Consider the following 230,686-nt stretch of genomic DNA (forward strand, 5'->3'; position numbering starts at 1 on the left):
ATAATCAACTACATCCTGCACACGGTAATCTGTCTTCAACATCTCAATGATGTCGCTGCGTCTTTCTTTGCGACGGCTTTCAGCATGCATTGGGTAGATAGCGACGTGCCCACCTGGATGGGTAGAAAACCAGTTGTTTGGAAACACTGAATCCGGTGTTTCTCTGGTTTTGTCATCAAACAAATGGACGTCAACACCTAGCCTATTGAGCTCTTCAGCGGCTGTTGTGATTTCAACATACGCCTGTTCAGCCAGATCAATGTCCGCCTCTGTCTCACCAATGTGCTGGAAAGAGTTATCCTGAGCCGTTTCCTTGTTCACGCTAAAGAACAAAGGCCGGACCATAACAACAGCAGAAGGAGCTTGAACTGAACGAAAATTGGGTTTGTGAATCGTCATTTTTCTACTTCTTATTTGATGAGTTACACACCACAGCATTCGCCGGGCGCAGACAGTCCTTTGTTTTTGAGGAGAATTTTGAGCGTTACTTTGAACGTACCAACAAGTGGTCACGTAACAGGTGATATTTGCCTCTGCTATCCCCCTCAAGATACCAGATGACCACCTCTCTAGAAAAGTAACTAGAAAGCATGCTAGATAATATATACAAAATTATGTAAATATTGAGGCAAAACTATTCACTTTGTATAGGGCTATTGAACAAAATGTCAGAAACTATGCACCCGGTTGCGGTTGCACCTGCTGGATATGACCAGCTGGATCGTGATTTAATTGCCCTTCTTCGCAAAGATGGCCGGGCTCCGCTTTCCAAACTCGCTGACACACTGAAGGTATCTCGTGGGACCGTGCAAAACCGATTAGACCGGCTCCTTTCCTCGGGTATTCTTATGGGATTCACCGTTCGAGTTAGGGAAGATTACGGACTGGACGGAATCCGCGCGATCATGATGATTGAAGTTCAGGGGAAAGCGGCGAAATCTGTCATCAAGGTTTTGCATGGGATACCTGAAATACAAAGCCTTCATAGCATCAGCGGGTCCTGGGATCTTATCGCGAATATTCAAGCTGCCAACTTATCCGCATTTGATCGCGTTTTGAGCGAGGTTCGTATGGTTGATGGAATTTTGAACAGCAAGACCAGTATTTTGCTGAACTCAGTTTGAGCCGGAACACAAAAATGCATGCTCTGATTGTCTATTGCCACCCCAACTCTGAAAGCTTCAGCAAAGCTGTGCTGGGACAGGTGTTGGGTACACTTGATTACCAGCAAGTGACGTATGACGTGATTGATCTTTATGAAGAGGACTTTCAGCCTGTTTTGACCCACAGCGAGCTGGGTGGATATATGGACACCTCACAGAACCAACGCGGACTTGAACGGCATATTGAAGCGCTCCAACGATGCGATACGCTCATCTTTGTGTATCCCACTTGGTGGTACGGATTACCGGCGATGATTAAAGGCTGGCTTGACCGTGTGTTTGTACCGGGAGTTGCTTTTAAACTGACGGAAGACGGTGCGATTAAACCAAGTTTGCAGAACATTAAGAAACTTGCCGTTTTTACCACCTGCGGTGCGCCAAAATGGCTTAGTTTCTTAATTGGTACTCCCGGCAAGAAGACCATATTGCGTGGAGTGCGTTTGCTTTGCAGCCCGTGGGTGAAAACCCGCTATGTTGCACATTATAATATGGACAGCTCCACAGCCAAATCCCGGCACCGGCACTTGCAAAAGATTGACCGGAAAACACGAGGGCTTTGCAAAGCATAGCGACCGCTTCACTTTAGATTGGTGGCGCGGCGACGTTTGAGTGACTGACGATAACAAAGGTGCTCGCTATGTTTCCTCATCGTTATTGGATGGATTTTAAAACCACCGATTTTGAGAATATCGACCCGCAAAAGACTATTGCCATTTTGCCAACAGCCTCGGTTGAGCAACACGGGCCGCATCTCCCTGTTGGAGTGGATAGCTACATCAACCAGGGTATGCTTGAAACCTTGTGTGCGCGGGCACCTGCCGCACCCGATTTTCGCATTTTGCCCCTGCAATGCGTTGGCAAGGCCGATGAGCATATTCATGCCGCCGGAACCCTTTCGTTGAAAGCAGACACAGCTGCCAAATACTGGATTGATATTGGTATTTCGGTTGCCCGTTACGGCATACGCAAGATGATTATCGCCAACTCACACGGGGGTAATCTGGACCTGATTGGCATTGTGGCGCGTGAGCTTCGTATTCGATGCAAAATGCTGGTTGGCAAGTGTCACTGGTCCAGTTTTGGAGCTCCCGATGGGTTGTATAGCGCAGATGAGCTGAAATTTGGCGTGCATGGAGGGGATGAAGAAACATCTTTGATGCTGCACTTTCGCCCTGGCCTTGTGGACATGCAGCACGCGCAGGATTTTCGGTCCTCTGCGCAGGATCTGGATGAAAACGCACATCTTGGACCCACGGGCTTGCCTTCTTATGGCTGGATCACCTCTGATCTGAACCCCCATGGCACTGTTGGCAACGCAGCCAATGCAAGCTCAGAAAAAGGCCGGCGCACCGCAGAGCATCAGGTTGATGGATTTATTGAGTTTTTGCAGGAGACTGCGAACTTCGATATTGACCGATTTAATTGAGGGAGAGCACCCCCAAATAACCATGGCTGCTGGCTAAGCGGTATGGTTATATACTGCTCTTCCTATCCAACTGTTTGGCTGCCTATTTTTATATATTCACTTTATGTGTGTTTGTGTCTGGAGATATTTTCCGTGCGAATTTTGAGAATGCTTTCTGTTTTTGTTTTATTGGCGGTCTGTTTCCCTTCACTCGCGCCCGCACAAGACGGTTTGAGCCTAAGTGGCAGTGAGCGATGGCTGGTTGTTGCAAGCCGTCAGGATTCTGCTCAAGCCATTCAAATTGCAAAGGACCACCGCGAGGCCCTGCAAGGCACGCCGTTTGAAAACAAACTGCGTGTTGTGCTTTCCAAAAACGGCTGGTTTGGCGTGGTGATTGGACCCGTTCCATTCAAAAGCATTCGTCTTGCTAAACAGAAGCTTTCAATCTCCCTTGCAGATGATGCCTATCTTTCTCGCGGAAAGCGGTATGTTGAAACTGTCTGGATGCCTAAATTGTATCTTTATGGGGATTTTGAAAGCCAGAAACGACACAGTTTTGAGTTGGAGGGGTTGCGTATTGCTGCCGAGCTGGTTGTTTCGCAAACTGACAAAACCGATGAGTTTTCCAAAACCTCCAAGATACGCGTGGATGGCTGGACCGGAGATGCCAAGGCTTTCTCGTTTGAAACCCAAGCCGAATACCGGCCCGATTTTGGCCAATCCGTAGACTTTATCCGCCTTGCTGCCGAGACCGATTACCCGCAGGTTGTCATCAAGCAATTTACTGGTGGCGCGCATTGTTGCATTGAACAAAGCATCATCACGCAAAACCGCGATGGCCACTGGATGATGATTAATGGCAGTGTTTTGGATGGTGGCTATGGGTATGACTATGACGACCTTGATGGGGACGGTTTTCCTGAGCTTATGAGCCGTGACAACAGCTTTTTGTACTTATTCGCCTCGTATGCCGGGAGCTTTGCGCCTCTGTTTATCGAAAAGCTGAATTTTGATGAGTTGACGAATGTGAACAGAGACCCCGCCTACAAAAAGGAGTTTCAGACCGAGTTGACGCAACTGGAAGAGATGGCCAATTCAAATAAGGCCCTATGGAAAGAGAACGGGTTTCTGGCAGCATGGGCTGCTGTGCGTGCGCGACTTGGCGACGGCGCACAGGCGGTTTTGGATGCATCAACGCTCAGCTCAGGTGACGCAAACGGTTTTCAGAACCGGGTTTGCCCCGATGGATCGCCGCTTGGAAGCTGTGAGTATGATGATGGGGTGGATCTACCGTTTTCGCTCGGCCTCATGGTGCATTTGATGGAGCGCGGGTATCTCACTGCACCGGCCCGTGCTGATTAGCTTCTAGGCGGCGGCTCTTTAAGGTAGTTTGCCATGAGGTTGGATCGCTTGACCTGCTTTATCGCGCTGGTTTTACGTCTTTGTTCTCAGCCGTAACCGCTTTTCGGGGCTGTACGCTAGTTAAAGCTCATACGGGGCCACATCGCTTCGACGCGGCGCAGTTTGTAGAGGTAATATTCCTCATCGCAGTATCCAGTGTTGCGTTCCATTTTCATGGAGAACAGCAGGGAGAGCCCATATGGAGCAAGGAACGAGAGTCTGCCGTTGGCTTCCATTCGCGCACCAACTGCATAGGTTTGCACCGGGTCTTTGACCAAAGCCTCTGCTGTGCAGCTCACCTGCGTGCCGTTGCCCAGCGTCCCCTTCTCATGATTCACATAAGCGCCAGCGTGATTGGAGAGGTGGACCTGATAAGGACCTGAACCAAGGATCTGGCGCATGTGGCGCAGATAGGTGACTTCTTTCTCCAGAGCGTTTGGCGAGGGATCGTAATAAGTGACGTAGAGTTGATGGTTGCCAGCCAATGCCGGCGCGCCTTGAAGTGCAGTCCAAAGGGGCCACGCGATACTTGGGCCAGAGACGCACCAGTCCGGCAGCTTGAGCGAGCCTATGCCTTTCATGGCGGAAATCAGATTTGAGTTGGTTCTCAGGATCAGTTCGAGAACGCGTTTACGGTCATCCTCACTGGTGTTGTGAGGATCTGCCAAAGCATTCTGGTTCAAGAACTCCAGATTTTCGCTCGCAAGAACTGATTGACGCATTGTTTTACGCATAGCCGTGAAGACGCCTGCACCGGTTTATTTCTATTCTATCTAACTACTAAAATATTCCAATGAGATAATCCATTGGGCGGATGGGCGTTTGGTAAACAATATTGCGGATCAATCACAAGCGCAAATGATAATTCTCCTGCGTGTCCCTTGTCAATCTTCCCAAGGCAGGACCTGAAGCTCCGGCCAGTTTTCCGCAAGGCGCTGACCTTTGCGGAGGAAAGTATTCCGGTTGGGCAACACGGGGTTGGGCAGCATTTGCATCTGGAAGATAGCTTCCAGCCCGAACGGTGCTTCAATCTGCAGGCGGTCATCCTCATGCAGACGAGCGGCGACGGCGTGGGTTTTGGAGGCGTAGTAGAGCAGCGATTCCAGTGAGCAACCGAGCTTGGGGTAGTCGATGCCGAAATGCTGCGGGAACCAAAGGTGCACCCGCGCCTGGTTGCGAATCTCCACCGGCAGACCCAGCGGTGCGCAGGCGGTGGTGAGCTGGGTGATGATGCGGTCCTCGGCCTCATAGGAGAGATCCGTCTCGTCGTGGTAGATCAGGTCGTAATCTTTGATGCCGTGGTTTGGATCCCTGCCCGTCAACGCGTTCCATACGCTTTGGTAGATCGCCCCGGATGCCAGCCATGCATCTGGCAACTGAGCATCTCGTAGGATCTTCAGCAGATCATTGAGGATTGTGGAGCGGATGACTTCCTCAATGAAGTACACGCGCCCCTGCTCACCTGCGCCGTAGTGAACAGGGGAAACGCGTGTTGGCAAGGAGGTGATCTTCTCCTTGGGAGTGGGTTTGGCCGATGAGAACGACTTACTTACTAAGGCTGTCATAAAAACAAATAGTCTTGCTTGAGAAATGGAGATGAATCGTTGTGGCGAGTTGGAACAAAAAAAGAATTAATGTAGTACATATGAAGAACATTATGGTTGTACGTCTGCTAAATCAATCCATGTAAATTTGGGGCTTGTCCTTCTCTGGTAATTGACAGGTAGATTCGCTCTTGAAACGTGCGGGGTGAAGCTTTACGGGAAAGGTGTGGATAGGGATTAATACCTTCCGCCAGAAATCTCGTTCTGACGTCGCGCTTTTCGTCCTAAGTGCTACTTCCCTGAGATACGTAATTATGCGAGATCGGCGCAGGCCACACTTTTGTCTTGAGATCCTGCACCAATGGGTTTTAAACCGGAACCGCGCAGCCTTTCGACCATACGGAGCACGATTATGACTGAGACCCGCCTGACCCTTCGACGGCCAGATGACTGGCACCTGCACTTACGCGATGGTGACATGTTGGAGTCAGTTCTTCCCTCCACCTCCGAGAATTTTGGCCGCGCCATCATCATGCCCAATCTGGTGCCACCTGTTGTGACCAGCGCCGATGCTGCCAGCTACAAGCGGCGCATTCTGGCTGCGATGCCTGAAGGCCACGCCTTTACCCCGTTGATGACCCTGTACCTGACTGAGACGACAGATGCGGATGATTTGGAAGCGGCTGCAAAATCCGGCCTTATCTCTGCGGTGAAACTGTACCCTGCGGGCGCGACCACCAACTCCCAAAGCGGCGTGACTGATTTTGACAAGGTGGCCGGTGTACTGGAGCGCATGGCTGAGATCGGCCTGCCTTTGCTCGTACACGGCGAAGTCACCAGTTCAGATGTGGACATTTTCGATCGGGAAGCGGTGTTCATTGAAACCGTGCTTGATCCGATCCGCCGCAAGTTCCCGAAACTGAAGGTGGTTATGGAGCACATCACCACGGAGGAAGGCGTCAACTACGCTAAATCCGGTGGGGGCACTCTGGCTGCGACCATCACCACGCATCACCTGATCATCAACCGCAACGACATTCTCGTTGGTGGTATCAAGCCGCATTTCTACTGTCTGCCCGTGGCAAAACGCGAGAAGCATCGCCTTGCCTTGCGCGCAGCTGCCACTTCCGGGGATGCGCGTTTCTTCCTTGGTACGGACAGTGCACCGCATCTTGACCAGAACAAGCTTTGCGAATGTGGCTGCGCGGGTATCTTCACTGCCGTCAACACCATGAGCTGTCTGGCGCATGTGTTTGAAGAGGAAGGCGCGCTGGATAAGCTGGAAGCGTTTACCTCACTCAACGGCCCTGCGTTTTATGGTCTGGCTCCCAATGAGGCGACGATAGATCTGGTGAAGATGAGCGAGAAGGTGAGTTATCCGCCTCACATTCCAACACCGGATGGGCCGGTAACCGTTTTCAATCCGGGATATGATTTATTCTGGAAGGTTGAAAACTAAATAGAAGTTTCAAAGCAGTTTGCACCTAATATGGCCGGGGCAAGCTGCTTTTTCTTAATGAACAGACGCGTGTTTTGAGAGAGGCCCAAAGCCTTTTTTTCAAGGCGCGTTTTTGGCCACCTACTGTGACTAGAGGGACCGCGATGTTTTCCAATTCTTTTCCTGACCGTGAAGTGATGGCGGAACTTACCGCTAAAATGCTTATGGAAATCAAGGCGGTGAACTTCCGTCCAGAAGAGCCGTACATTCTGGCATCTGGCCTTGCGAGCCCGGTTTACATTGACTGCCGCAAATTGATCTCCTACCCGCGTATTCGCGGCACCGTGATGGAGTTTGCTGTGGCAACTCTGCTGCGTGATGCTGGCTTTGAAAAATTTGACGCCATTGCAGGCGGCGAGACGGCTGGTATTCCGTTTGCTGCATGGATTGCCGATAAAATGGCGCTGCCAATGCAATACGTGCGCAAAAAGCCAAAGGGCTATGGCCGTGATGCGCAGATTGAGGGCGACATTCACGAGGGTCAGAACGTGCTGCTGGTGGAAGACCTGACCACCGATGGCGGCTCCAAGATCAAGTTTTGTGAAGCACTGCGCACTGCTGGTGCCGAAGTGACTGACACTCTGGTGGTGTTTTACTACGACATCTTCCCGGGGACGAAGGCAAAGCTGGCAGAGCACGGCGTAAACCTGCACTACCTTGCCACATGGCATGACATTTTGAAGGTGTGCCGCACCAACAACTACTTCACCCCTGAAAAGCTAAATGAAGTAGAAAAATTCCTACACAACCCACTGGAATGGTCCGCAGCCAACGGCGGCGTGAGCGAGCTACCGCTCTAGAGCCGGTTCGTGCAATCAAATTATTGAACTTTAAAACGCAGGGCACCCACCCTGCGTCTTTTTTTAGTTTTTTAACAATGCTTCCGGGGCTTTGAGAGTATTGGGAAGCGTATCAAGGTAACCCTTTACTGCCTCTCCCAATTTTGTGAGGCTGGATGCGGGCCTTCCAAGAATGTCGAAGCGAACAATCTGCCCTTTTTCATTGAACTCCACGATGTCAGCGGCATGAATGTCAGCGTCCCCAACACGAGCTTTAAATTCCAAAACGGCTGAGCCGCCGCGTATCCAATAGCGACCGTAATGGAAATCTTTTGTGACTTGAGAAAAGGCAGAGAATACAGCCATGACTTCCCGAATGCCTTTGACTTCATTTTCCAAAAAAGGAGAGTACACAACCACTTCAGGCGCCAGCAGTGCAGTCACTTTCTTTACATCTTTTGCCTCTGCGGAGGCGATCCAGTTTTGCAATAAAGTTTCGACTTTAGACATTTTACTTCTCCTCACTAAAAGTTATGCTCTCTCCATCAAATGGAATTTCCAATTTGTTCTGTAGCCCCATCCGCACAGCTTTCCTCCTCAACTGTTCTCGCGTCACGGGACAGTGGTTCAGAGCTTCCAAATGGTTTGCGATTACTCGTCCAGGAGCCAGCCTTGTGAATTCCAAAACCTCCTCAGGTGTCATAAGGATCGGTTTGCCGATATCAACACTGGCGTTACCCGCAGCAACAATGGCAATCTCTGGCTTTTGAGTTATCAGAGTATTCTGGACATCCTCAGTCAGGACAGTATCTCCAGAAATGTATAAGGTGGGTGCTTCTGGGAGCTCGATAAAATATCCGGAACCCGGGCCCATAAGCTTGGCTATCCAGCCATATCCGTGGACTGCTGGTATGGGTGTGATGTAGCCATCAAGAAACCGCTGCCGCTGCATTAACAGCAATGGAACCGTGGGGATGCCTAATCTTCCAATAAACGTCTCATCATCAGCCCGGCAGTAGGTTGGAATCTTGCGAGACAGCAATAACTTTTTCCCTGCTGCATCCAGATGATCAGAATGCCCACGCTGACAGTGCGTAATTAATGCAGCTGTAACACCGCCAAGTTGCTCATGGGCGCTATCTGGAAGCGAAACCAAGGGGTTTCTCTGGCGCTTATGCCGAATAAAGCTAAGGGCTGGGATTGTACCCACCGCGCCAAGCATAGGATCCACCAAAATTCGATGTTTCTTGTGCTCGATTATAAATGTTGCGTTTCGGAGAAAGTGGAGTTTCATGCTGGCTAGCCTCATTTATCTTAGGACCATCCTAGTTCTCATCATGAGATGTGATATGGTCTGATAAGACACAAAACATACATAAACCGCCAAACGCGAAATTAAACATGCCATCAAACATTGCAATATTGCTGCTTGAAGACTTCCTCGGCCTTTCTGTTTTCGGGCCAGCGGATATGTTTGAAACAGCAAATCGGATCTCCAAAGAAAAAGGAGATGAAGTTGCACCATTCCGTGTCAGAACCTACACTCTGGATGGAAAGGCTGTCCGTTCTTCCAATGGTATTCTGGTTTTTCCAGATGGAGTAATTGAGGAGATGCAAGAGCCAGACGTGTTGCTTTTGCCTGGTATAGGCACGGCCACCGCGCCTCAATACTCCACCCAATTTGCTCAACGCACAAAATTATTGCAGGAATTACAAAGGTTATCTCAGGCAGAGACAATTATAGCTGCCAGTTGTACAGGTACTTTTCTGCTGGCAGCATCTGGACTTCTTGATGGAAAGAAAGCAACAACAACATGGTGGACCCAGAAAGAATTTAGCTCTACCTACCCTCAAATAGATCTACTCGGTGACGAAATCTTAGTCGACGAGGGCAACGTAATTACAAGTGCAGCAGGAACATCTTCCTTGGATCTTGCCTTACATTTGATCAACCGCCTTGAAGGGCCTGCTCTCTCCAGATTATGCGCGCGTTTCATGGTGATAGAAGAGAACAGACGCTCCCAACAACCTTTTGTTATTCCCTGGCATGAAAAAACGAGAGATGAGATTATTGAGCGCGCAGATCAATGGGTGCAGAACAATTTATCTTCTCAGAAAGCTAAGGCCAAAGATCTAGCCGATTTTCTGGGCATGAGCGCCCGCAGCCTTCTGCGACATTTCCAGAAAGAACTTTCTCTTTCACCTCAGCAATTCATTTTGAATATTCGCACTGAGCGCGCCAAATCACAATTGGAGTATACCAACACTCCAATCACGCAAGTTGCTGTGGCCCTAGGCTTTTCAGATGAAAACTCTTTCCGTCGATCCTTCCTCGCACAAGTTGGCATTTCGCCAGCCCAATACCGCCAGAAATTTCGCAGATAGGACATGGACAACCATGCAGTATTGTTTAACTCGGGAAATAGACCGTCCAGATTAAGAGGAGCCCCAAAGCAGCAACCCAATCATAGACCGCACAAAACGGAATATACCAACGAGGCATTTGGGTATCAATAAAGTTATGGTGCAATACATCCCACACACCATGCGCAGAAAATGCAAAAACTATCGCTATTGGATACCCATTTATTCCTAACAATCCTGCTGCTGCAAACAAGCACGCCACGCCCAGTTCAATCAGGATTACATGCATTCTACCGTCTCTAAATGCATATCCCATATAAACTCCAGCAATAAGAACTAGAACAATTGCTGCGAATTGGTGGGATATGTTTAAAGGAAGGAAGAAATGCACAGGTAAGGGTATAACACCCAATATCAATCCCGAGGAGATTGGCGCCCTTGCCAGAACAACCGTATTGGCATTACTCGTTGAGGTATGTGTATTTATGCTCTTATTGTTCATTGTAAAACCAATAGACGGAAAATATGAGTACGAATACTTGGAGGTTTAGTGTCTGAAAACTCACATTTTAAAATAGTGGTATATATAGCTGGATAAGGCAAAATCCATATATTTTCCGCCACTTCTTCTGCACTCAAAACCATTTATTGAGCAAGAAAATTTAAAATTGATCTCTAAGCGAGACGCCCTTCCTGATCAAAATCAAAGTAGTTGGTAATTCGCGCCTCATTATCCCTCGCCCCTTTCACTGGAACGGTCGCAAGGGCATTCACCACGAATTCTATTAGGGCCATCGCCAGTGTTGGGACTCAGATCAAGTTTTCCAAGGTTCTATCAACCTGATCTTTGAAAGTATTGAGGGCATCCTTCAAGACCCCAACTTGCGAATACCCTGAGTTACTGAATGAAGTAACCGACGCCCTCAACACCCCACTGAAATGGTCCGCCGCTAACGACGGCATGAGCGAGCTGCCGATCTGGAAACTAGTTGGATTTTCAAAACTAAAACGCAGAGCAAGTGCCCTGCGTTTTTTGTGTAATGACTGCTATGCGTAACTAAGCTCATGATGACTTTGCTGATCACTTGCGTAATTGGCATGGGTTCAGACAATGATTGCAGCTGAATGAGAGTATGCAGTTAAAAGCACTGCGATTATGACGAGTTCCACGAGTAGAGGTGGAATGACTGCCTTGTCAAAACCATCAAGCATAAGTCCCACAATACGACCGAAGGCGGTGACCCCCATAAAAATTGCCACGGCAACAAAGGCTAAGGTTTGGCCGGTTGTTAATCCGATTATGAGTAAAGCAACACTGGCGAGGAAGAACCCACCAATAACCGACCGTATGGTACTGAGGCCAGCCACTCCAATTGGTTCAATGGCGAAGTTCTTCACCATCCGCGCAGGGGCAAACATTGAAACTGTGCCCAGACCAGTGAGCATGAGGCTTGCCAGACCGACAAGGATTTGAAGTAAGAATTCCATTTTATCTCTCCTGAAGTGAGGGAATGTTCCGTGGTTATGAGAGTTGATGCACAGCGCGATTGGCACTGTCTTGAATGGAGTGGTTGCCCAACCCGGCAAACAGCGTGGCCTGATCAACGACTTTGCCAACAGGGTTTGCTCCTGCACTGGCATAGAAATAACCACTTTTGAACTTGGGGTTCATCAAGCCATCCACATAGCGCCTGGCACCATCTTGCACGCCGTGCATCATGCCAAAGAGAGGCATTAAGATACCGCCGACATGTTTGAAGAAAAGCTTCTTCATAAACGGCAAGTCATCCATTCCATTGGTGCCGGTTGTTCCGCCCGGGCTCATTGTTACAAAGCGAAGATGCGGGTGTTGGCGGGCCATAGATGACATCCACAATGCTGCCGTCAGTTTGACGCTGGCGTATGCATCCATCGGGTCACTCTTCTCGTTGAACGTTCTGCCGTCAGCGATGGCACGAAATGTATCTTCAGTGGGGTTCTCTAGGCTGGGGCGGCTAACTCCCATTTTCGGAATACCGCGAGCAGCTTCAGAACCGGCATACAGGACTGTGGAGGTGATCAGTTGGCGGTCCAGCATCTCATCAATGAGCACTACATGACCCTGAACATTTACCGCAAATATATTTGTTACACCGTGCTCTGTCAGGGCATAGGAGGATTTCCCGCCCATACCACCGGCATTGAGGATGACAGCATCCACCGGAGCTTTTAGCGTTGCAACCGCGCTGCGAACGGATGCAGGGTCCATCACATCCATCAGGATGATTTCGAAAATCTTCCGTTTTGTCTCGGCCTCTAATGCAGCTTGAGCTGCAATTGCTTTCGCTTTGTTACGGCAGCCGAGATAGATCTTCTCGACTGTACTTATCTGAGCAAGCTGGCGAGCTGCTTCGCGACCAAGCCCGGCATTGGCGCCGGTTATCAGGATTGTATTGATCGGGTTCATTTTTGTGCGACCTTTCCAGATTGGAGCTTCTGCACAAATAAGTAACGTGGTTGAATATTGATGTGTAGACGGGTAAAAATGGACATGGTGTTTCAAAAATGAACCAGGACGGCCATGCCAATGACACTGAAAGAAAGCCATTCTCTCAATTGGGAAGACCTAAAATATTTTCTCGCTGTAGCACGGACTGGAACGTTGCGAGGTGGGGCTGAGAGCATTCGCGCAAACCACACAACGCTTGCCCGCAGACTAACGATTATGGAGGAGAGAGTTGGAAGCCGGTTGTTTGACCGGTCGAAACTGGGCCTTGTCCTCACCCAGCTAGGTGAAGAGTTATTGCCTCATGCGGAGCGGGTTGAAGAGGAAATGGCCGCAGCATCTCGCGTAATTGTCGGTCAGGACGCTATTCCCAGCGGAACAATCTATGTCACCATGCCTCACGGCTTGACCATGACTTCGATTATGGATGACTTGGTCTCATTTGCGGAGAAATATCCGGATATTGAACTCAACCTGAATTTCACTAATGAAGTAGCCGATCTGACCAGACGCGAGGCAGATGTCAGCTTTCGGATTGCGAACGAGGTTACTCAGGATGTTGTCGGGCGCAAGCTCGTGCAAATGTCACAAGCGGCTTACTGTACAAGAGACTATGCTGCACAAATTGAAGATAATGGCGGTGAAGGACTTCGCTTCATCGGTTGGCACGAACCGGATGGAGACACGACATCACCTTGGATAGCAAAAAGCAGCTATCCGAAAGCAATTCTTCGGCACAGGGTTTCTGAATTGGTTCCGTTGATCTCACTTGCGGCGGCGGGGTTGGGTATGGCCTATCTGGCTTGCAATTTGGGTGACCGTCACCCCAATCTCATAAGAGCACCGTTCCAGAAACCTCTGCCCTACCGCAGTATTTGGCTTTTGTTGCACAAGGACCTCCGCAATACGGCTCGGGTCAGGCTGTTCGTTGATTTCATTGCCGCGCAGATCACCCAAAGACGCAACGAGTTCTGGGTTTCCGGCACGACCAATGGCAGCTAATCAGCTGCAGTTTTTGCCACTCACCAGTTGAAAGTCTCGTAAAAAGAGAGCGAACTCCCTCGACCAACTTTACTTGGTGGCATCCTTCACTGGTACTATCGCCACTGCGTCCACCTCAAACTCAATTATATCGATCGCCAATGCTGGAACTGGGATGAGGGTGCTGGCTGGCGGGCTTGCTCCGAAGATCTCACGGCGCTTCTGGTTTACGTAATTGAGGCGTTCCAGATCATGGTCTTTTATCAGGACTGTGATTTTGACGACATCTTCTACACTGCTGCCAGAAGCTTCCAAAACAGCAATCAGGTTCTCAAAGGTTCTATCTACCTGATCCTTGAAGGTATTCGGGCCATCCTTGGAAATACCAACCTGACCAGCGACATAGACAATACTTGCCTTTGGGGAGACGACCACAGCTTGGGAGAAGCCTGACTTACTTGTATCCGGAAGGTGGTCGGGATTAATCGTCGTTTTTAGATCAGAGGTAGCAGCAGAAGCAGGACTGCCTAAGAGTGCAGCTGTACACAACGCTGCTAAAGTCATCCGGATGCTCATGAATTGTCCTTCTTCTTTATTATTAGGAGCCGTTTCAACTCAGGTGTTTTCAGACATTGACGCGTCACGATTTAGACCCTTTTTCCACTTTCCCTTTGGCCGCGCTTTTGCTTGTGGGCTTGTTCTGGTCATTCGGTTTGAAGCATTCTTTTATTTTTTCGACGACGCTCTTGAGTTTCGGGATATCGGGTCGGGCTGCTTTCACCTTGCCGTTTTTGAGAGCTGTCTCCGCGTGTTTGATCAAGCCATTTGCAACTTTCTTATGCTTGGTGAAGTCTTTGACATTGTCTGAACCGTTAAGAGTGCTTTGCTTGGCAGACAGGTTCTTAATGGTCTTTTTGGCATCCTCAATGGCGGCCAGATATTCTTTCTTCCGTTTAGCCGTATCCTGACTGTTGCCGGGTTGCAGGTCCTCCATCAGGGCTTGGGCTTGATCCAGTAACTCTTCAGCCTCCAGGAAGTTATCTGCATCAAGCGTCTTTTTGGACTGATCCAAGCACTCTTTTGCTTCCATATAAATGCCGTCGAACTCTTCTTTTTCGGCCTGCTCCATAGCATCGCCCAGCTTACTCACTTCACTGAGGTCGCTCTCGGCTTTTTCAAGCTTGGCCTGAAGTTCGGCGATGGCTTCTTCCGGGTTTTTAACGGGTGAGTTACCCGCGGCTTCCAAAGCATCCCGCATGAACTCCAGCTGCTTTACAGCGTCATCCATTGCATCGTTGATGTCTTTGAGATCTGTATTGGCCGCAGCTTTGTCTACGTTACTTTCTACCGCGACATATGCCTGATCAAATAGCCTGAGCTGCGCTGACAAGGCCCGATCAAACTTGGCTTTGTCCTCGATTTCAGAGCGTTGGGCATACGTAGATTTGGATTTTTGTCTCAAATAAGCGATATGTTTGGCTGCTGATTTTGCATCGTCAGCTTTCAGGCTTTCCTGTTCCTCTCGCTGGTACTCCTTGGCAGGTTCCTGCCATTGTAATTGACATTCCTTGAATACGGCGTGGATCCAAACTTCGACTTGATTGGAGCTTGTTGCGTCGTCTAATTCTGGCATGTAGCAACTCCAGACATAAACCGGTTACAGCTGTCGCTTTGACGCGCCATTATGCTTGGCTTTTGGGCAGTTGACGTTGGGATTAGGGAAGCTCAGTGAAGACATTTAGAAGAAAACCGCTCAACTTTTGAACAAAGTTGATGCACGTGAGGCCACGATTTCTAAACGTATATCGGCATTTCTGGAGTCCACCCACGATTTATTCTCCATTACATAAAACGCAATACGGAGCAGCTACGGAACCCTAATATTTATCCACAATCATTGAGGAGGAAGTCGATCCGGTCGGGCCGTGCAATTGCATTGGATGTGCTCTGGCCAGATGCGTCAGCGACGTGCGCGTTACTCCTGCATCTTAATGAAGAATAAAAGACGGTACATACGATACCCCTCAATCCGCGCGCAGAGCAATCAAAGGAAAATACACACGATGCGAACAAAAATCTTTGCTGCAGCCCTCCTCGCGTTTTCGATTGGCTATACAGGTCAAATCAACCTTTCATCCCTTCCCGCCGGGGCATCTTTATTTATTGCTGTTGGTGCTGCCAAGGCGCAAACCGCTCCTCGAAACACAGCTCGCCGAACGTCGCGCAGAACATCACGACGCGTCAATCGACGTCAATCCGTTGCCGGATGCAGGCCTTACAACGCCTATTTCAATTGCGGCGGCGTTTATTACCGGCCCGTCGTGGAAAATGGCGTCACCGTCTACGTCGTAGTTAATCCGTGATTTCAGCAGCTTGGAAGCGATAGCATGATAAAATCGATTGGAACGGCCGTGTTCAGTCTCGGCCTGCTTATGATGACTTTTGGTCAAACTGCTGCGGCGCAAGAAGGCCCCGTCCAAGGAATGTTGGAAGCTTGTCAGACAGAAATAGAGACTTCCTGCGCAAAGGTTAATCCCGGACAAGGGAGGCTTTTCGCCTGTATGTATGCCTATGAGGATCAGGTTAGCGATAGATGTTCAAAGGCAATCATCGATTTCGCAGACGCGATGGATTACCTCTTTGCAAGCGCCAATGAAACTATGACAGTTTGCGCGCCGGATATTGAAGAAAAATGTTCTGATGTTGCATTCGGCGGAGGCCGTATTCTATCATGCTTGGCCGAAAAAAAATCTGATGTGACGCCTCAATGCCAAGCAGCTGCAGCTGGCTTTGCGGAGAGGTTTGGCCTGAATTAACCCGTTCACATGGCCGCTTTTCTGGCCCGATGCAGCGGGCTGTGAAATCCAACTTAGCGCTCACACTCGCTGTTCAGGCAAGCCTTCAGAATATATTGGAAATATGTACAGTAAAGCGGATTGGGCTTGTGCCTTTCCCAATCCGCTTAAAGAACTGATTACATTAGAGACAGCAACGATACCTCATCTCTACATGTTGTACGCTGCTTAAATATGCTCTGCAGCAAGCATGCTTTTGAATTGTTGGAGAGCTTCTGTATTCAGCCCGGCGTTTTCAAAAATGGCCGCAGTAAAGCTGACGGGAGCTATTCCCGGTGCTGTGATTATTCTATCACTGGAAACCGCTGCTGCACTGTCGCGATATTGCTCAGCACCGGAATACCCTTTTGCATTCTGAGTGAGAAACTCAGCGTTGTTTGATGTGTGTGCTGTCTCATTCAGCAGCCCAGCGCGAGCAAGTGCCAAAGTACCTCCACAAATGCCGGCAACGGCACCACCATTGGCATGTTGCGCCTTAAGCAGCTCCGCAATATCTGGCGCTTCGTCTGTTTCCCAGATCGTACCGCCTACAACTACAATCACCGCAGGTTCAAATTTGGCTATTTCTTCCAGTCGATTTGAAACTACAGCGGCAAGTCCACCCTGCGAGCGCACTTCTCCTGCATGTGGTGCAAAAAACTGGACATCGAAGCCGAAGAATGGACCGCCAGTACCCGCGACCAATGCATACTCCCAATCCGCAAACCCTTGGGTGAGAATTACAGCCAATTTCGTCATTATCAATATCCTACTAAACAATCTGGGCCTGAGCCTATACCCACCCTCGGAGAGTTACAATGTTCTTCTTATGTTCTATTTGTATTTTCCATTGATTTTCTCAAGTTGGAAAGTTAGGCCCAACAGATTAGCGGGATAAGGGTCTTTGTTTTCCCCGAATGTTCTCCCAAGACTATCTAGCGGTTTTCCTTAATCTGAACTGCCAACTTATATCCCAAGGGTTTAGGTGTTGGTGTGGATATGGTGCCCTAGGACTTAACAAAAAGTCCGGGAGGAGTAGATGGGGCAATGGAAACTTCCAGTGCAGGCTGCAGTCGCAGTTTTGATGCTTGGGTGCGCCACGCTTGTTGCTTTTGCCGTGGATGGTCGCCCACCCTCACAATATCCTGAGCTTGTTGGGCAATGGGTCGTGATCAAAAAGGACGCGGTGTTCTGGCATCGTGATATCCAGACACAGGAAGACGGCCCCTCTTATTTACGGATTGAGGAGCAGACCGGGCCGGTTCTGGAGGGCGTATTTTTCTGGCAAGTGAGTCCCGGATCTGGTCGCGATCACAATGGAATTTCCGAGGTCTCACAATCAAAAGAACCTGTGATCGGGATGATCGGCTGGGATGGAACATCGCTCACACTGGTGGAACATCCTGATACTGGCACCATGCAAGGCAGAATGATCAATACCGACACCATGGAGCTGACCCACTTTGAGGCAGGTCCATACGCTGTAATCTCACGCTATTTGCTCATCAGACCGTAACTACAGTGCAATCAGGTTCGAGATGATCCACGTGTTCATCAGATCGATAAAGAACCCACATGTGAGCGGCACGATGAGGAATGCTTTGGGAGAAGCGCCGAATTGCCGTGTGACCGAGGTCATGTTCAACACAGCCGTTGCAGTTGAGCCCAGCGCGATACCGCCAAACCCCGCTGAAATAACTGCGGCATCATAGTCTTTGCCCATAGCGGGGAACACGATGAAGAGTGAATAGCAAATGGCGAGCGCTATTTGCAGCGACATGACCAGCGTGACAAAGCCGAGAAACTGCCAGACGATGAGGAGGTCCATAGTCATCAGTGCGATGCTGAGGAAAATTCCTAGGCTGATATCCGAGATCATGGCCATGCCCTTCTCTCGCCCTAAATTATCGTAGTTTCGGAAAAGCATTCTACCCACGTTGTTGATGAAAATACCCATCACGAGGACTGGTACAAACAACGGAATAACAACACCAGCTTCCTTCAGTGCAAGGTACAGAATATAGCCGAAGAAGATGGCGAGGTTGATGAAGAATACGGCTCCCAACACATCATAATAATGCAGGGTGAGTTTGCCTTCATCCTCGAAATTCTGGCCGACAGCCTCGTTTCTATCGTGAGACCCGGCAAGCTTATGCTTGCGCATGAGGTACTGGGCGATGGGGCCACCGATGATACAGGCGGAAACGATGCCTACTGTGTTACAGGCGATGCCAATCTCCTGAGCATTCGCCACGCCAAGTTCAGAGGCAAAAATTGGTGCCCATGCCAATGTGGTTCCCACTCCGCCGGAAAGAGAGACCGAACCGGCAATGATGCCCGTATGGATGGGATAACCGTAAACAGTGGCAGCGCCCATGCCTACGAAATTCTGTATGCCGAGGAACACCGAGGAGATAATGATAAGAATGATGAGTGGTTTGCCACCGGTCAGGAGATCGCTCACTTTTGCACGCAGGCCGATAGCAGCGAAAAAGTAGATCAGGAAGAAATCGATCGGTTCTGTTGAGAACTGAAACTTCATACCCCACCAGACAGTAAGCACAGTCACGAGGATCGCGCAGAGCAAACCACCTGCCAGAGGGTCAGGGATGGTCAGTTTTCGGAGGGCTTCATTTTTGCGAACAAGTTCACGCCCCACAAACAAAACAAGGATCGCAACCGTGATTGTCGTAAACGGATCAATCTCGATGAGTTGTACTTCCGTTCCATCCATCCTGACCTCACTGTTTACCAGCATAGGCTTTAGCAGCTCGGCCTCACCCTCCGTTTAAAAGTGAATTGCGGATTTTAACTGCACTATTTGCATTTGGTTACTCCGATGCGGCAACAAAACCTTAAGGTCTGCATAGATTTCTCTTTGGTTGAGGTGTAAGGAAGAGCCAAATCTTTCAATAATACGGCGACTAAACTATTCACCATGACCAAAATTGACAATGAAGCACTTGCCGAAGCCTATAACCGGGCTTTGGATCTCGAAAAATCCGGCAAGTTTGATGCTGCTGCGGAAGCTTATAAGGATGTCCTGAAGCTTGATCCTGAAGATCACGGGGGCGCAGCGGTTCGCCTTGCAAGCATGGGCAAGGGCGATGCACCGTCCAAAGCGCCAGATGCCTATGTAAGCACGCTGTTTGATCAACATGCTGAAGTGTTTGATATGGTGCTGGTGGACCAGCTCGGCTATTCCGTTCCGCTGATGGTTCGCGACAAAATTGAAAAGCTGGGCCTTGGTCCGTTTAAGCGATTGCTTGATCTGGGCTGTGGTACAGGTCTTTCCGGTGAAGCGCTGAGTGATCTTGTGCCGCACAAAACCGGTGTAGACCTTGCCGAAGGCATGGTTGAAATTGCCGACGAAAAGGAACTTTACGACGACCTCTATGTAGGCGAAGTTGTCGAGTTTTTGAAGGTGGATGAAGCCGAGCGCTGGGACCTGATCGTCGCAACGGATGTACTGCCGTATATGGGAGAGCTGGAAGAGTTCTTCTCCGGTGTTGCCGCCAATATTCAGAATAAGGGCGTTTTCGCGTTTTCTTCTGAAACGCTGCCGGACGATATTTTGGGCGATAAACGTTTTATGGTTGGCAAATATCACCGTTTTGCACATGCTGAAGCTTATCTACGCGATCTGCTGGAAAAGCGCGGGTTCTCCATCCTCGATCTCTCCCCTATCATTGTTCGCTATGAACAAGGTGAACCGGTACCGGGCCATCTTGTGCTTGCAGCATTTGAGGAAACCTAGTGCAAACCTTATAGAACCACAGTTGGCAGAGTATTATAAATTGTTAAAATTGTATTTATGTATGCTCTCTCCTTGATATTTTCCCTATCATATCAACGTGTGGTTCTATACTTTGCACAACCGTGAACATTTCCGTCGAGACACGGACTGGCAAGGGCACCCATGACCAACGCAATCGCAAACTTGAGCGTTAATGGCAAACAGGTTGAAGCTAAACTCGGTGAAAGGCTTTTAGAAGCAGCCGAGCGAGCTGGAATTTCTTTGCACTGTGATTGCGGGACCTGCGTCTGCGAAAGCTCTCGAGTGACGGTTATATCCGGCAATGTGGAGGCCAATGGAACGCGACTGAAAAGTACAGTATTGGCGTGCAAGGCAACAGTTGCCGGTGATGCTGAAATCATGCTGCCAGCCTCTTCTGGTCTGCAATCGCTCAAAGGTCACGTTTCCGCTCTTCGCAAAGTATCAGATGATTTATACGAGCTGCGCCTGAGTTTCACGAAGCCAATTTCATGGCGGCCGGGCCAATACTATCACGTGGAATTTCGCGGACATGAGCGGATCAACCTTTCCGCGAGTTTTTCGCTGGATGCTGGAACTGAGTTCAACACACTCATCTTCCTGATTGAAGAAGCAACCACCCCCGACCTTTTTGCAATGCTGGTGAAAAAGGGCGATGTAAAAGGGCGCGTTGGGATTACTGGCCCTTATGGCTCCTCTTTCCTTGGCCACGATGATGAACGCCTGATTATGGTCGCTGGCCCCAACAGCCTTGCTCCAATCTGGGCCATTGCGCTTAGCTCTGTTATGGGGCAACCACGCCGAGAGAAGGTCCTTATTCTGGATAGATCGCTGGAGGACGCTAAGTTTCAGCAGGTGTTCAACTGGTTGAAACGGCGTGGACTTCTGCCGGTATTTGCAGACCTGCAGAGCGGAACTGCAGAGGCTAATCTGAAAAACCTGCTACCAGATCTAACTGAATTTGATATGGCTTATGTAGCAGGATCTCGCAGTTTCATTGCCGGGTTGGAAAGCGTTTTTGTTGACGCACAAGCGACTTATGCGCGTATCCCGCAGTTTCAACCATGGGAAGCCGCAGTAGGCGCCAATGCGGACGCTGTAACTTTGGAGCCTGCGGAATAAGGCCTGCTCTCAGCCAGCGGCCTTTTTCGTCAACTTTGACTTATTGACCTGATCTTCCAGCGAGATACCCCTGGCTTCTTCCAATAGCCAGAACAGCGCTTGATTTGGAGGAGCGGGCTTGCCGAAGTAATAGCCCTGCGCCTCCGTACATCCCACAGCTTTCAACTGCTCTGCAATTTCTTTGCTCTCAACCCCTTCTGCGGTTGTCGCAATGCCAAGTCGGTTTGCCAGTTCGATAACAGAATTGACTATAAAGCGGGCATCTTCATCTTGGTCCATACTCATAACAAAGGATCTGTCAACCTTGATCCGGTCAAACGGGAAGCGACGCAAGGTACTAAGAGATGAGTAACCAGTGCCGAAATCATCCATGGAGATCTTTACTCCAATTTGCTGGAGCTTTGCCAAAGTCTGGCGAACGCGCAGATGGTCCGCCAACAATACGGTTTCGGTCACTTCCAGTTCAAGCCGTCCAGGATCCAACCCGGTGCGCGCCAAAACCTCATCCACGACCGGGAGAAGTGTGTCGTAGTAAATTTGCCGTGGTGACAGGTTCACGGCCAAATTAACGCACTTTGGCCATCCTGCTGCCAGCGAGCAGGCTTCATCCAGAACCCAAGCACCGATTTCCAGAATGAGGCCGGTTTCTTCTGCAAGAGGGATAAACTCGAAAGGCGAGATAAAGCCGTAACGCGGATGGTTCCACCTCAAGAGAGCTTCAAAACCAGAGATTTCGCCCGTCTCTAAAATGACCTGCGGTTGGAAGTAGACCTCGAGATCCCGGTTAGCCGTCGCTTTGTAGAGGTCTGTGATAAGTGTCTGGCGTTGTTTAATTTTGGCTGCCATGTCACTTTCAAAGAAGCGGTAGGTGTTCCTGCCATCATTTTTTGCCTGATACAGCGCAAGGTCTGCAAAGCGGATCAGCTCATCGACGTCTTGCTGCTCCTTACTAAACATTGCAATGCCGAGACTCGCGCCCACTACGATTTCGTGCCCCTCCAAGAAACAAGGAGCGGCGACAATTTTGAGGACCTCCTGTGCGATTTTTTCCAGATCTTCACGGGATGCAGGCAGCTTGGAGAGAATGGCAAACTCATCACCTCCTAAGCGAGCGATCATCTCCTTGTTCGTCACTTTTTCCCGCAGAATTCTGGCAATGTGGCAAAGAAGCTTGTCGCCGACCGTATGGCCTAGGGAATCGTTGATTGTCTTAAATTCATCCAGATCCATCCACAAAATTCCGAAGCTCTCACTCTGTGCAAGAGCTGCCTGCTTCATCTCTTGCAAGCGCTCATTCATCAGCAATCGGTTCGGCAATTTTGTGAGTGTGTCGTGTGTTGCAAGATAGCTCAGGTGATCGCTAATGCGTTGCCGCTCTGTAATATCTTCGAAAATCGCGACCCACCCGCCGCTGCCCTGCGGTTCAAGTGTCATCAGGATGACCTGCTCACTTTGCAGCTCAAGCGTGAAAGTGCTGCGCACCGTGCTTGGCCAAAGCTGCTGAGCGACGGATTTTTCTCCTGTTTCCTCCAAAAACTCTTGAGCCAACGGCATGCATGTGAGCATCTCATTCCATGTCATACCGATTTTTCCCGCGCCTTGTTCACAGGCGAAGATGTCATCAAAGCGTTGATTGAACACGATTAATCTTTTGTAAGTATCGAACATGCACAAACCATGCGACATATTGTTCAGCGCGGCATCGAATAGTGTATTTTGCTTCACCAGCTCCTGCTCTTGATTGCGAAGTTCCTTGTTCTTTCGCTGAATATTAAGTCGGAGGCTGTCGCGTTCTCTGGCCGAGGCTTGCAATACTTTGACCGCTCTTGCTATCTCACCCACTTCATCCATTCTTCGGGTTCCCTCAACCCGAACATCGAAATTCCCACCCGCAACATCAGAAAGTGCATCTGCGATTGTCTGGAGGGGTTGAGAGATTTTGCGAGAGACGAGCAACGCGACGATAAAGATAATCAGGCAGGCAGCAAAACCAAGTACGATCAGACGTTGAAAGGTCTGCGAGCTGCTTTCTTCCCCCACATTGCGGAGGCGTTCTTGCGCATGCAGGAGAACTTCGAGTGGTTTGAAGGCGCATATGACAAGCGGGGCGGGGCCGTTGTCGCAGAACTCAAAGGCTGTGTTCAGGATCTTCAATTTTCGCAGGTCTTCCGGCTTGCGCAGCGCTTCAACAGGAGCCTTAGGGGACGCGCCGACAAGTTTGTCTTGGTAAAATATTGCGATTTCAGCACCAGAAATCCTGCTGTACTCGTCAATGACACCTGAATGAAACGGGAACCAACGCTGAGCCACCAGTGCTCCGCGCCATTGTGTATTCGGGTCAACGAGTGGAGAATACAGAATTTGAGAGACACCAGCGTCCGGCTCTCCTGGTAACAATGGACCAAACTGGGTGGCGGGCAGCAGAGTATACCTAACAACAGGCCCCTTCCCCGTTTCCGGCATCCATGTAGTGCGAAGTGCTTGCTTAAGATGTACCTTGAGCAACTGTTTTTGTATGAGGCCGGGGTCACCTTTTTTTGAGGCACCGACAATCTGACCACGGTAGTTCAGCAGGATGATCGCATCCAGCGGTGTGCCTTCCTGAACCAGCGAGAGGATATTGACATCACCTGCCCACACCCGTGTTTCTGCGGCTTTCACAATATCAGACCTTTCGCCTATAGCCGAAAGGCTGGCAGCCGTTTCAGAAAGCTGAGATTGAATACGGTGTTTCACCAGTGCGACGTCTCTCTCAAGCGCAGTAGAAAACTGGTTCACAGCAATTTGAGAGAGCTGCTCGCTTTGCAACTGCAGCGTTCGTTCCCATTGAATGATGACGAGGAAGGTTAGGGCGAAGTAAGATAAAGCAATAGCAACGACTGAGATGATTGCCAGTTTCAGAGAGATTGAATGCCTGACTCGTCTCATACATATCGCCTATGCCAAGCAGCTCGCTATTCGCCAGAATGACAAAAATACCGCAGGTCAATGGACACGTTGGTCACATAAACTAGGTTTGATTGTCGCGAAACTGTCTTAAGTAGGCGTGAGCACTATGAAAAAATGAGGTTTATTACTTAATGCTCACGTAATGTATTTTGATAAATGTTCTTAAATATTATTTACTCAGATCGATAGCTCTGCATTTCCTTTTGTGAATACTTCGACGCTGGCTCTGATTTCATCCGCATTTTCAATAATTTGCGTTAAGTTTATAGCATCTAGTTCTTTCATAAAAGCGTCCAATGCAGTCCGCAGCTTTCCCTTAAATAAGCACACGTCAACAAGCGGACATGGCTTTGTGCTATTACACCCAAAACACTCTACTAAGGCGAAATTATCTTCAATATTTCGGATGAGTTTGCCGATGTTAATTGATGCAGGTGCATGAGCAAGCATTAGCCCTCCCAACCGTCCTCGGCGAGATTTGATATAGCCTTTTCGATTCAATATTTGCACGACTTTAGCGACCTGAGGGCGCCCAGTGTTTGTTGCCTCAGACAAGCGATCAATAGTCCACTTGTCGTTCCGGTTGACAGCCATGAGCATCAGAATGCGAACTGCTACATCTGTCATCCCAGTTAATTTCATAGGTACCTCGACCTTACTCTAAAGCTTAAAATGCTTCATCTAATTATAATTAATAAAAACATTATGAGTATTACTTTTATTGACTGACACAGCTCATATACTACAAAAGAGCAGTACTCATAGAGGAACATTGATTTTTATCAAAAATATCCAAAATATAAGTATTAATTCGGCCTGCAAGCCCACTTATCATTACGCTGGTGTGATTGGAGATTATCTTTTACATCTGTGTAATTAACTTGGTGAGTGCTTTTCTCTACTGCAATTTACACATTACCTTAGGTAACACCAGGAAGAAGAAAAAACGACAATTTGATAAGCACTAAATTTTAATGAACAAAACTATTGAAGATAGACTCAAATTTCATTGTATATATTTGACGGTTTTGGAAGAATAGCGAAATTCCAAAGAAGTCATTATGTCGTTCATGCCGGACGTCTTAGGTGAATTTTATAAGCACATCCAAAATTTCCCTGAGACTGTTGCGATCTTTAAAAACGAAGATCATATGGATCATGCGAAAGAAAAACAGCTTGAACACTGAGGCCTCATTTGCAGCGGCAGGTTGGACGACACTTACGCTGCCTCTGTGCAACGGATTGGCAGGCCCCGCCAACGACTCGGATTAACTCCGAGATGGTATATTAGCGCTTACAACTGCCTCGGTGGGTTGCTCAACGCCGCTATCGGTGACAGATCAACAATGAGTGTGTTTTCACGCTCCTATCGCTCAACTAAAAAATTGCAAGGTATTCTATATAAAGTCATTTTGTTAGATATGGACCTTGCTCTGGCAGTCTATGAGCAAACCGACACAAAGTCGCGCTAGTCGTTTCTAGGCGGGCTGGCAGATAATTTTGACGGGTCTGTCGAGCACGTCGCGAACTCGATAACAAGCACCGCGGATAACCTGCACGGTTCTGCAAAGCCCTCTCTCAAACTGCGGACAAGACCAATCAGATCAGCTCAAATGTGGCTTCAACTTCGCTCGACGCTTCAAAGAATGAGGATGCTGTACGCAATTTTGTCTCAGCAAGCCGCAGACCTGAAGGCATCAGTTAGTCATTTTCTCGGCGATCTGCACTAGGCGATGTAACTGGTCTATTGGGCATACTGCGCTACGAGATAGTCGATGTTTGTTTTCCAACTAAACAGCAGGCATCGGCACACCTCCTAACTTTAATGCCTCCAAACATTCGTTAGGAAATCAGTATTTTACAGTTAATTTTCGTCTGTTACGCAAGATGCAATAAATTCACCTAAGTTATTTTTGCAGTGCAGCACACTGTAACCAATACAGCAGACAAAAGAATCACAGTATTTTCTACAGAAATCACTGACATTAACCTTTGGTTTAAAAACCATAAGTCGAATTGCGCTTCATATTACTACCGATCTAGGCTTTCCTCTGCGTGATATGACGTAATATTTCCAATTCAAACTGGAATATTGCGACATTTGGTTCTGGGGAGGACGGGACCTTTCACGCTTTAAAATTAGGCAATTTGCCTTTCGGGAGGATTCCATGAGTACTTTTCGCAGGCCGATTAATCGGCGTAGTCTTTTAAAGGCGGGTGCAGCCAGCGGGCTGGTTCTTGCATCGCCAACAATTATTACACGCAGTGCATGGGCGGATACTAACTTCCGCAACGACCCTACCAATTCCAAAACCGTAACATTCGGTTTCAACGTCCCACAGACCGGTGCATATGCCGATGAGGGTGCGGATGAACTGCGGGCCTATCAGCTTGCAATCAAGCATCTGAACGGTGAAGGCGATGGTGGTATGCTGAACACCATGAAGCCCCTTTCGCTCGGCGGAAATGGCATTCTTGGCAAAAAGGTAGACTACGTTACCGGTGATACCCAAACCAAGTCAGACGCGGCTCGGGCCTCTGCAAAACGCATGATCGAAAAAGACGGTGTTGTCATGTGGTCCGGCGGCTCCTCTTCCGGTGTGGCGATTGCGCAGCAATCCCTCGCACAGGAAATGGGCGTCGTGTTCATGTGTGGTCTGACCCACTCCAACGATACCACCGGTAAAGACAAGCGTCGTTATGGCTTCCGCCATTTCTTCAATGCTTACATGTCCGGTGCAGCTCTTGGCCCTGTGCTTGAAAAGCAGATGGGCAAGGATCGCCGTGCTTACCACCTGACCGCAGATTACACTTGGGGTTGGACACAGGAAGAATCTATCGCCAACACCACTGAGGGCCTTGGCTGGGAAACCGTCAACAAGGTTCGTACTCCACTTGGCGCAGGTGACTTCTCTCAGTACATCACCCCGGTTCTCAACTCCGGCGCTGATGTTCTGATCCTGAACCACTACGGTAAGGACATGATCAACTCGCTGACCCAGGCTGTTCAGTTTGGTCTGCGTGATAAGCAGGTTAACGGTAAAAACTTTGAGATCATCGTTCCACTTTACTCTCGCCTTATGGCGCAGGGTGCGGGCGAAAACATCAAAGGCATTTACGGTACAACCAACTGGAACTGGTCCTTGCAGGATGAAGGTTCCATGGCCTTCGTTAAATCCTTCGGCAAGGAATATGGGTTCCCACCCTCTCAGGCTGCTCACACATGTTACGTGCAAACTCTGCTTTATGCAGATGCATGTGAGCGCGCGGGTACATTCAACCCGGCTGAGGTTATCAAAGCTCTTGAAGACCACCAGTTCGACGGTATGGGCAACGGTCCAACGCTCTACCGTGGTTCTGATCACCAGTGCTTCAAAGATGTGTTGGTTGTGAAGGGGAACGAGGCGGCAACTTCAAAGTTCGATCTTCTGGAAGTTGTTGAAGTTACGCCAGCCTCTCAGGTCACTTATGACCCAGAGATCTTTGGCGGAGAACTTGGCCCTTACAAGGCCTAGGTAAACGACCATACCCGGCTGTTCCTCTCATTGGCAGCCGGGTACTGGCTCTCTTTTTTGACGGCAGTTCGTGCCGCACCATATGCCTTGCACCCTCTCACGGATTTTAAAAGGAGAAGAGCGGATGGATGCCATCGTTCTTCAAATTCTGAACGGCCTGGATAAAGGCGGAGCTTACGCTTTGATTGCGTTAGGCCTTACGCTGATCTTTGGTACACTCGGAGTTGTGAACTTCGCCCACGGGGCCTTGTTTATGCTTGGCGCGTTTTGTGCTGTTGCATTCAATCACGTTATTAGCTTTGAGCAAGTTGTTATCGACCCAACCAAAACAACGGCCTGGGGTACGCCTTTCGAGACCCGTGTCCCTTATATCGAAGCATGGCTCGGCGACACCGGCACAACGGTTCTGAATTACTCAGTCCCCCTTTCGATTTTATTCGCCATTCCTGTGATGCTGCTGTTTGGTTACATCATGGAACGTGGCTTGATCCGCCATTTTTACAAGCGCCCCCATGCGGAGCAGATCCTCGTGACCTTTGGTCTTGCGATTGTTTTGCAGGAAATTGTCAAAGCCTATTTTGGAGCAAACCCAATTCCGCAAGCAGCACCTGACATGGTGCGCGGCGCGATGGATCTGGGCATATGGATCGGCTTTGATCCCGGTACTGTTGTCTATCCCCAGTGGCGCATTGTTTATCTGTTCTTCTCATTTGGCATAATCAGCGGCGTGTTTGCTTTCTTGCAGTTCACCACCTTCGGCATGGTTGTGCGTGCGGGTATGGCAGACCGTGAAACTGTTGGCTTCCTTGGCATTAACATTGAGCGCCGCTTTACGCTGGTGTTTGCTATTGCTGCGGTGGTCGCGGGCCTTGCCGGGGTTATGTACACGCCAATTCTGCCACCGGATTACCACATGGGAATGGACTTCCTCGTCCTCTCGTTTGTTGTGGTTGTGGTTGGCGGTATGGGGTCTCTGCCCGGTGCGGTATCTGCCGGTTTCCTTCTTGGTATTTTGCAGAGCTTTGCAAGTATGAATGAAGTGAAGACCATTCTGCCCGGCATTGACCAGATCATTATCTACCTTGTTGCAGTTATTATCCTTTTGGTTCGTCCGCGTGGATTAATGGGCCGCAAGGGCGTGATGGAGACCTGAGTTATGATGACTAAAATTACGCCTCGCTCAGACCTTCTTATGTTTGTGCTGTTTACGCTCGCTATTCTTAGTATGCCGCTTTGGCTGGCGCCCATCGGTGCCGGTTATCCGGATCTCTTGCAGAAGTTTGCAATCTTTGGGTTGTTCGCCCTTGGTTACAACATTCTGTTTGGCTTGACTGGCTACCTCAGCTTTGGACATGCTGTGTTTCTTGGTGTTGGTTCTTACGCAGCCGTTTGGAGTTTTAAGCTGCTCGGTATGAACCCGTTGCCAGCCCTCGTGTTTTCCGTGGTGTTCTCAGCCTTGTTTGCACTGGCAATCGGCTTCATCTCACTGCGCCGTTCCGGGATTTACTTCTCGATCCTGACGCTTGCTTTTGCGCAGATGAGCTACAATCTGGCGTATTCCGTGTTCACTCCAATCACCAACGGTGAGACCGGCTTGCGTGTCCTGCAATCAGACCCTCGTATACTGGATAGCTCAGAGTCTGGCCCGTTGATCGCCCGCCTGTTTGGTGTTGAGATGACTGGGTACTCCGGCTTCTACTTCTGTGCCGTCTTGTTGATCATCGGCTTTTACATCTCACAACGGATCTTCCGTAGTCCGTTCGGCATGATGTTGCGCGCTGTGAAATCCAACCAGAACCGCATGAGCTACACTGGGCTGAATACACGCCCGTACACGCTGGCCGCTTTTGTCATCTCCGGCGTTTTCGCCGGTGTTGCAGGCGGGCTGCTGGCGGTAACTGATCCGCTTGCTGGTGCGGAGCGCATGCAATGGACGGCCTCTGGTGAGGTGGTTTTGATGACTATTCTCGGCGGTGCGGGAACATTGCTTGGGCCAATACTGGGTGCAGGTCTCATCAAATACTTTGAGAACATTTTCTCAGCCTATAACGAGCAAACGCTGCACTCAATCTTCTCCTTCCTGCCGGACATGCTTGAAGGGCCTGTTGTGAGCATTGCCGGCCTGTTTGTTGGCGAAGGCTGGCATCTAACGCTTGGACTGTTGTTCATGGTGGTTGTGATCTTCCTTCCGGGCGGCATCATGGAAGGCCTGAACAGGATTGCAAAGATGTTCTCTCGCACCAAACCCAAAATCACCAGCAGTAGGCAACCTGCTGCGGCAGCAGAATGAAGGGAGGCAACCATGGAAATTCTTAATGTATCCAACGTGAATAAGCGCTTTGGTGGCCTTCAGGCACTCGATAAAGTCAACCTATCTGTCGAGCAGGGACATGTTCATGCGATTATTGGACCGAATGGCGCTGGCAAATCCACTCTGCTGAACTGTTTTGTGGGACGGCTTATTCCAGATACTGGCTCTGTTACGTTTCTCGGCCAAGATCTCATTGGAGCAAAACCTCATGAGATCAATCAGGCTGGTGTTTCCCGCGTGTTTCAGACACCCGAAATCTTCGGAGACCTGTCCCTGCTGGATAACATCATGATCCCGACACTGGCCAAACGGGATGGAGCTTTTACCCTCAACATCTGGGCTCGTGTGGATGGGCAAGGGGAAATTCGGGATAAAGCTCTGCATATGCTTGAAGATGTGGGCCTTGCCGACAAGAAAGAAATGACTGCGGCCTCCCTGTCTCGTGGTGATAAGCGCCGGTTGGAGCTGGCTATGTGTCTGGTTCAGGACCCGAAGCTATTGCTTCTCGATGAACCGACGGCAGGCATGTCTCGCGCCGATACCAACAACACCATTGATCTCCTAAAGCGGATCGGTGAGCGCGGAATTACCAAGATCATCATTGAGCATGACATGCATGTGGTGTTCTCCCTTGCCAGCAAGATCAGTGTGCTGGCTCAAGGCACAGTTATTGCTGAAGGGAAGCCGGAAGACATTAAGGGCGATCCTCGTGTTCAGGAAGCCTATTTGGGAGGAGCACAGGTATGACCATCATTGATGATCAGTTCAAAGGCGTCACCGCTCCCGGTATTTCGCCTGTACGGGCGAAAGGCGGTGCTCCGGCATACTTCTCCGCCTGGGATTTACATGCCTACTATGGTGAAAGCTATATTGTTCAGGGTGTTAGCTTTGACATTCGGGAGGGCGAGATTCTTGCTCTGCTGGGGCGCAACGGGGCGGGTAAAACTTCCACACTGCGTGCAATTGCACGAGCTGGTGACCCACGACTGACCCATGGCGAGATCTGGCTCGATCACCAACCGATCCACGAAATGCCAAACTATCTGGCAGCACAAAACGGTATTCAGCTGGTGCAGGAAGATCGGCGGGTCATTCAGGGTCTGACGGTTGAAGAGAATCTACAGCTTGCGCAAATCGCGGAACCTCACGGTTGGTCTATTGAGCGCATCTACGATCACTTCCCGCGCCTTGGAGAGCGGGCAAAGCAGGAAGCTGTGACCATGTCTGGTGGGGAGCAGCAGATGCTTGCCCTTGCCCGCGCTTTGGCACGGGATGTGAAGTTGTTGTTGCTGGATGAGCCTTATGAAGGCTTAGCACCGGTTATAGTGCAGGAGATAGAACGGATCCTCGTCAACGTAAAAGAGCTTGGCATTACAACGATTATCGTTGAGCAAAATGCTGTTGCAGCCCTGCACCTAGCCGACCGTGCCGTCATTTTGGACATGGGTGAAGTTGTGTTTGACGGGACCGCGCAAGAGGTTCTGGACAATGAGGAACTTCGCCAGACCTATCTCGCGATTTAAAGGGATACGGCACGTTTCCGCATGAAGTTCCCCCCGAGGCTATTGAGCCTTACCACTGGCCAGAGGAGTAATTTCCTCTGGCTTTTTTCTTGGCTTATTGCCCTAAAGGCCATCAAGGAATTGTTGATAGGTCATTGGTTCCAGTCGCTTTGGCTCCCGGCCTGCAAATTTGTCTGTCCAATGCGATAGGGAGAGACTGGAAAAATCATAGGTGTTCTCAAGGAGAGATTGTTTTTCCTGCTCTAGCCGCATGACTGTTACTTGAGACCAGTCCTCAACAACCAGAACGGGCAGTCCCTCAAAAAGCGGATTGAGGCTAGATGATTTGACAATCGGAACAGCGCCCAGAAACAAGGCTTCCCACGTACGGTGGCAATCCATTCCCTCCCCAAAGGGGCTGATTGTGTAAAGGAACTGTGCGTTCTTCCGCCACGATTGTTCACGAGGCAGGTGATCGTTCTCGTAATAAGCGACGGTATCGTCTGCCACTGCCAAAACCTGCGCACGGTCTCCGCGATGAGCTGCATGGTGCCAATTGCAGTAGCCCTGCATTTCTCTCTCATTCAAGGGAGACGCATCGGCGGCAACACTTCGCAACAACTCTTCCTGCTCCAACGGTGTTTGAAACTCTCCCCATGCATGAGACTTACGAGCTGTGAGGGTGTGATAGTCCAAACCGATTGGCAGGTTGAAGAGCTTTTCATGCTCCATTGCAAGATTTTGGGCATACCAAGCCACCAATAAGGGGTGTGTCAGCAACGTCTTGAGCATGTTTGAGGAGAGTGTGTTTTCTAAGGTTCTGTCGGCTTCAATCGGCAAATCACTGTCGCCACTGAGCAGAACAAACGGCTCGCGCATATGCAGCAGATGCGTTTGGACAAACAGCGGCAGAGCGTCCGTGGTGATGTAAATCGTAGCCCCTGCGGTGTGGTTTTCCAACAAGTCCGCATCCAGTTTGGGCGAGGATGATTTGGGGCGTTTGGTTTTGGTGTGGCTGCTTTTTAGGAGACCTCTGCTGGAGATAAACTGGCAGCTGTTTTCTTCCCGCTCCCGAGGCAGCCATTGATAGGACTTGTAGCGCAACAACGATAACACCACGTCATCTCCTCATGTCATGAGGTATCTAAGCGCGCCTCATCAATCTCTGCCACTCTCAAATATCTCCCTTCATTTCTGCTGGATTATCAGGACCGACTAGAAGCTCTGCAGATATGATGAGGGCTTTGAGTTGGGGAAACTCAAAGCCCTCACTTGTCTTAGGATGTTATCTCTTAGTCCTCAAGGGAGGGAAGTCCTTTCGCTGCACGGCCTTCCTCAATCGTCCAACCTGTCTTCTCTCGCATCCATTGGAAGGAGATGTAGAGTGTTGGGATGAGGAAAATGCCCACAGTGAAGGACACCACCATTCCAGCCAGCACCGGAATGCCAACTGCAACCATGGCACCAGCGCCCGGACCTGTTGAGATCACCAGAGGAACCAGACCTGCGGAGAACGCCAGCGATGTCATCATCACAGGACGGAACCGCAGACGTGCGCCTTCCACTGCAGATTCAAAGATGGTCATGCCTTCGATGCGTTTTTCCAACGAGAACTCGTTCATCAGAATTGCGTTCTTACCAGCAAGAGCGATCAGGATAACCATGCCGATCTGAGCATAAAGATCGAACGAGAGGTTGAAGAGCCACAAGCTGCCCAAAGCGCCTGCCAGTGCCGGAGCAACCGACAGCAACACAGGAATTGGCGTGTTCCAGCTTTCATAGAGCGCAACAAGGAACAAATAGGCGAACAGGAATGCGAGGCCGAGCACAATAGCGGTCTGCCCTGCGGCTTCCTTCTGTTCCAATGCCAACCCTGTCCACTCGTATGCATAGCCCTTCGGCAGTGCTTTTACGGCAACCTCATCCATCGCAGCCAGTGACTGACCCAGACCGACACCGGGTGCTGCGTTACCATTGAAGGCGACTGCACGGTAGTTGTTGTAACGGGTGATCGTGTTGGCACCGCGAGAAAGTTCTGTGGTTACAACAGAGGACAGCTCCACCATTTCGCCGGTATCAGAGCGAACGAAGATGCTGTTGATGTCTTCAGGCCCTGAGCGGTACTCCTCTTCTGCCTGCAAACGAACGGACCATGTACGACCATAGAGATTGAAGTCGTTGATGTAATAGCCGCCCAGCGTTGCCTGCAATGCGTTGTAGACGCTGGCAATGTTCAAGCCCAGCACCTGCGCACGATCACGATCCAGCTTTATATCCAGCTGCGGTGTGTTTGCGTTGAAGCTCGTGAAAAAGGCAGCAAGGTCAGGTGATCCATTTGCAGCAACGGTCAAGGATCGCGCGACCTGTGCCATGACTGTCGGGTCCTGACCTTCCAGGCTTTCCATGATGAACTCAAATCCACCAACGGTGCCTAGGCCATCAATGGCTGCCGGGTTAACCGGGAAGAACGTTGCCTCTGGAATGCCCGCCAAAGCGCCATACGTTCTGTAAACAAAGGCGAAGGATGTCAGGTCTGCTGATGTGCGATCTTCGTAGTCTTTCAACTTCACAAAGATCACACCCGCGTTTGGTGAGGAGCCACCACCCGACAGAAGATCCAGCCCCATAACCATGGTTGTGGATTCAACAGAAGGGTCATTTTTGATGATCACCTCAGCTTCACGCATAACCTTATCAGTCCGGTTCAGCGATGCACCCGGAGGCAGGTTCACCAGAACCATAGCGTAGCCTTTGTCCTCATCTGGAACAAAGCCATCAGGTGTGTTGCCAACAATCCAGAAGCTGATCAAGCCAAACGCGATGACAGCTGGAATAGACACGGCTGCCATTTTGGCTGACTTCTTGATGATGTTAGCGTAGCCATGCCCCAGTCCATCAATGCCGCCAGATACTTTCGCCATGACGCCTGTCAGATTGCCAGAACGCATGAGAATGGCGCAAAGTGCTGGAGCCAGCGTCAAAGCATTCACTGCTGATAAAACCATCGCAGCAGAGATCGTGACCGCGAATTCCCTAAAGAGCACGCCGGATGAACCCGGCAGGAATGCGACTGGTACGAACACAGAAAGCAGCACGAAGGTGATTGCCAGCACCGGCCCTGCAATCTCGCCCACCGCTTTAGATGTGGCTTGAGCAGGTGTTAGGTCCGGCTCTTCATGCATCACACGTTCTACGTTCTCGACAACGATGATGGCATCATCCACCACAATACCAATGGCCAGAACAAGAGCTAGGAGCGAGATGGTGTTGGCGGTAAAGCCGAGCATATAGGCAACGGCAACGGCACCGATGATAGACACAGGAACTGCGATCAGTGGGATCAGTGTTGCCCGCAAGCGTCCAAGGAAGACGAAAACCACGATGGTTACGAGAACGAAGGCTTCAAGAAGTGTCGTAATCACCTTCTTGATCATCTCGTTCACGAATAACGAGTTATCGAAAACGGATTCGTATGTCAGATCCTCAGGAAAGCGCTCTGACAGTTCTGCCACACGTTGATTGACGGCCTCAGACACGGCCACTGCGTTGGCACCGGGGGAGAGGTAGATACCAACCATGGCTGTTGGCTGTTGGTTGAACTCTGCCATCACATCAAAAGAAGCGGTGCTGAGTTCAACGCGTGCTACATTTCGCAGGCGAACAACGGACCCGTCGGGGTTGGCGCGGAGCAGTATGTTCTGGAACTCTTCAACCGTATTCAAGCGACCTTTTGCGGTCACAGTCAGCTGAAGTTGCTGGTCTGCGGCCACAGGCGCTGCACCAATACGGCCAACAGCTGCCTGTTTGTTTTGCGATTGAACAGCGGCAATAACATCATCTGCAGTGAGGTTAAGCGCTCTCAGTTTGGGTGGGTCAATCCAGATACGCATGGAATAATCCTGCGCTCCAAACACGGATGCATCGCCCACACCGGAAATACGCTTGAGCTCATCAACAATGTTGATGGTGACGTAGTTTGAAATGAACAGGCCATCGTGTGTTTGATTTGGCGAATAAAACGACATCGCCTGAAGCAGATCACCTGCTTTTTTGGTAACGTTCACGCCCTGATCGCGCACTTCTTGCGGGAGTTTGCTCTCCACCGTACTGACGCGATTTTGCACATTCACCGCGTTGATATCTGGGTTTGTGGTCAGGTCGAAATAGACGGTAAGAGAGTATGTGCCATCGCTTGAAGAAGACGATTTCATATAGCGCATACCATCAACGCCATTCACCGCACCCTCAATGAGCTGCGCGACACTTTCTTCCATCGTGAGCGCATCCGCACCGATGTAGACTGCGTTCACCTGCACTGTTGGCGGGGCGATTGTCGGGTACTGAGAGACGGGAATCGAGTATATCGATATCGCGCCAAGCACCACAATGATGATCGAAATCACCATCGCCAGCCGAGGCCGGCGAATAAACATGTCATAGATCATGGTTTATTGACCTGCCAGCTGAGCGTTGACTTTAATGCCGGGGCGGACTTTTTGAATGCCGGAGGTGATCACAAGATCGCCCTTCTCCAGACCTGATCCGATAATCACAAGGCCATTGATCTGATCGACAACGTTGATGCGTTGCTGTTCCACCACGTCCTCTTTATTGACCTTGAGAACGTAAGGGCCTTTCTGATCCAGCAGCAATGCTGCCTGTGAAGTCACGAGGACAGGTTTCGCATTTTGAACTGTTACCACCACATCAACCAGCTGCTGATCAAAGAGAACGCGATCCGGGTTATCAAAGGTTGCATACCCAGTAACCGTATCGGTTCCCGGATTTGCCTCAGCTTCAAGGAAATCCAATCTGCCGTTGGACTTGTAGAATTTGCCATCCGACAAACGAAGCCTGATGAGGTAATCATGAGCTTCTATATTCTGCTCACGTTGCCCTTGCAGGATCAAAGCCTGGGGAACGGGGAATGCAACGCGGATTGGGTTAAGGGACGTAATCGTTGCCAGTGTGCCGCTGTTGGCAGTGACGTAGGCACCTTCTTTAAAGGCCGCTGTTCCGACCTGACCGTCCAACGGCGCACGAATTTCAGTATAGCTCAAATCCAGTTTGGAGAGCTTTAAGTCGGCTTGTCGCAGAGCAAGATCTGCATTCGCCTCTTTCAGGTTTGCTCTGGCAGTATCAAGTTCAGACACGGAAATTGTATCGCGGTCAACCAGCTGCTTCTTTCGATCGAAATCTACCTTTGCCAGATCCACTTTTGCTTGAGAGCTTTCCAAATTGGCTTCTGATTGTTCAACCGCATATTCATAGGGCTGCTGCTGAATCACAAAGAGCAGGTCGCCTTGTTTGACGTTTTGGCCTTCTTTGAACTCCAGAGGCTCAAGAAATCCGCCGACCCGTGCGATGAGTGCGACTTGACTGATAGCATCTGTCCGGCCAGAGAAAACGCGTTCTTCTTCAATAACTTCATCACGGACAGCTTCAACTATTACACCTGGAGGCGGAGGTGCTTGTTGTGCAACTGCCTGCTGAGTAACAACAAGTCCACCGAGAGCGGCTGCAAACAACACGAAAGTTGTTTTGCGCGCCATTGTGAGCAATTTCACATCCCAACCGACAGGGAATTCTTTTTGGTTTTTCATTTTTTACTCTTACACATTGAGAACTGCTGGCAGCTTTTGCCTAACGTTACCCTAAGGAAGTGACTCAATCCTTGATAGAAAACTGGCACACTGAACGCGTTTGTGGTCACCATCACCAAGACAGCGCCAATCATGAATCTGATCAAGATTTGATGCAGTCCTCTCACTTTCCCGTAAGAAAGCCCGTGATCGGCATCACATAAAGAACAGTCTCGTATTTTTACTGATCTTTTTTTTGACTTTGTAGAAGCAAGCCTCGCGTTTCTGCCCAGAACTTTTCTCGATTTTCCCTGCTAAAATGCTGTGCAGAAACAGTCAGTTTCTTATCGCATTCATAGAAGCCATTGGTTTTGCCTACAAAATCTTGAGAGAGCAGAATGTGCATGGCCGGGAGAGCAGCATAGGGCGCCGATTTGCCAACCAATGAACTGAGCATGCCGAGATAAAACCTCCTAGCAAAACTGTAATGCAGGACCTGTTTGGTGAGAACGAGACCCGGGCCGAAGGCATTCATGCAAACACTGGTGCCTTTCAATGTTTCGAAAAACTCTGCCAGATAAAGTAGATTGCAGTTGGTGTGAGCAACGCGCCTCTCCCAGGTATCCAACTGGCAATTTGGATCATTGAGCGCCCCCAAGTCAGGCTGCGCAAACGGAGTTTGAGGGCTGGCGAAGGATATCACACGCGTTTCAGGCTGCGTTTTGAGCAGCGGCAACAGCTTGTTGAGGAGATGGACGCGGCTTAGATAATTGACGGCCAGTCCGCTTTCGATGCCTTCTGCGGTCAGTCCCTGAAACCCCGGCAAAGCCATCGCACAGAGCACAACACGGTTCAGATCTGGCAGCTTCCCTATGATTTCCTTAGAAAGTCGATCAACCTCAGAAATTAACGAAAGGTCTGCGGTAAAGCCGATGTGTTGTTGGTTCGGGCCTGCCGCATGAAGGTCTTTGAGGACGGCTTGTACCTTTGCCTCGGATCGACCGACGATAGCGAGCTTTTGGCCAACATCGGCCAGTCGGATCGCGAGCGCTCTCCCGATACCATCTGTTGCCCCTGTAATGAGGTGCGTTTGGCTTGTTTCGCGCCACTCCTCAAGATACCCGGGAGGCGGTGGTACCGGAATGGCTTTGGCTTTCTTCATGCTCAAAGTAGAGCAGAAACCCTTTAATCAGTTGCCGAACTTTTCGATAAACTCATCGATGGGGAGCTTTCTGAAATCTGAAAGCGTTTGGCGTAATTTGTCATGAGGCCAGTTCCACCATTCAATCTGAAGAAGCTTTTCTTCCTGCAGCTCTGTAAATCGGCGTTTGATTGGTTTAGCGGCAACACCGCCTACAATCGTATAGTTTGGCACATCTTTCGCGACAACAGCACCAGCTGCGATAACGGAGCCATGACCAACCTTCACGCCCGCAAGGACAGTTGCGCCGTGACCTATCCAGACATCATGGCCGATTGTGACCCAATGCTCTTTACGCCATTCGAAGAACTCTTCGTCATCCGCTCCTAGCCCGTAGAATGACGCCCTATACGTCCAGTGGTGCTGAGCTGCTCGCCACGTTGGGTGATTGCCGGGATTGATGCGGACATCATTGGCGATTGAACAGAATTTCCCAATGCTACTTAATCCAACATCTCCACGATCCCCAATGTACGAATAGTCATCCATCTCCATTTTATAGAGCTCGGTAAATTTGCCGACTTCGGTCCAAATACCCAGTCTGGATTCAGTTATAATAGCAGTGTCGTGGATAGTTGGTTCAACACTCAATTTTGTCTGTTCGGCCTTTGTTGGCTGCATAACCATATTCCGCTCCCCACCTGAATCTCAAATCTCGTCTGTAAGTCTGGCGTGCAACCAGAATGTGACAGGAGCAACATGGCACGTTTCACGCGAAATTTTATTTGCGAATAACTTGAGAGACTTTGCAGAAATGACCACACTTGCTAGTAGGTTTTTATCAGGATGGGGAATCTAAGTTTATGCAAGAAGCCGTGACCGATTTCAAAGGGTCGCTTCGTCGTCTCTATTTCGGACAGACAACAGCTGCGCGCGTCTGGCGCATCGGGCTGCTGATGTTTGACGTGATCACGATCCTCTACTTCGTGCTGTCTGCCACAGTGCCGGAGTTGGGGGGATACCCTCGGGTAGATTGGGCGATCGGCTTTGTTTTGCTGATTGAATATTGCCTGCGGCTTTCAATTGCTCTGCGGCCTGTACGCGCTGCTTTTGACAGCACTGCAATAGCTGATCTGATTGTGATCCTGTCTCTGTTTGCCGAAGCCCTTATTGAAAATCTTGGTTTCCTGCGCATCATTCGCATGGTCCGGGTGATGCGGTCCTATCATGTGGTGAAAGACCTGCGTGAGACATTTTCGTGGTTCCGACAGCATGAGGAGATCATCAACTCTGCCATTAATCTGATGGTCTTCGTGTTTATGGTGAGCGCGATGGTTTATGTGATCGAGGCGCAGCTTAACCCTAATATCAACTCCTACATGGACGCATTGTATTTTACCGTTACAACGCTGACCACGACTGGTTATGGCGATATTACCATGACTGATAGTATTGGCCGAGCCATCACCATTGTGATCATGGTTTTCGGGGTCGCACTGTTCCTGCGGCTGATCCAGACGATTTTTCGGCCGTCGAAAGTTAAATATGCATGTCCTGATTGTGGCCTTAATCGTCATGATAATGACGCCGTCCATTGCAAGCATTGCGGAAATACATTGCATATTCCTACCGAAGGGGAATGGCAGTAGTTAGCTCGCGAAAAGTTGTAATCTATGGCATCAATTTTGAGAGCAAGACCGCGCCAAAGCTGTATGTTAGCATAAATAAAATAGATTCAGATAATTCATAGGTTCCTCAATGAATTACAGAGATCTCAATCCGGGCAACTGGCAAGTAAAGTGGGATAGGCATGAGCCTAATTACGAGTGCGATTACGTTTTCGACTGTGGTTTTTTCTGGATTACTCCCAAGCGCTACGTTAGCTGAAGAAGCTCCTTGCGGCATTGAAGCTCCTTGTGAGGTGAAGAGCGGCGAATACTACATTGCTTTGCCAGATGCGAACGTCAGTGGCGAAAAACTTGGCGCAATCATCTATCTGCATGGGTGGAAGGGTAAAGCTGACAAAGCAGTGCAGAACAAGTCACTCCGCAACCTTGCTAATGCACTGGGCGTCGCCTTGATTGTGCCTCAGGGTATTGGCGGATCATGGTCCTATCCGGGGTCACCAAGTCAGAACCGCGATGAATTCAAATTCTTTGATGAACTGCTGACTGACGTTGCAGATCGTTTCCCCATTGATCCCGACAAGATCTTACTCTCCGGCTTTTCTATGGGCGGTTCTATGGTTTGGAACCTTGCCTGTTATCAGGGCGAGAACTACGCCGGCTTTGCGCCGATTGCCGGGGCCTTCTGGGATCCAATTCCTAAATCCTGTCCGTCTCCGCTGACCAACTTTTACCACACGCATGGCGTTGAAGATAAAACTGTTCCCATGGTTGGCCGTGCGATTGATACCGACTGGCGTCAATCCGATGTGTTTGACAGTCTGGACGTGTGGAAGCGACAAGCCGGGCTTTACAACACGGAACCACAGTCAATCGTCGCAGGCGAGTTGACATGTGATGTCTGGTCCACTGAGGGCCAAAAACTGGAGCTCTGCCTCCATGATGGCGGGCACTCCATGAATGCCAACTGGATCCGCCGTGCCTGGCTGGATTTAGCCAATACAAAGCACTGGTAAAACCCACAGGATCATCACAGTGGCAACTGCAAATTTCACGGGTCATCACGATGCTGTGTGATTTTCCAGTTTCTGGTAGTGAGCCTGATTTTAGTGCTCTAACGTCTCTCCAAAATTTGCTGGATTGCTGCAAGTAGCGTGGTCAGTCACCTTCCACTTGCAGCCGTTCTTCTCTCGATACCAACGGATTAGACAATTTGAGCTCTCAACGAGACGGTGAACACCGCCACTCTCCCACTCCCAAAGGGCCACTGGATGGTCTCGTGGTTCTGGACCTTTCCCGCATTCTGGCTGGCCCAACCTGTACCCAGTTATTGGGTGATATGGGCGCCGAAATCATCAAGATTGAACATCCCAAACGGGGTGATGATACGCGCGGCTGGGGCCCTCCATTTTTGAAGGGAAAAGGTGGAGAGGACACTCGCGAAAGCGCCTATTACCTCAGTTCCAACCGCAATAAGAATTCAGTCGGCATCGACATGCGTTCTGACGAAGGCATTCAGATTCTGAAGGATCTTGCTGCAAAAGCGGATATCGTGATTGAGAACTTCAAGGTGGGAGACCTTGCCCGCAAAGGGTTGGGGTACGAGGACCTTCACGCATACAACGAGCGCCTGATTTACTGTTCCATCACAGGTTTTGGCCAGACCGGCCCGTATGCCCACCGCGCAGGATATGATGCCCTTATCCAAGCTATGGGCGGCATCATGAGCATTACTGGCCTTCCAGAGGATGGCGGTGGCAGCCCGATGAAAATCGGCGTTGGTATTGCAGATGTGATGTGTGGAATGTACGCCAGCACTGCAATCCTCGCAGCCCTTCAGCATCGCGAAAAAACCGACGAAGGCCAGTATATCGACATTTCACTGCTGGATTGTCAGGTGGCTTGGCTGATCAATCAGGGCCTCTCCTATCTGACTGATGGCAATATCCCGAAGCGTTTGGGAAATGGACACCCGACCATCGTGCCTTATGAGACGTTCCCCGCGACAGACAAAGACTTCATGGTCGCAGTTGGCAATGATGCTCAATACCAACGGTTTTGCGAGGTACTGGAATGCCCTCAGCTTGCTACTGACCCTCGGTTTGTGACTAATGCGGACCGTGTTCGCAACAGAGCTGAGCTGGTTCCGTTGTTGCGGCAGTACACGATTAAACAGAATGCCTTGCATTGGACGGATGCACTGGAGGCAACAGGGGTTCCCTGTGGTCCAGTGAATGATCTGGCGGGTGTGTTCAGTGATCCGCAGGTTCTGCATCGCGGTATGAAAATCTCCATGCCGCACGCGCAATCGGAGAATGGTCAGGTGAACCTGATTGGTAACCCGATCAATTATAGCAAGACACCCGTTACTTACCGTAAGGCTCCGCCTGCTCTTGGAGAAGACAGCATTGCTGTTCTTTCCAAATACCTGCAAAAATCTAAGGAAGAGATAGACGATCTCGCAGCTCGCGGTATCGTTTCATTGGGGAATTCATAATTATGCGTGGCGCTGATCTTATTGCTCAAAAACTGCATCAGGCAGGCAGTTCATTCGCATTCGGCATTCCGGGCGGCGAAGTTCTCGCGCTCATGGATGCGTTAAACCTCGCTGGCCTCAAGTTTAATTTGGTGAAGCATGAAAACGCTGGTGGCTTTATGGCGGAAGGCGCATGGCATGGCATGGCCCGTCAAGGCACGGATGCCCCTGTTGTTTTGCTGGCGACGCTTGGTCCGGGCGTGACCAATGCGGTGAACGTGATTGCCAATGCCTATCAGGATCGCGTGCCGCTGGTGTTTCTAACCGGGTGTGTGGATACAGCCGAGGCTGAGACCTACACCCATCAGGTGATGGATCATCAGCAACTGTTGCGTCCAATCGTCAAAGCCAGCTTCAAAGCTGCTCCCGGTGCGCTGAATGCCATGATGGATAAAGCGATCTCGATTGCTATGTCCGGGCAGCCGGGTCCGGTGCATATTGATGTGCCAATTTCTGTTGCTGAAAGCGAGACAACGGAGCTGCTGAAATCTCCTAATTACGGTGTTCGTGCTGCTCAGTTGCCATTTGGTGATGTGCTGGAACAAGCGCGCGATCTGCTTGGTTCTGCTGAACGCCCGATTGCGATCGCCGGGTTGGATGCTGTTAATGTGGATGCTGGCAAAGAGATTGAAGCTTTCTGTGAGGCCTACCAGATCCCACTGATCACGAGCTATAAGGGAAAGGGATTGATCCCTGAAGCGCATAGACTTTCCCTTGGTGGTGCGGGCTTGTCGCCGAAAGCAGATAAGAGCCTGATGCCATTGTTGCAGGATGCTGATCTGGTTGTGCTGATTGGGTATGACCCGATTGAAATGCGGGTGAACTGGCGCAATCCATGGAGTGAAAACACATCTGTGATCGAGCTCACGCCGGTGTTGCGCAGCCACGGTATGCACCATGTCAGCCACACTCTGGAAGGTGACATCAAACCAACTCTGCTTGCGCTGATGCCAGAAGATGAGGCGGGTAGCATAGCTGAAGATAATGCGTGGATTGTTGAGCGTGCTGGTGCCGCACGAAAGCAACTGGCAGCTGATTTTACCGCAGAAGACAGTGGTTGGGGTCCGGCTACTATCTTCCACGGGTTACGGGATGTTTTGCCAGACAGCACCGTTGCGACTGCGGATAGCGGTGCTCACCGCATTCTGGTGAGTCAGATCTGGAAAAGCGTTCATCCTCGTACGATGCTGCAAAGTTCTGCACTGTGCACCATGGCCTGCGCCCTGCCGCTTGGCATCGGTCACAAAATGGCAAAGCCGGAAGATCCGGTTGTGGTGTTTGTTGGAGATGCTGGTTTGGAGATGGGTCTTGGCGATCTGGCGGTTCTGCGGGATATGCAGGTACCATTTATCGTATGTGTGTTGGTCGATGAGAGCCTGTCTCTGATTGAGCTGAAGCAACGTGCCAACCAGAACCCAAATCTGGGCGTTGATTTCTCCGCCACAAACTTCCCTGCTCTTGCTGAGGCTTATGGCGGGCGTGGCATCTGGGTAGATGACAGCGAAGGGTTGAAGCGGGAAGCAGAAGCCGCTCTTGCCCGAAATACCTTCACAATGCTTGCCTGCCGCATTGACCGCAGGGCCTATGACGGCAAGCTATAGAGCCTGATAGTTTTGATCGTGCCTCAGGTGTTGCCTGTGGCACGGTCTGCAATGCGCTGGAAGATCACATCAAGCTCTTCACTGAGCGAGCTCAGATCTTCCGCAGCAGTATCGCGATAGGGCTGGAATACAAAGCTTGGTGTCTTCCACGAGAGTGTCGTTGATCCATTTCTGCTTTCTGTCAGGTAGAACCTTATAGGCGCTTCAATGCCTGACTGTACGTTAGCGGCCAACATTCTTCTGGCAAAATCATTCCGAAATACGCCAATGACGTAGTTGCCGGGAATCTCGAAGCCGTTTGCTTTGGCTCCGCGAGAGGCACTGGCCATGCTGACCAAGAGCATATCTTCTTCGCGAATGGCTTTCTTCAAAGAATCCAGCAGGTCTTCAATGGCCATTGTGGTTTCAATCACACGCCAACCATTGCGTGGAAGAACCTTGCCTTCTTGTGCCTGTTCTGTGGTGATCTGAGCTTGCGAGGGTTGAAAGGCGGCCATGACGAACATCAATGTTCCGACAAAGCCGAGCATACCGGTGAGAACTTTCATTCCAAAATCCTTCTCTCATCTCAATCATTTTAGGTGGGGGATCTCAACAGGCAGTTGTCCAGTCCCCCTCCATTTTAATGGGCTAAATTTTAGTGGTTTTGTCTCTTTGCATTCTGGCAAATCGCCAAACTACTTTGCTGATACTGGAGCTGGATCCATACCAACCCAATAACGGACACGCGCCCCAATCATGGAGCCTGCAAAAGCGAAGACCAACCACAGCCAGCCGTGCATAGAGCCAGAAGTTATGCCCCCCAGATAGGCTCCGATATTGCAGCCGTAGGCAAGGCGTGCGCCATAGCCGAGCATCAACCCGCCTACAATTGCAGTTCCCGCATCCCGTAGATTTATTTTTTTCGTGGGGTTGAATTTTCCAGCAAGGCCAGCCGCAATCAGCGCGCCTAAAACGATGCCGAAATTCATGACGGATGTGGAATCTGCGAAGACAGAGTTTTTGATCGCACCAACCTGCCCTTTCCAATAGGGCCAGGTCTCGACCGGGATGCCAACAGCGTAGAAAATCTTCGCGCCCCAGAGAGCAAATCCAGATGTGATGCCCCAAGGACGACGCAGCACAATGAACGTAAGAACGCAAACCAACGCTAATATCAACGCACCCAGTACATAGCCCCATTGGCCCTGTAAAAGGGAGGTTGTTTTGCGTGGTTTTTCCAGCCCACCCCATTGCTTTTTCTCGATAAACACAGAGGCGATAGCAAACGCTATTAACGGTACAATAGTGATTAGAAGCGCAGGCACGACCCCAAAACCACGCACAAGCGAAAACGCCGGTATTCTTGGAAGTGAATTCCAAAACGGGAGGTGCGCTGTTGCAATCACACTGCCCAAAATGAAGAAGGCAAGCGTGATGAGCATTCGTGATGATCCGCCGCCCACAGTGAACAAGGTGCCTGATCCACATCCGCCGCCAAGCTGCATGCCAACGCCGAAAATGAAAGCCCCAATTGCGGCTCCAACGCCAAACGGGAATACAAACCCACCTGTTCTAATTCCAATGTCCGGCCCGTATTGCAGGAGTGGGAAACTTATCAAACAAACCAATGAGATAAGCAGGAATTGAGCGCGCAGGCCCTGCCCCCTTCGCTGGGTCACAATTCGGCGCCATGCAGCGGTGAAGCCGAAGCTGGTGTGATATAAGGCAACACCGGCCAGTGCGCCGATCATTGCGCCACCCATTACGCGCCAGCCATTGTACTGAAAGCCCAGCGTTGCGACGACCGCCAACGCAAGCAATGCGCCGATTACGATCGCAACCTGTGGAGATTGTAGGTGCTGATCCACTTTTGTTTGTTGATAGCTACTGGTGTTCGCCATTAATTCGCCATGTACTTAGAGTCTTTTCTGATAGGGACATTACACAGAGGTGATCAACTAGAAAATCAAGAAGGAGTGAACACTATTTTCCGGGGCAAACAAACTAAGATTTAAATCTAATAAATACTGCAAAACTATAACTTTAATTTCTACCGGGTTACTTATACAGTCATGATGACCTAGTAATAAATTACATGTTGGTTTCTATTTGTCGCAGATTTCATCTTATGAAAGAGAATAGCGTTTTCCATTTCTTCATGTCGCTAAACTATACTTTCTACATAAACAAAACTTGCTGATATTAAACACCATTTTGTGTGTTGAACGTCATCGCCAGTTTTGAAAGGGTTCTGATCAACAGATCTTCTTGGCAGAGCTGTGCCGAACTGCAAAGTGAAATTGTGTGGTCCAACCCACAAGCTATCGAACCTCACAATGCAACCAGCACACATCTCCACAACTACGGGTCGCATCCATGCGCATTGATGACCAGTTCGAATACTCGGTAACACTCTCCGACAAGAGTGCATTAACACACTGGAATAACACTATTCTTGCGTTTCTTGCGCATAGTGCTGCTACTCCAGAGCACCTGACAAAAACACTGGAGGCAGACCCACAGTTTGCTCTAGCTCAGGCTGCTCGCGGTCTCTTCTGCCTGCTGCTTGGCAGACGTGAAATGACTGCAACTGCTTTTGAAGCTTATGCCATTGCTGATAAGAGCCGTAAGCACACTGCAATTACAGACCGCGAAGACGTGGTGGTTGATGCACTTAACGACTGGCTTCAGGGGTACCCAACCAAATCTGCCGATCGTTTGGATCAGATGTTGTCGAAGTATCCACGAGATGCGCTTCTTCTCAAGCTTGTACATGGCATTCGCTTTGTTCTTGGCCAGCCTTCTCGCATGCGGTCATCTATTGAAGGTGTGATTTCATCCTATGAAGATGATCATATTGCCAAAGGCTATGTAAACGGCTGTTACTCCTTCGCCCTTGAAGAAACAGGTGATTTTGGAGAAGCTGAACGGATTGGCCGTGATGCAGTTTCCATCCAAGGCGATGACGCCTGGGGCCTCCATGCTGTTGCTCATGTGTTGGATATGACGGGCCGAGCGGAACAGGGTATCAAGTGGTTGGATGATCAACCAAAGGCTTGGGAACACTGCAATAACTTCGGTTATCACGTCTGGTGGCACCTTGCTTTGTTGCATCTGGACCGTGGCAACATTGAGCGCGTTTTCGAGCTTTACGACCATAAGTTCCGCAAAGACCACACCGACGACTACCGTGATATCTCCAACGCAGCCTCAATGCTGGTTCGTTTGGAACTGGAAGGCGTCAAGGTTGGAAATCGTTGGGAAGAACTCGCGGGCATCAGCGACAAGCGGACCGACGATTCCTGTAATGTTTTCGCAGACTTGCACTACATGATGGCTTTGCTGGGCGACAATCGTCGTCAGGCTTCTGACCGTCTTCTCACCCGAATGCGGACATTTGGCGAAGAAGACAGCAATGAAATGTCACATGTTACTAAAACAGCAGGCTCTCCAACAGCTTCTGGCTTGATGCAATTTAAGAATGGCAATTACTTCAGCGCTTACCACCATCTGGCTGAGGCACGTCCTCTGATGCAGACGGTAGGCGGCAGTCACGCCCAACGAGATGTGTTTGAACGCATTACAATTGAAGCTGCTTTGCGTGCTGGCCTTTGTCAGGAAGCAAAGCGCATGATTGACGAACGCACACGCATCAGAGGCGGTTCAGACACATATGCCGAAACACGGATGGCACAGGCAACGCGTATGACACAGGCCACAGACCTGATGCAGAGCGAACATCTGCGCTTTCGTATGGGATAAATAATGGTGCTGCTTCGGGGAGTTTCGAAGTAGCCTTTCCTCTTGTATATGTTGAGTTTCAAAGACATCGTGAACAAACACAGTATTTCGCCTAGCCCTATGCAAACGGCAAACCGACAAAGAGATCCACGCCTCGATTTTTTCCGAGGCATCGCAATGTTCATAATCTTCATTGCCCATCTGCCAGCAAACAGTTGGGCTCTTTGGATTCCGGCGCGCTTTGGCTTTTCCGATGCCACTGAGATCTTTGTTTTCTGCTCCGGAATGGCTTCCGCTATTGCCTTTGGCCGTGTGTTTGAACTGCATGGTCTAGCTATGGGTAGTGCCCGTGTAATTTATCGCGTCTGGCAAGTGTATTGGGCTCATATCTGCTTGTTTCTTGGCGTTGCAGGTATGCTTGCATTCTTACAAATCAATGGCTTAACCAGCGAAGATTACGTGGGTAAACTGAATCTCTGGCCCTTCTTCGAGGACCCAGTTTTCCAACTTCCGGGCTTACTAACTCTCACCTACGTGCCGAATTACTTTGATATTCTGCCGATGTATCTGGTGATTTTGGCCATGCTGCCGCTGGTGATGATTGCTTATTACACAGCGGGCCGCGGAGCTGTTCTGGCGCTTGTTGTGGGGTTCTGGTTGATAGCTACATTCCGATTTGTGGACTTCCCAGCTGAGCCATGGTCGGATCGTCGTTGGTTCTTCAATCCATTTGCATGGCAGCTTCTGTTCTTCACCGGCTTTGCTTTCATTAAGGGCTGGATCCCTCGTCCTCCGGTGAAAAAGCGACTGCTGTTTTTAAGCGCGGCCATCATCATCCTTACTATTCCATTTGCCTATTTTCGTATCCTCAATACGGTACCAGAGCTACGCCAGGTCGCCTGGGAGATTAGAGACCTCACCGTGAAATCTGAGATGGGTATTCTGCGCTACATTCACTTCCTTGCTCTTGCCTATGTGGCATGGGCAGCGGTTGGTGAAGGCGGGCATCGTTTGTTGCTGCAAGGTTTTGGCGGCAAGGTTGTGCGGGTCATAAAAAAGGTCGGGCAGCAATCTCTGGCTGTTTTCCTCGCCAGCTTGATCTTGGCGCAAGGCATTGCAGTTTTCCGCGATGAACTGGGGTTGAAAGGCACTCTCTCTGGTGGAGTTATGGCAAATCTTCTTGGGTTTGCTGGTCTTATCGCTGTGGCTTACGCGGTTGCCTGGTTTAAGGGCCAACCATGGAAAAAGGCCCGGGAACCCCGAGCCTCCTAATCTTCTCGTCATTTCCTGCGGCGAACTGCCTCTAACGCGCGGGAGCGGTCCTATCTCGTTTCTGCGCGAGAGCCCGTTCCATCTTTTCCTGCTCTTTGACAAGGCCCTGCAGTTCCTGCGGGGTCTTTCTTTCTTCCGGCAGTATCCAGAGACCAGACTGTTTGAAGAACAACCCCAGTGCTGGTTTGGAGGTGATGACTGCGAACGGGATTGTGAGAAGAGGGCCGACAATAATCGGCAGCAAAAGCCACGATTCAACGAGGCTGAAATTGGTGATCCATACAGTGCCTACAATACCAAAAAGCGTTTGCGGCCAGAATTTTATGACTGCAATTGACCACGGAATGCCTTCCGGTTGTCTACTCTGGCCGCTCCAATCCGTTTTGCGGCCGGTAAACAGCTGCACCATAAATACACTATGCGCAATGGCCATAACGGGTGCCAAAAACATCGAAAACAGAAGCTCATAGAACGCGCTGACCGCGACAGATAGAAGCCCGCCGTATTCCTTCCGTTCTTTGCCAACTGTCAGTACATGCGTAAGCGTTGTCAGCTTTGGCGCAAACACCATCGTCATCACAATAATAATGAGTGCCGTGCCATAAACGGGATCGAAGACCAGCGTCCCCGGCTCAGCACTCGCCGCGGTGTAAGTAGCTGTCGCGATAAACAAAAGCCACGCTGGCGAGCCGATGAACATGAGAATTGCAAGCACTAGCTGAATTCTACCAAGCAGCTTAAATCCCGGTGCTCTCAGCAACTTGAAATACTGCAAATTTCCATGGCACCAACGGAGATCTCTGCGAATAAACTCAATGAGATGAGGCGGGTTTTCCTCATAGCTTCCGCCTTCAACCGGTAACACACGCACCTCATAACCAGCGTTGGCCATCATAGCGGCCTCGACCTGATCATGGCTCAGGATTGGCCCGCTGAGAGCTCCATCTCCCGGAAGAGGTTTCAGCATACAATGCTGGATAAATGGCCTAATGCGGAAGATAGCGTTATGGCCCCAATATGGCCCACACGGACCTTGCCACCACGCAGCACCAAGTGTGTAAGAACGCATACCAAGACGCATTCCCCACTGAAATACCCGTGTAAAGAACGAGCTGGTGGAAAGCCCGAGAACCAGACTCTGCAAAATACCCAAACGCGGGTTTGCGTTCATTTTGGTGACGAGGTTACACAGCACCTCCGCTGAAAGGAAACTATCTGCATCCAACACGATAGCGTACTCATGCCGCTTACCCCAGTTGTGACAGAAGTCCGCAACATTGCCCGCTTTGTAACCGGTATTCTGCTCGCGTCGGCGATAAGTAACACTGATTTTGTTTTGCCAACGCGCGCGCAACAACGAGAACTCGCGGATTTCCTGAATGATGTGATCGGGCTCATTACTATCGCTCAGGACATAAAGAGAGAAGTAATGAAGCTTATCCATTTTCTCAAGATCCTGAAGCATAGCTTCCAGCTTAACAGCAACTTCTGGGGAATCCTCATTCCGCACGCAAGATAACAAAGCTGTCTGATTGTTGAGCATTGGTTTTGCTGCTTGTTCATTTTCCTCAGGCAAACTTGGAAATACGCTGGAGATAGGGTTTTTCGTAAACTTGAGCAGCATCAGGCCGATTATTCCGTGCCAGAAGCCAATAACCAACCACGGCAAGGTTACCAAAAACGCCAGAATCATAATGACTTTTGGAGGAGAAAAACCTCCGACCGACAATGTTAAAGACATTAAGCCCACCAGACACAGCAGGGAGAGCGAAACGAGGCAGAAAAACAGAAGTCGTCGGCGGTATAAGCGTTTATTTTCGTTATGCTTCCCAACAATGTTGGTTGCAAGCAGCTGGTCAACAAGACCAGACCGCGTGTTCTCATCGTGAACGCGTGAATGCTTTCTCATGGTCTACCCAAATTTTTATTGTTCTTAGAGGCACCTACATTTCTGCTAGTTTCCTTTGTTCACGTTTCCCTAGAGTATATTTGTGAAAACTTAGCGATCCGGGGAGCGCTTTACGTGCCTGATATTGCCAGAGCGCTTTGGTATACAGCGCCTCAAACTATTGAAATTCGAGAGGAAAAACTCTCTCAACCATCTGGTAACCGTGTTTACTTAAAAACCCACGCTTCTGCGATCAGCCGAGGCACCGAGGCAATTGTGTTTCGAGGGGATGTGCCAGTGAGCGAACAAGAGCGCATGCAGGCACCATTTCAGGAAGGAGCTTTTCCCTTTCCTGTTAAATACGGGTATGCAAATGTTTCCGAAGTTATTGAAACTAAAGGAAATTTAAAATCTGGACAACGTGTTTTTTCCCTGTTTCCGCATCAAAGCAATTTCCTGCTTCCAGAAGAAGCTCTTTACCTCATACCCGAGGATGTACCTAGTACGCGGGCTACACTTGCTGCCAACATGGAGACTGCGCTGAATATTCTCTGGGATGCTGCGGTTTTGCCATGTGCGCATGTCACAGTGGTGGGGACTGGGACGCTAGGGTCTCTTGTCGGATACTTATCTGCGCGCATAGCGGGTGTAAAAGTAACAATGGTTGATGTGAACAAGCGCCGACAAGATATCGCTGATGCGTTTTCCTGCGCGTTCTCCACTCCAGAAGTAGCTGTCGGAAATCAAGACGTGATTATTCATTGCAGCGCTTCTGAAGCAGGCTTGAACACAGCAATCCGTATTGCCGGAAGGGAAGCACGGATCGTGGAAGCCTCGTGGTATGGCCGCCGTCCTTCGGGTCTGTCATTGGGCGGTAGTTTTCACAGCCAACGCCTCAGCCTCATTTCCTCTCAAGTGGGACAAGTTGCCCCGATCATGCGACCCCGCTGGACGCATCGCAGACGCATGGAAGCTGCAATTACTCTGCTGAAGGACGACGTTCTGGATACACTTCTGGCACCACCGATCCAATTTGAAGATGCACCAACTTATTTACCAGAGATTTTGGCGGGCAAGAAAGACACCGTTTGTCAGCCTATTATTTATTCGTGATTTTGAAGAGGATTTCTGAGCATGTATTCAGTCGAAATCAGCAATCACGTTATGATTGCACACAGCTTAAAAGGTGAGGTTTTTGGTCCGGCGGAACAGCTGCATGGGCTAACTGCACATGTTCATGTCGCAATATTTGCTGAAGAGCTGGATGAGAACAGCATTGTTATTGATATTGGCAATGCGCTGGATGTCTTGGCAGAAATCCTGCACCCGCTTAACTACAAAAACTTAGATGATCTCCCGCAATTTAAAGGGAGAAATACGACAGTCGATTTTTTGTGCAGCTATATTTACCAGCGTGTATGCGATGCAGCATACCTGCATAAATTAGGCCGTGAACCTGGCGAGCTGAGTAAAGTCCGCGTAATGATTTCTGAAAACCCCAATGCTCGTGCTTCCTATGAAGCACCGCTTACAGCGTCCGAGGCCCATGAGTAATTTAGATACGCAGCTTGAGCAAACAGCCACTTCTGCGCTTAAAACATGTCATTTCATTTTCCCAGGTGACATAAATACCGCGAGTGGTGGCTACCGCTATGATCGCGAAATCATTCGTGGTTTACAGGCTCAGAACTGGGAGGTATCCCTCATCAGTCTCGAAGGCGCGTACCCAAACCCTACGCATGAAGATAAAGCTCTCGCACAGCATGCTGTCGATGACCTCCCCGAAAGCTCTCTCGTTGTCATTGATGGGCTTGCATTAGGGGCTTCACCTGAGCTGGCTGAGCATGTTGCACGTAAGCATCGTCTCATCGCTCTGGTACATCATCCGCTTTGCCTCGAAAGCGGTATAGATCCCAGATTAGCGGCGGACCTGAAAACATTAGAAATTGCTGCGTTGAAATATGCGACGCACGTCATCGTCACCAGTTCCGCAACGAAAACAAATTTTGAAGAGTTGATGGGGGTTCCATCACAAAACATCAGCGTGGTTTTGCCTGGGACCGACCGTCCTGATCTGTCCTGTTTGCAAAGAAAAAATACCAGTAGTGAACCAGTCAAGTTACTTTGTGTGGGATCTTTGGTTCCACGTAAGGGGCAGCTACATCTTGTTGAAGCAATGAGCAAATTGCAAGACTTGGAGTGGCAGTTGGATTTGATCGGCTCCACCAGTTTTGCCCCTGATTATGCAGTGCAAGTGCGAAAACGGATCGCCCACTATGGTCTTTCTGACAGGATTAATTTGCGTGGCGGTATACCGAAAGCAGAACTCACGGGCTTTTATGAGAGAGCTGACGTGTTTGTTCTGCCAACCTATTATGAAGGCTATGGCATGGCATTTGCTGAGGCAATGAGCTTCGGCCTACCTGTTATAGCCAGCGGAGATGGCGCTGTTTCATCCACGGTACCTTCTAGTGCCGGCATTCATTTTAAAGTTGGTGATGAAAGCGAACTGAAAGATGCATTGCATTTGCTTTTGACAGATTCCACGCGGCGTCAAGAGCTCTCTAAAGGTGCGGCGGCGGCAGCTCGGGCATTGCCTGACTGGAATGAGAGCGCACAGGCCTTCTCCAGCATATTGGAGGCGCAACTTTGAGTGGTTTTTCAAGTGAGTGGTTATCACTCCGTCGCAAAGCAGACAGGCGCGCGCGCAACAAAGACGTAATGAAGAGGTTCTGCTCCTGGGTTCTTGATCATTCGCCTGATGAAGCTCCGCTAAAACTAATTGATATTGCCGCGGGAACAGGCTCTTTTATCCTCGACCTAGCAGAGCATATAGGGCCTGACAGAGAGCAGCACTGGTTACTAATCGACAATGACCCTGAGTTGTTGAAGGTCGCCGAAAACACACCATCACCGTTTCCAAACACGAAGAAGAGAACAGATCTGTGCGAGCTCACTGATGTGGGTGCTTTAAAAATACTGGAAGGGCATCACGGTGTTGTAACATCAGCCTTTTTGGATTTGGTCAGCGCGTATTGGCTGGATAGCTTTGTTGCGAGGATGAGGCAGCTGAAACTCCCTTTTCTGGCGGGGCTCTCTTACAACGGTATTCTATTGAGCCAACCGTCTCACCCAACGGACAGGCTCATTCAACGGGCGTTTAACCAGCATCAAGCAACTGACAAAGGGTTCGGCTCTGCCTTAGGGCCGCTGAGCGGCTTTCATGCTCAAGAACGACTTATAAAGGCAGGATACTCTTGCTTCACTGGGCGATCTGATTGGAAATGCGGACCGGAAGAAGAAGCTTTGCAACTTGAGCTTTTGGCCGGATGGGCTATGGCGGCAAGAGAAATCGGCGTTACAGACAGCATCGTTGATGACTGGTTGGGTTATAGGAAAATTACTGTTGAACGTGGGCATTCACATCTACAAGTCGGGCATGTGGATATAGTTGGTTTGCCTCCACAGTAGGTGCGGCTAGGAAGGCTTTTCGTACACGCTCAGAGGTTGCTTGGTGAGTTAGATGCCGCCATTTAGCAACAACAGAGCCTGCGTTAGAGCAAGAAGGCGCGGGCATCGAATTTTCTGGCGAATATACAATTGCTTGAGTTCTTCAAAGGGCAATTCGACAACTTCGATATCTTCGTCTTCATCCAGATTGCGGCTCTCAACGTTTTGCTCACCGGATGTGTATTCAGCCAGGAAAAAGTGAGCACGTTCTGCCAGGCGCGCCGGGTTGATGAAAACATTCGCCACTTTCTGCAAATTACGCAGATTGCAGCCCAGTTCTTCCTGTGCTTCCCGCAGGCATGCTTCTTCTATGGACAGGTCACTGATCTCAATTCCGCCAGCGCATGCCTCAAGGATTGTAATTTCTTCTGTTATGAAGGGCGCCACCCGCATTTGTTTGACCAACAGAACGGTTTGAGCATGCTTGTCAAAAGCAAGCACAGCTATTGAGTCACCGTAAACCCACACTGGATCAATTGTTGTATGCTCTCGGCCATCAGCATGCACAACCAGCACTTCCACCTCTTCCAGGCGGCCTTTTCCTTCATAAAGAGGAGTACGCCTAATCAGCTGCGGCATGAGTGCTATCCTTTTTCAACCTACATTGGGTTATAGGCAAGGATTACATCCCATAGAAGAGTTAAATCAATCGAGACACAGCCAAATCTCTGAAAAAATCAGGACCTTAAGTCCAAGTCAGCCAGCATATCTACCCCAAGAGGATACCAGTTTACCTGAGGGCGAATCGCTTGTGAGAGGTAGTCAATTGCAGGGAGTTGCAAACCACGTGGTCCGGAGCCGATGATCAGCGGTGCGATCATCAAATGAAGCCTATCGAGCATTCCAAGTTCTAAAAACCGCGAGAGCGTCCATGCACCGCCTTCCACCAGAATACACCGGAATTCACGGAGAACGTGGCGTATCTCAGCACAGGACAATCGCCCTTTCGCATCTGGTCGCAATTGGACGCACTCAACTCCATCTGGGTATCTAACTGGTGCATCCATTCGGGTAATTACGATGCGGCGTGCGCTCGTATCTTGCAACAAAACACTGTCTCTGGGCATGCGGGCGTATGGGTCAATCACAATACGGGCTGGGTTTCGGCCACTCACATGGCGCACAGTTAGCTTTGGATTATCTGTTACGGCTGTCCCGACCCCAACAACAACGGCATCACATAGTGCCCGCAAACGATGGAGATGAACCAGAGCCTCGGGACTACTGACATAGTTGGAGTCCCCTGTCACCGTTGCAATCCGGCCATCGACAGATTGACCTAACTGCCCAATAACAAACTGTTTTTCTGCGGAGCACAACAGTGAAAAAGAACTGGCATATCCTTTGAGGTTGGGTGCTCGCCTTTCAAAAGAGGCAGTCAGGATCTCCTGCCATTCTTCCGGAGACAGGAGAGGATGAGGTTGCATCAACGATTTCTCACAGATAAGCCGTGAGCTCTCTGCATTTTCCTGCATTTGCATTGGCAACGGTTGACCTCTGTCCATCAGGCCCCCTTGTTTTGGCGAGTTCACAGCTTCCCTCTCCCTAGGTTAGCATAGTGGTATCGAAGCTCCGTCTCCCTGTCGATCAGGAGATTGCAGGGGCTCGCCAAGAACCTATGGGATTACTGGGAGAAAACAGTATGGGCAAAACAGTTGCAGGTTATTCGGCAATGGCCAAATTTTACCATTGGGTCATGGCGATACTGGTTTTGATAATGGTGCCGATGGGCCTAATTATGACGGACCTTTCTGGCGGTGCATTGCAAAACACTCTCTATTTTTATCATAAAAGTATTGGTATTCTTTTGTTTTTTCTGGTGGCGCTTCGGCTGTTTCAACATTGGGTTACACCTGCCCCAAAGGTTCCAGCCAGCCTCCCCGTCCACCTGCGGATCATCTCAAGGGTTCTTCATGGACTGATTTATCTCGTGTTGATCGTAAATCCAATTTTGGGCTGGATCGGCCTTTCCCTTTATGGCGCGCCTATGCCGTTCTTTGGGCTCTTTAATCTCCCTTCCGTTGTTGCGCAGGATAAGCCAAATGCAGAAAGTATCCTGGACTTTCACGCAACCATCGGTGTCGTCTTTGCATGGCTGATTACCCTACATATTTTGGCAGGGCTTTATCATTGGCTCATTGCGAAAGACGGCATTATCGAGCGGATGACAACAGCGCCTTATCAACGTCCCCCTGACTAAGATAGTGCAGTGGTAAAATGTTGACGCAGTACGCTCAAAACTTCCTGCGAGGTGCCGATAGCACGCCTGACTGAATATTTTGGGCGCTTCAGCATTGCAACGGGTAAGCCGAGTTCCCTAGCTGCGTGAATTTTGCTGTAAGATGCTGTACCACCACTGTTTTTACTGATGACCCAATCGATTTGGTGATCTTGCATAAGCTTGGCTTCATCCTGCCAGTGCGCCGTGGGTAAGCCGCACACATAAATTGCATTACTTAATCGGTCACGGGGTGCAGGTGGTTCGATACTACGGATTAAATAAGTCAGATCTGGCCGTAATGCTAACGGCGCGGCTACCTTGGTACTTGCAGCAAAAAACACTCTTTTATCTTCTGGAATAAGAGACAAAGCGTGTTCCAGATCTGAAACAAAATGCCAGTTATCTTCTAAAACGGACTGCCACTCTGATCGCTGAAATTGTATTAGATGTATATCGCAGAGAGCACACGCCTGAACAGCATTTGCGGTAATTTGCGCGGCATAAGGATGGGTTGCATCAATGACTGCATCTATCTTGTTTTCGCGCAGATAGGAGGCAAGACCCTCAGCTCCGCCAAAGCCTCCGATACGGGTGGGAGCAGCCAGAGGTTTTGGTTGTTTGGTTACACCTGCCAATGAAGCTGTAATGTCAAAAGAAGTTTTAGTTACAAGGAGTTCAACAAGTTGCCGCGCTGCTTTGGTTCCGGCCAAAATGAGGAGCTTTGGCTTTCTCATGCAGGCACCTTTCTGCTCTCAACCCGAGACGTAAAAGGAGCGTGGCCGAGGATTTTCCCAGAACGATCTACTGCATACACTTCCAATTCCACGGGAGCGGCACGGAGAATAACAAGAGCGGCGCGTTGAGCTTGCTCTGCAATTATTCTGCCAATATCCAGACCCTCGTTTTCTGCCAATTGCGACACACGAGACACCAGCTTTGCCTGCCGTGTTGCAGATAATAGCTCATCAGATGCGCCGGCTTTTTCCAGCAGTTCCGCCAGATCAGCAAAATCGACTGAGGATCGCGCGGAATGAAGATCCAGCGCGCCTTGAGCCAACTTCGTTAGTTTGGCAATACCGCCCGATATGGTGAGTTTAGCAACAGGATGCGCACGCAAATATTTGAGTAAACCGCCTGAAAAATCACCCATGTCCAAGTAGGCACGTTCAGGCAATTTTGGATATATGGCTCGCAGTGCATCCTCTGATGTGGCTCCGGTCGCCGCAGCTACGTGGGTCAAGCCGGTTGCTCTGGCCACATCAACGCCGCGATGAATGGAGGCTATCCACGCTGCGCATGAAAATGGACGAACAATACCCGTGGTGCCGAGGATCGAGATACCGCCAATAATACCAAGCCGCCCGTTCATGGTTTTTAAGGCAAGCTCTTCCCCTTTGGGAACAGAGATTTCCACCTTAACCGCCAATGGCTTTTGATAATGCTCTGAGACCTTCTGCAACTCGGCGATAATCATTGAACGCGGAACAGGATTGATTGCAGGTTCGCCCACTGGAATTGGCAGACCCGGTTGCGTCACTGTGCCCACACCCTGCCCTGCTAGGAATTTCACGCCTGAGATAGTGGGATCAAGCGTGACTTTCACCATTATCAAGGCCCCATGCGTGACATCAGGATCATCTCCCGCATCTTTTATGATGCCGACCAATGCACTGGTATCACACAGCTCTTCCTTCGCCAAAGCAAAGGCTGGCGTCCCGCCACGCGGTAGACTAATCGTTACCGGATCAGGAAACTCACCCGAAAGCAGAGCTGTATAAGCAGCCTTGGCCGCGGCAGTCGCACATGCGCCTGTCGTCCAACCTGATCTCAGCTTTTTCTGCTCCGGTTTTTCCATGCAGCGACTATACAGATTTAACCCCGAAGACCAAGCAGAAGGCTTTGGTTGGCCTGCACTTTTATGCCAATTTGACTGGCCCTCACATTGCCTTGTGGATGCTGGTTTTCCGCAGCATGGGATATTGGCTAAGACTTGGACTTCCTTTGGTTTTGCGGGTAATCTGCTACGCAAAATTCCATAAAACCCAGCGAGCTGTTTGTGTCTGATTTCTCCATACCTGATTTTGACTTTCCTACACTCGAAAAAGGCTGGGTTTGGCTGGCTGGCGCAGGGCCGGGTGACCCCGGTTTGTTGAGTTTGCATGCTCTTAACGGCCTCCGACAGGCGGATATTATTGTTTACGACGCGTTGGTAGACACTCGTATTCTCAGTTTTGCAAAGCCGGACGCTGAAATTATCTATGCGGGTAAGCGCGGCGGCAAACCCTCTCCCAAACAGCAAGACATTTCGCTCAAACTGGTAGAGCTGGCTCAGGCTGGTAAACGTGTCCTCCGGCTCAAAGGAGGTGATCCCTTCGTATTTGGACGTGGTGGTGAAGAGGCCTTAGCGCTGGTTGATGCCGGTATTCCGTTCCGCATTATTCCCGGAATTACAGCCGGCGTTGGTGGATTGGCCTATGCAGGTATTCCCTCTACCCATCGCGGAATTAATCAGGCGGTTACTTTCCTGACAGGTCATGACCAGAATGGGGTTGCTCCAGACCAGCTGGACTGGGATGCTCTTGCTAAAGGTTCACCGGTGATCGTTATGTACATGGCAATGAAACATCTGGAGCTGATTGCGCAAAAACTGATGAATGGCGGCAGAAACCCAAGTGAGCCAGTCGCTATTATTTGCGATGCGACCCTTGAAACACAGCGTATTCTGGAGGTTACCTTGGGAACTTGCGCATCCGAGGCAGAAGCATCCGAGATGAAGCCACCTGCAATTGTAGTGCTTGGAGAGGTGGTGAATTTGCGATCACAGCTCAACTGGATTGATCAAGTCTCTCAAAACCGAATGACTGAAGCGACAGAGGAACCTGTTTGATGACTATCGCAAAAGGCTTTGTGATTGCGGCTCCTTCATCTGGTGCCGGGAAGACCACGGTTACACTCGCTCTTTTGCGTGCCTTGCGGGAAACGGGCCTGCGCATTGCTTCAGGTAAATCTGGCCCGGACTATATCGACCCGGCATTTCATGAGGCAGCTTCTGGTCGGTCTTGCCTCAATTATGATGCATGGGCCATGTCACTTGCTCAGCTTTCATTGAATGCGACTGAGCAGGAAAAGCATACTGATATTGTGGTGATTGAAGGCGCAATGGGCCTTTATGACGGCGCCGCTGATGGGTCTGGCTCAGTCGCTGAGCTCGCCACACATTTGGGCCTACCCATTATTCTGGTGGTGGATTGCAAATCACAATCCCAATCAGTTGCGGCCTTGGTTCATGGCTTCATGACCTACAAAAGCCCGTCCCATGTTGTTGGCGTTATCCTCAACCGAGTTGGGTCTGAACGACATGAGAGATTGCTCCGGCGGGCGCTCGATCCACTAAGCGTGATTGTTCTTGGGGCATTCTATCGGTCCGATGAGCTCACATTGCCAGAACGACACCTCGGACTAGTGCAAGCTGGCGAGCGAGAAGATCTGGAAACGTTTTTGCAGCATGCTGGCGAAACTGCGAAGAACAGTGTGGACGTCCCAGCATTGCTGAGCCTCGCTCAGATTCTTGCTATTCCTGCGCGTGAAAACAAGGAGCTGACCGGCATAAGCCATTTACCACCGCTAGGTCAGCACATTGCGATTGCAAAGGATATCGCCTTTGCCTTTTGTTATGATCATCTGCTGGATGACTGGCAGCGGCATGGTGCAACACTCTCGTTTTTCTCACCGCTTGCGAATGAAGCTCCGCACGCTGATGCGGAAGCTGTGTTTCTAAGCGGCGGATATCCGGAACTTCATGCTGAAAAGCTTGCCGATGCGAGCCGTTTCAAAGCTGGGATGAAGGCGGCGGCCAGCGCAGGTAAGCTCATTTACGGTGAGTGCGGTGGCTATATGGTTTTGGGTGAAACCCTGATTGATAAGCAGGGTGTTGGTCACGAAATGTTGGGTTTACTGCCTATTGAAACCAGCTTTGCCAAGCGAAAGCTACATTTGGGATACCGGCAACTGAAGCCGACAGAAGCGGCAATCGAGGCCGGTTTGCCTTGGGCCAAGCCTCTCGGCGCTCATGAGTTCCACTATTCAACTGTTACCGCAAAACAAGATGCACCTGCTTTGTTTGAAGCCAAGGATGCCGAGCATACGGACCTTGGTGAAATGGGACACATCAACGGGCGCGCGATGGGATCTTTCGCCCATGTGGTGGCAGAAAGAAGCGAAGAGTGGTGGTCCGCTTCTTCCTGATATCGGGCTTTGTTACACGGAAGCCTTAGCTTTTTTCTTAGGCCGCAGAACGTGAACGTGGTTGGCATCATAGAGCGCGCTGTCGCGGAACTCTTTGCCAGCCTTCAACGCAGGACCAACGAAAATCAATGCCGTGCGGGTGATCTTCGACGCCTTTACCTTCTCGCGAATGGTTGCCAGCGTGCCGTGAATGAAGAACTCATCTGGCCAGCCAACACGATACGCGATGATCACCGGGCAATCCTCACCATAAAGCGGGGCCAACTTGCGGTAGATCTCACCCAGATTCCGAACGCTAAGATGGATCGCGAGCGTTGCACCTGACTTACCGAGCGTTTCCAAATCCTCGCCTTCAGGCATGCCGGAGGATTTCATAGAAGTTCGGGTGACGATGATGGTCTGTGCAACTTCCGGGATAGTAAGCTCAGTTTTCAACGCAGCAGCAGCAGCAGCAAACGCTGGTACACCGGGCGTCACATCATAGTCGATCTCCAGAGCATCCAACCGGCGCATTTGTTCCGCTGTTGCACCGTAGATGGACGGATCACCAGAGTGAACGCGGGCGACATCCAACCCTTGTTTATGCGCTTTTTCCATCTCATCGATGATTTCGCCCAGTGTCATGGATGCCGTATCCATCACCAATGCATCATCTGGCGCTGCTTCAACAATTGCAGGTGGTACCAGTGAACCAGCGTAAAGGCAGACCTTGCACTTCTCGATAAGTTTGAGGCCGCGAACCGTGATGAGTTCCGGATCTCCGGGACCCGCTCCAATAAAATGTACTGTCACGCGTTGGTCTCCGTTTTCATCTGCTTGGCATCAATCTTTTTTGCGTATCCGCGCGGGGTATATACAAAACGAGAGGAATGCCCGTCACCACCAAGTCGGGTTTGGCTACCACCAACAATCACTGTGGTGAGCATATCAACATCATCCACTTTCAGCTCTTTGAGCGTTGTGGTGGAGATGACTTCACTCTCACGGCCAATGTTGCTGCCAAGAACAACCGGGGTATCTGCCGGACGATATTCCAAAAGCTTTTCCCGTGCCCAAGCCAGCTGCGTGCGGCGGCGTTTGGAAACCGGATTGTAAAACCCGATAACAAAGTCGCCAATCGCAGCGCCTTCCAGACGTTGCTGGATTGTTTCCCAAGGGGTCAGCAGATCAGACAGTGAGATGGCGCAGAAATCATGCCCCAGCGGTGCACCAATACGGTTACTGAGCGCGATCATAGCGGAGATACCCGGAGCTGATGCAACCTCAACTTTGCGCGCTGCATCGCTGACACCGCCATTGTTTTGCGGGCGATCCAGCAGTTCAAACACCAAAGCACCCATGGCGTAAACGCCGGAATCACCGGAACAAACCAGCGCAACGTTATGGCCCTGCCCTGCTCGCTCCAGCGCAAAGCGGACGCGCTCTTCTTCCGCGCCCAGTGGGAAGGCGTGACGTTGTTTGCCACGGATGAGAGATGCGACGAGATCAAGGTACAAGCCGTAGCCGACAACTTCATCAGCTTCCGCCAGCCAGCTGGACGCTTCTGGTGTGCGCCAGATTGCCTGACCCGGACCGATGCCGATGACATGTAAGCGTCCGCGTGCTCTGCCGATGCTCTCAGTCAAGACCGGCGCTGGAGCACGGGCAATGGCAACCGTGGCATTTGCTGTTTTATGCTTGGCTAGGACAAGCTCACCGCTTGCACCCACACCTGAAAGAGCAGCGCCTTCGCTGACGCCGTGGCAGCCAACTTCTGCAAACACCACCTCAGATGGGTTTTGCAGGCGGTCTTTCTGTTCGTTCAGCTCATCAGCGGTAAACAGGCGGAGTGGCTTATCGTATTTTGCTGCCAACTGGTTCATGGCAACTTCGTTTGCTTTGAGGTCAATACTCGCAAATGCAGCGACAGACCCAAGAGAGATACCAGTTTGCGCCAGAGACTTCTGAAGCAGATCATCCAACTCGTCCAGGCTACAGCCGCGAGAGCACCCAAGCCCGACAACATGGGTTTGCGGGTGGAATACCAACTTGCTTTCGTTGCCTGTTTCCGCCTGCTCTGTCGTAACGATTTCCAGCATAGCTGTTTCATCCAGTGGCAAGGATGCATTTTCCAGCCACTCAGCTTTGCCGCTGAGTTTCACTGATTTACCCGCAAGCAGGTTCGCCATGAGCGGCTTTGCATCTTTTGGGTTTGCCAGTGTCCAACCGTTTGGCGGGTCATCCAGCGCAACGCCGAAGACACTATCGCCTGCGGTGGTGATCGCTGCATGGCCTTGTAGGATCTCCGCAATTTCATGCGCCAACGCATTAGCACCCCGATGACCGCCAAGTAGAGGAATGACACTGGACCCATCCTCCGAGATAGCAATGACTGGAGGTTCCTTATGCTTTTCAGCAAGGACAGGAGCGAGTGCGCGAATGAGAATACCAGCCGCACAAATGCCAATGATTGGCGTGCCTGACTGGAACAGCGAACGCAGGTGCTCCATCGGTTCAGAGAACGAGAGGTGATGATCTACATTCGGCTTGGATCCGCTTTTAGCATAGCCGTGGATCAAGCTCTCATCCAGAACAGCGGAGATTTTTTGGGCCGTTTTCAGCGCGATTGGGCTGATAATTACGATTGCCGGGGCAACGTCCATGCCTCTTCTCCCTTGTAAACAATAATCATCGAAAAATATGGCGCGGTTTCATTGGGATAATCTGCAAGGCGTGTCACAACCATTTCTGGCAGGGTAGCGCGTTCTACATATCCAGCAGCACCGAGCAAACCGAGTTCTTCCAGCAGAGCTTTGACCCGTGGCAGATGACGCCCAACCTTCATAATCACAAACGCATCTGTCTGCTCGATCATGCGGGTGAGCTTGTCATTATCTGAAGGTCCGGGAATGATCGTCAGCACATCGTTACGCGCTGCCAAGGGCCTTCCCAAAGCTGCTGCGCAGGCGTTGATGGATGAGACGCCCGGTACAACCTCACAAGGAAAATCGCCCTGCAACCGCTCATACAGATACATAAAGGAGCCATAGAGGAACGGGTCGCCCTCACACAGGACAACAACATCCTCGCCAGATTCGAGCTTTGCCGCAATGGTGGCCGCGGCTTGATCGTAGATCTCCTTTGCGGGAAACCGTTCTACCTTCATCGGCATTTCGATGGGTATTTCAATCGTACCTTCAGCGATGTATTGCGAGGCAATGTGCCGTGCAAAGCTGGGCACACCAATTGCTGCCGGATAAGCAATCGTTTTGGCAGAGCAAATAAGCCTATGCGCTTTCAACGTCAAAAGCTCAGGATCTCCGGGTCCAAGACCAACACCATAGAGCGTACCAGTCATAATTTTACCAAGCTCCATTGTGTTACCGGCATCATAGGTCGCCAGCCAGTCAGTCCACCAATTGGGTCCGCTCTGGAAACTGCGATGCGGCACAGTTCGCCGCCATGCTTTTTCCAGCTCTCCGCCAAAACCTGCTCACCTTCCAGCGTCACGGCATTGGCGACCAACCGGCCACCTGAGGGCAGAGCCTCAAAGCACGCTGCTATTATACCTGCTGACGTTAAGCCACCTCCAACAAAAATCGCATCAGGTTGTGGTAGATTTTTGAGAGCATCGGGAGCCTTGCCATCTATGAGCTGGAGGTGCGGCACCCCAAGAGCAGCCGCATTGCCACAAGCAAACGTTCGGCGGGTTTCCAATGGCTCGATACCGATTGCCTTGGTGTCTTTTGCAGCTCGCAACCATTCGATGCCGATTGATCCGCTGCCAGCGCCAACATCCCACAGGAGTTGCCCTGGGATCGGAGCAAGCTTTGCAAGCGTAACGGAGCGGACCTCCTGCTTCGTCATCTTGCCATCATGCCGGAAAGCGGTATCTGGCAATCCGGGAGCGCGAGACAGAACGGGCGTGTTTGCAACCGGCTTGGCTTCAATTGCGACGGTGTTCAGATCCGCAGCTTCGCCAGCATAATCCTCAGCAGTACAGATAGTGACTTTCTCTCGCGGACCGCCGAGATGCTCCAGCACTGTCAAGGAACTTGCTCCATAACCTTCATCAGCCAGAAGGTCTGCAATCTCACCGGGAGCAGAGCCGTTGGAGGTCAACGCGATAATGCGTGCGCCAGGGTAGAGAAACCCACGTAAGGTATCCAAAGGGCGACCGTGCAGGCTTAGCGTTTCTACATTCTGCAGTGGCCAACCGATCCGGCTTGCCGCAAGTGAAAAGGCAGAGAGATGTGGAATGACTTCGATCTCGTCTACACTAAACTTGCGGTGAAGCGTTGCGCCTATGCCGAACCATTGAGGATCGCCAGTCGCCAGCACCACCGTTTTGTGACCTTGGTTTTCTGCGAGTTCCTCAATGCCCTTGGAGAAGGGCGACGGCCAAGCTCTTACAGTGCAATCGGTATTTTGCAGGTTGTCTTTCACCAGTTCGAGGTGGCGAGCGCCGCCGTACACCAGCGTTGCTGAGTTTAAGGCTGATTTGGCTATTGCAGACAGGCCTTCATAGCCGTCCTCACCAATGCCGAGAATAGTGAGCCAAGGTGCTGATTGATCAGTCATGAGATTTTCCTTCAGCTCTTTCCTCGGGCAAACCTGCGGCCATCGCGTTTACAGCTGCTGCGGCAATCGCAGACCCGCCGCGACGCCCACACAGCGTGATGAACGGAATACCGAGTTTGCTCTCGGCAAGAGCCTGCTTGGATTCCGCAGCTCCTACAAAACCAACGGGGAACCCCAGAATTGCAGCAGGTTTAGGCGCACCACTTGCAATCGCTTCCAGCAAATGGAATAGGGCAGTCGGCGCGTTGCCGATAGCTACGACTGCGCCTTCCTGATGCGGCTTCCAGAGTTCAACTGCCGCTGCTGAGCGCGTTGTGCCGAGCTTCTTTGCTAGCTCAGGAACATCAGGCTTGTTCAGCGTGCAAATGACTTCGTTTTCAGCAGGCAGATATTTGCGGATGATGCCATGCGCGACCATCTCCACATCCGTAAGGATGGGAGCGCCCTTTCGCAGAGCCTCATTCGCTGCAAGAACAACATCTGCTGAATATGCAAGATCTTGCGGAATGTCGGGCATTCCGCAAGCATGGATCAGACGAACAGCTACAGGTCTCAAGTCCTGTGGAAGGCATTCCAGATCAGCCTCACCACGCACGATGGAAAAGGACTGCCGATAAATCTCGGCAGGATCCTTAATGTAATCGTAGCGCGTAAGAACTCCGTCGGTTTCTCTCCGGCTCATTCTCAGGCATCATCCTTTAGCGCTGACTTGGGCAGCATAGATTTCGGGCCATGAGGATGGTCTGCATGCGGGTACGGGTGGTGATGATGACCCTGCCCGTGATCAGCGTCATGATGGTGGTGCCCATCAGCATGGTCGTGACTATGCCCATGATCATGCGAATGCGAATGCGAATGTGCATCAGCGCCTTTGCTGTCGCATTCACCGGTGCAGGTAACATCACACAGTTTGCATTCAGCTTCATCGCCCAAGCCTTCCACGTGGTGGTGGTGGCTCTCTTGCGGCAAACCGATTTCAGCTTCAAACCCCAGAACCTGCTCGCGGTATTTGCAGAACTGACAGTTCATGTTGTTGGCGCCTTCGAGGATCTCGTTGACGCGCTCCTGCATGGTATCAATGACCTTCGGATGGTCATTCAGGTAACCCGCTTTGATGAATTCAAAATCCGGGAATCGGGCAGCAACATCATCGACGAAATTGTAAATGCGCTGAACGAGAACACCAGTGAACAGGAAATATGGGAAGACGATAATGCGCTTATATCCAAGCTTTACCGCATGTTCCAAGCCCGGCTCAACCAATGGGAAGGTAACGCCGGAATAGGATGTCTCCGCCCAACCAAAGCCAAAGCCCTCCCACAACATGCGGGTGATTTTTGAGACATTGGAGTTCGCATCTGGATCGGATGCGCCACGGCCAACGACCATGAGCAGGGTATCTTCCGGCTTCACGTCACCACCTGCGGCATCAATCGCTTCCTGAATGCGGGCGCCAGCGGCTTGTACCATGCGCGTGTCGACGGCCAGTTCGCGGCCATATTCAAGCGAGATTTCAGGATGCTTGGCCTGATAGGTGTTCAGCACGGATGGAATATCGTTTTTGGCGTGTCCAGCCGCAAACAACATACCCGGCACTGCCAGAATGCGGTTGCAGCCCTGCTCGCGCAGATTATCCAAACTCGAGTGGATCACCGGGTTTGCGAACTCCAGATAACCGTAGTCAACTGGCAAGTGCGGGAAACGCTCACGCAGGCGCTCTGCAAGGCGGGCAAATTCGCCAACAGCGCCTTTGTTTCGGCTGCCGTGTCCGCAGATCATGACGCCGAGTTTTTCTTCTTGTTTTTTGGTCATTATGCTGGCTCTGCTTCTGCGTCTTCAGGGGAAATGGTGTCTGTACCACGAGCGTCTTCTGGATTGCCGTCCTCAGCGGAGGCAGATCGTTTTCTCGCTCTGGCGGCTATGCCGGCAACAATCGCAGCTCCTGCGATTGCAGCAATACCAACCCAATGGCTATGACCAGCCAATTCTCCCAGGTGCCCTGCATGAGCAAAGGCTGCGGAAGTAGAAAACCCCATGCACCCTAGAGCGAGTGAGAGTTTTATTAGGAAAGACATGTACAATCTCCAATATGCAATTCGGTGGTGATCGCCATTGGGCGAAACACGCAACTCGAATGTCATTTAAGGAGACGTCACAAAGACAAATGATGGACCAACGAAATAAAACACACGCGGTGTATCAGAGACACACAGCTTCACATTACTTCGTCAGACAGCTTCGATTCTGGCCCCCGAATTGGGTCAACCGCCCCCGAAATCCATTTCAGTCCGTCACGGGACGCCGTCCATAGTTTTACGCTGTGCAAGCTAGTTGGCACACCGGGAGAAGGCAAGCCAGTATTTTGCGCAATTGGTCGATACTATAACGGTTTGCAAAGATAAATTACTGAGACTTGAACGAAGTATTTGACTTACGCCTGTATCTGGCATTGCCTAGACAATAAGCCCGCAACAAGTACCCTGTGCAAACTAACAGGCAAATGAACGGGTGCCCCATTTTGTGGAGAATGCGTTATGAAAAAAGAACTTGTCCTCACAGTCGTCGCTGATGATCGCCCTGGTCTTGTTGGTGAGGTCTCAAAAACTGTCGCTGATCACCATGCTAACTGGGTAGATAGTTCTCTCGCACGCCTTGGTGGCCAATTTGCCGGGATTGTCCGTGTGCACGTTGACAAGGAGCGTGTCACAGAGCTTTCCTCAGCACTGCATGAGTTGGAAAAAGCTGGCCTCACAATTGGCATTCATGTTCATAATGAGGGCGGCGCTCCCGACGGGCTACACGCTATTTTACACATTCTTGGGCAGGATCAACCGGGTATGATCAGCCGCGTTTCCAGCGTGCTTGCTGATCTACATGTCAGCATTGAGGCTTTGGACTCGCTGGTTGAGCCGGGCTCGATGAGTGGAGAACTGATGTTCCGCGCCAACGCTCGGGTGGTCATTCCTCCGCAAGTCACTCCTGCTCAGGTCTCTGAAGCACTGGAGAGCATTACTGCTGACTTAATGATTGACGTTGATCTCACAGAAGCAGCGGATATCATCAACTGATCTAGTTTTTGCATCACCTTGCACTCAGATCACTGCCGTTACGGTATGTGTTTTTACTCGATCCCGATTGTGATTTAAGCTAAGCATGACTGTTTGCTTAACTCCAAAGGGAAATCTGATGCAAGGAACTGTTCGGACGGTTACAGCGCTTCGCGGCCATGTTTTGCAATTTTGCGGCGATCCGTTTTGCGATAATCCATCAGATGCATTGGTTGACTGGTCTGATGGGCTGGTCATTACAGAGAACGGCAAAATCACTGCTGTCGGCGATGCTGCTGAGTTGATAAAATCTCTGCCTGAAGGTGCTGTTGTGCACGATCATTCGGGCAAGTTCATTCTGCCCGGTTTCGTCGACTGCCATGTTCACTACCCACAGACAGAAGTTATCGCCTCTTACGGCGCACAGCTGATTGAGTGGCTCAACACCTATACTTTTCCGGCAGAAGCCAAGTTTGGGGATATGGATTATGCACGCCGGGCTGCGGATGTGTATTTGCAGCAGAGCTTTGCCAATGGCATTACCAGCGCGTCCGTTTACTGCACCATCCATCCAGAATCTGTAGATGCTCTGTTTGAGCAAGCGGCCCGCCACAACATGCGTGTTGCTGCTGGTAAGGTGATGATGGATCGCAATGCGCCAGCTAACCTGCGTGATACCGCTCAAAGCGGATATGACCAATCCAAAGCTTTGCTGGAAAAGTGGCATGGCAAAGGACGTGCACTCTATTCCATTACCCCAAGGTTTGCGCCAACTTCTACCCCGGAACAGCTGGAAGCGACAGGTGCGCTTTGGAAGGAACACCCTGAAGCACTTCTGCAAACCCATACCTCAGAAAACCGCCAGGAATTGGAATGGGTGGGTGAGTTGTACCCGGAACACCCCGATTATGTCGGCGTTTATGAGCATTTTGGGCTTTTGGGCAAAGGCAGTGTGCTCGGCCATGGCATTTACTTAAATGACCGGGAAAAGGCACTGCTGCATGAGACTGGAACATCCATCGCGCATTGCCCAACCTCAAACACCTTCATCGGTTCAGGCCTGTTTGATGTGCGCGGTTCGCATTTCACACATCAACCAATTCGCGTTGGGTTGGCTACAGATGTCGGGGGCGGTTCCAGCTTCTCCATGCTGACAACCATGCGTACGGCCTATGAGATTGCGCAGCTGCAGGGGTATTCTCTCCACCCTGTTCAGGCTTATTATCTGGCGACTGTAGGTTCTGCGAAAACACTGTATCAGGACGACAAGATCGGCAACATCAAGGTGGGCATGGAAGCTGACTTTGCGGTGATTGACCCACTCTCCACAGCGTTGATCCGCCACCGGATGTCTTACACTAACACCTTGATTGAGCAGCTGTTCATTCAGATGATCCTTGGTGATGACCGTGCGATTGCGGCGACTTATATCGATGGCAAATGCGTCTTTTCTAAATCAACCTGATCTATTCTGAGCTGGCAAGCCTTCTTGTGTCAGCTCGGATTACCCTTCCCTTTGAGCCACTTCATTTTCTTCCACGACAGGCCCTTTGCCAAAGTAATAATAGCAAAGCAGATAGCAGATCAGTGTCACAATTGTGGCTGCGCCAAACACCAATTCGTAGCTGTGTGTGAAAATGAAGATCGAGCTGGAGATGGACATTCCGATGGTTCCTCCCAGCATCTGCGAGGTGACCATTACACCGCTGGCCTGGCCTCTCTTGTTTAGGCTCACCGTTTCCACCGAGGACTTCATCGATGGAAGGAAGATGAGTGGCATGGAAGCGCCCCATGCCAGCAGCGCAGGAAGCAAAAGCCAATAGTTATTTTCGGAGATAAAGAACGTTAGCCAGAGCATGGAGCTGGAGAGAATAAACATGCCCCACATGGCGGGCGATCTGTTACCAAATTTATCTACATAGATTCCACCCAATCCAGCTGTCACCGTATTCATGATGACTGCCGACATGAGCGCCAAACCAGCTATGAATGGCTCAAATCCTAGTTTTTCCTGAAAATACAACGCACCAAAAATGAACATGGCTATCTTGGAATATTGCGCCTGAAACACCACGAACGCTGCTACTGAAAAGGCCGGTTCTTTAAAAAGGCGCACCTGTATAAGAGGTGCTTCGCGGTGCAGCTCGGTGCGAACGAAGATACACAGCGCCGACACCCCAACAATAAAGGACAGCAGGATTTCGGTGGAGGTCCACCCCCAATCGGGGGCTTGCATGATTGCCAGAACAAAAAAGAACAGGCCAATCAGCAAAGTTATTATGCCACCCCAATCAAACGGAAAATGGGAGAGACTCCGATCTCCACCATGGGCAAACCGCCCCTTTAGAGGGGCAGCTGCTATCACCAGACACACAAGCAGAACCAATGGCGGGTTGATCCAGAATATCCATCGCCACGAAAAGTAGCTGGTGAAGTACCCGCTGACCAGTGGGCCGGATGCGATAAAAACGCAGGCAATGGAGCCGTAAATGCCGAGTGCAAAGCCTCTCCGGCTTGAGGGAAATATGTGAGAGATCATCGTGATAGGGAGCGGAAACATAATCGCAGCACCAATGCCCTGGACTGCGCGTGCACCGATCAAAAAACGACCCGTAGGTGCAAACCCGCAAGCCAGAGATGCCAACCCGAAGATCGTCATTCCGGTGAAAATCAGATAATTGATGTTGACCAGATCTGCGAATTTGCCACCAAGAGCGACAAGAGCCGCGAACATGAGCAGGTAAGAATTTACTACCCAGTGCGCTTGAGTGAGTGTCATGCCAAATTCTTTGGTGATCGTGGGGAGTGCCAGACTAACGACTGTTTCATCAAGCAATGTCAGGCCGAGAATAAAGCTCATTGCGGACAGTAGAACCCAACGATGCAGCACGGTGGGTTCCTGCTCGTCCGCTGATTGTGTTTGTGAACCGTCAGCCATTATATGCTGGCACCTTTTGAAGCCCGACCGGTGTGGCGTGGCTTTTCAGACGGTAATAGCTAGCACATTGGCGGCACAGCACTTAAGAGCGCGCATTTGGACAGGCTTAGCAGAACGCTAAACCCCAAGCGACAATCGGAGTCATCGCTTGGGGTTGTTTCGTCTAGACAGGTGTTTTATTCGCCCAAAGCAAGACCTTCGCGACGTGGATCAACACCGCCCTGAAGGCCATCAGCAGTGATCACAATGCCGTGCAGACCGGAGTTAAGGTCACGGACATTGGTTTTATAGCCCATGGCATCAAGAGCTGGTTGAAGCTTCTCTGCGGCCGTGCCCTTCTCAAGGTCATAGGTGCCGAAGCGGTTGACCAGATGCGGCATGGAGATCGCCTGCTGGATGTTCATGCCCCAATCAAGGTTGGCAACGAGCGCTGTGGCCACGTAGCCAATGATCCGGCTTCCACCCGGAGATCCAACAACCACAACCGGTTTGTCATCCTTCATGACGATTGTTGGAGACATGGAGGAGCGAGGGCGTTTGCCCGGCTCAACACGGTTGGCAATCGGTACGCCGTCCTTATGTGTCCGAAAGGAGAAATCCGTCAGCTCGTTGTTGAGCAGGAAGCCATTGGTCATCAAGCGGGATCCAAAGCCATTCTCGATTGTTGTGGTCATGGAGACAGCATTGCCGTCCGCATCAACGATGGAGAAGTGACTGGTGGATGGAAGCTCAATGCTTTCATCATCAGCCAGCAGCATGGCATGATCCCAAGTTGGATTACCCGGTGCAACCTTGTCTTTTGGCAGAGCCTTATCACCGTTCAACAGCTTCGCGCGTTCCTGCAAATAAGCAGGTGCAACAAGGCCTTTGGTTGGCATTGGAACGTAATCACTGTCCGCCATGTAACGTCCACGATCCGCAAACGCGAGACGGGAAGCATCCCCAATCAAACGCCAAACGTTTGGATCACCGGCATTCATGGAGGGAAGGTCGTAGCTGTTCAACTGGCCGAGGATTTGGCCAACTGTGAGTGCACCAGAGGACGGTGGACCCATGCCGCAAATCTCAAAGGAGCGGTACTCTGCGCAAACAGCAACCCTTTCCTTGACATTGTAAGCTGCTAGATCTTCCAGAGCCAACTTGCCCGGATTGCCCTTGGCTGATTGCACCGTTTCAACGATAGAGGCTGCGATATCGCCGGAATAGAACGCATCTGCCCCCCCTTTGGAAATGGCTGTCAGAGTTGCGGCGTATTCAGGGTTCTTCAGCAGATGCCCGACCTGAAGAGGTTTGCCGTCTGGCAGGAAGTAGTTCTTTGTGGTTTCAAAACGAGATAAACGCTCCTGATCTTTGGTGATCAACGCATTCAAACGTGGAGAAACTTCAAACCCTTCCATCGCGACTTTAATTGCGGGCGCGACCAGATCAGCCCATGGAAGAGAGCCAAGCTTTGCGTGGGTATCGAACAGCAACCTTACTGTGCCCGGCGTACCAACGGAAAGGCCCCCAACAACAGCATTGTAGAATTTTAGCGGCTCACCATCAGCGTTCTGGAACAGCTCAGGTGTTGCTGCTGCTGGCGCTGTTTCTCGACCGTCGAATGTGGTGAGTTTACCCTTGTCTGCATCATAATAGACGAGGAAAGCACCGCCGCCCACACCTGAGGATTGAGGCTCAACCAAGCCGAGCATCAATTGCACTGCAACCATTGCATCAATGGCGTTGCCGCCTGCTTTCAATACCTCAAAGCCAGCTTTTGAAGCATGAGGGTTTGCGGCAACCACCATGAACTTCTCAGCCGTGACCATTTTCTGGTCGGAAATTCCGCTCGCCATTTCCGGGGCAACACTATCCGCTGCCTCCTGCGCCTGCACAGGCAAAGCAAGCCCCGCTGCCAAAACGGCAGAGACCCAAATATATTTCATAAATTTCCCTCCTGAAGCCGGCGTCCCCACACCAGCTAAATTGTTTCGCCTAAATCACTTTCTTTCTTCAATGCAAAATTCAGTATTCCACGCACATGTTCGTAAGTGCTGTCTATGACGGGTGCAGAGACATCGTCCTGCCCAATCAACAAACCCAATTCGGTCCCGCCCAGAATAACACTATCGGCGCCACGGCTCTGTGCTTTTCTTATTATCTGTAAAAGCGAACGGCGGGAATCCTCGTTAATCTGCCCCCGACATAACTCATTATAAGCAATATCATGAACGACGGCCTGCCCACCATTATCGGGCACAATAACCGAGATTCCGTGATATTCCTGCAATCGCCTTATGTAAAAATCCTGCTCCATAATATAACGGGTGGCAAGCAAAAGTGGTTTTTTGCGCTTCGCCTTTTTTACGGCATTTGCAGTTGTTTCAGCAATATGAATGAACGGGACAGTCAGCTCTTCCTGAATATAGGACGCGACTTTATGCATTGTGTTCGCACTGATCACAATACACTCTGCACCGGCACCTTCTAATCTTTGTGCCGCCTGTTTGAGCAACTTACCGGCTTCTTCCCACTCTCCACGAGCTTGAAGAAACTCAATCCTTGCAAAATCAAAGGACCATATAATCATCTCGGCGGAGTGTAATCCACCAAGCTGCAGGCGCGTCTGCTGATTCAGCAATCTATAATAAGCTGCAGTGCTCTCCCAGCTCATGCCTCCCAACAAGCCAATTGTTTTCATGTTTTCCTCGACTTACGTGTACTCGTCGTAGGGTCCATAGTCGCAAATTGAATTGATGAAGAGAAGGTTGTTTTTTGTGCATTTGAGCTGGGAGACCGAATTAAGGTACCGTGCAGGTGATGTCTTCACCTTCCTTAGCTTCACAACATGCCCAATCGGTATACTCACCTGTACACGCTTCGCCGCCTACAGATCGCCGATTGCATAGACGATCTGTTTGAAAAGTATACCGGTCATCCTCATCAATATCAGTGAATCGATGAACTGGTCCTTTAGGGGCATCCTTGCCGATTGTGACCTGAACCTCGCATAAATTACTATCTGTTGTATCCAGAGTGATGGAAGTCGCACTCGCCTTTTGACTAAGCGTTAAAGCTAGGAAAAGAGCCGCGAACATGAGAATACCGAACCAGAGGGAACGTTTGAAACACAGAGTCATTCTTTCACCTTTTAGTAATTATCTATTAAAATTGAATATTGTTTATCTATTCAACTTCAAAGTGAAGTTAGCCCCTCCAAGTAAACTTGAAGATCAAGGTGACCTGTGGATTTTCATAAGATTACAACGAAGTAATTTTGGTAGGATTTATTTCCATCGTGTCATAAAACTACCTGGGTCAATTCCCAGTGCATTAATGCCACGCGCAGCAATTTCTTTGAGCATTGTTTCGATATTTTCCGAATGTGCATAAAATGGAGGCACTGGAGGTGCAATAATTGCGCCCATGCGAGTCACTTTGAGCATCGCTTCCAGATGCCCTTCATGCAGCGGGGTCTCCCGTGGAACGAGAACCAATTTACGCCTTTCCTTTAACGCAACATCGGCAGCACGGGCCAAAAGATTATCAGAGAACGAATAAGCGACGCTGGAAAGAGTCCGCATTGAGCATGGTGTGATGATCATTCCATCGGCATGGAACGATCCACTTGCAATTGCGGCTGTCATTTCGTTTGGTGCGTAAGTTACAGAGGCAAGCGCTGTGAGCTGCTGTATGCCATCCTTACCCAGTTCATGCTGAACGGATGCGACCGCACCTTTTGAGTGCACCAAATGTGTTTCGACGCCAAGCTCTTTCAAAATCTTCAGCGTTTGAAGAGCCAGCATGGCACCAGATGCACCGGATACGCCCACAATGATGCGCTTATTCATAAACTCTACTCACTTCCAACTCACGGGTTTGGATCATCAGCTTTGCTGGTAGCATCTTTGGGTTGATCTTTGGTCTGTTTTTCTGGCAATCCACCCGGGAATAATTCATCCCATCGATCCTCGACCTTCTGGGTCAGATCTTTCGGCATGTGCATGACTTCCGGCCAATCACTGCGTGTTTCAGAGCCGATTTTGGTTGTTGCATCGATGCCGAGTTTTCCGCCCAAGCCTTCCAAACCAGAAGCGAAATCCAGCGTATCAACTGGTGTGCGGTCCAAGACAACCAGATCGCGTGACGGGTCCATGCGCGTTGCAACGGCCCACATCACATCGCTCCAACTGCGGCAGTCGATATCTTCATCCACCGTGATGATAAGCTTTGTCATAGTGAATTGAGGTAGAAGCGACCACATGCCCATCATGACGCGGCGCGCTTGCCCCGGATAACTCTTTTTGATCTTCAAAACTGCAATGCGATAGGAACACGCCTCTGGTGGCAACCACAGGTCAACAACCTCAGGAATCTGCTGCTTCAGGAGTGGGAGGAAAACATCGTTCATGGTCGCAGAAAGAACAGCGGGTTCATCAGGCGCTCTGCCAGTAAAGGTGCTCATGTAAACTGGGTCCTTACGGGCTCGGATGCCCGATACTTTGAATAGTGGAAACTGGTCTGGATCGTTGTAATAGCCGGTGTGGTCTCCAAAGGGACCTTCTTCAGCTGTCTCAACAGGCTCAGCAAAGCCTTCCAACACGATCTCCGAGGAAGCAGGTACGTGCAGGTCAACATGCTTACAGGGGATCAACTCTGGTCTGCCACCGGACAACACGCCAGCGATCATCAGTTCACTCACATCGGATGGCGTGGGAATAACCGCAGACAGGATTGTTGCCGGGTCTGCACCGATCACAACAGCAACTGGCATTCGCTCGCCACGCGCCTGCCAAAGCCGGTGATGAGCCGCACCTCCACGCATCGACAGCCACCGCAAAATAGCTTTGTCTTTTCCGATGACCTGAGCCCGGTAGATACCCAGATTGTATTGAGAGGGATCATCCTTACCCGGAGGGCGGGTTATTACGATACCCCAGGTGATCAGTGGCCCCGCGTCATTTGGCCAGCAGGTCTGGACGGGAAGTTGCTCTAGGTCGACAGGCATATCAATGAGCGGTGAAGAACGCAGGCGTTTTGGCCGTGCAGCCCATGCAGCTTTTGCGACCGGAAGAGCATCAATAAAACCTTGGAGGCCTTTGGGTGGTTGCGGAGACCGCAGGTAGGCTAACAACTCACCTAAAGCTGGCAGCTCTTCTGGTGTGCAGCCAAGCCCAAGGGCAACCCGCTCCCGTGTCCCAAAGATATTGGTCACCAGCGGCATCTTGCTTTGCTGACCAGTTCCGCAGGTTACACTGTTGAATTGCAGTGCCGGACCGCTCTGTTCAATGACCTGACGATGAATTTCAGTGACTTCTAAATGAGCAGAAACAGGGGCAGAAACCTGAACAAGATCCCTTTTATCCTCCAAAGCTCTTAAAAAACTTGAGAGTGTCTCGAATTTCTTTTCGGACCGCCAATACATGCAACTACCAGATTACTTGGGCAAACATGGGATCAGTTCACCGAACAATACACATTTGGAGGTTGAAGTGCCTCCGGTCCTTGACCTTCATCAATGATGATGACCGCAAGGCTTAATAGGAGAGGATACTAACCAGTGGAGAATAAAGTATGCTCTTTAAACCGGAACGAGGTCTCTTTCCTCCTGCTCTGCAAAAAGCTCTCGGCATTTTGCCAGCTCCTCCGCTTGGCTCTACTCTGACACGCGCAGTCCGCAATCTCGCTCACAGACGTCCCGATCTCTTTGAGCGGTTGGACATTTATAAGCGTAGGCACTTCATCATTGATCCAATCGACCTTCCACATGTGTTTCGCCTTATCCCAAACGGCGAACATGCGACTGTTGAAATGTTCAAGCGTAAGGATGCTCCTGAAGGTGCAGCCCGGATCTCTGGTCCACTCATTATTTTGCTTGGGCTGGTCGATGGAACCTATGATGGTGATGCAGTGTTTTTCACACGCGACCTCGTCATTGAAGGCGATACGGACGCTGTTCTGGCGCTTCGCAATACGATGGAAGAAGCAGATCTCTCTCCAGCTGAGTTTTTGGGCTTCAATGGCCGCACCCGTGAACTCGTGGACGGGGCTACGAACAAGACATTAGATCATATGCGCCGATTGCTCGACGCACCAACCGCCACGACCTGATTGCTGCTGCAGGGTGCTTGCATCCTACGCCGACGACGTGGTCCCCTCTGTTATTTCCAGGAAGGTGTTTTATGCTTGGACAGCGCAACGATAATAATCCATCGCTGGAGCTTGTATGCCCAGCCGGTACACCAGCTGCTCTTAAAGCCGCTGCAGAAGCAGGTGCGCACAGCATCTATTGCGGCCTGCGCAATGAAACGAACGCCCGTAACTTTCCCGGCTTAAACTTCTCTGAAAAAGAGCTGAATGCCGGTGTCCGCCTCGCCCATAAACATGGCTCGCACGTTCTTGTTGCGGTCAATACGTTTGCTCGGGCAGGTGACACTCAAATCTGGAAGCGTGCAGTCGATGCCGTAAGCGCATCCGGGGCTGATGCCATTATTGCGGCTGATATTGCCGTTTTGGATTACGCAAAAGAAAAACATCCAGACCTTCGCTTGCACTTGTCTGTTCAGGCAGCAGCAGCAACGCCAGAGTCCATCAGCTTCTATCAGGATACATTTGGCGTGCAGCGTGTGGTTCTGCCACGCGTGATGTCGGTTGAGGAAATCGCGAAGCTGCATAAAGAGGTCACCGTCGAGACTGAAGTGTTTGTGTTTGGCGGTCTTTGTGTGATGACGGAAGGCCGATGTGCTCTTTCTTCTTATGCAACGGGCAAGTCTCCAAACTTGACTGGCGTCTGTTCTCCTCCTGCAGATGTTTCCTACGACGAAGATGGAAGCAATCTGTACGCTCGCTTGGGCGGCTTCACTATTGATGGATTTGGTAAAGGTGAAACTGCCGGTTACCCAACCTTGTGTAAAGGCCGCTTTAAAGCAGAGGGCGAAACCTCTTACTTGTTTGAAGATCCTGTCAGCCTGAATGCTGCAAGCTTGTTGCCTCGCCTTCAGAAAGCTGGCGTGACTGCTGTGAAAATTGAAGGTCGTCAACGCGGTAAAGCTTACATCTCTCAGGTGGTTAAAGCCTTCCGCTCCGCTGTGGACGCGCTGGATGAAGGCCGCAACGCAGAAGCAGAAGTCTCAGCCATGTTGAGCGCAATGACCGAAGGTGGACGCGAAACCACCGGCGCTTACAAGAAAATCTGGAGATAAGGACCGATTATGAGCAAGATTGAACTTTCCATTGGTCCCAACTTCTTCAACTGGCCAAACGACAAACTCGTCGATTTTTATGCCCGCATTGCTGATGAAGCGCCTGTTGAGCGCGTTTACATTGGCGAAGTGATTTGCGGCAAACGTATGCCGTTTAACGACAAGGTTTGGCCCGATATTTATGAGCGTCTCATAGACGCTGGCAAAACCGTTGTGTTTTCAACGATGGCGTTACCGGTAACAGTTCGGGACCGTAAATCTATCGCTGCGCTTTCTGAAGATGCTGATCTTGTCGAAGCCAATGATATTGCTGGGGTTCACAGACGGTCTGGGCAGCCTTTTGTCGGTGGCCCCTTCCTCAATATCTACAACGAGGAAACTGCCAAGATTCTCGTGAACCTTGGTATGGAAACATTCTGCCCGCCGGTTGAATTGCAGCTCAAATTTGTCGAGACAATCGCCAAGGCCCTTCCGGACCTGACCATCGAGCTGTTCGCGTTTGGCCGTCTTCCTCTGGCTGTTTCCGGGCGTTGTTATCATGCGCGTGCGCACAAGTTGCACAAAGATAACTGCCAATTTATCTGTGATCGTGATCCAGATGGTATGGACGTGACGACGCTGGATGATCAGAAATTCCTGTCAGCGAACGGTATTCAAACCCTATCTCACAGTGTGCAAGCTGTTACACTCAATCGAGATGAATTGCTGAGCAAAGGCATTGGCCGACTTCGCCTTTCTCCTCATGACATCGACATGATCGCAATTGCGGAAATCTTCCGCGATCTTGCCGATGGTAAGATTGATGGTTCTGAGGCAGAAGCTCGTTTGCAAGCTCAGTCTCTGCCCGGCGCTTTGGCAAATGGGTATCTTACCGGAAAGCCGGGTCACCTCTGGCAAGCTGATTAAGTTATTTGAGAGTTCAAAGAGTGCGGGGCTTCGGTTCCGCATTTTTCTTGTTATGCGTGCTTTGCCCGAAAATCGGGGCTCCTTTTCAGGAGGACGGCTTAGGAAAGAACGGTTGAGCTCATCACTTCAAGGATCACCTTGCGCAGTTCTTCTGCTGCCGTGATGCGCAGGTTCCTTTGCATTTCGACTGCGTCTTCCACTCGGCCTGCACGGATTATTTCCAGCAGATCCCAATGATCCCGGCTGGAGTTGGCTGGCATACCACGTTTTTTCAGCAGGAGATTTCGTGCGCGCTGCGAGCGGTCCCAAAGCTGGACAAATACCTTTTTCAGGTGCCCATTGCCGCTAAAGTCGATGACATTTTCGTGGAACTTTTTATCCGCAGCAGCCCAAACTTCCAAATCACCTCGCTCAAGTGACAAGTCCATCAGAACAACTGAATCTTCCAGTGTCTGAAGTTCCCTCGACTTTGCAGGTTTTTCAGTAAGCTTACGAACTGCAAGACTTTCAATTACCTCAAGTATCTCATAGATCTCTGAGATATCCTGAACGGTAACGGGAAGAACGCGCATACCCTGCCGCGGGCGCATTTCCACCAACCCATCCTTCTGCAGCATCAACATGGCTTCGCGCACTGGCGTACGGCTCATCTCCAACTGGGTAGCAGCTTCCTGCTCGAGAATCTGCGCGCCCGGTGCGAGCTGGTTCTCAAGGATTGCTTGCTTCAGCTTTCTGTAAGCTATGGCCACGTTTGAATTTGTTGAGCGCATGTCCGAAGGTGAGTTAGAGCCAAGATGCTTCCCCTCTAACATTCTGTCTTCAAATTGTCGATATTACCGTAACGTGAATATTAGTCGCGCTGCACATATAATCGTTACTTCGCCTATATGTATCAGTGGCTTCACGCATCATTCCTGTTTTGTGAAGAAATACTCAACTCTTTGGCAGTTGTGGGTTATCAACTCTGCCACCACACAACAGCGTAATAGACAAATATGTATCTGGTGATTTTACCGATGGCGACCAGAACAAAAAAGGTCATGAACTTCATTTTCAGGGTGCCAGCGATAACCGTGAGTGGGTCACCTATAATTGGAACCCACGCCAGCAGCATGGATGCCTGACCATAGCGTTTAAACCAGCTGACCGCCTTCTTATATTGACGTTCTTTGATCGGGAACCATGAGCGATCTTTGTAGTGCACCAGAAACCGACCACAGTACCAATTAAACACGGAACCCGCGATATTGCCCAGCGATGCAGCAGTTACCAGAATAAAGGGATCCCATCCTCCCACCAAAAGCAAACCACTTAAGGCAGCTTCGGATGATCCTGGGGCCAATGTGGCAGCTAAAAAAGAAAACGCAAACAAGCCACCATAAACACCAAGAGCCACAAGCATCTGAAGAAAAGCTCCATATTCCTTGAGAGGGATTATTCCGCCACCTGTTGAGCCCCCCTCCTATTGCAGGTTATGAAAGGAACACACAACTGGCTGTATCTAATGACAACCAGTTCGGAAATAAGGCATTCCTATTAGTTCTGGGGGAGAACATGGATAAGCAACAGAAAATCAACGTTGTTGACATGCATACGGGCGGGGAGCCCATGCGCATTGTGACAGGTGGCTATCCTGAGATTCCCGGCGATAGCATTTTGGCCAAGCGGCGTTACACACGAGATAACCTCGATCATCTACGTCATTTTCTGATGTTCGAGCCACGCGGCCATTTTGATATGTACGGCGCTGTTCTGGTTGAAGCCTCTCTTCCGGATGCACACTTTGGAGTGCTCTTCATTCACAATGAAGGCTACAGCACCATGTGTGGTCACGCGGTTATTGCACTGGGGCGTTATGCCATTGACCACGGTTTGGTTGAAGCAGTGTCTCCAGTCACTGAGGTGCGCATTGAGTGCCCATGCGGACTGGTTGTCGCCTCTGTAGAGGTGGAAAATGGTGTTGCGGGCGCCGTCTCGTTCCACTCCGTGCCTGCTTTCCTACATTCGCGTGATGTGACTGTGGATGTGAAAGGCCTTGGCGAGCTGACGGTGGACGTTTCCTATGGTGGTGCGTTCTACGGTTTGGCTCCTGCATCTGCTTTTGGTCTTGATGTTCAAAAATCGTGTTGTCGGGATCTTGTTGATGCAGCCAATGCTGTGAGCGATGCCATTCGGGCTGCTGTTACGCTGCACCATCCTGATGATGCAGATCTTGCTTTCTTGTACGGCACAATTCTAACGGATGGCAAAGACGCCTTCAGCGGTGATGCCACTGCAAACATTTGCGTTTTCGCTGACAGTCAGGTGGACCGTAGTCCTACTGGGTCCGGCGTCACAGCACGATTGGCAGCGCAAGCAGCCAAGGGCCTTATCGCCAAAGGCCAGACCCGCCGCTTTGAAAGCTTGATCTCCACCAGCTTTGAAGGAACTTATCTGAAGGATACCAAGTGCGGACCGCATGATGCAATCATCGCGCAGATTTCCGGGAAAGCACATTACAGCGGGGAAGCGACCTTCTGGCGTGAAAAAGATGATCCTGTTGGTAACGGCTTCCTCCTCAGGTAACTCTCTGTCGGTTTTCCAGTTTCCATCAAGTCTCTAGAAAAAGCAGGTTCCTCTTCTGTCACCAGATGCGGGACCTGCAATAGTCTATTTGGTTACTCGACACCGTTTTATAAAACACACGTATTTCAATAGGATAACCGAGAAATTTCGGTGACTAGCAATCGGGAAAGGTCAGCCATGTCCGTTGATCCTAAACATTTTCTACGCAGCTTGTTTGATGCTGCAATTGCATCTGCACAATCGGAAAAGTGTATCCCGAAATTTCTGCCGGAACCGCCAAAAGGCCGTCTTGTTGTTATTGGAGCAGGCAAAGCCTCAGCTGCTATGGCTCGCACCGTTGAAGACCATTGGCAGGGAGATCTGGAAGGCCTTGTGATCACCAGATACGGCTACACCGTGCCATGTAATACCATCGAGATTGTAGAGGCGGCTCATCCAGTGCCAGATCAAGCAGGCCTTGATGGTGCCAAGCGGATACTGGATCTTGTCTCCGGTCTTACAGAGGACGACACAGTTCTTTGCCTAATCTCGGGCGGTGGCTCTTCTCTTCTTCCTATGCCGTTTGGCAGCCTGTCTCTGGAAGATAAGCAGGCTATTAACAAAGCGCTGCTTCGATGTGGTGCAACGATCAGTGAGATGAACTGTGTTCGTCGCCACCTATCGCAGATTAAGGGCGGGCGTTTAGCAGCGGCTTGTCATCCTGCGAAAGTTGTCAATCTGCTCATTTCTGATGTGCCGGGTGATGATCCAATCAACATCGCCTCAGGCCCAACCGTTCCAGACCCGACCACCTGCGCGGATGCCTTGGCTATTGTGGAGTGTTACAGGATCGCACTTCCACCTACAGCACTGGAAATTCTGACAGCTGGTGAAGGCGAAACACCTGATGTGGATGATATCCGACTTAGCACCGTTGAAACGCATATGATTGCGACGCCGCAACTCGCGCTAGAAGCTGCGGCAAAGCTTTGTGAGGAACAGGGAATTCCGGCTTACATACTGGGAGATAGCATTGAGGGAGAAGCCTGCGATGTTGGTGTGGTGATGGCGGGTCTGGCAAAACAGGTTGCCTTGCGCGGACAACCATTCAAAGCGCCTTGCGTCCTCCTCTCAGGAGGCGAAACCACTGTCACTCTTAAAGGTAATGGGCGCGGAGGCCGCAATGTGGAATTTCTGCTATCTCTCGCCATTGCGCTGGATGGCCAGGAGGGCGTTTTTGCACTTGCCGGTGATACAGACGGAGTTGATGGGATTGAGGAAATCGCAGGTGCCTACTGTGATGCTTCCACTCTTGAGCGAGCATGGCGTCAGGGCATCAATCCGCGGCTTTCTCTTGCAAACAATGATGGGCATGGTTTTTTTGGAGCGTTGGGTGATGGCATCATCACCGGGCCAACACTGACAAACGTGAATGATTTCCGAGCGATCTTTATCAAAGAGATTTAGGCTCGAGCGTTCATATAGTCCGCCAGATCGTTCAGGGTTCTGGACGAATTCGACCTTCTTTGGCATAATGCCAGCATGCTTGATACACTCAGTGACATCCTCACCCGCCTTTCAGTCAAAGGCACGCTTTACTTCCGCACTTCCTTTTCTGTGCCGTGGGGCGTTGCTGTGCCCGCCTATGAGAACGTGGCTCGGTTCCACTTTGCGCATCGTGGCGACTGCATGGTACGGATTAAGGAGAGCGGTGAGAAAGTCCTGTTGGCGCAGGGAGACCTGCTGATCATCCCTCACGGGGCTGCACATGATCTTTATTGTGGGCGCTCTGACCAAGAAGTCATTCTTCCGCTGGACCGCGTTCTAGAGCTTTCCGGCTACAATGGCGAGGGTGTTCTGGTTTATGGCGGGGAGCAGGATGAACGTGAGACGCAACTCATCTGCGGTCACATCTCGCTTGCACCGAATGCGCGCCATCTCATTTTTGATCAACTGCCCAGCTACATTCACATTGCCAATTACGGAGAAACCGCCGGACGCTGGATGGAATCCACGTTGCGATTGATTGGGGACGAAACCGGCGGCACGCGGCTTGGCGGGGATCTCATAGCCCTAAAAATGACCGAGGTCTTGTTTGCTCAAGCCTTGCGCACTTTTATTGAGCGTGACGGTGAAAAGCATATTGGCCTCGCCGGGTTTGCTGATCCGCAATTGGGCCGTGCACTTAATGCTTTCCATAAGGCTCCCTCACGGGATTGGAGCGTTGAAGGCTTGGCGCGCGAGGCTGGACTTTCCAGAACCGGGTTTGCAACACAGTTTTCCAGCAAGATGGGCCTAACGCCTATGCAGTATCTCACCAGTTGGCGTATGCAAATTGCTCAGCAGGGGCTGGTTGACGAACACATGAGCGTTTCAGAAGTAGCTTCCCTTACCGGATATGCCTCTGAATCGGCCTTTACGCGGGTCTTCAAAAAAGAAGTAGGCATCACACCTGCAGCTTATCGCAGCGCTCATTGAGTATTTTTAGCCTAATCGTTTCGATTGCTGAACGATCTGCGTATTATCCTGAACGACCTGAAATTGAGGAATCTCGGTTCAACTCCTAGTCTCATTGCATCGACACTGATGAAGTCGAGGCGCTTGAAGAAGGAGAATTGTTATGTCCCTGCGGTTCGTTACAAAAGACATCCACGCCTACCTGGATTACCCAGTTGCTCTCTCATTGATGATAACACCGTTCATTCTGGGATTAGGTCAATCCAACCCACTTGCCCTCTGGCTCTCGGTGGTCACAGGCGCGGCGGCGTTTGCATTGACCCTCCTGACAGATCATCATTTAGGTTGGATCCGTGTTCTACCCTATAATTTCCATTTGGCGGTTGATGCAGCCGTTGGAGCGGTATTCCTGCTCGCGCCATTTGCGCTTGGTTTTACCGGATTGGATGCCACCTACTACTGGGCAAACGGACTTGCCGTCGCCATTGTTGTAAGCTTGCATAAACCAGAAATCGAGATGGCAACTGCCTGAGAAAACCTATCCCGCCACACCCTTGCATATAATTTAACCGTGAGTGCTTTGCAGTACTCGCGGTTTTTTTATTCTCGCAAAAATCAGCTCACTATGCAGATCGTTCAACCTAGCATTCAGATAGTACATACAATGGCGGCATATATTGCTTAATCGTACAAATACCTTCACTCTCCTTTCATCGGCAGAGGAACGGAATTCAACATAATTGCTGCTGACGCCCCTAAGAGGAGAAGAAGATGTTTAAGAGTCTCACCATTGTATCCGTATTGTTGGCAAGTGTTGCTGCTCAGAGCACCGCCGTTTTTGCAGCTGATGAATACAACGTTTCATCAGGCATCACAGCTGTCGGCGCTCCACTTGCATTGCACGGCGTGGATCCAGTCGCGTTTATCCAGTCAGGTCGTCCAGTTGAAGGTGCGGCAGAACTAGCATCCACACATGATGGCGCAGCCTACTACTTCTCTACTGCCGAGAACAAAAAGGCGTTTGATGCGAACCCAGAGGCCTTCGTGCCGCAAAATGGCGGGTTCTGCACCTTCGGCGTTTCTGTTGGCAAAAAGTTCGATGGTAATCCGTCTTATTCTGCCGTCATCGACAAGAAGCTCTACGTGTTCCTGAACAAAGAAGTTTATGACGCGTTCAACAAAAACCGTGCAGGTACAATCTCAAACGCTTCCGATCAGTGGGCACAAATTCGTAGCGTAGAGGTGGAGAAGCTTTAAAGCATCTCAACTCCTGAAAGTTCACCATTCAGCGGTGTAGCAAGCCCCTCTTGCTGCACCGCTTTTCATTTGTGGATCTGGTTCAGTTGTTCTTTTGTGGGGTCCGCACCTATTACTAATGCGATGAACGTATCCAGATCGATCCCGGAAACCATCAGCTCAGGCGCTCCTCCCAACTCAAGTGCAAGCATAACGGTTGCCACTGCATTAATGATTTGGATCGACACACCAATACGCGTGACCACCCCAGCCTTGTTGACTCAGATCAGCAGCCTTCGACCGACACCGCACCCATAATAAAACACCGGAGAATGAAGCAGAATATACGTAATTTAACTAGAGTTAATTCCCTCACCTGCCGCTCTTCTCGTGTTTGTGCATTTTCTGAAAGTATTTGTCTCAATCAGCACAGTTGCCGCTTTTGAGAAGTGCAAAGCTCATCCTCATAGAGACCGTCTCTAATGAGTGGTCTCTCCCACATATCGTGAGGAGTATGTCATGGCTGAGAATATTGCGTTTCAAGATCAGGTACGGTCCTTTGTGTCAGGCCTTGGCTTGGATCTTCCAGAGCCATGTGACGGAGCTTATTTCTTCTCCGTCGACGACCGTTGTCATCTGATCCTGTGCCAACATCATGACGCCTTCATCATGATGGCGCTGACAAGTGGTTTGCGCAAAGTGGACCTTTCTCAGGAACAAGCGTTGATGCTTTTGCAGCACAACGGCAATGCATTTACGCAACCGCATATCATTGCCTCCATCACCGGGCAGCGGGTGACGCATTGGACCGAGATTGCCGTGACAGGCAGTGTTGAGGCTATGCAAACAGCCTTTGACAGACTTCTCGATGCCAATGAGCGGCTGGAACGAGCGCAGCCCCGTGCGGCAGAAGAAGACTCCGAAGAGTTCCATATCCCCCTCCCGAAGTTTGGCTCGGACATGGTCATTATTGGCTCCTGACTGCGCTTTTTATTCGCCGGAATTTATTATTTTCACTTTGGTGTTTGAGACCTCCAACCAGAACGGAGGCCGACACCACCCCATTTAGAGGTGCCTTATGGGCCGTTCTCCAATTCATACAAAAGTTTCCCAACCTCCAGCTCCCCAAGAACAAACAGGGGCGAGTGCGAGCAAAACGTCCAGCTCTCATAAAGGGCATAAGGTTGCTCATGCCCAACCCAAGAATGTACATCGGTTACTTGACCAACTGGATGAGCTGAACGGTAAGAGCACACGGGCTAAGCAGCCTCCAAAGAGCGACAGGAAAGATCCTCAATTGCGTCCGCTGGCCTACCATAAACACCACAAGCCTGCGGATGAGCCGGTCCACCCGACCGACGGCATGTCCAGAGCAGCTAAGAAGGTGCGGTTTGAGGGCTATCGTCTGCCTCAAGACAAGTTACTGGCGAATGCTCAAAGCAAAACTGGGGCAACACCGTCCCAACCAGAGCCAACTGCAACCACAAGCGGACCAAAGCCAGAGGCTCCTCTTGCCGCTTTAGCTGGCACATTGGACCAAATCACCGCCAGCAATGATCCCGATTTGAGTGACCGTGTTGTAGCCGGGAAATCTGAAGCGCAGGCTAGTGGTGTAACTTCGCCTCAATCAGCAGCAGGCGCATCCAACAAACCAACGCTTGAAGCTCACGAAGGCCCGTTGATTACGCAGGCCCCAACTGAACAGGTTGAGGTAAAACCGCACCCTGCCCTGCTAGCCTTGCAGGAGCTGGACCTGACTGTAAGCCCAGAGGTTGAGGAGAAATTTCAAGCCTATCAGGAAAAGAAGGCTGCCTTTTTGAACGATCCGATAGGAACGGCTCATGAAGGACAGGAAGCTGCTGTCTGGCAGCACAGGATTAAAGATACATTAGGCATGCCTCAGGACAAGGCTGATACCTTTTTGAGGATGCAGTTCAGAACCGGATTGGATAATGATGCCCGGGCCTTGGCAAAGCAAGCATTTGAAGACGCTATTCAGGACCCACGGTTTGTCTCTTTTCTGAAAACTGCCGCTTTGGCGACACCGGAAGATTTGACCAGCGACCACAAAGAATTGCTGGTGTTCCTGAGCCAGAATATGAAAGCTCTGAATAAAGAAATTGTTGGGGACGTCAACTCTCTCATTCGCCAGCATGCTTACAGCAAAGGGCTGAGTGATGCGGTTGACCAAGCCAAGGCCAATGTTGTCACGGATAAGGACATCAAACACCTTAATGAGGTTGAGAAGGATGTTATTGCATTCCGCATGGCAACAGCCAAGCAATTGGGTGAGGCTTTAAACGCCAGCAATGATTTGCAGGCAACCATGAGCTTTGGGGATGCAATACTGGCGAGCACGCAAAGCCTTTCCCATGAGAATGGGAGAGCACAATACGCCCTTGCCAGTTTGCGTGAAGTTGCTTCTGCATTGACTGAACAACATCTCGCTCAAAACAACAGTCCAAAGAAAACGCAGGCATGGATAGCTAAACAGCCATGGGCAACGTTGGTCTCCGTTTCTATAAAAACGGATGGAGCCTACTTCAACGTAGGCACCGAATTGCGCGGGGAGACTGTACCTCTGCATGTTGGCAACAGCACCTTCTACGACAAGACCGAAGAGTTGCCACGGCAGGAATTGACCAAGACTGATCTGCGTCACAAACCAGAACGGGTGCTCAATGGCTTACGTTCCGATGACATTAGGCAGGCCTTGCAGCTGACACCAACCGGTGAAGACGGCATAGATGATTTGCTAATTGTAGAAAAGCCAAGCGACCTCGCTTTGATGTGGGGCAGCACACTGATGGCTGCACATGGACGTGGAGACAATATCTCGGAGTTGCTGCCAGATTATTTCGTCTTGCGTGAGGTTCGCTACCACAAACTGGAAGGTTTCTTGATTGAAACCGATATGCTGCAACCGGCATGGGTGGTTGAATACAAGCCAACCTCTCACACCCTGACCGAAGTTGGACGGATGAATACCTTGCCTCAAGCAGCGGCACGCAATTTGGCAGATCTGGCGATCAACCTGAATACAGCGAAGGCCACTCAAACTGAACAGAAGGATGAAGTCACTGGCTTGAAGAGCCGTCTGGACGCATTTTTGAGCACGAAAGGCGACGGCCTGCTGATGAGCTTTGGTAAGGCACACTTCGTCTTGGATAAGCTGATGGAGCATGCGCGTGACGAAGTTCATGCCCGGATCGAAAAAACAGGCGGCAGCTTGAAGAAGGTCCAGAAATGGGTCAGTGAGCAATCCTGGTCAGCTCTGTTTGATGTGACTGTCACGCGTCCTGAAGGCGGAAAGAAGAGCGAGTACCTCATTTCCGTAAAGCAGAAAACGCTGCCAGAACCTGTAGAACCGCACCACACCACTGTGACCGTGGAGGACCATGAGACACAGGAAGCAGGTGCGACAGCTCAAGCACAACACGACGAGTTTCCGGGATTGAGTGGTTCCTTACGGGCATTGCTACAGCCCGATATGCGGCAGCAGCTGATCATCAAGCCAACGGGTGAGTCCAATCTGGGTGCGGACATTGTTGAGAAGCCAAGCAAGTTGGCACGAGAATGGGGAGCCTTGTTGATGAAAGACAGCTCAGCTAAGGAGCAGTTGCCTGAATACTTGGAGTTGCGCGAAGTTCAGTACCACAGCGAGGCTAAGTTCACCTTTAGAAAAGGTCACTTGAAGACCTGTTGGGTATTGGAGTTCAAGCCTGAAGCTTTGAACACTGGCCGGCTCTAGCAATAGCTCAGAACGTGGGCGTATAACTCCCGCGTTCTGGTAGGCTGCCAACTCAGTTTGTAAACTCAATCAGCGCTTTTAGAGGATTGGGAACCAGTCTTCGCGCAGGGCTTGACCGGGCTTCATATCGTGACCTGGAAATGGTGGTGAGGTTTTGCCAGGACGTTCAATGTATCTGGCATCATCCCCTAGCAATCGCAATGAGAATGCGCGGCGACGTTGGTTGGTTGTATTGCCTCGCGCACCGTGCAGGACGTAGTAATTGAAGGCGACGGCATCACCCGGTTCCATAGTCCATTCGCGGATCGGCATGCCTTCCACGTCTGGATCCGGTACTGGCATATACGCATCACTATCAGCATAGAAGTTTTGTTCCGAGAGCCAGCGGGTTGGCAGGACTGCTTTTTCCCAGAGGTGAGAGCCTGCGACACAGCGCAGGGTCGCGTTCTCAACGGCATCCATTGGAGACCAGAAGCTGACAGTCTGTTGCCCCTCGACAAAATAGTAGGGACCATCCTGATGCCAAGGGGTCGCCTTGGTCGTACCCGGCTCTTTCACCAAGACATGGTCATGGAACATCTGTGTGGTTTGAGATTGCATCAGGTCCGCAGCAGCCTCTGCTGCCGGTGACGTGCGCACCACCTCTGCAAACTCCGGAATACGCATCCAGTTGCAGTAATCATCAAAAAAACGACCGCTCTCGCCTTTGTGGAGGTTCTCTGCTGCGTACTCGCCGGGCTCTGTCATGTTTCGCTCAATACCGGCCCGGATCAGGTCAACATGATCCTTGAACAGTCCTTTGATCAGCACGACACCCTCGCGCTGATAGGTGTCGATGTGATCTTGAGTTATGAGCGAAGAAGGCATGGCGCAATCCATTTTGTTGGCTAAGCGACCAACCCTAATGGAATGCGCATAAGTATAAATACAACTAAAGATAAGCGAGAGTTGTAGCGACGCGCCTCGGTGCCAATCCCTTTACAGGGCGGTTGCAAATGGCTCGCCAACTTTGACAAGGGTTTCCTTGCCTGCAGCACTGTTGGCAACCAAATCGTCGCTGAACGTTATCGCGTTCGGTTCAAAAACCACAACAACCGTAGAGCCGCCGAATTTGAAGTAGCCCTTCTCGTCCATTTTCTCGACATGACCTGTTGTCTTTGTATTGACGATGCCGCCCACACCAAAAGCGCCAACTTCCACGTAGCATATAGTGCCTGCCTTGGCGGTTTTGAGAAGCGTGTAGCTGCGTTTGTTCTCGCCAAAGACATCCGGCCCGGCACCCAGCGCAATTGGGTTTACGGAATGAAGAGCGCCGCTGATATCTTTGCTTCCCACGATCTCACCAGCGCACGGGAAGTGGTAGCGGTGGTAGTCGGCTGGACACAGGCGGACGATTGCAAGAGACCCACCGATGAAGCGCTTGGATATCCCCGGCAGCATCCTACGGATCGAGAAGGGATGGCCTTTGACTGGCACGAAGGTATCTTCATCCAGTTTTGGGAACACCAACACACGGCCATCAGCCGGACTCACGATTGTATCCTCTGCGGTATCGTAAAGGCGTGTGCCCTCTTTCAAATGCCGGACAAAGAATTCGTTGAATGAAGCGAAACTCTCCTGCGGATCGGCAAATTCAGCGGTGTCGATGCTCAGTTCATCAATTGCGCCTTGGATTTTACCTTTGGAGAGCGGGCTATCGTAATACCAGCCCATCAGCCTGCTGAGAACTGGAGACCGAAACAAGAGGCGTTCAATGATGCTGGAACTTGAATCCTGATAGGCCCAGCGGATCCACTTCTCGCCCAGAACCGTTTCCTCAAACTGTGCTCCTGTTACACGGTCAATCACGATAATGGGTTGTTTCTCAGACATCTGCCAGCCTTACATGGGAGTTTTGAAGAGGCTTTACTAGGTGAGATGCAATGAGAAGGCAAGAGTAAGGGGCGTGAGAACACCTGCGCAGAATTTCGCAGCTTCAACAAACTTTGGGAATTCGAAATTGCGGTAGTTTAATTTAACCTTCGTCAATCGTTCTTATCAAAAACTCATAACAACCCCAAATAATAGTCAATTTTTATTCCAAACTCGCAAAGTATTCATAGTTATTTTTTTACTACTCCAGTTATTTATTCTCAGATCAACCCAAAAACAACGCATAATTACTCGAATAGAAATTGGAACAAGTCCAATAAATATCTCAATCTCGGAGTTTCTTGATGCCTGTGAAAAAGCTCACCCCGGAACAACACCAATGGGCTCAAAAAATTTATAAACATCTTCAATGGAAATTTCCTATTGCAGAGGAAGCTCCCTCAGAAGAGGCGGAGTTGGAAAATGTGCTCCTTGACGATGTTTCCCGAGCTAACGGTGAATCTTGGTGACGGAGTGAATTGCGGCGTATCATAGCAAGTGTTCGAAGCTTGCTTTTGACTCCAGAGGAGCTGATACGCCTATGACAGATGATAGTGTTATCCCGCTTGTGCAGCCAGGGGAATTTCAAGATGCGCTCACGGAAGTTTTGCGTTCGGGTGCACAGCAACTTTTGCGAGCGGCCATTGAGAGTGAAGTCATGAGCGTGCTTTCGCTTTACTCGGACTTAAAATTACCAGATGGCCGTCAGCGGGTGGTCCGGCATGGGCATTTGCCAGAGCGCCAGGTCCAAACTGGGGTTGGGCCTGTCACGGTCAGCAAACCTCGGATCCGGGATCGAGATGAGAATGCAGAAGAGAAAATTCATTACCATTCCAATCTGTTACCTAATTATCTGCGCCGTTCAACCAGTCTTGATGAATTGATCCCAGCGCTCTATTTGCGTGGGGTTTCCACCAATGATGTTCAGCAAGCTTTAAGTGCTTTGTTGGGTGTTGATGCTCCCAACCTTTCGCCGGATGTCATCCGCGGCCTTGTCAAAAGCTGGCGATCTTTATGGGAAGAGTGGAAAACTCGAGACCTGTCAGCGCGCAACTACGTTTATATGTGGGCAGATGGCATCTATCTGAAAGCCCGGGGAGAACGGGAAAGTCGCTGTATTCTGGTGTTGATCGGGGCAACACCGGAAGGCAAGAAAGAGCTGATTGGCTTTGATGATGGCTACCGGGAAGATACTCAGAGCTGGCGGGAACTATTGCTTGCTCTCAAAGCTCGTGGCCTGCAGATCGAACCGAAATTAGCAGTGGGAGATGGTGCTCTGGGTTTCTGGGCGGCATTGCGGGAAGTCTTTGGCACAACAAAAGCTCAACGCTGCTGGGTCCACAAGACAATGAACGTCCTAAGCAAAATGCCTAAATCCTTGCAGGCCAAAGCGAAAAAGGATCTACAGGATATCTGGATGGCGGAAAATCGTGCAGATGCAGAGACGGCTTTTGATCTTTTCATAGAGAAATTTGAGGTTAAATACCCCAAAGCCACGCAATGCCTTGCCAAGGATAGGATCGAACTGTTGGCTTTTTATGACTTTCCTGCTGAGCATTGGGGGCATATCAGAACCACCAATCCAATTGAATCAACCTTTGCAACTGTGCGCCATAGAACAAGGCAAACCAAGAATTGCCTCTCCCGGGATACTGCAATGCCAATGGTCTTCATGCTGATCAAGGCAGCGGAGAAGCGCTGGCAGAAATTGAGAGGCAAAAATCAATTGCCTAAGATAATACAGGGTGTCATCTTCACGAATGGCATCGAGAGTGATGCAAACCAAAATCACGCCGCGTGAAACCCATCACCAACTTTTGCGGTTAGCTCATGTTTCCCTGGATGACGTGTCTCTTAATGATCCAGAATTGGGCGAAGAACCACCGCAACAGCAAGATGAGTTAGCGGCGAAGACGGACGCTTACAAAGCTGGAAAGGCGAAGCTTAACAAACGATTGCGTGCATTGGACAAAGCCATTCGTGTGGCGGGTAAAAGGCGGCCTGTTTTCGTTGATGAGGATAATCGCTCGCTCTTTGATGACGCTCAAACACTTGCCAAAGAACAAGTGGATTTGGCGAACAAGATCATCATCAAGCCCAATGCTGACGGTGTTATTGATATTGCCGGGATGACAGCGCACTTGGACAAAGGGGATCAATACCTGAGCACAATGCAAGTTGCCTACCAGAAGGGTCAGGGCGTTGCGGTAGAAGAGCTCAAAGAACTTAAGGTGACAGCCCAGCAACACCAACAAAAGGTGGAAGCGCTTTATAAAGGCCGAGACGATTTCGCTAAATGGGATATCGACCTTACAGAATTTGATGATGCTTATAGTCGTGCGCTCGACAATTTTACCGAAATGAATAAAGCGATTAATGGCTACGTTGTGGCTGACGTAGATAAGACCCTTGCTACATCCAAAGAACAATTAAACGAGTTCGCAAAAGCAAGTCAAAAAGCAGAGCGCTTTGTTGATGCGGCTGAAGCTGAGCTCTTCCTCAAAGTATCAATGGCGGAGCGAGGCATTGCAGAGCTCTTTACCAAAAGATCAGAACTTGAGAACGATCCCGCGCAATTGTCTGCTTTTGATAGGGTTTACAACGCTGCCACTGCGGACACAGCTCGAGCAAATGCAGCCATCAGAGTACAGCATGGCAGGGAAATTGACAGCGCCGCCCAGGATGCAGAAAAGCGGTTGACGGAGTTGCAACAGATCTTTTTGCAGGCCAAAGGCAGTTCCTCCGAAGAGGCTGAAATCACACCTGCGGATAACGGTGATGCCGACTATATCAAACAGCTTTCTAAAGATGTGGCAGCACTAAACAAAACGGTTGAGTCAGTTGATGGGCAACGCGACCTTATAAAAAACCACGGTTTGAATTTCGCAGAATTTAAAAACGCTCATCAAGCGGCTAAAACCAGTGTTGTCGGCGCACAATCTGATTTGCTCGCAGGTGATACACGATCAGCAGAATCCAGAATGTCAGATGTGCGCAACAGCATCGCAGAGATGAAGGGGCTGGTTAAAGAAGCCGAGGCTGCCCTTGACGTAGTTGCAGATCAGATAGTGTTACTTCGGAAAGAATTCGCGGGCCTTGCTGATAATCGAGTGAGCTTTGCCAAACTTGCTGAACTCAGTGATTTTGGAGCCAAACAACTCAGGAAGTTTGATAGTGTTTGTGGTGAGGTTGATGCCCGCATAGATTATGCCGAGGCTTGCATCACCTCACAGAGTATCAATGAGGCATATCAAGCAATTGACAACTCGCAAGACGGAATGAAAAGGCTGAAGGGAGACATTGAGAGCCTGTTGTGGATGCCAAAAATAAGCACGGCAGCAACAGAACAAGAGGCCAAAGAGAGTTTTGAAAAGGCCATTGCCAAAGTCCGAGATGGTATTGAAGAATTCAGCAAGAAACGAACTGTTTTCAAAGATACAGAGGAGCTGAAAATCTTTGAAAACATACATGACAAAGCGGTTGGATTTGCTGATCAGGCGGACAATTTTCTCGCTAGAAAGAAGTTTGAGCAGGCAGAAGACGTTTTAGAGAACGCACGGGTTACGCTGGATGGTTTGGAAACGGTTTATGAGCGCGGTCTCAATACGGCAGCAAAGGTAGAGACCTTCCTCGCTGAAGTTGAGGAAACAAAAGACAGAATAAATGCAGTCTATAAGCAAGGCATCGCCCTTGAAAATCAGGATCATAAAAACGACTTCCTGAGTTACAACACGATTGCCACGGACTTTGCTCTTCAGGTGGAGGGTTATATCGGAGAGGGCAAAACCAAAGACGCCCGTGCGATACTTGCAAAGCTCAAAATTGCAATTGTAAACCTTGAGAGCTGCCTCACTCAGACACCTCAAACGACAGACCCGAAAGCAGAGCCTGAACCTGTTGTCGCAGCGCCTCAAGAACAGGCTCCTGAAGAGTCCACTGCAGATGATCCTCGCACGAGTGAACAGAAAGAGCTTGCAACGCAGGCCTCGCAGATCAACACGGCGATCCATACCACCTTTAGCCAAGGACGGCCGATGTGTGTTGATGAGTACGTGAAGAACCTTGAGGATGCCTATGCTGCAGCTCTAGAGCGCTGTGAGGAAGCGACGGCCTTGGTTAGCTCGGGCAACATTGAAAGCGCGAAGGCCGCAATTTCCGGCGCCAAGCAAGCTCTTATCCTCTTGCAGCGGATTCAGGACAACAGCAGAACAATCCTCGCATCCTTGATGAACGGGATCACAGAGGGCGCGTCCTATTATGAGCAAGGTGCGGAGGAGACCTACGCCAAGCGTGCCGAGTTTGATGACTGGAGTATTGACCTTACCGTATTTGATAAGGCCTACAGCATAGCGAAGGACAATCTTGCCAATTTGAGAGCTGCGATCAAAGCTTCTCAGACGGAAGTTGCAAAGGTGACCCTCAACACGGCTGAAGATTACAAGCAAGCACTGGCGGAAGCTTATGCGGTTGCTAAAAGTGACCGGGACTTAGCGCGGACCGACCTGATTATCCAATGCTCTGATGTCCAGTCAGCTCTTTCGCGTCTTTCTACAGATCGGCCACGTCTGGAAGGCGATACATCCCTGTCTGGCCAGTTTGACAAAATCTATGGCACGGCATTTTCAGGTGTTGAACGTATGTTAGCTGCGATGAAGGCCAGCAATGGCAAGGCCGCTGAGAAAGAGATCCTTGAGGTCGAAAGGCTCATGGCAACTTTGGAAGAGCTGCTGAACCAAGCTGAGCCTCTTGCTCCTGAAGAGGAAGAGCAGGCCGAGACTGGCGACACCACAACGGTTGTTGGTGAAGGTGAGCGTATTCTTGCTGCTATTGATGGCCTTCAAGGTGAGTTGAACTCTTACAATTCCAACAAGGAGGTGTTCAAGCTTAGTGAAGAGCGTTCAAACTTTGAGAGTATGTACGACAAGACCAAAGCGTTTGTTGATAAGGCAAGAGCCTTGCTGGCAGCGGGAGAGGATGGCAAGGCTGAAGACGTTCTTGAGAATGCGCAGATCACCATGGAGAGTGTTCAGATTGCGTTTGAACGTGGACAATCCACTGCTGCTAGAATCGATGACTACCAGCAGGTTCTTGAGCAAGCCAATAACAAAGTCACTAAACTTTATGGGCAGCATAATCTTATCAAGGACGAGCAGGAGCTGCTGACATTTACTGACCATAGTAAGACAGCCAGCGAGACCGCGCTTAAAGCTGAAGCGGCCTTGAAAACCGCCAATTTTGCGTTGGCAGATGCTGAACTTGGAGCCATGCACGGGCTTATTGCTAATATGGAAAAGCTTATCAAACTGCAAAGCTCCAAGCGGCATAAGTTGAAGGCCGCGCTTAAGCGCAAAAGAAAGAAGTGATGAGTAGATTGGTGCGGTGACTGCTATTGCCGCATCATTTTGTGCGTGGTTCAGCCAGGGATTGCGTGCTCTTACACCCCTATTTCTTGTTGTGAATGACGACTGCTTACAGCAGAATGTAAGTGGTGTTTGAATCTGTTTGGAAATCTTTTTTTGAAAGACTGCCTCAGCGGTATTTGCCAGAGCTTTCAAATTCGGGATTGGACTTACAGAATGAAAAGCATCTTCAAGTTTGGTGTGTGCGTTATTGCTTTTTCATCACTTGCTGCTTGCCAGACGACCACTGTCGGGCAAGGACGGATTGCGGGGAAGAAGGGTGCGCAGGATGTTAATTTTCAAGTCACCGAGAGTTTTTTTGGCAGTGGTGGAGCTGCGGCCACTGCAACTTTGCCTGATGGAGAAGTCTTTACCGGTAAGCTTGTGACCCCCAAACGCCAGTCCACCAATGTTGGAGAGACCGATGGCTTTGGCGATGGGTTTGATGACTTTGACGACTTCGATGATGGGTTTGACGATTTTGATGACGGCCCGTTCTTCATCACCACCTATTCAACCACTTACAGTCCTATCGCGCGGGGCGTGCTTTTCAGTGCCAAACGCAGCATGCGCTGTCAGATTACCTTGAGCAGCCCACGTGCAGGTTTCTCTGATGGTGGTGTTGGGCAATGTCAGCTTTCCAACGGCGGTGCTTTCCCCGTTGAGTTTTAGGGGCTTTGTTTCTTGTCCATTGGCCGTGTGATGAGCTAAATTGCGCGGTTCTTTTTGCTATCTGTGCTTTTTGTGACTGCTGACCCTCGCATCCCTGACCTACTGCCAGTTCAGGGGCTTTTGGCTGTGGTGTTGGGTTTTAGGAACCGACCTCAAGGCAGCTGAAACCGATATTCAATACCTCGAGATTGGTGAACTACAATGAATAATATTTTTAAAGTTGGTGTGTGCGTTGCTGCTTTTTCGGCCTTGGTTGGTTGTCAGTCTACCACCACGGGGCAAGGGCGTGTTGTTAGCAAGGACGGCAAGAACTCGCAGAGCGTGACGTTTCAGGTGACTGAAGAGTTTCTTGATAATGGCGGCGCGTCTGTTGTTGCGACCCTTTCCAGCGGTGAGTTTTTTACCGGTAAGCTGGTGACTGAAAAGAAGCAGACTGAAGGAACTGAGGACGGGTTTGTTTTTGGTGATGACAAGGACGATGACGAAGACTCTTTCTTCTCCTCCAGCTCTTCAACCACTTACAGCTCCAAAGCCAGAGGCGTGCTGTTTAGCGCGGCTCGCTCCATGCAGTGCCAGATTACTTTGAGTAACCCAAGCTTTGGCTTTTCTGATGGTGGTGTTGGCCAGTGTAAGATCTCTACTGGCGAGACTGTTCCAGTTCAGTTCTAATTTGAACCCTACCGTAAAAGCCTGAGAAGCGTTGCGCCTCTCAGGCAAGTTTAGCGGAGGCTATGCCTCTGCCATCTCTCTCTGCTTATTAGGTTTTGGATAGGTCCAGCGCGCAAGGATCGAGCAATTCCGATATCTTTTCGCTACTTCCCTGCACATCTTCAATGTGGCTGCGCACAGTGTCAAACAGCGTCAGCAACGCCTCATATTCCTGTGTATGCTCCATGCGCTCACTCATCATCACACTCATGGAATAGACTAGGTTTTTGAGGTGGTTGGCTGAAAGGCGAAGCTGGTCCACTTCATTGCGAAGGGACATATGGGCATTATTCTCATTTCCAATGGTCGTCATATCATACCTCTAAGCAGGCGGTTGAATGATCCGCTCGGCATAGAGCTTTCGACGGCCCACTGGCGAGCGGGAGGTTCGAAACCTGGCTTAGACAGGCGGGTTTATTCCCCCGTGAAGGGTATTATATTCACCGCCCTCCCGCCCATAAGCGAGAGTTTGCATTTGGAGAGCTAACTCCAGACACAAAAAGACCGCGTATTACGGCTGCGGTGACCGCTAAGCAAAAAAGGTTTCGACGCCTCAACTCAAGGATGCGACGTCTAGCAGCGGGTGTCAATGAGAGGAAATGGAATTACCCCATAAAGGCAGGGAGTTGGTGGGGTGTAAGGAGAGCCGATTATGTACAAAGCATGCGAATAGAGCGAAACTCAGAGCAAGCGACTCGTGCAAAATGTACTTTGGATATTGGATATTAGCTGATGGATCCCGTCAAAATTGGGAGCTAACGGTGAATCTTGGTGACGGAGTGAATTGCGGCGTATCATAGCAAGTGATTGAGGCTTGCTTTTGACTCCAGAGGAGCTGATACGCCTATGACAGATGATAGTGTTATCCCGCTTGTGCAGCCAGGGGAATTTCAAGATGCACTTACGGAAGTTTTGCGTTCGGGTGCACAGCAACTTTTGCGAGCGGCCATTGAGAGTGAAGTCATGAGCGTGCTTTCGCTTTACTCGGACTTAAAATTACCAGATGGCCGTCAGCGGGTGGTTCGGCATGGGCATTTGCCAGAGCGACAGGTCCAGACTGGCGTTGGGCCAGTCACGGTCAGCAAACCTCGGATCCGGGATCGAGATGAGAATGCAGAAGAGAAAATTCATTACCATTCCAATCTGTTACCTAATTATCTGCGCCGTTCAACCAGTCTTGATGAATTGATCCCAGCGCTCTATTTGCGTGGGGTTTCTACCAATAATGTTCAGCAAGCTTTGAGTGCTTTGTTGGGTGTTGATGCCCCCAACCTTTCACCGGATGTCATCCGCGGCCTTGTCAAAAGCTGGCGATCTTTATGGGAAGAGTGGAAAACCAGAGACCTGTCAGCGCGCAACTACGTTTATATGTGGGCAGATGGCATCTATCTGAAAGCCCGGGGAGAACGGGAAAGTCGCTGTATTCTGGTGTTGATCGGGGCAACACCGGAAGGCAAGAAAGAGCTGATTGGCTTTGATGATGGCTACCGGGAAGATACTCAGAGCTGGCGGGAGCTACTGCTTGCTCTCAAAGCTCGCGGCTTGCAGATCGAACCGAAGTTGGCTGTCGGTGATGGTGCTCTGGGTTTCTGGGCGGCATTGCGGGAAGTCTTTAGCACAACAAAAGCTCAACGCTGCTGGGTCCACAAGACAATGAATGTCTTAAGCAAAATGCCTAAATCCTTGCAGGCCAAAGCAAAGAAAGATCTACAGGATATCTGGATGGCAGAGAACCGCGTAGATGCTGAGACGGCTTTTGATCTTTTCATAGAGAAATTTGAGGCCAAATACCCCAAAGCCACGCAATGCCTTGCCAAGGATAGGATCGAACTGTTGGCTTTTTATGACTTTCCTGCTGAGCATTGGGGGCATATCAGAACCACCAATCCAATTGAATCAACCTTTGCGACTGTGCGCCACAGAACAAGGCAGACCAAGAACTGCCTCTCCCGGGATACTGCAATGCCAATGGTCTTCATGCTGATCAAGGCAGCGGAGAAGCGCTGGCAGAAATTGAGAGGCAAAAATCAATTGCCTAAGATAATACAGGGTGTCATCTTCAAAAATGGCATCGAGAGTGATGCAAACCAAAATCACGCCGCCTGAAACCCATCACCAACTTTTGCGGTTAGCTCCAAAATTGGGCCTATGGATGGATTAAAATCCTATGCCAATCTGAAGGCCTACGATGCGGCACAAGAAGTCCATCAAATTTCAGAATTTAATTTGTACTCAGATGCTTGGTTTCAGGGAGAGATAAACGGCGACTGCCCTTACAACTTCCTCAATCTCATGGCAGCAGATGAGAAATTTGGCAATATTCGGCCCGCTGTTGTCCTAAGGGTTCGCTGGTATGCTGAATTAGCTAGTGTTCTTCCTAAATTCACCCGAGAAACTTCAGACAAAGAATATCACGCTGGAGGAACACAAGACGAAATTGCAGCACTTGCTTCTCTTCGTCTGGGAGTGCGCTTAAAGGCAGGGAGTGAGATCAGATCATTTGGTTTCGACAACACGGACCCTTTGGGGAAACCCGAACCAGAACGAAGCCCTCCACCGATCTTACATTGCAAGAGAAACCAACAGGTTGTTCCTCGCGTTTTTCAATCTGCACAACTGTGCAACCTAGTAACTCTCAATCAGCTTGGCAAACTAACGAGGGAACAATTCACGCCACTCATAAAATCCGCCAGACTGTTTCAGGAAGCCCTTTGGGTTGTCGAAAGCGCTCCTGAACAAGCTTGGTTGATGCTGACAAGTGCATTGGAAACCGCCGCTGTTTTCCACGAACCAAAAAACCCCAAATCTTTACATGCTTTTGAACATACTCAACCAGAATTAACCCGATATCTAAAAGAAAATGCCGACGACAGAGTACTCAAAGAGGTCGCAAGGGTTCTAGGAGGTAGTCAAAAAGCAACAAAGAAATTTTTGGATTTTATAGCTCATTTTCAACCCTCCCCACCTAAAAAGAGGCCTCACAAAAACTCCCAGTTAGATTTTTCAGGCGAAACCTTCAACGAAGCAATGAGACTGATTTATCAATATAGATCCCTTGCCCTGCATGATGGGAAACCCTTTCCAGCTCCTATGTGTGCCTCTCCCTTCCAACATCAAGAGTGGGATGCTCCCGCAGAAGTTGGTACAGTTGGACTAGCGGTTTCGACACTAGGGGCAACTTGGTCAAGAGAAGATTTGCCTATATGCCTAAATCTGTTCGTTTATATCGTGGAGGTAACTTTAAATAAATGGTGGGAAAGCATGCTGGAAGAATAGGAGACTACTGCTGACCTTCTCTTGATATCACTCCATCTTCTCAGGCATCCCCTTGCCGTTGTTCCACCATCTGTTTGGGTTGTCGCTTTTGGGGTTGTAGGCTGCTCTGCTGGCCCAGTCTTCGCGCAGGAAGATGACGGGCTCCTCGTAATGGTGTGCGTAGATGATTGCATCCATTACTTTTTCCAGCAGTTTCAGGTCCCGCTCTATGGAGATTTTGAGTTCCACCATAGGGTAGGTTTCCGTCATGCCCGCCTCAAAGCCCTTAATATGCGTTGTGGTGGTGGAGTTGGCTTCCGGCTGTGCTGTTTCTTTGCCGAGTGCTGAAATGCTGGCGTTGCGCTGATACCGCCCGAAACTGAGGGGATGCACCTGCATCACCGCATCCAGAATACGGTCTGTATCCTCGGGCAAGGTTTGAATCTCGATGGTCCAAACAGGTTCAAAACGCCCGGATTTCGCCTTGTAGGCCAGTAGGTCCGTCATAAAAATTCCAGTATTATTTTGTGTCGTTTGGTTTGCCGAAGAACGTGCCGTAGAGCCCGAAGACGCCGACCAGACAGATCAACGTGCCTGCAATTACATTGAACACCGAGCCTTGGTAAAATGCTGTGTAGGCGAAGTAGGCTCCGTACCCGCTGAGGAAGCAGGTGACACTCACATATAAGATGTTGCGGAAATTGCGCATTGGAGAGCCTCACTGGTCGCCGGAGTAGCGGCTTGGATTATGCGCAAACACTAGCAGATTCCCCTCGTCTGGCTAGTGTGACCTCCTGCTCATGTGGGTGCGGGCATGTCGCATTTTTTCAATACGCGGATTTGATGGCTCGTTAGGATTTACCCGTGAAAACAGGAGGAATCTCATGCACTTTAAATATGTTATTTTGTACGTTGAAAGCCCACGCGACACGATCGACTTTTTCTGCAAGGCGTTTGACGTGACACCCGGCATGATTACCCAGGAAGGAGACTTTGGTGAGGTCAACACCGGAGAAACCACGCTGGCGTTCTCCTCTCTCAAACTGATGGAAGACCTCGGTAAATCCCCTGCCCGTGCAGATGCCAAGAACCCGTGCTTTGAGATTGCGTTTCTGACCGATGATGTGGCGGGTGGACTGGCGAAAGCGCTGAAAGCCGGAGCTGGGCTTGTGCAGGATGTGAAGCAGGAAGAATGGGGACAGACGACCTCTTACGTGACCGACACAAATGGATTTCTGATTGAGATCTGCTCGCCGGTGACGGCTCCCGCTTAAGCGCTGCTTTAACCGAATGCGATGGATTTGACCTGCTGCTGAAAGCTCGTGTGCCCAGCGAATTGCATGGGTGATACGCCAAACCAACGCTGGAATTCTCGCGTCATGTGGGCTTGGTCACAAAAGCCGGTTTCCAACGCAAAATCTGCCCAGCTTTCAGGTTGGTTTATGCGACGTGCGGCTTGCCGGATGCGTGCCAGCTGTCGCCAATACACAGGCGAGCGGTTGGTGTGCCGGGCTAACGTGCGTTGCAGTGTTTTGAGCGTCACCCCCAACGCTCTCGCGGAGGCGGCAATGGTTTGTTGCTCCTCCGCAAGACATCCCAGTGCCTCGGACGCCCTTGAGTTCAGCTGGGTGTAATCTTGCAGGAGCTCACAGACCGTTGCTTCATCCCAGGATTGGAGTTGGCCTAAGGCAGTGATGAGGTCTGGGTCGTTCACCTGCGCACCCGGCGCGAGGCGAAATCCTATCATCCGCTGGACGCACATGCGCTCTGGCTGTTGCGGGCTATCGTAGAGGGTGGTTACACGCCACTGCGGGCGCTGGCCTTCCAGTTCTGTGACGATCAGATCGCGGCAGCCATCCGGCAGGATTGGGCCTGATCCCCCGAGTTGACCGGAATGATGCCAAACCTGTGCAACTGTGTGTGGCAGGGAGGGTTTTATGCTGGCTTGCGGTGTAGCTGCGCTCAACGTTCCTCTCCATATGATGCTCACGGTTGCTTGCTTGTACCGTATACAAGTAATAGTTTTCCGTTGCCACTTTCTCTACTGCTCTTCTTCGGCCAGATAACGTTCCAGTTTGTCTTTGTTGGCGACTTTGAGTTCGCGGCCCATTTTCTTTACCAGTCCTTGCTCAATGAGCTGGCTGACTGCACGGCGGTAGACACGTTCTGAACAGCCAAAGCGCTCGGCCTCGCGGAAGACGCGTTCAAACTGGATGGGCGGTTTGTTGCCTAGCTCGCGCAAAAGCAAATCATTCGCGATGTTATACGCCAGTGGGTACATGAAGTGCGAGGTGACACGATCCATAACCCCCTGATAGGTCTCTGCCAGACACTGGCTTAGCCAGATACCCACATGAGGATGCTGGACCAACAGCGCCTCCAGATCTAAAGTCGGGATTATCCGCACGCTCACAGGGCCATCGCAGCGAATATCAAACTGGATTTGCTTTCCGGTCAGAAATTCGACTTCTCCATAGAGGCGATCCTCAATATTGAACCTGCCATGACTGAAGCGCCGGCCATTGGCTGCCGTATAGCTAACTGTGCAGTAGCCTTCCTCAATCCAATACAGGTGCCTGAGGGTTTGCCCTTGCCTCAGCAAGTACTCTCCGGGCTTCATATGGCGCAGAAGAAACGGACCATTTTTGATCCATTGCGTCACTTCTGTGTGTCCTATTTGAGCAAGTGATTTAATTGTCATTTTTGCTTTATTTAATTCAGAGATACGGACAAATGTCCTGTTATCGAATCGGAGATATTTCTAGCGTGGTCCATGACAGCTGCATAGGAGAATCTGATGACACCGCATATCAACGCCCAGACTGGAGACTTTGCTGAAACAGTCCTCATGCCGGGTGATCCGCTTCGCGCAAAGTATATTGCAGAGACCTATCTTAAAAATGTACGTGAAGTTACGAATGTGCGTAACGTGCTCGGGTTTACTGGCGATTACAAAGGTAAATCCATTTCCGTTATGGCGCATGGCATGGGTATGCCGTCGATCTCCATTTATGCACACGAGCTCATCAACTTCTATGGTGTTAAACAGCTCATCCGTGTTGGTAGCTGTGGCGGTGTTTCTGAAGACCTGAAACTGCGCGACCTTATTGTTGCAACCGGTGCCAGTACCTCTTCCTCCATGATCCGCGATCGCTTTGCAGGTTATGATTACGCTGCAGCTCCGGATTTTGGATTGCTGCGCGCCTGCGCTGAGACTGCTGACAAGCTGGAGCTGTCACCGCATTTCGGGAATATCCTTTCGGGTGATCTGTTCTACGGCTCCAACCCTGCTCTTTTGCCTGCCATGCAAAAAATGGGTGTACTGGCTGTTGAGATGGAAGCAGCAGCTTTGTTTGCCATTGCAGCAGAAGCCCGCGTGAAAGCGCTTTGTGTTCTCACAGTTTCTGACCACCTGATTACAGCAGAAGAAACCACTTCGGAAGAACGGCAGACCAGCTTCAACCAGATGATGGAACTCGCGCTGGAAACTGCATACGCAACACTTCCAGAAACGGCTGACGCATAATGAACATGGAATTTGTAGGCTATCTGGCCTCATTCACTGTGATGACTTCCCTTTTGATGGGCAATGTCGTGTGGCTTCGCGTGATCAATCTGGTCGGGTGTATTTTGTTCACTGCCTACGGTTTGGCAGTGGAAGCTTACCCGGTTGTGCTGCTCAACGGCATCTGCGTGTTCATCAACCTTTACCATCTGGCAAAACTGAGAAAAGAACAACAACAAGCACTTACGCCACTAGAAGCGTAAGGCTCTCACCTAAGAACAAGCCAGAATAAATCAAACTAACAAGCCGGAGCGCGGACACCCGCCTCCGGCTTTTTTATGAGCTGGTGCTTATGTGGACCGACTTGCATTCGTTGGTTGTTTAACGTGATGCCATAGATCGAAACACCAAAATTCAGAATATTCACCTCAGTGCTCACCCGTTTTCGTGATGAAGTCGTCAGTTAAGTGAACCATTGTATTTTGCCAATTTGAAAAGTAGTTCCACTCAATAAATTGCTTTGATGTGTTTGGTGATGAAGTCGGTAAACACCTTGATTTTGGGAGAGATGAGCTCTCGTTTTAAGTAAATTGCGTAGGTGGATGTTTCCTGACCGTGGGGGCTGAAGGTGTGTTCGGGCAGGACGTGAACAAGCTCTCCCGCTTTCAACTCCTTCCGCACAGCCCATTGTGGGATAAGTGCACAGCCGCCATCATTTAAGATCAGCTGCTTCTGACCGTTGACGCTGTTTGTCTCCAGCGTATCTCCGAGTGATAGTCTCTCAATCTTATCGGAGATCTGAAACCAGTTGCTCCAACCCGCGTACCCATACTTGATGCAGGTATGCCCTGCTAGATCTGCTGGCTCTTCCGGCGTTCCTACCTGCCGTAGATAAGTCGGACTGGCGCAGATGATGAAGTTATTGAGTAGCAGGAGCCGGGCAATGAGAGAGGAATCCGCCAGTTTCCCACTTCGGATCGCCACATCAACACCCTCCGTGATTAACTCAACAACGCGCTCTGTCAGTTCTACCGTGATGTTCAGCTTAGGGTAGCTGGCCATAAACTGCGGCACGAGCGGCAGGATAACGGTTTCGCCAAAGCCCACGCTTGAGCTGATTTTGAGGGTCCCTTGCGGTTCCAGCTGCAAATCGCTGACTGCTCGTTTTGCTTCATCCAGATCAGAGAGGATTTGCCGAGAGTAGCTGTAGAACCGCAGGCCTGCTTCCGTTGGCGAGACCTGTCTTGTGTTTCGGTTCAACAGCCGAACGCCCAACTCTTCTTCGAGGCTGGCGATTTGCCGGGAGACGGACGAGGGCTGCACATCAAACCGACGACTTGCTTCCGTTATACTATGCTCTTCCATGACCGCATTGAAATAAGCGATGCGTTTCATCATAGCGATCCCCTCACCTGATCAACTCTAGTCATTATTGCTTTTTATGCAAAAATGATTTGCTGCGTGCCGCATTGTTCCGCAGAGTTTGCAATAATAAGTTCACCTCAACAACAACAAATGAGGTTTCCGATGAAAGCTATGATTTTAAACGGCCTGGGTGAATGCGATGCGTTTGAGCTAGCCGAGATTAATAATCCTTCAGTAACTCTTGGTCACCTGGTGGTTAAGGTTTGCGCTACCAGCGTTAATCCGCTTGATACAATGCTGCGCTCCACTGAGACCCCATGGTCCGAAAACCTCCCTAAGGTTCTGCACGGTGACGTTGCTGGGATCGTTGAAAAGGTTGGTGCTGATGTTACGCGCTTCAAAGTAGGCGATAAGGTTTATGGTTGTGCTGGCGGCGTGGCTGGCATCAATGGCGCTCTTAGTGAGTACATGCTGGTCGATGCTGACTTGATGGCACACATGCCAAGCTCTTTGACCATGCGCCAAGCCGCTGCTCTCCCTCTGGTTTCCATTACAGCATGGGAAGCATTGGTACTGAAGATGAAGATCTCCGCAGGCGATAAAGTGCTGATTCATGGCGCAACCGGCGGTGTTGGTCACATTGCTGTCCAGCTGGCAAAGGCACTTGGTGCGGATGTAACCACCACCTCATTGGTGAAAAACCTTGAAACTGCAAAAACTCTGGGCGCGGACCATGTGGTCAATGCCGAGGTGACTTCTGTCGCAGATTACATTGCTGAAATTACCGATGGTCAGGGATTTGATGCTGTGTTTGATCCTATTGCTGGTGATCACATTCAGAAGAGCTTTGAGGCTGTTCGTTTCAACGGTGCTGTTGCAACAACCCTACCGATCACAGATGTGCTTCAGGTCGCTCTGAAAGGTCTTAGCTTCCACAGCATACTCATGCTCATTCCAATGGTGACAGGCAAGAACCGTCGTGCTCATGGTGAAATTCTGGAGCAGATCGCCAAGCTGGTGGACGACGGAAAAATCACACCCTTGCTCGATGACTCCGAGTTTTCCGTAGCAGACGTTTCCAAGGCTCATGCCAAACTTCAATCTGGTACAGCCGTTGGCAAAATCGTTATGACTGGCTTCAACGCAGAGATCTAAACAATGAAGACCACCGCCAACGCACACTTGATGCAATGGCGGCGGTTTCAGTTCAGATGACCATGCCAACGCAACAATTATCCTCAGTCCAAAATGATGCTGCGGGTGGCGTTGCTGGAGCGTTTTGTGGAGAGCAACAGGTTGGTTTCACTGGCGGCGATGCCGTCAATCAGGCGGACCCGGCGAAGGACATCATCGAAATGGGTGAGCGTGTCTGTTCCCAGTTCCAGAATAAGATCCCACTTGCCGTTTGTGGTATGCAGTGCCGTGATCTCAGTCATTTTATTGAGCAGGGCAACGATACGCTGCGTCCCCTTGCCCTCAATTTTGATCATCATGATACCGCGTACGGGCTGCTCGAACACGTCGCCACGCAACACAACGGTGTAGCCGAGAATGTCCCCAGCTGCTTTCAAACGTTCCATACGAGCGCGCACGGTTGAGCGAGAAATCTTCAGTTCAAGCGCCAATTCAGAAACGCTCGCCCTTGCGTTTCTACGTAGTGTCGCGATGATTTTTTGATCTATATCATCCAAAGTGCGTAACCTTACTTACCAATCTGATCAATGTAACCACCATTTTGATCACAATGACAGCTTTTTACCGCCACTTCCACCCGGATAATGTCCATTATCGAAACCTATCGGGAAGTGGGAATGAAAAATACTGTTGTGCTCATCGGCGCGCCTGTACAGACAGGAACCAACATCCAAGGCTGCCTCATGGGGCCGGATGCTTTGCGAACTGCCGGACTGCAAGGCTCTCTGGAAGCACAGGGCTACTCCGTTATAGATCGTGGGAATATTTTTCCAGAGGCAGGTCCGGACCGGGTTCATTCTAACAGCGCTGTCCACCATTTGAGTGATACAATTGGCTGGACCGAGGCATTGCATAGCGTTGCTTATGAGGAAATGCAGAACGGAAACCTTCCTGTTTTCCTCGGTGGCGACCACTCGATGGCTGCGGGTACTGTCAGCGGTATTGCGCGGGCTGCGGAAGAAGCGGGTCAGGAGCAGTTTGTGCTCTGGCTGGATGCTCATCCGGATTTCCATAACCTCAGCACCACAACCAGCGGCAACCTGCATGGCACGCCAGCGGCCTATTTTTGCGGGCTCTCAGGTTTTGATGGGTATTACCCGGAGCTGAAAACAGCGATCAAACCAGAGAACATCTGCATGATGGGTTTGCGCTCCGTTGATAATGCTGAGCGATCTGCCCTGCAAAAAACCGGCATCGAGACCTATGATATGCGCAGGATCGATGAGAATGGCGTGGCTAAGCCAATCACCGCATTCCTTGAACGCGTGAAGGCAGCCAACGGGCGCTTGCACTTGAGCTTCGATGTGGACTTTCTTGAGCCAGATATCGCGCCAGCTGTTGGGACAACGGTTCCGGGTGGCGCAACCTTCCGCGAAGCTCATCTGATTATGGAAATGCTCTGCGACAGCCAGTTGGTCACCTCTGTTGACCTCGTGGAGCTCAACCCGTTTTTGGATGTACGCGGCCGTACGGCGACTTTGATGACAGACTTGGTTTCCAGCTTATTTGGTAAGCAAGTGCTGGACCATCCAAACCGAGCTTGATCTCAAAAAACATTATAAACATATTAGGAAACCTCAATGGTCCAGTTCGTAAGCGTCTCTAAAATTTTGGATTTGGTGAACAAACAAGGTATCGAGACTGTTCTGAAGGGCATGACCGAATACGTTGAAGAAGATTACCGCCGCTGGGAATTGTTTGACAAAACACCCCGCGTTGCGAGCCATTCCAAAGTTGGCGTAATCGAGCTGATGCCAACTAGTGACGGTGAGCTTTACAGCTTTAAATACGTCAATGGTCACCCAAAAAACACCAAGGAAGGCAAGCAGACTGTCACTGCCTTTGGTATGCTGGCGGATGTTGATACCGGGTATCCTTTCTTCCTCTCTGAAATGACTGTTTTGACTGCGCTGCGCACGGCTGCGACGTCCGCTATGGCTGCAAGGCATCTGGCACGTCCAAACTCCTCCACCATGGCAATCATCGGCAATGGTGCGCAGTCCGAGTTCCAGGCACTGGCGTTTAAAGCGGTCATGGGCATCACAACCTTGCGTCTGTTCGATGTAGACGGTGAAGCCTCCGAGAAGTGTGCAACAAACCTTAGCGACAGGGGTTTCAACATCACCATCTGCCGCAGTTCAGAAGAAGCAATTGCCGGTGCGGACATCATCACCACTGTGACAGCTGACAAGCAGGCGGCAACCATCCTGACCGACAACATGGTTGGTGCTGGTGTTCACATCAACGCGATTGGTGGCGATTGCCCCGGTAAGACCGAGCTGCACAAAGACATTCTGCTGCGATCCAAGATCTTCGTGGAATACCCAGAGCAGACACGCATTGAAGGTGAGATCCAGCAGTTGGATGCTGATCATCCGGTTACTGAGCTTTGGGAAGTGATCACCGGTGCTGTTGAAGGGCGCTCCCCTGAGCGTGACATCACCTTGTTTGACTCCGTTGGCTTTGCCATCGAAGATTTCTCGGGCCTTCGTTACATCTATGATCTGGTGAAGCAGGATGAAGACGTTCAGGATCTGGAAATGATTGCTGAGCCAGCTGACCCACGTAATCTCTTCGGCCTTTTAGGAGTTAAGCAAGCTGCCGAATAAGAACAGCTGCTTTTCAAAGTACTTTTCCCCGCACACGCGGGGTTTGAGCGCCTGTCCACACGACAGGCGCTTTTTTTCTGCAATAATCCAGGATCAAGTAGGTGAACTTAATCTACTGTCTACGCACGGTTTCTAATCTGAATACCAGATCTACTTCTCGTGACATAAGCTTAAAATTATTAGATGCAGGTGTGCCTTAATATTAAGGCCAAGCATATCAGAATTGAAAGACTGAGATGTTTTAGGAGACACGTTCGGACAAAGCAAAGTGCGATATCAACGACGTTTCAGGTCTCAAACAAGAAGATGTTGGTCTGGTTACAAGCGATTATCGGTTTGAAAATGTCGCCCATAGGTCAATTGCCGAAGAGGCAGTACCTGAGACGCGGAAACCGAGGGTTTGGCCTTCGCAGATTTGCCCAAGACGAGCCTTTTTTACTGCTGCACGTTTTACCATGATGTCGTGGCTTCCATCGTCTGGAGTAATCCAGCCTTTGCCTGCCAAATGATCAAAGCTTTTCACGGTGCCGAATTGTACTAGGTTCAATTTTACCTTCTTTCTATTTGTCTATAAGATATTGAGTTAGTGGAATGGCGTTCTGTCTGAGCAAGCTCATAACAGAACGCCATAACATTATTAAATTAGCTGTATGTTAGCTGCGTTTTTACCGCGACCACGTTGATCGTCTACTGCTTCAAAGGAAACTTTGTCACCTTCGTCGATAGAAGCGATACCAGCCTGCTCAAGTGCAGTGATGTGCACGAAGATGTCTTTGCTGCCGTCTTCTGGCGCAATGAAACCAAAGCCACGTGAATGATCGAAGAATTTTACTGTTCCGTTTAATGGCATAAGTGGGGTCCTTTCCCGTTGCTCTTACAAGGATGACTTGGTGTAGTGAATCCATACAAGCGCCCATTAGACGCAAGCCAAGATTCGCAGAATGTCGGGAAAGGTCGTTAGGTCAAAAACGTCACTGCATGTGTTTGCAATAGCTATCAATCTATGGGTACTCTAACCGAGAGTCTGAGATGCGTTATTTCCAAATCACAGCGCATCAATTTCTGTGACATACGACATTTTTCTTAGAAAATCAAGAAAATAAACCTAATGGCCCTATCTCACGAACCTTCCTCTAAGGCATTTTTCTTAAAAACCTTTCATCTTCTACATTACACCACAGCCGTGCATGCACGTAGTGTGCCCAGCGCTTGCAATTTTGCACATTTGGGTAGTCGCCTTCAAATCATGAAATATGCGGGTAGTTTTTTACAATAATGCCTGAACACTTGATGCACACTTCGAAGCTCCAGAATGGCATCGACCTGCATCTCCTTTGAGAATCTAGGTGGTGGGCGTTGAGTAAAAGACTATTTCTTCAAATCGTGAAATATCCTAGTAGTTTCTCAGGGCAATACATCAGAGGGCGGGCTTCCTCTCGTTTTTCCCGTCCCCTTTATCTGCGCAATTTCCCCTAGAATGCGCATATTGCTCTGGTCTCATAATGAATAGTTTCGTCGTTGCTTGCAAAAAAATCGGAAAAGACTCCGTTGGCCTTTTTTGGATCATGGTCAAAACCATGGTGCCTGTCATGATCCTTGTTCGCATCGGCATGGAGTTTGGTCTGGTTGATCATCTTGGCACCGTTCTTGAACCGCTGATGGGTTTGATGGGCTTGCCTGCTGCGACGGGTCTGGTTCTTGCGGTTGGCTTGCTGGTGAGCACCTACTCTGCTGTTGCGGTGATGATCAGCATTTTGCCGCTGGTTGCGCTCTCTGTTGCAGATGTGACGGTGCTGCTTTCCATCGTACTGATTGCACATGCGTTGCCATTGGAGCAGAGCATCTCCCGGCGTGCTGGCATCAGTTTCATCTTCTCTTCCGGCCTGCGGTTCGTTGTTGGCATTAGCTACGGCATCGTGCTTAACTTGGTTTACACAACAGGTGGATGGCTTCAGCAACCTATGCAGCTTTCGTGGCTGCCTTACACGCCAACCCTTGATGAGACATGGTTGCAGTGGGGCTATTTCAGCGCATCCTTGCTGTTTTCCATGTTCTGGATCATTCTGGCGCTCATTGTATTTTTAAAGCTGCTGGAACTGGTGAAGATCACCGACCTTCTCGGTTGGCTACTTTCTCCTCTGCTGCGCATTATGGGCATCAGCAAGGCTGCGACGCCAATCACTATGGTGGGCGTGCTGCTTGGGCTTTCTTATGGTGGCGGGTTGATCATCCGCGAAGCACGGGAAGGCAAGCTTTCCTCCCGCGATGTGGTGCTGTCGCTGTCCTTCATGGGCATCTGCCACGGTTTGATTGAAGACCCGCTGGTGATGATGGCGTTTGGCGCGCATTGGTCTGGCGCGCTTGTTGGACGTTTCGTCTTTTGCGTGGCTGCGATGACTGTCATTGGGCGTCTGATCCAGATGATGCCGGAGGATATGTTCAACCGGTTCCTCTACCGCCCTGCCAAGCCAGCTAAGGCTGCTGGCTGAGAATAACTTTAAGTCCATCCCCGAATGTTTGGATCGCTTTCGGGAATGGACTGTGTATCTTTTGATCTGCCAGAGCCAGAAGCCCTAGACCCAGTGCACGTGTCTGGTTTCAGTTTTGTCATGCTTTTCGGCAGTTGGGCTTGCGTGTTTAGGCTGCGGTGATTTCAAGCCTTCCAATACATCTTCAATCAGGTCGTTGAAGCTCTCACTCGTCATAGTGCTAAGAAATTCCTGATCATTCCGCTTTTCAAGAAGTCGTTCCATAGCGAGATCTCGAATGGAGCTGATGTTTGCTGAGAAGTATGGCGCAGTCGTTTCATCGTCCCAACCAACACCCGAGACACCAAAACTCTGTGCCAGATCAGGGAAATTATCCCAGTCCAGCTGCTGCTCTAACTCATGAAACGCACTGCCTACATTTTCAGGTAGGCTTTTGAGGAAGCTCTGCTCGGCATATTGCCAGACTTTATTCTCAAACCGTTCGACAGCGACTTTCATCGGGAACTGAGTGTTTATAATTTTCAACGCCGATCCATTCTCGACAGGTCTCGAATCCCTTAGAACATCGCTGTAGATGTGTTGCAGCAGCTCAGAGCTCCAAGCTTTTGACGTTGCCTCTTCCGCGCAGAACGGATCAAACTTCTCTGCGATCTCGGTGCTCACACGCGCCATGAGCTCACGCTCTACGTGATATGGGTTTTGGTCTGTGTACTTCCCGTCAATTCGCGCCGCGAGCACTTCTGAAAGGGAGCCATTGGTATCCGCAATTTCCTTTTTTACTGAAATCGCCGGATGCCTATCTGCCGTCTGGACGACACCGTTGATGGGGTTGCGCTTAACGTCTTCCGACAGCGCTTTCGTCCGTATGGCAGAGCCTTCATCACGCAGCATACACATCTCCGCAAAAGACACGCCAACATGCACCTGTTTTGCAGTCAGGCCATGGCTTCGGCCATCTTCGTGTCCGCAAGCCCGGCATGCCTGCGTATAAGCTCGCTCGCCCAACTTTTCGCCATATTGGTTGTTCAGCGCCAGACGGAATGCGCCTTGGTCGGCACCCTTTTGGGCGTCACCAGTGGTTTGCTGTTTCACCCAGCTTACAAGACGACCACCCATGGAGGATGTTGCGCAGGCTTTCAACTCTCCCTCAACAACCGCGAGTTTGCCACCCTCGGGCAAGGCATTTGCGACCGAGACAAAGCTGCTCAAACCAATCGCTGTCATAATCTTAATCCCATAATTTCTGAATGATCTTCGCAAGGTGTTGGCGTGGAATGCCCCCAGTCGAGCTCCAACGGCTCAGAGCGTTGCAAACGCTCGTGCCATGCCACAGCGGTGCTGATGAAGAGATCCAGCTTTTCCTGCAAAACAAAAGAAGACTTGTCTGAAATTGATACAATCAGTGAGAGGTTCACATGGTCCGTGGCAGGGTCAAGGTTGAAGCTCATCCCCCGGCCTTCTGTCAGCACACAATTGGCCTGCATCAATGCATGCAATACCTGAGCATCCCGGCAAGGCTTTTTGCTCACAACGGAATTGAAGAGGAGCGTTTCTGTTTGCTCACGCCACAGGACGCTCATAAACAGCTCCTGCTCCAAGCCTAACAGCAGCTTGTTCTCCTCATCCAGAGAAAGGCCGTCTAAGCCAATTCTCTTCCCAATCTCATTGAATAGTTCATCTGCCAGCCCGCGCATTCGCCTCACTGCCTCCCCAATTTCATCAGGAGGTTGCTGTTGTAAAATGAGCAACCAACCCTGCCATGAAGACTAGGTGAAGACTGGCAAGTAGACTGTTCTAAGCGTCACAGGGCACCAACTATTCTTCTGCGTAGAAATACGAATACAACAAGGTGCTCTGAGTGATACGCGTCCGATAACGTGACTATGCTTTGCAGGGCCACAAAACCCGTCACGTATCATGCTCCTTCAGGAACGCATGAATAATCTCATGCAGGCGTTGGCCGTTGAAACTGGGGAAGTGGCCGCCGTGGACTGTGCGCACTGGAATATCCAATAGGCGCTTCATACTGGCGATGTACTCCGCCATATCTGAGTGATAGCAGTCTGTCACCAGTGGTCCATCATAGACGATGTCTCCGGCGATCAAAGTATGCGTTGCTTTTTCCCAAAGGGCTATCCCGCCCGGAGAATGGCCCGGTGTATGGATCACCTCAAAATGCCGATCCCCCGTGCTGAGGACTTCGCCATCTTCCAGCTCGTGATTAGCTGGTGCCGGTTTCACCGCGTACTTAGAGGATGAGTAGGCTGCCGGCGGGAGTGCATCGAAGATGTCATCGGTCACATAGGGATCAGCCAGTGTGTTTTTGCGGGTTGGATGTGCAAGCAGCTCTGCTTCAGCCTTATGGACAAAGCGATGCGGAAACTCATGATGGCAGCCGATATGGTCAAAATGAGTATGGCTTGCCACGGCCATTACCGGCTTTTCCGAAACCAGTGCCACATGCTGGCGCAAGCTGACAACACCCATGCCGCTGTCCACCATCAGGTCTTTGTGCCGCCCACGAATATGCCAGATGTTGCAGCGGTAGAACTGTTTGATGAAGGGCTCATCAATCAGAGTGATGTCATCTGCCAGTTTTGTGGTGCGGTACCACTTCTCCGCCGGGATGCGTTCCATCACTCTCCCCTCCCATCAGTCCAGGTGCTCAGATAAACTCATCCTAGCTGCACTGAGTGAAGAGGGGCATAAGTTTAATTGGTGGGTTTGGCATCTATTTCGCCCCACAAACAGGCGGGACGAAAACCTTTCAGGAAATACGTCTTCCACGCAAACCAACGCACATACCAACGCAAGTGTGTTTTTTGGGGGTTATCCCCTCCTACAGCTGGCCTGCATTAGGTACATATTCAGCAGCATTGACGGTGGAGGGGCGACCTTCCAGAGACAGGTTGGTGATGCGCGGGGCCGTTTCTGCAATGACCTTGCCACGGCGGACAACAGCCAAGCGTGTTGCTTTGAGGCGGATGGCCTCAATAGCGTCTTTAGCTTGCAGCAGAACGAAGTCTGCATTGCCGCCGATCTTGACGCCGTAATCCTCTAAGCCCATGATTTTGGCTGAGTTTGAGGTCACAGCCTCAAAACTGTAGCGCAGGTCGTCCCGGCTGGCGAGCTGGCCTACATGCATTCCCATGCTGGCAACTTCCAACATGTCGGCATTGCCCAGCGAGTACCATGGATCCATCACGCAGTCATGACCGAAGCCTACCGTGATGCCAGAGTCTCGCAACTCGCGCACCCGAGTTTGGCCGCGGCGTTTTGGATAGGTATCGTGTCTACCCTGAAGCATGATGTTAATCAGTGGGTTAGCGATGGCATATACATCTGCCTCCGCCATAAGTGGCAGCAGTTTGGAGACGTAGTAATTATCCATGGAATGCATTGAGGTGAGATGCGATCCGGTTACGCGGCCCTGCATTCCCAAGCGGAGCGTCTCATAGGCCAGTGTCTCAATATGGCGAGACATTGGATCATCGGATTCATCGCAATGCATATCCACGCGCAGACCGCGTGTTGCTGCGATTTCCATCAGCGCTTTCACGGAGCGAGCGCCATCGTCCATAGTGCGCTCAAAATGCGGAATGCCGCCAACGACATCCACGCCCATATCCAGCGCACGGAGCAAGTTATTCTCGGCAGTTTTAGAGCGGTAGAAGCCATCTTGCGGGAAGGCGACCAACTGCAAATCGATATATGGTGCAATGCGTTGCTTCACATCCAGCAGCGCTTCTACGCCCAACAGACGATCATCGCACACATCCACATGAGAGCGAATTGCCAACAGACCTTGAGAAACGGCAAGGTCGCAATACCGCAGCGCCCGTTCAACCACAGCATCGATTGTCAGCAGGGGTTTCAGCTCGCCCCAAAGATTGATGCCTTCCAGCAATGTGCCGCTTTCATTCATGCGCGGCAGGCCAAGCGAGAGCGTTGCATCCATGTGGAAATGCGGGTCAACGAATGGAGCGGAGACGAGCTGGCCTTGCGCATCAATCATGCGGCCAGCCTGCGCGGTGATATCCTTCTCGATGGCGGTGATCTTGCCGCCGTTAACCGCGATGTCTACGCCCGTTTCACCAGTGGTCAGAACAACGTTTTTTACAAGTAAATCCAGAGACATAACAGTGCCTTTTTATTTTTATCGGGTCTCAGCTTAACGCTGTCCGCGGAAATAGGGTTGCAGCAGAGCGCGGGGATAATCCGCTTTGCGAGCCACAAGAACCAGCGCGATAATGGAAAGCAGATACGGGATCATCAGGAACACCTGAGATGGAATGACCGCACCGACTTCATTCTGTAAACGGATCTGGAATGCATCGAACGCGCCAAAGAGTAATGCCCCTAGCAAGGCCTTGCCCGGACGCCAACTTGCGAACACCACCAGCGCGATACAAATCCAACCACGACCGTTGATCATGCCAAAGAAGAACGCATCAAACGCCGACATGGTGAGGAACGCGCCGCCCAATGCCATCAGTGCAGAGCCTGCCATGATCGCGCCAATGCGCAGGGCGAAAACGGAAAGGCCCTGTGCTTCAACAGCCGATGGGTTATCCCCCACCGCACGGATCGCCAGACCCAACGGCGTGCGATAGAGCACGTAACTGACCAACAGGACCATGGCGAGCGCAAGGAATGTCATCGCGGTTTGCTGGAACAGAGCTGGACCGATGAACGGGAGGTCGGAAAGGAACGGGATATCAAGCGGTTGGAATGCCTCAATACGCGGCGGGCTGGTCACTTTTGGCAAGGCAGTGCGGTAGGTGAAGTAGCTCACTGAGGTGGCGAACATGGTTATACCAAGCCCGGAAACGTGCTGAGACAAACCCAGCGGAACTGTCAATATCCCATGCAGCAACCCAAAGAATGCCCCTGCCAAGGCGGCTGCAAGAATACCGCCCCACAGGCCAGCACCAAGCCAGACAGCCATCCAGCCACACATAGCGCCAACAACAAAAATGCCCTCGATGCCGAGATTCAGAACACCAGCACGTTCACAGACCAATGCACCGAGCACACCGAAGATAAGCGGAGTTGCTATGCGGATTGCAGCAGCCCAGAAATTGGCGGAGAGAAGAATATCAATGTATTCCATGGCTTAAGCCTCCCCTTTGACGGCAAGTCGTGTCTTTTTGGGGTGCACGAAACGCACCTTGAAGCGAACGAACAGGCTGGAAACCAGCACACAAAGCAATGACGTGGCAACCACAAGATCTGCGATGTAACTCGAAACGCCCATGGCACGGCTCATGCTATCAGCTCCCACAAACACGGCAGCGATGAACATGGCAGCGACCACCACACCAATGGGTGAGAGGCCTGCAAGCATTGCCACCACAACACCGGTGTAACCAAAGCCCGGAGATATATCGGCAGTCAAATAGCCTTTCAAACCAGCAACTTCACTCACGCCCGCAAGACCGGCGAGTGCACCGGAAATTAAACCGACTTTGATAAACGTGGACGTTACCGGGATACCAGCATGCTTTGCAGCAGAGACGTTTTCTCCGGTGGCGCGGATCTCAAATCCCCAGACGCTGCGCTTCATCATAACGTAAATGACCAAAGCCGACACCAGAGCAATCACCAGCCCCCAATGCACCCGCATACGAGCCATCATTTTTGGAAGGGTCGCAGCAGCTGTCATCGGTTCAGACTGCGGCCACCCCATGCCCATCGGGTCTTTCATCGGACCTTCCAGCATCATCTGCACAACCAGCAGCACAACGAAGTTCAACAGAAGAGTTGTTACCACCTCATCCGCGCCGAGACGTGTTTTCAGCAGTGTTGGTATCAACATCAGCGTGCCGCCCGCAATCATGCCTGCCAATATAATCAGCGGGATCATGATGTAAGGCGGCGCTGTGATAGCGCCAGAGCCGATGGCAACAGCAGCGAGCGCTCCCACATAGAGCTGACCTTCTGCGCCGATATTCCAAAGCTTTGCACGGAAGGCAACGCTCACTGCTAAGCCGGTGAAAATGAGCGGTGTTGCACGAGCCAACAGCTCTGAAAATGCGAATTTGGAGCCGAACGCGCCTTTGAACATATACCCGTAGGCGGCGAACACTTCTCCCCCAGCAGAGGCAATTGGAATTGCTGCCAGAGCAAGCGCCGCGATGCCCGCTAAGACAGGGAGTGCAAAGGCATAAAGTGAAGACACGTTGCTTCGAGGTTCAAACCGGATCATGCTGCTTGTTCCCCTTTGGTGGAGTGTCCTGCCATCATCAGGCCGACCTGTTTTTTGTCCAGCTCTTCCGTCATTATTGGCTCGCTCACATGACCACGATGGATCACGGCGATGCGATCTGACAGTTGGAAGAGTTCATCCAGATCTTCCGAGATGAGAAGAACACCAGCGCCTCTATCTCGCGCTTCCTGCAAACGGCGATGAACATCCGCCGTTGCACCAACATCCAGCCCGCGAGATGGTTGAGCTGCCAATACAATGGCCGGCTCCTGATCCAGCGTTCTTGCCAGAACGATCTTCTGGATATTCCCACCTGAGAGTAAACGAGAGACGGCCAAAGGACCGGAGCAGCGAATATCGTAGGCCTTGATAGCCTCTTCAGCGCGCTTGCGAATTTCATTGAAGCGCAGCAGACCGAAACGCTGATAAGCAGGTTTGCGGATTTCCTCCAGAACGAGGTTTTCCTCCACAGACATGGCTCCGACGATGCCGTCGTGATGTCTATCTTCTGGGATACGCGCTACGCCGGATTTAATGGCAGCCGCTGCATTTGCTTTGAGTGGTTTGCCGCTCAGCGTTACGGTGCCCGCTGTTGGCTCTACCAAGCCAGAGAGGACTTTTGCCAGCATGCTCTGTCCGTTACCGGAAACCCCTGCAAGACCGATGATTTCGCCTTTGCGGAGTGCTAGATTGATGTTCTCAATCTGCTCACGGCCTTCGCCAGCGCTCACCCCTTTGAAGATTAGAGTTTCATCCTCCGGGTACCCCGGTTTGCGCTCTGCTGTCTGCACAGAATGGCCCACCATCACCTCTGCAAGCATATGGCGATCGCATTCAGATGTCGGGAGGTCAGCAACAATGCGCCCTCCTCTCAAAACAGCAACGCGATCGGATGCACCCAGAACCTCTACCATTTTGTGGGAGATAAAGATGATGGCCATGCCTTTGGCTGCAAGCAACTTCAGGGTTTTGAAAAGACTATCGGATTCCTGCGGCGTGAGAACCGCGGTTGGTTCGTCCAGCACCAAAATTCTGGCATCCCGATACAGAGCTTTGAGGATCTCGACGCGTTGACGCTCGCCCACTGCGAGCTTGGAAACACGGAGATCTAAATCCACTTCAAGGCCGGAACTCTGCATCAGTTCCTTGAGCTTTGCCCTCGCTTTGGAGCGGCTGAATTTACGGGCAAAAAGCTTCTCCGTGCCAAGGACGATATTCTCTAGGCCCGAGAGATTTTCTGCCAATGTGAAGTGTTGGTGGACCATGCCAATTCCGGCTGCAAGTGCAGCCTGCGGTTCACCCGGTTCCAAGTCCACAAGGATTCCAGAGGGATGACGGACCATGACACGTCCCTCATCTGCCACATAGTGACCGAAGAGGATGTTCATGAGCGTGGTTTTACCTGCCCCGTTCTCACCAAGCAATGCAACAATCTTACCCGCATGCAGGTCAAGATTGACGTTTCCATTAGCAACCAGATCTCCAAAGATCTTGGTGATGTTTTGCAGAGAAAGCAGCGGATGCCCGGTCTCAGTTTCTGGCATGGGATACCCTTAGACTGATGAGGAAAATAGCGTATTTAGACAGCAAGAAGGGCCGAGATATCCTCCCGGCCCTCTTCATATTACATGGAGGACTTTGGTTCTTCGTCGTTGATCTCAACGGTGAAGGAGCCATCCAGAATGGTTGCCTCAACAGCTTTGACTTTACCGAGAAGCTCAGCATCAACCAGTGCATCGTCGACGACCAATGAGCCACCACCTTGGTTCATGAAGGAGTATTTGCCGTAGTCTTCAGCTTTGAAGGAACCAGCCTTAACAGCTGTAATCGCTGTATCTACAGTTGGTTCCATATGCCAAATCGCAGAGGCGAGAATGGTGTTCGGGTAATCTGAAGCTGTGTCGATCACGTTGCCGATTGCGAAGATGCCTTTTTCTTTAGCAGCATCAGATACACCAAAGCGTTCTGCGTAAAGCACGTCCGCACCCGAATCGATCATAGCGTAAGCTGTTTCTTTTGCTTTTGGCGGATCGTACCAGGAGTTGATGAAGTTCACGGTGAACTTAACATCTGGGTTCACAGCCTTAGCGCCGTTCATGAATGCGTGCATCAGGCGGTTTACTTCAGGAATTGCGAAGCCACCAATCATGCCAATTTTGCCTGACTTGGTTTTCGCACCCGCGATCATACCGGAGAGGTAGGATGGCTCGTGAATGAAGTTGTCAAACACGGAGAAGTTTGGTTCAACAGCCGGGAACGAGGATCCCATAAGGAACGCCGTATCAGGGTATTCCGCAGCAACATTGCGAGCTGCACGCTCTACTGCAAACGCTTCGCCTACGATGAGCTGGTTGCCCGCTTCAGCATATTCACGCATGACGCGTTCATAATCAGTGTTTGCTGTATTCTCGGAGTAAACGTAGGTGATCTCACCGCGCTCAGCTGCTGCATTCAGCGCTTGGTGAATGCGGCCAACCCATTGTTGCTCAACAGGAACAGTATAAATAGCTGCAACCTTGAGAGGTTCAGCGGCCAAAACCTTTGCCGGAGAAGAAACCGTAATAACGGCCGCAAAAACAGCCACGGCTGCGAGTACGGAACGTCTCACAATGCCGTTCAAACGTGTTGCAAACATGCACACCCCCTGAAATCAAATATTTACGCAGGGCTACAGATCAGACTGCAGCCGCAATCTGCCCTATCTCGCATTTTATGTGAAAGTGTCCTGAGAAGGACAAAGGCATTAAAATGGCTGTATACGAGACAAAGCGGCTAATGACTAGATGCATCAGAAGTATTTTTGCATGACCTACGCGTAATTTAATGCAGAACACACAGTACTTTTCTTATGGTATTCAGGTATTTAGCGACGCAATAAATATTAATTTAAAACAACTTAGCTGTGGATTTAGAACAGCATCACTAAAACGCACGAATCGAAGCAACATTTTTAAATTTTACTGTCCGGTCAAATAATTTCAATCAATAATATTTCACATTATTTTCCAGAGCATGAAAAATAGTTTATCACGCATCTGTTTTGTTCAAGATGGCTAATTTTGAGGCAGGAATCAGATTGATTTCATGCGGAAATTCCCGATTTTTGCGCAAAAAGTGCGCAGAAAGGCATAAAGGAAATTACCTGGAGGAGTTTGGGAATAGTTGTGAAAGCAGCACAAATTTGTGCGGTTTAACGGCTCGGAGCTTGGCCTAGAACGAGAAGTACTTCGCTGCACCTCTCGTTTTCACTTAGGAAAAGCGCGTTAGGCAATGATGGTTGCAGCTTCCCAATCAGTGAGGATCTTCATGATCTGGCGACTGTCTTCCATGGACGGTGCCGGACGTTCCAGCATCTTCTCACCTGCATCAATCGCAGTACGGATAGCACGAATCTGATAGACAAAGGCATTGCTGTCTGCTGTGATGACACGCGTATCACCGGGCTGCTCATAGGGTGTTACGGTGAAAGTATTACCTTCTGCCTCAGGCAGCCATGGATTGGAATTCACCACGAGACTTGCTTTAGACCCCAGCACCGTAAAAGCGGAATGCAGGCCATAATCTTCTGCTGTGTGAAGCTGGCAGGCGACACCGTTGCTGAACTGCAGCGTTGCTGCTGTCTCGCAGATATTTCCATCTGCACCGCGTCGTCCCATAGCTGAGATCTTATAGCTCTCAAATATGCTACTTTGGAAAGCTGTTTGCAGCAGTAAGTGCATCAATGATGTTGGGTAACACCCGAGGTTATAAAGCGCTCCTTTGCTTTCCGGGTTCACAAACCGAGCAATAGAAGCACAATACTCAGCGGAGATTGAATGGATCTCACCTAGTTCACCAGAGGCAACCACATCTCGAAGAGCAGTGGCAAATGGGTGGTTCAGATACATCAACCCTTCAACGAAGAAAACATTGTTTTCCGCAACAGCTTTTAACGCCTGATCTGTTCTCTCCATATCCACGGAGAGTGATTTTTCGCAGAGGATGGCTTTGCCCGCATTCGCTGCCTTGATGACATATTCATGGTGAACGTGGTTAGGCAGGGCAACATAGATGATATCAACGGCTTCATCATCAATAAGCTCGTCAAAGTCATCAAAGGTGTGTTCTACGTCGTATTTCTCAGCGAAAACTTTTAGAGGAACTTCTGAGCGTCCTGCAACAGAGTGTATCCGTGTAGACCCTTCCTCCTGAATGGCGTCTGCCATCGTCAAGGAGATGAAGCTTGTTCCCAGAAAGCCCCAGTTCAGTTTCGGCATTGTTTCTCTCCAGAACACAGGATCCCAAGAACATCAGGGGAAGCGATTGGACAATCACTTCTAATCACATTCGCGCGTGTAGAAAACACTATTCATCAATGAGTTAACGATTATCCAACCTAATAAAGTGCGACAAAGATGCACTTTATGCGATCACACGCAGTGCTACTGCACCAATGGGCTATCCGTTCCTGCGATATTTATTCCCTTTATCTCGGAGGCACCTGCCAAAATACCAATGTACTGCGATACGGCTCGCGACCAGCTTGCTGCCTCCAGCCATGCGCGAATTGTTTCCTCTACATGCTCAAACGGCAGGATGTTTCCTTCAATTTTCCGATTGAGGGCAATGATATGGTAGCCGAATTTGGAGTCCACCGGTTCACTGGTGATCTGCCCTACTTGCAAGGTTTGGAGAGCTGCTTCGAATTCTGGAACTGTGCTGCCTTTGGTCAGCTGCCCCAGATTTCCGCCTTGCTCTTTAGAGGGACAAGCAGAGTATTCCCGCGCGAGGTCCGCAAAGGCTTCTGGTTTGTCACTGAGAACCTTGATCACATCCATCGCTCGCGCTTTGGCAATACTGCGAGCTGTTTGTTGCTCAGACCCTGCGGAGAACAAGATGTGCCGAGCCTCATAGATTGGCTCTGAGCTGAAACGTGCCTTGTTGTTTTCATAATAGCGCTGGCACTCATCTTGAGAGGCTAGCGGAACTTCGACCTCAATCTCAATCAGCTCGCGAATGGCTGCATCCTCCATCGTTTCGCTGCCTTCCGCCAAAGTTTCAGGAGATGCGCTGATACCCAGAACTCTTGCTTGTTGGAGCAGGAGTTCGCGGACCACCAATGCCCGCGCAGCCGCTTGGACGGCTTGACCCGGATTTTCAGCGGGATGATTTTGGGCCTCTGCCAAAATGTCCAGTTCAGGGATTTCGACGCCATTCACCGACACTTCACTGAGGACTGGGTTACTTTTAGGTGGAACCTTGGTACTCGGCAGGTCGAGACCTGCCGGAACACCGTCTGCACCAAGGTTTGGATTGGTATACAGATTAGCCATTATCCCTCACTCTGCCGGATTACGTGGATTGTTGGAATTGCGTTCGCGCACAATTTGATAGCCGGGACGCCATAGGTACCGGACAGGTGCGCTGAGCATGTGAACCAAGCGTGTGAACGGAAAGATCAGCAGGATTGTTAAGCCCACAAAGAGGTGTAGCTTAAAGATCCAGGATGCATCACTCACATTATTTGCGGCACTGCCGTTAAAGGTGAATATACCTTGCGCCCAGCTCATAAACTTCACCATCTCTTCGCCATTCAGATGCATGAGAGAAACTGGGATCGTTCCCAGACCTAACAGCAACTGGAAGCCCAGTAAGCAGATGATGAAGGTGTCCATGGTGCTGGACGTGGCGCGAACCCTTGCATCATAAAGCCTGCGATGAATGAGCATTCCTGCGCCAACAATCGCCATAAGGCCTGCGATACCGCCAACAACAACGGCTAGAACCTGCTTGGCACCATGGCTGATGCCGACCAGATCAAACAAGACGATTGGGGTAAGCAAGCCGACGAGGTGGCCGAAGAAGATAATCAGCACGCCCACATGGAAGAGGACGGATCCCCACATCAGCTGCTTGCGGCGGAGGAGCTGGCTTGAGCCGGCTCGCCAACTATAAGGCTCGCGGTCATACCGGATGATTGTTCCCACAATCAAAACCGAAAGGGCGATGTACGGATATATTCCGAAGAACAACGTGTTGAAGAAGCCAGACATCACTAGTTCTCCCCTTGCATGTTCTGGGTCGTTACTTCTGGCGGACGTCTGTCCGCCGCTCTCATCTGCATTCTCAGGCGGTCGGGACCACAACTGCCTTCGCCTGCATTTCCGCCAAATTTGACGGCCTCTTCCTGCCAAATGCGATCCATCGCTTCCAGATCATTTGGATCATCTTCCGGCACAGCCAGAATGTCGGAGAGAAGCTCTTGTGACGGCTCAGCTTTGCTGATCTCAGAGACCGCGGCAAAGGCGTTGGAGTAGATTGAGCCCTTCTTTTTGAGCCGTACTCTCAAGGCTTCAAAGATATGCGCTGTCTGACCCAACATTTCCTGCGCTTCTGGAAAGGATTGGTGAGCAAGATATTCAAGGAACAACGGAATGAAGTCCGGTAACTCTGTGGTATCGACCGCAAATCCGTTCTTCAAATACATATCTCGCAGGTCAACCAGTGCCTGACCACGATCCCGGCTTTCACCATGCACATGCTCAAACAGGTGTAGTGAATGAGAGCGCGTGCGATCAAACAGGAAGACGTATCGTTCCTGTGCGTCGTAAATATCCTGCTTTGCCAGATCATCGCACAAGTTACCGAAAAACTTTTGTGCTTTTGCGGTGAGCAGCTTATCAGTACTCACCGCCTGCTTGAGTGCAGGCAGGTCATCCAGGAGCGCTTGAGTTGGGTAGTTCAACAGAAGAGACAGGACTTTTAAGGAGACTATCATCAGCGCATCTCCTTGAAGATATCGGTTGGTGTTTGAACTGTCTTTTTGCGTGTACCGCCAAAGAGGTCTGTGCCATCGCTGCCACCAGAACACCCATTGCCGAAGGAGAAACCACAGGAGCCACGAGCATCGTAGGCATCCTCGGAGATTTCACGGTGCGTGGTTGGGATAACGAAGCGATCCTCATAGTTGGCGATGGCCATGATCTTGTACATGTCCTCGATCAACTCATTGGTCAGGCCAACCTTTTCGGCGATAGTCTCATTGATCACCCCATCAACTGACTTGGACCGCATATACGAGCGCATGGCGAGCATCCGTTCCAATGCGGTGACGATTGGCTCGTCTTTCCCGGCTGTCAGAAGATTGGAGAGGTAGCGAACCGGGATGCGCATTGAGCGAACATCCGGCAAATCACCATCCCAACCGATCTTGCCAGCTTCTGCTGCTGACTGGATTGGGGAAAGTGGCGGGATGTACCAAACCATTGGCAAAGTGCGGTATTCTGGATGCAGTGGGAAGGCCACCTTCCAGTCAATCGCCATTTTGTAAATTGGAGAGGCTTTGGCCGATTTTATCCAGTCTTCCGGGATGCCATCTTTTCGGGCTTGCTCAATCACTTTTGGGTCATGTGGATCGAGGAAGACTTCAAGCTGCTTCTCGTAGAGGTCTTTTTCATCCTCGGTGGACGCAGCCTCCTCAATCTTATCCGCGTCATAAAGGATCACACCGAGATACCGGATACGACCGACGCAGGTTTCCGAACATACAGTTGGTTGACCGGCTTCAATGCGTGGATAGCAGAAAATGCATTTTTCTGATTTGCCTGAAGACCAGTTGAAATAGATCTTCTTGTAAGGGCACCCAGAAACACACATACGCCAACCACGGCATTTTTCCTGATCAATCAAGACGATACCATCATCTTCACGTTTGTAGATCGCACCGGAGGGGCACGCTGCAACACAGGTTGGGTTGAGGCAATGCTCACAAAGGCGCGGCAAGTACATCATGAAGGTGTTTTCGAACTCGCCGTAGATTTCCTTTTCAATGCCTTCGAAATTGTAATCTTTTGAACGCTTGGAGAACTCACCACCAAGGATTTCTTCCCAGTTTGGTCCCCATTCTATCTTTTCTATACGCTCCCCTGTAATCGCTGATTTTGGGCGAGCGGTTGGCATTTGTGCGCTTTCTTTAGCGCTTTGCAAATGTTCATAGTCGAAATCGAAGGGCTCGTAATAATCATCAATTTCGGGAAGATCAGGATTGGCGAAAATCTTTGCCAGAATACGCCATTTGGACCCCATCTTCGGGATGATCTTACCATTGCGCTTGCGGATCCAACCGCCATTCCATTTCTTCTGGTTTTCCCAGTCTTTGGGATAGCCAATGCCGGGTTTGGTTTCCACGTTGTTGAACCAAGCGTATTCCATGCCTTCACGGTTCGTCCAAACGTTTTTACAGGTGACGGAACAGGTGTGGCAGCCAATACACTTATCCAGATTCATCACCATTCCGACTTGTGCGCGGACTTTCATTCTGCGGCCTCCTGAGAACCATTATCCAATGGCTCTTCCATCCAGTTCACTTTTTCTAGTTTGTGAACGACAACGAACTCATCCCGGTTGGAACCAACCGTTCCATAGTAGTTGAAGCCATATGATTGGTGAGCGTACCCACCAATCATATGAGTTGGTTTGGTAACAGTTCTGGTGACCGAGTTATGGATACCGCCACGCTGCCCGGTGAGCTCTGATCCCGGCGTATTCACGATCTTTTCCTGAGCGTGATACATGTAGATCGTGCCTTCTTTCATGCGTTGGGAAACCACGGCACGGGCGACGAGCGCGCCATTGATGTTGAACACCTCAACCCAATCATTGTCCACGATGTCCGCTTTTTGGGCGTCCACTTCAGAAATCCAGACCACCGGACCTCCGCGGCTCAGCGTCAGCATCATAATGCTGTCGGTGTAGGTTGAATGGATGCCCCATTTTTGGTGAGGCGTGATGAAGTTAAGCACCAGTTGCTTGCGGCCCATTGATTTGTCATCAATCACCGGCTTCACAGCCTTGGTATCAATTGGCGGTCTGTACACGCAGAACCCTTCACCGAAGGCCCGCATCCAAAGGTGATCCTGATAGAGCTGTTGGCGACCAGAGATCGTCCGCCAGGGGATCAGCTCATGCACATTGGTGTAACCCGCGCTGTAGCAAACGTGTTCAGATTCAATGCCTGACCAGGTTGGAGAGGAAATGATCTTGCGCGGTTGGGCGACGATATCGCGGAAGCGTATCTTTTCTTCTTCTTTGGGTTTTGCCAGATGGGTGTGGTCTCTGCCTGTAAACTCAGAGAGCGCCGCCCATGCTTTTACGGCGACTTCGCCATTGGTTTCTGGCGCGAGAGACAGAACAACCTCAGTTGCATCAATATCAGTCTCAATCCGTGGCATCCCTTTGGTTGAGCCTTCCTCCAGCACCGCACCATTGAGGCCTCTGAGAAGTTCAACTTCAGGGTCTGTATTCCAGCTGATACCTTTCCCGCCGTTGCCGAGCTTTTGCATAAGTGGTCCAAGAGCAGTGAAGCGTTTGTAGACCTCCCCGTAATCCCTCTCAACCACCACAATATTCGGCATTGTTTTACCCGGAATCGGGTCAATCTTTCCTTGTTTCCAGTCATCCACATCAAAGGGCTGAGCGATTTCACCTGCGGTATCATGCAGGATCGGGACCAGAACTACATCCTTCTCTTTGCCCAGCACCTCAGAGGAAATCTCGGAGAACGTCTTGGCAAGGCCCTTGAAGATTTCCCAATCACTGCGCGCTTCCCAAGCCGGGTCGGCGGCACTGGAAAGGGGGTGAATGAAGGGGTGCATATCGGAAGTATTGAGGTCGTTTTTCTCATACCAGGTTGCGGTCGGCAACACGATATCGGAGTACATACAGGTGGTGGACATGCGGAAGTCGAGTGTTACGAGAAGGTCCAGTTTCCCTTCCGGTGCTTCATCATGCCAGACAGCTTCCTTTGCACGTTGCCGCCCTTCTTCACCAAGGTCTTTGCCAAGCACCCCGTGTTCTGTGCCAAGCAAATGACGCAGGAAGTATTCATGGCCTTTCCCAGAGGAACCCAGCAGATTTGACCGCCAGACGAACATATTTCGCGGCCAGTTTACTTCCTTATCAGGATCCTCACAGGAGAGTTTTAAGCCGCCGGACTTCAACTCTGCGACGACATAATCTTTAGGCTCTTGGCCAGCTTCTTCTGCCGCCTTGACTATATTGAGTGAGTTCACCTCCAACTGTGGTGCAGATGGCAACCACCCCATCCGCTCAGCGCGAATGTTGTAGTCAATCAGGGAGGCGTCCCAATCGCCATCAGGCGCTGTTGGGGAGAGGATCTCGTCCACTTTCAGCGTTTCGTAGCGCCATTGGTCTGTGTGCGCGTAGAAGAAGGAGGTGGAATTCATATGCCGCGGTGGGCGGGACCAGTCCAGCGCGAACGCCAGTGCCGTCCAACCTGTTTGCGGGCGCAGTTTTTCCTGCCCCACATAATGGCTCCAACCACCACCAGACTGACCAACACAACCACACATTACCAGCAGATTGATAATGCCGCGGTAACTCATATCCATGTGGTACCAGTGGTTTAAACCAGCCCCGACGATAACCATAGAACGCCCATTGGTTTTCTCGGCATTGACTGCAAACTCACGGGCAACTGTGATGATATGATCTTTTGGTACGCCGGTAATTTTCTCTGCCCAAGCAGGGGTATAAGGCTGGTTTTCGTCATAGGATTTTGCGGAGTTTGTGTCGCCCAACCCTCTATCCAAGCCATAGTTTGCGATGAACAGATCAAAGACAGATGCAACAAGCGCCTCGCCTTCTTTCAATTGAATTTTCTTAGCTGGGACTTTGCGAACCAGCACGCTTTCATGATCAGTCCCTTCAAAATGGTCATGTTCACGATTACCGAAATACGGGAAGGCAACATCTGCGATCTCGTCATGATCGCCGGATTCTATGAACGTCATCGCAAGGTCGACATCAGTGCCGGAGCCGTCTCGTTCTTCAAGGTTCCACTTGCCTTTTTCACCCCAGCGGAAACCGATGGAGCCGTGCGGAACAACGACTTTTTTGGTTTTGCGATCAACCCCTACTGTTTTCCATTCCGGGTTATTTTCTTCGCCCAGCTTATCTGCAAACTCAGAAGCGCGGAGCAGGCGTTCTGGAATGTACTGGCCATCTTTTTTCACCAGACGCACGAGCAGTGGCATGTCCGTGTACTTACGGCAGTAATCTTCGAAGTACGTAGCTTGTCTGTCCAAATGGAACTCGCGCAGGATGACGTGGCCCATCGCCAGCGCCAATGCTGCATCAGTTCCCTGTTTAGGATGAAGCCAGAGATCTGAGAATTTGGCAGCTTCGGAATAGTCTGGCGAGACAACAACAGACTTGGTGCCTTTGTAGCGAACCTCGGTGTAAAAATGCGCATCTGGCGTACGGGTCTGCGGAACATTGGAACCCCATAGCATCAGGAAGCCAGCGTTGTACCAATCTGCAGATTCAGGAACATCCGTTTGCTCACCCCATGTTTGCGGAGAGGCTGGAGGCAGATCGCAATACCAATCGTAAAACGACAAGCAGGTGCCGCCTAAGAGAGAGAGATACCGTGTGCCTGCAGCGTAGGAAATCATCGACATCGCTGGAATTGGAGAGAAGCCGACAACGCGATCTGGCCCCCATTTCTTGGCGGTGTAAGCATTGGCTGCCGCCATAATTTCGTTGACTTCTTCCCAAGTGGCACGAATAAAACCACCGTGGCCGCGTACCTTGATGTAGTTAGCGCGCTTGGCCGGATCTTCCTGAATGGCTGCCCACGCAGCAACCGGCATTTTAACCGCCCGCTCTTTGCGCCAGGCCTTCAACAGACGTGAGCGGATCAGCGGATGTTTTACGCGGTTGGCGGAGTACATGTACCAGCTGTAACTGGCACCACGAGAACAACCGCGAGGCTCATGGTTTGGCATGTCCGGTCGGGTTCGCGGGTAATCTGTCTGCTGGGTTTCCCAAGTGACGATCCCGCCCTTCACATAGATCTTCCAGGAGCATGATCCTGTACAGTTCACGCCATGGGTTGAGCGGACGATTTTGTCGTGTTGCCATCGCTTCCGATAGCTGTCTTCCCAATTGCGGTTTTCATTGGTCGTAACACCGTGCCCATTTGCAAAGGTACCAGTGTCCTGTTTAGCGAAGAAGTTCAGTTTATCGAGGAGTAGAGACATCTGAAATGCCCTTCACGTTATTTGCTCAGCACGGAACAGAAGCACCCTTGCGGGTGTAGAAAAACCAAGTGATCAACACACAGATCACGTAGAAAATGCCAAAGGCCCAAAGCGCAGCATCAGGTCCGCCTGTGTAGGCAATGGACGTGCCGTAAGCTTTGGGAATGAAGAACGCGCCATAAGCCGCAATTGCTGACGTAAACGCGATTATTGCTGCGCTTTCGCGCTCCGACTGGCGCAGGTGGCCAGTGGTATCCAACTGCGGCATCAGGCGAGCGATCTCTTCACGCATGATGGTCGGGATCATCTGGAAGGTTGAGGCGTTGCCGACCCCAGTGAGGAAGAACAGGGCCATGAAGCAGGCGAAGAACCCCCAGAACGCGCCCGGATCTTCCTTGAATGAAAGGAAGAACAAAACACCGCCAACAGAGATTGCCATGCCGATAAAGGTCCAGAACGTTACACGTCCACCGCCATATTTATCAGAGACCCAGCCAGTACCTGCGCGTGATAGCGCGCCAACGAGAGGTCCAAGGAAGGCATAGGTTAAGGCATTTACTTCCGGAAATTGCGTTTTCATCAACAGCGGGAAGCCTGCGGCGTACCCAATAAAGCTGCCGAAAGTTCCCGTGTAGAGGATGCACATGATCCAGTTGTGTGTTCTGGAAAAGATGATGGATTGCTCTTTGAAACTGGCTTTCGCATCCGCGATGTCATTCATGCCGAACCACGCGGCGAATGTTGCGATGACAAGAAATGGCACCCAAATGAAGCCTGCGTTCTGCATCCAAAGTTGGGAGCCATCTGCAAGGATCTGCGGAGCTCCGCCAATGGCACCGAATACACTCGCGGTGATGACCAGCGGCACCAGGAATTGCATTACAGAAACGCCAAGGTTTCCGAGGCCTGCATTAAGTGCCAGTGCGTTGCCTTTTTCCTTTTTGGGATAAAAGAACGCGATGTTGGCCATGGAAGAGGCGAAATTGCCGCCCCCGAAACCACACAGCAGCGCCAGTATGAGGAAGATACTGTAGGGGGTGCTTGGGTCTTGCACCGCATAGCCAATACCCAATGCTGGGAGGATCAGAGAGGCCGTGGTGAGTGTGGTCCAGAGGCGTCCGCCGAAAATTGGCACCATAAAGGAATAGAAGATCCTGAGCGTAGCACCGGAAAGGCCGGGTAATGCTGCCAGCAGGAAGAGCTGGTCTGTTGTGTAGTCGAACCCGATGGCTGGTAGTCTTGCGACAACAACGCTCCAAACAAGCCACACAGAGAATGCCAGCAGAAGAGCAGGGATCGAAATCCAGAGGTTTCGAGTGGCAATTGACTTGCCTTTACTCTCCCAAAAGTCCGGATCATCCGGCCTCCACTCAATTAATGTGTGCCCTTTTGGGGTCATCTTGTCAGACATACACTTATTCCTTTTGGCTACATGCCCTCGTCAGGTTGGGTGCCCAACCGGAAGACTTCGCTGGTTACGGGTATTTATCTGCACCTGCTGGTCCATCAGGCCCTTCAACTGGTTCATCTGGAAGGTCGGAAAGCTCACGGTCACGTTGCAAGCCGGGATGACGTTGGCGTTCCATTCGGCGAATAGCCACATGCATCCACAGGGTCGACACAGCTACGATGACAAAGAGCAGCATGAATGGAGCTGTCCAAACACCTGTCCAATCGAGCAAAACACCAAATGCAATCGGGAGGAAGAAACCGCCTAAGCCACCTATCATCCCAACGAGACCACCAACGGCCCCAACGTGATACGGGTAGTAAACCGGGATGTGCTTGTAGACGGCCGCTTTGCCGAGGCTCATGACGAAACCGAGAACCACGGTTACGGCAACGAATGCTCCTAAACCGAGGCCGAGGTTGAACTGGATCGGACCTTCGATGCCATTCACTATGTAAGATGTTTCAGGATAACTGAGCAGGAAGAGGCAAAGGAGTGAGACGATAAAGGTGAGGTACATAACTGAACGGGCGCCCCACTTATCAGACATCCACCCACCGAGTGCCCTGAAGACGGACCCCGGCAAGGAGTACAACCCGGCAAAGATGCCTGCCGTGGTGAGCTCTAAGCCATAAGCTCCGGTGTAGTAGCGCGGGAGGAACGAGGCGAGCGCAACGAAGGCGCCAAAAACGAAGAAATAATAGGTGGCAAAACGCCAAACCTGCAGGTTTTTGAGGGGAGCGAGCTGTTCTGCGGCGGAGACAACCTTTGCGCCTGTCCTTTTACGCTCGGCCTGCGAAGGATCATCCTTACTCAGCAGGTAAAACAGGACTGCGACAACGGCCAGAACGATGGCATAAACCCTTGCTGTCCCTTCCCACCCTAAAGCTACAACGAGGAAGGGCGCGGCAAAATTTGTAACAGCGGCGCCGACGTTCCCAGCCCCAAAAATGCCAAGAGCTGTGCCTTGTTTCTCTTTCTCAAACCACTGAGAAACGTAGGCAACACCAATAATGAAAGAGCCGCCGGCCAATCCGAGGCCCAAGGCGGCGAGGAGGAAAACTTCATAAGTTTGGACTGAGGTCAGCAACCACACACAAACGGCTGTTAAAAGCATTTGCAGCGGGAACATAATTCGACCGCCAAATTGCTCAGTCCAGATACCAAGGAAAATTCGGCTAACAGATCCGGTTAAAATTGGAGTTGCGACCAAAAGGCCAAACTGGGTATCTGAAAGGCCCAGCTCTCCCTTAATCTTGACCCCGATAATGGAGAAGATGGTCCAAACTGCAAAACAGACAGTAAAGGCAAACGTACTAAGGCCCAAGGCCCGGTATTGATCAGTGCGAGTAACGCCCTCAAGTGAATGCATAGTGATTGTTCCTGAATTCTATCGCTCAAGGCAATTCACGTACAATTTCTGGATCATTAGCATTCAAAGGTAGAGTAACTCGTAGAGAGAAGAAGATTAAACGAGTAAAATTGGAATACAATTTAGAGCAAAATTTCGTTTTATACTTTCGCCTACTTGTTGAATAAACACCTACAAAACATAAGTCCGTGCTGATATGATGCGTGTTCGTGGGCGGAATTTTCAAAGAAGCAACAATGTCTTACATCAATAATGTCAGAATGTTTGTGCGTGTTTACGAGCTGGGTAATATGTCGGCTGCGGCCCGAGATATGAACGTCTCTCCTGCCGTGGCCTCCTCTCGCATTGGGGAGTTGGAGAAGCATCTTGGCATCCGGCTTATCAACCGGACAACGCGTTCTATTCAACCCACTGAACAAGGTAGCATTTTCTATCCCGGTGCCTTGAAAATGCTAGAGGCTATGAATGAGGCTGAGGCTGCTGTTCATGACGTCACGAATACACCTCGCGGTTCTATTTATGTCTCAGCCCCTCTTGGCGTAGGGCGACGTTTAATTGCACCTCTTATTCCTGAATTCCATGAGGCGTATCCTGAAGTTCATGTGCGTCTTCGCCTTTCAGATCGTCCATTAGACATTACTGGCGAGGGATTGGATCTAGCCTTTATTTTGGGCCAGCTTCCTAATTCTGAAATGAAGTTAAAGAATTTAGCTGACTGTCCGCGCGTTTTATGTGCGTCTCCCGTTTATTTGGCAAAGCGCGGAACTCCCAAAATAGCTGAGGATTTATTGAAGCAGAAACACGCTTGCTTGCTGCTTCAATTTCCGGGATCCTCGGAAAACCGATGGGTTTTAAAAACGGAAACGGGGCCTCGGAGTTTCGAGGTGAGCGGGCCCTATACTTCAGATGATGGGGATGTTTTGGTCAATTGGGCGCGGGATCATCGCGGCATCGTCAACGCGCCGCTCTTTGATGTGGGAGATTACTTGGCTGCTGGAGAGCTGGTTTCTGTTTGCGATGCTACACCACCTGTTGACGTGTATCTGGCTTCGCTCTTTCCGCATAAACGCTATCAGGATCCCAAAATCCGTTTATTTTTAGAATTTGTGGGCGAGCGGCTCAAAGCATATTTGAAGGAACGGACTGATCTCCATACGTCCTTTATGCACAGCATTTCTCGGGTCAGGTAAAATTCCTATTTCACACATCGAGATTCTCATTGGTTCTGCCGAAAGACTTTCAAAATTATTTTGATAATGCATCTCCTTTATTAGGTTAAGCTCATAAATTGGGAGTGATTGCTCGCAAAGCATAGGTTTAACCGACATGCCTTTTGGCTATGTCTCAAACCTTGCGCACCTTCCCTAAGTTTTGGAATACAGAGCGCAATAGAAGCCGATTTGCCAACCATTGCCAAGGCAATCACTTCTGCTCGATGTTGAGGAATTTGTCTGCAATGAGTACGCATCACCTACCACCATCCACTCTTTACGCGCCGCAAGGTGGGTTGCCACCACAGACGCAGGTCATGACAGACCGCGCTGTGTTTACAAATGCGTATGCGGTTATCCCTAAAGGTGTAATGCAAGACATTGTGACCTCCAACCTACCATTTTGGGAGAAAACGAGGGCATGGATTATTGCACGCCCCCTCTCAGGATTTGCCGAGACATTTTCCCAATACATTATGGAATTGCAGCCGGAGGGCGGCTCTAGCAAACCCGAACCAGATACTTCAGCTCAGGGTGTGATTTTCGTCGTGCAAGGTGAGGTCACCGTGGTTCTGGATAAGGACCCGCATGTTCTGCCCGAAGGTGGTTATGCCTATCTGCCAGCTGGTGCAAGTTACGAAGTGCGCAATAACAGCCAGAAGCCCGCACTCTTTCATTGGGTCCGTAAACGCTATGAAGCTGTCGAGGGCATTGCTCAACCAGACGCGTTTTTCACCCATGAAAACGATGCCGTAGTCGCTTCTATGCCGGATACCAATGGCGCTTGGGCGACAACACGCTTTGTGGACCCCAGTGACATGCGCCACGACATGCATGTCAACATCGTTACCTTTGAACCAGGTGGCTGCATTCCGTTTGCTGAAACGCATGTAATGGAACACGGTCTCTATGTGCTGGAAGGGAAAGCGGTTTATCGCCTTAACAACGATTGGGTCGAAGTAGAAGCTGGCGACTTTATGTGGCTACGCGCCTTCTGCCCGCAAGCTTGTTATGCCGGTGGGCCAACGCGTTTTCGCTACCTGCTTTACAAGGATGTAAACCGCCACGCTCAACTTGGCTCATTTCAAAGGTGATCGAAGATGAGTGACCAAACCTCTACAGAGCGGACTGTTTTAATAGAGAGATTGAGTGCGGAAACGTTCGAACCCTTTGGCGAGATTATCGAGGCAGGTACTGTATCTCCGATCTTGATCAACGAGGGCCGGTGCAAACGTTACTCTGATCTGGCAGGGGTGGAGTGTATCGGTGGGCAGACAGGGATCAGCCTGTTTCAAGCAGAGTTACGCACGCTACCGCATAAACTGACCATGATGGAGCGCCACCCATTGGGCTCGCAGTGCTTCATTCCCATGGATCGATCTGAATATCTCGTTATTGTTGCAGCAGATGAAGGTGGACGGCCTTCATTTCCGCGCGCATTCATTGCGAGTTCAACCCAGTCCATCAACATAAAAACAAATACATGGCACGGCGTTCTGACCCCAATCAAAGGGTCAGGCCTTTTTGCCGTTGTGGACCGGATTGGTGAGGGTAAAAACTTAGAAGAACACTGGCTGGAGGAGGCCTACCTCATAAAGGAATAACACTGTGCGTCATTGGTAGGAGGGGACTAAATGACTGACAACTCAATAGGAACACCAGAACAACTGCGTGATCCTAACTATACGCCTGCTTTACATAAGGCTATTCCGCTTGGCATTCAGCATGTGCTGGCCATGTTTGTTTCCAACGTGACACCGGCAATTATTATTGCTGGTGCAGCCGGTTTTGGATTTGGCTCTGATGCGGGGGCACAGGGTTTTCCGGACATGACTTACATGATCCAGATGTCCATGCTGTTTGCAGGTATTGCAACACTATTCCAGACGATCGGCATGGGTGCTATTGGGGCCCGCCTTCCGATTGTTCAAGGCACAAGCTTTGCCTTTATTCCAATTATGATACCGCTTGTGGCTGGTAAAGGTGTTGAAGCCCTGCCCGCTTTATTTGGCGGCGTTTTGCTGGGTGGTTTATTCCATGCCGTTCTTGGCATCTTCATCGGACGCATTCGGTTTGCACTCCCTCCCCTCGTAACCGGACTAGTGGTAACGATGATTGGGTTAGCTCTTGTAAAGGTTGGCATTCAATACGCGGCTGGAGGCGTGCCTGCTATCGGCAAGCCGGAGTATGGTAGCCTGTTGAACTGGTCAGCAGCTTTGGTCGTTATATTCGTGACCCTTGGCCTGAAGTTTTATGCCCGTGGAATCATGGCCGTTTCTGCCGTGGTTATTGGCATCGCAGCTGGTTATGTTTTTGCACTCCTACTCGGTATGATCACCGTTGATGGCATTGCAACAAGCGTCAGCCGTTCTGCGTCTTTCGCTCTGCCGATGCCATTCAAGTATGGTTTCGACTTCAGTCTGGCAGCGGTTATCGGCTTCTGTCTGATGGCTTTTGTCAGCGCGGTTGAAACCGTTGGTGATGTTTCCGGAATCACCAAAGGCGGTGCTGGGAGAGAAGCAACCGATAAGGAAATTCAGGGCGCGACCTATGCAGATGGTTTCGGCACAGCAATTGCTGGCATCTTTGGCGGACTTCCAAACACATCCTTCAGCCAGAACGTTGGGTTGATTGCAATGACCGGCGTCATGAGCCGTCATGTTGTGACCATCGGTGCGTTCTTCTTGATCCTGTGTGGTCTGGTGCCCAAAGTTGGCGCCGTTATTCGCACTATTCCGATTGAGGTGCTGGGTGGTGGTGTCATCGTCATGTTTGGCATGGTGGTCGCGGCAGGCATTTCCATGCTATCCGACGTCAACTGGAACCGCCGGAACATGGTGATCTTTGCGATATCACTGTCTATCGGTCTCGGTCTTCAACTGGACCCGAAAGCCGTGCAATACCTGCCAGATTCAGTGCGTATTTTGATGACAAGCGGGCTTTTGCCAGCAGCCCTCATCGCCATTGTGCTGAACCTCGTGTTGCCCGAGGAGCTTTCAGCTGAAGCAACGGAAGAAGTTTCCGGCGGCATGGCCTCACAAGACGATGCATCTCTTGAGCCTGCTAGCAACCAAGCTTAACAGCTTCCCCTCGCCAATTCAGATATTGGCGGGGGCTTTTCATCCCCAATCCACTGATTGAGCCAGTGCAGTCCTGCTGCTTCTATTGGCCGTGTTTATCCGCAAACTTCCCATCTTACTGCCCAGCGGAAATGATGCACATTACTCTCGTAGCTATGTGCAGTTTTATTCTCACCTCAAATTAAAAAGACGATTCGGAGCAGAATTTGAGCTCTTTCTGATATATGTTATGCACACGAGCTCGTCACAAAATCACATTTTATGATTTAAAAACACAACTCCTTATAAAATCCATCTGAGCACCCATAGACACTATAACCAGATGTTTTATATGGATAAATTTCAATACATCATCTCAACAAAAGCCAAATTCGATTAACGAAAACTCGCTTCATAAGTATTATCACTAGCATTATTATTTAATTTGAGGTGTAAATATTATCTTGAGAGTTGCAAGGGAGCCATTCCTATGGGGGGAGCAAACTGGCGCTTTCGAACGTAATCGCCGCGTTATGCGGTAACGGTTTTCAAGATTCCTTCAAGGGGCCAGGTATGAAAAAGCTAGTCACAATTTTATGTGCTGCTACCGTCGGATTATTTTCAGCATCAGCGATCGCAAAGCCAATCAAAATCGGGATGGCAATTGATGATCTGCGCTTGGAGCGCTGGCAAAAAGATCGCGATATTTTTGTCGCAAAAGCAGAAGAGCTGGGCGCAGAAGTTTACGTACAATCTGCAAATGGCAATGAACAAACACAGATTTCGCAGATTGAAAACATGATTTCCCGCGGCGTGGATGTGCTCGTCATTATTCCGTATAACGGTGAGGTTCTCTCCAACGTTATTCGTGACGCAAAATATGATGGCATCAAAGTTCTCGCCTATGATCGCCTGATCAACGGCGCTGATATTGATTTTTACATCTCCTTCGACAATGAAAAAGTTGGCGAAATGCAGGCGGAAGCAATGCTTGCTGCAAAACCAGAAGGTCGCTACTTTCTGATGGGCGGCGCCCCAACTGACAATAACGCAAAAATGTTCCGCAAAGGTCAGATGAACGTTTTGCAGCCCCAAATTGACGGCGGTAAAATCGAAATCGTTGGTGATCAATGGGTGGATTCATGGCTTGCAGAAAACGCTCTGAAAATCATGGAAAACGCACTTACAGCGAACGACAACCAGATTGATGCAGTGGTTGCCTCCAATGATTCCACAGCAGGCGGCGCCATTCAGGCACTTGATGCTCAGGGTTTAGCTGGCAAGGTTGCCATTTCCGGTCAGGATGCCGATCTGGCGTCGGTTCGTCGTATCGTTGCTGGTACACAAACCATGACCGTTTACAAGCCAATCGTCAAACTCGCCAGAACAGCTGCTGAAATCGCTGTAAAACTTGGCAGGGATGAAAAACCTGAAGCCAACAGCATCAACAACAATGGCAAAAAGGACGTAGACAGCTACCTCCTAGAGCCAATTGCTGTTTACAAAAACAACCTCGATGCGACCGTTATCGCGGACGGCTTCCACGCCAAAGATGACGTTTACCAGAAATAATCACGATCAAAAGCGCCTGGGAACAGGCGCTTTTATTCTGGGAGATTGAGATGGCAAGATTGCTTGAAATGCGCGGCATCGTTAAGTGCTTTGGTCCGGTGAAAGCTTTGGACGGGGTTGATATTCAACTGAACAAGGGAGAAGTCCTCTCCCTTTGCGGAGAAAACGGATCTGGAAAATCGACCCTTATGAAGGTGCTTTGCGGAATTTATCCCGCAGGTGATTTTGAAGGGAAAATTCTTTTTGAGAACAAAGAAGTAAACGCTCGGAGCATTAAAGATACCGAGAACCTAGGCATCGCGATCATTCATCAGGAGCTAACACTGGTGAAGGAACTGAGCATCATGGAAAACCTTTTCCTCGGCTCCGAAATTAGCTGGAAGGGCATCCTCAACTTCTCAGCAATGCACCACAAAACGACGGAAATGCTGAAGCGCGTTAAGCTGGATATTTCGCCGGAAACCAAGGTTGGTGATTTGGGTGTCGGGCAACAGCAGCTTGTTGAGATTGCAAAGGCGCTCTCCAAGAAGGCTAAGGTGCTCATTTTGGATGAGCCCTCCGCGCCGCTGACTGAATCTGAGACTGCCATTCTCCTTGATCTGGTTCGAGAACTGCGAGACGGCGGAGTGAGCTGCATTTATATCTCCCATAAACTGGGGGAAGTGAAAGCCATCTCCAACCACATTTGCGTCATTCGTGATGGCGTTCATATTGATACACGCCCAGCAGAAACTATGACGACTGACGATATCATCACCATGATGGTCGGCCGGGAAATGAAACAGCTGTTCCCGTGGGAAGAGCATGAAATTGGTGAGACTGTCCTAACTGCTGGCCCGTTTGATGCCTGGGATATTGCCAATCCAAATCGCAAAAAAGTAAAGAACGCTGCCCTTTCCCTTCGCCGTGGCGAGATTTTAGGTATTTCCGGACTTGTTGGCTCTGGCCGAACGGAGCTCATGGAATGCATCTATGGCTGCTATCGCGGCAAAAGCACCGGCTCCATTACACTGGAAGGTGAAACTCTAGCGATCAGAAGTGCTAAAGATGCTTTGGGCCATGGAATTGCAATGGTGCCAGAAGACCGCAAGAAAAACGGCATCGTGCCCATAATGAGCGTGGGGCAGAACATTTCCCTCGCCTACCTCAAGCAATTTTCACAGCATGGAACAATCAGATCGGCCCAGGAAATCAGCGTTGTTCGCGAGTCCATAAAGAGCCTGAAGGTCAAAACACCGGGGCCTGATATCGCCATTCGCAATCTTTCTGGCGGCAATCAGCAAAAGGCTATTCTCGCGCGGTTCCTGCTTTCCACTCCCAAGGTTCTCATCTTGGACGAGCCAACACGCGGTATTGATGTTGGTGCCAAGTATGAAATCTACAAGCTCATGTTCCAACTGGTCAAAAAGGGGATCAGCATCATCATGGTGTCCTCAGAACTCCCTGAAGTCCTTGGCATTAGCGATCGCGTGCTGGTGATGCATGAAGGCGAGATCAAAGGCGACCTCCTCAATTCCAACCTAACTCAAGAACAAATTATGGACTGCGCCCTTTCAGAAGGAATTGCGTCATGAGTGAGCAGCAAACTATTTCCACTGCCTCAGCTGACACAAAAGAGATCAGCCTGCTTGGAAAACTCAAATCGATGAATATAAAGATGCTCGCGATGATTTTTGCGATCATCGTGATCATGGTGTTTTTCTACTTCACCACAGATGGCAGCTATCTTACTCCGCGCAATATCTCCAATCTGTTTCGTCAAACCGCCATTACAGGCATACTTGCAATCGGTATGGTGTTTGTAATTATTAGCGGCGAGATCGATCTGTCCGCTGGCTCGATGATGGGACTTCTGGGCGGCGTTGCTGCTATTTTGGACGTCTGGTTCAAGCTGCCGCTCGCCCTCACAATTGTCCTCACACTGGCAAGTGGTCTGGTCCTGGGCTTTTGGAATGGCTGGTGGGTTGCCTACCGCAAAGTTCCTTCTTTCATCGTAACACTGGCAGGTATGCTGGCGTTTCGAGGGATCTTGATTGGCATCACTGACGGCACGACTGTAGCACCAACCTCTGATGCCATGTCCATTATCGGTCAAAGCTACCTGCCCAACCTGTTCAGCCTTGTGCTTGGCGTTGGTCTTTTGGCGCTTTACTTCGGCTGGCAGCAAAAACAACGCGGCATGCGCTCTGAATACGGCATCGGCAATTCACCGGCTTCACAAGCATGGTCACTCAACGCGTTTCTCGCTGTTGGTGTACTTGGCATCATCTGGCTTCTGAATGACTATCGCGGTGTACCAGCTCCTGTTCTCATCCTGATTGGCTTGATGCTCGTAGGCACATTCATCGCAATGAAGACCACGTTTGGTCGCCGCATATACGCCATTGGCGGAAATCTGGAAGCCAGCCGTCTCAGTGGCATCGACGTGGAGAAAACAAAGCTCTCCGTCTACGTCATGAACGGCCTCATGATTGCGGTTGCGTCACTGGTCCTATCCTCGCGCCTCGGCGCAGGTTCCCCCTCAGCCGGTAACATTGCAGAACTAGATGCAATTGCTGCCTGCGTGATTGGCGGAGCCAGCATGGCGGGCGGTGTAGGCACAGTGTTCGGTGCCGTCATTGGAGCCTTCATCATGGCCTCGCTTGATAACGGCATGAGCATGATGGATGTTCCCACCTTCTGGCAGTACATCGTCAAAGGCGGAATACTGCTGCTGGCGGTATGGATGGATAGCGCCACAAAACGTCGCGCATAATTGCGCTTTGAGGCTCTGAACTGGACTATTCAGAGCTTCTCCCTTGCATATCAACTCTCATGATCTGGAATTTGTTTGAAGTTCGAAAAAAATTCAATAGATTGAGCGAACTCCAGATCACTGAAGCACCATTGATTGCAGATCGACGCGATCACAACAGCGAATTGTTTGAAGCATGGCGAAACAAAAAAAGACAGGCAATGTCCTTGAGCAGCGTGAACAAGGGCGGCGTTTGATTTTTTCGCACATCCGCCAGTTTGATCAAGCTGCCCGAGTTGACATTGCCAAGTCTACTGGGCTTTCACCTGCGACAGTTACAACTATAACCGCTGAGTTGATTGCGGAAGGTATTCTTGAGGAGGTAGCAGAGCAGAGCGATACTTCTGAGGTTCGGCGCGGGAGGCCTCGCATAGAGCTTAAAATCAGAGGGGCAGCTCACAAAGTGGCTGGCATTAAGCTCTCCGATAAAGTGGCAACTCTGGTGATCATGAACCTTGAAGGTGAGGAGCTGTCCAATCACTCCATGCCCATGCCAAACCTACCACTTGAGGAAAACCAGACCGTCGATTTTATTTATGCGCTCTTGCATGAAGCGCTCAATAAATCCGGTCTTTCCTATAAGGATCTGTCTGCCATTGGCATCGGTTTACCGGGCATTGTGGACGCTAAGCGTGGCTTCGTTTACTGGTGCCCGCTGTTCGCCTCACGAAATGTGGATCTACTGCAATCACTCTCAGCCAAACTGCCACTGCCTGTCTTCATTGACAACGACACCAACCTCGTTGCGCTTGCGGAGCTTTGGTTTGGCTATGGTCGCAATCATACCGATTTTCTTGTGGTCACCATCGAGCACGGTGTTGGCATGAGCATCGTAATGGACAGCAAGGTTTACCGCGGGGCCAGAGGCAGCGGAGCCGAATTCGGGCATACTAAGGTTCGACCCGATGGTGCCTTATGTCGGTGCGGGCAACGAGGGTGCCTAGAAGCGTATGTCGCTGATTATGCTTTGCTACGAGACGCAGACACGGTGATGACTGGCCACATGAACCTCAATGCAGAACAACGACTTACGTATCTTTTTGAGGCAGCCAAAGGTGGCAATGAAACGGCACAGGCCATATTCAAGCGAGCCGGACAAATGTTTGCGACTGGCCTTGCAAATCTGGTCAATATTTTCGATCCGGCTATCATCATCCTTTCTGGGGAACAGATGAAGTTTGATTACCTTTACGAGCACGACGTCATCGAAAGCATGAGGAACTCCATAGTAAATATTGATGCCCCTGCTCCTGAGGTTCAGATACACAAATGGGGTGACTTGATGTGGGCAAAAGGGGCCGCAGCTTTTGCCCTCAATGAGGTTCTTGCCCGCTCTTTGTGAGCGTCGCATTCATTATTTCAAAACTCAAAGATAATAATAGCTCATAACTCTATTTTGGCGCCGTTAACGCACAAATTACAGTCCACTAGGTAGTTGAACTATGTGTTTTTAGCTTGATTTATTTTGATACTCAAATTTAAATGGACTTAGCAAAAAAAGAGCGGCTCTGCTGCTCACTGCTTCCAGGTAGGGGAACGCAATGTACTTAGGTCTTGATTTAGGCACCTCAGGATTAAAAGCTGCACTCATCGATGAGCACCAACGCATTGTCGCAACAGCTCACTCTGCGCTGACTGAAAGCCGCCCAAAACCCGGCTGGAGTGAACAGGACCCCGAGTCCTGGATTACAGCTGCGATTGATGTGTTTGATCAACTCAAAGCCAGCACTCCTGAAAAACTTGGGGCTCTCAAAGGCATTGGGCTTTCCGGTCAGATGCATGGCGCTACACTGCTGAATGCAGCAGATGAGCCAATCTCTCCCTGCATTTTGTGGAATGACACCCGGAGCCATCTGGAAGCGGCGGAGTTGGATTCCCTTCCAGCGTTCCGCGCCATTTCCGGTTCCATCGTCTTCCCCGGCTTTACAGCGCCTAAACTGCGTTGGATTGAAAACAACGCACCTGATTTATTTGAGAAGGTTCAAAAAGTCCTTTTACCAAAAGATTTCCTTCGACTTTGGCTAACAGGCACTTATGCCTCCGAAATGTCTGACGCCTCTGGCACGAGCTGGTTGGATGTCGCCAACCGGTGCTGGTCTCCCGAACTGCTCGAACTCAGCCACATGCGCCGCGACCAGATGCCAGAACTTGTTGAGGGCACGCAGGTCAGCGGAGAACTGAGGTCTGAACTGACACAGCGCTGGGGCCTGCCCAAAGGCGTTGTGGTTGCTGGTGGTGCCGGAGATAACGCTGCCTCTGCAATAGCGGTAGGGGCCGTCTCTGCTGGCTCAGGGTTCATTTCACTAGGCACTTCCGGCGTGCTTTTTGCCGCCAATGATGGCTACCAACCCGCTCCTGAAAGTGCGGTGCATACATTCTGCCACGCACTGCCTGATGCATGGCACCAGATGGGCGTCATCCTGTCTGCAACCGATGCCTTGAACTGGTACGCAAAGCTGGTGGGTGACAGCGCGGGCAATCTGACAAATGCATTGGGAGATGAGTTACAGAAGCCTGGATCAAACCTCTTCCTGCCCTACCTTGGTGGTGAACGTACCCCGCACAATGATGCGGCTGTGCGCGGAGCGTTTCTAGGCCTGTCCCATGGTGATGATACGCAGGCCCTCACGCGCACTGTACTGGAAGGTGTTGCCTTTGCCTTCCGTGATTGTCAGGAAGCGCTACTCTCCACTGGCACAAAGCTGGACCGGCTCACAGCCGTTGGCGGCGGCTCCCAATCCAATTATTGGCTCTCCCTGCTCGCCACAGTACTCAATGTACCCATTGATCGCCCAACTGCGGGAGATTTCGGTGGGGCCTTTGGCGCTGCGCGTCTGGGGCTCATTGCATCTGAAGGTGCAGATCCTGTTGCCATATGCACACCTCCAAGCTCCGTTGAAACATTCCTGCCTGAGCAAAATCTCTGCGCTGCCTTCAGCGACGCCTACGCTCGGTTTGCTCAAACTTATCCCGTCCTAAAGGATCTCTGATATGACCTCATTTTTCGGTGACATCCAAAAAATTGCCTTTGAAGGCGTAGATTCAACCAATGAACTGGCCTTTCGCCACTACAACCCGGATGAAATCATTATGGGTAAACCCATGCGGGACCATCTGCGCTTTTCTGTAGCGTATTGGCACTCGTTTGCCTGGGAAGGTGGAGATCCGTTTGGTGGACCAACTTTTGATCGCCCATGGTTTGGTGATGAGATGGCGCTTGCCAAAATGAAGGCCGATGTGGCGTTCGATATGTTCAAAATCCTCGGACAGCCCTACTTCTGTTTCCATGATCTGGATGTTCGTCCAGAAGGGTCTAATTACGCTGAGAACACCTGTAATCTGGAAGAAATTACAGAGTATTTTGAAGGCAAAATGGCAGAGACGGGAACCAAGTTGCTTTGGGGCACAGCCAACATGTTCTCCAACCGCCGCTATATGTCTGGAGCTTCCACAAACCCGGATCCTGAAGTTTTCGCTTTTGCAGCGGCAACCGTTAAAAGCTGCATGGATGCAACCCATCGCCTCAACGGTGAGAACTATGTGCTATGGGGCGGCCGCGAAGGATACGAAACTCTTCTCAACACCGATCTAACCCGCGAGTTGGACAACATGGGCCGGTTCCTTTCTATGGTTGTCGATTACAAACATAAAATCGGTTTCAAAGGCCAGATCTTGGTTGAACCAAAACCTCAGGAACCATCCAAACACCAGTACGATTATGATGTCGCAACCTGCCATGGTTTCTTGCAGAAATACGGCCTTGAGAACGAAGTAAAGCTGAACCTTGAACAAGGGCATGCCATTCTTGCCGGTCACAGTTTTGAGCATGAAATTGCGCTTGCTCAATCACTTGGCGTTCTCGGCTCCATAGATATGAACCGCAACGACTACCAATCTGGCTGGGATACGGACCAGTTCCCGAACAATGTCCCTGAAGTTGCATTGGCCTACTACCACATCCTCAAAGGGGGTGGATTCACATCCGGCGGTACCAACTTTGACGCGAAACTACGCCGTCAGTCGCTCGATCCAGTGGACCTGATTGCAAGCCATGCCGGAGCTATGGATATTTGCGCCAGAGGCCTAAAAGCTGCCGCTGCAATGCTTGAAGATGGTGGTTTGGAAAGTGCGCTTAATGACCGCTACGCAGGTTGGAGTTCAGCGCAAACCAAAGATGTTATGGACGGCGCAACACTTGAAAGCCTGACCAATTGGGTCAAAGAGCAGGACATCAATCCAGCACCAAAATCAGGAAAACAAGAACGCCTCGAAAACTACGTCAACCGCTTTGTCTAACCTCCCAAGTTAGATCAAAAAAACCCTGCTCAGGAGTTATTGAGCAGGGGTTTTTGTTGGGAAAATAAACTGGAGTTAGAGTTTCCGCCAAACACCGCCACTTTGAGAGCTGGACACTGCAGTTTCAATGAATCTCAGTCCATCTAAACCATCAGATACGGATGGCAACAGGCTGCTGTTTTGTGGCTGAGGCATATCCAGAATGCGAGCGGTCAGCATATCAGCGAACTCGTTGTAAAGTGTTGCAAACGCTTCTAGGTACCCTTCTGGATGACCACCCGGAATACGAGAGATCGACGCAGAGGCATCAATTGCACCATTTCCGTTGCGGGTTATGCGAAGGCTGGTTTTGCCATAAGGTGAGACATCCAGATAATTCGGATCTTCCTGAGACCACTCAAGTCCGCCCTTCTCTCCGTAAACACGTAAGCGAAGGCCATTTTCATTGCCCGGCGCCACTTGAGAAGCCCACAACATTCCCTTTGCGCCATTTTCATAACGCAGCAGCATCTGCGCATCATCATCCAGCGTACGGCCTTCAACAAAGCTGGTCAGCTCAGCTAAAACCTCAGTCGCTTTCATACCAGAGACGAAAGTCGCCAGGTTGTAGGCATGGGTGCCAATATCTCCAATACAGCCACCTGCGCCGGAGCGTTTTGGATCGGTCCGCCAGCTCGCCTGTTTCTGTCCTGTTCGCTCCAACGGCTCGGTCAGCCAATCCTGAGCATATTCAACCTGCACCAGCCGGATTTTGCCCAACTCGCCAGCCTCAACCATAGCCCGGGCCTGCCGTACCATGGGATAGCCAGTATAATTGTGCGTGAGCAAAAACAACTTGCCAGTATCTTGCTGAACCTGAACCAGCTTGGCACTTTCTTCCACGGTGGTTGTCATCGGCTTATCGCAGATGACGTGGAAGCCTGCTTCTAACATCGCACGCGCTGCCGGATAGTGCATGTGATTAGGCGTAACAATGGCCACGACATCAATCGGGTCGTCACGAAGAGGCTCTTTTGCTGCCATTTCCTCAAATGAGGTGTAGGCTCGATCTGGAGCAATATGAAGCTCTTCCGCTGAAGCTTTCGCCCGATCAGGATCAGAGGACAGCGCACCGGCTACAAGTTCATACCGATCATCCAATCTGGATGCGATACGGTGGACTGCGCCAATAAATGCACCTTGACCACCACCAATCATACCAAGCCGCAGCCTGCGCCCCAAGACCTTCGGTCTTTCCATAACAGGTGCTGTTTGCGTTGCTTCGATGGTCATTACGCTATCTCCGTCATTTTCAGGCTTACTAGGCGTCGGTTCATGGCTTTATCACTACCAGAACCTGCAAAATCATCAAATGCGTGTTCGATGTTTTTGCTATTCCCTCCACGTAGGCATTGACCATCAAGATAGGTCAGCTCAAACTCAATTCGTCTTATTTTCTGCTTCCGACACCCAAAACGGTATAAAAATTATGTCCAATCCAATTGAAAACACACGCACATTTTATGAAGAGAATGCTGAGAGTTTTATTGCCCGCACCGTTCATGTTGATATGAGCCATCATTACAAACACTTTCTCAAATCAATCCCTGCTGGAGGCCGCGTGCTTGATGCGGGATGCGGTTCAGGTCGAGATACACTCGCCTTCAAGAAACTAGGTTATCACTTAGATGCGTTTGACGCATCTTCAGAAATGGTCAAGTCTGCGCGAGACCTAACCGGTGTTGATGTCCAGCAAAACACATTCCAAAACTTCACCTCAGCCGCTATCTATGACGGTATTTGGGCCTACGCTTCACTGCTCCATGTTCCTTATGTTGAGCTCCCTCTTGTGCTCAGCAAACTTGCAGCTGCATTGAAAAACAATGCGCCCCTCTTCGCCTCTTTCAAGCTGGGCGAGGGAGAAGTCACTCGTGAAGACGGTCGGCGATTTTCAATGATGAATGAAGAACGGTTTAGAGCTCTGCTGGCAGAGGTACCAGAACTCAAGCTCGAAAATATACGTATTGTAGATAGTACAAAGAAGATCACACCAGCAGAAAAATGGTTGTGCGTGTTGCTTTCGAAAAGAAACTAATCATCTGATTTTGTGGAATAATGGCGGAGAGTGAGGGATTCGAACCCTCGGAACGCTTGCGCGCTCAACGGTTTTCGAGACCGCCCCGTTCGACCACTCCGGCAACTCTCCGCATATCTCTGAGGTTGAGATTTCGGAACCATATAAAGAAGTCTCGTCTTCGACAAGCCCTATGCTCTTTATGATTCAGATAACTCACAGATCACATGCTTATCCAAAAACAAAAAGCGCAGTGAGAGAACCCACTGCGCTTAGCTCAATTCGATAATTGAAGGACTTTATGCTGCCTGAACATCCTCAAGGAATGTTTTGATGGAGCGATTGAACTGATCCGCTTCTTCAGAAATGCTATCTGCTTGATCGTTGATGTTTTCGGCTGTCTTGGTAGAGCTTTCAATTGTGTTTGCGACCTCTCCCATTTCAGTTTCACCAATACGGGATTGATCAGAGGCGTCAGTTACCGAGCGGGCAATTTCACTTACCGTTACTGCCTGCTGCTCTACCGCCGCCGCCACCGCTGAGGAACTGCCGGACAACTTCTCCATCATGCTCATGACTTTATCAATAGAACCCACCGCATCACCAGATACCTGCTGGATGGCGTGAATCTGATGAGAGATTTCTTCGGTTGCAGTTGAGGTCTGATTAGCAAGGTTCTTCACTTCAGAAGCGACAACAGCAAAGCCTTTGCCCATCTCACCTGCACGGGCAGCTTCAATGGTTGCGTTCAGTGCCAGCAGGTTGGTTTGGTCAGCAATATCTTTAATGAGACTGACGACCTGACCAATGCGGCTTGCAGTTTCGGCAAGCTCCTGAATGGTTTTGGAAGTACTCACAACCAGATTGCCAACTTCGTCCGCAATCTCTTTGGAATTTACGGCTTCACTGGCGACTTCTTTGATGGAGTGAGACATTTCCTCACTGGCCGAAGCAACCGTTGCCACTGAAGATGACGCATGACTAACAGCCTCGCCTGCTTTGCCAGCTTTGTCAGAGACGCTTTCTACTGTCACATTGAGTGCGAAGGATGCATCATGCAATGACTGGATCGCGGTATTGAAGCCTTCTCCTGCCATGTTAGCCACTTTTTCAAATTCGCTGACAAGAGTTGCAACCTTTTGCTCCCGAATCTGACGGTGTTTGTTGTCTGTATCCCGTTCTTCATTAAGCTGGTTACGTTCGATAGCGTTGGCACGGAACACTTCGAGAATTTTTGCCATTTTGGCAAACTCATCGCGGCCTTTCGTTCCTTCGATATTGATGGAGACATCGCCTTTGGCCAGAACACTCATTGCGGAATGTAAGTTTGCGAGCGGACGAGAGATCTTCCAGGCGATAAACCCTGCGATCATCAAGCCGATAACTCCCATTGCACCAGCCTGCAGTAGAAAACGCCGCATACTCGCGGCGGAGGCCTCACTGTGCTGGATCGCGGCCTGTTGCTCGCCTTCAACCCCGATCTTATTCAGCGCTTCAGCCGCTGGTAACATTTCATCCAGCTGCTCGAGCGCGAAGGTCATTTCCTCTTGAATATCGGCACTCAGTACTTCAATCTGCTCAAACGTTTGGGTGTAAGTTACCCAGAGCTCTTCGACCTTAGCTTTTGCGGCCGCTGACATGTCAGCATTTTTCAAAACCATATCAAACTGCTCGATGCGGCTTTTGAAGGTTTCTTTTTCAATCTCGTAGCCATCAACACCAATGGTCCATTCCATGGCCTGGAGATCTTTCAAGAGGCTCGCAACCCGATGGGTATCTTTGCTGACGTTTAGCTTCCGACGTTCCTTATTGATCTCTAAGCGCATGGTATAACTTGCGCCTTGAAGCGCAGCAATCAAACCACCATCAGCATCGGTGCCACGTTCTATAGTCGCCTCAACAACTGCGCCAAATGTCTCCGAAAATCCGTAGGCATAGCCCTCCAAGCTATCGTAAAGCTCGTCATCAATACCTTGAGTATTCAACTCCCGACTTTTCTCGACCAAATCAACAACGCGATCACGAGCTGAGGCCGCGACATCAGCAGCTTCTGAATTGGAGTTCAGAAGGAATTCGCCACCAATTGCCCTCATACGATCTACAGCAGCACCGATAGCCTGCGCATTTTGCATGAGCTGGTTGTAGGACTGCGTATTTTTTTGAAATGCAGCGTTGTCGGAATTCATTTGGGAAAGGAATATTAATGCTCCGCCCAACACGATAATCGGCAAAAGCCCAAGAGCCAATACACGTGTAACGACAGAGTAAACCCAGGCAAACTTTAGAATGCGCATTTTATGCCCCCCGCACGTATGCGGTTTAATTCATTGGATGTGAATAGTCGCGAGATTGCCACATATATTCCATAGTGGGCGCCTATTCCCCTCTCAGCACTTGTATGGAACATGCACAAATCTCATTTGAGACATTCTTCGCTGGTGAAGGTTTATTGATCCTTAAATCAATCGCAGAATACTACTTAAAACGCAGCGTAATAAGTATTATGCCGTAACAAATAGATCCTATGTACTACCACATGGGCGTTGTACGAAGGCGAATCACTCGCCTTCCCGTAGGTTCATTGAAATCCTAGAAATGTGACGGAAGTCTCATAGTCAGAAATTCTCGCCGGTTTACTGAGAATCTGCGTTGACATTCCAAATTGCCTGCGTATATTCCAGCAGCTCATAAATTGCGGGGAAACCCGTGTTTTCGCGCTGTCCGAGGCAAGACATCGACACCGCCTTCTGGATTTTCCAGAGTTTGCGGTCGATCTCCCCGTAAAGGGACGTTCCTAGAGCATAAGGGAAACGGTCGACAAAGTTCGCAGTTTACTGCGACGCCAAAGGGTGCGCTTAGATAAGAAGGACATGCGCATGTTCGCAGTCATCAAAACAGGCGGTAAACAGTACACTGTTGCTGCTGACGATCTCTTGAAGATCGAAAAAGTTTCCGTTGAAGCCGGTGAAACCATTACTTTTGACGAAGTTCTTATGGTTGGTTCAGATGCTGAAACCACCATCGGCGCACCAATGATTGAAGGCGCATCTGTTGTAGCTGAAGTTGTTGAGCAGGGTCGTAATCGCAAGATCATCATCTTCAAAAAGCGTCGTCGTCAGAACTCCCGTCGTCGTAACGGTCATCGTCAGGCTTTCACTACCGTGAAAATCACTGACATTTTGACCGGTGGCGCTAAGCCTGCTGAAAAAGCTGCTGCTCCTAAGAAAGCAGAAGCTGCACCAGCAGTTGAAGGCTCCGACGATCTTAAAACATTGCAGGGTCTTGGCCCAGCAATTGAGAAAAAGCTGAATGCCGCGGGTATCTCTACCTTCGCGCAGATCGCAGCTCTTTCCGCTGAAGATATCGCCCGCGTTGAAGACGAAACAGGCACTAAAGGCCGCTTCGAACGTGATAACTGGGTTGCTCAGGCTAAGGAACTCGCAGCGAAGTAATTCGCAAGCGATCTTATCCTAGACAGATTAAACGGAGACCTTCGTTATGGCTCATAAAAAAGCTGGCGGTTCATCCCGCAACGGTCGCGACTCAGCTGGTCGTCGCCTTGGTATCAAGAAATTCGGCGGCGAAGCTGTAATTCCTGGCAACATTATTGCACGTCAACGTGGCACTAAGTGGCACCCTGGCGCAGGCGTGGGCATTGGTAAAGATCACACCATCTTTGCGACTGTCGAAGGCAAAGTATTGTTCCAAGAAAAACGCAATGGCCGAACGTTTATTAATGTGATGCCAGTGGCGCTAGCCGCAGAGTAAAGCTGACGTGATAATCCAAATCGTCGGCGTCTCATTTGACCCCGACGGATTTGGAAAAATCCGGTTCAGATCGAAAGATCAGAAAAGGGGAGATGGGATGCCATCTTCCCTTTTTCTTTGCCCAGTGGGATGGGCAGTTTATCGGAGTTAAGAACATGGTAGTTGAATACGAAGAAATCCCAGAGGAAAGCAGTTGCGTTGCGGCCGGGTCGCCGCAGGACACAGCGCGTCTTGTTATCGACCGAGCGCGCAAAGATGATTTGGCTGACATCCTGTTTTTGGCCAACAACCGTCGGATCGCTGAAAAGTTGACAAACATGTTGCACCCGTTCACGTATGAAGACGCTAAAGCGCTCGTGAAACGCAGTGAAGTGCAACTGCAGAGTCAGGCGACATTCGCGATCCGTATGAAAAACACAGGCCGTTTTATTGGCGCGATCGGTTTCAATCCGCTTGCTGAGGACTTTGGTGCTGTGCACCTTGGTTACTGGGTTGGCGAACCATTCTGGAACCAAGGATATGCGACTGAAGCGGTCAAATCTGTCATGGAATTCGCGTTTGCTGATGCTGGCATTAGAGTGCTCTCCGCCTCTTGCCGCGTGAGCAATCCTGCCTCGCACCGTATTTTGACCAAATGCGGCTTTAAGCAGGACGGAACGACAAAGCTGCACTCACTTGGTGCTAAAGCCTTAGTGAATGCAACGCGCTTTGCACTGACCCGTACCCAATGGATCGCGAATACGCGATGGGGTTCAGCAGGTTAAGTGATGCCTTGGATAAGCGGGCTGCACCTGACCGCAGCCTGCCCAATGGCATAGTGCTTGTCGTTTGCCCTTGCGGGCAGATCTTCAAACCTAAGCTGGTTTTCTTTTCTATTGCGCTTTTTTGCTTTGTTCGAAGCAATATCCAAAGGAGCTGAAAAGAACCCGTGCTTTGCCATCACTTACCTTCATTTCTTAAACAATAGAGATATATGACATTGATTTATAAGGCCAATTGCGATGTTCACTACAACTATAGATACGTTAAGGCTGGAGCTGCGCCCATTCCAATCTGACGACCTTGACCAATTCTGGAAGATTGGGCCTTCCAATTATGAAATTGCTTGCTGGCTTACCGGACTGACCTGGCCACCTCTTTTTGAGGAGGCAAAAGAGTTCATAGACAGTGCGCGTGCTGCAAACCAAAATACGGACTCCTACCCCTTTGCAATTGACTGCAACGGGCAACTGATTGGTTGTATTGAAGTCCAAAAAGCCGGTGATCTCAAAGAGTTCCCCGAGTTGCCAACCATTGGCTACTGGCTGAGTTCAGCTGCGCAAGGTCATGGTTATATGCAGGAAGCTTGTGTGGCTGCGTTGCATTGGGGCTTTGCACGTGATGCTTGCAACATCTTTGCTGTTCGGGTGTTTGCCAATAACTTTCCGTCACAACGGACACTGAAACGCCTCGGCTTTGAGCCTGTCGGCGTTTGTATTCGATACTCTAAACCTCTGAAACAAAACGTAGAAAACATCATCATGCACCTTCCGAGAGATCGGTTTGAGGCGTTGCATGGTGATGCGCATGTGATGATGGGAGCCGCACAATGACTAGTTTTCCTCGGTTGAGAACTGCCAGCTTGGTATTGCGTGAATGGAAAGAAAGCGACTTACTTGTCGTGTTCAAACACCTGCAAAATCAGAATGTTACGCGCATGCTCGCGAGCGCTCCCTACCCCTATACTGTTGCGGATGCAGAGGCGTTTCTTAGTCGGTTTATGCCCTTTGACCCATCAAAAGCCGTGAACTGGGCCATTGAGCTGAATGGAGAGGCTGTTGGCGGCTGCGGTGCTGGTCATTTACAGGAAACGCCCGAAGTTGGCTTTTGGTTAGCTGAGAGCCATTGGAAAAAAGGCATTATGTTTGAGGCCCTTAGTGAGATGCTTCGTTACTTCTTGCTGGAGCGGGAGCTTCCGACAATCGCTGCTGATGCCTTTACAGATAATCCCGGCTCACTGGGCTTATTGCGCAAGGTCGGCTTTGTCAGTCAAGGGTTTAACATGGGCCGAAGCCGTGCGCGCCTTGCTGGTGATTATCCGACTGAAGAGTTTGCTATTACCCCACTTGATTTCATCGGCGCCAAGAGCCTTAGAGCGAAGGAGGCCGCACAATGAATTTCCCGCAATTACAAACCAACCGGTTGATTTTGCGCGCATTTCTGCCGGATGATTATCAGCGACTCCGCTACCTGTTTTCTGATTTTGATGTGGCCCGGATGACTTCCAGTTTTCCGCACCCTTTGACCAATGATAGTGCTCAAAAGTTGATGTCACGGTTCATGTCCAACGACCCCAAAACGAATGTCGTTTGGGCAATTGATAACGGAACCGGGTTTATCGGCTCTATTGGTGCTCATGAAATTGGCGAGAGTAGCTCTCTGGGATATGCGCTTGGAAAATACTACTGGGGCCGCGGTTATATGAGTGAAGCGGTGCAAGCCGTTGTAAACTATCTTAAATTCGAGCGTTGCGTTGAAAACGTAAATGCTTGCGTTTTTTTGGAGAATCCTGCGTCCTTTCGCGTTCTTTTGAAGAACGGCTTCACCCCGACCTCATTGTGCAAGCACACCTGTGTTTCCAGAGGGGAAGATGAGATCGACACCCAGAACTTCACACTCGCCCTTACTGAAGCTTCTTTGCAATCACAAAAGTTGGCTGCGGGGATAAATTAGGATGTTGTTTCCCGAGCTTAAAACATCGCGCCTGATATTGCGTCAGGCGCGAGACACCGATCTGCCTCGGTTGGTTGCCTATGCCAACACCTATGAGGTTGCCAGTATGCTCTCTGGCATGCCTCATCCCTTTACCGAGGAAGACGGAAAATTCTTCATCAATCGAGCCAAGACCAACAAGCCCAAAGATGTGGTCCTCTGGGTGATTGATGATGGTACTGGTCTCGTCGGCACCATCTGGGCTAAGTTTGACGGCCCCAAATGCTGGACTGGATATTGGCTTGGCAAGCCGCATTGGGGCAACGGCTATATGAGTGAGGCTTTGCAAGCTACGTTGAGCTATGCTTTTGCGCTGCGCGATGTCTCCCTCTTCTCCGCTGGCGTGTTCAACGACAATCCTGCCTCCTATCGGCTTTTGGAGAAAATGGGTTTTCACAGGGTTGGATTGGAGACCATCTCCTCCAAAGGGCGTGGTGGCGCAGAGATTCCGCATATCCTTTTGGAACTCCCTAAGGATGCATTTATTGCCGCCACAAAAGTCTTGGAGGGCGCGGATTTATGAAAGATCAGAACTCTGAGCTTCCCACATTTCCCGTTCTTCAAAGCAAGCGACTGGTCCTACGCCAATTGAGGCAGGACGATCTAACCTCAGTTTGCGCTTATCTCGCCAATTTTGAGGTGACTAAAAATCTAAGTACGCAGCCCCACCCCTTCACTGAAGCGGACGGTGTTTCGTATCTGGAGAGCGTGAGAGCTGAAGACCCGACCCAGAACATCACTTGGGCCATTGAACATGCTGGTGTTTTTTGCGGAAACTTGAGGGTGAAGAACCTTCAGGGCACTCCACGTGTTGGCTATTGGCTGGGGCAGGATCATTGGGGCAAGGGCTTTATGAGTGAGGCCGTGTTTGCAGCGCTTTGCTTCCTGTTCGAAGAGCGACTTGTTCCCGTTGTTCAAACGGGTGTTTTTGAAGGCAATCCGGCCTCTTTACGCGTGTTGGAAAAGCTAGGCTTCACCGTGACAGGAAAATCTACTCACCCCTGCCGGGCCCGAGGTAGAATCCTACTGGATGAAACCGAACTAGAGATGGCCACCGCGCGCTTCACTGAAATATCTTCCAAAAACTAACTCACCATTTTAGACAGATAATTGGAGCTATCAATGTTTCCCGTGCTCAACACAGATCGCCTGACCCTTCGCAAATTGAAAGATGATGATCTGGAGCCAATTTGCGACCACCTCAATAACTTTGAGGTCAGCAAAATGCTGAATAATGTGCCATACCCCTACACCAACGCAGATGGTGAGTGGTGGCTAACCCACTGCAAAGAAACGCCTCTTACAGAGGAGATTAACTGGGTCATTGAGACCGAGCATGGGTTATCGGGCATGATTGGCATTCGCATTGCTGAAGATGGCATTCCCCGCATTGGGTATTGGCTAACGGAAACCTATTGGGGCAAGGGCTATATGAGCGAGGCTGCGGAAGCCGTGGTCAACTACTGCTTTGAAGTCCTTGGTGCTACCAAAGTGAGTTCCGGTGCCTTTAGCGAGAATTCCGGTTCGCGCAACGTGTTGGCGAAAAACGGTTTTCAAACCATTGGATCACGGCCAGATAAAAGCCGCGCCCGTGGCGATGAGGAAGTAACGCTCATTGAGGTGGAGCTTACCCGCGACCTCTGGGAAGCGATGCGGGCCATCACAGTTTAGATTTTGAAGTAGAGGCATTTCTCGGAGTTTTTGATGTTTCCGAATTTGAAGACAAAACGCTTAGTTTTGCGCGAAGTAGAGCAGAGTGATCTCAATTCACTCTGCAAACACATTAACAATTACACTATTGCCAAAATGCTGGCTCATGTACCCTTCCCCTATACGCAAATGGATGGCCAACGGTGGATCAATTATTGCCTGGAAAGCCCTTTGAGCACTCAAACAGCATGGGTAATCGAGACGGAGGGCGATTTTATAGGCGTCATCAGCGCTTTGAAGCTCTCCAACAATGAGCCGTTTCTCGGCTACTGGATTGCAGAAACCTATTGGAATAGAGGTTTTGCGAGTGAAGCAGCTGCGGAGGTCATCAGGTATTGCTTTGAAACCTTGAGATTAGAGAGACTGCACTCTTCCGCACTATCCGAGAATATTGGTTCGCTCAAAGTCCTCAGAAAAAATGGATTTATTGACTGGGGTCATGGCGTTGCACACCCGCTTGCACGAAGCCGCGAAGAGCTTGAGAAAACCGAACTGATTTTAACGAGAGAGCAGTGGGAAGCGACACCTATGCTTTTAACTTAAGCCGTTATGTTCACACTCAAATTTTGGAAGAAAGATGCTTCCAGTTCTCAGATCAGAACGGGTTTACAGTGGTCGACTATGGCACCCATCAAAGCAGCGCTCGCGAGGATGTGGACCCCATGCTGATCAAGCTAGAAATAATGCGGGACGTTAGGCAATTGGGGGTGGTGTTGATCTGGGAATACAAAATCTGGACAAAAAAAAGAGCGCATTGCTGCGCTCTTTTTAAACTGTAACGGCTCGAATTATACGGTTTCGAGGTTCACAGCGCTTGCGCGGCCATCACGACCAGTTTCCAGGTCGTAAGTTACGTCCTGGCCATCAGCCAATGTGGAAAGACCGGAGCGCTCTACAGCTGAAATGTGAACGAATACATCGTTGCTGCCATCTTCAGGTGCAATAAAACCGAAACCTTTAGTGCCGTTGAACCATTTCACGGTGCCTTTAGCCATCGTGGTATCTCCTAAGTTAGTTTGTCGCTGCGGTATGCTGCGACTAATTAGCGTCAGGGCAAAATCGAGTGCTCTGACGCCCTAAAAAGGGAGACAGGGTGTCGATAGTCTTAACGTGAGACAGGGAATTCCATATTCTGACACGGAAGTAAAGCCCGCCCTGTCAATTAAGCTTATTAAATTCGAATTTTTTGGGCATAACTCGCTGTTTTTGTTGATTAGAGCGTTAATAATATTTTTTTGACAACCAGCAGCACTCTTTAGGGGACCATACCAGTCGAAATATATCAGCACCCCTTTCACCCTAGGCATTATTTCAGCATGATATTTCACATTAAAGGAATTCTCAGGCTATGAATAATTTTCCAATTTTGATGTCTAAGCGCTTGCATTTGAGAGCCTACCGCGATAGTGACCGCGCCAAGCTTTTAGAGTTCCTCTCGGATTTTAATATCTCCAAGATGCTGACGCCTGTCACTTTTCCTTATAGCGAGGAAGACGCGCAGGCGTGGATCGACTTCAATATATCCGCAGACCCGTCACAGACGGTGAATTGGGTGATTGATGATGGGTCTGGTCTTATTGGCACGGTTGGCGCGAACAATTAAAACGGTTCAGCGACATTCGGCTATTGGCTGGGCAAGCCCTTTTAGGGCCAAGGGTATATGAGCGAGGCTGCGGCAACAGCCTTGCACTATCTCTTCCATCAAACTGATCAGCAGCTTCTTAGGGCCGGTGTATTTAAAGAGAACCCGATTTCCCAACGGATCTTAACAAGGCTTGGTTTTGAGATAGTTGGTGAAGAGTTGAAACAAAGCCGCGCTCGCGGCAAAGAGCTGATCCCCCACTATCTCCTCGAATTATGTAAGGAGCGCTTTCGCGAAACTGCGAAAGGTGCCCAAAGAACAATAAGAAGAGATGGCGATGTTTCCGGAGCTGCATTCCGAGCGGTTGATACTACGTGATTTTCGTAAGAGCGATTTCGACATTCACAATGAATTTCTGAGTGACTTCGATGTGAGTAAGATGCTCACCGTGGTTCCGCACCCTTACACTAAGGATGATGGCGAATGGTGGTTTGACCATTGCCTCACCACACCACACAATGAAGAGATCAACTGGGTTATCGACAACGGCGAAGGTTTGGTCGGTGTCATCGGCATTCGTAATGTATCGACCACCCCGCATCTTGGCTATTGGTTGGCGAAGTCTGCATGGGGCAAGGGTTATGCGAGTGAAGCAACCAACATGGTTTGCGATTACGTATTTAACCGCCTGAGTGCCTTGGCTATGAATACCGGCCTGTTCACCATCAACCCGAAATCTTTGAATGTACTTCAGAAGAACGGGTTTGAGGTTACTGGCGAGACCAAGGAAAAGAACCGGGCTCGTGGTGATATCGAGATGGACTATACAACGGTCACACTCACCAAAGACCGCTGGCAAGCAATGCAGGCCATCGCAGCTTAAAGCTTGGTATCGTCTCTTATGCATCAGTAAAGGCTTGCGACCCAACCGGGTTGCGGGCCTTTTGGCTGTTCTTATGGGCCTTGTAAGCGCCGTAACAGAGCGATTTTTTGGCCAGGCTAGTAATAAAATTAGCCAGAATTGTCGTTGTAGACTTGGCTCCACGGCAATAGGGCTTTAAGACGGCTCTCAAAGAACGTCACAGACGGACGAAAGAGAATAATATGAAATTCCTTGATCAGGCAAAGATCTATGTAAAGTCCGGTGACGGCGGCGCAGGCAGCGTTAGTTTCCGGCGTGAGAAATATGTAGCAGAAGGCGGCCCAGACGGCGGCGACGGTGGTCGCGGTGGTGATGTATGGGTTGAATGCGCTGACGGCCTGAATACGCTGATTGATTACCGCTATTCGCAGCACTTCAAAGCTAAAATTGGTATGCACGGCATGGGCCGCAACAGAACCGGCGCCAAAGGCGACGATGTTGTGCTCCGCGTTCCGGTTGGAACTGAAATTCTGGATGAAGACAACGAGACCGTTGTTGCAGATATGACGAGAGTCGGTCAACGCCTGCTCCTGATGAAGGGCGGCAATGGCGGGTTTGGTAATGCGCACTTTAAATCCTCAAAAAATCAGGCACCACGCCACGCCAATCCGGGCCTTGAAGGCGAAGAGAAGTGGATCTGGCTGCGCTTGAAGCTGATTGCGGATGCTGGCCTTGTTGGTTTACCAAACGCTGGTAAGTCCACTTTCCTCGCCGCTGTTTCAGCGGCACGTCCGAAGATTGCGGATTACCCGTTCACGACTTTGCACCCGAACCTTGGTGTTTGTGAACTTGATGGCCGCGGGTTTGTGCTGGCTGATATTCCGGGCCTTATCCGTGGCGCGTCTCTGGGTCAGGGTCTTGGAGACCGTTTCCTCGGCCATATCGAGCGGACACGCGTTCTGCTGCACCTTGTCGATGGCTCTGGTGTTGAAGACCCGGCAGATGCATACCACACCATTCGTGGTGAGCTGGAAGCCTACGGTCATGGCCTTGGTGAAAAGACTGAAATTGTGTGTCTTTCCAAAGCTGACTCCTTGACGGACGAACTGCGCGAAGAGCGTTTTAAAGCGCTCGAAGAAGCTTGTGGCCAGACACCACTTGTCATTTCTGCTGCCAGTGGTGAAAACATCGATACGGCTCAACGTATGGTCATTCGCGCCATTGACAAAAACAAGCAGGAAGAGGCAAAAGCCCTTCTTACCGACAAGATTGAGGAATGGCGTCCCTAATGGCTCGAAGCCTGAGCGACTATAAGCGCATCACTGTCAAAATCGGCTCAGCTCTACTGGTTGAAAATGGCCGCTTGAAACGAGACTGGCTGGAATCTCTGGCAGATGACCTGCAAGCTCTTTCCGAGGCCGGAAAAGAAGTGCTGGTTGTTTCCTCTGGTTCCATCGCTCTTGGTCGTGGTGTGTTGGGTTTGCCGTCTGGTCCGCTGAAGCTGGAGCAGGCGCAAGCCGCTGCTTCTGTCGGTCAGATTGCACTTGCTCAGGCTTACTCTGAAATTCTCGGCGAACGGGGTCTGACTGCTGGTCAGATCCTGCTGACCCTTGGAGATACAGAGGAACGTCGCCGCTACCTCAATGCGCGTGAAACCATTGGCACCCTGCTGAAAATGGGCGCTGTACCGATCATCAACGAGAACGACACTGTTGCGACCTCCGAAATCCGGTATGGCGATAATGACCGTCTTGGCGCCCGTGTGGCGACAATGGCGAGTGCGGACCTCTTGGTGCTGCTCTCTGATGTTGATGGCCTTTATACTGCTGCGCCGCAAAAGGATCCCAATGCGATCTTTTTGCCGGAAGTTCCACAGGTCACACAAGAGATTGAAGCGATGGCCGGTTCTGCTGGCTCTGCGTTTTCCTCTGGCGGCATGAAAACCAAGATCGATGCGGCGAAAATCTCGCAATCTGCCGGGACCACCATGATTATTGCCAGCGGCAAGACCATGAACCCGCTGACTGCGATTGAGAATGGCGCACGCGCAACTTGGTTCCCTGCTCCCTCTTCTCCCTCGCGAGCTCGGAAGACGTGGATCAGCGGTCACTTGAAACCACATGGTACAGTGCAATTGGATGCAGGTGCATTAAAGGCCGTTAAAGCTGGCAAGAGCTTGCTGCCTGCTGGCGTGACCAAAGTTGACGGCACATTCACTCGCGGGGATGCGGTACGTCTTTTAAATGCTGATGGCCATGATGTGGGCCGGGGCCTTATTGCCTATGATTACGGCGAGGCCTCTCTCATCATTGGGCGCAACAGCAGGGAAATTGAAGCTATTATCGGTTATGCGGGGCGCGCAGAGATGATCCATACAGATGATCTTGTGCTCTCAACTTCTGATTTGGATAATTGATAGAAACTGTTTAGGTTGAAGAGCTTCAACCGGCGATGATTTAAGGGTTTTGCAGATGCTGACTAGTTCTGAAACAGCAAATGCGGGAAATACCAGCATTTGTGACCTGATGGCGACCATTGGCAAGAAAGCACGCGCGGCAGCTCGTGTTCTTGCAATTGCTCCCACAAGCCAAAAGAACAAAGGCCTGGAGGCAATGGCTGCTGCTGTTCGCGCTGCAACTCCGCAAATCCTCGCTGCCAATGCTCTTGATCTGGACGCAATGACGGCCAACAATCAGCAAACCTCCTTTATTGATCGCGGCACCTTAAACGAAGAGCGCATTGAAGCCATTGCTGGCGCACTGGAAGACATTTCCAAGCTGGACGATCCGGTTGGCAGCAATATTGCTCAATGGACCCGCCCAAACGGACTGGACATCTCCCGCGTACGGACACCCCTTGGTGTGATCGGCGTGGTTTATGAAAGCCGTCCCAATGTGACAGCTGATGCTGGCGCCCTGTGCCTGAAAGCGGGCAATGCGGTTATTCTGCGCGGTGGTTCTGACACCATCAACTCCAACCTTGCCATTTATAAGGCTCTGCAATCCGGACTGGCTGATGCTGGCTTGCCTGTTGATGCAATTCAAGTTGTACCGGTGAAAGACCGCGCTGCCGTGGGCGAAATGCTAAAAGGTCTGAATGGCAATCTGGATGTGATCATTCCACGTGGCGGCAAAAGCCTTGTGGCACGGGTGCAGGAGGAAGCTCGCGTGCCGGTGTTTGCCCACCTTGAGGGGCTGGTTCACATTTTCATCGATAAGAACGCCGATCTGGATAAAGCGGTAGACATTGTTGTGAATTCTAAACTGCGACGCACAGGCATTTGTGGCGCGGCTGAAACTTTGTTGGTGGACGAAGCAGTTGCTGCGACACACCTGCCTCCAATCCTTGCTGCACTTCGGCAGAAGGGCTGTGAAATTCGCGGTGATGAAGAAGTGTTGATGCTTTACCCGAGCGCGAAGGAGGCTTCTGCGGAAGATTGGGCGACAGAATATCTGGCCGCTATTATCTCCGTGAAGATTGTTGGCGGTCTGGTTGATGCAATTGAGCACATCAGTGAATACGGCTCCAACCACACCGACTGCATCATCACCGAGGATCAGGTTGCGGCTCAAAAATTCCTCGCAGAAGTGGATTCCGCAATTGTTCTTCACAATGCATCCACACAGTTTGCAGATGGCGGAGAGTTTGGTATGGGCGCAGAAATTGGCATCGCCACAGGCCGTATGCATGCACGTGGTCCGGTAGGTGTTGAGCAGCTGACCAGCTTCAAATATGTCGTTCGCGGGACTGGCCAAACCCGTCCATGATCGTAACAGACCCACAAACCTTTGATAGCCGCGGCAAGCTGGGAGAGGTGCCACCTTCCTGGCTGCGCCTGCCCTATGCAGCTGACGGAAATCGCATTGGATTGTTTGGCGGTTCCTTCAATCCTCCGCATCCCGGCCATTTTCTGGTGGCTGAAACCGCCCTGCGCCGGCTGGAGTTGGATCAGATCTGGTGGTTGGTTACGCCCGGCAATCCGCTAAAATCCCGCCACGAACTGACATCTTTGGAAGAGCGGGTATGTGCGACAAAAGCGCTGGCGCGGCACCCACGCATGAAGGTGACGGCTTTTGAAGCTGTTCTCGGCACCTCTTATACAGCAAGCACTTTGAAGAGTTTGCGGCGTATCCGACCAAGGTTGAACTTTGTCTGGGTGATGGGTGCAGACAATCTCGCAAATTTTCACCATTGGCAAAACTGGCAGAGCATTATAGAAGGGGTGCCTGTGGCAATCGTTGACAGGCCTAAAGCGACGCTTTCGTCTCTTTCAGCTCGCGTTTGCCAGAGGTATGCCTTTGCTCAGATAAAAGAGGAAAGTGCACGCCAGCTGCCTGAGTGCAAAGCCCCTTGCTGGACCATTCTACATGGCCCGCTAGACGAAACCTCCTCCACTTTACTGAGGGATAGAGGACACGCCTAAGGGAAACTTGCGCGGTTTGCAGCGACAAGTGTCTTGAAAATGCCATAGGGACCTGAGTATTCTTCTTGACGGAAGGCTTGAGTTTGTGCATTCCAAGCTATCTTACATGGCAGATGCAATCTGCTTATCTTTAACCATGGCGAGGGCGCTTAGCTGACCATGATAACTCAACATGAAGGGACGGACACCATCGCTCCTCTTCAACCGCACGACACCTCCGAAAACGGGGATGTGCTTGCACTGATCGTCAAAAGCCTGGATGACTCCAAGGCTGAAGAGATCGTATCCGTAGATCTTGCTGGCAAGTCTGCATTGGCTGACTACATGGTTGTGGCTTCTGGCCGCTCACATCGCCATGTTGGCGCTGTTGCTGACCACTTGCTCCGTGATCTGAAACTGGCAGGCTACACCGGTGCCCGCATTGAAGGCATGCCGCATTGTGACTGGGTGCTCATCGATATCGGTGATGCAATCATTCACATTTTCCGCCCAGAAGTCCGCAGTTTCTACAATATCGAGAAAATGTGGTCCGCGGATAGCACTGAGCCGACACAGTTCATCGGATAATACCTGACCTCCTTTGAGGTCCGGTGTTTTGCGCTGCTTAATCCAACTGCCATTTCTATGAGATGGCGGTTTTGAATTAGTGCGCGCTTTTGTGGGTTAACCTGCTTGCCTCTGAACTGACGGAAAACCGTCATTCAACCCTCGGAGACTTCATGAAAGTCACGATTGCCTGCGTTGGCAAAATGAAAGCTGGCGCGGAAAAGGACATGTGTGAACGCTATCTGGACCGTGCGCGTAAAGCGGGCCGGTCCGTTGGCGTTACATCTGTGTCTGTGGTTGAATTTACAGAAAGCCGGGCTGCCCGCACAACCGAGCGAAAAGACGAAGAAGCGCAGTTTCTGCTCAATGCGCTTCCTTCTGGCGCGATCCTTATTGCGCTGGATGAGCACGGCAAAGCCCTTTCCAGTGAGGTGTTTGCTAAAAAGGTTGGTGACTGGGCTGATCAAGGCACCTCTGACATTGTGCTGGCCATTGGTGGTGCTGACGGGCATGGACAAGCCCTTTTGCAACGCGCTGACCTAAAGCTCGCTCTTGGTTCCATGACATGGCCGCATCAAATGGTGCGGATTATGTGCGGCGAGCAAATCTATCGTGCCATCACAATTTTAACTGGCCACCCCTACCACCGTGCCTGATTTCGCTGGTGGTGCCTGCATGCCTCTCTAAAATCCCCACGCAAGACCATGTACAAGTTCAGCCTGTAAGAGGATTGGCAGTGTTGTGGATATTGATGTTTCCCGTGTAAGTCGCTAAGCCTTCAAACGTGGTTGACACTTCCTTAACGCTGTCTGTTCATTATCCTCAGCGTTGACCATTCAAGTAGCCTATTAGCTGCTTGTTTTGGCTAGTTGTTTTATGCGTGTTCTTTTCAGAAAATCAGGCCCTTTCTGGGAATGCGCTTTAGGAGTTCAGTTGTTGCGTCTCAGAGGAAGCCGGATCCTCCAGTTGGTGACAAGTTTCGTCTTGTTTTTTGTGGTTGCTGTTGGGCTGCCGCTGCAAGGCACTGCGCAAAAGCTGACAAATATCTCCCTGAAAGTTGACCAGAAAGACCCAGCTGCTGAAGCGCTGAAACTCAAGCAGGCGCGTGAATATGAGTTGCGCGATCTGAACGAGAACATCTCTCTTTCTTCTGAGAAGCGGGAGGAAATTCAGCGTTCTATTCGTGCGTTGGAGCGCGATGGCGAGAGTCTGAATGGGGAATTGATCCGCACCGGCGAGCGCATGAAGAAGCTGGAGAACCAGCTGGAAGCCACGGAAGCGCGCTTGGGGCGCCACCGCAAAAACGAGCAATCTGTTCGCGCGTCATTGAATGAACGCAAAGATATTTTAGCTGAAGTTCTGAGTGCTCTGCAACGGATTGGTCATCGGCCTCCCCCTGCAATGGTCGTGCGCCCTCAAGATGCTCTTGGTGCCGTGCGCAGCGCTATTTTGCTCAACTCAATCATGCCCGAAGTGCGGATTGAGGCGGAGGCTTTGGCCAGTGACCTTGCTGAACTGACAAGGTTGAGGGCAAAAATTGAAGCAGAGCGCAACAGAGTTCGAAGTGGTGCAATTCAGATGGCAGAAGAACGCCATCGTGTTGAATTACTTTTAGAAAAGAAAAAGTCAGCACGGCAAGATAGCCTCGCAGCGCTGGAAGCCGAGAAGGCTCGCGCAAAGGAACTTGCCCAGAAGGCAACCTCTTTGAAAGAGTTGCTTGCTAACCTTGAACGAGACGTGGAAAGCAGCAGACGCGCAGCGGAAGCAGCGCGACTTGCGGACATAGAACGGCAAGACCGGATTGCTTCCGGTGACCCGTTTGCTGACCCAAGCCGATTAAAACCGGTTGTTGCTTTTGCGGACACCCTTGGGCTTTTGCCTGATCCGGTATCCGGCACACTACTACAAGACTTTGGGGTTGCGGATGGTTTTGGGAATACGACCACTGGTCAATCCATTGCAACGCGCCCTAACGCCCAAGTCACCTCCCCCACTGATGGATGGGTGGTGTATGCAGGGGATTTCCGCTCTTACGGGCAGATGGTAATTGTAAATGCAGGCGGCGGGCACCATGTCCTGTTGTCTGGTATGGACAACATCATGGTTGAGCTAGGGCAATTCATTCTAGCCGGTGAACCAGTCGCTAAAATGGGAGAAACGCGCCTCGCAAGCGCTAATAACCTTAATTTTAGTTTGGATCAGCCGGTTTTATATGTAGAATTCAGGAAAGACGGCACTGCAATCGACCCCAGCCCATGGTGGTCTCGCGCCGAAAACGAAAAGGTTCGCGGATGATACGGAAAGCATCGTTCTTGCTGATTGGCGTGGTCATGGGGGCTACGGCGGTCGTAACATACTCTCAGGTCCCGTTCAGGTTTGCTGAGCCAGCAGCAGCTGCGTCTCCCGATACGTACAATCAGCTTAATCTGTTTGGAGACGTTTTTGAGCGTGTACGCTCTGATTATGTTGAGGAGCCAACAGACTCCAAGCTGATCGAGACCGCGATCAACGGCATGCTTACAAGCCTTGATCCACACTCCAGCTACCTGCCACCAAAAAGCTTCCGCGATATGCAGGTGCAGACGCGCGGCGAGTTTGGCGGTCTTGGTATTGAAGTGACTATGGAAGACGGCCTTGTGAAGGTTGTTGCTCCTATTGACGATACTCCGGCGTATAAAGCGGGCGTACAGCCTGGTGATCTGATTACCCATCTTGATGGGGAACAGGTTATGGGCCTTACCTTGAACGAAGCCGTTGAGAAAATGCGCGGTCTGGTGAATACAGACATCATCATTACCGTGCGTCGTGAAGGTATCAACGAACCAACCGATATTACAATAACACGTGACGTGATCCGCATCCGCTCTGTTCGGTGGAACAAAGAAGAGGATGTCGGGTATATTCGCATCACGCAGTTCAATGAACAGACCTTTGAAGGCCTTGAAAACGCTGTTAAAGAACTAACAGCCGAGATTGGCGAAGATAAACTGAAGGGCTTTGTGCTGGATCTGCGCAACAACCCAGGTGGTTTGCTTGATCAGGCGATTGCCGTTTCTGACGCCTTCCTGAACCGTGGTGAAATTGTTTCCACCCGTGGCCGGAATGCAGAAGAAACCCAGCGCTACAACGCTCGCATTGGTGACCTGACTGAAGGTTCTCCTGTGATCGTTCTGATGAATGGCGGTTCTGCTTCAGCTTCTGAAATTGTAGCCGGTGCGCTGCAGGATCATCGCCGTGCAACAATCCTTGGCACGCGTTCCTTCGGTAAGGGGTCTGTTCAAACCATTATCCCACTTGGTGCGAATGGTGCGATCCGTCTGACGACCGCCCGTTACTACACGCCTTCTGGCAACTCCATTCAGGCTAAGGGTATCCGCCCGGACATCGTTTCCTTGCAGGAACTTCCTGAAGAGCTGAAAGGCCGCGCAGAGACCAAGGGCGAAGCTGGTCTTCGTGGTCACCTTCAAGCTGAAGAAGGCGATGAAGGTTCTGGTAGCCAGGCTTATGTGCCGCAGGACAAAGACAAGGATGTGCAGCTGAATTTGGCGAAAGCTCTGCTTCGCGGCGAGAAGACTGATACAGCCTTCCCACCAGCAGCTGACAGTGCAGCAAACACATCTAACTAAATGACAGGATAAAAGCCCGCCGCGCCTAACACCATATGTTTAGCGCGGTGGCTCTATATTGAAACAACCGGCCTTAGCTTTGTTCTGGCCAAACTGCTTTATTTTTTTGTTTTAGAGCGTATTCTTCTTTGAAAACCGGAGGCACTTTCCGGGAGTACGTTTAAGTGGTGGGGGCACCAATGGCTGGGAGCGACTTGACAGCTCCGCTTGGAATGAACAAGCGTGGAGGCATTAGACGACTGCCACTTGGGCTGGTCGGCGTCGCTATTATGACCGTTGTTCTCACTACAGGTTTTATCTGGATTGGCATTGTTGATGACCCCAATGGGGGGAGCCAATGACAACCATTAAGCTTTCGAGTGCTATTGATGGTGTTGCGCCCAGCGATATTGAGATAGTCAATCTGCCAGATCGTGCTCAGCTGGAACAGGCAGAAGCGCAAAAACCTGGATCTAGTGGCTTTGTCGGCCTACCCGGCAGCAAACAACGCCAACAAACACTTGGCAACAACCTCACCAATCAAGCCAATGGCCCAACACCTTTGATTGAGCTTGCTCGCAAAGCCGGTTATGACGGCTTGGATGGCGGGTTCTCTGGCGAAACGCTTTCAATAGATCCGGTTGAGCAGTTGTTGGAACCAAGCTCCTACGGTGCTCTTCCCAAAATTTCAGAGGAAGGCATTCGTCCGCTTGATGCTTATGCCCGCAGGCCTAATCCTGCGACACTGACCCAAGCTCGCATCGCTATTCTGGTCAATGGCGTTGGCCTCAATTCGGATATGACCATCAAGGCTATCGAAGATCTGCCCTCCGATATCTCATTGGCGCTCTCTCCTTATGGAGATGATGTCGACAACTGGATGCAGGCGGCACGTTTATCAGGACACGAAGTTCTGCTGCAAACGCCGATGGAGCCCTTTGACTATCCAGATAATGATGCTGGCCCACAAAGCCTGCTTATTGGCTTGAGCGCAAAGCAGAATGATGACCGTCTTGCGTGGATTTTGGGACAAACCAGTAATTACGTTGGGCTTGTGAACTTAATGGGTGACCGGTTTACCTCCAACGAGAAGTATATGGGCGAATTCCTTGGCAAAGTACGCGACCGCGGGTTGATGTATGTAGATGATGGAACCTCTCCCCGCTCCAAAGCAGGTAAACTGGCGACGAGCCAGCAGGTTCCGTTTGTGCAAGCTGATCTTGTGCTTGATCTTAATCTGAGCTCTGAAGGCATTGGCACGCAGTTGCTGGAGCTTGAGACAATCGCACGTCAGCGCGGCATAGCGGTTGCCACGGCGACGGCGTTTCCAGTGACATTGAATGCTTTGCAAGTCTGGTCTGAGCGATTGGAAGAACGGGGGCTCTCCCTTGTTCCAATCAGCACCGCGGTGAATGCGGACCGATAAGCGAGTTTACAAAGGCAGCTGGCTTCAAAACTGAGCTGTTTAGTATTTTGTATTCACGTATTTCCTTACCCGTAAATCAGAGACTATTTTCGAGAATACACCTAAGGAACAGGACTAAAATGACTGACTACAGCGCTCTTCCGTTTCGCCCGTGCGTAGGCATTATGCTCATCAACAAAGATGGGCTGGTATGGGCTGGTAAGCGTTATGGCGATAAGCAGCCAATCCCTGAAGATTTTGCCTGGCAAATGCCTCAGGGTGGGTTGGACAAGGGCGAAGACCCGCATGAGGCTGCCAAACGCGAGCTTTATGAAGAAACCTCGGTCACATCCATCACTCTGCTTTCCGAAGTTTCTGAGTGGATCTCCTATGATTTCCCTGAGGAAATTCAACGTAATATGCGCAAGGCAAAATACCGCGGCCAGAAGCAACGTTGGTTCGCTTTCCGTTTTGAGGGTGATGACAGCGAGATCAACATTCTGACACCGCCAGAGGGACATGCTCAGGAATTTTGTGAGTGGCGCTGGGAGAAGGCGGAAAACCTGCCGGGTCTGGTTATTCCCTTCAAAAAGCAAGTCTATGTGGATGTTGTAGCCGCATTTTCTGAGTTTACTGTTTGATTGAGAAAAATGCTGTCTTCAGGTTTAAGTACAAGTAATTTAGGACAAAAGCATGAGCCGTTTCTGGAGCCCAATCGTTGAAAAACTGGTGCCTTACACTCCGGGTGAACAGCCAAAGCATCAGTCCTTTATCAAGCTCAACACCAACGAAAATCCTTATGGCCCCTCTCCCCTTGCGTTGGAGGCGATCCGCTCCGCAAGTGATGATGGGCTCAGGCTTTATCCAGACCCTGCCGCGGCTGATCTGAGAGCGGCGATTGCTTCAACCCTTAAGCTGGATGCAAGCCATGTGTTTGCAGGCAATGGCAGTGATGAAGTGCTGGCCCATGCCTTCAACGCCTTCTTCAGTGGTAGAGACCCGATCCTGTTCGCTGATATCACCTACAGTTTTTACAAAACCTACTGTGAGCTTTTTTCCATCGACCATCGGAAAGTCCCACTCACTGAGGATTTTCAGATCAACCCGCAGGATTACATAGGTTCTTGTGGTGGCGTGGTGATTGCCAACCCCAACGCTCCAACTGGCATTGCGATGGGGCTGGAAAGTATTGAGCAGATACTCCAGCAGAACCGCGATGTCGTTGTGCTTGTTGATGAAGCCTATGTGGATTTTGGCGGCGACAGCGCGGTGGGACTTGTGACGCACTATGAGAACCTGATTGTAACGCAGACTTTCTCGAAATCTCGCAGTCTGGCGGGTATGCGTGTTGGGTTTGCAGTTGCCCAGCCGCATCTCATTGAAGCACTTCAACGGGTTAAAGACAGTTTCAATTCCTATCCGCTAGGCCGCCTTGCGCAAGTGGGAGCTGTTGCTGCGTGGACTGACTGGGACTGGTTCGATAAGACGCGCAATCTGGTTATAGCCGACCGGGACAGAACATCTGACGCTCTCAAGAAGCTGGGTTTTGAGGTCTTATCGTCCGCAACCAACTTCGTTTTTGCATCGCATGAGCACATTCCAGCTGAGAGGCTCCTTTCAGGCTTGCGAGAGCGCGGCATTCTTGTTCGCCACTTCAAGCAGGAACCGATTAGAAACTGGCTCAGGATTTCTATCGGAACAACCGAGGAATGCGATGCCTTGTTAGAGGCGATAGCGAGTATTGTGGGTGAGTGAATTCGAGTTTTTATCTAAATGTTGTAAAAACTACTTTTGAGTGCAATGCATTTTAGGAATGAGCAAAATGGTTTGGGTTGTAGGTATCGCTGTAATTGCGGTCATTTGGCTTTTTATGGCAACAGGAAAAGCGAAACAACGGACTGATTACCTAATCGAGATATCCGAGAGCATGAGTGAGCAAGATCTTCATGAGCAATTTGATAAATACTACTTTATCGCTCTCGATCAAATGTCCGATCCTATGCATTCACAATTCACCTCAAAACAATCTGATGAAGCCATAGAAAGACTTGTTGTTTATCAAGAGCGGCTTAATCAGATTCACGACTTAGAGCATGGCCCTGCTTGGAGAGTAAAGGCTCGCTTCCAACTACTTAAGCAGCTACGCGACCAAACAAAATAACTCTATCAGAGCGCGAGCTGGGCCCGATCGTCGAAAACATGGCTGTTTGGGGATTGCGCTGGCGCAGCCGACGGATTGTTGCTCAAGATTGCGATGTTGGCGGCTTCATGTGGGACTTCCACCGCACCCTCAGAACGGAGGCTTTGCCAGATGGCGAAACAGTAATCCTTGTGAGCCTGACTGATCGCACCGACTTTGATATGTGGAGGATCATTGCACGCAGCAACAATGTGATTGACCTTTGCACCCAAGACCCAGGTTGGGAGGTTGATGTCTATCTGACAGCCCCTTTTGCAGGCTTAATCACTTTATGGATGGGGAATGCTGTAATTCACGAGGCGATTGATAACAAAACGATTGTTCTGGATGGCCCACGGCATCTTGTCGGCGCCGTCGCAGATTGGATTCCACAATCGCCAATGGTGAATGTGCGGCCTGCAGACCTCGCCAAAAATTCTTAAGCAAGAAAAGTTGTGCCTGATGTTACCCCGACGAACACAGATCCCACTCGACCCTTACCTGCTCGCTTTGTTCGTCCGTGAGGGCTGATGCTTTTTGGGTGGCATATTGCTCAGCAGAGACGAGTTGGGAGAGTGCCCAGATGGCGGAGCAGCGGACGGTTTCGTCTGGGTCATTCAGCAGGTCCAGAACTTGAGGCACTAGCGCTGGTTCTGCGCTGTTGCCTGCTGCGATGAGGCAGTTGCGGATGAAGCGGTTGCGGCCAATGCGTTTGACTGGGTTTCCTGAGAAGAATGTACGGAAGGTTGGGTCATCCAGCTTTAACAGCTCGGTGAGCGCCGGTTCCATAAGATCTTTACGCGCTTGTAGTTTGGCCTCGCTGGCTGATTGGGCGAACTTGTTCCACGGACATACAGAGAGGCAATCATCGCAGCCATAAATGCGATTACCCATATTTTTGCGAAATTCCATGGGAATTGGACCATGGTGCTCAATCGTCAGATAAGAGATGCAACGATTTGCATCCACCTGATAGGGAGCTGGAAACGCGCTGGTTGGGCAGACGGTTAGGCAGCGTTTGCAGTTGCCGCAATGGTCTATTTCCGGCTCATCCAGTGGCAAATCCAGCGTTGAAAAGATTGACCCCAGAAAGAACCATGACCCCAACTCTCGCGAAACGAGGTTGGAGTGTTTGCCTTGCCAACCAAGCCCAGCGGAATGAGCCAGAGGCTTTTCCATGACTGGGGCTGTATCGACGAACACCTTCACATCGCCGCCGCCTTTGGAAACGAGCAGGCTGGCGAGTTCTTTCATCTTGCCTTTGATGATGTCGTGATAATCGCGATTACGGGCGTAGACGGAGATATGAGCTTTATCGGGCTTTGCCCTCATCTCCATTGGGTCCACATCCGGCCCGTAATTCATAGCAAGCATGATGACAGTTCGCGCTTCCGGCCACAGTTCCTGCGGATTTGAACGACGCAACTCGGTCTCCGGCATCCACTCCATCGTGGCGTGGTAGCCTTCCTCGATAAAGTGGTGCAGGCGCTCCGGCGCAAGCGGGATTGCATCCGCAGTGGTGATGCGGATGTCATCAAACCCGATTGCGCGCGCGCGTTTGATCAGATCCGCCTTTACGCGTACGGCCTGAGCTTGCGTTAGCTGAGTATCAGAGTGTGGTTTTAGAAGTCGAGATCCACGTAGGTCTTGGCTGCTGGCATTCCCAGCATCTTGTCCGCTAGAATCGGGCGGAAGCTCGGACGAGATTTCATCCGTGCGTACCAGCTCTTCACGTTTTCGTCCTCGGACCATGGAACTTCACCAAGATAATCTGCACAGGAGAGAAGGCTTGCGGCGGCTAGATCAGCAAAGGTCAATCTGTCCCCTGCCAGCCATTTTCGCGTCGCAGCGAGATATCCAATATAGCGCAGATGGTTCAGCATGTTGATCCGAGCAATCCTGAGAACGCTTGAATCTGGCTGTCCGCCACCCTGGCTATCTGGCATCTCCTGTTTGAAGATGCGTTCATGCACGATGTAGCCAATAACCTCTGAAAGGCATTTTTGCAAAAACCAACAGACGAGACGGCGCGTTTCTGCACGCGCTTCCGGGTGATCAGGCAACAACCGCCTGTTTGGGATGGAATATCCGCGTGTTTCATCGAGATATTCCATGATGACTGTGGGCCCGCTCACAGCGGGGCCATCATTTTCCTTCAGAACGGGCAAAGTACCTGCCGGGTTCATAATAAGAAAGTCACGACGACGTGCCCAAGGATATTCCGTCTGACATTCAAACGGAATTCCATATTCTCCGAGTGCCAAACGTACGAAACGAGACTCTGGAGAGAAAGGATGATGATAGAGCTTGAGCATTGTTCTGATTTATGAGTAAACCTGTAACCAAAAGGTTGCTATAGGAACGTAATTTGTCTCAAAAGAGTCATGAGACACTAAACCCTATTAAAACACGGGGACAACCTTGCCAATAACTCAGGATGAGATTTTCTTGGAGACCGTTCTTTAATGAATACTGACAGTATCGTCGGCGCTTTGCTGCTCGGCATAATCGAGGGCCTGACTGAATTTATTCCGGTTTCCTCAACAGGGCATCTGCTGCTCATCGGGCACTTCATCGGTTTTGAAAGCGAAGGGCGGGCTTTTGAGGTAATGATCCAGCTGGGGGCGATTGGCGCTATCCTGACTGTGTATTTCACACGCCTCACCAGAATTGCAATTGAGCTGCCAACCAGCCCCAAGGCACGGCATTTTACGCTAGGTGTGCTGCTCGCATTTTTGCCCGCCGCTGCAATCGGTGCCTTTGCCTATGATTTCATCAAGCTTGTGTTGTTTGAAACGCCTGCCCTTGTGTGTGTGACGCTTATTTTCGGCGGCATCATCATGTTGTTGGTTGATAAGATGCCATTACAAGTCAAGTACACCAAGGTTGAGGATTACCCGCTCTCCCTGTACATCAAAATCGGCTTTGCGCAGTGTATGGCGATGATTCCGGGCGTCTCGCGCAGTGGTGCAACCATTGTTGCCTCGTTGCTGATGGGCACGGACAAACGTTCTGCAGCGGAGTTCTCGTTCTTCCTCGCCATGCCAACCATGGTTGGGGCGTTTGTGTTCGACTTTTTGAAGAACAAGGATGCGCTGGGGCAAGATGATTGGACGCTGATTGCGATTGGGTTAGTGTCATCGTTTATTGCCGGCTTCTTTGTGGTGCGCAGCTTACTGGATTATGTCTCCAAACACGGGTTTGCCCTGTTTGGCTGGTGGCGCATCATCGTAGGTGGACTTGGGTTGTTCGGCCTTATACTAACGCAAAGTTGAACCACTCAATAAGACACTAATACCCTCCAAAGCGCCGCAGAAAAGCGGCGTTTTTTATTTTAGTTCGGATGCTGGTGTGTGTTTAAAACTGTATCCGGCATTCAGCCAATCCTGAAATCTACCTTGCGTGTCAGGATCACTCAACTCGTAATGAGTAACCGCTCCCACTTTCGGGATGTCCCCTCCTTTGCTTAGCAGCGCCATATCCAGCGTTTGGCAGTTGGTATGGTATATTTCCAGAGTGTCTTTGTCGGTTTTCTGTATGTATGCGGTGTGGGAGATCTTACCCGTTGCATCATCAACAAAATTAAGGATACCGGATTCGTCCACTTTGGTGTGATCGAACTGTTTTTCTACAGTTTCCGGTGAAACCCCCATCAACTCGGGATACCCTTTTGGGTAGCCGTTCACCTTGATTTCACCCATAAGGCTCTGCCGCATAAATTCTGGCAGGTTTCCTTCTATAACCCCAACTTTCATCGCGGCATTGTAGCAAACTGAGGGCCGCCAGCTCTCTCTCTTCTTAGCGTAATTGGCCTCAATGTTACCCTGTAGTTTCTCTTCTGTGACGCGCGTTGTTTCTGGTTTACTTGCGTCCGATGAGGCGAGTGAATCTACTTCATTCCTAAGTTTTTGAAGGCTCTTGGTGCAAGATTTAAGCGCCTTGTTGACATCATCAATGTTGCGGGTTTGAACGCATGCTTCTGCTTGGCTTATTTCCTTTTCTACACCCTCACACATCGCATTAAATTTGCTCAGTTTTTTTGCTCCTGCCTTACTGAAGTATGCGCGTTTCTCAAATTCTGCTTTCCGCTCAGTGTGAGAGATATACTCTGCACGAAATCCGGAGATTTCACCCGCAAGTTCAGCCAGTGCTTTTTCAGCATCATCTATCAAGCCAGACAGGTCCGTAACGCATTTTTGCAGTGCAGATGTCGTAGAGGCCACGGCCTGTTCATTCTTGTCATGGATTGCTGCAACAGCAGCCTTAAGCCCTGACTGCGTAGCTTTATCAGCCTTTTTGAAGGCCGAGCTGAGAGTCTTGTAATTTTTCAGGATGCCGCTTTTTGCATTGAGCTCAGAAATAGATTGTTCAAGTTGAGAGAAATCTGCAACGCCACCAGTAGATGGCTCACCATCTTCGCTTCCTACTGCTCCTTCTCCGCTTTCCATACTAATGCGGAGGAGCTTGAACATTTCCTCTGCCCATTGATGCTCGTCTGGTGTCAGATCGGTTAGTGCCATAGTTTTTATTCCAAGTTTGAAGGCTAGACTTCCACAAGGGGCAAATTACCCGATATTATGCGTTACTCACACGATGGTGGGGGGGCTTTTAGTGCAGGTAGTGAATATTTGCTTAGTTTGTGCAGGTGGTCTTAGATTAAAAATTGAAAAATCGGCCTGACCACGCTTACTTTCATGGTGTCCCTTAGCAATAGCGGCTACAAAAAAACCCCGCTCGTAGCGGGGCTTCGTTTCTATCAGTGCTGTCAGCGATTATTGCTGTATTGGCTTATTTGCATCATATTGGCCATGCGGACGGAACTTATCAAGGTAAGTTGGCAGGATTGCTTCCATGGAATGTGGCTCAATGCCCAAACCTTCAAAGGTCCGCTTTTCCGCTTCCGCGTCTTTGCTCACCACATTGTCGTGTCTAAGCAGGTTTACCTGATCCACTGTCAGCATTGGTTTAGGCATCATTTGCAGGAACTTTGCCTGAATGCGCGCCAGCAGGAATGGCAGAGAGACCAACATACGTTTGCGGCGAATGGTTTCCAGCATCAGGGACAAGCAGTCTTTGAAAGAGGCAACCTGCGGTCCACCCAGCTCATAAATCTTGCCGCCTTCCACTTTGCCCACTGCTGCATTTGCAATGGCCAGTGCAACGTCTTCGACATAAACAGGCTGGAACTTGGTATGGCCACCACCGATGAGCGGCAGTACAGGGAAGAGTTGCGCCATGCTGCCGAACCGGTTGAAGAAATCATCTTCCGGTCCAAATATGATGGACGGACGGTAGATCACAGCGTTGGGCATGGTTTCCAGAACTGCTTTTTCACCCGCTGCTTTGGTCTGCGCGTAAACAGACTTGCTGTTTTCGTCCGCGCCAATAGCAGAAAGGTGAACCAGAGTGTCTATGCCCTGCTCTTTACACACTTCAGCAACGGTCGCAGGGCCCTTTGCTTGCACAGCTTCAAATTGTTGAGCACCGGTTTCGTAAAGTATACCCACAAGGTTGATGACTGCACATGCGCCCTCCACAGCCTTCTCTACAGACTTCCTATTTCGAACGCTTGCTGCAACCGGCATAATCTGACCAACGGCCCCAAGAGGCTGGAGATGCTCTGCAAGATCAGGACGACGCACAGCCGCGCGAATGCTGTATCCACGTTCCGCCAAAATCCTGATGGTATGCCGTCCAACAAACCCCGAGCCGCCAAAAACGGTGATTATTTTCCCGTTAAGCGCTTGCGCCATTTTAATTCACCTTTGCCAAATTTCCGCAGGTCGCCGTATTAGTGCGCACAACCCTCAAAAAAGCTATAATTCGTGGGACGTTAATACTCCCGAGGTTCAACATTGTGAAGGTGTACTGTGGAGAAATTAAAACTCTTTGCAAATGTACGATTGACAATCCTTTGCCACATCCTTAGATACCAGCCTCACAGAGCGATGCTAGACACCAGCAACCCTCTGACGAAAAAGATGATATGCCCAGATGGCGGAATGGTAGACGCGCTAGCTTCAGGTGCTAGTGTCCGAAAGGACGTGGAGGTTCGAGTCCTCTTCTGGGCACCATCTTTTTTCACAAAGCTCTCCCCAAAATTCAAAGAGTAACTTGACCGCTCCCTGCAGAAGAGACAAAACACGTCTCATACGCAGAGCAGCGCTTATTCTCGAGAGCCACATGACAATCAGATATCACAAGAACGATCTTCCAAACCTTTCCAATTACACTTCTGCCGAGGCAGTTGCTGTTGATAGTGAAACATTGGGACTAAACCCACACCGAGACCGGTTGTGCGTTGTACAGCTTTCTGCTGGCGATGGGTCCGCCGACATTGTTCAAATTGAACGCGGCCAACTGACTGCACCAAATCTACAGGCCTTGCTTGAAGATGCAAGCAAGCCAAAGATTTTCCACTACGCCCGCTTTGATGTGGCCGTATTGAAAGAGTATCTGGATATTTCCGTTAATCCGGTCTGGTGCACGAAAATCGCCTCTAAGCTGGTGCGCACCTACACGGACCGCCACGGATTGAAAGACCTTTGCCGCGAATTGATTGGCGTTGACCTTTCCAAGCAGCAGCAGAGTTCTGACTGGGCAGCCAAAAAGCTTACTGATGCACAGCTCACTTATGCAGCTTCAGATGTCCTGCATCTTCATAAACTTAAAGCACGGCTTGAATTTATGCTGGCCCGCGAAGAACGAACCGAAATTGCTCGTAAATGTTTCGATTTCCTTCCGACCCGCTCAGAGTTGGACCTTGCAGGCTGGCCTGATACTGATATTTTTGCACATTCTTAAGCGTGTAGCTAAGTTTTCTACCAGTATTTGCAGTTTATTGGCCTTCAGCATTTGTAAATTGTTGAAGCAACCCCAATTAGGCAGCTAGTGTGTACATACCGCTTCCTTTCGGGCAATAGCTCGATATTTGCGTATCAACTAAAGCGGTATGTGCCTTTACAATACTGGTAGCTCTTAGTGAGTTAGACCGGAAAATTGGCAATCGGAAAGCGAGCGCATACGTGTCGCTTCCAGACTATTCCAGGACCACGAATGACAACAATGGAGAACATGCCTAAGGAGATTGCGTCGGAGGCCCAGACACGGCTTGAAAAAGCTCGAAAATCTGCACGCCGGCATTCTCTTCTTGTTCGCCTTCTTCGTTATATTCTACCCGCTTGTGGCGTTCTGATCGCGCTGGGTGTGGTTGGTATGATCGTGTTACAGAATATTCTTGCTGGTTTGAGCATTGGCGACATTAGTCTGACCACAGAAGGTCTGGTTATGTCCAACCCTCACCTTTCCGGAAACGACGGTGACCGTTCATACAATGTTCGGGCTAACCGCGCTATTCAACGCATCACAAACCCGCAAGTTATTGATTTGGAGGATATTGTGGCTGAAATCACAATTGCTCCTGGAGAAACTGCTAGTATCACCGCCAAGAACGGGACCTTCGATACTGAGATGGAAACCCTGAAACTGATTAATGGAATTCAGGTAACCTACAGTAAGGGTTATACTGCTGATTTTGAGTATCTCGATATCGACATGAAAACGGGTACAATCCAAACCAATGATACAGTTGATGTCTCCTCTGAGGGTGGCTATATCGATGCTGGATCTATGGAATTTGATCAGAAAAACAATGTTTTGAATTTTCGCCGGGGCGTAAAAATGAAGTTATTGCCTTGGGCACTGGAGAACGGTCAATGATTAAGCGGGTGAAAACTTTCTCTCTGTCACTTGTTATAGCGCTTGGACTGGCAGGCATGGCTCATGCGCAAACGTTCTCTGACTCTTTTGCCGGATTTGGCTCCAACACCAAAGAGCCTATCGAGATTGAAGCAGCTAACCTTCAGGTTCGTGACAAAGATAAAAGCGCTATCTTTACTGGCAATGTTGTTGTTACCCAAGGCGAAGCTAAGCTTGAAACCCAGCGCCTGATTGTATTTTACAGCGGCTCCATGGCCAATGGCGATGCAGACGGACAAGCTGTGCAGCAGACGATCTCTCGCCTAGAAGCAAGCGGTGATGTTCTGATTGCCTCCAAGGATCAGGTCGCGACCGGTGATGATGCCAGCTTTGATATGGAAAAGCAGGTCATGATTATGACTGGCAAGCGCGTTGTGCTGAGCCAGGGTCCAAATGTGATTGTTGGCAATAAACTGACTGTGAATTTAAAAACCGGCATAGCTGATCTGGAGGCTCCAAAGAGTGGCCAGAATACTGGACGCGTTAAGCTGCTCTTGCAGCCCAATAGCCTCGACAAAAAGAACTAGAGCTGGATAGGCCACGCATTGAGTGCACACCCAATCGACCCACAGATCCCGACACATCACCCAGAAGGCATCAAAATTGCTGAGCCTTCTGATGCTGCGCTTGAAGTTGACGGTATCGGTAAAAGCTATGGTCGCCGGCAGGTTGTTAAACGCGTCAGCCTCCACGTAAAGCGCGGGGAAGCTGTTGGGCTACTTGGGCCAAACGGCGCTGGTAAAACCACCTGCTTCTACATGATTACGGGGCTCGTTCGCCCTGACCACGGAACGATCCGGCTTGATAATTTCGACATGACGCAGCTGCCGATGTACCGGCGTGCGCGTCTTGGCGTTGGTTATCTGCCTCAGGAAGCTTCTATTTTCCGCGGCCTTTCTGTGGAAGACAATATCCGAGCCGTTCTTGAAGTGGTTGAACCTAACAAGAAACGCCGGGAAGAAGACCTAGACGCCCTGCTCAACGAGTTTGGCGTTACACACCTTCGCAAATCACCAAGTATTGCGCTCAGTGGTGGTGAACGCCGCCGTGTTGAAATTGCACGCGCTTTGGCGACCCGTCCCTCCTTCATGCTTCTTGATGAACCATTTGCAGGCATTGATCCGATTGCTGTTGGTGACATTCAGCAGTTGGTGCGCCACCTGACAAAGCGTGGCATTGGTGTTTTGATTACTGATCACAACGTGCGCGAAACACTCGGTTTGATTGACCGCGCTTATATTATGGCTGCTGGTGAAGTTCTCACAGAAGGCAGCCCACATCAGATCGTTGCAGATCCTGATGTAAGGCGTTTGTATCTCGGGGAACAGTTCACTCTTTGATTTCCAACCTATGCCGAATTGCATAGAAGAGTGGTGCAGGATAACTTGCATCACTCGGAGGAAAGAACAGCTCTATGGCAATCGGCCCCAAATTAGAATTCAGGCAAAGCCAACAACTTGTTATGACGCCGCAACTCATGCAGGCGATCAAGTTGTTGCAGCTGTCGAATGTGGACCTGATTGCTCATGTAACCAGTGAGCTGGAAAGCAACCCGTTTCTTGAACGCGATGATACTCCCGATGGCGGAGGCCCCTCTGACGATGGGGCTTCAATTGATGGGGCTTCAAACTTCGAAAGCAGCTCTGGGGATGCGCAGGAGGGTGACTGGCTCAAAAGTGAGCTGGGAACAACGCCTGAAGCAGATTCAAATAGTCTGAACTCTGATCGTTCCAATGTCCTCCCTGATGACAATGGCGAGCACCGGCCTGCAGACCCAGTTCAGCAAAAGAGCGATGCGTGGCAAGCACCAAGCCACAATACATCCTCAAGCGGCTCAGATTACAATCTGGAAGCGTTCGTTGCTGCGCAGATCTCTCTGAGTGAGCATCTGCAGGAGCAACTAGGCCTCGCCGTCACTAACCCAGCTGATCTACTGGTCGCACGCCAGTTGATTGATTGTCTTGACGAAAATGGCTACCTGCGAATTGAGGGAGACGAGATTGCTCAACGACTTGGTGTCACGGATGCAGATCTTGACCGAGTGATCGCTTCCGTTCAGGGCCTTGATCCGGTTGGGGTCTTTGCCCGCAATCTGAACGAATGTCTCAAACTGCAACTGATCGAAAAAGACAGATATGATCCGGCCATGCAGAAGTTAGTGGAAAATATCGAGTTGCTGGCCCTTCACGATTTGCCAAAGCTAAAGCGACTTTGCAGGGTTGATGACGAAGATCTGAGGGATATGATCCTTGAGATTAAGGAGCTAAACCCTAAGCCCGGCTCTGCCTTCAACAATGAGATTGTTCAGCCGATTGTTCCAGATGCCTTTGTGCGCGCCTCTTCGGATGGGGGCTGGACGGTTGAGCTGAACACCGAGAGCCTTCCGAAAGTTCTCATTAGCCAGAGTTACTATTCCGAGATTTCAAAGAACTCCAAGAATAAGACCGATCTGGCCTATTTTACAGATAGTTTGCAGACGGCAAACTGGTTGGTGAAGAGTCTGGACCAACGGGCTCGCACAATTCTCAAGGTTTCTTCCGAAATCGTTCGTCAACAAGACGGATTTTTGACTTACGGTGTGCAGCATTTGCGGCCAATGAACCTGCGTGTAGTTGCGGATGCCATTGGAATGCATGAATCCACTGTAAGCCGAGTAACTTCGAATAAATATATCGCGACTCCACGCGGAATTTATGAACTGAAATACTTCTTTTCTGCTGCAATTGCTTCCTCTGAAGGAGGAGAGTCACACTCGGCGGAATCAGTGCGCTATAAGATTAAACGGCTCATTGATGCAGAAGATCCAAAGAAGATTCTTTCTGATGACTCCCTTGTGAAAATTCTCAAGGACGATGGTGTGGATATAGCGCGACGAACTGTAGCTAAGTATCGGGAAGCATTAAGGATTCCGAGCTCGGTACAACGTCGGAGAGAAAAGAAAGCAATGGCGTAAGTCGCTGATATTTCTCGTGATTTCAATGAAAGCTAATAGAGGGCGGATCGGTTAATATCCTCTATAGGATGTTTGCCTGTTCCCCGTGATTTTTCTAAGAAGTCGAAAACAGTGGCACTTTAAACTCAGCTGGTCCAAACTACATGTGTTGGAGGGTCTTTGCTCTTTAGCTCAAGGACCTATCAGCGATAAAGTTGAAACAACATATGAGGTTCCCATGACAATTAGAATTTCGGGGAGGAACGTGGACATTGGTGATGCAACCAGAGAACACGTTGAAGACCGGATTTCCGATGCACTGGATAAATATTTCCCAGGCGCATATACGGGTCATGTGACAATCGCACGCGAAGGCTCCGGCTTCCGATCCGACTGCACAGTCCACCTCAGCACAGGCGTAGTGCTCCAGGTTTCAGGTGATAGTCAGGATCCGCGACAAAGTTTCGATAAAGCAGCCGAACGCATTGAAAAAAGGCTAAGGCGTTATAAAAGAAAGTTAACTGACCACCACACAAATGGTGTCCCTGCAGATTGGGAAACATTCGGCGCCACCTCATACGTGCTTGCCGACCCTGAGCAGGAAGAAGAGGTAGCCGTCGACTACAAACCACTTGTGGTTGCAGAAACCGCCGCAAAGGTGAAAACACAGACTGTTGGTATGGCAGTTATGGAGCTAGATTTAAGTGAAGCTCCCGTTGTAGTGTTCCGTAACGCTGGAAATGGCGAAGTAAATGTCGTATTCCGTCGTGACGATGGAAACGTTGGGTGGATTGATCCAAATCTAGCCAACGGAGCTGCCCCTAACTAATAATCATGGTCTTTGAGACCCTGTACAAAGCCGGTTTCAGCCGGCTTTGTACTTTGAAAACGGATCGAGGAATGGATCTGAACGAACTTATTCGTCCTGAGGCTGTCATTGCTAACCTCAAGGCAAACAGCAAAAAACAAGCCTTGCAGGAGCTTGCAGAGAGAGCCTCTGAGATTTGCGGTGAAGCAGAACGCGATATCTTTGATACGTTGCTTCAGCGTGAACGTCTCGGCTCGACCGGTGTCGGCAACGGCATCGCGATTCCGCATGGCAAAATCGTGAACCTTGGCGGGTTACACGGGCTGTTTGCGCGCCTGGACAAACCTATTGAGTTCGACAGCCTGGATGACCAGCCTGTTGACCTGATATTTGTGCTGCTCGCGCCTGAGGGCGCTGGCGCCGACCATCTGAAGGCTCTGGCACGTATTGCTCGCCTTCTAAGGGACGGTGAGGTGGCTAGCAAACTGCGAGCGACCAAAGACGCCGCTGCGATTTATTCTATTCTGACGCATACTCAGGCCACGCCAAGCGCCACCTGACGTTTAGAGCGTCCTTACAAAAGACAAAAAGCCTGGGTTGGACGCATTCCAACCCAGGCTTTTGCTGTTCTGATCGAATTGGGTGGCAGAGCGCATAAGACCACCCCGCCAGCCGTTTGAGCTTTGCGTATTCTGATCCGAAAATCTGGTTCCGATACAGAATAGGCTTAATGGACGCTCAAGGCTTCCAGATCATTCTCAATCGCGTTCGCGATCGCCGCGTTGCGGGTGTCAGTTAAAACCAGCGGAGTTCCATCCGCTGCGAGCAAAGCCCACACCGGTAGATCTGCATCTTGCAGCTCAGCATCCGGGAACATGTCTCGCAGGTCTTGTGGGGAGACGCGCCTCACATATGCGAGTTCGCCAGCTCCAAGTTCTTCGAAATTATCGTACGGGTCGTCAGCCAGCACGGAAGGGGCGTCTGTCATCGCCTTCTCCCTGAAAGTTACACGTATTTGAATTAGCACGAAGGAAGGTCTTTATCCCTCAGTCCCCCGCCGAGATTTCAATTCGGCGAACAACGCGCTCTGGCTCTGGACGAGCAAGATCAATAGACAACAGACCATCTCTCAGGTCTGCCCCCAAAATCTCAATGCCTTCAGCTAACACGAATGCGCGCTGAAATTGGCGTGCAGCAATGCCCCTGTGAAGGTACTGTCGCGCTTTGTCTTCCTGTTGCCTTCCCCGAATAACCAGCTGACTTTCCTCTACAGAAACATCCAGTTGTTCACGGGTAAACCCAGCAACAGCCAAGGTAATGCGAATTATCTCGCCATTTTCTTCATTGGCATGTATCCGCTCGATATTATAAGGAGGATAGCCGTCATTTGCAGCTTTGCTTACTCTATCCAATACACGCTCGATATCATCGAAACCCAACATAAACGGGCTCGAAAACGCAGAAACTCGCGTCATAATCCAAGTCCTTCTTCAAGCGACCCAGCCCCGGACCCTCAATAGGCATCCGATAAGAAGGCATCTCGCCTTCGGTCATTCCTCAGGAATATGGCGACAACGAGCTAATTATTCAAGCGGGGAACCAGCCTGGCATGATAACAGGCTGTAAACAGCCCGCCATTCTCATAGCTTGTGGATAGGTCTTTGCCTGAAAAGCATTCAGCTCTGCCAATTCGCCAGTTTGTCGAATTTTTCTAGTTGTTCTTCTTTAAGGTGGCCATCTTCATCACGACCGACAAAGATTTTGAGATAGCAATCGCCGTTAGCATTCATGAAATTTATTGAAACAGACACTTTTGAAGAGAACGAGCGTTTCAGGAAGAAGATGGCATCGCAGGAATCCGCTTTGATGTGCCCGGAAAAGCCGCCTTCCGTCTGCCTGAGATTGTAGTAGCCACGTGCATAGGAACCTTCTGGGAATGGGCCTTTCACCTCAAAGATCATGTCACCGGTGTTGACGAGAGACATTACGCTGCCCCATGTCGGAATGTTTCTGATGATCTCGTCGAAGCGATCACCCCGAGATTCTCGCCACATGTCTTCCGGTAAGCAGCGAACGGCATCCGCCATGCTAAGACCATGTTCTTTGGCGGTATTTTCCAAGATGCCAGAAGTACCTTTTGCCAACTGACGTTTTAGTTCCGCAAGCTTCGTCTCCATAAACTCATCTCCTAGACTGCTGAGTTAGATAGTGATTTGGCTGGCTGATATGCTGGCTAATGAGGCGTTTTCATATCACGCTTTCTATTTGGGCACATGTTCAATCTACGACAATTGAGATGCTTTGATATAAGCCCCATAAATGGAGCTGACTGCAGAAATAAAAAGGCCCAGCATGTGCCGGGCCTTCCAACTTTTGAGTATGCTTGGATTAAGCAGCTTCGAAAGCAACGTCCAATTCAATACGCTTGCCTGTGTCCAGATCAAACGCATGCAGTTTCTCTGGTTTTGCTGTCACTTTGAGGACTTGGCCCGTTTCGAAGTGAAGCTTACCAGGTGCGCGAACAACAATGTCTTCGCTGCCTTCACCTATTGTGCCGTGCACGTAGCTCTCAGCGCCTACCGGCTCAACTGCATGCACAGTCAAAGCAGTGTGCAGACCACTCTCGAACTTTTCGCTCAGCTCTTCGATTACAAGATCTTCCGGGCGAACGCCCAGAGTAAGCCCTGAAAGCTCAGTGTTAAGCTTCACATCAACAGTGGCACCGTTGTCCAGTTTCCACTCACTGCCATCCTTTGCCAATGGCAGAAGGTTCATGGCCGGTGAGCCGATGAAGGTCGCAACGAAGGTACTTGCTGGCTTTTCATAGACATCAATCGGTGACCCGATCTGTTCAACTTCACCATTGTTCAGAACAACAAGGCGGTCAGCCAGTGTCATCGCTTCCAGCTGATCGTGCGTCACGTACAGGCTGGTGGTTTTCAGGTTTTTCTGAAGCTTCTTGATCTCCATGCGCATCTGCACACGCAGCTTTGCATCAAGGTTGGAGAGGGGTTCATCGAACAGGAACGCAGCAGGCTCGCGAACAATAGCACGCCCCATAGCAACACGCTGGCGCTGACCGCCGGAAAGCTGACGCGGTCTGCGGTCCAGAAAATCACCGATTTCGAGGATTTCAGCAGCTTTGCGCACGCGCTTTTCAATTTCCGCTTTCGGGATACTGCGGTTTTTCAGGCCGTATGCCAGATTGTTGTACACAGACATATGCGGGTAAAGCGCATAGTTCTGAAACACCATAGCGATGTCACGATCAGCAGGCTCGACATCGTTCACAATGCGGTCCCCGATGAACAGATCACCATCAGAAATGGTTTCCAAACCCGCGACCATGCGAAGAAGGGTTGACTTGCCGCAACCGGAAGGACCGACAAGAACAATGAACTCACCATCCTGAATATCGATGGAGATCCCTTTTACCGCTTCAACACCACCGGCGTACATTTTGCGAAGGTTGTTTAATTGAATACTTGCCATTTTTATTTCTCGCTTTCCACGAGCCCTTTAACAAACCAAGACTGGAAGACCACCACGATAAGAACAGGTGGAAGCATTGCGAGAACTGCAAGTGCCATTGCCTGGTTCGTATCTGGAATTTGCGCACCAATCCACACCTGAAGAATCTGCCTCATGCCGCGTACCAGCGTGAAGAGGCTTTCGTCAGTGGTGATAAGTGTTGGCCAGAGGTATTGGTTCCAACCGTATACGAACATGATGATGAAGATCGCAGCCATCATGGTCTTGGAGAGTGGAACAAGAATGTCGATGAAGAACTTCAGAGGACCTGCCCCGTCAATACGCGCTGCTTCAACCAGCTCATCCGGTATGGATTTGAAGAACTGACGGAAGTAGAATGTACCGGTTGCGGAGGCGATCAACGGAATGATGAGACCTGAGAAGGTGTTCGCCATTCCAAGGCCTTGAACGATCTCATAGGACGGCAGAATGCGGACTTCCAACGGCAACAGAAGTGTTGAGAAGATGATCCAGAAAAAGAACGTTCCAAGCGGGAAGCGGAAATACACGATTGCGTAGGCCGCCAGCATGGAAATAACGATCTTGCCCAGCGCAAAGCCAAGGCCCAGAATCAAAGAGTTCCACAACATGGTCAAGCCAGTTACCGACTTGGTAAAGCCGCCTGCCTCAGTCAACACCTGCTTATAGGTGTCAACAAAGTGACCACCCGGTGAGAGCTGAAGACCATCTTTGTAAATGGATATGGCATCGTGACTTGATGTCATGAGCGCATAAAACACCGGTACCAACATAAAGAGAGCACCGATAATAAGGATTACGTGATCCCAAAACTGTGAGCGTTTCATCGGTCCCTCCTCAACTGTAATGCACGCGACGTTCGATCATGCGGAACTGAACCACAGTGAGTGCGAACACGAGAACCATCAAAATTACTGACTGCGCAGAGGACCCACCAAGGTCATTGCCACGGAAGCCATCCAGGAACACCTTGTAAACGAGCGTTACAGGGTTATTGCCCGGCTCACCTTTCAGCACCAGATCAATGATACCGAACGTATCAAACAGGGCGTAGGTGATATTGATGATCAGCAAGAAGAAGCTGGTCGGTGCCAGCAGCGGGAATGTCACGGTCCAGAAGCGACGTGAAGAAGACTTACAATCAACTGCAGCGGCTTCCTGAACGGATTTAGGTACACTTTGAAGGCCCGAAAGGAAGAAGATGAAGTTGATCGGGATCTGTTTCCAAACGGCAATTACGGTCATCGCAAATGCGGTATCGTAGTAGTTCACACCGATCTGCATTTCCCAGCCAAGTGCATGTGCCAAGTCATTGATTGGGCCGATGTGCTGGTCAAACAGCATAACGCCTACGAGACCTGCAACGGGAGGAGCAATCGCGTAGACCCACATGAGCAGCGTGCGGTAAGCAGATGCCCCTTTAATGATCTTGTCGGCTTTCACTGCCAACAAAAGAGCAAAGCCAAGAGAAAAGAATGTTACCGCGGCGGAGAAAATAAGCGTGAACCAAGCGGTTCTGCCATATTCGCTCCCAGTGACAACGTCCTTGAAGTTATCTATGCCAACAAAAGTGGAGCCGAAGCCGAACGGATCTTCAAGATAAAAAGATGCCCGGATCGCTTCTGCTGCTGGCCACAGGAAAAAAACACCAACAATCGCCAACTGCGGAAGCAGTAGCATGTATGGCATAAATGGATGTGAGAATTGAACTCTTTTCATGGACTGGCCTGGTCGCTGTTTTCGTTATGGTGGCCGGTTGCCTAGCAAGCCTGACCGCTTGTTCAGAAATGTTCATTTACGGTTTTGACGCAAGGGAACACTCGTTTTTCAAAACAACCTGAGGCCGAAGACACCTGAAAGCGTCTCCGGCCCTAGCGAAATTTTAAGCTGCTAAGCCTTAGTTAGAAGTCTTAGCAAAGCGAGCCAGAAGCTTGTTCGATTCGTCTTCGATGGTCCGGAATGCGTCGTCTACTGACTTGTCACCTGCGAGGATTTTTCCGTATTCCCGGTTCATCACATCACGCACCTGAACGTAGAAGCCCATGCGGTAACCTTTGGTGTTTTCGCCACCTGGCAGAGAAAGCTGTTTGATACCAATTTCAGCTGCTGGAAGACGATCGTAGTGACCATCTTTCTTAGCAAGATCGTATGCAGCGTTGGTGATTGGCACATAACCAGTTTCTTTGTGCCAGTAGTACTGCATGTCTGCTGAAGTCAGGAAGGTGTAGAAGTTTGCAACACAGTCGTTTTCTGCTTTTGGCTTACCGGACATTGCAAAGAGTGCTGCACCACCGATGAAGGTGTTTGTGCCAGTTTCACTAACAGAAGCCCAATGTGGCAGGTAGGTTGCGGAGAATTTGAAGTCTGTGGACTTCATCAGACCGCCGAAGGACCCTGAAGAACCGAGCCACATTGCTGCAGTACCGTCCTGGAATACTTTCTGGTTGTCACCCCAGCCAGTGCCGTAGTAGCCAAACAACTCAGCGTCGAGCCAGCCTTTAACTTTGGTGAAGTGCATTTTGATCGCATCGTTGTTCACGAGGATCTTGGTGCCTTTCGCGCCGTCGTAACCATTGTTATTGGTTGCGAATGGCAAGTTATGACGAGACATGAAGTTTTCGGTAAAGATCCATGGCAGGTGCGACTGTGCCAAAGGAACATAACCGGCAGCTTTCAGCTTAGGAGCGATTGCTTCGAACTCTTCCCAAGTCTTAGGAGCTTCAACGCCTGCTTTCGCCAGTGCTTCTACGTTGTAGTAGAGGATTGGAGTAGAGGAGTTGAACGGCATGCCGATCATTTTGCCAGCAGCGTCAGCGTAGAAGTAGCGAACACCAGCAATGTAGTCTTCGATGTTAAACTCAAGACCGGCGTCTTTCATGAGGTCTTCAGCTGGAATCACAGCGCCTTTAGCGCCGATGATTGTAGCGGAACCTGCATCAAATACCTGAAGAATGTTTGGCTGTTCGCCAGCGCGGAATGCCGCGATACCTGCAGTCAAGGCTTCTTCGTAGTTGCCTTTAAATACTGGTGTCAGTTCACAAACATCCTGAGACGCATTGTATTTGGTGGAGATTTCGTTGACGACTTCACCAAGACGGCCGCCCATTGCGTGCCACCAGTCGATGTTTGTTGCTGCATAAGATGCAGTCGAAGACATTGCGAGTGCTGCCAGTGTTGCGACACCAGCTACTTTACGTAGAGTCATAGTTTGCCCCCCAATGGGAAAGTTGAAAAAATCTAACATGCGAAGCGGAGTGAACACCTAATCCACCGCGTTGGCGATCCATCCCCCACGCCTCGGCTTGTGATATCAACTAGGTGTTTCACACTAGGATGACAGTTTGTTGAAGTTTCGATGAATTGCAATTGGATCTTCGTTTTTTTTCATAATAAACATGAGTTTGAGGTGTTTCGGAAAACCGAAAACGTCTTAAAACGCCCGTTTTTCCTGCGGAAATCACAATGAAACAACTCCATCAGAATACCTAAAGTTGGAATTTTTGTTTCAGTTTCAATCAATCCGAAATATTCCGAATGTTGAGAATACTTGAAAGATTTGTTGGCTAATTAATTGAAATATAGGGTAAATACCTAGACAAGAAATAGAATGACGAAATGCGCATTGCCCGCTCGCGCTGATGAATTAGCCTAATGCTTCAACACCTTAACTTTCACATTTCAGCGAATTTTCAACTTATCCACAGACGCACTGTGTGCAACTCTCGTGTGGGAAGGGATTTTGATGCGTGAGTACGCGGAAATGGATTCCCTCGTTCTCCTATAGAAAAGTCAGTTGCTGTTTTCGCAAAATCAACTCAGTAGGATGGCTAAGTATCCATATTAACAACTTGGATAAACGCACAAATCCTTCCTTCTTTTCCGTCTATCTGAGCATGCGTTGTGACTCGAGGGCTGAGGTTGAACCACCAGAGTTGAATTTTATCTCGTTGCCTCGAATGCCCTCAAGGCTTCTTCTCGCGAAAACTTTAAGTCTACGATCGGAAGAGGATAGTTTTTCCCGAGTGTCACCCCTGCCCCTTGCAGGACAAGTCCAGTCGCGTCCCATGGCTTGAATAAATACTTGTCAGGTACATTTTTTAGCTCTGGGACAAAGCTTCGCGTGTATTCACCCAACCTATCAAACTTCTCCCCTTGCAGTATTGGGTTGAAAATTCGGAAGTATGGCGCGGCATCGGCCCCGCACCCTGCAATCCACTGCCAGCTTGCTGAGTTGCTGGCGAGATCCGCATCCACTAGGCAATCCCAGAACCATTGCTCGCCTTGCCGCCAATCCAACAGGAGGTTTTTGACGAGGAACGACCCTACAATCATGCGCAAGCGATTGTGCATGTATCCAGTCTGCCAAAGCTCCCGCATTCCCGCATCCACAATGGGGATTCCGGTTTGCCCTCTCTGCCATGCCAGAAGGCGCTTCTCATCTTTGACCCATGGAAATCGGTCAAATTTTTTGTTCAGGTTCTCATTCGGCAGCTTAGGATTGTGAAGCAGAAGGGAATAGGAGAATTCTCGCCAGCCTAATTCACTCCGGAAATGGTCAATGTCAGATGTCTCTTCATAACTCCCCAATGCCCACCAAATCTGATTTGGCGAGATCTCTCCAAAATGAAGATGAGGCGATAGACGAGAAGTAAACGGCTTTGACGGATAATTTCGACCTTCTTTGTAGTTGGGTATTCCGTTCTCGAGAAAAGCGTAGAGCTTATCCTGCGCCGCTTGTTCTCCGTGCTTCCAATGAGATGCAACAGTATCGGTCCATGAACGCTTATCTAACAACTCCAAAGCATCTAGCTGTACTGAACTGGCCTGAGGATCACTTACTAGCTTCAATTCCTTGGGAACAGGCAAGGGCTTCCTTGGTTCGGGCGCTTGAAGGCAACCTTTACGATAAAAGGGCGTGAAAACACGGTAGGGCGTCCCATCAGACTTGTGAACGGTCCAAGGCTCCCAAAGCAGCGAACCGTTGAAGCTTTGTACCTTCAGCCCTGAGTGATCCAGCCACAGCTTTAACTCGGCATCAGTCTCAACGCGCCATGGTTCGTAGCTGCGGTTCCAGAAAACGGAGGTAACACTGTTGGTTTCAATGAGATTGGTCAGCACCTCTTTGGGAGAGCCGTGCATGATGACCAACCTGCCGCCTAGACTTTCATTCAATGCCTTAAGTGAATGATGCAGCCAGTTTTTTGAAGCCCCGCCTAAAGTGCGCCCGCCATCGTGCGTCCCCTCATAAATGTAGAGCGGCAATACGTTGCCTGCCTCACATGCCGCCGTAAGTGCAGGATTATCACTGAGGCGTAGATCCTGCCGAAACCAATGTATCGCGACTGTAGATGTCAAAGCTGCGTCTCACTGCTCATGAATGGGGCTAACGGGAATTTTAAGGTGATCCTTCGTTTTATCCATATCAGGCATTTATTGAATGCCGTTTTCAACTCAAGATGAACTAGGGTCTCACAGGCTTCATGCATTTTGAGGAAACAAATTGAAGGGCTGGATATGGAGTTGAGGGAAGATTTATCAACATGGAGCGGTAAAAGTAATTCCGCAATTTCAGAGATTTATGCCCGCCATCATGAAGAACCAAATTATCTAGCAAGGCTGGTTGGCTTGATATCGCAGCAGGATACAGAACGCGGTGCAAGTTGGTTGCTAAAGCATCACTTCGATCAAGGTGGCGGATCGTTACCCACACCGATTGTGTATAAAGTTTACTCCAGCCTTCCAACTCTGGGTCACTGGGAAGCAAAGCTGCATATATTGCAATGCATGGAGCATCTGCCAATTCCGGAAGCACACAGAGACACTGTAGAGCAGTTTCTGAAAACCGAAATGTTGGCAGAGAGAACTCTTGTTCGCGCGTGGAGCTACTATGCACTCGCGTTATTCACACAACGTTTCCCGGAAAACCTTGAGGAAAGCTATGATTTACTTGAGCAAAAAGTACTAGTTGAAACTGCCGGTTCCGTTCGTGTTCGACTGAGAAAGGCTTTGGACAAGCTGTCGAGACTGACCGCTGTGTAGCGGCATATGTTCAGTATAGCGGATATTCAGGGGAGGTTTGGTGGAGCCTAGGAGGATCGAACTCCTGACCTCTTCGCTGCCAGCGAAGCGCTCTCCCAGCTGAGCTAAGGCCCCAAACCAAGCGACGATATAGTATGAGCTCGAAAAACTCTCGTCGCGGATTTTAAAGAAAGAATGGTGGAGCCTAGGAGGATCGAACTCCTGACCTCTTCGCTGCCAGCGAAGCGCTCTCCCAGCTGAGCTAAGGCCCCACATTTCTTCTTTAAACAACGGCACTTCACTGGAAAGTTAGTGCCGTTGGAGGCGGAACATAGATGGACCGCCTCCATTTTTCAAGAGAATACTCTCTGCGCAGCCCACTGTTTTACAGGCTGTGGAAATATCAAAGCAATTTGCCATTATTGTGGATCACGCAAATTGCTCCAACATTTTGTTTTCGCAGGTATTCTTAATCCGAAAACCGGACCGATCTTTTGGGAAACCGCTTTAGGCTTCTTTTCCATCACGTGGAACAACGATGCCGGAGACTTCACCGTCCTCATCGTCTTCTTCATCGAGGAAAACGTCAGCATCATCGCCTGCGATGTCATCGGAATCTTCATCGAGCTCTGGGATATCGTCTTCACCTGAAGTTTCCGCATCGGCCTCTTCAAGAGATACGATTTCCACGTCCTCTTTGACCTTTGTTTCTTCAGCTTCTTTTTTCTGAACAGCTTTTACTGCCTTAGCAGTTTTAGCAGCCACGCCCAGATCAAACATGTCCCCACACTTAGGACAGATGATTGGATCGCGCTTCAGATCGTAGTATTTAGCGCCACACGCCGCGCACAGGCGCTTGGTTCCGAGTTCCGGTCTTGCCACGGTTCTCACCTTTATTTGTATCTCGTTGACGGCCCCCATAGCCTTAGGTTGGCCGTCATGTCAAAGATAAATCTTCTAAATCTTCCCGAAGTCGTACATTCACTGCTTTAATTTCGCAATAGTGCAATGCGCCCTAGGGTGACTGTCTGTTTCTTCCGTGCTAGGAGGAACTAGTTTTTTCAGTCTCGCAACCCCGGAAATGAACATGTCCCACAATTCGTCACCGCAAATTGTGGCCGCTCACAGCGGCTCCCCGTTAAACGGTCATATTAAAGTTCCTGGTGACAAGTCTATCTCCCATCGTTCATTGATGTTTGGTGCTCTTGCACTCGGCAAGACAACCATCACAGGTCTTCTCGAATCAGAAGATGTGATTGGTACTGCTAATGCAATGAACGCTGTTGGCGCAAAATGCGTTTGTCTGGACGATGGCACATGGACTGTTGATGGTGTTGGGCTTGGCAGCTTGCAAGAACCTGAAGCTCCCATTGATTTCGGTAATGCGGGAACTGGTGTACGTTTGGCGATGGGTATTTTTGCGAGCCACCCGATTGCCGTGACCATGACGGGCGATGCATCGCTTTCTGGCCGCCCAATGGGCCGTGTCCTAAATCCACTGCGGGAAATGGGTGTTCAGGTTGTGGCACGTAACGGTGACCGCTTGCCTGCCTCTATTCGAGGCAGCGATACACCTATTCCGATTACCTACCGTGTGCCGATGGCATCTGCTCAGGTGAAATCTGCTGTGCTTCTTGCTGGTTTGAACACGGCTGGCACCACCACGGTTATTGAACCAATTGCAACGCGTGACCATACCGAGAAAATGTTAGTTGGTTTTGGAGCGGACCTTTCTGTTGAACTTAACGAGACCGGCGAGCGCGTTATTACGCTTCAGGGTCAACCTAAGCTTCAAGCGCAGAACATTACGGTTCCCGGTGATCCATCTTCAGCAGCATTCCCGATTGTGGCAGCGCTGATCACTCCCGGTTCTGACGTGACTGTTGAAGGCATGCTGCTTAATGCGCATCGGACTGGACTTATCACTAGCCTTCTTGAAATGGGCGCTGATATTGCCATCTCGAATGAACGGGAAAGTGGCGGCGAGAAAATTGGTGACGTGCGCGCTAAGTATTCCAAATTGAAGGGCATTACTGTTCCGGCAGATCGCGCACCCTCCATGATTGACGAATATCCAATTCTCTCGATTGCTGCAGCGTTTGCTCAGGGTGAGACTGTCATGCTTGGTCTTGAAGAGCTGCGGGTGAAGGAGTCAGATCGTCTGGCTGCTGTTGCTCGTGGTTTGGAAGCAAATGGCATTCCGTGCATTGAAAAACAGGACAGTCTGACTGTTACTGGCGGGGCTAACAATATCGGCGGCGGCACTGTTACCACTCATCTTGACCACCGGATCGCAATGAGCTTCCTTATTTTGGGACTTGCTGCACATAAGCCGGTTCAAGTGGATGATGCAGCACCGATCGCAACAAGCTTCCCGACGTTCCTTTCTATGTTTGGAGAACTCGGTGGCAGGCTTGAAAATAAAAATGAGGAAGCTGCATGATTATTGCTCTGGATGGACCAGCGGCATCAGGCAAGGGAACGCTCGCTCGTCAACTTGCTGCACATTTTGGACTTCGCCACCTTGATACGGGTCTAACCTACCGGGCTGTTGCTGCTGCGCTGTTGGCGCGCGGTTTGCCACTGGGTGATGAAGACGTTGCAATCTCAGTTGCGCAGAACCTGGATCTTGACAACCTGGACCGTAACCAGCTGTCCGCTCATGAAATTGGCGAAGTTGCATCGCGCATCGCCGTTCTACCGGGGCTGCGTGTTGAGCTGGTTCGTTTGCAACGTGTGTTTGCAGAGCAGGAGCCCGGCGCGGTTTTGGATGGCCGCGATATCGGCACTGTTGTGTGCCCGGACGCCACCGCGAAATTGTTTATTACGGCTTCGCCAGTTGCGCGTGCAAAGCGCAGGACGGACGAACTCAACGGCAAGGGCATTCCCGCTGATCTGAATGAAATATTGGTGGATTTGGAGCGTCGCGACGAGCGTGACAGCACGCGAAAAGACTCTCCCTTAAAACCCGCAGAAAATGCGCACTTGCTTGATACGACAGAAATGGATATAGACTCCGCATTTCGTGCGGCTGTAAATATAGTCGAACACGCTCGGAAGTCAGCTGTTTCCTAACAGTTTCCGTGCATAACGTTCGTCGTTCAAGCTTCTGTCACGATAACAAAATTGGACAATCGCGACCGCTTTCGCCGGCCCACTTATTCGTAAGTGGTTGTTTTTTAACGCGAGTTGAAAACCGGGAGTGCTTGTCCTTGACCTTTAACACAAACCCGCCGGCGAACGCCATTCTTATGGCATCAGGAGATTTTATGGAAAATCAAAACTTTGCTGCTGAAGATTTTGCAGCTTTGTTGGAAGAATCCTTTGCGACTTCCGACCTTTTCGAAGGCACCGTTGTAAAAGGCATCGTTGTTGCTATCGAAAAAGACCTCGCCGTTATCGACGTAGGTCTGAAGGTTGAAGGTCGTGTTCCTTTGAAGGAATTCGGCGCTAAAGGCCGTGACGGCGATATGTCCGTTGGTGACGAAGTAGAAGTTTACCTTGAGCGCGTCGAAAACGCGATGGGTGAGGCTGTTCTGTCCCGCGACAAAGCACGCCGTGAAGAAAGCTGGGTTCGCCTGGAAGTTGCTTTCGAAGCTGGCGAAAAAGTTACTGGTCAGATCTTCAATCAGGTCAAGGGTGGTTTCACCGTCGATCTGGATGGCGCAGTAGCCTTCTTGCCACGTTCACAGGTAGACATCCGTCCAGTACGCGACGTTACTCCTTTGATGCACACTCCACAGCCTTTCCAGATCCTGAAAATGGACAAGCGCCGTGGCAACATCGTTGTATCTCGTCGTACCGTTCTGGAAGAAACACGTGCTGAACAGCGTTCTGAACTCGTTCAGAGCCTTGAAGAAGGCCAGACCGTTGAAGGTGTTGTTAAGAACATCACCGATTACGGCGCCTTCGTTGACCTTGGCGGCATTGATGGTTTGTTGCACGTTACCGACATCGCATGGCGTCGTATCAACCACCCAAGCGAAGTACTGACAATCGGTCAGACCGTGAAGGTGCAGATCGTTCGTGTGAACCAGGAAACACATCGCATCAGCCTCGGCATGAAGCAGCTGGAAACAGATCCATGGGATGGCATCGAAGCCAAATACCCACTGGATTCCAAGTTCTCCGGTCGTGTTACGAACATCACCGATTACGGCGCCTTCGTAGAACTGGAACCAGGCATCGAAGGTCTGATCCACGTCTCCGAAATGTCTTGGACCAAAAAGAACGTACACCCAGGCAAAATCGTTGCAACTTCCCAGGAAGTTGAAGTGGTTATCCTTGAAGTGGACGCTTCCAAACGTCGTATCTCCCTGGGCCTCAAGCAGACTTTGCAGAACCCATGGGATGCATTCGCACAGCAGTACCCAATTAACGCCACCGTAGAAGGTGAAGTTAAGAACAAGACTGAATTCGGTCTGTTCATCGGTCTTGAAGGCGATGTTGACGGCATGGTTCACCTGTCCGATCTTGACTGGAACCGTCCAGGCGAACAGGTCATCGAAGAATACAAAAAGGGCGACGTTGTTAAGGCAATCGTTCTTGATGTAGACGTTGACAAAGAGCGTATTTCTCTCGGCATCAAGCAGTTGGACGCAGATCCATTTGAGTCTGCTGGCGATGTTCGTAAGGGCGCTGTTGTTAAGTGTGAAGTTACCGAAATCAAAGACGGTGGCTTGGAAGTTAAGATTGCTGATAGCGACCTTGCTGCATTCGTACGTCGTGCGGATCTGGCTCGTGAACGTGGCGATCAGGATCCAACACGCTTCAACGTTGGCGACAAGTTCGATGCTCGCATCACACAGTTCGACAAAAAGACCCGTCGTGTAGGCGTTTCTGTCAAGGCGCTCGAAATCGCTGAAGAAAAAGAAGCAGTTGCACAGTACGGTTCTTCTGATGCATCTTCTTCCCTCGGCGACATTCTCGCTGCAGCTATGAAGAAGCAGACAGACGAATAAGATCTTCCTTTAGATCCTACGGAAAAACCCGGTCATTTGACCGGGTTTTTTTGTTGTCTGGATTTTGTCAGGTTGGAAGCTCTGCCTTAGCTGATGATTTTTTTAACGGCACTAATCAGCGGAGAGCGCATTCCTTTAGGCATGGCAAGCACCAAGCGTTTGACCAGCGGACGAAGATTGCCCAGCCAGAGATTTGCATAAACCCTGCCTTTGAAAGAGAGCGGACTTACCGCGTCAAAAACCGGAGCAACCTGCGAGGTCCATGTCATTTTGTAGCGTGACGCAGGCTTCAGGAAGTCAATTTTTCTCACATCCAGCTGGAAACACGCTTCGATTACATCCATCTGATGGAGCTTGCCTGGGCTGGATTGCTCATAGTCTGGATTCCAATCCGCCATGAACGCCGAATAGCAGCCATCGAACAGAAATCCCCATTCCGTCGAGATGGGTACATCACCGTGTTTCAGCTCCAACGCCACCAGCTCGCACCCGTCCCCTCCTGCGTGACATAATGAGAGGAGGAAGTTTTGCATTCCATCCCCCTCTAAAGCGCGAGACGTGTAACCCATGGCTTCAACCCAATACCTGCGCCCCTTCAAGGTTCGCAGGATCAACCGTTCCAGCTCAGCATCACCATGGCGGAAAATTCGGTGTGTCAGGCCATCAGATTTATGAAGGCGGTTGCGTTGATTGCGGATTGTCTTGCGAGAGCGTGCAGAAATTGACTTGAGATAGTCATCGAAATTCTCCCATTGCGTCAGATCCAGCCAAGGTGCGCCATCCTCTTCACCAACTGGCGTGAACTGCGCTTTGGCATAGCGGTCTAACGCTCCACCTTCTCGGATTTGTCGGAGATGGATTATATCAGCGCCGACACCTGTCAGATAGGGCCTGAGAAAAGCCATAAGCACAGAAGGATCATGACTTGGTGCAATGAGCATCTCTGAATATTGCTGAAACGGCTCTGCTAGCCCTGTGAGGACACGCAACGCCTTTTGCCGCTCCACTTTAAGCGGCAGGATTGCGACAAGTCTCTGTTGGTCATAAACAACAAAAATTCTTGCACTCTGCTGGACGTCCAAAGTTTGCAGAGCGGAAAAACTCCATGCAAAGCTTTGAAATACAGCATTTCCTAGTGTTAAACGCTCAAGCTGCAGCCATTGATCTTTGATTTGGAAGATAGCCTCTGCCGTCTCCAAAACCTCAACAGAGAGCAAATTCAGCGGTGTGGTAACAGAGCTATTTGCTGCATCAGCAAGGTCAGAGGATGCAAGAACATCAGACGGCAACAAACTTCTCCCTAAGCAATAAATCTAGGTCTCGACAAAATCGTATGAAATAACCGATTCTACTTCAGTCCTGATTTTTATACGTACTTATTTTCATCTAGTTAAAAGTATAAGTATTTTTGTGAAAATAGATCCCACTGATTTTTCGTGCTTCCGTTGGGGTCACTTTTGAGCAACACCCATATTCCCACTTTGTCTCACAAGTACAGAATAATCACAAAATTTCGCCGGGGAGCCGACCTGAAGCATCAAGGGCATAGAGTGAGAGGTGTTTATGTGTGCCTTGAAAGTACTGGAGTTCCCTCCATCCAGCATATTTGGAGCACCCCTCGTTGGTCCTCCCCAAGTTACTTCGAGACAAATACACAGCCTCCAATAGGCCATATAGAGTGGCTAAGGGACGAGCTGAGCTTGTGATTTTTCTAACGAAAGGCCTCCGAGCACGTAACAAAGCAGACTATTCGCGTTGATTGCGGCATCTTCAACTTTGTTTAATCGGGGGCGAATTCCAATAGTGGCCCTTTGCAATCTGCGGATCTTTAAAAAGACCGCTGCCGGATAATTAAGTACTCGACACTTAATAGCCGGGATTAAGAAGCCGACAATAGCGTCCCTCTTAACCCTCCAAACTTATCAGAGATGTTTATGATGTGAGCGAGCACAGCCAATAACGCTCATCTTTATCACATTCACTTAACGTCAATTTTAATTAATGTGAACGTAAATTCATTTTAACCTAAATAAACACAATAGATACTCAATAGTAAATTGCCTTATCAGCTCGATAGCATCGCTTAAGTTGCTATTCACTACCTAGGATCGAGTCATTTTTTTAAATTTTCTATTTCTGATTTCTATTTATCTTCAAGTAACATCTATATATTACCTTACATGGAGAGCAAGAGAGCATCTAACTCCGGTGTTTTTTAACTCCAAACTGCTGTTAGTCTTCGAAGATGGATGAGGTCAATAATAATAATAAGGCCCTCTGTTTTTTGAGGCTTCGGAATGCCCTAGCGGTCCGCCCGAAACCGCGGGGCTACTGGAAACCCGGTTTACGCCGTCCTTGCAGCAATCGGCTTTGGGTTTCCAATAGTGCGCGATGAATTACGCCCCTAATTCTCGCGTCAAAAATTAAGATCACTGAGTATGTCGGTTTTCAGAGCAATCGACCAAACAGTGGCCCAAAAAAAGACGAAAAGTCCAACTGGCCCCATGGCCTATACAGATCCCGTCCCGTTCTCAGCTCCCCCCCACCTCCTGAGAACGGGACGGATTTTTTATGCGATAAACATAGGTTTGTTGCGACCAATTGATTTTTCCGGGTATTACACTTTCAAAATACAGTGGTTTCCAACCAAGTTCTTCCAAATCAATGGGCCGCAAAAAATTATGAAGAATTCTGCTGATGAATGCCAAAACATGTCCCAGATCCGCGCGGAGATTGACCGTCTGGATTCTGAGTTGATTTCCCTCTTTGCTGAACGCTGGACGTACATCAACCGTGCCGCAGAAATCAAAAAACCAATAGGACTTGCCGCTCGCATTGAAAGTCGGGTTGAAGAAGTGGCCGGCAATGTGATCGCGCACGCAAAAACCAACGGTCTTGCCCCTAGCACCTATGAGACCATGTGGCGACATTTGATGGAAAGTGCAATTGCCCACGAAGAAGACTTGATGGAAACCGAAGAAAACGCGAAATAACATAGTATCGCCATTTTCTCAGCCATTCTAAGCAATTGGGGGGTGTAATCGGAAATTTCGCATGGATAGGCCTCTACTTCCCCCAAATTAACTGTTTAGCAGTCACAAAGCCTAGTTTATTGTCGTGTTTTTAGCGTCTGCGGAGAAAGAACACTTGGCTTATTCAAAAGGTTAGGTATTGTTTCGCTATAGTCGCTTAAATGAGTTTGACCGGGAAGACCCCATGAGTCTAGACAGTGACGTCCTTATTGACCGTAGACGCCTAAGACGAAAAGTTTCGTTCTGGCGCGTACTCAGTTTTTTGGCACTTGCAGCTTTGCTGTTGTGGGGCGGCGTGGAAGCCACAGGCTTTGGAGACCTCGCCCGTTCTCAAGATCATATTGCGCGTATCGAGATTAGTGGCACCATCACCTACGACCACCGCCAACTGAAAATGCTGGAGGCACTCGCTGAGGACGATTCCGTTCAGGGTGTGATTGTTTCCATCAACTCGCCAGGCGGAACGACGGCCGGCGGTGAGGCTATCTATAACGCTCTGCGCAAAATTGCTGAAAAGAAGCCTGTTACAGCCTCGATAACAACACTTGGCGCATCTGCGGCCTATCTTTCAGCGATTGCCTCTGATCACATCGTTGCACAATACACGACATTGACCGGATCAATCGGCGTTCTGTTTCAGTATGGCAACGCCAAAGGCCTGCTTGATAAAATCGGCATTCAGATCGACGCGATTAAAAGCGCTCCCTTGAAGGCTACACCAAATTTTTACGAGCCTGCCACACCTGAAGTCAAAGAAACCTTGAGGAGCTTGATCGACGATACCTATATGTGGTTCGTTGGTCTTGTTGCTGAACGAAGGGGCCTTTCTCAGGAACGCGCACTACAGCTTGCCAATGGTCAGGTTTACACCGGGCATCAGGCAAAAGAACTTGAATTGATTGATGAGATTGGCGGTGAGCATGCTGCTTACCAATGGCTCATTGATAAAAAAGGGCTTTCCAGCGATTTAGAAATTATCGATTGGAAGCCAGAATCAGAGGAGCGGTCTCTGCCGTTCCCTGCAAATTTATTGGGTTTTTTGGGAAGTGAGAGCCAAAATATGCTGCACTCACTCCTAAAAACAGCAAAAAGTGTCGTAGATTCAAGCCTACCGCTTGACGGTCTCGTGTCTGTTTGGCAGGCTCCAGATACGGAAACAGTCTCAGCACTTGGGGGGGCAAAGCATGATTAAATCAGAATTAGTTCAGACTATTGCGGAACGTAATCCACATCTCTATCAGCGTGATGTAGAGAACATCGTAAACGCCATTCTTGACGAAGTTACAGAAGCGCTTATGCGTGGTGACCGCGTTGAGCTGCGTGGATTTGGCGCGTTCTCCGTGAAGAACCGTCCTGCCCGCGTTGGACGCAATCCAAGAACTGGCCAAAAAGTTGAAGTTGGTGAAAAGTTCGTCCCGTTCTTTAAAACCGGCAAAGAAATGCGCGAACGGCTGAACGGCGGCACGGATCACGGCGAAGATTGATCCTGGAGAAATAAATTGGCTCGTTTCCTTCGGAATTTGCTGCTCATTCCTGTAGCAGTCTTACTTGTTGTACTAGCGGTTGCGAACCGGCACTCAACGCTGATTTCGCTCAACCCCTTTAACCCAGAAGACCCTATGCTGACCTTTAGCATTCCGGTGTTCTGGTTGTTGTTTGCTACTGTCGGATTGGGCATTGTGCTTGGCGGTATGGCAACATGGATGCGACAAGGCCGTTTTCGCAAGGAAGCCCGTGTTCAGCGGCGGGAAGCGAACCAACTTAAGCATGAAGCTGATTCACTCAGAAAAGTAGCTCAGGGCGACATTGCTCCCGGGCTACCTGCCCCGGATCATAAAAGGGCGGCCTAATAGCTTCACTGCTCAGCCAATAGTAGCTGGATTATGAGGTATGCGAACGCGCGTCATCACCGCTTAGGAAATTCAGGCTGTGATGAACTTTCGTGACCTTATCGAGAGGTTTCCGTGTGGGTGCGGGTATCGCTATCTCCGTGAGATCATAAAGTTTCTCGCCCAGCAAACTGGGATAGTAGTTCTCTTTTGATCTCCTCTGCATCGCACTATTTTGCCGCTCAAAACACAATAGAGGTCGGCTTTATTGGTACGCGGATTGAAAATAAGCTCCCTTCGCCTTCAGAACAGGAACAGAAGCTCATCCGGCGCTCAACAACTGACTGATGCCATGAGCGGGTTTCTTTCAACGTGCGCACCACAACGGATCCTAGCGGCGCAGTTCGTGGTGCTGACATTATTTGCTCTGCATCAGCCTCTCAACGCCCACATTCGCGGAGAATGGCTTCTGGAGGGCTGGCATCTTGATTTGGTGAGCTTGCCTCATCAAAAGCACGACGAAGGCGATATTGACGGAGTTTATGTCAGGGTGACCGCGCCGGTCGCCGTTTCTATGAGCAAATCACGCTCTATAAATCGACTGGAACTTCCTTGGCTGATCTGCCAACGCCGGTCGCATCTTTTTGTGTGTGTAGGCTGAAGCAGCCCACATCAGGTTACACCTTAATCTATTTCGTCCAGATCAGACTTCTTAAGAGGCGCATAGCTCGGCAAATGCCAGCCCCACGCAATTGCACCGCCGCGCAAGATCATGGCCATCGCAAAGCCAAGTCCTACAGCTAAATTGCTTTGCCCGGTCACCGAAATTGTGGCTGTATAGGTGATCGCTCCGGCAAGAGCTGCCGCAAGATAGATCTCTCGTTGTAACAAGGCAGAAGGTTGACCCGCGATAATATCGCGCAGAATTCCGCCAAATGTCGCGGTCCCAACGCCCATCAACACGGCAACAGCTGCGCCATCATCCAAAGAAATCGATTTGGCGGCTCCCATGACTGAGTAGGAGGCAACTCCGACGGCATCAAGCCATCTCAATGGACGCCCCCAAGCTTCTACCTTGTGGGCGAAGAACCACATGCCAACGGAGACAACAGCGCACACATAGAGGTAGCTATTATTTTCAATCCAGAAGACCGGAACATCGAGCAGGGTGTCTCTGAGAGTACCCCCGCCAATTCCTGTGAGGGAACAAAAGAACAAGAACGCAATAAAATCCTGACGCAAACGCGCGGCCACTAGCCCGCCTGTTACAGCAAAAACAGCAACGCCGAAAAAGTCCAAGTACTGCCAGATCTCAGAGTGCATTTGCATCAAGCCCGTTAATTTTTAAATATTTCTCAGATTTTCGAGGTGTTACTCACACTCAAACAAAAAGCAACCCAATACCTGCAATACTCCCAAACCCTACAATGGATTCGCAGTTGACCCACTAACAAAAAACGGGCCACTCAGTGAGTAACCCGTTTTTGAAACTTCGCAAAGATGAAAAAGCCTAGGCTTCTTTATCTAGTGTTGAACCCGGTCCTGCATTTTTGTCGGTTACAGGAACGATCTTTGGACCACCTTTGGAAATACCAACCATTGCGGGGCGCAGCACACGCTCACCAATGACGTAACCTGCCTGAACCACGTTCATAACAGTGTTGTTTGGCACTTCTGTGTTTGGAACTTCAAACATTGCCTGATGGAAATGCGGGTTGAACTTCTCACCTTCTGGGGAAAGACGCTTCACGCCGTGCTTTTCGAGGTGGTTGAGCATTTCGCGCTCTACCAATTCAACGCCTTCAACCAGAGCTTTGAGGTTCTCATCGTTCTGTGTTGCTTCGTCTGGCAGTGCATCGATTGCGCGGCCAAGGTTGTCATTGACCACCAGCATATCGCGCGCAAAACCAGCAATGGCGTAAACCTTAGCGTCTTTCACTTCTTTCTCAGTGCGACGGCGTAGATTTTCCATTTCAGCCATCGTACGCAAAGTACGGTCTTTGAGAGCTGCGTTTTCTGCTCTGAGTGCTTCGATTGGATCGACTTCCACAGCAGCTTCTACCTGCTCCGCCTCATTCGCAAAGGCTACTTCTTCAGCAACAACTTCTGGATTCAGCTGTTCTTCAGTGTGCGGAGTTTTATTTTGATCGCTCATCGTCATCCCGTCTCTTGAAACCTGCTCCAAATTGCTAGGAGCGAAGTAAAGCAAGGCTGCTGCTCGGCGCCCATGCTACAAAATTATTTGGACCCTATTTAGTCACTGTTTGCCAAAAACAAAAGACCTCCGGCCACATACATGCCCGGAGATCCTCAGAATGCCCGATTTTACTCAGCATTTCGTTGCAAATACCACCAAAATTAGGAGTACTGCTTGATCCAATCAGCAATTTTGCCCTTTGGCTGCGCGCCAACGAGAGTCGCAGCAGGCTGGCCGTCCTTAAAAAGGATCATTGTTGGGATAGAACGCACGCCGTAATTCATTGCGCTCTGCTGGTTGCTGTCGATGTCCAGCTTCACAATTTTAACTGCACCAGCCATTTCCTCGGAGATTTCTTCCAGGGATGGAGCAATCATCTTACAAGGACCGCACCAGGTCGCCCAAAAATCCACCAGAACTGGTGTGGAGCTCTTCAGGACTTCAGCTTCAAAGCTTCCGTCTTCAACTTTCACAGTGGCCATTTTTGCCTCTTCTATAATTTAGCGCGAGTCACCCCCAAATGAGCGAACTCTGTTGTCATGAAAATAAGAACGCGAGAGCCAAGCGTCAAGCGACCGAATTCTCAACATTCTGTTAGAAATTAAAAGTTTTCATGAGTTCCACCGGTATTTCTATCAGGCGAGGGCCCGATGTATATAACAGCAGCGCTCTTATTTTGCGACCTGGGTAAAGCTCAGCAAGCAGTTTCTTATAAACAGCTAACTGCGCAATATAAATTTCAGATACGCCCTGAGCCGTTTGCGGCACTACAGCATTGGTTTTGAAATCAAGAATGGTCACGTCTTCGTCATTGACCAAAAGACGGTCAATCAACCCGAGGATTTCGACTGGCTTGCCATCCTCCCCCGTCAACATGCCTTGAATGGGAACTTCCGCTCTGCCGTTTGCCCCAAATAGCTCGGCAAACTCTGGATTATTCAGTGTATTAAACACGTCATCCAGCAACCGAGTTCTGTTCCGTTCAAAACGCTCAGGCAGTGCCCCTGTTAAAAACCGATCTGCTGAGGTCTCGCGTTGTTCCTCTGGCAAATCTGGCAGGATTTCGAGCAGCCTGTGAATTATCCGGCCGCGTACCAAAGGCCAGTCTTCTGGCTGGCGTGCTGCTTCGAGCGCATCCTTTGGGTCTTGTTGCTCGATGTTTTCCTTGGCATCCATTTCTTCAAAGGCAGCAGAAGGTTTCAAACGGCGTATGCGTTCTGGTGATGAAACATTATGAGCAACCCAATCCGGCAATGCCGAATTCTCTCGTGTTACGACTGGAGCACTGCGCGGCACCACAGGCTCAGGCTGGTCGATGCCATTTTTTGTCCAGAGCCATGACGCTATTTCACCGTTTGCATCTTTTTGCTCGCGGGCTTCTTCAATCAGACCATTGCGGGTGAGTGTATACCAGCATTCATCGTGCGGGCCGCGTTTTGGTGCCCAGCCGCACACCACAAGGCGATCCTTAGCGCGCGTGAGAGCAACATAAAGCAGGCGCCTGTATTCTTCCTTTTGGCCTTCCCCCAGCAGCTCCAGCGCTTCCTCATGCCATGGGGTGCGCTGTGCTTTGTTGGGGAGCCAAACCAGAGCGGGCGCGGCTTCCAGATCACCCTCACGCGGTTTTTCAACCATGACAGGAGAGTGCTGGCTGGAAACAGGTGCATTGCAGCCATCTGCCAGAATAACGTAGGACGCTTCCAGCCCTTTGGCGCCATGCACGGTCATGATGCGCACCATTCCCTTGGCCGCATTGAGCTCGCGTTTAATGACGGTTTTTGTCTGCATCAACCATGCAAGGAAACCTTCCATGCCCGGCGTGCCGCTTTTTTCATAGGTCAGCGTGAGCGAGAGGAACTCATCGAGAACATCATCAACTTCACTCCCGAGGCGCTCCCTGAATTTTTGCCGGTAGCCATCTGTTCCAATGATCTTTGCGTAGAACTCGAAAGGCGGCACAAAATCGGCTCTGTCTCGCCAGATGACCAGTTGTTTGCGGACATTTTGCCACTTTTCACTGTTCTCAGATTTGCGCAGCAGCTCATGCCAGAGCGTACCCGGCCTTGGTGTGCCCGCTGTTTCGCGCGCAATTTCAAAGAGGTCATCATCCAGCAAGCCGAACAGCGGGCTTTTGAGAACACAAGCGAGAGACAAATCATCTTCCGGCAACAGGATGAACCGGCCCAGCGCAACCAGATCTTTCACCGCGATGTGGTCGGTTAAGGTTAGGCGGTCAGACCCGGCGGCGGGGACATCCAGACGTTTGAGTTCGCGGTTCAGCGCTTCCACAAACTGGCCGCGTTTCCGCACGAGAACCAACACGTCTCCCGGCCCAGCAACGCCTCTTTGGTCCCAGTCCTTAATTTGCTCTGCGATGCGCGTTGCCAGCCGCAACATTGGGTTGCCGGTGCCAATCGCATCGATGGGCTGTGTCCAGTCGTCTGGTTCCAGCGTTTCGACAGCTTCTTCCAGCGGCCAGATTTCTACACGGCCCGGATCATTGTGGCGGATTGCTTCGTGTACCGGAGCCACATTTTCTTGTGACAGGCCCTTAAAGGCTTCCGGCGAGCCGAACACTTTATCGACGGCTCCAAGCACATCCGGCGTGGAGCGGAACGAGAGATTGAGTTCAATGCCCTCAAAGTTCCTCTGCGCATCTTTCGCTTTTCCCGCGAAGAACTTTCGCATTTCCGCGAAATAAGCCGGAACAGCGCCCTGGAAAGAATAGATGGACTGTTTTTCATCGCCCACCGCAAAGATGGTACGCATTTTCTCTCTAGCGCCATTCCCTGCGAAGAATTCCTCTGCCAGTGCGCGGATCACTTCCCACTGGCGCGGACTTGTGTCCTGCGCTTCATCAACCAGAATGTGGTCGAGACCCTGATCCAGTTTGTACTGTACCCATTGCGCGGCTTCGGCACGGGAGAGCAGCCTGGCAGATTTCACCACCAAATCCTCAAAGTCCAGATAGCCGCGACGGAGTTTTTCCGTCTCGTAGTACCGTAAAACAGCGTCAGAGAGAGTGAGGATCGCTTTGGTGCCAGATACCGTTATGACGGCATTTAAGTGCTGGAAAGCTTCCAGAATGCGCGCCTGTTCCACGAACAAACGGTCGATAACCTCCGGAAAACCCGTTTGCACCTTCTTCGTGGCAAGAGATTTGCGCGGGCCGAAGGTGCCAGTCAGGAAGATTTTCAGCCACTCAATGCGCCATCTTTCATCGCTTTTCTGCGTGATTGCTGCCTCTAACGCGGCGGCACGGTCTTGATCCGTCTTGGAGCCGACGCGTAAGGCTTCCGCAAACGCTTTTACCTCGTCGTCCGTAAGCGAACAATTCCGTCGCAACGAACTTGCAAAGCCAGATATATCATCCTCCGGCATGACGGAAAAATCAGCGTATAGCGCAGAAACAGCGCCCTCGAGGTCGCCATAGGGTGCGAGCCAGCGATAAAATGCGTCTCGACGGCTGATAAGTTCCGAAAGTGCCTTTTCGACACCAGAATCCGGCAACAGCTCGATCAACTGGGAAAGCGCAACACCAATTTGAGAGTCTGGTTCAATCTCCGCGCTGTGCAGAACGCTGGCACGCGCCTCATTGAGCAGCTCTTCGGCAAGGCGGTCATCTAAAACCGAAAAGTGCCCGGCCACATTTGCTTCCAGCGGGAACTGGTGCAGTAACGCTTCACAGAACGCGTGGATGGTCTGGATTTTCAAGCCACCCGGCGTTTCCAATGCCTTCGCAAAGAGACGGCGGGCACTTGCCAGTTGTTTGGGCGAGGTTGGGCGGCCTTCCATATCCTCAATCTCAGTGGACAACTCAGCATCGGTCAGCTGCGTCCACTTCGCTAGAGAATCGAACACACGCGTCGCCATTTCAGCGGCGGCGGCTTTGGTGAAGGTGAGGCAGAGAATGCGCGAGGGATCAGTCCCCGACAACAGCAGGCGCACAACACGGCGTGCAAGGACGAAGGTTTTGCCGGAACCTGCATTGGCGCTCACCCAAGCTGAGTTTTGCGGGTGTGCGGCGCGTTGCTGGCTATCAAGTGTTTTTGCTGGAATGTCCATCATGCATCCTCCCCATCTTCGCCAAGGGACCATTCTTGCACGCGGGCAAGATGATCATAGGAGGCAGCCCATTCCCGTTCCTTCAACACGCGCGCTCTGGAGAGGTAACCCTTCTTCGGGTTTTCATAGGCGGCGACGAGTTGTTCCAGCCGTTGCCATGCTTCTTCTGCCAGTTCCTCCGCAGTGCCTTCTTTCGGGACGCGGCTTTCCAGCTTCACGGCATCACTGCCGCCTTTGAGCTGGATATAGAGCATGTCCGAGATTGGCAGGTCGTGCGGCAAGTCCTCAAACCCCTTACGGCGGATCATGGCAACTTCCAGCGGCAGCTGAGGAGACAGCAGCGCTTCCACCTGTTTGGCAGAGGGTGGCATTCCAGTTTTATAATCCACCACACGCAGGGTGTTGTCTTTCATCAGGTCAATGCGGTCCGCACGTCCTGTGAGCGTGAAGTTGCGCTCGGGGCGTTTCATTTCCACTTTGCCGTATTCCTCAAGGAAGCGGTCATGGATGCGCGGGGCGATCTCTCCCTCATAGGCGACAAACTCTTCCGCGATGCGTTCAAAGCGAGGCCACCACAGGGCTCGGATTGCCGGGAAAGCATCTAGCGGGCGGAACAGGCGACCACCTTCTGTTATCAATGCACGGACGGCTTTATCGTCAAACGGCCCGTCCCAATCTCCAAGGAAGTTCGCCAGTGCATCGTGGATGATGTTGCCTTTGTCTGCTGCTCCCGGTTCGCCGCCGATTGGGTCGACTTCATCCAGACGCAAAACGTTTTTTGCGTAGATGAGATAGGGGTCGCGGATCAGGTTCTCAATCGCGGTGACAGACAACTGCACAGGCCGCGCTTCTACCGGCGGTTTTGGCTCAGGGCGTCTGGCGGGGCGGACTGGCGTTTCGGAGCGGTCCAGCACCAAGGCAAGTTCGGTATAGCGCTTGCCGCGTGCGCGCATCTGCTTCTCAACGGTTTCGCCTGCCAGCGTTACAATGCGCTGGAGCCAGCGAGAGGCCACCGTTGGCGAGCCATCGACGCGTTCTGAACGTGACAAGACCACTTCTGGAGCGCCGAGGTTCCAAAGGAAATCGTGGGCGGAGGTACCGATTTTGCGCTCGGGTGGATCTAGGCCGATTTGCCCCTTCATGGGACGGTTCAGCCACGGATCATTTCGCGTGCGTTGTGGCCATGTGCCCTCATTCAACCCACCAAGGACAACGAGGTCATACCGCTGCAAGCGGGCTTCCATTGGGCCGAGCAGGTGAATGCGCGGGTCAGCAGGCATACGGGAACGCACTGCTCCGCCTGTGATGAGCGCACCAAATACACCGGGCCATTCGTTGGCAGGCACGCAAAGCCCAGCGGCGTCGGCTTCTAACAAGGATGTTAGTGTGTCGGCCAATGCCTTGCCGTTTTCCTTGTCAAACAGCTCTTCCGTGGAGCCGTTTTCATCTGCGCCTAACAGCAGCACGGCATCCACATGGGTTTTGATAAGTTGCTCGACGGGGATCTCGTTGGGCTCCTGAAGCAAAGCCTCCAGTGGGCCGAGAGCCTGCTCCAACCGGTCCAGCAGCGTATCGATTGCGGTCCAATCCTCTTCCACCAGCTTGCACCAGCGTGGGACAGGCCTGTCTGTTTCCATCGCATGATCATGCGCGGCGGCAACGGCTTCTCGCAGGCCACTGAGGCCGGGTCTTGGATGCGGGCCGCGTAGAACACCGCGCTCCAATGCACGGGCCGCGGAACGTACTTCCTTCGCCTTCATGCCAAGGAAAGCAAGTGGGTGTTTGAGGAGGGCCAGCAGGTTAACCGGGTCCAGCCCTTGCAAAGCCAGCTTCGCGGTTAGGATCGCGAGCACCATTGGCGGGGTTTGTTCCAGCGGGCGCCCTGCGGTGTCATCCACTGTGATGCCCCAGCGGGTCAGTTCAGAACCGACCCGGCGGGCCAGTGTTCGATCTGGTGAAATCAGGGCTGTGTATTTGCCAGCTTCAACGGCTTCTCGCAAAACAAGTGCAATAGAGAGAGCTTCTTCGGCCTCGTTTCGCGCTGTGATGAGCTGCGTTTGTGCGAATGCTGTTTCCCGGTGCTGAGCGAGGTCTGAGGTGAAGAAGTTCTGCCACTCTTCTGTGGTCTCAGCCGGCCGCAGCGCTTCGTTGACGATTTCGCAGCGCAGGCGGAGGGCTTCACTCTCAGGCGTGCCCAAGAGCGCAACATCATCCCGCTTCAGGTCCAGTGCCAGCAAGAGTTGACGGAGGCTGTATTGTGGGTGACCCGGAACGCGCTGCGGTGCTGAAGGGCTACCAAGAGCCTCCCAGCTTTCTTCATCCATCTGCAAATCAAGCGCGGGGAGGACCAGTGCGCCGTTTTCCAAACTCAACACCGCTTGCATCAGTTCCGCCGTGGCCGGGAATGAGCCTGTCGCGCCTGCGACAATGACCGGTCCGCGTGGTGGGGATGTGCGCAAGCGCTGCGCTTCAGCGCGGATGAGGGCTGAGCGGCGTTCTTTTGGGTCCATCATGCCGATGGTTTTGAGGTGTTCCGGCCAGAGGTCCGTGACGATCTTCAGGAACTCAAGCGTGATTTTCCAATACTCGGCATGGTCTTCGGGTACGAGGCTTCCCAGCTCTGCCCAGCTGGCTTCTTCGGTTTGCACCTCATCCATCAGTGTCAGCAGATTGCCTGCCAGCCATGCCGCATCGGCGGAAGATGCTGGAACACGCGCTGGATCATCTTCTTTCAGCTGAAGGATTTTGCGGCGGAGCTGGCCTTTCCACGCCCACACAAGGCGGGTCATTGCCAGCTTGCGTTCCATGGCAGACATAGCGGGCGGCAGCGCTTCGCCATCGCCCTGCCCTTTGAGGATATGCTCCTCCTCATCCACATCACCCAGAGGCAGAATTTTGGGGAGCAGAGCCGCTTTCGAGCCTAGCGCTTTACGCAGGACATCCGGCAGGGTTCTGGCTGCACGGCGGGTTGGCACATAAATTGTGACATCCGCCAGCGCCATCGGGTCATCATCCGCCTGAAAGCCGGGTATGAGCTGGCCAGACAGCAAGGCTTCTACAGTTGCCTGAAGAAAGGACGAAGAAGGCGAAACGCTAAAAATATTTGGAGTGGCTGCCACCGGAGCCTCCTAAAAAGAACGGAAGGCTCCTTTCTAGAGCAGTTTCCACCCGATCACACAGCAAAAAGCAGAAGGTGGTTTTATATCCCCGCGTGATTGGAGTGTGGGTGAGGGGGAGACGGACTAGCTTAGCATTCTCACTCACGCATGCAGGTCAATTGCCCGGTTAATCTCAATGCCCGTATTAGTGGCGCAATAGAGGGGGAATGGCAGCCGTTTTGAGGTATCGATGTCACGTTGGATCCACTCTCGTTCTTCCAATTGAACTAGTGATGCAGACAATGCGCGATCGGTGATTGTCGCCAAGTCTGATCTTATTCCTGAAAAACGCCGAGGCGTGGCAGTGAGTGCCAGAATGGGGAGCGTCCAGCTTTTTCGAAGTAAGGCAAATTCTCGTTCATCAGGGACGGCATTCACGATCCTGCTAGCGATCTCGGCAGCTTTGATGCCAGCCGAGGTCAGTCGGAATTCCGGACGTAGCGGATGTCCATGACCCGGGTTTTTCTCCAAGAATTTGAGCTGAGTAAGATGTTCAAGACTTGCATTGAATGACGTGCGGCTTGCTCCCGATGCTGCCAGCAACGGAGCCTGCCTGCCGGGAACGCCAGAATGCAAGAGAGCCAGAATGTTTAAAGACCAAGCTCGGGATGTGAGCTTGACAAGCTTCGATATGTCCATAAAGTATAGTTACTTTATTTTTTGATGAAAGGGAAGTTTTATGGCACTTGTTTCTTTAGAAAATACTATTACCCTCGCGCTCTCTGTTCGGGACCGCCATGTGAGCGCTGACTGGTATAGCTCCATGCTCGGCTTTGAGCTGATCCATCACATGGATGAGGCGGGCTGGAGCGAGATGCAGACAAAAACTGAAGGCGTGACTCTGGGGTTGGGCGAACAGTCAGATCCCTCTCCCGGCAATTTTGTACCAGTCTTTGGGGTCTCCGATATTGAAACAGCACGAGGCGCTTTGGAAACAGCCGGCGTGAAGTTCGACGGAGAGACTGAAACCATTGAGGGAATGGTCAGCACCGCGACATTCTATGATCCGGACAACAACGCTTTGATGTTGGCCCAAGATCTGACGGTGAGTGCCTGATACCGTAAATATTTGAAATGCCTGCCACCGTAGCCTCCTGAAAAGAACGGAATACTCCTTTCTAGAGCAGTTTCCACCCGATCACACAGCAAAAAGAAGAAGGGGGTTTTATATCCCTGCGTGATTGGGGGAGACGGCATAATAATCAATGTTTATGACATGATCACAAGCACAGCTTAGAGCTAAAAATTCCAATTCAAGCCCATACGCCCTACGATAAATTTGTTCTTTGTGTAGTAATTGTTCACATTGGCTTTTGTTTTCCCAAGATCAATATAGAGCATATCAAATTTGAGCGAAACATTGTCGGTTACAGACGCCTCTAGCCCGCCCCCAGCTGTCCAGCCCATCTCCACGGCTTTCAAATTGGTAGAACCAGCAACAGCTACCGGTGCGTCGTAACTATGTACGCTTGCGATAGCCAAACCACCTGTAACATACGGCAAAAATTTACCTATTTGCAGGCCCAGCCTCGCTCGCAACGTACCAAACCAGTCGATTTTGTTTTTACAAGCGTCTGTGGGGACACAAGTCCAGTCAGCATCGGTGCTGAATGATTTCTCTATGTTAGAAACTTGAAAATCAGCCTCCAAGCCGACAACAATACGATCATAAGACTTGTTGTAGCCCAAGGTCGCTCCAGCCAAAAAACCATCATAGTTTTCATCGGCCCCCCATTTTGTATTTTTGAGAGCTTGGGTAAATTCTCCCGCTCCGTAACCCACATTCAATCCAGCGTAAAAACCATCCCAACGATCGTTTAGCTTTTCAGAAGGCGCTAGGTCTGCCGCATGAGAAGTTGAGCTTGCAGTAAGAATTATTAAAACACTAAATGTTGAAAAACGCATAACTCTGAGTTCCAGAAAATTCCAAATTGAAAGACACTCACTGGTATCATGCTGCATACAAATTTCTAGTAATTTTTTCTAATGTTGTACTAAAGTACCAAGTAATATAGTTAGGTTATTCTCTTCCCGTTACCAACGATCCTAAATATTGGCTCGTTGTTTCGCTGAATAATAGATACGGCGGCAGTATTTCAGTTTTAATACTCCATCTTTGTTCAAATATAAAAATGTTGCACTCACCAGCTGAATCCATCTCACAGAGTTCTTATTCAAGCCGGGAATGTCCAGTCGGAACTGACGGCTGTTCGCAATATTCTGCACACGTGAAATGGGCAGAATGCGGCACAAGCAGCAATTGAGCTCAGGGTGCAGGCGCTGGTGGGTTTGGCTCTAGGTCCCGCATCGAGTGCGGGATGACACAGAGGAGGGGTGACGCCTTGCATCAAGCACCATCGCCGTCATGCCGGACGAGCGGAGCAGAGATCCGGTATCCAGTGCCACGAGTGCAGGCGCTGGTGGGTGGGGCTCTAGGTCTCTCAGCGAGTGCTGGAAGACACCGTGGAGGGGTGATGCCTTGCATCAAGCATCATCACCGTCATGCCGGACGAGCGGAGCGAAGATCCGGTACCCAGTGCCACGAGTGCAGGCGTTGGTGGGTTTGGCTCTGGCTCCCGCATCGGGTGCGGAAAGACACCGAGGAGGGGTGTGATGCTTTGCAACACGCATCATCGCCGTCATGCCGGACGAGCGGAGTGAAGATCCGGTATCCAGTGCCACGAGTGCAGGCGTTGGTGGGTTTGACTCTGGCTCCCGCAGCGAGTGCGGGAAGACGGTGGGGTTGGTGTCAGTCATAAACTTATTCCCCTTCCCTTGACCTGCCCTATCCTCAGTTTTGTACTCACGTGTACGGGCAGCTGGTGGAGCGACCGCTAGTGTGGCGTGGGTTGGGCGGGGCTACCGAGGGAAGTAACGCAGCTTTCGGCGGGTCCGTTGAGGTTCCCCTTTCGCCAACACCGCGGGGGCAAAGTGGATGTTCGGTCAAGCCAAAGGGCGTCGGCGGTGGGAGTTACTCTCTAACGAGGGCTGACTTCTCACAGCGTCTTTTGGGTTGTCCTTAGCCTCATACAAAAACGCCCGGGCGAGGCGAGCAGCCGATGCCGAAGAAACATATTTAACAAGTAGCGCAGGCCCCGCCTGCTCGCCTTGCTCTCCCCGTAAATCGGGATTCATTCGCTCACCACTGCATGGAAGCCCATGCGGTGCATTTACTGTTGATGTAAGGGAGGGGTGGTTTTGGAACAGGCCCGCTCATATGGCGGGCCAGCCTTATAAAGGGCGCTTAGTTTGCGCTGTTTGCAATTGCCTGTTCAGCCTCAACCAATCCTTGCGGTGTGCCAACATGGAGCCACAGGCCACCACCTTCAACACCGAAAAGACGACCGCTCTCGATTGCCTTATCGAAAAGCAGGTTCATGGAAAACGGACCTTCAGGCGTATCAGCAAACAACCGGGGATGAACCAATGCCGTTCCTGAATAGATGAACGGGGCCATAGAGCGCTCATCACGGCGCTCTAACTTGCCTTCATCGTCCATCAGGAAGTCGCCTTTGCCATCGTACCCAACCGCGGTTACGGCGGGGGCGAGAAGCAAGAGGATATCCATTGCGCTGTCATCCCAAGCATCCACCAGCATATCCAGATTGGGCTTTACGCCTTCCAGCCATAAGCTATCGGAGTTTTTGATAATGAACGGATCATCACCAAGCATCGGCAGAGCTTTTTTGACGCCGCCGCCGGTATCCAGCAGCTCGTCGCGTTCATCCGAGATCTTGACATCAAGGCCTTGGAATTTGCGGGCATGAACTTCTACCAGATCGGCAAGATAGTGCACGTTGACAACGCAAGTTTCGAGGCCAGCATCCTTTAATCGTGATGCGGCGCGCGCAAGCATCGACACACCATTCACCTCAATTAGAGGTTTGGGGGTGGTGGCTGTAAGGGGCCGCATACGTTTGCCCATCCCTGCAGACAATACCATTGCCGCTTTGGGGTGGAAGGAGGTTTCTTTCAGCATCGATTAGTCTCTATTTGTTATATTCTCTTATATCAGGAGCCACTTTGCCTCGTCTCTTTTGACGAGAGTATGACGTTGAACAGTTGTTTCAGCTTTACTTCCCCTAATTGTGCAAAGCACAGGCGCACATAGCTGCGAATACGAGGAAGCATCTCCATGTATTTGGGTTTTCCGAGCTGTTTATCAAGACGCACGAAGGCCCCAAGTATTTTTGCGTTCCTTTGCAAAGCCAAAATTGCAACGGAACGCCGAAAGACTATTTCATCAAAATTGTGTTGATGTTTCGTTGCCAAGTTACAATATCGTTGCAATAAATGCTCTTGCAGCTCCTTCGGCATGTCAACGCGCGCATCATAAACAAGCGAAGCAACGTCGTAAGCCGCAGGCCCTACCATCGCATCTTGGTAGTCAATAAGGCCTAGCTTATTGAGGCCGGACGCTTCTGGCAACCACATGATATTTGGGCTGTGGTAATCCCTCAGCAGCAACGTAGGTTTTTCTGCAAGCACCGGCTCCAGCAGCTCTCGCCACGCCTCAACATATTCAGTGCGCTGATGCTCGGTTGCGGGCTCGCCGCTCGCATAGGGCAGGTACCATTCCAGATAGAGGTCAGCTTCGGTAATCAGCACCTCAAAATCGCAAGGCTTCAGCAGATGCGTTTTGCCATCAGCTTCCAGCTCCGTTTGCCAGGTGCAACTGTGGAGTCGCGCGATGTTATCAATCGCAAGCTCATAACGCTCCTGTATGGCATCCTCGTGTTCGGTGATGATCTGATCCCCGAAATCCTCCAGAAGCGCCAAGCCATGCTGTGGATCAGCGGCCAGTCGCTTGGGAACGCGAAACCCTTGCTCTGCCAGCGCATTGCCAACGGCAAAAAAAGCTGTCACGTCTTGTGCGCGATGGACGGTTTCACCATAGGTTTTGCCATTTGCCAGCAGCGGTTCGGGTCCAACTGGGGGACTATCCATAAAGACGACTGTCTCCCCGTCTTTGTGAAGACGAAAATACGTGCGAATGGATGCATCCCCTTGCACATGCTCTCGTCTGGCCTCACTCCAACCCGTTTTGGTGAGAAGAGCGCGGCGTGCTGCCAAGCGCTCTAAACGCTTCGCCCAACTGACGGAATTGGCCGTCATGGTAATTTCGCGAGAGTCTGGCTCAGTGCCCTCAGTCAGCTTTAGCTCCAGCGCTTCCGGCCAATAGGACGCATCACCCATCTCCGGCCACTCGATGAGGGCAACGCCGGATTCGAAATATTCCTCAAGCCCCAGTTCCTCCAGCTCTTCCGGCTCTTCAATCCGGTAGAGATCAAAATGGGCAACGGGCATTCTTGGAAGGTCGTAGGTCTGAACAAGCGTGAATGTTGGGCTTGGGACTTCCAAATCCGGATTGGCAGCCAAGTGCCTAAGCAATGCCCTGCTGAGAGTAGATTTGCCTGTACCCAGATCACCGGAAAGAGCCAGCACGTCGCCCTCTTGCAGCAACTCAGCTAAATCTGCCGCAAAAAGCTCCGTGGCTGTTTGGTTTTCAAGAAGTACGTGCATACAAAGCCCTTAACACTGACAGAACGCACAAAGCGCTCAAATTCCATCAAGCTTAAGCACTTGCCAAAACACACATGGGAACTCAAGCCCTAAAGCAGTTTGCGAGTAATCTGGTTCACTCAAACTGCTCAATTTCTTCGCTACGCACGTACTGCTATCCGAAAACCGTAGGCATTTTTCGGGAATACGCTTTAGCGGTGTTTATCTGCCTGAAAACTAAAGGATGGGTTATTCTGCCGCTTCCAAGGAATGTACATGCGGCTCAAGAGGGAAGGTGCAATCCACTGTGGTCCCCTCCCCTTCAATTGACGAGATTTCGACGGACCCGCCGTGCAACTCGACAAAACTCTTCACAATTGCGAGGCCTAAACCAACGCCTTGGCGATTTCCACCAGCACCACGGCCTACGAAGCGGGAGAACACTTGTTCCAACATCTCCTGCGGAATGCCTGCGCCATGATCCTTGATCTGGATGCGTACTTCCTGATCGTCCCGCTCACAATTAATATCAACCAGGCCACCCTTGTTAGAGTAGCGGATCGCGTTGGAGATGAGGTTGAATAGAACCTGACGTAGACGGCGTTCATCAGCTTTCAAAATGCCAATGCAATCCGGCATATGAGTACGCAGCGTGATATCAGATTCAACGAGGCGATCTTTCAGCCCTTCAACGGCTTCAGAGACGGTTTTAGCAACATCTACCTCTGAAATTTCCAGCTCCATGATGCCGGCATCAACCGTTGCCAGATCAAGAATATCGTTGATGATGTGCAACAGCGCAGAGGAGGAAGACAGAATGTAATCGGTGTATTCTTCCTGCTTGGGAGAGAGGTCGCCAAACTTGGCATCTCCCAGCAATTGAGCAAAGCCGATGATCGTGGTGAGTGGAGACCGCAGCTCGTAAGAGACGTGCTGGATGAACGCGTTCTTGAGCTGATCAGCCTCCTGAAGCGCATCATTCGTGGCGTGGAGTGCACGTTCGATGTTCACTGTATCCGTCACGTTGACAAAGGTCAGCAATGTGCCGCCATCAGGCAGAGGCACAGTCACATAGTCAATGACAGATCCATCCATGCGTTCCATGCGACCGGCAACGCTTGTGCGATTGTCGGAAAGGCCGGTGACGCCGCGTGCAAGCTCTTGCCAGCGATCGGAGTCTCCCATTAGGGTTCGGCAACTTTCCAGCAGATCATTCACATGCGGCTCGCCTTCGAGGAGTTCCTCGGAAAATCCCCATATTTCGGCAAATGCTGGGTTTGAGAGGCGCATACGACCGTTGGAGCCAAACACGGCAACTGCTTCTGTGAGGTGATCCAACGTCTCCCGCTGCACACGAGTGAGAGCAATGAAGCGGCTTTCCAGATCTAACTGCTCAGTCACGTTCTCGTAGAAGTACGTCACCCCGCCTTGCGGATGCGGGCTCGCGATCACGCGAAGTGTCCGACCATCCGGCAGGTGCCACCAGAATGCTTGTGCATCCAATGCGTGGTAGCACTCAAGGTGTTTCTTACGCCAACCACGGTAGTCTGCTTGTTCCGGTAGTTTGCGCGCTGCACGAAGGGAATCCAGAAGTTCACCTTCTTCCGGTTTGCCTTCCAGAAAGCTCTGATCAAAGTCCCACAACGAGCAGTAAGCTGCGTTGTAGAACTGGAGACGATGATCAGCTCCAAACACGGCCACAGGTGTTTGTAGCTGATCCAACGTACGTGTGTGGGACTCCAATGTGCGGCGGAGCTGCCCCTGTACACGTTCGAGCTCTGAGATGTCCTGAGCCAGACCTGCATTGCCATGGTCAGAGTTCACATCAGTCAACTCAAAGACGCGGCGTTCACCAGCTGCGACGACCGGCATCGGCGAATGATAGACACCATCCGTCTGACGCATCATATTGAGTTTGTTGCGACCTTTGGCTTCCAACAGCTCGATCTGCCCCTCAACCACGGAGCGCGTGCTTTCAGCCTCTACAGCGTCCACATAAGCGCCGTTGACCCAAACAAGCTTTCCGTGATTGTCGCGTTGCCACGCTGGACCCGGCAAAGCATCCAGTAAACTGTGAAGTGCGGAGATCTGCTCGCGCAGCTCTTTGTTCTGCTCAGCAAGGCGCGCGCTGAGCTGTCGATCTCCAGTCAAATCACGCAGGCGAAGGACAGCCAGACCACCTGCCGTATGACCTGAAGCTTCCAGGTAAACTCCATCAATTGTGGTGAGCGTTAGTCGGAAGACCTCGCCATGGCCGCGCAAATGCCCCAGAAATGCGCGTAAAGCCTCAGCGGATTTCACATCCAACCACGTCTCGAACTCAACCAATTGAGAAAGACCACCTGGCAACTCCAGGTTTTCCGGCAAATGACCGGCAACACCCGGAAGTTTGGCTTCTCCATCCCAAACCAGTAGCAGACTATCTTCGGTCTCCAACAAATTTTCCAAGCGGTCAATACGAGCCATGGCATCAGCCCGGTCCTGTCGTAATTGAAGAATGGAAAGAGTGTCATTGCGCCTGATGCGCACGAGAACTACCGAAGCTGCAACTGCATACAAAGCGATACCGGCCGTTGCCGCGACCCAAACCACTTTAAATGCATCAACTGAACTACCGGAAAGAGAAGGCAAGATATCCATTGCCTGAGAAAAGCCCGCGGCTCCAAGCAGGGCGAACACAGCAACGCCTAGTAGGTTCAGCGATAGCCGAAACCTTCTGCGCCACAGCACGTTTACACGCGTGTGTTTATGCCAGAATGCTGGCATGTTGTGCCCCTTTCTTCGCCGCCTTAGATTCATGCCACACACCGCACTGGTGCCACGAATCACGAATAAGTCGCTCAACTGCTTAACTTAACGACTGATTCGTTATCAACATAACCTGATTGAATTTTCGGAAGAAGAGGATCTTTACAAAAAGTAAACAAATTCTGTGGGCGAAATATTCATCCACTACAATCTGTGGTAAGTCCGATGAGCCCACCCCCAATATATAGAAAATGGGCCCATCGAGCTTATTAGATTTCATAGATCTGTTAATGCTAAGTGCTTCATGCTCAACAGCTATATGGCTCTAACTTAAATCAATATTTATAGTGCTCGGCCTTAAACGGACCGGATTTCTCGAGGCCGAGGTAGTTCGCCTGATCATCCGTCAACTCGCTGAGAGTGACACCAAGCTTAGCAAGATGAAGACGCGCAACCTTCTCATCCAGATGCTTAGGCAGTACGTAGACTTCGTTCTGGTAGTTCTCATTCTTGGTGTAGAGCTCAATCTGAGCCAGTACCTGATTGGTAAAGCTTGCAGACATAACGAAGGATGGATGACCTGTCGCATTGCCAAGGTTCACCAGCCGGCCTTCTGAGAGAAGGATCAGACGTTTACCATCCGGGTATTCGATCAAGTCAACCTGTGGCTTCACATTGCGCCATTTGAAGTTACGCAGTGCTGCAACCTGAATCTCGTTATCAAAGTGGCCAATGTTACAGACGATCGCCATGTCCTTCATGTCGCGCATGTGGTCGGCAGTGATAACGTCTTTGTTGCCTGTTGTGGTGACGAAGATATCGCCTTCACCAACAGCCTGCTCCATTGTCTTAACTTCGTACCCATCCATCGCCGCCTGAAGCGCACAGATTGGATCGATTTCGGTGACAACCACACGAGCGCCTGCGCCGTTCAAAGACTGAGCTGAGCCTTTACCAACATCGCCATAACCTGCAACAACAGCCACTTTACCAGCCATCATGACGTCAGTACCGCGGCGGATACCATCTACCAATGATTCACGGCAGCCATAACGGTTGTCGAACTTGGATTTCGTAACGGAATCGTTCACGTTGATTGCAGGGAACGGGAGGTCGCCTTTTCTCTGCATTTCGTAAAGACGCATAACACCTGTGGTTGTTTCCTCAGAAACGCCCATGATGTTACCTTTGACCTTGGAGAAGAAGCCCGGGTCTTTTTCGAGACGACGCTTAATGGTCGCGAAGAGCGCTGTTTCTTCCTCGTTCGACGGATTGTCGAGCAAAGATGCATCTTTTTCGGCTTTCGCACCAAGAAGAATCATCAATGTTGCGTCACCACCATCATCGAGGATGAGGTTTGCAGTCTCGCCATTGCCCCAATCGAAGATCTTGTCAGCGTAGGACCAGTACTCTTCGAGGGTTTCGCCTTTTTCAGCGAACACAGGGATGCCCGCGTCTGCCATAGCTGCGGCAGCCTGATCCTGCGTGGAGAAGATGTTACAGGAGGCCCAACGGACTTCAGCGCCAAGCGCTACAAGGGTCTCGATGAGAACTGCTGTCTGAATTGTCATATGCAAGGAGCCAGCAATGCGAGCCCCTTTGAGAGGCTTACTTGTACCGAATTCTTCGCGGCAAGCCATAAGGCCCGGCATTTCAGTTTCAGCAATTTCAATTTCAGTACGACCCCACTGCGCAAGTGAGATGTCTTTGACGTAATAATCGTTAGATGCAGTCATCAAATCTTCCTGAATGCCTGGGCCCATAGGTCCCTCCCGCACGGTTGAATCACGCGACAAATCACGCGTGTTCATTGCAAGCTGTTATACATCACAGGCAAAGTGGAAAGCAATAAAGATATAAAGGTTTCTTTATATGATCATAAAATATGATTGACACACAAACACAGGGAGGCTGTTAGAGCTGTGACTTTAAGTAAGGCTCTAGTACTTCGAGGATATTTTCCGGGTACACTGTTTGTGTGGTTGAACGGAGCTCTGCCAAGGTCCACCACCTATAATTCCTCATAACCTGTGTTTCCAACTCAGTGTGTCTGGAATAATCGATATTTGAGTGGGAAATAGAGACGAGGAAGTAATGCTCTTCTGCTTCTACCATCTCTCCAGAGGGCATTTGGAAAGTGACTGTCCTAGTAAGGATTCTTTGGCCTATAGGGTCAGCAATACCGGTTTCTTCCAACAACTCGCGACGAGCTGCTTCCTCATAGGTTTCTCCGGTCTCAAGACCTCCACCGACAGACGCCCAATAATCTCGCCCTGCCAAAGGCCCTGTATCGAACTTAAAATTGAAGAGAAGAACGCGATTTTTAGGGTCAAGGACCAGCAGACGGGCAGCAGGACGTTTTTTCATCAAATCCTCGAAACCCGTCGATAGCTTAGTCTCTTTCACCGAAACCATCTTCAACCAGATGTGTGATTGCGGAGAGTGCTTCTTGTTTCTGGTTGCCTGTTGCGACAACGTGGATGGAACAGCCGGGACTTGCCGCCAGCATCAGCAACCCCATTATGGATGTTCCGCCAACGGTTTGACCGTCTTTGGAAACCTTCACATTGGCATCGAAGGTTTCAACCAGCTTCACCAGTTTGGCTGAGGCGCGTGCATGCAAACCACGGGTGTTAACGATGGTTAGATCACATGCCAGCACTGTACAATTATCCATATTTATTTAGCCCTGGCCCGACAGGACCTGCGAAGCAACCGAGATGTACTTCTGTCCTGCACTACGAGCCTCTTCAACCGCTTCAGCAAGCGGTTTTTCGTTCCGCACGCTTGCAAGTTTGATAAGCATTGGCAAGTTTACACCAGCAACAACCTCAATGTTACCTCCATCCATAACGGAAATGGCGAGGTTAGACGGCGTACCGCCAAACATATCGGTGAGAAGGACAACGCCAGAGCCGTCATTGACCGCTTCCACAGAACGTAGGATGTCCTGCCGACGCTGCTCCATATCATCATCTGGGCCGATGCAAATGGTTGCCACACGATCCTGTGGACCTACGACATGCTCAAGAGCCGATTTAAACTCTTCTGCCAACCGGCCATGGGTGACAAGAACTAGACCAATCATATATTTCCCGCGAACTAACAGAGTGTCTACTCTATGGATATTCCAAGCCCCACTTTGTTAAAGGACACGCTGCAGTGCAAGAAAAATCGGCATGTTCATACACAGAGGGTTATTAGTTGTGCACTGGATTAGTAAAAATAAGTGCTTTGGCCAACCGAAGTGCCGATAAAACGTCTTCCTTCGGGATTGATTGGCGAATTAATTTGACTGAGCATATTTCACAAGTTAGCGCGCTCTCGTCCGGTATCCGATCCATTTTTGACAGATCTTCAAAATCCAGGACAACATGTACCAGAGCTTTATTCAGGTAGGGGACATCGACGATTCCATGCCCGCGCAGTTCAGCTTTACCCTGAATTTGGTCGGGGCATGTGGCTATTAGGCGGTTATTTTTCGCTGTCACATAAACCCGGTCATCTGCAACCATCGCAGCATAAGAACCTTGGAGGCGTGCTGCGTGGATCAACTCCAGCCCCAGCGCGGTTTTGCCTGAACCAGATTTACCACGGACCAACAGCCCGATTTTGCCAATAACCACGCATGTGGCATGAATTGCCTGACCGGTGGCGGCTTGAACGGATTGTTTTTGGTCAAGTGCTGTCATGTCGACACTTTCGCCTTCAAGCGGACAACAAATCGCGCACCCAGAACCTTCTGTTCCGAGCCCGGCTCATCATCAGACAAACGATTGGAAACGGAGATTTCACCTCGGTGCGCTTCAATGATCTGACGACAGATGGAAAGACCCAGCCCGGAGTTATTGCCAAAGCCTTCGTTCTCTGGCCTGTCCGTATAAAAGCGTTCGAATACACGTTCCGTCAATTCGTCTTCAATACCCGGACCACAGTCATCAACCCAGATGATGATGTTGTTCTGCTTGCGCTTGGCTGTGATGGAAACCGACTTCCCAGTGGGCGAGAATGAGCGTGCATTATCAATCAAGTTGTTAATGACCTGACCGAGACGTTGATCATTGCCAACCACGAGGAACACATCACCGGGCTTTGCCGGATCAAACTTCAGCTTCACAGGTGCAATGTTTTCACCCGTCCGCTCATTGGCGATCGATACAACGGCATCCAGAAGCGTCGCCATATCAACATCATTGGATTCTGCACGAGACATTTCTGCATCAATCCGGGATGCTTCGGAGATATCCGTAATCAGGCGATCCAATCGCCTGACATCATGCTGAATGACCTCCAGCAAACGCTCCCGAGAACTTTCTGTTTTAGCGAGAGGCAGCGTTTCAACTGCACTTCTCAACGATGTCAGAGGGTTCTTGAGCTCATGAGCCACATCAGCGGCAAAGCTCTCAATAGCGTCCATTCTTCCATAAAGAGCATTCGTCATGTTGCGCAAGGCCCGCGCCAAGTGACCAATTTCATCGTAACGGTCTGCAAACTCGGGAATTTCTTCCCGTGTGTTGGTCGCGGACTGTACCCGCTGTGCTGCTTCGGACAAGCGGCGGACCGGGCCTGCTATTGTGCCAGCAAGAAGAACTGAAAGGATCACCACCACAACAGCAGCGACGAGGAAGATTTTCAAAATCGCGTTTCGCTCTGCCGCAACAATATCGTCGATGTCACCACCTTGTGTCGACAGCAGCAAGGAGCCTAAAACACCTCGGAACCGCTGGATTGGCACGGCAACAGCGACAACCATCTCGCCTTTGGGCCCAACGCGCACAACGGAAGCTGGTGAGCCAGCCAAGGCAGCTGCGACCTCTGGATATTCTCGGCCTTCGGTTCGGCCAACCTCTTTATAAGGGGGGTACTCACCGCGGCGGATCCAAAGCTTCATCTCCTCCCACATCTTTTGGAAGAAGGGGTCGTTGCTTTCATTGGGAGGTGGCAGGTCAAACCTAAAAATCTGATTTTGGGCGTGGAGCTGGCGTGAATCCAGCATCAACATGCCATCTGGATCGTAAATTCGAGCCCGCGTTTTTGTCGGTGAAATCAATCGGCGGAGAATTGGACCAACAAGCTCAGGGTTGATAGGAAAATCGAGACTGCCCAACGTCGAGCGTGCACTCGTGGTTTCTCCAGCTTCCAATCGGAGCAGTTGCTCCGGGTCCACCATTAGAGAATCACCGTCACTTGTGGTTGAAGCTGCAATAGCCCCCGCAATGATCTCACCCTGAACCAGTAGTGACTGAACGCGCGCATCGATCAGCCCGGCCTGAAACTGGTTCAAGTACAAAATTGAGATCACCATCGCCAGCAAACCGACGAGGTTCAGAACCAGAATACGTCGTGTCAGAGAAGAAAACACATAGATACCAGCAAGGGACACCCACCGTGTGAACACGCGTTGGCGCACCTGCCTACGCCCCAACCAACGGAACGCGCCTGAGTGTTGCGGATCTGAAGACCCCAAAGCCTCATCAGCTTCGTCTTCAACCCGCTCCTGGTCTTCTTTATTTTCTGACATACGCTCTAAATCGAACCCTCTGGAACCTCTTGTTCCAGAGCGCCTTCCAACTCTCAAACAGTTAACCGTGCCGCTTGAGATCAGTTCTCACGGAAGCGATACCCTACGCCATAGAGTGTTTCGATCATATCAAAGTCATCATCAACCACTTTAAACTTCTTACGAAGACGCTTTATGTGGCTGTCGATGGTGCGATCGTCAACATAGACTTGGTCATCGTAGGCAGCATCCATAAGTGCGTTACGGCTTTTAACAACGCCTGGACGTTGAGCCAATGCAAACAGGATCAGGAATTCTGTGACCGTCAACGTGACAGGCTTTGCAAGCCATGTGCAGGTATGACGCTCTTTATCCATGACCAGATTACCACGCTCCAGCAGCTTGGAGGTTTCGGTGGCAGCGCTTGCAGCATCGCGCGGCGCTACGCGGCGTAGAACCGCTTTTACGCGTTCAACGAGGAGACGCTGAGAGAATGGCTTACGTATAAAGTCATCAGCGCCCATCTTGAGGCCGAACAACTCATCAATCTCATCATCCTTAGATGTGAGGAAGATTACAGGCAAATCTGACATCTGACGGAACCGGCGCAGCAGCTCCATACCATCCATACGCGGCATTTTGATATCAAAAATCGCAAGGTCGGGTGGGTCAGCCTGAAGCCCGTCCAATGCTACAGTTCCATCTGTATAGGTTTGAACCCGATATCCCTCGGACTCCAAAGCTATAGAGACGGATGTCAAAATGTTACGGTCATCATCGACCAGAGCAATCGTTGGCATATCTGAGACCTTATTCCTCTCTTGCAAGTTTCGAAACATAGTTGGGATTTGAGATTAATCTTGCGCGATCCCTAATCCTGAAATGCGGCAAAACCCTGTTTTAGCAAGGTACTTGGAGAATTTCCTTATTTAGCGCGACTTTTGACAAGGTTTCGCCTGTCAAGTGCCACATATTCTTCATGAAGTGTATCGTTAAACGCTTAAAAGTGAAAACCAAGTTTGCAGCGAGTTTATTTTTATAAGCAAATTAAATCTATGCCAGCAAAAGGTCTTATTTCAATCGGTTTAATAGAAAAACGCAGAATTTCTAGTCTTGCTTTTCTAGGCATGTCTGGCCCATCCAAGGGGCGTTATCGCTAAATTCATTGGCGCAGTGCCATTGAATGACGCAAGGTAAATTGTGAGCCGATTAAGGACTGCTGAACATGAACGAGTTCGGATTACGGAATTCCGCGTTTGGGTGCGACACCTTCGGACTGAAGGGCCTCAAGAGTGTATATTGGAACCTGACCGAAGCTGAACTTTATGAGCATGCCATCAGGAACGGTGAAGCACAGATTGCCGCCGGCGGCGCTCTTTGTGCGGAAACAGGCGCTCACACAGGACGTTCTCCAAGAGACAAATTTGTTGTTCGTGATGCCAGAACCGAAAATACGGTCTGGTGGGACAACAGCGGAGCCATGAGCCCCGAGAGTTTTGAGGTGCTGCTTGCAGATATGCTCGCACATGCAGAAGGCATGGAGCTTTATGCGCAGGACCTTTATGGAGGCGCTGACCCTGCGCACCAGTTGAACGTTCGCGTTTACAATGAAATGGCGTGGCACAATCACTTCATCCGCAACATGCTGCTTCGCCCGTCCCGCGAAGAGCTGAAAAGCTTTGAATCTGAGATGACCATCATTGATCTGCCGAGCTTTAAGGCTGATCCAGAGCGTCATGGCTGCCGTTCTGAAACGGTGATTGCTTGTGATCTCACCAGCAAGATCGTTCTGATTGCCGGTACGGCCTATGCTGGTGAGATGAAGAAATCTGTCTTCTCCATGTTGAACTACATGTTGCCAGAAGACGGTGTAATGCCAATGCACTGTTCTGCAAATACTGGCAATGGCGACGACGCAGCTGTCTTCTTTGGCCTTTCCGGGACAGGTAAAACCACGCTTTCTGCTGATCCAACCCGCACGCTGATCGGTGATGATGAGCATGGTTGGGGTCCAGATGGTATCTTCAACTTTGAAGGTGGCTGTTATGCAAAGACCATTCGCCTTTCTGCAGAAGCCGAACCTGAGATCTTCGCGACCACACAGCGTTTCGGCACTATTTTGGAAAACGTTGTTCTTGACGAAGATCGCGTTCCAGATTTTGACGATGGTTCCAAGACCGAAAACACCCGCTGTTCCTACCCTATTCACTTCATCCCGAATGCGAGTGATACAGGCCGGGCAGCGCACCCTAAGAACATCATCATGCTGACTGCTGATGCGTTTGGTGTTTTGCCTCCAATTGCCAAGCTCAGTGACGCGCAGTCTATGTACCACTTCCTTTCCGGTTACACCGCCAAGGTTGCTGGCACTGAGCGTGGCGTGACCGAGCCGCAGGCAACGTTCTCCACCTGCTTCGGCGCTCCTTTCATGCCGCGTCACCCTTCTGAGTATGGGGCGCTGCTGAAAAACCTGATCCGTGAGCACAAAGTGGATTGCTGGCTGGTGAATACCGGCTGGACCGGTGGCGCTTATGGTGTTGGTCACCGTATGCCGATTAAAGAAACCCGTGCTTTGCTTCGCGCTGCATTGGATGGGTCTTTGAACGCAGCTGAGTTCCGCAAAGACGAGAACTTCGGCTTCTCGGTTCCTGTTGCCGTACCGGGCGTTGATACCAACATCCTTGATCCACGCAGCACCTGGAGTAACTCGGCAGACTATGACGTGCAGGCTGCAAAGCTGGTCGACATGTTTGCTGCGAACTTCCAGATTTTCCAGGATCACGTTGACGAGTTGGTCCTGAATGCGGGTCCAATCACAAAAATCGCTGCGGAATAGATTCCGTAGTTCCCCCGAAAGAGCGTCGGAACTCCTGTTCCGGCGTTTTTTGTTTCCGTATCCCTCACAACAGATCTCTGGTTGCATCATCTTGAAGAAGCGGGCTAGGCTCCACATTCTATTAGGACAAGATGCATTTTTGAGAGCCCGTTATGTCTGTTGTTACGCTTCCCCAAAACCTTTCCAAAAACCTTGACGTTTTAGGTGTTGCTGAACGCTGGCAAACCGAAGGACGTAAACTGGTGCTCGCGACGGTTATTGAGACATGGGGTTCAGCTCCACGTCCCGTCGGCAGTCATCTGATCATTGATGAAAACGGTGAGTTTGAAGGATCGGTCTCCGGTGGCTGTGTTGAAGGGGCTGTTGTATCTGAGGCCATGGAGGTTCTGGAGGACGGCAAGGCTCGCAAGATTGAGTTCGGCGTTGCGGACGAGACTGCGTGGCGGGTTGGGCTTTCCTGTGGCGGCAAGATCAGCGTTTACCTGCAGCCGCTGTCTTCCGAAGCAGATCACAACCTGATCATGCTGATCAACCGGGCAAAGGGCGCGCGACAAGCTGCTGCCTTGCTGACCAACCTTGCAACTGGCTCTTCCTCAGCGGTTTTGTATGGATCTGATGTGGAGGATGCGACACTCGCAGGCGGATACGAGAAGGGTTTGCGAAGTGGGAAATCGGCAATTGTCCATGCGCAGGGCGGTGAAGAGTACTTTTTAAGCATGCAGGTTCCGTCAACACGCATTGTTGTTGTGGGTGCAGTTCACATAACTCAGGCACTGGTTCCTATTGCCAAGACTACAGGGTTTGACATTACGATTGTTGATCCTCGCACTGCCTTTGCGTCTGAAGAGCGTTTCCCGGATACATCCCTGCTGGCTGAATGGCCTGGGGATGTGATGGAGCAACTCAAGCTCGATCCATTTACTGCGGTTGCGGCTGTAACGCATGATCCCAAGATTGATGATTTACCTCTGATGGAAGCGCTTAAGGCGGGATGCTTTTACGTTGGCGCTCTTGGTAGCCGCAAAACTCATGCGAAGCGTTGCGAGCGCTTCCTTGAGGCTGGTTTGACCCAGAAGGATCTTTCTCGGATTAAGGCGCCAATCGGTTTGGATATTGGCGCGGCGAACCCATCCGAAATTGCGATTGCCGTCCTTGCCGAGATAATCGTTAGCCTGCGCGGCAGCAAGGCCAGCCAGAAGAAGGTTGTTTGACGTGGAGTTTGGCAACAGACCCGTTAGCGAGTGCACTGGTTGTTATCTCGCTCACTCGGTGAAGCGTGATGGTGTTTCTTTCTCCAAGGGCCATCAACTGACCGCCGAAGATGTGCAACGGCTTACCGAGGCTCATTTCAGTGAGCTGACCGTTGCTAAACTCGGCGCAACAGACCTTCATGAGGATAAAGCGGCAGCCCTGCTGGCAGAGCATGCCTGTGGTGGTGGAGCCTCCTCGTCAATACCATTTACAGGCAGAGCGAATCTCTACGCCAAAAACAGCGGTGTTCTGCTGGTTGACGCGGAGAAGGTAACGCAAGCAAATCTGGTGGACCCTGCCCTCACCTTCGCGTGCCTTCCGCCTTTTACCGAGGTGAAGGAAGGACGGATGCTGGCGACTGCAAAGATTATTCCGCTCGCCGTTGACAGCGCACTTGCACAGAAGGCAGCCGAGGTCATAACCGGAGCTATTTCGGTGGCGGCATATTCACCCAAATCAGTCGCCGTTATTTCGACAGAACTCCCGCACTTAAAAGAGACGGTCATCTCCAAGAGTTTGCGCGTGTTGCAAGAGCGACTTGATAGAGCCTCGAGCACAATCACCGCCGACATTCGGATTTCGCACGACAAAGACGCCTTGGCAGTGGTTCTTCAATCCTCAGCGGTCAAAACTGCAGATGTGGTCGTTGTGTTTGGGGCTTCTGCTGTTGTTGATGAAGGCGATGTCATTCCAGCTGCCATTCAAGCCGCTGGAGGAACGCTCGTTCATTTCGGGATGCCGGTTGATCCGGGCAACTTGCTTGTGTTGGGCACTCTTCATGGCAAGCCTGTCATCGGTGCACCGGGGTGCGCGCGCAGCCCTCAGGAAAATGGCTTCGACTGGATCCTGCAAAGAGTGCTGGCGGATATTCCTGTCTCCGGCACGGACATCATGTCGATGGGCGTTGGCGGGTTGCTGAAGGAAATCCATGGTAGGCCGCAACCACGAGATCATCCACGCACTAAGAAACCCGAGGCGGCAGTCTATAGCGGTGT

General features: G+C 50.6%; 217 protein-coding genes, 4 tRNA genes and 3 pseudogenes (2 of these 224 cut by a window edge). 117 read left to right on the top strand and 107 right to left on the bottom strand.

Annotated elements, in window-relative coordinates:
- Positions 1–399 carry the start of a citrulline utilization hydrolase CtlX gene (locus BLS62_RS16825; protein WP_208990910.1) on the bottom strand. The gene continues 609 nt to the left of window position 1, outside the view, so 399 of the gene's 1,008 nt are visible here — the first part of the coding sequence; it begins with the start codon at positions 397–399; the stop codon falls past the left edge of the window.
- 266 nt (positions 400–665) lie between these two features.
- On the opposite strand from BLS62_RS16825, the gene BLS62_RS16830 reads away from it, so the two are divergent.
- The 4 genes from BLS62_RS16830 to BLS62_RS16845 all read left to right on the top strand — a co-directional run bounded on the left by BLS62_RS16830 (position 666) and on the right by BLS62_RS16845 (position 3,930).
- Positions 666–1,124: an Lrp/AsnC family transcriptional regulator gene (locus BLS62_RS16830; protein WP_093182993.1), complete on the top strand. Its 459-nt coding sequence runs from the start codon at positions 666–668 to the stop codon at positions 1,122–1,124.
- Between the two features lie 14 nt (positions 1,125–1,138).
- Positions 1,139–1,732, top strand: a complete 594-nt coding sequence (locus BLS62_RS16835) for an NAD(P)H-dependent oxidoreductase (protein ID WP_093182996.1) — start codon at positions 1,139–1,141, stop codon at positions 1,730–1,732.
- A gap of 68 nt (positions 1,733–1,800) precedes the next feature.
- Positions 1,801–2,589, top strand: a complete 789-nt coding sequence (locus BLS62_RS16840; protein WP_093182999.1) for a creatininase family protein — start codon at positions 1,801–1,803, stop codon at positions 2,587–2,589.
- 132 nt (positions 2,590–2,721) lie between these two features.
- Positions 2,722–3,930 carry a hypothetical protein gene (locus BLS62_RS16845; protein WP_093183002.1) on the top strand — a complete coding sequence of 403 codons (1,209 nt, stop codon included), beginning with the start codon at positions 2,722–2,724 and terminating at the stop codon, positions 3,928–3,930.
- Between the two features lie 116 nt (positions 3,931–4,046).
- Here the strand turns inward: BLS62_RS16845 and BLS62_RS16850 are convergent, their stop codons facing one another.
- Complete coding sequence (locus BLS62_RS16850) at positions 4,047–4,703, bottom strand: nucleotidyltransferase family protein (RefSeq protein ID WP_208990911.1); 657 nt, start codon at positions 4,701–4,703, stop codon at positions 4,047–4,049.
- Positions 4,704–4,853: 150 nt separating this feature from the next.
- Positions 4,854–5,534, bottom strand: a complete 681-nt coding sequence (locus BLS62_RS16855) for a nucleotidyltransferase family protein (protein ID WP_093183005.1) — start codon at positions 5,532–5,534, stop codon at positions 4,854–4,856.
- Positions 5,535–5,925: 391 nt separating this feature from the next.
- On the opposite strand from BLS62_RS16855, the gene pyrC reads away from it, so the two are divergent.
- Both pyrC and BLS62_RS16865 read left to right on the top strand, forming a co-directional pair.
- Positions 5,926–6,972 carry a dihydroorotase gene (gene pyrC / locus BLS62_RS16860; protein ID WP_093189071.1) on the top strand — a complete coding sequence of 349 codons (1,047 nt, stop codon included), beginning with the start codon at positions 5,926–5,928 and terminating at the stop codon, positions 6,970–6,972.
- A gap of 143 nt (positions 6,973–7,115) precedes the next feature.
- A complete protein-coding gene (locus BLS62_RS16865) occupies positions 7,116–7,811 on the top strand; it encodes an orotate phosphoribosyltransferase (protein ID WP_093183009.1) in 696 nt (231 codons plus the stop codon).
- Positions 7,812–7,874: 63 nt separating this feature from the next.
- On the opposite strand, the gene BLS62_RS16870 is transcribed toward BLS62_RS16865, so the two are convergent.
- Positions 7,875–8,300 (bottom strand): nuclear transport factor 2 family protein, encoded by a 426-nt coding sequence (locus BLS62_RS16870; RefSeq protein WP_093183014.1) that lies wholly within the window; start codon positions 8,298–8,300, stop codon positions 7,875–7,877.
- A 1-nt stretch (position 8,301) separates the two neighbouring features.
- A complete protein-coding gene (locus BLS62_RS16875; RefSeq protein ID WP_348271868.1) occupies positions 8,302–9,099 on the bottom strand; it encodes an MBL fold metallo-hydrolase in 798 nt (265 codons plus the stop codon).
- A 92-nt stretch (positions 9,100–9,191) separates the two neighbouring features.
- Between BLS62_RS16875 and BLS62_RS16880 the strand changes: the two genes are divergently transcribed.
- Complete coding sequence (locus BLS62_RS16880; protein WP_093183020.1) at positions 9,192–10,175, top strand: GlxA family transcriptional regulator; 984 nt, start codon at positions 9,192–9,194, stop codon at positions 10,173–10,175.
- 25 nt (positions 10,176–10,200) lie between these two features.
- Here BLS62_RS16880 and BLS62_RS30820 read toward each other — a convergent pair whose 3' ends face one another.
- From BLS62_RS30820 to BLS62_RS16900, 3 genes are all read right to left on the bottom strand, one after another.
- Positions 10,201–10,656, bottom strand: a complete 456-nt coding sequence (locus BLS62_RS30820) for a hypothetical protein (protein ID WP_143521580.1) — start codon at positions 10,654–10,656, stop codon at positions 10,201–10,203.
- Between the two features lie 602 nt (positions 10,657–11,258).
- Positions 11,259–11,642 (bottom strand): DUF4345 family protein, encoded by a 384-nt coding sequence (locus BLS62_RS16895; RefSeq protein ID WP_093183029.1) that lies wholly within the window; start codon positions 11,640–11,642, stop codon positions 11,259–11,261.
- Between the two features lie 34 nt (positions 11,643–11,676).
- The gene (locus BLS62_RS16900) at positions 11,677–12,600 is read right to left on the bottom strand and encodes an SDR family NAD(P)-dependent oxidoreductase (RefSeq protein WP_093183032.1); all 924 of its coding nucleotides are present in this window, start codon (positions 12,598–12,600) and stop codon (positions 11,677–11,679) included.
- A 120-nt stretch (positions 12,601–12,720) separates the two neighbouring features.
- Between BLS62_RS16900 and BLS62_RS16905 the strand changes: the two genes are divergently transcribed.
- Positions 12,721–13,641: a LysR family transcriptional regulator gene (locus BLS62_RS16905; RefSeq protein ID WP_093189073.1), complete on the top strand. Its 921-nt coding sequence runs from the start codon at positions 12,721–12,723 to the stop codon at positions 13,639–13,641.
- Positions 13,642–13,710: 69 nt separating this feature from the next.
- Here BLS62_RS16905 and BLS62_RS16910 read toward each other — a convergent pair whose 3' ends face one another.
- Both BLS62_RS16910 and BLS62_RS16915 read right to left on the bottom strand, forming a co-directional pair.
- Complete coding sequence (locus BLS62_RS16910) at positions 13,711–14,184, bottom strand: RidA family protein (protein ID WP_208990912.1); 474 nt, start codon at positions 14,182–14,184, stop codon at positions 13,711–13,713.
- Positions 14,185–14,260: 76 nt separating this feature from the next.
- Positions 14,261–15,253: a GumC domain-containing protein gene (locus BLS62_RS16915; protein ID WP_200798532.1), complete on the bottom strand. Its 993-nt coding sequence runs from the start codon at positions 15,251–15,253 to the stop codon at positions 14,261–14,263.
- 430 nt (positions 15,254–15,683) lie between these two features.
- Here BLS62_RS16915 and BLS62_RS16920 point away from each other — a divergent pair, with 430 nt between their 5' ends.
- Positions 15,684–15,983, top strand: a complete 300-nt coding sequence (locus tag BLS62_RS16920) for a hypothetical protein (protein WP_093183038.1) — start codon at positions 15,684–15,686, stop codon at positions 15,981–15,983.
- 24 nt (positions 15,984–16,007) lie between these two features.
- A complete protein-coding gene (locus tag BLS62_RS16925; protein ID WP_093183041.1) occupies positions 16,008–16,436 on the top strand; it encodes a cysteine rich repeat-containing protein in 429 nt (142 codons plus the stop codon).
- A gap of 207 nt (positions 16,437–16,643) precedes the next feature.
- Here the strand turns inward: BLS62_RS16925 and BLS62_RS16930 are convergent, their stop codons facing one another.
- Entirely contained in the window at positions 16,644–17,213 is a 570-nt protein-coding gene (locus BLS62_RS16930) for a DJ-1/PfpI family protein (RefSeq protein ID WP_093183044.1), read from the bottom strand.
- A gap of 280 nt (positions 17,214–17,493) precedes the next feature.
- On the opposite strand from BLS62_RS16930, the gene BLS62_RS16935 reads away from it, so the two are divergent.
- Positions 17,494–17,970 carry a hypothetical protein gene (locus BLS62_RS16935; RefSeq protein WP_093183047.1) on the top strand — a complete coding sequence of 159 codons (477 nt, stop codon included), beginning with the start codon at positions 17,494–17,496 and terminating at the stop codon, positions 17,968–17,970.
- Here the strand turns inward: BLS62_RS16935 and gltS are convergent, their stop codons facing one another.
- Positions 17,971–19,188: a sodium/glutamate symporter gene (gltS, locus tag BLS62_RS16940; protein WP_093183050.1), complete on the bottom strand. Its 1,218-nt coding sequence runs from the start codon at positions 19,186–19,188 to the stop codon at positions 17,971–17,973.
- 204 nt (positions 19,189–19,392) lie between these two features.
- On the opposite strand from gltS, the gene BLS62_RS16945 reads away from it, so the two are divergent.
- Positions 19,393–20,211 (top strand): methyltransferase domain-containing protein, encoded by an 819-nt coding sequence (locus tag BLS62_RS16945; RefSeq protein ID WP_093183053.1) that lies wholly within the window; start codon positions 19,393–19,395, stop codon positions 20,209–20,211.
- A 162-nt stretch (positions 20,212–20,373) separates the two neighbouring features.
- Positions 20,374–21,351, top strand: a complete 978-nt coding sequence (locus BLS62_RS16950) for a 2Fe-2S iron-sulfur cluster-binding protein (protein WP_208990913.1) — start codon at positions 20,374–20,376, stop codon at positions 21,349–21,351.
- Positions 21,352–21,360: 9 nt separating this feature from the next.
- Here the strand turns inward: BLS62_RS16950 and BLS62_RS16955 are convergent, their stop codons facing one another.
- Together BLS62_RS16955 and BLS62_RS16960 are read right to left on the bottom strand one after the other, a co-directional pair.
- Positions 21,361–24,279, bottom strand: coding sequence for a putative bifunctional diguanylate cyclase/phosphodiesterase (locus BLS62_RS16955; RefSeq protein WP_093183056.1), 2,919 nt, complete (start codon positions 24,277–24,279; stop codon positions 21,361–21,363).
- A 198-nt stretch (positions 24,280–24,477) separates the two neighbouring features.
- Complete coding sequence (locus BLS62_RS16960; RefSeq protein WP_208990914.1) at positions 24,478–24,942, bottom strand: RrF2 family transcriptional regulator; 465 nt, start codon at positions 24,940–24,942, stop codon at positions 24,478–24,480.
- A 428-nt stretch (positions 24,943–25,370) separates the two neighbouring features.
- Here BLS62_RS16960 and BLS62_RS31745 point away from each other — a divergent pair.
- The 6 genes and pseudogenes from BLS62_RS31745 (at position 25,371) to BLS62_RS16990 (ending at position 31,649) form a co-directional block, all read left to right on the top strand.
- Positions 25,371–25,772 (top strand): annotated as a pseudogene (locus BLS62_RS31745) (protoglobin domain-containing protein).
- Between the two features lie 696 nt (positions 25,773–26,468).
- Positions 26,469–27,815 (top strand): substrate-binding protein, encoded by a 1,347-nt coding sequence (locus BLS62_RS16970; RefSeq protein WP_093183058.1) that lies wholly within the window; start codon positions 26,469–26,471, stop codon positions 27,813–27,815.
- 124 nt (positions 27,816–27,939) lie between these two features.
- A complete protein-coding gene (locus tag BLS62_RS16975; RefSeq protein WP_093183061.1) occupies positions 27,940–28,968 on the top strand; it encodes a branched-chain amino acid ABC transporter permease in 1,029 nt (342 codons plus the stop codon).
- Between the two features lie 39 nt (positions 28,969–29,007).
- Complete coding sequence (locus BLS62_RS16980) at positions 29,008–30,105, top strand: branched-chain amino acid ABC transporter permease (RefSeq protein ID WP_244283644.1); 1,098 nt, start codon at positions 29,008–29,010, stop codon at positions 30,103–30,105.
- Positions 30,106–30,117: 12 nt separating this feature from the next.
- A complete protein-coding gene (locus tag BLS62_RS16985; RefSeq protein ID WP_093183066.1) occupies positions 30,118–30,873 on the top strand; it encodes an ABC transporter ATP-binding protein in 756 nt (251 codons plus the stop codon).
- Positions 30,870–31,649, top strand: coding sequence for an ABC transporter ATP-binding protein (locus BLS62_RS16990; protein ID WP_093183069.1), 780 nt, complete (start codon positions 30,870–30,872; stop codon positions 31,647–31,649). Before BLS62_RS16985 ends, BLS62_RS16990 begins: the two co-directional genes overlap by 4 nt.
- A 102-nt stretch (positions 31,650–31,751) precedes the next feature.
- On the opposite strand, the gene BLS62_RS16995 is transcribed toward BLS62_RS16990, so the two are convergent.
- The 5 genes from BLS62_RS16995 to BLS62_RS17015 form a co-directional block, all read right to left on the bottom strand.
- Entirely contained in the window at positions 31,752–32,747 is a 996-nt protein-coding gene (locus BLS62_RS16995) for a hypothetical protein (RefSeq protein WP_093183072.1), read from the bottom strand.
- Positions 32,748–32,920: 173 nt separating this feature from the next.
- Positions 32,921–36,073 carry an efflux RND transporter permease subunit gene (locus tag BLS62_RS17000; RefSeq protein ID WP_093183074.1) on the bottom strand — a complete coding sequence of 1,051 codons (3,153 nt, stop codon included), beginning with the start codon at positions 36,071–36,073 and terminating at the stop codon, positions 32,921–32,923.
- 3 nt (positions 36,074–36,076) lie between these two features.
- A complete protein-coding gene (locus tag BLS62_RS17005; protein WP_208990917.1) occupies positions 36,077–37,231 on the bottom strand; it encodes an efflux RND transporter periplasmic adaptor subunit in 1,155 nt (384 codons plus the stop codon).
- A 220-nt stretch (positions 37,232–37,451) separates the two neighbouring features.
- Positions 37,452–38,372, bottom strand: a complete 921-nt coding sequence (locus BLS62_RS17010; RefSeq protein ID WP_093183077.1) for an SDR family NAD(P)-dependent oxidoreductase — start codon at positions 38,370–38,372, stop codon at positions 37,452–37,454.
- 27 nt (positions 38,373–38,399) lie between these two features.
- Positions 38,400–39,038 (bottom strand): DapH/DapD/GlmU-related protein, encoded by a 639-nt coding sequence (locus tag BLS62_RS17015; RefSeq protein WP_348271869.1) that lies wholly within the window; start codon positions 39,036–39,038, stop codon positions 38,400–38,402.
- Positions 39,039–39,214: 176 nt separating this feature from the next.
- Between BLS62_RS17015 and BLS62_RS17020 the strand changes: the two genes are divergently transcribed.
- The 4 genes from BLS62_RS17020 (at position 39,215) to BLS62_RS17035 (ending at position 44,113) form a co-directional block, all read left to right on the top strand.
- Positions 39,215–40,000, top strand: coding sequence for a potassium channel family protein (locus BLS62_RS17020; protein WP_093183080.1), 786 nt, complete (start codon positions 39,215–39,217; stop codon positions 39,998–40,000).
- Between the two features lie 161 nt (positions 40,001–40,161).
- A complete protein-coding gene (locus BLS62_RS17025; protein WP_208990918.1) occupies positions 40,162–40,992 on the top strand; it encodes a CE1 family esterase in 831 nt (276 codons plus the stop codon).
- Between the two features lie 197 nt (positions 40,993–41,189).
- On the top strand, positions 41,190–42,473 hold the full coding sequence (locus tag BLS62_RS17030; protein ID WP_093183088.1) for a CaiB/BaiF CoA transferase family protein: 1,284 nt from the start codon (positions 41,190–41,192) through the stop codon (positions 42,471–42,473).
- 2 nt (positions 42,474–42,475) lie between these two features.
- Complete coding sequence (locus tag BLS62_RS17035; RefSeq protein ID WP_093183091.1) at positions 42,476–44,113, top strand: thiamine pyrophosphate-binding protein; 1,638 nt, start codon at positions 42,476–42,478, stop codon at positions 44,111–44,113.
- Positions 44,114–44,136: 23 nt separating this feature from the next.
- Here the strand turns inward: BLS62_RS17035 and BLS62_RS17040 are convergent, their stop codons facing one another.
- Entirely contained in the window at positions 44,137–44,661 is a 525-nt protein-coding gene (locus tag BLS62_RS17040) for a DUF302 domain-containing protein (protein WP_093183094.1), read from the bottom strand.
- A gap of 129 nt (positions 44,662–44,790) precedes the next feature.
- Positions 44,791–45,996, bottom strand: a complete 1,206-nt coding sequence (locus BLS62_RS17045; protein WP_093183097.1) for a YeeE/YedE family protein — start codon at positions 45,994–45,996, stop codon at positions 44,791–44,793.
- Positions 45,997–46,471: 475 nt separating this feature from the next.
- Between BLS62_RS17045 and BLS62_RS17050 the strand changes: the two genes are divergently transcribed.
- On the top strand, positions 46,472–47,857 hold the full coding sequence (locus BLS62_RS17050) for a tetratricopeptide repeat protein (protein WP_093183099.1): 1,386 nt from the start codon (positions 46,472–46,474) through the stop codon (positions 47,855–47,857).
- 99 nt (positions 47,858–47,956) lie between these two features.
- On the top strand, positions 47,957–49,108 hold the full coding sequence (locus tag BLS62_RS17055) for an OpgC family protein (protein ID WP_093189086.1): 1,152 nt from the start codon (positions 47,957–47,959) through the stop codon (positions 49,106–49,108).
- A gap of 31 nt (positions 49,109–49,139) precedes the next feature.
- On the opposite strand, the gene mdoH is transcribed toward BLS62_RS17055, so the two are convergent.
- Positions 49,140–51,017, bottom strand: coding sequence for a glucans biosynthesis glucosyltransferase MdoH (mdoH, locus tag BLS62_RS17060; RefSeq protein ID WP_093183102.1), 1,878 nt, complete (start codon positions 51,015–51,017; stop codon positions 49,140–49,142).
- 114 nt (positions 51,018–51,131) lie between these two features.
- Here mdoH and BLS62_RS17065 point away from each other — a divergent pair, with 114 nt between their 5' ends.
- Genes BLS62_RS17065 through BLS62_RS17080 form a run of 4 tightly spaced genes read left to right on the top strand, consistent with a single transcriptional unit; the run spans position 51,132 to position 54,467 of the window.
- The gene (locus tag BLS62_RS17065) at positions 51,132–52,109 is read left to right on the top strand and encodes a zinc-dependent alcohol dehydrogenase (protein ID WP_093183105.1); all 978 of its coding nucleotides are present in this window, start codon (positions 51,132–51,134) and stop codon (positions 52,107–52,109) included.
- A gap of 21 nt (positions 52,110–52,130) precedes the next feature.
- Positions 52,131–52,550 (top strand): 6-pyruvoyl trahydropterin synthase family protein, encoded by a 420-nt coding sequence (locus BLS62_RS17070; protein WP_093183107.1) that lies wholly within the window; start codon positions 52,131–52,133, stop codon positions 52,548–52,550.
- The gene (locus BLS62_RS17075) at positions 52,543–53,649 is read left to right on the top strand and encodes a glycosyltransferase family 4 protein (RefSeq protein ID WP_093183110.1); all 1,107 of its coding nucleotides are present in this window, start codon (positions 52,543–52,545) and stop codon (positions 53,647–53,649) included. Before BLS62_RS17070 ends, BLS62_RS17075 begins: the two co-directional genes overlap by 8 nt.
- Positions 53,646–54,467 (top strand): class I SAM-dependent methyltransferase, encoded by an 822-nt coding sequence (locus BLS62_RS17080; protein ID WP_093183112.1) that lies wholly within the window; start codon positions 53,646–53,648, stop codon positions 54,465–54,467. Before BLS62_RS17075 ends, BLS62_RS17080 begins: the two co-directional genes overlap by 4 nt.
- 48 nt (positions 54,468–54,515) lie before the next feature.
- Here BLS62_RS17080 and BLS62_RS17085 read toward each other — a convergent pair whose 3' ends face one another.
- Together BLS62_RS17085 and BLS62_RS17090 are read right to left on the bottom strand one after the other, a co-directional pair.
- Positions 54,516–55,085: an NUDIX domain-containing protein gene (locus BLS62_RS17085; RefSeq protein ID WP_093183115.1), complete on the bottom strand. Its 570-nt coding sequence runs from the start codon at positions 55,083–55,085 to the stop codon at positions 54,516–54,518.
- Between the two features lie 98 nt (positions 55,086–55,183).
- Complete coding sequence (locus BLS62_RS17090; RefSeq protein WP_093183117.1) at positions 55,184–56,011, bottom strand: RibD family protein; 828 nt, start codon at positions 56,009–56,011, stop codon at positions 55,184–55,186.
- 137 nt (positions 56,012–56,148) lie between these two features.
- Here BLS62_RS17090 and BLS62_RS17095 point away from each other — a divergent pair, with 137 nt between their 5' ends.
- The gene (locus tag BLS62_RS17095; protein WP_093183120.1) at positions 56,149–56,706 is read left to right on the top strand and encodes a cytochrome b; all 558 of its coding nucleotides are present in this window, start codon (positions 56,149–56,151) and stop codon (positions 56,704–56,706) included.
- Here BLS62_RS17095 and BLS62_RS17100 read toward each other — a convergent pair.
- A complete protein-coding gene (locus BLS62_RS17100; protein ID WP_093183123.1) occupies positions 56,703–57,461 on the bottom strand; it encodes a cobalt-precorrin-6A reductase in 759 nt (252 codons plus the stop codon). The genes BLS62_RS17095 and BLS62_RS17100 overlap by 4 nt on opposite strands.
- Positions 57,458–58,582 (bottom strand): cobalt-precorrin-5B (C(1))-methyltransferase, encoded by a 1,125-nt coding sequence (locus BLS62_RS17105; RefSeq protein WP_093183126.1) that lies wholly within the window; start codon positions 58,580–58,582, stop codon positions 57,458–57,460. Before BLS62_RS17105 ends, BLS62_RS17100 begins: the two co-directional genes overlap by 4 nt.
- 201 nt (positions 58,583–58,783) lie before the next feature.
- Between BLS62_RS17105 and cobA the strand changes: the two genes are divergently transcribed.
- Complete coding sequence (gene cobA / locus BLS62_RS17110; RefSeq protein ID WP_093183128.1) at positions 58,784–59,614, top strand: uroporphyrinogen-III C-methyltransferase; 831 nt, start codon at positions 58,784–58,786, stop codon at positions 59,612–59,614.
- A complete protein-coding gene (locus tag BLS62_RS17115) occupies positions 59,614–60,972 on the top strand; it encodes a cobyrinate a,c-diamide synthase (protein WP_093183130.1) in 1,359 nt (452 codons plus the stop codon). The genes cobA and BLS62_RS17115 overlap by 1 nt, the downstream gene beginning before the upstream one ends.
- Positions 60,973–60,984: 12 nt before the next feature.
- On the opposite strand, the gene cobM is transcribed toward BLS62_RS17115, so the two are convergent.
- From cobM to BLS62_RS17150, 7 genes are read right to left on the bottom strand one after another with little or no spacing between them, the layout of a single operon-like run.
- Positions 60,985–61,764 (bottom strand): precorrin-4 C(11)-methyltransferase, encoded by a 780-nt coding sequence (gene cobM / locus BLS62_RS17120; RefSeq protein ID WP_093183132.1) that lies wholly within the window; start codon positions 61,762–61,764, stop codon positions 60,985–60,987.
- Positions 61,761–63,614: a precorrin-3B C(17)-methyltransferase gene (cobJ, locus tag BLS62_RS17125; RefSeq protein ID WP_093183134.1), complete on the bottom strand. Its 1,854-nt coding sequence runs from the start codon at positions 63,612–63,614 to the stop codon at positions 61,761–61,763. Before cobJ ends, cobM begins: the two co-directional genes overlap by 4 nt.
- Entirely contained in the window at positions 63,590–64,309 is a 720-nt protein-coding gene (cobI, locus tag BLS62_RS17130) for a precorrin-2 C(20)-methyltransferase (RefSeq protein ID WP_208990919.1), read from the bottom strand. Before cobI ends, cobJ begins: the two co-directional genes overlap by 25 nt.
- A complete protein-coding gene (gene cbiE, locus BLS62_RS17135) occupies positions 64,306–65,532 on the bottom strand; it encodes a precorrin-6y C5,15-methyltransferase (decarboxylating) subunit CbiE (protein WP_093183139.1) in 1,227 nt (408 codons plus the stop codon). Before cbiE ends, cobI begins: the two co-directional genes overlap by 4 nt.
- The gene (locus BLS62_RS17140) at positions 65,525–66,214 is read right to left on the bottom strand and encodes a precorrin-8X methylmutase (RefSeq protein WP_093183143.1); all 690 of its coding nucleotides are present in this window, start codon (positions 66,212–66,214) and stop codon (positions 65,525–65,527) included. The genes cbiE and BLS62_RS17140 overlap by 8 nt, the downstream gene beginning before the upstream one ends.
- A 2-nt stretch (positions 66,215–66,216) precedes the next feature.
- A complete protein-coding gene (locus tag BLS62_RS17145; RefSeq protein ID WP_093183146.1) occupies positions 66,217–67,344 on the bottom strand; it encodes a sirohydrochlorin chelatase in 1,128 nt (375 codons plus the stop codon).
- The gene (locus tag BLS62_RS17150; protein WP_093183149.1) at positions 67,344–67,607 is read right to left on the bottom strand and encodes a DUF6732 family protein; all 264 of its coding nucleotides are present in this window, start codon (positions 67,605–67,607) and stop codon (positions 67,344–67,346) included. Before BLS62_RS17150 ends, BLS62_RS17145 begins: the two co-directional genes overlap by 1 nt.
- A 459-nt stretch (positions 67,608–68,066) precedes the next feature.
- On the opposite strand from BLS62_RS17150, the gene BLS62_RS17155 reads away from it, so the two are divergent.
- Both BLS62_RS17155 and guaD read left to right on the top strand, forming a co-directional pair.
- Complete coding sequence (locus BLS62_RS17155) at positions 68,067–68,600, top strand: glycine cleavage system transcriptional repressor (RefSeq protein ID WP_093183152.1); 534 nt, start codon at positions 68,067–68,069, stop codon at positions 68,598–68,600.
- Positions 68,601–68,718: 118 nt separating this feature from the next.
- Positions 68,719–70,044 (top strand): guanine deaminase, encoded by a 1,326-nt coding sequence (gene guaD, locus BLS62_RS17160; protein ID WP_093183158.1) that lies wholly within the window; start codon positions 68,719–68,721, stop codon positions 70,042–70,044.
- 39 nt (positions 70,045–70,083) lie between these two features.
- Here guaD and BLS62_RS17165 read toward each other — a convergent pair whose 3' ends face one another.
- The 6 genes from BLS62_RS17165 to BLS62_RS17190 all read right to left on the bottom strand — a co-directional run bounded on the left by BLS62_RS17165 (position 70,084) and on the right by BLS62_RS17190 (position 76,921).
- The gene (locus BLS62_RS17165) at positions 70,084–71,517 is read right to left on the bottom strand and encodes an MFS transporter (protein ID WP_208990920.1); all 1,434 of its coding nucleotides are present in this window, start codon (positions 71,515–71,517) and stop codon (positions 70,084–70,086) included.
- Between the two features lie 176 nt (positions 71,518–71,693).
- The gene (gene ggt, locus BLS62_RS17170) at positions 71,694–73,442 is read right to left on the bottom strand and encodes a gamma-glutamyltransferase (RefSeq protein ID WP_093183161.1); all 1,749 of its coding nucleotides are present in this window, start codon (positions 73,440–73,442) and stop codon (positions 71,694–71,696) included.
- Positions 73,443–73,477: 35 nt separating this feature from the next.
- Positions 73,478–74,197: an aspartate/glutamate racemase family protein gene (locus BLS62_RS17175; protein WP_093183164.1), complete on the bottom strand. Its 720-nt coding sequence runs from the start codon at positions 74,195–74,197 to the stop codon at positions 73,478–73,480.
- Positions 74,198–74,297: 100 nt separating this feature from the next.
- Positions 74,298–74,636, bottom strand: coding sequence for a hypothetical protein (locus tag BLS62_RS17180; protein WP_200798533.1), 339 nt, complete (start codon positions 74,634–74,636; stop codon positions 74,298–74,300).
- Positions 74,637–74,783: 147 nt separating this feature from the next.
- On the bottom strand, positions 74,784–75,347 hold the full coding sequence (locus tag BLS62_RS17185; RefSeq protein WP_093183167.1) for a UbiX family flavin prenyltransferase: 564 nt from the start codon (positions 75,345–75,347) through the stop codon (positions 74,784–74,786).
- Positions 75,348–75,367: 20 nt separating this feature from the next.
- The gene (locus BLS62_RS17190; protein ID WP_093183170.1) at positions 75,368–76,921 is read right to left on the bottom strand and encodes a UbiD family decarboxylase; all 1,554 of its coding nucleotides are present in this window, start codon (positions 76,919–76,921) and stop codon (positions 75,368–75,370) included.
- A 149-nt stretch (positions 76,922–77,070) separates the two neighbouring features.
- Between BLS62_RS17190 and BLS62_RS17195 the strand changes: the two genes are divergently transcribed.
- From BLS62_RS17195 to BLS62_RS17205, 3 genes are all read left to right on the top strand, one after another.
- Positions 77,071–77,607, top strand: coding sequence for a ubiquinone anaerobic biosynthesis accessory factor UbiT (locus BLS62_RS17195; RefSeq protein WP_093183173.1), 537 nt, complete (start codon positions 77,071–77,073; stop codon positions 77,605–77,607).
- A 71-nt stretch (positions 77,608–77,678) separates the two neighbouring features.
- On the top strand, positions 77,679–78,698 hold the full coding sequence (locus BLS62_RS17200) for a ubiquinone anaerobic biosynthesis protein UbiU (protein ID WP_093183176.1): 1,020 nt from the start codon (positions 77,679–77,681) through the stop codon (positions 78,696–78,698).
- Positions 78,699–78,707: 9 nt separating this feature from the next.
- Positions 78,708–79,604, top strand: coding sequence for a ubiquinone anaerobic biosynthesis protein UbiV (locus BLS62_RS17205; protein ID WP_093183180.1), 897 nt, complete (start codon positions 78,708–78,710; stop codon positions 79,602–79,604).
- Positions 79,605–79,702: 98 nt separating this feature from the next.
- On the opposite strand, the gene BLS62_RS17210 is transcribed toward BLS62_RS17205, so the two are convergent.
- Both BLS62_RS17210 and BLS62_RS17215 read right to left on the bottom strand, forming a co-directional pair.
- Positions 79,703–80,416, bottom strand: coding sequence for a GntR family transcriptional regulator (locus BLS62_RS17210; protein ID WP_208990921.1), 714 nt, complete (start codon positions 80,414–80,416; stop codon positions 79,703–79,705).
- 146 nt (positions 80,417–80,562) lie between these two features.
- Positions 80,563–81,006 carry a YqaA family protein gene (locus tag BLS62_RS17215; RefSeq protein ID WP_093183183.1) on the bottom strand — a complete coding sequence of 148 codons (444 nt, stop codon included), beginning with the start codon at positions 81,004–81,006 and terminating at the stop codon, positions 80,563–80,565.
- Positions 81,007–81,158: 152 nt separating this feature from the next.
- Between BLS62_RS17215 and BLS62_RS17220 the strand changes: the two genes are divergently transcribed.
- The 5 genes from BLS62_RS17220 (at position 81,159) to BLS62_RS17240 (ending at position 85,862) form a co-directional block, all read left to right on the top strand.
- Positions 81,159–82,169: a proline racemase family protein gene (locus BLS62_RS17220; RefSeq protein ID WP_093183186.1), complete on the top strand. Its 1,011-nt coding sequence runs from the start codon at positions 81,159–81,161 to the stop codon at positions 82,167–82,169.
- A 177-nt stretch (positions 82,170–82,346) separates the two neighbouring features.
- On the top strand, positions 82,347–83,615 hold the full coding sequence (locus BLS62_RS17225) for a glycerate kinase type-2 family protein (protein ID WP_093183189.1): 1,269 nt from the start codon (positions 82,347–82,349) through the stop codon (positions 83,613–83,615).
- Positions 83,616–83,690: 75 nt separating this feature from the next.
- Positions 83,691–84,626: an AraC family transcriptional regulator gene (locus tag BLS62_RS17230; protein ID WP_093183192.1), complete on the top strand. Its 936-nt coding sequence runs from the start codon at positions 83,691–83,693 to the stop codon at positions 84,624–84,626.
- A 142-nt stretch (positions 84,627–84,768) separates the two neighbouring features.
- Positions 84,769–85,137: an SPW repeat domain-containing protein gene (locus BLS62_RS17235; protein WP_093183195.1), complete on the top strand. Its 369-nt coding sequence runs from the start codon at positions 84,769–84,771 to the stop codon at positions 85,135–85,137.
- A 239-nt stretch (positions 85,138–85,376) separates the two neighbouring features.
- Positions 85,377–85,862, top strand: coding sequence for a YHS domain-containing (seleno)protein (locus BLS62_RS17240; protein ID WP_093183199.1), 486 nt, complete (start codon positions 85,377–85,379; stop codon positions 85,860–85,862).
- 65 nt (positions 85,863–85,927) lie between these two features.
- Here the strand turns inward: BLS62_RS17240 and BLS62_RS17245 are convergent, their stop codons facing one another.
- Complete coding sequence (locus BLS62_RS17245) at positions 85,928–86,107, bottom strand: hypothetical protein (RefSeq protein WP_093183202.1); 180 nt, start codon at positions 86,105–86,107, stop codon at positions 85,928–85,930.
- 253 nt (positions 86,108–86,360) lie between these two features.
- Here BLS62_RS17245 and BLS62_RS17250 point away from each other — a divergent pair, with 253 nt between their 5' ends.
- Positions 86,361–86,822: a CesT family type III secretion system chaperone gene (locus BLS62_RS17250; RefSeq protein ID WP_093183205.1), complete on the top strand. Its 462-nt coding sequence runs from the start codon at positions 86,361–86,363 to the stop codon at positions 86,820–86,822.
- Positions 86,823–86,919: 97 nt separating this feature from the next.
- The gene (locus BLS62_RS17255) at positions 86,920–89,592 is read left to right on the top strand and encodes a hypothetical protein (protein WP_093183208.1); all 2,673 of its coding nucleotides are present in this window, start codon (positions 86,920–86,922) and stop codon (positions 89,590–89,592) included.
- A 78-nt stretch (positions 89,593–89,670) separates the two neighbouring features.
- On the opposite strand, the gene BLS62_RS17260 is transcribed toward BLS62_RS17255, so the two are convergent.
- The gene (locus BLS62_RS17260) at positions 89,671–90,459 is read right to left on the bottom strand and encodes a phytanoyl-CoA dioxygenase family protein (RefSeq protein WP_093183211.1); all 789 of its coding nucleotides are present in this window, start codon (positions 90,457–90,459) and stop codon (positions 89,671–89,673) included.
- 111 nt (positions 90,460–90,570) lie between these two features.
- Positions 90,571–91,464 (bottom strand): archaetidylserine decarboxylase, encoded by an 894-nt coding sequence (gene asd / locus BLS62_RS17265; protein ID WP_093183214.1) that lies wholly within the window; start codon positions 91,462–91,464, stop codon positions 90,571–90,573.
- Positions 91,465–91,808: 344 nt separating this feature from the next.
- On the opposite strand from asd, the gene BLS62_RS31080 reads away from it, so the two are divergent.
- From BLS62_RS31080 to BLS62_RS17285, 5 genes are all read left to right on the top strand, one after another.
- Positions 91,809–91,973 (top strand): hypothetical protein, encoded by a 165-nt coding sequence (locus BLS62_RS31080; protein ID WP_159436551.1) that lies wholly within the window; start codon positions 91,809–91,811, stop codon positions 91,971–91,973.
- Between the two features lie 71 nt (positions 91,974–92,044).
- On the top strand, positions 92,045–93,304 hold the full coding sequence (locus BLS62_RS17270; RefSeq protein WP_093175281.1) for an IS256 family transposase: 1,260 nt from the start codon (positions 92,045–92,047) through the stop codon (positions 93,302–93,304).
- On the top strand, positions 93,279–96,866 hold the full coding sequence (locus BLS62_RS17275) for a hypothetical protein (RefSeq protein WP_093183218.1): 3,588 nt from the start codon (positions 93,279–93,281) through the stop codon (positions 96,864–96,866). The genes BLS62_RS17270 and BLS62_RS17275 overlap by 26 nt, the downstream gene beginning before the upstream one ends.
- A 213-nt stretch (positions 96,867–97,079) precedes the next feature.
- Positions 97,080–97,574: a hypothetical protein gene (locus BLS62_RS17280; protein ID WP_093183221.1), complete on the top strand. Its 495-nt coding sequence runs from the start codon at positions 97,080–97,082 to the stop codon at positions 97,572–97,574.
- 201 nt (positions 97,575–97,775) lie between these two features.
- Positions 97,776–98,243 (top strand): hypothetical protein, encoded by a 468-nt coding sequence (locus BLS62_RS17285; protein ID WP_093183224.1) that lies wholly within the window; start codon positions 97,776–97,778, stop codon positions 98,241–98,243.
- An 88-nt stretch (positions 98,244–98,331) separates the two neighbouring features.
- Here the strand turns inward: BLS62_RS17285 and BLS62_RS17290 are convergent, their stop codons facing one another.
- Positions 98,332–98,595, bottom strand: a complete 264-nt coding sequence (locus tag BLS62_RS17290) for a hypothetical protein (protein WP_143521581.1) — start codon at positions 98,593–98,595, stop codon at positions 98,332–98,334.
- Positions 98,596–99,128: 533 nt separating this feature from the next.
- On the opposite strand from BLS62_RS17290, the gene BLS62_RS17295 reads away from it, so the two are divergent.
- A complete protein-coding gene (locus BLS62_RS17295; RefSeq protein WP_093176470.1) occupies positions 99,129–100,388 on the top strand; it encodes an IS256 family transposase in 1,260 nt (419 codons plus the stop codon).
- Between the two features lie 42 nt (positions 100,389–100,430).
- Positions 100,431–101,558 carry a hypothetical protein gene (locus BLS62_RS17300; RefSeq protein WP_093183229.1) on the top strand — a complete coding sequence of 376 codons (1,128 nt, stop codon included), beginning with the start codon at positions 100,431–100,433 and terminating at the stop codon, positions 101,556–101,558.
- 27 nt (positions 101,559–101,585) lie between these two features.
- On the opposite strand, the gene BLS62_RS17305 is transcribed toward BLS62_RS17300, so the two are convergent.
- Both BLS62_RS17305 and BLS62_RS17310 read right to left on the bottom strand, forming a co-directional pair.
- The gene (locus BLS62_RS17305; protein ID WP_208990922.1) at positions 101,586–102,044 is read right to left on the bottom strand and encodes a hypothetical protein; all 459 of its coding nucleotides are present in this window, start codon (positions 102,042–102,044) and stop codon (positions 101,586–101,588) included.
- A 13-nt stretch (positions 102,045–102,057) separates the two neighbouring features.
- The gene (locus BLS62_RS17310) at positions 102,058–102,246 is read right to left on the bottom strand and encodes a hypothetical protein (RefSeq protein ID WP_093183235.1); all 189 of its coding nucleotides are present in this window, start codon (positions 102,244–102,246) and stop codon (positions 102,058–102,060) included.
- 175 nt (positions 102,247–102,421) lie between these two features.
- On the opposite strand from BLS62_RS17310, the gene BLS62_RS17315 reads away from it, so the two are divergent.
- Entirely contained in the window at positions 102,422–102,811 is a 390-nt protein-coding gene (locus tag BLS62_RS17315; protein WP_093183238.1) for a VOC family protein, read from the top strand.
- Positions 102,812–102,819: 8 nt separating this feature from the next.
- Here the strand turns inward: BLS62_RS17315 and BLS62_RS17320 are convergent, their stop codons facing one another.
- Positions 102,820–103,503, bottom strand: a complete 684-nt coding sequence (locus BLS62_RS17320) for a helix-turn-helix domain-containing protein (RefSeq protein WP_208990923.1) — start codon at positions 103,501–103,503, stop codon at positions 102,820–102,822.
- A 75-nt stretch (positions 103,504–103,578) separates the two neighbouring features.
- Entirely contained in the window at positions 103,579–104,238 is a 660-nt protein-coding gene (locus tag BLS62_RS17325) for a Crp/Fnr family transcriptional regulator (protein ID WP_093183242.1), read from the bottom strand.
- A gap of 96 nt (positions 104,239–104,334) precedes the next feature.
- Between BLS62_RS17325 and deoD the strand changes: the two genes are divergently transcribed.
- On the top strand, positions 104,335–105,063 hold the full coding sequence (gene deoD, locus BLS62_RS17330) for a purine-nucleoside phosphorylase (RefSeq protein WP_093183244.1): 729 nt from the start codon (positions 104,335–104,337) through the stop codon (positions 105,061–105,063).
- Positions 105,063–105,305 carry a YgjV family protein gene (locus tag BLS62_RS17335; protein WP_093183246.1) on the top strand — a complete coding sequence of 81 codons (243 nt, stop codon included), beginning with the start codon at positions 105,063–105,065 and terminating at the stop codon, positions 105,303–105,305. The genes deoD and BLS62_RS17335 overlap by 1 nt, the downstream gene beginning before the upstream one ends.
- A 244-nt stretch (positions 105,306–105,549) precedes the next feature.
- Here BLS62_RS17335 and BLS62_RS17340 read toward each other — a convergent pair whose 3' ends face one another.
- A complete protein-coding gene (locus BLS62_RS17340; RefSeq protein ID WP_200798534.1) occupies positions 105,550–106,440 on the bottom strand; it encodes a LysR family transcriptional regulator in 891 nt (296 codons plus the stop codon).
- A gap of 129 nt (positions 106,441–106,569) precedes the next feature.
- On the opposite strand from BLS62_RS17340, the gene BLS62_RS17345 reads away from it, so the two are divergent.
- On the top strand, positions 106,570–107,562 hold the full coding sequence (locus BLS62_RS17345; protein WP_093183250.1) for a zinc-dependent alcohol dehydrogenase family protein: 993 nt from the start codon (positions 106,570–106,572) through the stop codon (positions 107,560–107,562).
- An 83-nt stretch (positions 107,563–107,645) separates the two neighbouring features.
- On the opposite strand, the gene BLS62_RS17350 is transcribed toward BLS62_RS17345, so the two are convergent.
- Complete coding sequence (locus tag BLS62_RS17350; protein WP_093183252.1) at positions 107,646–108,098, bottom strand: Lrp/AsnC family transcriptional regulator; 453 nt, start codon at positions 108,096–108,098, stop codon at positions 107,646–107,648.
- A 120-nt stretch (positions 108,099–108,218) separates the two neighbouring features.
- Between BLS62_RS17350 and rocF the strand changes: the two genes are divergently transcribed.
- Both rocF and BLS62_RS17360 read left to right on the top strand, forming a co-directional pair.
- Positions 108,219–109,145: an arginase gene (rocF, locus tag BLS62_RS17355; protein ID WP_093183254.1), complete on the top strand. Its 927-nt coding sequence runs from the start codon at positions 108,219–108,221 to the stop codon at positions 109,143–109,145.
- Positions 109,146–109,181: 36 nt separating this feature from the next.
- A complete protein-coding gene (locus BLS62_RS17360) occupies positions 109,182–110,210 on the top strand; it encodes an ornithine cyclodeaminase (protein ID WP_093183256.1) in 1,029 nt (342 codons plus the stop codon).
- A gap of 328 nt (positions 110,211–110,538) precedes the next feature.
- On the opposite strand, the gene BLS62_RS17365 is transcribed toward BLS62_RS17360, so the two are convergent.
- Positions 110,539–110,757: a cold shock domain-containing protein gene (locus tag BLS62_RS17365; RefSeq protein WP_093183258.1), complete on the bottom strand. Its 219-nt coding sequence runs from the start codon at positions 110,755–110,757 to the stop codon at positions 110,539–110,541.
- Between the two features lie 90 nt (positions 110,758–110,847).
- On the bottom strand, positions 110,848–111,060 hold the full coding sequence (locus BLS62_RS17370; protein ID WP_093183260.1) for a cold-shock protein: 213 nt from the start codon (positions 111,058–111,060) through the stop codon (positions 110,848–110,850).
- A gap of 652 nt (positions 111,061–111,712) precedes the next feature.
- On the opposite strand from BLS62_RS17370, the gene BLS62_RS17375 reads away from it, so the two are divergent.
- Positions 111,713–112,699: a nucleoside recognition protein gene (locus BLS62_RS17375; protein ID WP_208990924.1), complete on the top strand. Its 987-nt coding sequence runs from the start codon at positions 111,713–111,715 to the stop codon at positions 112,697–112,699.
- A gap of 84 nt (positions 112,700–112,783) precedes the next feature.
- Here BLS62_RS17375 and BLS62_RS17380 read toward each other — a convergent pair whose 3' ends face one another.
- The 16 genes and pseudogenes from BLS62_RS17380 to BLS62_RS17455 all read right to left on the bottom strand — a co-directional run bounded on the left by BLS62_RS17380 (position 112,784) and on the right by BLS62_RS17455 (position 133,770).
- The gene (locus tag BLS62_RS17380; RefSeq protein WP_093183262.1) at positions 112,784–113,923 is read right to left on the bottom strand and encodes a hypothetical protein; all 1,140 of its coding nucleotides are present in this window, start codon (positions 113,921–113,923) and stop codon (positions 112,784–112,786) included.
- A complete protein-coding gene (locus tag BLS62_RS17385) occupies positions 113,920–114,393 on the bottom strand; it encodes a CesT family type III secretion system chaperone (protein ID WP_093183264.1) in 474 nt (157 codons plus the stop codon). The genes BLS62_RS17380 and BLS62_RS17385 overlap by 4 nt, the downstream gene beginning before the upstream one ends.
- Positions 114,394–114,607: 214 nt before the next feature.
- The gene (locus BLS62_RS17390) at positions 114,608–115,336 is read right to left on the bottom strand and encodes an MBL fold metallo-hydrolase (protein ID WP_093183267.1); all 729 of its coding nucleotides are present in this window, start codon (positions 115,334–115,336) and stop codon (positions 114,608–114,610) included.
- A 202-nt stretch (positions 115,337–115,538) separates the two neighbouring features.
- A complete protein-coding gene (locus BLS62_RS17395; protein ID WP_093183269.1) occupies positions 115,539–116,837 on the bottom strand; it encodes an amidohydrolase family protein in 1,299 nt (432 codons plus the stop codon).
- Between the two features lie 33 nt (positions 116,838–116,870).
- Positions 116,871–117,812 (bottom strand): ABC transporter permease, encoded by a 942-nt coding sequence (locus BLS62_RS17400; protein ID WP_093183272.1) that lies wholly within the window; start codon positions 117,810–117,812, stop codon positions 116,871–116,873.
- 3 nt (positions 117,813–117,815) lie between these two features.
- Positions 117,816–118,907: an ABC transporter permease gene (locus BLS62_RS17405; protein ID WP_093183275.1), complete on the bottom strand. Its 1,092-nt coding sequence runs from the start codon at positions 118,905–118,907 to the stop codon at positions 117,816–117,818.
- Positions 118,904–120,451: an ABC transporter ATP-binding protein gene (locus tag BLS62_RS17410; protein WP_093183278.1), complete on the bottom strand. Its 1,548-nt coding sequence runs from the start codon at positions 120,449–120,451 to the stop codon at positions 118,904–118,906. The genes BLS62_RS17405 and BLS62_RS17410 overlap by 4 nt, the downstream gene beginning before the upstream one ends.
- Positions 120,452–120,531: 80 nt before the next feature.
- The gene (locus tag BLS62_RS17415) at positions 120,532–121,542 is read right to left on the bottom strand and encodes a BMP family protein (protein WP_093183282.1); all 1,011 of its coding nucleotides are present in this window, start codon (positions 121,540–121,542) and stop codon (positions 120,532–120,534) included.
- Positions 121,543–122,170: 628 nt separating this feature from the next.
- Entirely contained in the window at positions 122,171–123,163 is a 993-nt protein-coding gene (locus tag BLS62_RS17420) for a Gfo/Idh/MocA family protein (protein WP_093183285.1), read from the bottom strand.
- 165 nt (positions 123,164–123,328) lie between these two features.
- Positions 123,329–124,219, bottom strand: coding sequence for a peptidylprolyl isomerase (locus BLS62_RS17425; RefSeq protein ID WP_093183288.1), 891 nt, complete (start codon positions 124,217–124,219; stop codon positions 123,329–123,331).
- 6 nt (positions 124,220–124,225) lie between these two features.
- A complete protein-coding gene (narI, locus tag BLS62_RS17430) occupies positions 124,226–124,939 on the bottom strand; it encodes a respiratory nitrate reductase subunit gamma (protein ID WP_093183292.1) in 714 nt (237 codons plus the stop codon).
- A 2-nt stretch (positions 124,940–124,941) separates the two neighbouring features.
- Positions 124,942–125,664: a nitrate reductase molybdenum cofactor assembly chaperone gene (gene narJ / locus BLS62_RS17435; protein ID WP_093183296.1), complete on the bottom strand. Its 723-nt coding sequence runs from the start codon at positions 125,662–125,664 to the stop codon at positions 124,942–124,944.
- Positions 125,664–127,202, bottom strand: coding sequence for a nitrate reductase subunit beta (gene narH / locus BLS62_RS17440; protein WP_093183299.1), 1,539 nt, complete (start codon positions 127,200–127,202; stop codon positions 125,664–125,666). The genes narJ and narH overlap by 1 nt, the downstream gene beginning before the upstream one ends.
- A complete protein-coding gene (locus tag BLS62_RS17445; protein WP_093183302.1) occupies positions 127,199–130,948 on the bottom strand; it encodes a nitrate reductase subunit alpha in 3,750 nt (1,249 codons plus the stop codon). The genes narH and BLS62_RS17445 overlap by 4 nt, the downstream gene beginning before the upstream one ends.
- Positions 130,949–130,973: 25 nt before the next feature.
- Positions 130,974–132,326, bottom strand: a pseudogene (locus tag BLS62_RS17450) (NarK family nitrate/nitrite MFS transporter); the annotation flags it as partial.
- 97 nt (positions 132,327–132,423) lie between these two features.
- Entirely contained in the window at positions 132,424–133,770 is a 1,347-nt protein-coding gene (locus BLS62_RS17455; protein ID WP_093183308.1) for an MFS transporter, read from the bottom strand.
- Positions 133,771–134,006: 236 nt separating this feature from the next.
- On the opposite strand from BLS62_RS17455, the gene BLS62_RS17460 reads away from it, so the two are divergent.
- The 10 genes from BLS62_RS17460 to xylA all read left to right on the top strand — a co-directional run bounded on the left by BLS62_RS17460 (position 134,007) and on the right by xylA (position 146,702).
- On the top strand, positions 134,007–134,960 hold the full coding sequence (locus BLS62_RS17460; protein WP_093189107.1) for a LysR family transcriptional regulator: 954 nt from the start codon (positions 134,007–134,009) through the stop codon (positions 134,958–134,960).
- A 266-nt stretch (positions 134,961–135,226) separates the two neighbouring features.
- The gene (locus tag BLS62_RS17465; protein ID WP_200798535.1) at positions 135,227–136,075 is read left to right on the top strand and encodes a bifunctional allantoicase/(S)-ureidoglycine aminohydrolase; all 849 of its coding nucleotides are present in this window, start codon (positions 135,227–135,229) and stop codon (positions 136,073–136,075) included.
- Between the two features lie 6 nt (positions 136,076–136,081).
- On the top strand, positions 136,082–136,585 hold the full coding sequence (locus BLS62_RS17470; RefSeq protein ID WP_093183313.1) for an ureidoglycolate lyase: 504 nt from the start codon (positions 136,082–136,084) through the stop codon (positions 136,583–136,585).
- A 30-nt stretch (positions 136,586–136,615) separates the two neighbouring features.
- Entirely contained in the window at positions 136,616–138,061 is a 1,446-nt protein-coding gene (locus BLS62_RS17475) for a uracil-xanthine permease family protein (RefSeq protein WP_093183314.1), read from the top strand.
- A 552-nt stretch (positions 138,062–138,613) separates the two neighbouring features.
- Positions 138,614–139,612: a D-xylose ABC transporter substrate-binding protein gene (xylF, locus tag BLS62_RS17480; RefSeq protein WP_093183315.1), complete on the top strand. Its 999-nt coding sequence runs from the start codon at positions 138,614–138,616 to the stop codon at positions 139,610–139,612.
- A 50-nt stretch (positions 139,613–139,662) separates the two neighbouring features.
- Complete coding sequence (locus BLS62_RS17485; protein ID WP_093183317.1) at positions 139,663–141,186, top strand: xylose ABC transporter ATP-binding protein; 1,524 nt, start codon at positions 139,663–139,665, stop codon at positions 141,184–141,186.
- A gap of 71 nt (positions 141,187–141,257) precedes the next feature.
- The gene (locus tag BLS62_RS17490; protein WP_244283645.1) at positions 141,258–142,367 is read left to right on the top strand and encodes a sugar ABC transporter permease; all 1,110 of its coding nucleotides are present in this window, start codon (positions 141,258–141,260) and stop codon (positions 142,365–142,367) included.
- A gap of 175 nt (positions 142,368–142,542) precedes the next feature.
- Positions 142,543–143,748 (top strand): ROK family transcriptional regulator, encoded by a 1,206-nt coding sequence (locus tag BLS62_RS17495; RefSeq protein WP_093183322.1) that lies wholly within the window; start codon positions 142,543–142,545, stop codon positions 143,746–143,748.
- A 199-nt stretch (positions 143,749–143,947) separates the two neighbouring features.
- On the top strand, positions 143,948–145,396 hold the full coding sequence (gene xylB / locus BLS62_RS17500) for a xylulokinase (RefSeq protein WP_093183325.1): 1,449 nt from the start codon (positions 143,948–143,950) through the stop codon (positions 145,394–145,396).
- A gap of 1 nt (position 145,397) precedes the next feature.
- Positions 145,398–146,702 (top strand): xylose isomerase, encoded by a 1,305-nt coding sequence (gene xylA / locus BLS62_RS17505; RefSeq protein WP_093183327.1) that lies wholly within the window; start codon positions 145,398–145,400, stop codon positions 146,700–146,702.
- 75 nt (positions 146,703–146,777) lie between these two features.
- Here xylA and BLS62_RS17510 read toward each other — a convergent pair whose 3' ends face one another.
- Complete coding sequence (locus BLS62_RS17510) at positions 146,778–147,974, bottom strand: Gfo/Idh/MocA family protein (RefSeq protein WP_093183330.1); 1,197 nt, start codon at positions 147,972–147,974, stop codon at positions 146,778–146,780.
- On the opposite strand from BLS62_RS17510, the gene BLS62_RS17515 reads away from it, so the two are divergent.
- The gene (locus BLS62_RS17515; protein WP_208990925.1) at positions 147,967–148,776 is read left to right on the top strand and encodes a class I SAM-dependent methyltransferase; all 810 of its coding nucleotides are present in this window, start codon (positions 147,967–147,969) and stop codon (positions 148,774–148,776) included. The genes BLS62_RS17510 and BLS62_RS17515 overlap by 8 nt on opposite strands.
- Before the next feature lie 21 nt (positions 148,777–148,797).
- Here BLS62_RS17515 and BLS62_RS17520 read toward each other — a convergent pair.
- Both BLS62_RS17520 and BLS62_RS17525 read right to left on the bottom strand, forming a co-directional pair.
- Positions 148,798–148,887: transfer RNA gene (locus BLS62_RS17520), tRNA-Ser, on the bottom strand.
- Between the two features lie 167 nt (positions 148,888–149,054).
- Complete coding sequence (locus tag BLS62_RS17525) at positions 149,055–151,049, bottom strand: methyl-accepting chemotaxis protein (RefSeq protein WP_208990926.1); 1,995 nt, start codon at positions 151,047–151,049, stop codon at positions 149,055–149,057.
- Positions 151,050–151,631: 582 nt separating this feature from the next.
- Between BLS62_RS17525 and rplU the strand changes: the two genes are divergently transcribed.
- The 10 genes from rplU to BLS62_RS17580 all read left to right on the top strand — a co-directional run bounded on the left by rplU (position 151,632) and on the right by BLS62_RS17580 (position 157,527).
- On the top strand, positions 151,632–152,207 hold the full coding sequence (gene rplU / locus BLS62_RS17530) for a 50S ribosomal protein L21 (RefSeq protein WP_093183336.1): 576 nt from the start codon (positions 151,632–151,634) through the stop codon (positions 152,205–152,207).
- 46 nt (positions 152,208–152,253) lie between these two features.
- Positions 152,254–152,523 (top strand): 50S ribosomal protein L27, encoded by a 270-nt coding sequence (gene rpmA, locus BLS62_RS17535; protein WP_093183338.1) that lies wholly within the window; start codon positions 152,254–152,256, stop codon positions 152,521–152,523.
- Positions 152,524–152,558: 35 nt separating this feature from the next.
- Entirely contained in the window at positions 152,559–153,287 is a 729-nt protein-coding gene (locus BLS62_RS17540) for a GNAT family N-acetyltransferase (protein ID WP_208990927.1), read from the top strand.
- A gap of 237 nt (positions 153,288–153,524) precedes the next feature.
- Complete coding sequence (locus tag BLS62_RS17550; RefSeq protein WP_093183343.1) at positions 153,525–154,115, top strand: GNAT family N-acetyltransferase; 591 nt, start codon at positions 153,525–153,527, stop codon at positions 154,113–154,115.
- A complete protein-coding gene (locus BLS62_RS17555) occupies positions 154,112–154,678 on the top strand; it encodes a GNAT family N-acetyltransferase (protein ID WP_093183346.1) in 567 nt (188 codons plus the stop codon). The genes BLS62_RS17550 and BLS62_RS17555 overlap by 4 nt, the downstream gene beginning before the upstream one ends.
- On the top strand, positions 154,675–155,235 hold the full coding sequence (locus tag BLS62_RS17560; protein WP_093183349.1) for a GNAT family N-acetyltransferase: 561 nt from the start codon (positions 154,675–154,677) through the stop codon (positions 155,233–155,235). Before BLS62_RS17555 ends, BLS62_RS17560 begins: the two co-directional genes overlap by 4 nt.
- Position 155,236: 1 nt before the next feature.
- Positions 155,237–155,797 carry a GNAT family N-acetyltransferase gene (locus tag BLS62_RS17565; RefSeq protein WP_093183352.1) on the top strand — a complete coding sequence of 187 codons (561 nt, stop codon included), beginning with the start codon at positions 155,237–155,239 and terminating at the stop codon, positions 155,795–155,797.
- Positions 155,794–156,363, top strand: coding sequence for a GNAT family N-acetyltransferase (locus tag BLS62_RS17570; protein WP_093183355.1), 570 nt, complete (start codon positions 155,794–155,796; stop codon positions 156,361–156,363). The genes BLS62_RS17565 and BLS62_RS17570 overlap by 4 nt, the downstream gene beginning before the upstream one ends.
- Before the next feature lie 33 nt (positions 156,364–156,396).
- Positions 156,397–156,945 (top strand): GNAT family N-acetyltransferase, encoded by a 549-nt coding sequence (locus BLS62_RS17575; protein WP_093183357.1) that lies wholly within the window; start codon positions 156,397–156,399, stop codon positions 156,943–156,945.
- 33 nt (positions 156,946–156,978) lie between these two features.
- Complete coding sequence (locus tag BLS62_RS17580; protein ID WP_093183359.1) at positions 156,979–157,527, top strand: GNAT family N-acetyltransferase; 549 nt, start codon at positions 156,979–156,981, stop codon at positions 157,525–157,527.
- Positions 157,528–157,772: 245 nt separating this feature from the next.
- Here BLS62_RS17580 and BLS62_RS17585 read toward each other — a convergent pair whose 3' ends face one another.
- Positions 157,773–157,979 carry a cold-shock protein gene (locus tag BLS62_RS17585; RefSeq protein WP_093183361.1) on the bottom strand — a complete coding sequence of 69 codons (207 nt, stop codon included), beginning with the start codon at positions 157,977–157,979 and terminating at the stop codon, positions 157,773–157,775.
- Between the two features lie 374 nt (positions 157,980–158,353).
- On the opposite strand from BLS62_RS17585, the pseudogene BLS62_RS32250 reads away from it, so the two are divergent.
- From BLS62_RS32250 to BLS62_RS17665, 16 genes and pseudogenes are all read left to right on the top strand, one after another.
- Positions 158,354–158,944 (top strand): annotated as a pseudogene (locus BLS62_RS32250) (GNAT family N-acetyltransferase).
- On the top strand, positions 158,898–159,449 hold the full coding sequence (locus BLS62_RS17600) for a GNAT family N-acetyltransferase (protein ID WP_208990928.1): 552 nt from the start codon (positions 158,898–158,900) through the stop codon (positions 159,447–159,449). The pseudogene BLS62_RS32250 and the gene BLS62_RS17600 overlap by 47 nt, the downstream one beginning before the upstream one ends.
- Positions 159,450–159,670: 221 nt before the next feature.
- Positions 159,671–160,717 (top strand): GTPase ObgE, encoded by a 1,047-nt coding sequence (gene obgE, locus BLS62_RS17605; RefSeq protein ID WP_093183371.1) that lies wholly within the window; start codon positions 159,671–159,673, stop codon positions 160,715–160,717.
- Positions 160,717–161,844: a glutamate 5-kinase gene (proB, locus tag BLS62_RS17610; protein WP_093183372.1), complete on the top strand. Its 1,128-nt coding sequence runs from the start codon at positions 160,717–160,719 to the stop codon at positions 161,842–161,844. The genes obgE and proB overlap by 1 nt, the downstream gene beginning before the upstream one ends.
- 55 nt (positions 161,845–161,899) lie before the next feature.
- Positions 161,900–163,195 (top strand): glutamate-5-semialdehyde dehydrogenase, encoded by a 1,296-nt coding sequence (locus BLS62_RS17615; protein WP_093183375.1) that lies wholly within the window; start codon positions 161,900–161,902, stop codon positions 163,193–163,195.
- A complete protein-coding gene (locus tag BLS62_RS17620) occupies positions 163,192–163,851 on the top strand; it encodes a nicotinate-nucleotide adenylyltransferase (RefSeq protein ID WP_093183377.1) in 660 nt (219 codons plus the stop codon). Before BLS62_RS17615 ends, BLS62_RS17620 begins: the two co-directional genes overlap by 4 nt.
- Before the next feature lie 159 nt (positions 163,852–164,010).
- Positions 164,011–164,418 (top strand): ribosome silencing factor, encoded by a 408-nt coding sequence (rsfS, locus tag BLS62_RS17625; protein ID WP_093183380.1) that lies wholly within the window; start codon positions 164,011–164,013, stop codon positions 164,416–164,418.
- Positions 164,419–164,570: 152 nt separating this feature from the next.
- On the top strand, positions 164,571–165,053 hold the full coding sequence (rlmH, locus tag BLS62_RS17630) for a 23S rRNA (pseudouridine(1915)-N(3))-methyltransferase RlmH (RefSeq protein WP_093189116.1): 483 nt from the start codon (positions 164,571–164,573) through the stop codon (positions 165,051–165,053).
- A gap of 277 nt (positions 165,054–165,330) precedes the next feature.
- Positions 165,331–166,692: a murein hydrolase activator EnvC family protein gene (locus BLS62_RS17635; RefSeq protein WP_208990929.1), complete on the top strand. Its 1,362-nt coding sequence runs from the start codon at positions 165,331–165,333 to the stop codon at positions 166,690–166,692.
- Positions 166,689–168,023, top strand: coding sequence for a S41 family peptidase (locus tag BLS62_RS17640; protein ID WP_093183382.1), 1,335 nt, complete (start codon positions 166,689–166,691; stop codon positions 168,021–168,023). The genes BLS62_RS17635 and BLS62_RS17640 overlap by 4 nt, the downstream gene beginning before the upstream one ends.
- A gap of 179 nt (positions 168,024–168,202) precedes the next feature.
- A complete protein-coding gene (locus tag BLS62_RS31750) occupies positions 168,203–168,364 on the top strand; it encodes a hypothetical protein (RefSeq protein WP_208990930.1) in 162 nt (53 codons plus the stop codon).
- Entirely contained in the window at positions 168,361–169,428 is a 1,068-nt protein-coding gene (locus BLS62_RS17645) for a divergent polysaccharide deacetylase family protein (RefSeq protein WP_208990931.1), read from the top strand. Before BLS62_RS31750 ends, BLS62_RS17645 begins: the two co-directional genes overlap by 4 nt.
- A 119-nt stretch (positions 169,429–169,547) precedes the next feature.
- A complete protein-coding gene (locus BLS62_RS17650) occupies positions 169,548–170,048 on the top strand; it encodes an RNA pyrophosphohydrolase (protein ID WP_093183384.1) in 501 nt (166 codons plus the stop codon).
- Positions 170,049–170,100: 52 nt separating this feature from the next.
- Positions 170,101–171,162: a histidinol-phosphate transaminase gene (gene hisC, locus BLS62_RS17655; RefSeq protein WP_093183386.1), complete on the top strand. Its 1,062-nt coding sequence runs from the start codon at positions 170,101–170,103 to the stop codon at positions 171,160–171,162.
- 67 nt (positions 171,163–171,229) lie between these two features.
- Positions 171,230–171,568 (top strand): hypothetical protein, encoded by a 339-nt coding sequence (locus BLS62_RS17660; protein ID WP_093183388.1) that lies wholly within the window; start codon positions 171,230–171,232, stop codon positions 171,566–171,568.
- A 38-nt stretch (positions 171,569–171,606) separates the two neighbouring features.
- Positions 171,607–172,029, top strand: coding sequence for a hypothetical protein (locus tag BLS62_RS17665; protein ID WP_093183391.1), 423 nt, complete (start codon positions 171,607–171,609; stop codon positions 172,027–172,029).
- A 22-nt stretch (positions 172,030–172,051) separates the two neighbouring features.
- Here the strand turns inward: BLS62_RS17665 and queG are convergent, their stop codons facing one another.
- Both queG and BLS62_RS17675 read right to left on the bottom strand, forming a co-directional pair.
- Positions 172,052–173,311: a tRNA epoxyqueuosine(34) reductase QueG gene (gene queG, locus BLS62_RS17670; RefSeq protein WP_244283646.1), complete on the bottom strand. Its 1,260-nt coding sequence runs from the start codon at positions 173,309–173,311 to the stop codon at positions 172,052–172,054.
- The gene (locus tag BLS62_RS17675; protein ID WP_093183394.1) at positions 173,209–173,901 is read right to left on the bottom strand and encodes a glutathione S-transferase family protein; all 693 of its coding nucleotides are present in this window, start codon (positions 173,899–173,901) and stop codon (positions 173,209–173,211) included. The genes queG and BLS62_RS17675 overlap by 103 nt, the downstream gene beginning before the upstream one ends.
- A gap of 150 nt (positions 173,902–174,051) precedes the next feature.
- Between BLS62_RS17675 and BLS62_RS17680 the strand changes: the two genes are divergently transcribed.
- Positions 174,052–174,861, top strand: a complete 810-nt coding sequence (locus BLS62_RS17680; RefSeq protein WP_093183397.1) for an undecaprenyl-diphosphate phosphatase — start codon at positions 174,052–174,054, stop codon at positions 174,859–174,861.
- Positions 174,862–174,915: 54 nt separating this feature from the next.
- Here BLS62_RS17680 and BLS62_RS17685 read toward each other — a convergent pair whose 3' ends face one another.
- Positions 174,916–176,106: a hypothetical protein gene (locus BLS62_RS17685; protein WP_093183399.1), complete on the bottom strand. Its 1,191-nt coding sequence runs from the start codon at positions 176,104–176,106 to the stop codon at positions 174,916–174,918.
- Between the two features lie 252 nt (positions 176,107–176,358).
- Positions 176,359–177,339: a complex I NDUFA9 subunit family protein gene (locus tag BLS62_RS17690; RefSeq protein WP_200798536.1), complete on the bottom strand. Its 981-nt coding sequence runs from the start codon at positions 177,337–177,339 to the stop codon at positions 176,359–176,361.
- 235 nt (positions 177,340–177,574) lie between these two features.
- On the opposite strand from BLS62_RS17690, the gene BLS62_RS17695 reads away from it, so the two are divergent.
- From BLS62_RS17695 to ptsN, 8 genes are all read left to right on the top strand, one after another.
- A tRNA-Leu gene (locus BLS62_RS17695) sits at positions 177,575–177,660 on the top strand.
- A gap of 109 nt (positions 177,661–177,769) precedes the next feature.
- Entirely contained in the window at positions 177,770–178,390 is a 621-nt protein-coding gene (locus BLS62_RS17700; RefSeq protein ID WP_093183403.1) for a ribonuclease D, read from the top strand.
- Between the two features lie 252 nt (positions 178,391–178,642).
- Positions 178,643–179,305, top strand: coding sequence for an LPS export ABC transporter periplasmic protein LptC (gene lptC, locus BLS62_RS17705; RefSeq protein ID WP_208990932.1), 663 nt, complete (start codon positions 178,643–178,645; stop codon positions 179,303–179,305).
- Positions 179,302–179,871 carry an LptA/OstA family protein gene (locus BLS62_RS17710; RefSeq protein WP_208990933.1) on the top strand — a complete coding sequence of 190 codons (570 nt, stop codon included), beginning with the start codon at positions 179,302–179,304 and terminating at the stop codon, positions 179,869–179,871. The genes lptC and BLS62_RS17710 overlap by 4 nt, the downstream gene beginning before the upstream one ends.
- A 69-nt stretch (positions 179,872–179,940) precedes the next feature.
- The gene (gene lptB, locus BLS62_RS17715; protein WP_244283647.1) at positions 179,941–180,684 is read left to right on the top strand and encodes an LPS export ABC transporter ATP-binding protein; all 744 of its coding nucleotides are present in this window, start codon (positions 179,941–179,943) and stop codon (positions 180,682–180,684) included.
- A 74-nt stretch (positions 180,685–180,758) separates the two neighbouring features.
- Positions 180,759–182,297 (top strand): RNA polymerase factor sigma-54, encoded by a 1,539-nt coding sequence (rpoN, locus tag BLS62_RS17720; RefSeq protein ID WP_093183409.1) that lies wholly within the window; start codon positions 180,759–180,761, stop codon positions 182,295–182,297.
- Between the two features lie 217 nt (positions 182,298–182,514).
- On the top strand, positions 182,515–183,105 hold the full coding sequence (gene raiA, locus BLS62_RS17725; RefSeq protein ID WP_093183412.1) for a ribosome hibernation-promoting factor, HPF/YfiA family: 591 nt from the start codon (positions 182,515–182,517) through the stop codon (positions 183,103–183,105).
- Positions 183,106–183,176: 71 nt separating this feature from the next.
- On the top strand, positions 183,177–183,644 hold the full coding sequence (gene ptsN / locus BLS62_RS17730) for a PTS IIA-like nitrogen regulatory protein PtsN (protein WP_093183415.1): 468 nt from the start codon (positions 183,177–183,179) through the stop codon (positions 183,642–183,644).
- A gap of 167 nt (positions 183,645–183,811) precedes the next feature.
- Here ptsN and BLS62_RS17735 read toward each other — a convergent pair whose 3' ends face one another.
- From BLS62_RS17735 to BLS62_RS17770, 8 genes are all read right to left on the bottom strand, one after another.
- Positions 183,812–184,072, bottom strand: coding sequence for a BQ00720 family protein (locus BLS62_RS17735; RefSeq protein WP_093183418.1), 261 nt, complete (start codon positions 184,070–184,072; stop codon positions 183,812–183,814).
- A gap of 58 nt (positions 184,073–184,130) precedes the next feature.
- Positions 184,131–184,559, bottom strand: coding sequence for an Hsp20 family protein (locus BLS62_RS17740; RefSeq protein WP_093183420.1), 429 nt, complete (start codon positions 184,557–184,559; stop codon positions 184,131–184,133).
- A gap of 201 nt (positions 184,560–184,760) precedes the next feature.
- Complete coding sequence (hutX, locus tag BLS62_RS17745; protein WP_093183422.1) at positions 184,761–185,261, bottom strand: heme utilization cystosolic carrier protein HutX; 501 nt, start codon at positions 185,259–185,261, stop codon at positions 184,761–184,763.
- Between the two features lie 211 nt (positions 185,262–185,472).
- Positions 185,473–186,576: a sn-glycerol-3-phosphate import ATP-binding protein UgpC gene (locus BLS62_RS17750; RefSeq protein WP_093183425.1), complete on the bottom strand. Its 1,104-nt coding sequence runs from the start codon at positions 186,574–186,576 to the stop codon at positions 185,473–185,475.
- A 2-nt stretch (positions 186,577–186,578) separates the two neighbouring features.
- Positions 186,579–187,421, bottom strand: a complete 843-nt coding sequence (ugpE, locus tag BLS62_RS17755; RefSeq protein ID WP_093183427.1) for a sn-glycerol-3-phosphate ABC transporter permease UgpE — start codon at positions 187,419–187,421, stop codon at positions 186,579–186,581.
- Positions 187,422–187,431: 10 nt separating this feature from the next.
- Positions 187,432–188,313, bottom strand: a complete 882-nt coding sequence (locus BLS62_RS17760; RefSeq protein WP_093183429.1) for an ABC transporter permease subunit — start codon at positions 188,311–188,313, stop codon at positions 187,432–187,434.
- A gap of 178 nt (positions 188,314–188,491) precedes the next feature.
- On the bottom strand, positions 188,492–189,799 hold the full coding sequence (locus BLS62_RS17765; RefSeq protein ID WP_093183431.1) for an extracellular solute-binding protein: 1,308 nt from the start codon (positions 189,797–189,799) through the stop codon (positions 188,492–188,494).
- Positions 189,800–190,533: 734 nt separating this feature from the next.
- The gene (locus tag BLS62_RS17770) at positions 190,534–191,949 is read right to left on the bottom strand and encodes a cryptochrome/photolyase family protein (RefSeq protein WP_093183434.1); all 1,416 of its coding nucleotides are present in this window, start codon (positions 191,947–191,949) and stop codon (positions 190,534–190,536) included.
- 132 nt (positions 191,950–192,081) lie between these two features.
- On the opposite strand from BLS62_RS17770, the gene BLS62_RS17775 reads away from it, so the two are divergent.
- Positions 192,082–192,633 (top strand): hypothetical protein, encoded by a 552-nt coding sequence (locus BLS62_RS17775; RefSeq protein WP_143521582.1) that lies wholly within the window; start codon positions 192,082–192,084, stop codon positions 192,631–192,633.
- Between the two features lie 38 nt (positions 192,634–192,671).
- Here BLS62_RS17775 and BLS62_RS17780 read toward each other — a convergent pair.
- The 3 genes from BLS62_RS17780 to BLS62_RS17790 all read right to left on the bottom strand — a co-directional run bounded on the left by BLS62_RS17780 (position 192,672) and on the right by BLS62_RS17790 (position 193,494).
- Positions 192,672–192,747, bottom strand: a tRNA-Ala gene (locus BLS62_RS17780).
- A 61-nt stretch (positions 192,748–192,808) separates the two neighbouring features.
- Positions 192,809–192,884: transfer RNA gene (locus BLS62_RS17785), tRNA-Ala, on the bottom strand.
- Between the two features lie 235 nt (positions 192,885–193,119).
- Positions 193,120–193,494 (bottom strand): TIGR02300 family protein, encoded by a 375-nt coding sequence (locus BLS62_RS17790; protein WP_093189130.1) that lies wholly within the window; start codon positions 193,492–193,494, stop codon positions 193,120–193,122.
- Between the two features lie 205 nt (positions 193,495–193,699).
- Between BLS62_RS17790 and aroA the strand changes: the two genes are divergently transcribed.
- The 3 genes from aroA (at position 193,700) to rpsA (ending at position 197,573) form a co-directional block, all read left to right on the top strand.
- On the top strand, positions 193,700–195,055 hold the full coding sequence (gene aroA, locus BLS62_RS17795) for a 3-phosphoshikimate 1-carboxyvinyltransferase (protein ID WP_200798537.1): 1,356 nt from the start codon (positions 193,700–193,702) through the stop codon (positions 195,053–195,055).
- Positions 195,052–195,687, top strand: coding sequence for a (d)CMP kinase (gene cmk / locus BLS62_RS17800; RefSeq protein WP_093183438.1), 636 nt, complete (start codon positions 195,052–195,054; stop codon positions 195,685–195,687). The genes aroA and cmk overlap by 4 nt, the downstream gene beginning before the upstream one ends.
- Positions 195,688–195,881: 194 nt before the next feature.
- Positions 195,882–197,573 (top strand): 30S ribosomal protein S1, encoded by a 1,692-nt coding sequence (gene rpsA, locus BLS62_RS17805; RefSeq protein ID WP_093183440.1) that lies wholly within the window; start codon positions 195,882–195,884, stop codon positions 197,571–197,573.
- Positions 197,574–197,659: 86 nt separating this feature from the next.
- On the opposite strand, the gene BLS62_RS17810 is transcribed toward rpsA, so the two are convergent.
- The gene (locus tag BLS62_RS17810; RefSeq protein ID WP_208990934.1) at positions 197,660–198,862 is read right to left on the bottom strand and encodes a GNAT family N-acetyltransferase; all 1,203 of its coding nucleotides are present in this window, start codon (positions 198,860–198,862) and stop codon (positions 197,660–197,662) included.
- Between the two features lie 1,392 nt (positions 198,863–200,254).
- Between BLS62_RS17810 and BLS62_RS17815 the strand changes: the two genes are divergently transcribed.
- The 5 genes from BLS62_RS17815 (at position 200,255) to BLS62_RS31390 (ending at position 203,095) form a co-directional block, all read left to right on the top strand.
- Positions 200,255–200,566, top strand: coding sequence for a chorismate mutase (locus tag BLS62_RS17815; RefSeq protein ID WP_093189136.1), 312 nt, complete (start codon positions 200,255–200,257; stop codon positions 200,564–200,566).
- 223 nt (positions 200,567–200,789) lie between these two features.
- A complete protein-coding gene (sppA, locus tag BLS62_RS17820; RefSeq protein WP_093183444.1) occupies positions 200,790–201,797 on the top strand; it encodes a signal peptide peptidase SppA in 1,008 nt (335 codons plus the stop codon).
- Positions 201,790–202,089, top strand: coding sequence for an integration host factor subunit beta (locus BLS62_RS17825; RefSeq protein WP_093183446.1), 300 nt, complete (start codon positions 201,790–201,792; stop codon positions 202,087–202,089). The genes sppA and BLS62_RS17825 overlap by 8 nt, the downstream gene beginning before the upstream one ends.
- A gap of 15 nt (positions 202,090–202,104) precedes the next feature.
- Positions 202,105–202,455, top strand: coding sequence for a LapA family protein (locus tag BLS62_RS17830; RefSeq protein WP_208990935.1), 351 nt, complete (start codon positions 202,105–202,107; stop codon positions 202,453–202,455).
- A 331-nt stretch (positions 202,456–202,786) separates the two neighbouring features.
- Entirely contained in the window at positions 202,787–203,095 is a 309-nt protein-coding gene (locus BLS62_RS31390; RefSeq protein WP_200798538.1) for a hypothetical protein, read from the top strand.
- A gap of 23 nt (positions 203,096–203,118) precedes the next feature.
- On the opposite strand, the gene BLS62_RS17840 is transcribed toward BLS62_RS31390, so the two are convergent.
- The 6 genes from BLS62_RS17840 to BLS62_RS17865 all read right to left on the bottom strand — a co-directional run bounded on the left by BLS62_RS17840 (position 203,119) and on the right by BLS62_RS17865 (position 212,493).
- A complete protein-coding gene (locus BLS62_RS17840) occupies positions 203,119–203,757 on the bottom strand; it encodes a trimeric intracellular cation channel family protein (RefSeq protein ID WP_093189141.1) in 639 nt (212 codons plus the stop codon).
- 187 nt (positions 203,758–203,944) lie between these two features.
- The gene (gene grpE / locus BLS62_RS17845) at positions 203,945–204,589 is read right to left on the bottom strand and encodes a nucleotide exchange factor GrpE (RefSeq protein WP_208990936.1); all 645 of its coding nucleotides are present in this window, start codon (positions 204,587–204,589) and stop codon (positions 203,945–203,947) included.
- 203 nt (positions 204,590–204,792) lie between these two features.
- Complete coding sequence (gene trxA, locus BLS62_RS17850) at positions 204,793–205,113, bottom strand: thioredoxin (protein WP_093183450.1); 321 nt, start codon at positions 205,111–205,113, stop codon at positions 204,793–204,795.
- Between the two features lie 112 nt (positions 205,114–205,225).
- Positions 205,226–208,699, bottom strand: a complete 3,474-nt coding sequence (addA, locus tag BLS62_RS17855; RefSeq protein ID WP_208990937.1) for a double-strand break repair helicase AddA — start codon at positions 208,697–208,699, stop codon at positions 205,226–205,228.
- Positions 208,696–211,815: a double-strand break repair protein AddB gene (gene addB / locus BLS62_RS17860; RefSeq protein WP_093183452.1), complete on the bottom strand. Its 3,120-nt coding sequence runs from the start codon at positions 211,813–211,815 to the stop codon at positions 208,696–208,698. The genes addA and addB overlap by 4 nt, the downstream gene beginning before the upstream one ends.
- Before the next feature lie 141 nt (positions 211,816–211,956).
- Positions 211,957–212,493, bottom strand: coding sequence for a winged helix-turn-helix transcriptional regulator (locus tag BLS62_RS17865; RefSeq protein WP_093183454.1), 537 nt, complete (start codon positions 212,491–212,493; stop codon positions 211,957–211,959).
- A gap of 40 nt (positions 212,494–212,533) precedes the next feature.
- Here BLS62_RS17865 and BLS62_RS17870 point away from each other — a divergent pair, with 40 nt between their 5' ends.
- Positions 212,534–212,911: a VOC family protein gene (locus BLS62_RS17870; RefSeq protein WP_093183456.1), complete on the top strand. Its 378-nt coding sequence runs from the start codon at positions 212,534–212,536 to the stop codon at positions 212,909–212,911.
- A gap of 182 nt (positions 212,912–213,093) precedes the next feature.
- Here the strand turns inward: BLS62_RS17870 and BLS62_RS17875 are convergent, their stop codons facing one another.
- The 12 genes from BLS62_RS17875 to BLS62_RS17935 all read right to left on the bottom strand — a co-directional run bounded on the left by BLS62_RS17875 (position 213,094) and on the right by BLS62_RS17935 (position 226,404).
- Positions 213,094–213,816: an outer membrane protein gene (locus BLS62_RS17875; RefSeq protein WP_093183458.1), complete on the bottom strand. Its 723-nt coding sequence runs from the start codon at positions 213,814–213,816 to the stop codon at positions 213,094–213,096.
- Between the two features lie 522 nt (positions 213,817–214,338).
- Positions 214,339–214,611 carry a hypothetical protein gene (locus tag BLS62_RS17880; RefSeq protein WP_093183460.1) on the bottom strand — a complete coding sequence of 91 codons (273 nt, stop codon included), beginning with the start codon at positions 214,609–214,611 and terminating at the stop codon, positions 214,339–214,341.
- 487 nt (positions 214,612–215,098) lie between these two features.
- Positions 215,099–215,833 (bottom strand): nucleotidyltransferase family protein, encoded by a 735-nt coding sequence (locus BLS62_RS17885; protein ID WP_093183462.1) that lies wholly within the window; start codon positions 215,831–215,833, stop codon positions 215,099–215,101.
- A gap of 32 nt (positions 215,834–215,865) precedes the next feature.
- Positions 215,866–217,377: a tRNA (adenosine(37)-N6)-threonylcarbamoyltransferase complex ATPase subunit type 1 TsaE gene (gene tsaE / locus BLS62_RS17890; RefSeq protein ID WP_093183464.1), complete on the bottom strand. Its 1,512-nt coding sequence runs from the start codon at positions 217,375–217,377 to the stop codon at positions 215,866–215,868.
- Positions 217,378–217,605: 228 nt separating this feature from the next.
- Positions 217,606–220,122, bottom strand: a complete 2,517-nt coding sequence (locus BLS62_RS17895) for a sensor histidine kinase (protein WP_208990938.1) — start codon at positions 220,120–220,122, stop codon at positions 217,606–217,608.
- Between the two features lie 317 nt (positions 220,123–220,439).
- Entirely contained in the window at positions 220,440–221,867 is a 1,428-nt protein-coding gene (ahcY, locus tag BLS62_RS17905) for an adenosylhomocysteinase (protein ID WP_093183468.1), read from the bottom strand.
- A gap of 151 nt (positions 221,868–222,018) precedes the next feature.
- Positions 222,019–222,471 (bottom strand): NUDIX hydrolase, encoded by a 453-nt coding sequence (locus tag BLS62_RS17910; RefSeq protein ID WP_093189150.1) that lies wholly within the window; start codon positions 222,469–222,471, stop codon positions 222,019–222,021.
- A 25-nt stretch (positions 222,472–222,496) separates the two neighbouring features.
- Positions 222,497–222,781: an HPr family phosphocarrier protein gene (locus BLS62_RS17915; RefSeq protein WP_093183470.1), complete on the bottom strand. Its 285-nt coding sequence runs from the start codon at positions 222,779–222,781 to the stop codon at positions 222,497–222,499.
- A 6-nt stretch (positions 222,782–222,787) separates the two neighbouring features.
- Positions 222,788–223,192, bottom strand: a complete 405-nt coding sequence (locus tag BLS62_RS17920; protein WP_093183472.1) for a PTS sugar transporter subunit IIA — start codon at positions 223,190–223,192, stop codon at positions 222,788–222,790.
- A 112-nt stretch (positions 223,193–223,304) separates the two neighbouring features.
- Positions 223,305–223,796, bottom strand: a complete 492-nt coding sequence (locus tag BLS62_RS17925; RefSeq protein WP_093183474.1) for an HPr kinase/phosphorylase — start codon at positions 223,794–223,796, stop codon at positions 223,305–223,307.
- On the bottom strand, positions 223,793–225,625 hold the full coding sequence (locus BLS62_RS17930) for a sensor histidine kinase (protein WP_093183477.1): 1,833 nt from the start codon (positions 225,623–225,625) through the stop codon (positions 223,793–223,795). Before BLS62_RS17930 ends, BLS62_RS17925 begins: the two co-directional genes overlap by 4 nt.
- A gap of 80 nt (positions 225,626–225,705) precedes the next feature.
- Positions 225,706–226,404 (bottom strand): response regulator transcription factor, encoded by a 699-nt coding sequence (locus BLS62_RS17935; RefSeq protein ID WP_093183480.1) that lies wholly within the window; start codon positions 226,402–226,404, stop codon positions 225,706–225,708.
- A 425-nt stretch (positions 226,405–226,829) separates the two neighbouring features.
- On the opposite strand from BLS62_RS17935, the gene BLS62_RS17940 reads away from it, so the two are divergent.
- The 3 genes from BLS62_RS17940 to BLS62_RS17950 form a co-directional block, all read left to right on the top strand.
- Entirely contained in the window at positions 226,830–228,440 is a 1,611-nt protein-coding gene (locus BLS62_RS17940) for a phosphoenolpyruvate carboxykinase (RefSeq protein ID WP_093183482.1), read from the top strand.
- Between the two features lie 152 nt (positions 228,441–228,592).
- Positions 228,593–229,651: an XdhC family protein gene (locus tag BLS62_RS17945; RefSeq protein ID WP_093183484.1), complete on the top strand. Its 1,059-nt coding sequence runs from the start codon at positions 228,593–228,595 to the stop codon at positions 229,649–229,651.
- Position 229,652: 1 nt separating this feature from the next.
- Positions 229,653–230,686: the 5' portion of an NTP transferase domain-containing protein gene (locus tag BLS62_RS17950; protein WP_093183486.1), read on the top strand. 595 nt of this gene lie beyond the right edge of the window; only the first 1,034 of its 1,629 coding nucleotides appear in the window; the start codon lies at positions 229,653–229,655; the stop codon falls past the right edge of the window.

This window comes from Pseudovibrio sp. Tun.PSC04-5.I4, from assembly GCF_900104145.1.
In the GTDB taxonomy this organism is placed as follows: domain Bacteria; phylum Pseudomonadota; class Alphaproteobacteria; order Rhizobiales; family Stappiaceae; genus Pseudovibrio.

Coding starts and splice junctions, on each gene's coding strand:
- BLS62_RS16830 (WP_093182993.1), top strand. CDS start 666: ATGTCAGAAACTATGCACCCGGTTGCGGTTGCACCTGCTGGATATGAC.
- BLS62_RS16835 (WP_093182996.1), top strand. CDS start 1,139: ATGCATGCTCTGATTGTCTATTGCCACCCCAACTCTGAAAGCTTCAGC.
- BLS62_RS16840 (WP_093182999.1), top strand. CDS start 1,801: ATGTTTCCTCATCGTTATTGGATGGATTTTAAAACCACCGATTTTGAG.
- BLS62_RS16850 (WP_208990911.1), bottom strand. CDS start 4,703: ATGCGTAAAACAATGCGTCAATCAGTTCTTGCGAGCGAAAATCTGGAG.
- BLS62_RS16855 (WP_093183005.1), bottom strand. CDS start 5,534: ATGACAGCCTTAGTAAGTAAGTCGTTCTCATCGGCCAAACCCACTCCC.
- pyrC (WP_093189071.1), top strand. CDS start 5,926: ATGACTGAGACCCGCCTGACCCTTCGACGGCCAGATGACTGGCACCTG.
- BLS62_RS16865 (WP_093183009.1), top strand. CDS start 7,116: ATGTTTTCCAATTCTTTTCCTGACCGTGAAGTGATGGCGGAACTTACC.
- BLS62_RS16870 (WP_093183014.1), bottom strand. CDS start 8,300: ATGTCTAAAGTCGAAACTTTATTGCAAAACTGGATCGCCTCCGCAGAG.
- BLS62_RS16875 (WP_348271868.1), bottom strand. CDS start 9,099: ATGAGGCTAGCCAGCATGAAACTCCACTTTCTCCGAAACGCAACATTT.
- BLS62_RS16880 (WP_093183020.1), top strand. CDS start 9,192: ATGCCATCAAACATTGCAATATTGCTGCTTGAAGACTTCCTCGGCCTT.
- BLS62_RS30820 (WP_143521580.1), bottom strand. CDS start 10,656: ATGAACAATAAGAGCATAAATACACATACCTCAACGAGTAATGCCAAT.
- BLS62_RS16895 (WP_093183029.1), bottom strand. CDS start 11,642: ATGGAATTCTTACTTCAAATCCTTGTCGGTCTGGCAAGCCTCATGCTC.
- BLS62_RS16900 (WP_093183032.1), bottom strand. CDS start 12,600: ATGAACCCGATCAATACAATCCTGATAACCGGCGCCAATGCCGGGCTT.
- BLS62_RS16905 (WP_093189073.1), top strand. CDS start 12,721: ATGACACTGAAAGAAAGCCATTCTCTCAATTGGGAAGACCTAAAATAT.
- BLS62_RS16910 (WP_208990912.1), bottom strand. CDS start 14,184: ATGACTTTAGCAGCGTTGTGTACAGCTGCACTCTTAGGCAGTCCTGCT.
- BLS62_RS16915 (WP_200798532.1), bottom strand. CDS start 15,253: ATGCCAGAATTAGACGACGCAACAAGCTCCAATCAAGTCGAAGTTTGG.
- BLS62_RS16920 (WP_093183038.1), top strand. CDS start 15,684: ATGCGAACAAAAATCTTTGCTGCAGCCCTCCTCGCGTTTTCGATTGGC.
- BLS62_RS16925 (WP_093183041.1), top strand. CDS start 16,008: ATGATAAAATCGATTGGAACGGCCGTGTTCAGTCTCGGCCTGCTTATG.
- BLS62_RS16930 (WP_093183044.1), bottom strand. CDS start 17,213: ATGACGAAATTGGCTGTAATTCTCACCCAAGGGTTTGCGGATTGGGAG.
- BLS62_RS16935 (WP_093183047.1), top strand. CDS start 17,494: ATGGGGCAATGGAAACTTCCAGTGCAGGCTGCAGTCGCAGTTTTGATG.
- gltS (WP_093183050.1), bottom strand. CDS start 19,188: ATGGATGGAACGGAAGTACAACTCATCGAGATTGATCCGTTTACGACA.
- BLS62_RS16945 (WP_093183053.1), top strand. CDS start 19,393: ATGACCAAAATTGACAATGAAGCACTTGCCGAAGCCTATAACCGGGCT.
- BLS62_RS16950 (WP_208990913.1), top strand. CDS start 20,374: ATGACCAACGCAATCGCAAACTTGAGCGTTAATGGCAAACAGGTTGAA.
- BLS62_RS16955 (WP_093183056.1), bottom strand. CDS start 24,279: ATGAGACGAGTCAGGCATTCAATCTCTCTGAAACTGGCAATCATCTCA.
- BLS62_RS16960 (WP_208990914.1), bottom strand. CDS start 24,942: ATGAAATTAACTGGGATGACAGATGTAGCAGTTCGCATTCTGATGCTC.
- BLS62_RS16970 (WP_093183058.1), top strand. CDS start 26,469: ATGAGTACTTTTCGCAGGCCGATTAATCGGCGTAGTCTTTTAAAGGCG.
- BLS62_RS16975 (WP_093183061.1), top strand. CDS start 27,940: ATGGATGCCATCGTTCTTCAAATTCTGAACGGCCTGGATAAAGGCGGA.
- BLS62_RS16980 (WP_244283644.1), top strand. CDS start 29,008: ATGTTTGTGCTGTTTACGCTCGCTATTCTTAGTATGCCGCTTTGGCTG.
- BLS62_RS16985 (WP_093183066.1), top strand. CDS start 30,118: ATGGAAATTCTTAATGTATCCAACGTGAATAAGCGCTTTGGTGGCCTT.
- BLS62_RS16990 (WP_093183069.1), top strand. CDS start 30,870: ATGACCATCATTGATGATCAGTTCAAAGGCGTCACCGCTCCCGGTATT.
- BLS62_RS17000 (WP_093183074.1), bottom strand. CDS start 36,073: ATGATCTATGACATGTTTATTCGCCGGCCTCGGCTGGCGATGGTGATT.
- BLS62_RS17005 (WP_208990917.1), bottom strand. CDS start 37,231: ATGAAAAACCAAAAAGAATTCCCTGTCGGTTGGGATGTGAAATTGCTC.
- BLS62_RS17010 (WP_093183077.1), bottom strand. CDS start 38,372: ATGAAGAAAGCCAAAGCCATTCCGGTACCACCGCCTCCCGGGTATCTT.
- BLS62_RS17015 (WP_348271869.1), bottom strand. CDS start 39,038: ATGGTTATGCAGCCAACAAAGGCCGAACAGACAAAATTGAGTGTTGAA.
- BLS62_RS17020 (WP_093183080.1), top strand. CDS start 39,215: ATGCAAGAAGCCGTGACCGATTTCAAAGGGTCGCTTCGTCGTCTCTAT.
- BLS62_RS17025 (WP_208990918.1), top strand. CDS start 40,162: ATGAGCCTAATTACGAGTGCGATTACGTTTTCGACTGTGGTTTTTTCT.
- BLS62_RS17035 (WP_093183091.1), top strand. CDS start 42,476: ATGCGTGGCGCTGATCTTATTGCTCAAAAACTGCATCAGGCAGGCAGT.
- BLS62_RS17040 (WP_093183094.1), bottom strand. CDS start 44,661: ATGAAAGTTCTCACCGGTATGCTCGGCTTTGTCGGAACATTGATGTTC.
- BLS62_RS17045 (WP_093183097.1), bottom strand. CDS start 45,996: ATGGCGAACACCAGTAGCTATCAACAAACAAAAGTGGATCAGCACCTA.
- BLS62_RS17050 (WP_093183099.1), top strand. CDS start 46,472: ATGCGCATTGATGACCAGTTCGAATACTCGGTAACACTCTCCGACAAG.
- BLS62_RS17055 (WP_093189086.1), top strand. CDS start 47,957: ATGCAAACGGCAAACCGACAAAGAGATCCACGCCTCGATTTTTTCCGA.
- mdoH (WP_093183102.1), bottom strand. CDS start 51,017: ATGAGAAAGCATTCACGCGTTCACGATGAGAACACGCGGTCTGGTCTT.
- BLS62_RS17070 (WP_093183107.1), top strand. CDS start 52,131: ATGTATTCAGTCGAAATCAGCAATCACGTTATGATTGCACACAGCTTA.
- BLS62_RS17075 (WP_093183110.1), top strand. CDS start 52,543: ATGAGTAATTTAGATACGCAGCTTGAGCAAACAGCCACTTCTGCGCTT.
- BLS62_RS17085 (WP_093183115.1), bottom strand. CDS start 55,085: ATGCCGCAGCTGATTAGGCGTACTCCTCTTTATGAAGGAAAAGGCCGC.
- BLS62_RS17090 (WP_093183117.1), bottom strand. CDS start 56,011: ATGGACAGAGGTCAACCGTTGCCAATGCAAATGCAGGAAAATGCAGAG.
- BLS62_RS17095 (WP_093183120.1), top strand. CDS start 56,149: ATGGGCAAAACAGTTGCAGGTTATTCGGCAATGGCCAAATTTTACCAT.
- BLS62_RS17100 (WP_093183123.1), bottom strand. CDS start 57,461: ATGAGAAAGCCAAAGCTCCTCATTTTGGCCGGAACCAAAGCAGCGCGG.
- BLS62_RS17105 (WP_093183126.1), bottom strand. CDS start 58,582: ATGGAAAAACCGGAGCAGAAAAAGCTGAGATCAGGTTGGACGACAGGC.
- BLS62_RS17115 (WP_093183130.1), top strand. CDS start 59,614: ATGACTATCGCAAAAGGCTTTGTGATTGCGGCTCCTTCATCTGGTGCC.
- cobJ (WP_093183134.1), bottom strand. CDS start 63,614: ATGGACGTTGCCCCGGCAATCGTAATTATCAGCCCAATCGCGCTGAAA.
- cobI (WP_208990919.1), bottom strand. CDS start 64,309: ATGACTGGTACGCTCTATGGTGTTGGTCTTGGACCCGGAGATCCTGAG.
- cbiE (WP_093183139.1), bottom strand. CDS start 65,532: ATGACTGATCAATCAGCACCTTGGCTCACTATTCTCGGCATTGGTGAG.
- BLS62_RS17140 (WP_093183143.1), bottom strand. CDS start 66,214: ATGAGCCGGAGAGAAACCGACGGAGTTCTTACGCGCTACGATTACATT.
- BLS62_RS17145 (WP_093183146.1), bottom strand. CDS start 67,344: ATGACCAAAAAACAAGAAGAAAAACTCGGCGTCATGATCTGCGGACAC.
- BLS62_RS17150 (WP_093183149.1), bottom strand. CDS start 67,607: ATGTCTTTCCTAATAAAACTCTCACTCGCTCTAGGGTGCATGGGGTTT.
- BLS62_RS17155 (WP_093183152.1), top strand. CDS start 68,067: ATGAAAAAAGAACTTGTCCTCACAGTCGTCGCTGATGATCGCCCTGGT.
- guaD (WP_093183158.1), top strand. CDS start 68,719: ATGCAAGGAACTGTTCGGACGGTTACAGCGCTTCGCGGCCATGTTTTG.
- BLS62_RS17165 (WP_208990920.1), bottom strand. CDS start 71,517: ATGGCTGACGGTTCACAAACACAATCAGCGGACGAGCAGGAACCCACC.
- ggt (WP_093183161.1), bottom strand. CDS start 73,442: ATGAAATATATTTGGGTCTCTGCCGTTTTGGCAGCGGGGCTTGCTTTG.
- BLS62_RS17175 (WP_093183164.1), bottom strand. CDS start 74,197: ATGAAAACAATTGGCTTGTTGGGAGGCATGAGCTGGGAGAGCACTGCA.
- BLS62_RS17180 (WP_200798533.1), bottom strand. CDS start 74,636: ATGACTCTGTGTTTCAAACGTTCCCTCTGGTTCGGTATTCTCATGTTC.
- BLS62_RS17185 (WP_093183167.1), bottom strand. CDS start 75,347: ATGAATAAGCGCATCATTGTGGGCGTATCCGGTGCATCTGGTGCCATG.
- BLS62_RS17190 (WP_093183170.1), bottom strand. CDS start 76,921: ATGTATTGGCGGTCCGAAAAGAAATTCGAGACACTCTCAAGTTTTTTA.
- BLS62_RS17195 (WP_093183173.1), top strand. CDS start 77,071: ATGCTCTTTAAACCGGAACGAGGTCTCTTTCCTCCTGCTCTGCAAAAA.
- BLS62_RS17200 (WP_093183176.1), top strand. CDS start 77,679: ATGCTTGGACAGCGCAACGATAATAATCCATCGCTGGAGCTTGTATGC.
- BLS62_RS17205 (WP_093183180.1), top strand. CDS start 78,708: ATGAGCAAGATTGAACTTTCCATTGGTCCCAACTTCTTCAACTGGCCA.
- BLS62_RS17210 (WP_208990921.1), bottom strand. CDS start 80,416: ATGTTAGAGGGGAAGCATCTTGGCTCTAACTCACCTTCGGACATGCGC.
- BLS62_RS17215 (WP_093183183.1), bottom strand. CDS start 81,006: ATGCTTGTGGCTCTTGGTGTTTATGGTGGCTTGTTTGCGTTTTCTTTT.
- BLS62_RS17220 (WP_093183186.1), top strand. CDS start 81,159: ATGGATAAGCAACAGAAAATCAACGTTGTTGACATGCATACGGGCGGG.
- BLS62_RS17225 (WP_093183189.1), top strand. CDS start 82,347: ATGTCCGTTGATCCTAAACATTTTCTACGCAGCTTGTTTGATGCTGCA.
- BLS62_RS17230 (WP_093183192.1), top strand. CDS start 83,691: ATGCTTGATACACTCAGTGACATCCTCACCCGCCTTTCAGTCAAAGGC.
- BLS62_RS17235 (WP_093183195.1), top strand. CDS start 84,769: ATGTCCCTGCGGTTCGTTACAAAAGACATCCACGCCTACCTGGATTAC.
- BLS62_RS17240 (WP_093183199.1), top strand. CDS start 85,377: ATGTTTAAGAGTCTCACCATTGTATCCGTATTGTTGGCAAGTGTTGCT.
- BLS62_RS17250 (WP_093183205.1), top strand. CDS start 86,361: ATGGCTGAGAATATTGCGTTTCAAGATCAGGTACGGTCCTTTGTGTCA.
- BLS62_RS17255 (WP_093183208.1), top strand. CDS start 86,920: ATGGGCCGTTCTCCAATTCATACAAAAGTTTCCCAACCTCCAGCTCCC.
- BLS62_RS17260 (WP_093183211.1), bottom strand. CDS start 90,459: ATGCCTTCTTCGCTCATAACTCAAGATCACATCGACACCTATCAGCGC.
- asd (WP_093183214.1), bottom strand. CDS start 91,464: ATGTCTGAGAAACAACCCATTATCGTGATTGACCGTGTAACAGGAGCA.
- BLS62_RS31080 (WP_159436551.1), top strand. CDS start 91,809: ATGCCTGTGAAAAAGCTCACCCCGGAACAACACCAATGGGCTCAAAAA.
- BLS62_RS17270 (WP_093175281.1), top strand. CDS start 92,045: ATGACAGATGATAGTGTTATCCCGCTTGTGCAGCCAGGGGAATTTCAA.
- BLS62_RS17275 (WP_093183218.1), top strand. CDS start 93,279: ATGCAAACCAAAATCACGCCGCGTGAAACCCATCACCAACTTTTGCGG.
- BLS62_RS17280 (WP_093183221.1), top strand. CDS start 97,080: ATGAAAAGCATCTTCAAGTTTGGTGTGTGCGTTATTGCTTTTTCATCA.
- BLS62_RS17285 (WP_093183224.1), top strand. CDS start 97,776: ATGAATAATATTTTTAAAGTTGGTGTGTGCGTTGCTGCTTTTTCGGCC.
- BLS62_RS17290 (WP_143521581.1), bottom strand. CDS start 98,595: ATGACGACCATTGGAAATGAGAATAATGCCCATATGTCCCTTCGCAAT.
- BLS62_RS17295 (WP_093176470.1), top strand. CDS start 99,129: ATGACAGATGATAGTGTTATCCCGCTTGTGCAGCCAGGGGAATTTCAA.
- BLS62_RS17300 (WP_093183229.1), top strand. CDS start 100,431: ATGGATGGATTAAAATCCTATGCCAATCTGAAGGCCTACGATGCGGCA.
- BLS62_RS17305 (WP_208990922.1), bottom strand. CDS start 102,044: ATGACGGACCTACTGGCCTACAAGGCGAAATCCGGGCGTTTTGAACCT.
- BLS62_RS17310 (WP_093183235.1), bottom strand. CDS start 102,246: ATGCGCAATTTCCGCAACATCTTATATGTGAGTGTCACCTGCTTCCTC.
- BLS62_RS17315 (WP_093183238.1), top strand. CDS start 102,422: ATGCACTTTAAATATGTTATTTTGTACGTTGAAAGCCCACGCGACACG.
- BLS62_RS17325 (WP_093183242.1), bottom strand. CDS start 104,238: ATGACAATTAAATCACTTGCTCAAATAGGACACACAGAAGTGACGCAA.
- deoD (WP_093183244.1), top strand. CDS start 104,335: ATGACACCGCATATCAACGCCCAGACTGGAGACTTTGCTGAAACAGTC.
- BLS62_RS17335 (WP_093183246.1), top strand. CDS start 105,063: ATGAACATGGAATTTGTAGGCTATCTGGCCTCATTCACTGTGATGACT.
- BLS62_RS17340 (WP_200798534.1), bottom strand. CDS start 106,440: ATGATGAAACGCATCGCTTATTTCAATGCGGTCATGGAAGAGCATAGT.
- BLS62_RS17345 (WP_093183250.1), top strand. CDS start 106,570: ATGAAAGCTATGATTTTAAACGGCCTGGGTGAATGCGATGCGTTTGAG.
- rocF (WP_093183254.1), top strand. CDS start 108,219: ATGAAAAATACTGTTGTGCTCATCGGCGCGCCTGTACAGACAGGAACC.
- BLS62_RS17360 (WP_093183256.1), top strand. CDS start 109,182: ATGGTCCAGTTCGTAAGCGTCTCTAAAATTTTGGATTTGGTGAACAAA.
- BLS62_RS17370 (WP_093183260.1), bottom strand. CDS start 111,060: ATGCCATTAAACGGAACAGTAAAATTCTTCGATCATTCACGTGGCTTT.
- BLS62_RS17375 (WP_208990924.1), top strand. CDS start 111,713: ATGAATAGTTTCGTCGTTGCTTGCAAAAAAATCGGAAAAGACTCCGTT.
- BLS62_RS17380 (WP_093183262.1), bottom strand. CDS start 113,923: ATGACAGCGATTGGTTTGAGCAGCTTTGTCTCGGTCGCAAATGCCTTG.
- BLS62_RS17385 (WP_093183264.1), bottom strand. CDS start 114,393: ATGCGCGGGCTGGCAGATGAACTATTCAATGAGATTGGGAAGAGAATT.
- BLS62_RS17390 (WP_093183267.1), bottom strand. CDS start 115,336: ATGGAACGCATCCCGGCGGAGAAGTGGTACCGCACCACAAAACTGGCA.
- BLS62_RS17395 (WP_093183269.1), bottom strand. CDS start 116,837: ATGTCTCTGGATTTACTTGTAAAAAACGTTGTTCTGACCACTGGTGAA.
- BLS62_RS17400 (WP_093183272.1), bottom strand. CDS start 117,812: ATGGAATACATTGATATTCTTCTCTCCGCCAATTTCTGGGCTGCTGCA.
- BLS62_RS17405 (WP_093183275.1), bottom strand. CDS start 118,907: ATGATCCGGTTTGAACCTCGAAGCAACGTGTCTTCACTTTATGCCTTT.
- BLS62_RS17410 (WP_093183278.1), bottom strand. CDS start 120,451: ATGCCAGAAACTGAGACCGGGCATCCGCTGCTTTCTCTGCAAAACATC.
- BLS62_RS17415 (WP_093183282.1), bottom strand. CDS start 121,542: ATGTTTGCAACACGTTTGAACGGCATTGTGAGACGTTCCGTACTCGCA.
- BLS62_RS17420 (WP_093183285.1), bottom strand. CDS start 123,163: ATGCCGAAACTGAACTGGGGCTTTCTGGGAACAAGCTTCATCTCCTTG.
- BLS62_RS17425 (WP_093183288.1), bottom strand. CDS start 124,219: ATGGCTAATCTGTATACCAATCCAAACCTTGGTGCAGACGGTGTTCCG.
- narI (WP_093183292.1), bottom strand. CDS start 124,939: ATGTCTGGCTTCTTCAACACGTTGTTCTTCGGAATATATCCGTACATC.
- narJ (WP_093183296.1), bottom strand. CDS start 125,664: ATGATAGTCTCCTTAAAAGTCCTGTCTCTTCTGTTGAACTACCCAACT.
- narH (WP_093183299.1), bottom strand. CDS start 127,202: ATGAAAGTCCGCGCACAAGTCGGAATGGTGATGAATCTGGATAAGTGT.
- BLS62_RS17445 (WP_093183302.1), bottom strand. CDS start 130,948: ATGTCTCTACTCCTCGATAAACTGAACTTCTTCGCTAAACAGGACACT.
- BLS62_RS17455 (WP_093183308.1), bottom strand. CDS start 133,770: ATGCATTCACTTGAGGGCGTTACTCGCACTGATCAATACCGGGCCTTG.
- BLS62_RS17460 (WP_093189107.1), top strand. CDS start 134,007: ATGTCTTACATCAATAATGTCAGAATGTTTGTGCGTGTTTACGAGCTG.
- BLS62_RS17465 (WP_200798535.1), top strand. CDS start 135,227: ATGAGTACGCATCACCTACCACCATCCACTCTTTACGCGCCGCAAGGT.
- BLS62_RS17470 (WP_093183313.1), top strand. CDS start 136,082: ATGAGTGACCAAACCTCTACAGAGCGGACTGTTTTAATAGAGAGATTG.
- BLS62_RS17475 (WP_093183314.1), top strand. CDS start 136,616: ATGACTGACAACTCAATAGGAACACCAGAACAACTGCGTGATCCTAAC.
- xylF (WP_093183315.1), top strand. CDS start 138,614: ATGAAAAAGCTAGTCACAATTTTATGTGCTGCTACCGTCGGATTATTT.
- BLS62_RS17485 (WP_093183317.1), top strand. CDS start 139,663: ATGGCAAGATTGCTTGAAATGCGCGGCATCGTTAAGTGCTTTGGTCCG.
- BLS62_RS17490 (WP_244283645.1), top strand. CDS start 141,258: ATGAATATAAAGATGCTCGCGATGATTTTTGCGATCATCGTGATCATG.
- BLS62_RS17495 (WP_093183322.1), top strand. CDS start 142,543: ATGGCGAAACAAAAAAAGACAGGCAATGTCCTTGAGCAGCGTGAACAA.
- xylB (WP_093183325.1), top strand. CDS start 143,948: ATGTACTTAGGTCTTGATTTAGGCACCTCAGGATTAAAAGCTGCACTC.
- xylA (WP_093183327.1), top strand. CDS start 145,398: ATGACCTCATTTTTCGGTGACATCCAAAAAATTGCCTTTGAAGGCGTA.
- BLS62_RS17515 (WP_208990925.1), top strand. CDS start 147,967: ATGGTCATTACGCTATCTCCGTCATTTTCAGGCTTACTAGGCGTCGGT.
- BLS62_RS17510 (WP_093183330.1), bottom strand. CDS start 147,974: ATGACCATCGAAGCAACGCAAACAGCACCTGTTATGGAAAGACCGAAG.
- BLS62_RS17525 (WP_208990926.1), bottom strand. CDS start 151,049: ATGCGCATTCTAAAGTTTGCCTGGGTTTACTCTGTCGTTACACGTGTA.
- rplU (WP_093183336.1), top strand. CDS start 151,632: ATGTTCGCAGTCATCAAAACAGGCGGTAAACAGTACACTGTTGCTGCT.
- rpmA (WP_093183338.1), top strand. CDS start 152,254: ATGGCTCATAAAAAAGCTGGCGGTTCATCCCGCAACGGTCGCGACTCA.
- BLS62_RS17550 (WP_093183343.1), top strand. CDS start 153,525: ATGTTCACTACAACTATAGATACGTTAAGGCTGGAGCTGCGCCCATTC.
- BLS62_RS17555 (WP_093183346.1), top strand. CDS start 154,112: ATGACTAGTTTTCCTCGGTTGAGAACTGCCAGCTTGGTATTGCGTGAA.
- BLS62_RS17560 (WP_093183349.1), top strand. CDS start 154,675: ATGAATTTCCCGCAATTACAAACCAACCGGTTGATTTTGCGCGCATTT.
- BLS62_RS17565 (WP_093183352.1), top strand. CDS start 155,237: ATGTTGTTTCCCGAGCTTAAAACATCGCGCCTGATATTGCGTCAGGCG.
- BLS62_RS17570 (WP_093183355.1), top strand. CDS start 155,794: ATGAAAGATCAGAACTCTGAGCTTCCCACATTTCCCGTTCTTCAAAGC.
- BLS62_RS17575 (WP_093183357.1), top strand. CDS start 156,397: ATGTTTCCCGTGCTCAACACAGATCGCCTGACCCTTCGCAAATTGAAA.
- BLS62_RS17580 (WP_093183359.1), top strand. CDS start 156,979: ATGTTTCCGAATTTGAAGACAAAACGCTTAGTTTTGCGCGAAGTAGAG.
- BLS62_RS17585 (WP_093183361.1), bottom strand. CDS start 157,979: ATGGCTAAAGGCACCGTGAAATGGTTCAACGGCACTAAAGGTTTCGGT.
- BLS62_RS17600 (WP_208990928.1), top strand. CDS start 158,898: ATGGCGATGTTTCCGGAGCTGCATTCCGAGCGGTTGATACTACGTGAT.
- obgE (WP_093183371.1), top strand. CDS start 159,671: ATGAAATTCCTTGATCAGGCAAAGATCTATGTAAAGTCCGGTGACGGC.
- proB (WP_093183372.1), top strand. CDS start 160,717: ATGGCTCGAAGCCTGAGCGACTATAAGCGCATCACTGTCAAAATCGGC.
- BLS62_RS17615 (WP_093183375.1), top strand. CDS start 161,900: ATGCTGACTAGTTCTGAAACAGCAAATGCGGGAAATACCAGCATTTGT.
- BLS62_RS17620 (WP_093183377.1), top strand. CDS start 163,192: ATGATCGTAACAGACCCACAAACCTTTGATAGCCGCGGCAAGCTGGGA.
- rsfS (WP_093183380.1), top strand. CDS start 164,011: ATGATAACTCAACATGAAGGGACGGACACCATCGCTCCTCTTCAACCG.
- rlmH (WP_093189116.1), top strand. CDS start 164,571: ATGAAAGTCACGATTGCCTGCGTTGGCAAAATGAAAGCTGGCGCGGAA.
- BLS62_RS17640 (WP_093183382.1), top strand. CDS start 166,689: ATGATACGGAAAGCATCGTTCTTGCTGATTGGCGTGGTCATGGGGGCT.
- BLS62_RS31750 (WP_208990930.1), top strand. CDS start 168,203: ATGGCTGGGAGCGACTTGACAGCTCCGCTTGGAATGAACAAGCGTGGA.
- BLS62_RS17645 (WP_208990931.1), top strand. CDS start 168,361: ATGACAACCATTAAGCTTTCGAGTGCTATTGATGGTGTTGCGCCCAGC.
- BLS62_RS17650 (WP_093183384.1), top strand. CDS start 169,548: ATGACTGACTACAGCGCTCTTCCGTTTCGCCCGTGCGTAGGCATTATG.
- hisC (WP_093183386.1), top strand. CDS start 170,101: ATGAGCCGTTTCTGGAGCCCAATCGTTGAAAAACTGGTGCCTTACACT.
- BLS62_RS17660 (WP_093183388.1), top strand. CDS start 171,230: ATGGTTTGGGTTGTAGGTATCGCTGTAATTGCGGTCATTTGGCTTTTT.
- BLS62_RS17665 (WP_093183391.1), top strand. CDS start 171,607: ATGGCTGTTTGGGGATTGCGCTGGCGCAGCCGACGGATTGTTGCTCAA.
- BLS62_RS17675 (WP_093183394.1), bottom strand. CDS start 173,901: ATGCTCAAGCTCTATCATCATCCTTTCTCTCCAGAGTCTCGTTTCGTA.
- BLS62_RS17680 (WP_093183397.1), top strand. CDS start 174,052: ATGAATACTGACAGTATCGTCGGCGCTTTGCTGCTCGGCATAATCGAG.
- BLS62_RS17685 (WP_093183399.1), bottom strand. CDS start 176,106: ATGGCACTAACCGATCTGACACCAGACGAGCATCAATGGGCAGAGGAA.
- BLS62_RS17690 (WP_200798536.1), bottom strand. CDS start 177,339: ATGGCGCAAGCGCTTAACGGGAAAATAATCACCGTTTTTGGCGGCTCG.
- BLS62_RS17700 (WP_093183403.1), top strand. CDS start 177,770: ATGACAATCAGATATCACAAGAACGATCTTCCAAACCTTTCCAATTAC.
- lptC (WP_208990932.1), top strand. CDS start 178,643: ATGACAACAATGGAGAACATGCCTAAGGAGATTGCGTCGGAGGCCCAG.
- BLS62_RS17710 (WP_208990933.1), top strand. CDS start 179,302: ATGATTAAGCGGGTGAAAACTTTCTCTCTGTCACTTGTTATAGCGCTT.
- rpoN (WP_093183409.1), top strand. CDS start 180,759: ATGGCAATCGGCCCCAAATTAGAATTCAGGCAAAGCCAACAACTTGTT.
- raiA (WP_093183412.1), top strand. CDS start 182,515: ATGACAATTAGAATTTCGGGGAGGAACGTGGACATTGGTGATGCAACC.
- ptsN (WP_093183415.1), top strand. CDS start 183,177: ATGGATCTGAACGAACTTATTCGTCCTGAGGCTGTCATTGCTAACCTC.
- BLS62_RS17735 (WP_093183418.1), bottom strand. CDS start 184,072: ATGACAGACGCCCCTTCCGTGCTGGCTGACGACCCGTACGATAATTTC.
- BLS62_RS17740 (WP_093183420.1), bottom strand. CDS start 184,559: ATGACGCGAGTTTCTGCGTTTTCGAGCCCGTTTATGTTGGGTTTCGAT.
- hutX (WP_093183422.1), bottom strand. CDS start 185,261: ATGGAGACGAAGCTTGCGGAACTAAAACGTCAGTTGGCAAAAGGTACT.
- BLS62_RS17750 (WP_093183425.1), bottom strand. CDS start 186,576: ATGGCAAGTATTCAATTAAACAACCTTCGCAAAATGTACGCCGGTGGT.
- ugpE (WP_093183427.1), bottom strand. CDS start 187,421: ATGAAACGCTCACAGTTTTGGGATCACGTAATCCTTATTATCGGTGCT.
- BLS62_RS17760 (WP_093183429.1), bottom strand. CDS start 188,313: ATGAAAAGAGTTCAATTCTCACATCCATTTATGCCATACATGCTACTG.
- BLS62_RS17765 (WP_093183431.1), bottom strand. CDS start 189,799: ATGACTCTACGTAAAGTAGCTGGTGTCGCAACACTGGCAGCACTCGCA.
- aroA (WP_200798537.1), top strand. CDS start 193,700: ATGTCCCACAATTCGTCACCGCAAATTGTGGCCGCTCACAGCGGCTCC.
- cmk (WP_093183438.1), top strand. CDS start 195,052: ATGATTATTGCTCTGGATGGACCAGCGGCATCAGGCAAGGGAACGCTC.
- rpsA (WP_093183440.1), top strand. CDS start 195,882: ATGGAAAATCAAAACTTTGCTGCTGAAGATTTTGCAGCTTTGTTGGAA.
- BLS62_RS17815 (WP_093189136.1), top strand. CDS start 200,255: ATGAAGAATTCTGCTGATGAATGCCAAAACATGTCCCAGATCCGCGCG.
- sppA (WP_093183444.1), top strand. CDS start 200,790: ATGAGTCTAGACAGTGACGTCCTTATTGACCGTAGACGCCTAAGACGA.
- BLS62_RS17825 (WP_093183446.1), top strand. CDS start 201,790: ATGATTAAATCAGAATTAGTTCAGACTATTGCGGAACGTAATCCACAT.
- BLS62_RS31390 (WP_200798538.1), top strand. CDS start 202,787: ATGAGCGGGTTTCTTTCAACGTGCGCACCACAACGGATCCTAGCGGCG.
- BLS62_RS17840 (WP_093189141.1), bottom strand. CDS start 203,757: ATGCACTCTGAGATCTGGCAGTACTTGGACTTTTTCGGCGTTGCTGTT.
- grpE (WP_208990936.1), bottom strand. CDS start 204,589: ATGAGCGATCAAAATAAAACTCCGCACACTGAAGAACAGCTGAATCCA.
- trxA (WP_093183450.1), bottom strand. CDS start 205,113: ATGGCCACTGTGAAAGTTGAAGACGGAAGCTTTGAAGCTGAAGTCCTG.
- addA (WP_208990937.1), bottom strand. CDS start 208,699: ATGATGGACATTCCAGCAAAAACACTTGATAGCCAGCAACGCGCCGCA.
- BLS62_RS17865 (WP_093183454.1), bottom strand. CDS start 212,493: ATGGACATATCGAAGCTTGTCAAGCTCACATCCCGAGCTTGGTCTTTA.
- BLS62_RS17870 (WP_093183456.1), top strand. CDS start 212,534: ATGGCACTTGTTTCTTTAGAAAATACTATTACCCTCGCGCTCTCTGTT.
- BLS62_RS17875 (WP_093183458.1), bottom strand. CDS start 213,816: ATGCAGCATGATACCAGTGAGTGTCTTTCAATTTGGAATTTTCTGGAA.
- BLS62_RS17880 (WP_093183460.1), bottom strand. CDS start 214,611: ATGACTGACACCAACCCCACCGTCTTCCCGCACTCGCTGCGGGAGCCA.
- BLS62_RS17885 (WP_093183462.1), bottom strand. CDS start 215,833: ATGCTGAAAGAAACCTCCTTCCACCCCAAAGCGGCAATGGTATTGTCT.
- tsaE (WP_093183464.1), bottom strand. CDS start 217,377: ATGCACGTACTTCTTGAAAACCAAACAGCCACGGAGCTTTTTGCGGCA.
- BLS62_RS17895 (WP_208990938.1), bottom strand. CDS start 220,122: ATGCCAGCATTCTGGCATAAACACACGCGTGTAAACGTGCTGTGGCGC.
- ahcY (WP_093183468.1), bottom strand. CDS start 221,867: ATGGGCCCAGGCATTCAGGAAGATTTGATGACTGCATCTAACGATTAT.
- BLS62_RS17910 (WP_093189150.1), bottom strand. CDS start 222,471: ATGAAAAAACGTCCTGCTGCCCGTCTGCTGGTCCTTGACCCTAAAAAT.
- BLS62_RS17915 (WP_093183470.1), bottom strand. CDS start 222,781: ATGGATAATTGTACAGTGCTGGCATGTGATCTAACCATCGTTAACACC.
- BLS62_RS17920 (WP_093183472.1), bottom strand. CDS start 223,192: ATGATTGGTCTAGTTCTTGTCACCCATGGCCGGTTGGCAGAAGAGTTT.
- BLS62_RS17925 (WP_093183474.1), bottom strand. CDS start 223,796: ATGACAGCACTTGACCAAAAACAATCCGTTCAAGCCGCCACCGGTCAG.
- BLS62_RS17930 (WP_093183477.1), bottom strand. CDS start 225,625: ATGTCAGAAAATAAAGAAGACCAGGAGCGGGTTGAAGACGAAGCTGAT.
- BLS62_RS17935 (WP_093183480.1), bottom strand. CDS start 226,404: ATGCCAACGATTGCTCTGGTCGATGATGACCGTAACATTTTGACATCC.
- BLS62_RS17940 (WP_093183482.1), top strand. CDS start 226,830: ATGAACGAGTTCGGATTACGGAATTCCGCGTTTGGGTGCGACACCTTC.
- BLS62_RS17945 (WP_093183484.1), top strand. CDS start 228,593: ATGTCTGTTGTTACGCTTCCCCAAAACCTTTCCAAAAACCTTGACGTT.